General features: G+C 70.3%; 192 protein-coding genes, 5 tRNA genes, 7 pseudogenes and 1 riboswitch (2 of these 205 only partly in view). Of the genes and pseudogenes, 64 read left to right on the top strand and 140 right to left on the bottom strand.

Going from position 1 to position 230,686, the window contains the following annotated elements; translation table 11 throughout:
- Positions 1-502, bottom strand: partial view of a 30S ribosomal protein S2 gene (gene rpsB / locus MDN94_RS16310; protein ID WP_453455079.1) — the 5' portion only. It extends 404 nt beyond the left edge of the window; the window shows 502 of its 906 coding nt (coding positions 1-502); the start codon lies at positions 500-502; the stop codon falls past the left edge of the window.
- Between the two features lie 215 nt (positions 503-717).
- Here rpsB and MDN94_RS16305 point away from each other — a divergent pair, with 215 nt between their 5' ends.
- Entirely contained in the window at positions 718-2,016 is a 1,299-nt protein-coding gene (locus tag MDN94_RS16305) for a murein hydrolase activator EnvC family protein (RefSeq protein WP_482726496.1), read from the top strand.
- On the opposite strand, the gene MDN94_RS16300 is transcribed toward MDN94_RS16305, so the two are convergent.
- From MDN94_RS16300 to proS, 18 genes and pseudogenes are all read right to left on the bottom strand, one after another.
- On the bottom strand, positions 1,905-2,462 hold the full coding sequence (locus MDN94_RS16300; RefSeq protein WP_482727088.1) for a TetR/AcrR family transcriptional regulator: 558 nt from the start codon (positions 2,460-2,462) through the stop codon (positions 1,905-1,907). The two genes, MDN94_RS16305 and MDN94_RS16300, sit on opposite strands and share 112 nt — an antisense overlap.
- Positions 2,463-2,524: 62 nt before the next feature.
- The gene (whiG, locus tag MDN94_RS16295; RefSeq protein ID WP_482726495.1) at positions 2,525-3,361 is read right to left on the bottom strand and encodes an RNA polymerase sigma factor WhiG; all 837 of its coding nucleotides are present in this window, start codon (positions 3,359-3,361) and stop codon (positions 2,525-2,527) included.
- 275 nt (positions 3,362-3,636) lie between these two features.
- Positions 3,637-4,818, bottom strand: coding sequence for a DNA-processing protein DprA (gene dprA / locus MDN94_RS16290; RefSeq protein ID WP_482726494.1), 1,182 nt, complete (start codon positions 4,816-4,818; stop codon positions 3,637-3,639).
- Positions 4,815-6,440 carry a YifB family Mg chelatase-like AAA ATPase gene (locus tag MDN94_RS16285; RefSeq protein ID WP_482726493.1) on the bottom strand — a complete coding sequence of 542 codons (1,626 nt, stop codon included), beginning with the start codon at positions 6,438-6,440 and terminating at the stop codon, positions 4,815-4,817. Before MDN94_RS16285 ends, dprA begins: the two co-directional genes overlap by 4 nt.
- Positions 6,440-6,802 (bottom strand): YraN family protein, encoded by a 363-nt coding sequence (locus tag MDN94_RS16280; protein ID WP_482726492.1) that lies wholly within the window; start codon positions 6,800-6,802, stop codon positions 6,440-6,442. The genes MDN94_RS16285 and MDN94_RS16280 overlap by 1 nt, the downstream gene beginning before the upstream one ends.
- A gap of 116 nt (positions 6,803-6,918) precedes the next feature.
- Positions 6,919-7,227, bottom strand: coding sequence for a DUF2469 domain-containing protein (locus MDN94_RS16275; RefSeq protein ID WP_005311352.1), 309 nt, complete (start codon positions 7,225-7,227; stop codon positions 6,919-6,921).
- Positions 7,228-7,256: 29 nt separating this feature from the next.
- Positions 7,257-7,793 (bottom strand): NUDIX hydrolase, encoded by a 537-nt coding sequence (locus tag MDN94_RS16270; protein ID WP_482726491.1) that lies wholly within the window; start codon positions 7,791-7,793, stop codon positions 7,257-7,259.
- Positions 7,783-8,538, bottom strand: a complete 756-nt coding sequence (gene lepB, locus MDN94_RS16265) for a signal peptidase I (protein WP_482727087.1) — start codon at positions 8,536-8,538, stop codon at positions 7,783-7,785. Before lepB (MDN94_RS16265) ends, MDN94_RS16270 begins: the two co-directional genes overlap by 11 nt.
- A 71-nt stretch (positions 8,539-8,609) precedes the next feature.
- Positions 8,610-9,509, bottom strand: a complete 900-nt coding sequence (gene lepB / locus MDN94_RS16260; RefSeq protein WP_482726490.1) for a signal peptidase I — start codon at positions 9,507-9,509, stop codon at positions 8,610-8,612.
- Positions 9,448-10,477, bottom strand: a pseudogene (gene lepB / locus MDN94_RS16255) (signal peptidase I); the annotation flags it as partial. The pseudogene lepB (MDN94_RS16255) and the gene lepB (MDN94_RS16260), both read right to left, overlap by 62 nt.
- A complete protein-coding gene (gene lepB, locus MDN94_RS16250) occupies positions 10,470-11,249 on the bottom strand; it encodes a signal peptidase I (protein WP_482726489.1) in 780 nt (259 codons plus the stop codon). The gene lepB (MDN94_RS16250) and the pseudogene lepB (MDN94_RS16255), both read right to left, overlap by 8 nt.
- A 71-nt stretch (positions 11,250-11,320) precedes the next feature.
- Complete coding sequence (gene rplS, locus MDN94_RS16245; RefSeq protein ID WP_159686518.1) at positions 11,321-11,671, bottom strand: 50S ribosomal protein L19; 351 nt, start codon at positions 11,669-11,671, stop codon at positions 11,321-11,323.
- A 126-nt stretch (positions 11,672-11,797) separates the two neighbouring features.
- Complete coding sequence (gene trmD, locus MDN94_RS16240; protein WP_482726488.1) at positions 11,798-12,619, bottom strand: tRNA (guanosine(37)-N1)-methyltransferase TrmD; 822 nt, start codon at positions 12,617-12,619, stop codon at positions 11,798-11,800.
- The gene (gene rimM, locus MDN94_RS16235; RefSeq protein ID WP_482726487.1) at positions 12,619-13,176 is read right to left on the bottom strand and encodes a ribosome maturation factor RimM; all 558 of its coding nucleotides are present in this window, start codon (positions 13,174-13,176) and stop codon (positions 12,619-12,621) included. Before rimM ends, trmD begins: the two co-directional genes overlap by 1 nt.
- A 163-nt stretch (positions 13,177-13,339) precedes the next feature.
- Positions 13,340-13,579 (bottom strand): RNA-binding protein, encoded by a 240-nt coding sequence (locus MDN94_RS16230; protein ID WP_005311361.1) that lies wholly within the window; start codon positions 13,577-13,579, stop codon positions 13,340-13,342.
- A 2-nt stretch (positions 13,580-13,581) separates the two neighbouring features.
- Positions 13,582-14,025 carry a 30S ribosomal protein S16 gene (gene rpsP, locus MDN94_RS16225; RefSeq protein ID WP_482726486.1) on the bottom strand — a complete coding sequence of 148 codons (444 nt, stop codon included), beginning with the start codon at positions 14,023-14,025 and terminating at the stop codon, positions 13,582-13,584.
- 252 nt (positions 14,026-14,277) lie between these two features.
- On the bottom strand, positions 14,278-14,907 hold the full coding sequence (locus MDN94_RS16220) for a hypothetical protein (protein WP_189473370.1): 630 nt from the start codon (positions 14,905-14,907) through the stop codon (positions 14,278-14,280).
- A 151-nt stretch (positions 14,908-15,058) separates the two neighbouring features.
- The gene (gene proS, locus MDN94_RS16215; RefSeq protein WP_482726485.1) at positions 15,059-16,471 is read right to left on the bottom strand and encodes a proline--tRNA ligase; all 1,413 of its coding nucleotides are present in this window, start codon (positions 16,469-16,471) and stop codon (positions 15,059-15,061) included.
- 208 nt (positions 16,472-16,679) lie between these two features.
- On the opposite strand from proS, the gene MDN94_RS16210 reads away from it, so the two are divergent.
- Entirely contained in the window at positions 16,680-17,480 is an 801-nt protein-coding gene (locus MDN94_RS16210) for a methyltransferase domain-containing protein (protein WP_482726484.1), read from the top strand.
- 76 nt (positions 17,481-17,556) lie between these two features.
- Here the strand turns inward: MDN94_RS16210 and ffh are convergent, their stop codons facing one another.
- The 5 genes from ffh to nsdA all read right to left on the bottom strand — a co-directional run bounded on the left by ffh (position 17,557) and on the right by nsdA (position 25,295).
- The gene (ffh, locus tag MDN94_RS16205; protein ID WP_482726483.1) at positions 17,557-19,110 is read right to left on the bottom strand and encodes a signal recognition particle protein; all 1,554 of its coding nucleotides are present in this window, start codon (positions 19,108-19,110) and stop codon (positions 17,557-17,559) included.
- A gap of 226 nt (positions 19,111-19,336) precedes the next feature.
- A complete protein-coding gene (locus MDN94_RS16200) occupies positions 19,337-21,787 on the bottom strand; it encodes a [protein-PII] uridylyltransferase (protein WP_482726482.1) in 2,451 nt (816 codons plus the stop codon).
- 28 nt (positions 21,788-21,815) lie between these two features.
- Positions 21,816-22,154: a P-II family nitrogen regulator gene (locus MDN94_RS16195; protein WP_005311372.1), complete on the bottom strand. Its 339-nt coding sequence runs from the start codon at positions 22,152-22,154 to the stop codon at positions 21,816-21,818.
- Positions 22,151-23,509, bottom strand: a complete 1,359-nt coding sequence (locus MDN94_RS16190) for an ammonium transporter (protein ID WP_482726481.1) — start codon at positions 23,507-23,509, stop codon at positions 22,151-22,153. The genes MDN94_RS16195 and MDN94_RS16190 overlap by 4 nt, the downstream gene beginning before the upstream one ends.
- 313 nt (positions 23,510-23,822) lie before the next feature.
- Positions 23,823-25,295 carry a transcriptional repressor NsdA gene (gene nsdA / locus MDN94_RS16185; protein ID WP_482726480.1) on the bottom strand — a complete coding sequence of 491 codons (1,473 nt, stop codon included), beginning with the start codon at positions 25,293-25,295 and terminating at the stop codon, positions 23,823-23,825.
- A gap of 426 nt (positions 25,296-25,721) precedes the next feature.
- Here nsdA and MDN94_RS16180 point away from each other — a divergent pair, with 426 nt between their 5' ends.
- A complete protein-coding gene (locus MDN94_RS16180) occupies positions 25,722-26,384 on the top strand; it encodes a bifunctional DNA primase/polymerase (protein WP_482726479.1) in 663 nt (220 codons plus the stop codon).
- 68 nt (positions 26,385-26,452) lie between these two features.
- Here MDN94_RS16180 and ftsY read toward each other — a convergent pair whose 3' ends face one another.
- Positions 26,453-27,676, bottom strand: coding sequence for a signal recognition particle-docking protein FtsY (gene ftsY, locus MDN94_RS16175; RefSeq protein ID WP_482726478.1), 1,224 nt, complete (start codon positions 27,674-27,676; stop codon positions 26,453-26,455).
- A gap of 251 nt (positions 27,677-27,927) precedes the next feature.
- Here ftsY and MDN94_RS16170 point away from each other — a divergent pair.
- Positions 27,928-28,671: pseudogene (locus MDN94_RS16170) on the top strand (cytosine permease); the annotation flags it as partial.
- A 59-nt stretch (positions 28,672-28,730) separates the two neighbouring features.
- On the top strand, positions 28,731-29,702 hold the full coding sequence (locus MDN94_RS16165) for an LLM class flavin-dependent oxidoreductase (protein ID WP_482726477.1): 972 nt from the start codon (positions 28,731-28,733) through the stop codon (positions 29,700-29,702).
- Positions 29,703-29,742: 40 nt separating this feature from the next.
- Here MDN94_RS16165 and MDN94_RS16160 read toward each other — a convergent pair whose 3' ends face one another.
- The 4 genes from MDN94_RS16160 to MDN94_RS16145 all read right to left on the bottom strand — a co-directional run bounded on the left by MDN94_RS16160 (position 29,743) and on the right by MDN94_RS16145 (position 36,024).
- The gene (locus tag MDN94_RS16160; RefSeq protein WP_482726476.1) at positions 29,743-31,164 is read right to left on the bottom strand and encodes a sugar porter family MFS transporter; all 1,422 of its coding nucleotides are present in this window, start codon (positions 31,162-31,164) and stop codon (positions 29,743-29,745) included.
- A gap of 215 nt (positions 31,165-31,379) precedes the next feature.
- Positions 31,380-34,943, bottom strand: coding sequence for a chromosome segregation protein SMC (gene smc, locus MDN94_RS16155; protein ID WP_482726475.1), 3,564 nt, complete (start codon positions 34,941-34,943; stop codon positions 31,380-31,382).
- A gap of 189 nt (positions 34,944-35,132) precedes the next feature.
- Positions 35,133-35,351, bottom strand: coding sequence for a hypothetical protein (locus tag MDN94_RS16150; RefSeq protein WP_005311394.1), 219 nt, complete (start codon positions 35,349-35,351; stop codon positions 35,133-35,135).
- A 391-nt stretch (positions 35,352-35,742) separates the two neighbouring features.
- A complete protein-coding gene (locus MDN94_RS16145; protein WP_307708502.1) occupies positions 35,743-36,024 on the bottom strand; it encodes an acylphosphatase in 282 nt (93 codons plus the stop codon).
- A gap of 139 nt (positions 36,025-36,163) precedes the next feature.
- Between MDN94_RS16145 and MDN94_RS16140 the strand changes: the two genes are divergently transcribed.
- On the top strand, positions 36,164-37,144 hold the full coding sequence (locus MDN94_RS16140; protein ID WP_482726474.1) for a CAP domain-containing protein: 981 nt from the start codon (positions 36,164-36,166) through the stop codon (positions 37,142-37,144).
- A gap of 23 nt (positions 37,145-37,167) precedes the next feature.
- Here MDN94_RS16140 and MDN94_RS16135 read toward each other — a convergent pair.
- The 9 genes and pseudogenes from MDN94_RS16135 to recG form a co-directional block, all read right to left on the bottom strand.
- Positions 37,168-37,440, bottom strand: a pseudogene (locus MDN94_RS16135) (tyrosine-type recombinase/integrase); the annotation flags it as partial.
- A 763-nt stretch (positions 37,441-38,203) separates the two neighbouring features.
- A pseudogene (gene mutM, locus MDN94_RS16130) lies at positions 38,204-38,866 on the bottom strand (bifunctional DNA-formamidopyrimidine glycosylase/DNA-(apurinic or apyrimidinic site) lyase); the annotation flags it as partial.
- Positions 38,867-39,016: 150 nt separating this feature from the next.
- Positions 39,017-39,892, bottom strand: coding sequence for a ribonuclease III (gene rnc / locus MDN94_RS16125; protein ID WP_482726473.1), 876 nt, complete (start codon positions 39,890-39,892; stop codon positions 39,017-39,019).
- 19 nt (positions 39,893-39,911) lie between these two features.
- Positions 39,912-40,085, bottom strand: coding sequence for a 50S ribosomal protein L32 (gene rpmF, locus MDN94_RS16120; RefSeq protein WP_026165248.1), 174 nt, complete (start codon positions 40,083-40,085; stop codon positions 39,912-39,914).
- Between the two features lie 2 nt (positions 40,086-40,087).
- Positions 40,088-40,693 carry a YceD family protein gene (locus MDN94_RS16115; protein ID WP_441266432.1) on the bottom strand — a complete coding sequence of 202 codons (606 nt, stop codon included), beginning with the start codon at positions 40,691-40,693 and terminating at the stop codon, positions 40,088-40,090.
- Between the two features lie 166 nt (positions 40,694-40,859).
- Positions 40,860-41,945, bottom strand: coding sequence for an ATP synthase F0 subunit B (locus MDN94_RS16110; RefSeq protein ID WP_482726472.1), 1,086 nt, complete (start codon positions 41,943-41,945; stop codon positions 40,860-40,862).
- 94 nt (positions 41,946-42,039) lie between these two features.
- On the bottom strand, positions 42,040-42,522 hold the full coding sequence (gene coaD, locus MDN94_RS16105; protein WP_053556892.1) for a pantetheine-phosphate adenylyltransferase: 483 nt from the start codon (positions 42,520-42,522) through the stop codon (positions 42,040-42,042).
- A gap of 26 nt (positions 42,523-42,548) precedes the next feature.
- Positions 42,549-43,133, bottom strand: coding sequence for a 16S rRNA (guanine(966)-N(2))-methyltransferase RsmD (rsmD, locus tag MDN94_RS16100; protein WP_482726471.1), 585 nt, complete (start codon positions 43,131-43,133; stop codon positions 42,549-42,551).
- Between the two features lie 54 nt (positions 43,134-43,187).
- A complete protein-coding gene (gene recG / locus MDN94_RS16095) occupies positions 43,188-45,374 on the bottom strand; it encodes an ATP-dependent DNA helicase RecG (protein ID WP_441266435.1) in 2,187 nt (728 codons plus the stop codon).
- A gap of 163 nt (positions 45,375-45,537) precedes the next feature.
- On the opposite strand from recG, the gene MDN94_RS16090 reads away from it, so the two are divergent.
- Complete coding sequence (locus MDN94_RS16090; RefSeq protein WP_482726470.1) at positions 45,538-47,358, top strand: HSP90 family protein; 1,821 nt, start codon at positions 45,538-45,540, stop codon at positions 47,356-47,358.
- Positions 47,355-50,360 carry a tetratricopeptide repeat protein gene (locus MDN94_RS16085; protein WP_482726469.1) on the top strand — a complete coding sequence of 1,002 codons (3,006 nt, stop codon included), beginning with the start codon at positions 47,355-47,357 and terminating at the stop codon, positions 50,358-50,360. The genes MDN94_RS16090 and MDN94_RS16085 overlap by 4 nt, the downstream gene beginning before the upstream one ends.
- Positions 50,361-50,712: 352 nt before the next feature.
- Here MDN94_RS16085 and MDN94_RS16080 read toward each other — a convergent pair whose 3' ends face one another.
- Positions 50,713-52,302 carry a DAK2 domain-containing protein gene (locus MDN94_RS16080; RefSeq protein ID WP_482726468.1) on the bottom strand — a complete coding sequence of 530 codons (1,590 nt, stop codon included), beginning with the start codon at positions 52,300-52,302 and terminating at the stop codon, positions 50,713-50,715.
- Between the two features lie 270 nt (positions 52,303-52,572).
- Between MDN94_RS16080 and rpmB the strand changes: the two genes are divergently transcribed.
- Positions 52,573-52,758 carry a 50S ribosomal protein L28 gene (rpmB, locus tag MDN94_RS16075; RefSeq protein ID WP_003957616.1) on the top strand — a complete coding sequence of 62 codons (186 nt, stop codon included), beginning with the start codon at positions 52,573-52,575 and terminating at the stop codon, positions 52,756-52,758.
- Between the two features lie 171 nt (positions 52,759-52,929).
- Here rpmB and thiD read toward each other — a convergent pair whose 3' ends face one another.
- The gene (thiD, locus tag MDN94_RS16070) at positions 52,930-53,718 is read right to left on the bottom strand and encodes a bifunctional hydroxymethylpyrimidine kinase/phosphomethylpyrimidine kinase (protein WP_482726467.1); all 789 of its coding nucleotides are present in this window, start codon (positions 53,716-53,718) and stop codon (positions 52,930-52,932) included.
- 10 nt (positions 53,719-53,728) lie between these two features.
- Positions 53,729-54,700 carry a thiamine-phosphate kinase gene (locus tag MDN94_RS16065; protein WP_482726466.1) on the bottom strand — a complete coding sequence of 324 codons (972 nt, stop codon included), beginning with the start codon at positions 54,698-54,700 and terminating at the stop codon, positions 53,729-53,731.
- Between the two features lie 239 nt (positions 54,701-54,939).
- Between MDN94_RS16065 and MDN94_RS16060 the strand changes: the two genes are divergently transcribed.
- Together MDN94_RS16060 and MDN94_RS16055 are read left to right on the top strand one after the other, a co-directional pair.
- Positions 54,940-55,173 (top strand): Lrp/AsnC family transcriptional regulator, encoded by a 234-nt coding sequence (locus tag MDN94_RS16060; protein ID WP_159686611.1) that lies wholly within the window; start codon positions 54,940-54,942, stop codon positions 55,171-55,173.
- 20 nt (positions 55,174-55,193) lie between these two features.
- Positions 55,194-55,664 carry a DUF3515 domain-containing protein gene (locus MDN94_RS16055; protein WP_482726465.1) on the top strand — a complete coding sequence of 157 codons (471 nt, stop codon included), beginning with the start codon at positions 55,194-55,196 and terminating at the stop codon, positions 55,662-55,664.
- 11 nt (positions 55,665-55,675) lie between these two features.
- On the opposite strand, the gene MDN94_RS16050 is transcribed toward MDN94_RS16055, so the two are convergent.
- Genes MDN94_RS16050 through MDN94_RS16040 form a run of 3 tightly spaced genes read right to left on the bottom strand, consistent with a single transcriptional unit; the run spans position 55,676 to position 58,627 of the window.
- Positions 55,676-56,833 (bottom strand): D-alanine--D-alanine ligase family protein, encoded by a 1,158-nt coding sequence (locus MDN94_RS16050; protein ID WP_441266442.1) that lies wholly within the window; start codon positions 56,831-56,833, stop codon positions 55,676-55,678.
- 34 nt (positions 56,834-56,867) lie between these two features.
- Positions 56,868-57,878, bottom strand: a complete 1,011-nt coding sequence (locus tag MDN94_RS16045; RefSeq protein WP_482726464.1) for an NAD(P)H-dependent glycerol-3-phosphate dehydrogenase — start codon at positions 57,876-57,878, stop codon at positions 56,868-56,870.
- Positions 57,875-58,627, bottom strand: coding sequence for a lysophospholipid acyltransferase family protein (locus MDN94_RS16040; protein ID WP_360043974.1), 753 nt, complete (start codon positions 58,625-58,627; stop codon positions 57,875-57,877). Before MDN94_RS16040 ends, MDN94_RS16045 begins: the two co-directional genes overlap by 4 nt.
- Positions 58,628-58,775: 148 nt before the next feature.
- On the opposite strand from MDN94_RS16040, the gene cofC reads away from it, so the two are divergent.
- Positions 58,776-59,492 (top strand): 2-phospho-L-lactate guanylyltransferase, encoded by a 717-nt coding sequence (gene cofC / locus MDN94_RS16035; RefSeq protein ID WP_482726463.1) that lies wholly within the window; start codon positions 58,776-58,778, stop codon positions 59,490-59,492.
- 10 nt (positions 59,493-59,502) lie between these two features.
- Positions 59,503-59,706, top strand: a complete 204-nt coding sequence (locus MDN94_RS16030) for a hypothetical protein (protein WP_482726462.1) — start codon at positions 59,503-59,505, stop codon at positions 59,704-59,706.
- Positions 59,707-59,840: 134 nt separating this feature from the next.
- Here MDN94_RS16030 and MDN94_RS16025 read toward each other — a convergent pair whose 3' ends face one another.
- From MDN94_RS16025 to leuC, 4 genes are all read right to left on the bottom strand, one after another.
- Positions 59,841-60,491 carry an HU family DNA-binding protein gene (locus MDN94_RS16025; RefSeq protein WP_482726461.1) on the bottom strand — a complete coding sequence of 217 codons (651 nt, stop codon included), beginning with the start codon at positions 60,489-60,491 and terminating at the stop codon, positions 59,841-59,843.
- A gap of 143 nt (positions 60,492-60,634) precedes the next feature.
- Complete coding sequence (locus MDN94_RS16020) at positions 60,635-60,862, bottom strand: SCO5555 family protein (protein WP_482726460.1); 228 nt, start codon at positions 60,860-60,862, stop codon at positions 60,635-60,637.
- A gap of 104 nt (positions 60,863-60,966) precedes the next feature.
- On the bottom strand, positions 60,967-61,560 hold the full coding sequence (leuD, locus tag MDN94_RS16015; RefSeq protein ID WP_482726459.1) for a 3-isopropylmalate dehydratase small subunit: 594 nt from the start codon (positions 61,558-61,560) through the stop codon (positions 60,967-60,969).
- A 5-nt stretch (positions 61,561-61,565) separates the two neighbouring features.
- Positions 61,566-62,990 carry a 3-isopropylmalate dehydratase large subunit gene (leuC, locus tag MDN94_RS16010; protein WP_482726458.1) on the bottom strand — a complete coding sequence of 475 codons (1,425 nt, stop codon included), beginning with the start codon at positions 62,988-62,990 and terminating at the stop codon, positions 61,566-61,568.
- Positions 62,991-63,134: 144 nt separating this feature from the next.
- Between leuC and ndgR the strand changes: the two genes are divergently transcribed.
- On the top strand, positions 63,135-63,851 hold the full coding sequence (ndgR, locus tag MDN94_RS16005; RefSeq protein WP_005311436.1) for an IclR family transcriptional regulator NdgR: 717 nt from the start codon (positions 63,135-63,137) through the stop codon (positions 63,849-63,851).
- A gap of 124 nt (positions 63,852-63,975) precedes the next feature.
- A complete protein-coding gene (locus MDN94_RS16000; RefSeq protein WP_482726457.1) occupies positions 63,976-64,224 on the top strand; it encodes an SCO4226 family nickel-binding protein in 249 nt (82 codons plus the stop codon).
- 185 nt (positions 64,225-64,409) lie between these two features.
- Here the strand turns inward: MDN94_RS16000 and MDN94_RS15995 are convergent.
- The 10 genes from MDN94_RS15995 to MDN94_RS15950 all read right to left on the bottom strand — a co-directional run bounded on the left by MDN94_RS15995 (position 64,410) and on the right by MDN94_RS15950 (position 69,090).
- A tRNA-Glu gene (locus MDN94_RS15995) sits at positions 64,410-64,482 on the bottom strand.
- Between the two features lie 17 nt (positions 64,483-64,499).
- Positions 64,500-64,571: transfer RNA gene (locus tag MDN94_RS15990), tRNA-Gln, on the bottom strand.
- Positions 64,572-64,587: 16 nt separating this feature from the next.
- Positions 64,588-64,660: transfer RNA gene (locus MDN94_RS15985), tRNA-Glu, on the bottom strand.
- Between the two features lie 62 nt (positions 64,661-64,722).
- Positions 64,723-64,795, bottom strand: a tRNA-Glu gene (locus MDN94_RS15980).
- Between the two features lie 21 nt (positions 64,796-64,816).
- Positions 64,817-64,888 (bottom strand) — tRNA-Gln (locus tag MDN94_RS15975).
- A gap of 90 nt (positions 64,889-64,978) precedes the next feature.
- Entirely contained in the window at positions 64,979-65,701 is a 723-nt protein-coding gene (locus MDN94_RS15970; protein WP_482726456.1) for an HAD family hydrolase, read from the bottom strand.
- Positions 65,702-65,746: 45 nt separating this feature from the next.
- Positions 65,747-66,433 (bottom strand): DUF4241 domain-containing protein, encoded by a 687-nt coding sequence (locus tag MDN94_RS15965; RefSeq protein WP_482726455.1) that lies wholly within the window; start codon positions 66,431-66,433, stop codon positions 65,747-65,749.
- 119 nt (positions 66,434-66,552) lie between these two features.
- Positions 66,553-68,028, bottom strand: coding sequence for a glutamate--tRNA ligase (gene gltX, locus MDN94_RS15960; RefSeq protein ID WP_482726454.1), 1,476 nt, complete (start codon positions 68,026-68,028; stop codon positions 66,553-66,555).
- Positions 68,021-68,794, bottom strand: a complete 774-nt coding sequence (locus MDN94_RS15955; RefSeq protein WP_307708477.1) for a fumarylacetoacetate hydrolase family protein — start codon at positions 68,792-68,794, stop codon at positions 68,021-68,023. The genes gltX and MDN94_RS15955 overlap by 8 nt, the downstream gene beginning before the upstream one ends.
- Before the next feature lie 122 nt (positions 68,795-68,916).
- Positions 68,917-69,090 carry a hypothetical protein gene (locus tag MDN94_RS15950; protein ID WP_482726453.1) on the bottom strand — a complete coding sequence of 58 codons (174 nt, stop codon included), beginning with the start codon at positions 69,088-69,090 and terminating at the stop codon, positions 68,917-68,919.
- Positions 69,091-69,669: 579 nt separating this feature from the next.
- On the opposite strand from MDN94_RS15950, the gene MDN94_RS15945 reads away from it, so the two are divergent.
- The 8 genes from MDN94_RS15945 to MDN94_RS15910 all read left to right on the top strand — a co-directional run bounded on the left by MDN94_RS15945 (position 69,670) and on the right by MDN94_RS15910 (position 80,220).
- Positions 69,670-73,317, top strand: a complete 3,648-nt coding sequence (locus tag MDN94_RS15945; protein WP_482726452.1) for a sensor histidine kinase — start codon at positions 69,670-69,672, stop codon at positions 73,315-73,317.
- 9 nt (positions 73,318-73,326) lie between these two features.
- Positions 73,327-73,740 carry a roadblock/LC7 domain-containing protein gene (locus tag MDN94_RS15940; RefSeq protein ID WP_005311457.1) on the top strand — a complete coding sequence of 138 codons (414 nt, stop codon included), beginning with the start codon at positions 73,327-73,329 and terminating at the stop codon, positions 73,738-73,740.
- 139 nt (positions 73,741-73,879) lie between these two features.
- Complete coding sequence (locus tag MDN94_RS15935) at positions 73,880-74,284, top strand: DUF742 domain-containing protein (RefSeq protein ID WP_005311458.1); 405 nt, start codon at positions 73,880-73,882, stop codon at positions 74,282-74,284.
- A complete protein-coding gene (locus tag MDN94_RS15930; protein WP_159686641.1) occupies positions 74,265-74,846 on the top strand; it encodes a GTP-binding protein in 582 nt (193 codons plus the stop codon). Before MDN94_RS15935 ends, MDN94_RS15930 begins: the two co-directional genes overlap by 20 nt.
- 350 nt (positions 74,847-75,196) lie before the next feature.
- A complete protein-coding gene (locus MDN94_RS15925) occupies positions 75,197-78,493 on the top strand; it encodes a sensor histidine kinase (protein ID WP_482726451.1) in 3,297 nt (1,098 codons plus the stop codon).
- 10 nt (positions 78,494-78,503) lie between these two features.
- The gene (locus MDN94_RS15920; RefSeq protein WP_005311461.1) at positions 78,504-78,917 is read left to right on the top strand and encodes a roadblock/LC7 domain-containing protein; all 414 of its coding nucleotides are present in this window, start codon (positions 78,504-78,506) and stop codon (positions 78,915-78,917) included.
- Between the two features lie 138 nt (positions 78,918-79,055).
- Positions 79,056-79,658, top strand: coding sequence for a DUF742 domain-containing protein (locus MDN94_RS15915; RefSeq protein ID WP_482726450.1), 603 nt, complete (start codon positions 79,056-79,058; stop codon positions 79,656-79,658).
- Positions 79,639-80,220 carry a GTP-binding protein gene (locus MDN94_RS15910; protein ID WP_050791473.1) on the top strand — a complete coding sequence of 194 codons (582 nt, stop codon included), beginning with the start codon at positions 79,639-79,641 and terminating at the stop codon, positions 80,218-80,220. Before MDN94_RS15915 ends, MDN94_RS15910 begins: the two co-directional genes overlap by 20 nt.
- Before the next feature lie 278 nt (positions 80,221-80,498).
- Here MDN94_RS15910 and MDN94_RS15905 read toward each other — a convergent pair whose 3' ends face one another.
- The 3 genes from MDN94_RS15905 to MDN94_RS15895 all read right to left on the bottom strand — a co-directional run bounded on the left by MDN94_RS15905 (position 80,499) and on the right by MDN94_RS15895 (position 86,415).
- Positions 80,499-80,714: an acyl-CoA carboxylase subunit epsilon gene (locus tag MDN94_RS15905; RefSeq protein ID WP_482726449.1), complete on the bottom strand. Its 216-nt coding sequence runs from the start codon at positions 80,712-80,714 to the stop codon at positions 80,499-80,501.
- Between the two features lie 26 nt (positions 80,715-80,740).
- Complete coding sequence (locus tag MDN94_RS15900; RefSeq protein WP_482726448.1) at positions 80,741-82,324, bottom strand: acyl-CoA carboxylase subunit beta; 1,584 nt, start codon at positions 82,322-82,324, stop codon at positions 80,741-80,743.
- Positions 82,325-82,575: 251 nt separating this feature from the next.
- Positions 82,576-86,415, bottom strand: a complete 3,840-nt coding sequence (locus MDN94_RS15895; protein ID WP_482726447.1) for an endo-alpha-N-acetylgalactosaminidase family protein — start codon at positions 86,413-86,415, stop codon at positions 82,576-82,578.
- A gap of 232 nt (positions 86,416-86,647) precedes the next feature.
- On the opposite strand from MDN94_RS15895, the gene MDN94_RS15890 reads away from it, so the two are divergent.
- A complete protein-coding gene (locus MDN94_RS15890) occupies positions 86,648-87,859 on the top strand; it encodes a glycoside hydrolase family 64 protein (RefSeq protein ID WP_482727086.1) in 1,212 nt (403 codons plus the stop codon).
- Between the two features lie 84 nt (positions 87,860-87,943).
- Here the strand turns inward: MDN94_RS15890 and MDN94_RS15885 are convergent, their stop codons facing one another.
- On the bottom strand, positions 87,944-88,453 hold the full coding sequence (locus MDN94_RS15885) for a hypothetical protein (protein WP_482726446.1): 510 nt from the start codon (positions 88,451-88,453) through the stop codon (positions 87,944-87,946).
- A 264-nt stretch (positions 88,454-88,717) separates the two neighbouring features.
- Between MDN94_RS15885 and MDN94_RS15880 the strand changes: the two genes are divergently transcribed.
- Positions 88,718-89,344 carry a YceI family protein gene (locus MDN94_RS15880; RefSeq protein ID WP_482726445.1) on the top strand — a complete coding sequence of 209 codons (627 nt, stop codon included), beginning with the start codon at positions 88,718-88,720 and terminating at the stop codon, positions 89,342-89,344.
- A gap of 85 nt (positions 89,345-89,429) precedes the next feature.
- Here MDN94_RS15880 and MDN94_RS15875 read toward each other — a convergent pair whose 3' ends face one another.
- From MDN94_RS15875 to MDN94_RS15860, 4 genes are all read right to left on the bottom strand, one after another.
- Complete coding sequence (locus MDN94_RS15875; RefSeq protein ID WP_482726444.1) at positions 89,430-90,626, bottom strand: S8 family peptidase; 1,197 nt, start codon at positions 90,624-90,626, stop codon at positions 89,430-89,432.
- 144 nt (positions 90,627-90,770) lie between these two features.
- Positions 90,771-92,147: a hypothetical protein gene (locus MDN94_RS15870; RefSeq protein ID WP_482726443.1), complete on the bottom strand. Its 1,377-nt coding sequence runs from the start codon at positions 92,145-92,147 to the stop codon at positions 90,771-90,773.
- Between the two features lie 145 nt (positions 92,148-92,292).
- On the bottom strand, positions 92,293-95,379 hold the full coding sequence (locus MDN94_RS15865) for a glycoside hydrolase family 3 N-terminal domain-containing protein (protein WP_482726442.1): 3,087 nt from the start codon (positions 95,377-95,379) through the stop codon (positions 92,293-92,295).
- A gap of 181 nt (positions 95,380-95,560) precedes the next feature.
- Positions 95,561-96,541 carry a LacI family DNA-binding transcriptional regulator gene (locus tag MDN94_RS15860; RefSeq protein ID WP_482726441.1) on the bottom strand — a complete coding sequence of 327 codons (981 nt, stop codon included), beginning with the start codon at positions 96,539-96,541 and terminating at the stop codon, positions 95,561-95,563.
- 290 nt (positions 96,542-96,831) lie between these two features.
- Between MDN94_RS15860 and MDN94_RS15855 the strand changes: the two genes are divergently transcribed.
- Positions 96,832-98,691 (top strand): ricin-type beta-trefoil lectin domain protein, encoded by a 1,860-nt coding sequence (locus tag MDN94_RS15855; protein WP_482726440.1) that lies wholly within the window; start codon positions 96,832-96,834, stop codon positions 98,689-98,691.
- A 48-nt stretch (positions 98,692-98,739) separates the two neighbouring features.
- Here the strand turns inward: MDN94_RS15855 and cimA are convergent, their stop codons facing one another.
- The 5 genes from cimA to ureA all read right to left on the bottom strand — a co-directional run bounded on the left by cimA (position 98,740) and on the right by ureA (position 105,120).
- Positions 98,740-100,353, bottom strand: a complete 1,614-nt coding sequence (cimA, locus tag MDN94_RS15850) for a citramalate synthase (protein ID WP_482726439.1) — start codon at positions 100,351-100,353, stop codon at positions 98,740-98,742.
- A 610-nt stretch (positions 100,354-100,963) separates the two neighbouring features.
- Entirely contained in the window at positions 100,964-101,518 is a 555-nt protein-coding gene (locus MDN94_RS15845; protein ID WP_482727085.1) for a TetR/AcrR family transcriptional regulator, read from the bottom strand.
- Between the two features lie 104 nt (positions 101,519-101,622).
- Complete coding sequence (locus MDN94_RS15840) at positions 101,623-102,639, bottom strand: agmatine deiminase family protein (RefSeq protein ID WP_482726438.1); 1,017 nt, start codon at positions 102,637-102,639, stop codon at positions 101,623-101,625.
- Between the two features lie 115 nt (positions 102,640-102,754).
- The gene (locus MDN94_RS15835) at positions 102,755-104,437 is read right to left on the bottom strand and encodes an urease subunit alpha (protein WP_482726437.1); all 1,683 of its coding nucleotides are present in this window, start codon (positions 104,435-104,437) and stop codon (positions 102,755-102,757) included.
- Entirely contained in the window at positions 104,437-105,120 is a 684-nt protein-coding gene (gene ureA, locus MDN94_RS15830; protein ID WP_482726436.1) for an urease subunit gamma, read from the bottom strand. Before ureA ends, MDN94_RS15835 begins: the two co-directional genes overlap by 1 nt.
- A 141-nt stretch (positions 105,121-105,261) precedes the next feature.
- Here ureA and MDN94_RS15825 point away from each other — a divergent pair, with 141 nt between their 5' ends.
- A complete protein-coding gene (locus MDN94_RS15825; protein ID WP_482727084.1) occupies positions 105,262-106,683 on the top strand; it encodes a cytosine permease in 1,422 nt (473 codons plus the stop codon).
- Between the two features lie 57 nt (positions 106,684-106,740).
- Here the strand turns inward: MDN94_RS15825 and MDN94_RS15820 are convergent, their stop codons facing one another.
- From MDN94_RS15820 to MDN94_RS15810, 3 genes are all read right to left on the bottom strand, one after another.
- Entirely contained in the window at positions 106,741-107,847 is a 1,107-nt protein-coding gene (locus tag MDN94_RS15820; protein ID WP_482726435.1) for a branched-chain amino acid aminotransferase, read from the bottom strand.
- 259 nt (positions 107,848-108,106) lie between these two features.
- On the bottom strand, positions 108,107-109,150 hold the full coding sequence (locus MDN94_RS15815) for a 3-isopropylmalate dehydrogenase (protein WP_482726434.1): 1,044 nt from the start codon (positions 109,148-109,150) through the stop codon (positions 108,107-108,109).
- Positions 109,151-109,219: 69 nt separating this feature from the next.
- Positions 109,220-109,348 (bottom strand): hypothetical protein, encoded by a 129-nt coding sequence (locus MDN94_RS15810; protein ID WP_482726433.1) that lies wholly within the window; start codon positions 109,346-109,348, stop codon positions 109,220-109,222.
- 269 nt (positions 109,349-109,617) lie between these two features.
- Between MDN94_RS15810 and MDN94_RS15805 the strand changes: the two genes are divergently transcribed.
- Positions 109,618-109,956 carry a PadR family transcriptional regulator gene (locus MDN94_RS15805; protein ID WP_482726432.1) on the top strand — a complete coding sequence of 113 codons (339 nt, stop codon included), beginning with the start codon at positions 109,618-109,620 and terminating at the stop codon, positions 109,954-109,956.
- Positions 109,953-110,678 (top strand): hypothetical protein, encoded by a 726-nt coding sequence (locus MDN94_RS15800; protein WP_482726431.1) that lies wholly within the window; start codon positions 109,953-109,955, stop codon positions 110,676-110,678. Before MDN94_RS15805 ends, MDN94_RS15800 begins: the two co-directional genes overlap by 4 nt.
- 187 nt (positions 110,679-110,865) lie before the next feature.
- Here the strand turns inward: MDN94_RS15800 and MDN94_RS15795 are convergent, their stop codons facing one another.
- Positions 110,866-111,273 (bottom strand): hypothetical protein, encoded by a 408-nt coding sequence (locus MDN94_RS15795; protein WP_482726430.1) that lies wholly within the window; start codon positions 111,271-111,273, stop codon positions 110,866-110,868.
- Between the two features lie 114 nt (positions 111,274-111,387).
- Here MDN94_RS15795 and MDN94_RS15790 point away from each other — a divergent pair, with 114 nt between their 5' ends.
- Positions 111,388-112,227 carry a DUF1206 domain-containing protein gene (locus MDN94_RS15790; protein ID WP_482726429.1) on the top strand — a complete coding sequence of 280 codons (840 nt, stop codon included), beginning with the start codon at positions 111,388-111,390 and terminating at the stop codon, positions 112,225-112,227.
- Between the two features lie 100 nt (positions 112,228-112,327).
- On the opposite strand, the gene pruA is transcribed toward MDN94_RS15790, so the two are convergent.
- Positions 112,328-113,959, bottom strand: a complete 1,632-nt coding sequence (gene pruA, locus MDN94_RS15785; RefSeq protein ID WP_482726428.1) for an L-glutamate gamma-semialdehyde dehydrogenase — start codon at positions 113,957-113,959, stop codon at positions 112,328-112,330.
- 35 nt (positions 113,960-113,994) lie between these two features.
- On the bottom strand, positions 113,995-114,921 hold the full coding sequence (locus MDN94_RS15780; RefSeq protein WP_482726427.1) for a proline dehydrogenase family protein: 927 nt from the start codon (positions 114,919-114,921) through the stop codon (positions 113,995-113,997).
- A gap of 171 nt (positions 114,922-115,092) precedes the next feature.
- On the opposite strand from MDN94_RS15780, the gene MDN94_RS15775 reads away from it, so the two are divergent.
- On the top strand, positions 115,093-116,301 hold the full coding sequence (locus MDN94_RS15775) for a PucR family transcriptional regulator (protein ID WP_482726426.1): 1,209 nt from the start codon (positions 115,093-115,095) through the stop codon (positions 116,299-116,301).
- A gap of 4 nt (positions 116,302-116,305) precedes the next feature.
- Here the strand turns inward: MDN94_RS15775 and MDN94_RS15770 are convergent, their stop codons facing one another.
- On the bottom strand, positions 116,306-116,893 hold the full coding sequence (locus MDN94_RS15770; protein WP_482726425.1) for a TetR/AcrR family transcriptional regulator: 588 nt from the start codon (positions 116,891-116,893) through the stop codon (positions 116,306-116,308).
- Between the two features lie 97 nt (positions 116,894-116,990).
- Between MDN94_RS15770 and MDN94_RS15765 the strand changes: the two genes are divergently transcribed.
- The gene (locus MDN94_RS15765) at positions 116,991-118,556 is read left to right on the top strand and encodes an MFS transporter (RefSeq protein ID WP_482726424.1); all 1,566 of its coding nucleotides are present in this window, start codon (positions 116,991-116,993) and stop codon (positions 118,554-118,556) included.
- 301 nt (positions 118,557-118,857) lie between these two features.
- Here the strand turns inward: MDN94_RS15765 and serA are convergent, their stop codons facing one another.
- The 6 genes from serA to MDN94_RS15735 form a co-directional block, all read right to left on the bottom strand.
- Positions 118,858-120,450 (bottom strand): phosphoglycerate dehydrogenase, encoded by a 1,593-nt coding sequence (serA, locus tag MDN94_RS15760; protein ID WP_441266027.1) that lies wholly within the window; start codon positions 120,448-120,450, stop codon positions 118,858-118,860.
- 230 nt (positions 120,451-120,680) lie between these two features.
- Complete coding sequence (gene ilvC / locus MDN94_RS15755; RefSeq protein WP_005311532.1) at positions 120,681-121,682, bottom strand: ketol-acid reductoisomerase; 1,002 nt, start codon at positions 121,680-121,682, stop codon at positions 120,681-120,683.
- Positions 121,683-121,774: 92 nt separating this feature from the next.
- On the bottom strand, positions 121,775-122,299 hold the full coding sequence (gene ilvN, locus MDN94_RS15750; RefSeq protein ID WP_159686740.1) for an acetolactate synthase small subunit: 525 nt from the start codon (positions 122,297-122,299) through the stop codon (positions 121,775-121,777).
- Between the two features lie 38 nt (positions 122,300-122,337).
- Positions 122,338-124,191, bottom strand: a complete 1,854-nt coding sequence (locus MDN94_RS15745) for an acetolactate synthase large subunit (RefSeq protein WP_482726423.1) — start codon at positions 124,189-124,191, stop codon at positions 122,338-122,340.
- A gap of 231 nt (positions 124,192-124,422) precedes the next feature.
- On the bottom strand, positions 124,423-127,230 hold the full coding sequence (locus MDN94_RS15740) for a putative bifunctional diguanylate cyclase/phosphodiesterase (RefSeq protein WP_482726422.1): 2,808 nt from the start codon (positions 127,228-127,230) through the stop codon (positions 124,423-124,425).
- A gap of 366 nt (positions 127,231-127,596) precedes the next feature.
- Positions 127,597-128,547, bottom strand: coding sequence for a 2-hydroxyacid dehydrogenase (locus MDN94_RS15735; protein WP_482726421.1), 951 nt, complete (start codon positions 128,545-128,547; stop codon positions 127,597-127,599).
- A 74-nt stretch (positions 128,548-128,621) separates the two neighbouring features.
- On the opposite strand from MDN94_RS15735, the gene MDN94_RS15730 reads away from it, so the two are divergent.
- The 4 genes and pseudogenes from MDN94_RS15730 to MDN94_RS15715 form a co-directional block, all read left to right on the top strand.
- The gene (locus MDN94_RS15730; RefSeq protein ID WP_482726420.1) at positions 128,622-129,620 is read left to right on the top strand and encodes an aldo/keto reductase; all 999 of its coding nucleotides are present in this window, start codon (positions 128,622-128,624) and stop codon (positions 129,618-129,620) included.
- A gap of 233 nt (positions 129,621-129,853) precedes the next feature.
- Positions 129,854-130,996, top strand: coding sequence for a PQQ-dependent sugar dehydrogenase (locus MDN94_RS15725; RefSeq protein ID WP_482727083.1), 1,143 nt, complete (start codon positions 129,854-129,856; stop codon positions 130,994-130,996).
- Between the two features lie 13 nt (positions 130,997-131,009).
- Positions 131,010-131,345 (top strand): DUF6191 domain-containing protein, encoded by a 336-nt coding sequence (locus MDN94_RS15720; RefSeq protein WP_482726419.1) that lies wholly within the window; start codon positions 131,010-131,012, stop codon positions 131,343-131,345.
- Positions 131,346-131,500: 155 nt separating this feature from the next.
- Positions 131,501-131,796: pseudogene (locus tag MDN94_RS15715) on the top strand (ArsR/SmtB family transcription factor); the annotation flags it as partial.
- A 69-nt stretch (positions 131,797-131,865) separates the two neighbouring features.
- On the opposite strand, the gene MDN94_RS15710 reads toward MDN94_RS15715, so the two are convergent.
- The 4 genes from MDN94_RS15710 to MDN94_RS15695 all read right to left on the bottom strand — a co-directional run bounded on the left by MDN94_RS15710 (position 131,866) and on the right by MDN94_RS15695 (position 137,806).
- Complete coding sequence (locus MDN94_RS15710) at positions 131,866-132,633, bottom strand: GNAT family N-acetyltransferase (RefSeq protein ID WP_482726418.1); 768 nt, start codon at positions 132,631-132,633, stop codon at positions 131,866-131,868.
- A gap of 67 nt (positions 132,634-132,700) precedes the next feature.
- Positions 132,701-133,258, bottom strand: coding sequence for a GNAT family N-acetyltransferase (locus MDN94_RS15705; protein WP_482726417.1), 558 nt, complete (start codon positions 133,256-133,258; stop codon positions 132,701-132,703).
- Between the two features lie 27 nt (positions 133,259-133,285).
- Positions 133,286-135,496 (bottom strand): MMPL family transporter, encoded by a 2,211-nt coding sequence (locus MDN94_RS15700; RefSeq protein WP_482726416.1) that lies wholly within the window; start codon positions 135,494-135,496, stop codon positions 133,286-133,288.
- 207 nt (positions 135,497-135,703) lie between these two features.
- Positions 135,704-137,806 carry a phosphocholine-specific phospholipase C gene (locus MDN94_RS15695; protein WP_482726415.1) on the bottom strand — a complete coding sequence of 701 codons (2,103 nt, stop codon included), beginning with the start codon at positions 137,804-137,806 and terminating at the stop codon, positions 135,704-135,706.
- A 271-nt stretch (positions 137,807-138,077) separates the two neighbouring features.
- On the opposite strand from MDN94_RS15695, the gene MDN94_RS15690 reads away from it, so the two are divergent.
- Positions 138,078-138,986 carry a hypothetical protein gene (locus tag MDN94_RS15690; protein WP_482726414.1) on the top strand — a complete coding sequence of 303 codons (909 nt, stop codon included), beginning with the start codon at positions 138,078-138,080 and terminating at the stop codon, positions 138,984-138,986.
- 53 nt (positions 138,987-139,039) lie between these two features.
- Here the strand turns inward: MDN94_RS15690 and MDN94_RS15685 are convergent, their stop codons facing one another.
- The 10 genes from MDN94_RS15685 to MDN94_RS15640 form a co-directional block, all read right to left on the bottom strand.
- Complete coding sequence (locus MDN94_RS15685) at positions 139,040-139,327, bottom strand: hypothetical protein (RefSeq protein ID WP_482726413.1); 288 nt, start codon at positions 139,325-139,327, stop codon at positions 139,040-139,042.
- A gap of 170 nt (positions 139,328-139,497) precedes the next feature.
- Positions 139,498-141,009 carry an Asp-tRNA(Asn)/Glu-tRNA(Gln) amidotransferase subunit GatB gene (gatB, locus tag MDN94_RS15680; RefSeq protein WP_482726412.1) on the bottom strand — a complete coding sequence of 504 codons (1,512 nt, stop codon included), beginning with the start codon at positions 141,007-141,009 and terminating at the stop codon, positions 139,498-139,500.
- 16 nt (positions 141,010-141,025) lie between these two features.
- Complete coding sequence (locus MDN94_RS15675) at positions 141,026-141,268, bottom strand: hypothetical protein (RefSeq protein WP_441266043.1); 243 nt, start codon at positions 141,266-141,268, stop codon at positions 141,026-141,028.
- Positions 141,265-142,761, bottom strand: coding sequence for an Asp-tRNA(Asn)/Glu-tRNA(Gln) amidotransferase subunit GatA (gene gatA / locus MDN94_RS15670; RefSeq protein ID WP_356621119.1), 1,497 nt, complete (start codon positions 142,759-142,761; stop codon positions 141,265-141,267). The genes MDN94_RS15675 and gatA overlap by 4 nt, the downstream gene beginning before the upstream one ends.
- Before the next feature lie 5 nt (positions 142,762-142,766).
- On the bottom strand, positions 142,767-143,063 hold the full coding sequence (gene gatC, locus MDN94_RS15665) for an Asp-tRNA(Asn)/Glu-tRNA(Gln) amidotransferase subunit GatC (protein WP_005311569.1): 297 nt from the start codon (positions 143,061-143,063) through the stop codon (positions 142,767-142,769).
- 334 nt (positions 143,064-143,397) lie between these two features.
- On the bottom strand, positions 143,398-145,530 hold the full coding sequence (locus tag MDN94_RS15660) for a putative bifunctional diguanylate cyclase/phosphodiesterase (protein WP_482726411.1): 2,133 nt from the start codon (positions 145,528-145,530) through the stop codon (positions 143,398-143,400).
- 309 nt (positions 145,531-145,839) lie between these two features.
- On the bottom strand, positions 145,840-148,023 hold the full coding sequence (gene ligA, locus MDN94_RS15655) for an NAD-dependent DNA ligase LigA (RefSeq protein ID WP_482726410.1): 2,184 nt from the start codon (positions 148,021-148,023) through the stop codon (positions 145,840-145,842).
- Between the two features lie 30 nt (positions 148,024-148,053).
- Positions 148,054-149,067 (bottom strand): methionine synthase, encoded by a 1,014-nt coding sequence (locus tag MDN94_RS15650; RefSeq protein ID WP_482726409.1) that lies wholly within the window; start codon positions 149,065-149,067, stop codon positions 148,054-148,056.
- Positions 149,068-149,092: 25 nt separating this feature from the next.
- Positions 149,093-149,791: an SDR family oxidoreductase gene (locus MDN94_RS15645; protein ID WP_482726408.1), complete on the bottom strand. Its 699-nt coding sequence runs from the start codon at positions 149,789-149,791 to the stop codon at positions 149,093-149,095.
- Positions 149,792-149,798: 7 nt separating this feature from the next.
- The gene (locus MDN94_RS15640; RefSeq protein ID WP_441266048.1) at positions 149,799-150,338 is read right to left on the bottom strand and encodes an LOG family protein; all 540 of its coding nucleotides are present in this window, start codon (positions 150,336-150,338) and stop codon (positions 149,799-149,801) included.
- Positions 150,339-150,733: 395 nt separating this feature from the next.
- Between MDN94_RS15640 and MDN94_RS15635 the strand changes: the two genes are divergently transcribed.
- Positions 150,734-151,540, top strand: coding sequence for an alpha/beta fold hydrolase (locus MDN94_RS15635; RefSeq protein WP_482726407.1), 807 nt, complete (start codon positions 150,734-150,736; stop codon positions 151,538-151,540).
- A 62-nt stretch (positions 151,541-151,602) separates the two neighbouring features.
- Here MDN94_RS15635 and mnmA read toward each other — a convergent pair whose 3' ends face one another.
- A complete protein-coding gene (gene mnmA, locus MDN94_RS15630) occupies positions 151,603-152,730 on the bottom strand; it encodes a tRNA 2-thiouridine(34) synthase MnmA (RefSeq protein WP_482726406.1) in 1,128 nt (375 codons plus the stop codon).
- Positions 152,731-152,791: 61 nt separating this feature from the next.
- Here mnmA and MDN94_RS15625 point away from each other — a divergent pair, with 61 nt between their 5' ends.
- Positions 152,792-153,493, top strand: a complete 702-nt coding sequence (locus MDN94_RS15625; RefSeq protein ID WP_482726405.1) for an N-acetylmuramoyl-L-alanine amidase — start codon at positions 152,792-152,794, stop codon at positions 153,491-153,493.
- Between the two features lie 64 nt (positions 153,494-153,557).
- Here MDN94_RS15625 and MDN94_RS15620 read toward each other — a convergent pair whose 3' ends face one another.
- The 3 genes from MDN94_RS15620 to MDN94_RS15610 form a co-directional block, all read right to left on the bottom strand.
- Positions 153,558-154,721: a cysteine desulfurase family protein gene (locus MDN94_RS15620; RefSeq protein WP_482726404.1), complete on the bottom strand. Its 1,164-nt coding sequence runs from the start codon at positions 154,719-154,721 to the stop codon at positions 153,558-153,560.
- Positions 154,722-154,853: 132 nt separating this feature from the next.
- Positions 154,854-155,225: a hypothetical protein gene (locus MDN94_RS15615; RefSeq protein WP_482726403.1), complete on the bottom strand. Its 372-nt coding sequence runs from the start codon at positions 155,223-155,225 to the stop codon at positions 154,854-154,856.
- Positions 155,226-155,269: 44 nt separating this feature from the next.
- The gene (locus MDN94_RS15610; RefSeq protein ID WP_167306813.1) at positions 155,270-155,425 is read right to left on the bottom strand and encodes a hypothetical protein; all 156 of its coding nucleotides are present in this window, start codon (positions 155,423-155,425) and stop codon (positions 155,270-155,272) included.
- A 106-nt stretch (positions 155,426-155,531) separates the two neighbouring features.
- Between MDN94_RS15610 and MDN94_RS15605 the strand changes: the two genes are divergently transcribed.
- Positions 155,532-156,152, top strand: coding sequence for a TetR family transcriptional regulator (locus MDN94_RS15605; protein ID WP_482726402.1), 621 nt, complete (start codon positions 155,532-155,534; stop codon positions 156,150-156,152).
- Positions 156,153-156,259: 107 nt separating this feature from the next.
- Here the strand turns inward: MDN94_RS15605 and MDN94_RS15600 are convergent, their stop codons facing one another.
- From MDN94_RS15600 to MDN94_RS15555, 10 genes are all read right to left on the bottom strand, one after another.
- Positions 156,260-157,111, bottom strand: coding sequence for a thioesterase family protein (locus MDN94_RS15600; protein WP_482726401.1), 852 nt, complete (start codon positions 157,109-157,111; stop codon positions 156,260-156,262).
- Between the two features lie 94 nt (positions 157,112-157,205).
- Positions 157,206-157,859: a trimeric intracellular cation channel family protein gene (locus MDN94_RS15595; RefSeq protein ID WP_482726400.1), complete on the bottom strand. Its 654-nt coding sequence runs from the start codon at positions 157,857-157,859 to the stop codon at positions 157,206-157,208.
- Between the two features lie 46 nt (positions 157,860-157,905).
- Positions 157,906-159,297, bottom strand: a complete 1,392-nt coding sequence (locus MDN94_RS15590; protein WP_482726399.1) for an ABC transporter ATP-binding protein — start codon at positions 159,295-159,297, stop codon at positions 157,906-157,908.
- Positions 159,294-160,292 (bottom strand): ABC transporter ATP-binding protein, encoded by a 999-nt coding sequence (locus MDN94_RS15585; RefSeq protein ID WP_482726398.1) that lies wholly within the window; start codon positions 160,290-160,292, stop codon positions 159,294-159,296. The genes MDN94_RS15590 and MDN94_RS15585 overlap by 4 nt, the downstream gene beginning before the upstream one ends.
- Positions 160,293-160,298: 6 nt before the next feature.
- Positions 160,299-161,252, bottom strand: coding sequence for an ABC transporter permease (locus tag MDN94_RS15580; protein ID WP_482727082.1), 954 nt, complete (start codon positions 161,250-161,252; stop codon positions 160,299-160,301).
- 10 nt (positions 161,253-161,262) lie between these two features.
- A complete protein-coding gene (locus MDN94_RS15575) occupies positions 161,263-162,267 on the bottom strand; it encodes an ABC transporter permease (protein WP_482726397.1) in 1,005 nt (334 codons plus the stop codon).
- Positions 162,268-162,353: 86 nt separating this feature from the next.
- Positions 162,354-164,024 carry an ABC transporter substrate-binding protein gene (locus MDN94_RS15570; protein ID WP_482726396.1) on the bottom strand — a complete coding sequence of 557 codons (1,671 nt, stop codon included), beginning with the start codon at positions 164,022-164,024 and terminating at the stop codon, positions 162,354-162,356.
- Between the two features lie 211 nt (positions 164,025-164,235).
- Positions 164,236-165,027, bottom strand: coding sequence for an enhanced serine sensitivity protein SseB C-terminal domain-containing protein (locus tag MDN94_RS15565; RefSeq protein WP_482726395.1), 792 nt, complete (start codon positions 165,025-165,027; stop codon positions 164,236-164,238).
- A gap of 134 nt (positions 165,028-165,161) precedes the next feature.
- The gene (locus MDN94_RS15560) at positions 165,162-165,911 is read right to left on the bottom strand and encodes an enhanced serine sensitivity protein SseB (protein ID WP_482726394.1); all 750 of its coding nucleotides are present in this window, start codon (positions 165,909-165,911) and stop codon (positions 165,162-165,164) included.
- Between the two features lie 625 nt (positions 165,912-166,536).
- Positions 166,537-167,151, bottom strand: a complete 615-nt coding sequence (locus tag MDN94_RS15555) for an AAA family ATPase (RefSeq protein WP_482727081.1) — start codon at positions 167,149-167,151, stop codon at positions 166,537-166,539.
- A gap of 207 nt (positions 167,152-167,358) precedes the next feature.
- A riboswitch (glycine riboswitch) is annotated at positions 167,359-167,455 on the top strand.
- 148 nt (positions 167,456-167,603) lie between these two features.
- Between MDN94_RS15555 and gcvT the strand changes: the two genes are divergently transcribed.
- From gcvT to MDN94_RS15535, 4 genes are all read left to right on the top strand, one after another.
- Positions 167,604-168,719: a glycine cleavage system aminomethyltransferase GcvT gene (gcvT, locus tag MDN94_RS15550; RefSeq protein ID WP_482726393.1), complete on the top strand. Its 1,116-nt coding sequence runs from the start codon at positions 167,604-167,606 to the stop codon at positions 168,717-168,719.
- A gap of 79 nt (positions 168,720-168,798) precedes the next feature.
- Entirely contained in the window at positions 168,799-169,173 is a 375-nt protein-coding gene (gene gcvH / locus MDN94_RS15545; protein ID WP_159686883.1) for a glycine cleavage system protein GcvH, read from the top strand.
- A gap of 22 nt (positions 169,174-169,195) precedes the next feature.
- Positions 169,196-170,455, top strand: coding sequence for a serine hydroxymethyltransferase (glyA, locus tag MDN94_RS15540; RefSeq protein WP_482726392.1), 1,260 nt, complete (start codon positions 169,196-169,198; stop codon positions 170,453-170,455).
- A 195-nt stretch (positions 170,456-170,650) separates the two neighbouring features.
- Complete coding sequence (locus tag MDN94_RS15535) at positions 170,651-172,036, top strand: L-serine ammonia-lyase (RefSeq protein ID WP_482726391.1); 1,386 nt, start codon at positions 170,651-170,653, stop codon at positions 172,034-172,036.
- Between the two features lie 69 nt (positions 172,037-172,105).
- On the opposite strand, the gene MDN94_RS15530 is transcribed toward MDN94_RS15535, so the two are convergent.
- Positions 172,106-172,321 carry an EF-hand domain-containing protein gene (locus MDN94_RS15530; protein ID WP_005311639.1) on the bottom strand — a complete coding sequence of 72 codons (216 nt, stop codon included), beginning with the start codon at positions 172,319-172,321 and terminating at the stop codon, positions 172,106-172,108.
- A 102-nt stretch (positions 172,322-172,423) separates the two neighbouring features.
- On the opposite strand from MDN94_RS15530, the gene MDN94_RS15525 reads away from it, so the two are divergent.
- Complete coding sequence (locus tag MDN94_RS15525; protein ID WP_482726390.1) at positions 172,424-173,062, top strand: GNAT family N-acetyltransferase; 639 nt, start codon at positions 172,424-172,426, stop codon at positions 173,060-173,062.
- A gap of 58 nt (positions 173,063-173,120) precedes the next feature.
- Here MDN94_RS15525 and MDN94_RS15520 read toward each other — a convergent pair.
- Together MDN94_RS15520 and MDN94_RS15515 are read right to left on the bottom strand one after the other, a co-directional pair.
- Positions 173,121-173,314: pseudogene (locus tag MDN94_RS15520) on the bottom strand (scabin-related ADP-ribosyltransferase); the annotation flags it as partial.
- A 321-nt stretch (positions 173,315-173,635) separates the two neighbouring features.
- A complete protein-coding gene (locus tag MDN94_RS15515) occupies positions 173,636-174,139 on the bottom strand; it encodes an ATP-binding protein (RefSeq protein WP_482726389.1) in 504 nt (167 codons plus the stop codon).
- Positions 174,140-174,580: 441 nt separating this feature from the next.
- Between MDN94_RS15515 and MDN94_RS15510 the strand changes: the two genes are divergently transcribed.
- Positions 174,581-175,168, top strand: coding sequence for a response regulator transcription factor (locus MDN94_RS15510; RefSeq protein ID WP_482726388.1), 588 nt, complete (start codon positions 174,581-174,583; stop codon positions 175,166-175,168).
- Positions 175,169-175,224: 56 nt separating this feature from the next.
- Here the strand turns inward: MDN94_RS15510 and MDN94_RS15505 are convergent, their stop codons facing one another.
- The 7 genes from MDN94_RS15505 to MDN94_RS15475 form a co-directional block, all read right to left on the bottom strand.
- Positions 175,225-177,000 (bottom strand): ATP-binding cassette domain-containing protein, encoded by a 1,776-nt coding sequence (locus MDN94_RS15505; RefSeq protein WP_482726387.1) that lies wholly within the window; start codon positions 176,998-177,000, stop codon positions 175,225-175,227.
- Positions 176,997-178,874, bottom strand: a complete 1,878-nt coding sequence (locus MDN94_RS15500) for an ABC transporter ATP-binding protein (RefSeq protein WP_482726386.1) — start codon at positions 178,872-178,874, stop codon at positions 176,997-176,999. Before MDN94_RS15500 ends, MDN94_RS15505 begins: the two co-directional genes overlap by 4 nt.
- Positions 178,875-179,207: 333 nt before the next feature.
- Complete coding sequence (gene ramS, locus MDN94_RS15495; protein WP_053556909.1) at positions 179,208-179,336, bottom strand: mycelium formation morphogenetic lantipeptide SapB; 129 nt, start codon at positions 179,334-179,336, stop codon at positions 179,208-179,210.
- Between the two features lie 28 nt (positions 179,337-179,364).
- Positions 179,365-181,986 carry a class III lanthionine synthetase LanKC gene (lanKC, locus tag MDN94_RS15490; protein WP_482726385.1) on the bottom strand — a complete coding sequence of 874 codons (2,622 nt, stop codon included), beginning with the start codon at positions 181,984-181,986 and terminating at the stop codon, positions 179,365-179,367.
- 189 nt (positions 181,987-182,175) lie between these two features.
- The gene (locus MDN94_RS15485) at positions 182,176-182,943 is read right to left on the bottom strand and encodes an enoyl-CoA hydratase/isomerase family protein (RefSeq protein ID WP_482726384.1); all 768 of its coding nucleotides are present in this window, start codon (positions 182,941-182,943) and stop codon (positions 182,176-182,178) included.
- A gap of 74 nt (positions 182,944-183,017) precedes the next feature.
- A complete protein-coding gene (locus MDN94_RS15480) occupies positions 183,018-184,265 on the bottom strand; it encodes a L,D-transpeptidase (protein WP_482726383.1) in 1,248 nt (415 codons plus the stop codon).
- A 189-nt stretch (positions 184,266-184,454) separates the two neighbouring features.
- Positions 184,455-185,681 carry a L,D-transpeptidase gene (locus MDN94_RS15475; RefSeq protein WP_482726382.1) on the bottom strand — a complete coding sequence of 409 codons (1,227 nt, stop codon included), beginning with the start codon at positions 185,679-185,681 and terminating at the stop codon, positions 184,455-184,457.
- 198 nt (positions 185,682-185,879) lie between these two features.
- On the opposite strand from MDN94_RS15475, the gene glgX reads away from it, so the two are divergent.
- Entirely contained in the window at positions 185,880-188,183 is a 2,304-nt protein-coding gene (gene glgX / locus MDN94_RS15470; protein ID WP_482726381.1) for a glycogen debranching protein GlgX, read from the top strand.
- A gap of 32 nt (positions 188,184-188,215) precedes the next feature.
- On the opposite strand, the gene MDN94_RS15465 is transcribed toward glgX, so the two are convergent.
- Genes MDN94_RS15465 through MDN94_RS15450 form a run of 4 tightly spaced genes read right to left on the bottom strand, consistent with a single transcriptional unit; the run spans position 188,216 to position 191,862 of the window.
- On the bottom strand, positions 188,216-188,872 hold the full coding sequence (locus MDN94_RS15465) for a response regulator (RefSeq protein ID WP_482726380.1): 657 nt from the start codon (positions 188,870-188,872) through the stop codon (positions 188,216-188,218).
- Positions 188,865-190,139: a sensor histidine kinase gene (locus MDN94_RS15460; protein WP_482726379.1), complete on the bottom strand. Its 1,275-nt coding sequence runs from the start codon at positions 190,137-190,139 to the stop codon at positions 188,865-188,867. The genes MDN94_RS15465 and MDN94_RS15460 overlap by 8 nt, the downstream gene beginning before the upstream one ends.
- Positions 190,140-190,171: 32 nt before the next feature.
- Positions 190,172-190,960, bottom strand: a complete 789-nt coding sequence (locus MDN94_RS15455; RefSeq protein WP_482726378.1) for an ABC transporter permease — start codon at positions 190,958-190,960, stop codon at positions 190,172-190,174.
- Positions 190,957-191,862, bottom strand: coding sequence for an ABC transporter ATP-binding protein (locus MDN94_RS15450; RefSeq protein WP_482726377.1), 906 nt, complete (start codon positions 191,860-191,862; stop codon positions 190,957-190,959). The genes MDN94_RS15455 and MDN94_RS15450 overlap by 4 nt, the downstream gene beginning before the upstream one ends.
- Positions 191,863-192,048: 186 nt before the next feature.
- Between MDN94_RS15450 and MDN94_RS15445 the strand changes: the two genes are divergently transcribed.
- The 3 genes from MDN94_RS15445 (at position 192,049) to MDN94_RS15435 (ending at position 198,558) form a co-directional block, all read left to right on the top strand.
- Entirely contained in the window at positions 192,049-194,073 is a 2,025-nt protein-coding gene (locus MDN94_RS15445; protein ID WP_482726376.1) for an ABC transporter ATP-binding protein, read from the top strand.
- A complete protein-coding gene (locus MDN94_RS15440) occupies positions 194,070-196,094 on the top strand; it encodes an ATP-binding cassette domain-containing protein (RefSeq protein ID WP_482726375.1) in 2,025 nt (674 codons plus the stop codon). Before MDN94_RS15445 ends, MDN94_RS15440 begins: the two co-directional genes overlap by 4 nt.
- Positions 196,095-196,533: 439 nt before the next feature.
- On the top strand, positions 196,534-198,558 hold the full coding sequence (locus MDN94_RS15435) for a M4 family metallopeptidase (protein ID WP_482726374.1): 2,025 nt from the start codon (positions 196,534-196,536) through the stop codon (positions 198,556-198,558).
- Between the two features lie 199 nt (positions 198,559-198,757).
- Here MDN94_RS15435 and MDN94_RS15430 read toward each other — a convergent pair whose 3' ends face one another.
- Entirely contained in the window at positions 198,758-200,200 is a 1,443-nt protein-coding gene (locus MDN94_RS15430) for a tyrosine-protein kinase domain-containing protein (protein ID WP_482726373.1), read from the bottom strand.
- A 441-nt stretch (positions 200,201-200,641) separates the two neighbouring features.
- Between MDN94_RS15430 and MDN94_RS15425 the strand changes: the two genes are divergently transcribed.
- Positions 200,642-201,412: a glutaminyl-peptide cyclotransferase gene (locus MDN94_RS15425; RefSeq protein WP_482726372.1), complete on the top strand. Its 771-nt coding sequence runs from the start codon at positions 200,642-200,644 to the stop codon at positions 201,410-201,412.
- A 68-nt stretch (positions 201,413-201,480) separates the two neighbouring features.
- Here MDN94_RS15425 and MDN94_RS15420 read toward each other — a convergent pair whose 3' ends face one another.
- The gene (locus tag MDN94_RS15420) at positions 201,481-203,304 is read right to left on the bottom strand and encodes a DUF4012 domain-containing protein (protein WP_482726371.1); all 1,824 of its coding nucleotides are present in this window, start codon (positions 203,302-203,304) and stop codon (positions 201,481-201,483) included.
- 15 nt (positions 203,305-203,319) lie between these two features.
- Positions 203,320-203,916: pseudogene (locus MDN94_RS15415) on the bottom strand (sugar transferase); the annotation flags it as partial.
- Between the two features lie 246 nt (positions 203,917-204,162).
- Between MDN94_RS15415 and MDN94_RS15410 the strand changes: the two are divergent.
- The 8 genes from MDN94_RS15410 to MDN94_RS15375 all read left to right on the top strand — a co-directional run bounded on the left by MDN94_RS15410 (position 204,163) and on the right by MDN94_RS15375 (position 212,783).
- Complete coding sequence (locus MDN94_RS15410) at positions 204,163-205,158, top strand: UDP-glucuronic acid decarboxylase family protein (RefSeq protein ID WP_482726370.1); 996 nt, start codon at positions 204,163-204,165, stop codon at positions 205,156-205,158.
- The gene (locus MDN94_RS15405; RefSeq protein ID WP_482726369.1) at positions 205,155-206,096 is read left to right on the top strand and encodes a WecB/TagA/CpsF family glycosyltransferase; all 942 of its coding nucleotides are present in this window, start codon (positions 205,155-205,157) and stop codon (positions 206,094-206,096) included. Before MDN94_RS15410 ends, MDN94_RS15405 begins: the two co-directional genes overlap by 4 nt.
- 18 nt (positions 206,097-206,114) lie before the next feature.
- The gene (locus MDN94_RS15400; RefSeq protein ID WP_482726368.1) at positions 206,115-206,927 is read left to right on the top strand and encodes a class I SAM-dependent methyltransferase; all 813 of its coding nucleotides are present in this window, start codon (positions 206,115-206,117) and stop codon (positions 206,925-206,927) included.
- A 59-nt stretch (positions 206,928-206,986) separates the two neighbouring features.
- On the top strand, positions 206,987-208,174 hold the full coding sequence (locus MDN94_RS15395; protein WP_482726367.1) for a glycosyltransferase family 4 protein: 1,188 nt from the start codon (positions 206,987-206,989) through the stop codon (positions 208,172-208,174).
- 453 nt (positions 208,175-208,627) lie between these two features.
- On the top strand, positions 208,628-209,407 hold the full coding sequence (locus MDN94_RS15390) for a glycosyltransferase family 4 protein (RefSeq protein WP_482726366.1): 780 nt from the start codon (positions 208,628-208,630) through the stop codon (positions 209,405-209,407).
- 98 nt (positions 209,408-209,505) lie between these two features.
- The gene (locus MDN94_RS15385) at positions 209,506-210,204 is read left to right on the top strand and encodes a class I SAM-dependent methyltransferase (protein ID WP_482726365.1); all 699 of its coding nucleotides are present in this window, start codon (positions 209,506-209,508) and stop codon (positions 210,202-210,204) included.
- Positions 210,205-210,366: 162 nt separating this feature from the next.
- The gene (locus tag MDN94_RS15380; RefSeq protein WP_482726364.1) at positions 210,367-211,425 is read left to right on the top strand and encodes a glycosyltransferase; all 1,059 of its coding nucleotides are present in this window, start codon (positions 210,367-210,369) and stop codon (positions 211,423-211,425) included.
- Between the two features lie 17 nt (positions 211,426-211,442).
- The gene (locus tag MDN94_RS15375) at positions 211,443-212,783 is read left to right on the top strand and encodes a glycosyltransferase family 4 protein (RefSeq protein ID WP_482726363.1); all 1,341 of its coding nucleotides are present in this window, start codon (positions 211,443-211,445) and stop codon (positions 212,781-212,783) included.
- A 455-nt stretch (positions 212,784-213,238) separates the two neighbouring features.
- On the opposite strand, the gene MDN94_RS15370 is transcribed toward MDN94_RS15375, so the two are convergent.
- From MDN94_RS15370 to MDN94_RS15340, 7 genes are all read right to left on the bottom strand, one after another.
- A complete protein-coding gene (locus MDN94_RS15370; protein ID WP_482726362.1) occupies positions 213,239-214,036 on the bottom strand; it encodes a methyltransferase domain-containing protein in 798 nt (265 codons plus the stop codon).
- A 388-nt stretch (positions 214,037-214,424) separates the two neighbouring features.
- Positions 214,425-215,870, bottom strand: coding sequence for an oligosaccharide flippase family protein (locus MDN94_RS15365; protein WP_482726361.1), 1,446 nt, complete (start codon positions 215,868-215,870; stop codon positions 214,425-214,427).
- 35 nt (positions 215,871-215,905) lie between these two features.
- Positions 215,906-216,802 (bottom strand): FkbM family methyltransferase, encoded by an 897-nt coding sequence (locus MDN94_RS15360; RefSeq protein ID WP_482726360.1) that lies wholly within the window; start codon positions 216,800-216,802, stop codon positions 215,906-215,908.
- Between the two features lie 3 nt (positions 216,803-216,805).
- Entirely contained in the window at positions 216,806-217,819 is a 1,014-nt protein-coding gene (gmd, locus tag MDN94_RS15355; protein ID WP_482726359.1) for a GDP-mannose 4,6-dehydratase, read from the bottom strand.
- Entirely contained in the window at positions 217,762-219,075 is a 1,314-nt protein-coding gene (locus MDN94_RS15350) for an O-antigen ligase family protein (protein ID WP_482726358.1), read from the bottom strand. The genes gmd and MDN94_RS15350 overlap by 58 nt, the downstream gene beginning before the upstream one ends.
- A gap of 4 nt (positions 219,076-219,079) precedes the next feature.
- Positions 219,080-219,934, bottom strand: a complete 855-nt coding sequence (locus tag MDN94_RS15345; protein WP_482726357.1) for a glycosyltransferase family 2 protein — start codon at positions 219,932-219,934, stop codon at positions 219,080-219,082.
- Between the two features lie 171 nt (positions 219,935-220,105).
- Complete coding sequence (locus MDN94_RS15340; protein WP_482726356.1) at positions 220,106-221,386, bottom strand: nucleotide sugar dehydrogenase; 1,281 nt, start codon at positions 221,384-221,386, stop codon at positions 220,106-220,108.
- 210 nt (positions 221,387-221,596) lie between these two features.
- Here MDN94_RS15340 and MDN94_RS15335 point away from each other — a divergent pair, with 210 nt between their 5' ends.
- The 3 genes from MDN94_RS15335 (at position 221,597) to MDN94_RS15325 (ending at position 224,790) form a co-directional block, all read left to right on the top strand.
- A complete protein-coding gene (locus tag MDN94_RS15335; protein ID WP_482726355.1) occupies positions 221,597-222,688 on the top strand; it encodes a glycosyltransferase family 61 protein in 1,092 nt (363 codons plus the stop codon).
- A 224-nt stretch (positions 222,689-222,912) separates the two neighbouring features.
- Positions 222,913-223,686, top strand: coding sequence for an FkbM family methyltransferase (locus tag MDN94_RS15330; protein ID WP_482726354.1), 774 nt, complete (start codon positions 222,913-222,915; stop codon positions 223,684-223,686).
- A gap of 225 nt (positions 223,687-223,911) precedes the next feature.
- Positions 223,912-224,790, top strand: a complete 879-nt coding sequence (locus tag MDN94_RS15325; RefSeq protein WP_482726353.1) for a GDP-L-fucose synthase family protein — start codon at positions 223,912-223,914, stop codon at positions 224,788-224,790.
- Between the two features lie 650 nt (positions 224,791-225,440).
- Here the strand turns inward: MDN94_RS15325 and MDN94_RS15320 are convergent.
- Positions 225,441-225,944 (bottom strand): LPXTG cell wall anchor domain-containing protein, encoded by a 504-nt coding sequence (locus tag MDN94_RS15320; RefSeq protein WP_482726352.1) that lies wholly within the window; start codon positions 225,942-225,944, stop codon positions 225,441-225,443.
- 419 nt (positions 225,945-226,363) lie between these two features.
- Here MDN94_RS15320 and MDN94_RS15315 point away from each other — a divergent pair, with 419 nt between their 5' ends.
- Positions 226,364-226,957, top strand: coding sequence for an arsenate reductase/protein-tyrosine-phosphatase family protein (locus MDN94_RS15315; RefSeq protein ID WP_482726351.1), 594 nt, complete (start codon positions 226,364-226,366; stop codon positions 226,955-226,957).
- A gap of 271 nt (positions 226,958-227,228) precedes the next feature.
- Here the strand turns inward: MDN94_RS15315 and MDN94_RS15310 are convergent, their stop codons facing one another.
- Positions 227,229-228,674, bottom strand: a complete 1,446-nt coding sequence (locus tag MDN94_RS15310) for an NCS2 family permease (protein WP_482726350.1) — start codon at positions 228,672-228,674, stop codon at positions 227,229-227,231.
- Between the two features lie 274 nt (positions 228,675-228,948).
- Between MDN94_RS15310 and MDN94_RS15305 the strand changes: the two genes are divergently transcribed.
- Positions 228,949-229,626 (top strand): helix-turn-helix domain-containing protein, encoded by a 678-nt coding sequence (locus MDN94_RS15305; RefSeq protein ID WP_482726349.1) that lies wholly within the window; start codon positions 228,949-228,951, stop codon positions 229,624-229,626.
- 208 nt (positions 229,627-229,834) lie between these two features.
- Here the strand turns inward: MDN94_RS15305 and MDN94_RS15300 are convergent, their stop codons facing one another.
- Together MDN94_RS15300 and MDN94_RS15295 are read right to left on the bottom strand one after the other, a co-directional pair.
- Entirely contained in the window at positions 229,835-230,308 is a 474-nt protein-coding gene (locus MDN94_RS15300; protein ID WP_482726348.1) for a hypothetical protein, read from the bottom strand.
- 17 nt (positions 230,309-230,325) lie between these two features.
- Positions 230,326-230,686: the end of an RHS repeat-associated core domain-containing protein gene (locus MDN94_RS15295; RefSeq protein ID WP_482726347.1), read on the bottom strand. The gene runs 6,524 nt beyond the window's last position; the window shows 361 of its 6,885 coding nt (coding positions 6,525-6,885); its start codon lies off the right edge, out of view; its stop codon occupies positions 230,326-230,328.

Below are 230,686 nucleotides of genomic sequence, written 5' to 3'. Positions count from 1 at the left end.
TGGTGTCGACGATCCAGACGGCGCTGGGCACCTTCTGCATCTCGCGGATACCACCAAGGGTCTTCTCCAGCTTGGCCTTCTCACGCGAGAGGACCAGGAGCTCCTTCTTGGTGAGGCCGGAGGCGGCCACGTCCTCGAAGTCGATCTGCTCGAGCTCCTTGAGGCGCTGCAGACGCTTGTAGACGGTGGAGAAGTTGGTGAGCATGCCACCCAGCCAGCGCTGGTTGACGTACGGCATGCCCACGCGCGTCGCCTGCTCGGCGATGGCCTCCTGGGCCTGCTTCTTGGTGCCCACGAACATGATGGAGCCGCCGTGCGCGACGGTCTCCTTGACGAACTCGTAGGCGCGGTCGATGTACGACAGCGACTGGAGCAGGTCGATGATGTAGATGCCGTTGCGCTCCGTGAAGATGAATCGCTTCATCTTCGGGTTCCAACGACGGGTCTGGTGACCGAAGTGGACGCCGCTCTCCAGCAGCTCCCGCATCGTGACGACGGCCATGGCCGTATCTCCTTGGGTTCTCGGTTATGTCCTGACGCCCCGACGCGCCGTGCCACAAGGGACCGAGGAGCGCGGCCACCGACCGATGAGAGTCTGGTGGCGGGGCGTGCGAAGTCGACCCGGTGACCCGGATCGCCAGAAGAAGTGTACGGGACCGCGGACGCACCGGGTGACGGCGCTGTCCACAACGGACCGGTTGTCCACAGATCCGGACCATGATCAACGCGGGCGGCGGCTTGCGGGGCACGGTTCCGTCCATGAACTGTGCGCTTTCCGCGTCCGTGATCCGGCGGATCTCCGCCGTGCCGGTGCTTGTCGCAACGGCCGTGACGGCCGTGACGGGCTGCCCGGCACCGTCCGCACCGGGGCCCGCCCGTGCCGGGCCGGTGGTCACGGTCAGCGCCCCTGACCTTCGCACCGGCACCGGCCCTTCGCCGCAGGAACTCGGCCAACGTCTCGTGACGGTCGGCGCGCCGCGCACCGGTGGCCCTACGTCGCCGCAAGCCCTGCAGCGCGCCACCCCGCCAGGACCGGCGGGCAGCGGTGACGGATTCACCACGGACACCGGGTCCCGGCCCGCGACTCCGGGCCCGGACGCGACACCGCCCGCGCGCAGCGGGGACGGCCTGACCGCCGGCGTCCGGCACCGGCCCACGACTCCCGCGCGTAGCGGGGACGGCCTCACCACGGCTGCGCCGGATCCGGAGGCGCCACGGAGCTGGCCGGTCGGTGCGCCGCGGCCGCTCGTCGTCCGGGGGTGGGAGCCGCCCTCGTCCCCCTACGGCCCGGGGCACCGCGGCGTCGACCTGGCCGCGGCCGCCGGCTCGCCCGTGCGAGCGGCGGCCTCCGGCACGGTCTCCTTCGCAGGATCGGTCGCCGGCCGGGGCGTCCTCACCATCACTCTCACCGGTACGGGTGACCCGCCGTTGCGTACGAGTTACGAACCGGTCCGCCCGCTGGTCGACGAAGGCACGGCCGTGACGGCCGGGCAGGTCGTGGCGACCGTCGAGCCGGGCGCCTCCCACTGCCGCGGCTGTCTGCACTGGGGGTTGAGACGCGGCACGGCGTACCTGGACCCGCTGACCCTGCTGCCGCCCTGGATGCTGCGCCGCGGCCCGTCGCGCCTACTACCGGTGTTCGCAGTCCCCGGCCCCCGAGCAGCCCCCGAGGCGCTCCCGCCGACGGCCGCGGCAGGGGTGGCGGACCTGCTGCACGCGGCCCTACTTCTGGCGGGTGGCGCAGTGGCGCGCCGCGCCCTGCGCGGGAGCCCGCGCGACACCGGGACGGGCACACGGTCGCCCGGCCCCGCACACGGTTCGGCGGGGACGGGCACACGGTGGGGCAGGCCCGGAACCACGGCACGGAAATCACGCCCGAAGGGCGCCCGTCGCGGCGGCCGCACTCAGCCCCGCACGCCCCGCAGCACCATGGCGACGGCCGCTTCCGCAATGGCGTCGGGCTCCTCGGCCGCGCCGAGCTCGATACGGCGGACCGCCGCGTCGACCACGCCCTGAAGCAGCATCGCGGTCAGCCGGGGCCGCTCCTGGCCCAGCTCGTCGAGGGCCTCGACGATCATGGCGATCAATGCCCCGTGCGCGGCACGGATCTTCTCCCTGGCCCCGGCCTCCAGCTCGCTCGCCGAGATGGCGACGACGGCCCGGTGCCGCCGGTCACCGACCAGCTCGAGCTGCCGACGCACATACGCCTCGACCTTGCCCTCCGGGGTGTCCGCGCTGCCCATCGCGGTCTCCACCTCGGCCGCCCAGACGGGGAAGTCCACCGCGCAGAGCTCCTCGACGACCGCGGCACGCGACCGGAAGTACTCGTAGACGGAAGACCTCGCCAAGCCGGTGCGCTCGGCCAGCGCGGGGAAGGTCAGCGCCTCCGTACCGCCTTCGGACAGGAGGGAACGCGCGGCGTCCAGCAGGGCGCCTCGCTGCATCGTCCGGTGCTCGGCCACGGAGGCCGCTCGAATCCTGGGCACGCCACCACTTTACGGATGCCGCCCCGGCGAGCCCAGAGTCACCGTCCCACGTCGGCCAGCTTCGCCCGCAGCTGCAGCACCGACTTGGTGTGGATCTGGCTGACCCGGCTCTCCGTGACGCCCAGGACATTCCCGATCTCGGCCAGCGTGAGCCCCTCGTAGTAGTAGAGCGTGACGACGGTCTTCTCACGGTCCGGCAGGGTGTTGATCGCCCGGGCGAGGAGTCTGCGCAGCTCCCGGTCCTCGGCCACCTCGACCGGGTTGTCGGCTGCGGTGTCCTCGAGCGTGTCCATGAGGCTGAGGCGCTCGCCGCCGTCGCCCCCGACGTGCAGCAACTCCTCCAGCGCCACTACGTTCGCGAGTGACAACTGGCTGAAAACCGAGTGCAGTTCGTCGACCGTGATGCCCATCTCCTCGGCGACCTCGGACTCCGAAGGTGTGCGCCGCAGCTGGGCCTCCAGCGTGGCGTAGGCACGCTCCACGGCCCGGGCCTTCTGCCGCACTGACCGGGGGATCCAGTCCAGCGCGCGCAGTTCATCGATCATCGCGCCGCGGATCCGGGTGATGGCGTACGTCTCGAACTTGATCGACCGCTCGATGTCGAACTTCTCGATGGCGTCGATCAGGCCGAAGACTCCGGAGGAGACGAAGTCCGCCTGCTCGACGTTGGACGGCAGGCCGACGCTCACCCGGCCCGCGACGTACTTGACCAGCGGCGAGTAGTGCAGGATCAGCTGTTCCCGCAGCCGGCCGTCACCCGTGGCCTTGTACGACCGCCACAACTCCTCGAGCGACGAGGGTGCGGCAGGCCGCACGGTGCCACGGGCAGCGGGTGGCACTGCCGCGCGGTCAGACCCGGAGGTGTGCTGGGGCATGCGTTGCCTTGAGCCGTTCTGCTGTGAAGGGAGCGGGAGGCCGCCTGGGCCGGGAACCCGGTGAGCGTAGCGTGACTACGCGGTTGCGGTGGGCGAAGGATCGGCTTACGAACCGGGCGGGTATGCGCCGTCGTCCACACCTTCGAGCCGGGGCGGGTATGCGCCGTCGTCCACACCTTCGAGCCGGGGCCGATGCCCCATGCACCGGCCCCCCCGGTCCCGTCGACTGGACTGCAGAGGTCATCGGGTTCACCTTTTCACCCGTATGCCCGGGGTCAAGTAACGCCTCGCCGCGCGTTCGAACCATGACGTCGTCCGCGCGTCAACTTCCATCCCTCTCCGTCCCGTTCCACGAATCCGAGTGAATGAAGTTCGTACAGCTTGCCGCGGGCCTCGTCGATCGTCGTACCGCCTTCGCGGGCGACCTGGTGCACGGCGCACTCGCCCCGCGCCGGCAGCGCCTCGAGAACCCGTCTGGCGAGTGGGTCCAGCAGGTCCCTGGGCACCACGGGTCCGCTGCGCGTCGGCGCCAGTTCCCCTATGCGGCCGATCAGTTCGACGACTTCCGCCGCGTCGGTGACCAGCACACTCTCGCCGCGCAGCATTTCGTGGACGCCTGCAGACAGCCCGCTGGTGACCGGTCCGGGCACTCCTATCGTGTGACGGCCGAGCCGCTGGGCACTGCGCGCGGTGACCAACGAGCCGCTGCGGCACTCGGCCTCGACCACGACAGTGCCCCTGGTCAACGCGGCGATGACGCGGTTGCGCTGGACGAACCTGCTCGGGGTGGGATGGCCGCCCGGCGGCAACTCGCCGATGACGAGCCCCTGTTCGACGATGCGTCCGATCAGTTTGCCGTGACCGCGGGGGTAGGCGACATCCACACCGCAGGCGAGGACGGCCACCGTGGCACCGCCGGCGGCCAGCGCTCCGCGGTGTGCCGAGCCGTCCACGCCGAACGCCGCCCCCGACACCACGACCCAGCCGCGCTCCGCGAGTCCGGCCCCGAGACCCGTTGCCATGTGCGCCCCGTACGGTGTGCAGGCCCGCGCCCCCACCACCGCGACCGAGCGCAGCGCCCATTTCCTCAGGTCGGGCCTGCCTCGCACCCACAGCCCGACGGGTGCGGCGTCACGGAGGTCGTCGAGCTGGCTCGGCCACTCGGCATCGCCCGGGACGACGAACCGGCCGCCGACCGCCTGCACCGCGTCCAGGTCCCGCTCCGGGCACACTGCCACGGCCCGGTCCCGCAACCCCTGTACTCGCTGCTCGGAAACACCCGTGAGGGCCCCGGCGGCGCGGTCCTCCGACGTCAGAAGGGCCAGTACTCCCTCGGCGCCGAACTCGCGGAGCCACCGTCCGCCGTGCTCGTCCCCCGGTTCGAGGATGCGCGTCAACGCGGCGCGCGCCATCCGCTCCCGGTCGTCGGGGCCACGGTCCGGTGTCCGCGGCGTCATGGCCGGCCCCCGATCGCCGCGACGGCCACTGCCGGTACGCCCCGCGCGATCCCGGTCCGCAGTTCAAGGGCCAGGGCGACGTCGGACGCCTCCGGCCGGTCCCTGCCGGCGAGGTCCGCGACCGTCCAGGCGACTCTCAGCACCCGGTCCAGACCGCGTGCCGTGAGCAGACCGCGATCCACGTCCCGCTCCGCCGCTGCCAGCGCCCCGGGCGAGACCGTCCAGCGGGTCCGCAGTTCGTGGCCGGGGACCTCGCTGTTGACGGACCACGGAGTGCCGTCCAGACGGGCCGCCGCACGGGCACGCGCCTCGCGCACCCGGTCGGCCACCACCGCCGTGGAGTCTCCGCGACCGCCCTGGTGCAGTAGGTCGGAGCGGCTCACCGGCTCGACCTCGATGCGCAGGTCGACCCGGTCCAGCAGCGGGCCCGACAGCCGGGCCTGGTACCGCCGGATAGCCGAGGCGGGGCAGTCGCACCCGGCGCCGTGCAGGGTGTGCCGCCCGCAGGGGCATGGGTTGGCGGCCAGCATCATCAGGAATCTGGCCGGCAGACGCACCACGCCCCCGCTCCTGGCCACGACCACATGGCCTGACTCCAGGGGCTGCCGCAGGGCGTCCAGCGCCTTGCCGGAGAACTCCGGCGCCTCGTCGAGAAAGAGCAGTCCTCGGTGTGCGAGAGAGACGGCACCCGGCTTCGGCAGACCGTTCCCGCCACCGACCAGAGACTGCATGGTCGCCGAATGGTGCGGTGCGCAGTACGGCGGTGTCCGCACCAGCGGCTGCCCCGGTGGGAGCAGGCCCGCCACCGAGTGCACCGCCGTGACTTCGAGCGACTCCCGGCGGCTCAGCGGCGGCAGCACACCGGGCAGCCGCTCGGCAAGCATGGTCTTTCCCGCGCCCGGCGGGCCCGAGAGCAGCAGATGGTGTCCGCCGGCCGCAGCGACCTCGAGGCCGGTGCGTGCGGTGTGCTGACCGGCGACATCGGCCAGGTCCGGCCCGCCCGCCGCGTCCGTTGCGATGCCCGTGCCGACGCCCGCGCCCGGTACCAGCAGCCCCGCCAGCATGGGGTCGGGTCTGCCCTCCTCGACGGCCTCTTCGTCGGGCACCGGCTCGTCGGCTAGTACCGCGATCAGCTGCCGCAGACTCCGCACGCCGAGGACCGAGATCCCCGGTACGAGTGAAGCCTCACCGGCTGTCTGCTCGGGCACGACGACCTGTTCGTACCCGGCCTCGGCCGCGGCGAGCACTGCGGGGAGCACGCCTCGCACCGGTCTGACCCGGCCGTCGAGGCCCAGCTCTCCGAGGAGCACGAGGTCGGCGATCTGCCGCGGGTCGATCCGCTCGGCGGCGCCGAGCACGGCCACGGCCACGGCGAGATCGAAGCCGCTCCCGCCCTTGGGCACGGACGCCGGGCTGAGCCCCACGGTGAGCTTCTTCTGAGGCCACTCGGCGCCCGAGTTCACCACGGCCGCCCGCACCCGGTCCCGGCTCTCCACCAGGCTCTTGTCCGGAAGCCCGACGAGCGTGAACGCGGCGACTCCCGGTTCCAGATCCGCCTGGACCTCGACCACCACGCCCTCGACGCCGACCAGGGCGACGGAACACGCGCGTGCGAATCCCATCAGGCCACCCCGCGGACGTGCTCGACAACAGCGCGGCCGCGCCTGGGCAGCAGCACGCCGACGAGGTCGATGCGCACGCCGCCCGGCGGTGCGCCGCCGTGCCGCTCCAGCCAGCACCCGGCGAGCCGCCGCAGCCGTACCGCCTTGACCGGCGTGATCGCGGCCATCGGATGTTCGTACCCGCCGATCCTGCGGGTCTTGACCTCGCAGACGACGACCGTGTCGCCGTCGCGGGCGACGATGTCGATCTCCCCGGACCGACCGCAGCGCCAGTTCCTTGCCAGCAGCCGCATGCCGGACCTGGTCAGCAGCCTCGCCGCCAGGTCCTCTCCGTACCGTCCCAGTGCCCCCGTCGCGTTCATTCCGGCACCACCTCCGGCACCGACTCTGACGCGTGGGACCCCTCATTGTGGATCTTGGTCGAAAGCTGTGGACAGCCCGCGGTGTGTGGAAAACCGCGTCACCCGCGGGAGTGGAATCAGCTGCCGGGAAGCTCGAGGTCGCTCTTGTTGAGCTCCTCGATGTTCACGTCCTTGAAGGTGAGCACCCGGACCTGCTTGACGAATCTGGCGGGCCGATACATGTCCCACACCCAGGCATCCGCCATCGAGACCTCGAAGAAGACCTCGCCCTGGACCGAGTGCACCTGCATCTCGTAGTCGTTCGTGAGGTAGAAGCGACGCTCGGTCTCGATGACGTATTTGAACAGCCCGACGACGTCTCGGTACTCCCGGTAGAGCTTCAGCTCCATCTCGGTCTCGTACTTCTCGAGGTCCTCGGCGCTCATGGCATGTTCCCCTTCAGCCTTGCGTCCCCCTATTGTGCGCCAGCCGCACTGGGGTCCTGGACGGTTTCCGTGTCCAGAACCACCGGCGCACCCGGGGGTCCCTCGTCGAGCAGCGTCCGCAGCAGCTCGACGAGCCTGGTCGGATACACCGTCTCACGCGTCGCCGACAGTTCGGCGGAGGTCCACCATCTGAGGCCCGCGACGCTCCGCTGCTCGAGCTCCGTCAGCCCGCCCGGGGCGGTCTCGGTCTGTGTCGTACGCGCCAGGAAATACCATTCGTCCTGGTCCCAGCGCCGGCCGTCGAACGGGAACGAGCACTGGCGCTGCCACAGCACCGGCCCCAGTTCCACGTCGGTTATCCCGGTCTCCTCGGCCAGTTCCCGCAGCGCGGCCTCTTCCCGTGTCTCTTCGCCCTCCAGCCCGCCGCCCGGGGTGAACCACCAGTCGTCCGCCGGGTCCCCCGGCTCGTACCCGTGCACGAGCAGGATCCGGTCCTGCGGATCGAGCAGCACCACCCGGGAGACCTTGCGGAGCGGGGGCACGGCGCCCGGCCCGTCATGCGACACCGGAGACCTCCCTGTCGGCGCGCCGGCTGCGCCGGCCGCGGCCGAGACGCCCCGCCACCGGCCCGTAGGCGGCCCCGCCGAAGATCAGCACGGCGCCGGCGACCACCGCGCCGAGCATGAGTTTGACCGGTCCGGGCTGTGATGTTCCGCCCGGCAGTGCCTCGAACCCGGCGGGCCGCTCGACCAGACCGCCGTCGAGCGGCCACGCCACGGCGTCCACCCGTGCGGTGACGGCGGAGCGCGGCACCGAGCCGTGGCCGGGGTCCTGGAGGTGTGACCGTGAGTCGAGCGAGCCCATCCGCTCGTCTCCGAGCAGGAACAACTGCCCCTCGGGGACGCTCGCGGTGAACTTCTGCGACGCGGGCCCGTCGCTCTGCAGCAGATACGGTTCCTCGACGGCCTTGCCGTTCACGGTCAGCCGGCCGTTGTCGGCGCAGCAGGCGATCTCGTCGCCGCCGACGCCCACCACACGCTTAATCATGGGCATGTCGCCCCACAGCTTGTCGCGGAAGACCACGACGTCACCGCGGCGCACGTCCGCGCCGTCGATGCGCTCCGCGAGCACCCGGTCGCCCGCCTCCACGGTCGGCGCCATCGACGCAGTGGGCACCGTGTACGGCTGGTAGACGAGGGCGCCCCACACGAAACCGCCGAGGAAGAGCACACAGCCGACGGCCACGGCCAGCCCCGACAGCGCATTGCCGAGCCGGCCGCGGCCGTCGTCGTCACTTCCCGTTCCGCCCATCCCGGCGCTCCCCACCTCGGAGATACGACCCCCGGGACGTTCCCCCGGGGATCGGCGATCTGGGCGGCACCCTACCCGGCGGTACGCCTGCCGGTCATCAGCCTCCTGCGCCAGAGCACGACCGGCAGCGCACCGGCCACCCCGAGCGCCGCGGGAGCCGCGGCGATACCGGGCTGGTCGAAGGTGCCCGGCACGGGAAGCGTGGACCAGCGGTCCAGCGGCCACGCGACCACCACGGCGCGGCCCACGACCTTCTCGACCGGGACGAATCCGCGGTTCACGTCTTCCATGTGGTAGCGGGAGTCCTGGGAGTTCTGGCGGTTGTCGCCCATCACCCAGATCTTGTCGTCCGGCACCTTGAACGGCCCGAACGGCATGTCGTCGCAGGCGGAGCTGCCGGGGAAGATGTAGTCCCGCTCGTCCAGGGCCTTGCCGTTGACCTTGACCGGGCCGCCCTTCTTGCACTCCACCGTGTCGCCGCCGACCGCGATCGTCCGCTTGATGAGGTCCTTCTCCTCGGCGGACGGCATCAGCCCGATGAAGCTGAGGAACTTCTGCACGAAGTTCGGCTCCGGCGTGGGCTCGCCCTCGAGCCAGCCGCCCGGGTCGTGGAAGACCACGACCTCGCCACGCTCGGGCTCCGACCCGAACCACGGGGTGAGCTTGTCCACCAGGACACGGTCGCCGCGCTGGAGGGTGTTCATCATCGAGTCGGACGGGATGGAGAACGCCTGCACCAGAAACGTCTTGATCAGCAGCGCCAGCAGGAGCGCGATACCGACCAGGAGCGGCAGTTCCTTCCAGAAGGACTTCTGCTTCTTCCGATCCGTACCGCTGCCCTCCGAGGAATCGCCACCGTCGCCGGTCGCCGACGCCGAGTCGTCCGTCATGTCCGAGGGCGTCTTGGAAGACCCGTTTCGCTCCTCGGGATCGTCGTGCCCGGACCGTGCGCCGACCGCCACGTCCCCCACATCCACTCCTCACGCCGTGCGAACCGCCTGTGCCACAGCAGGTACAGGCCCACCACTCCCATAACGAGCGGGAGTTCCGCAGGGGTCGGGAGCAGGACCATTTGGTTCCGGTCCTGGGAGGACACACTATTCGACGGTGGCTGTGCCGCCGTCCCTCCGGCGCGCCCGTCGGGCACGGACGCATAGGTCTCCGGCTCCTCCAGTCGCCGCCAGTGGTCCAGCGGCCAGGCGATCACGACGGCCTGCCCCACGACCTGGTCCTGAGCCACCGTGCCGCTGCCCTGCTCGTCCAGATGGAAACGGGAGTCGGCCGAATCCGACCGGTGGTCCCCCATCACGAAGTACCGTCCCTCGGGCACCTGGACGTCGAACGTCATCGTCGAGGGCACGTCCCCGGGGTTCAGATACGGTTCGTTCAGCGGCACGCCGTTGACCGTGACCCGGCCGTCCTTGTCGCAGCACTTCACACGGTCGCCGCCGACGGCGACGACCCTCTTGATGAGGTCCCGCTCGTCGTCCGACGGCAGTAGCCCGATGAACGTCAGGGCCTGCTTCACCTGCTTGACCACGATCGGATCGTCCTGCTTCGGCTTCTCCTCCGGCGGCAGCCAGCCGCCGGGGTCCTTGAAGACGACGACGTCACCCCGCTGCGGCTTCGCGCCGAACCACGGGGTGAGCTTGTCGACCAGGACGCGGTCCTGGATCCTGATCGTCTGCTCCATCGAGCCGGACGGGATGACGAACGCCTGCACCAGGAACGTCTTCAGCACCAGGGCGATGAGCAGCGCCACCGTGATCAGGAGAGGTATCTCCTTGACCGCGGAGCGGCGTCGCTTGCGTTTGACCTTCTGTGCCAGCCGGCGGCGTTCCGCACGGCCGGGCAGCGGCCTCGCGCCGTTCGTCGGCCGGGTCCCGGTCGGTAGCCGGGTGTCCGCCCGGTGGCTGGGACTGCGCCCGCGGTTACCCATGGGCGCCGCCGGGGGGCGCGTCGGGCACTCCGGAGAACGTGCCCGTGGGGTCGATGCCGGACCAGCGGCCGACCGGCCAGCCGATCCAGTCCGCCCTCCCGACGACCATGTCGACGGGCACCATCCCGCCACCGGGCTGCCCGAGATGCTCGCGGGAGTCACGTGAGTTGCTGCGGTGGTCTCCCATGACCCAGAGCGTGCCCTCGGGAACGACGATGTCGAAGGCCACCTCGGAGGGCCCGCCGTCGGGGTGCAGATATCTCTCGTCGACCGGCACGCCGTTCACCTCGACCCTGCCCCCCTTGTCGCAGCAGACAACCCGGTCACCGCCCATGCCCACCACCCGCTTGACGAAATCCGTCTCGGCGGGCTCGGCGAGTCCGAGTGCGGCGAGCCCCTCTCGTACTACGGAACTGACCGGGTTTTCCGTCACTCCCTCCGGTACGAACGAGCCCGTGCCGTCGAAGACGATCACGTCTCCACGCCGGGGCTCCGCACCAAAACGGTACGCCAGCTTGTTCACCAGCACCCGGTCCCCGACCTGAAGGGTCGGCTCCATGGAGCTGCTGGGGATCTGGAAGGGCTGCATCACGAAGTGGCTCAGCAGCAGCACGAAGACGGCGCAGGCCCCTCCGAGGACTCCCGCCGTGCGCAGGGACATCCGCGGGCGGCGGCCGCCGTAACGACGCGCGGAGCGCGACCCCTCTTCCTCGACCCCGTCCGCGGGGGTGGAAGAGCGGTCGCGCTCCGTGTGCTGTGCTTCGGTGTCCATCGAGGGCAGAGCCTATCCGGCCGCCCTGTGACCGGTTGAACCGAAGCGTCGTCGCGGCTGTGAGCTCAGGCTCAGTTGTCGCGCTTCTCCTTGATCTTCGCGGCCTTGCCGCGCAGCTCACGGAGGTAGTACAGCTTGGCGCGACGGACGTCACCGCGCGTGACGAGCTCGATCTTCTCGAAGATCGGGCTGTGCACCGGGAAGGTGCGCTCGACGCCGACGGAGAAGGAGACCTTGCGGACCGTGAAGGTCTCGCTCACGCCCGCGCCCTGGCGGCGGATGACGACGCCCTTGAACTGCTGGATACGGGAGCGGTTGCCCTCGATGACGCGAACGTGGACGTTCACGGTGTCACCGGGACGGAAGGCCGGGACGTCGCTGCGCAGCGAAGCCGAGTTGACGCTGTCGAGCAGGTGAGCCATTTTGGTCTGCTTCCTCGCCGATGCCACAGGTCATCAGCGGAATATCGGTATGAGATCCGGGGTGCCGGGTCGGGCGGGCGTCGTTCCCCCTGTGGCAGGGGCGCCGGCCGGACGTACAGCAGCGGCTTATTCTTCCACGGCCTCGGGCCTGCGCCAAAATCGGCCGCCGGGCTCGGGTGCCCAGCCGAGGATGGAGAGTGTCTCGCGGTCCTTCTTGTCGAAGGCCGCGGGGTCGCAACGCTCGATCAGATCCGGCCGGTTGAGGGCCGTGCGGCAGAGCGCCTGGTCCCGCCGCCAACGCGCGATCTTCCCGTGGTGGCCGCTGACGAGCACCTCGGGAATCGCGCGTCCGCGCCAGGCGGGGGGCTTTGTGTAGACGGGGCCCTCGAGCAGGTTCGCCATCGCGCCGGGCGCGAAGGAGTCGTCCCGGTGGGATTCGGCGTTGCCGAGGACGCCGGGAAGCAGCCGGGCGACGGCCTCGGTGATCACCAGCACGGCAGCCTCTCCGCCGGCGAGCACGTAGTCGCCGATGGACACCTCGTGGACCGGCATCCGCGTCGCGTACTCGTCGATGACCCGGCGGTCGATGCCCTCGTAGCGGGCGGGGGTGAAGATCAGCCACGGACGCTCGGAGAGCTCGACGGCGACCTCCTGCGTGAACGGCCGGCCGCTCGGGGTGGGAACCACGAGTACGGGGCCGTGAGCGCCCGCCTCGTAGCCGCTCGCCACGATGTCGTCGAGGGCGTCGCCCCAGGGCTCGGTCTTCATGACCATGCCCGGGCCGCCGCCGTACGGGGTGTCGTCGACGGTGTTGTGCCGGTCGTACGTCCAGTCGCGCAGGTCATGGACGTGGACCCCGAGCTGACCGCGGGCGCGGGCCTTGCCGACCAGGGAGACGTTCAGCGGTTCGAGGTACTCGGGAAAGATCGTGACGACGTCGAGCCGCATCAGGACTCGTCCTTCGAGGCGTCACGCGCGGAGGCGACCTCGGCCTCGGTGTCGTCGATCAGTCCGGGCGGCGGGGTGATCACGGCCCGCTGCTCCTCCAGGTCGATCTCGGCGACGATCTCCTGGACGAACGGGATCATCACCTCGCTGCCGTCGGGCCGTTCGACGATGAACAGGTCCTGTGAGGGCAGATGGCTGATCTCGGTGATCCTGCCGACCTCCGTGCCGTCCTCGAGCACCACGTCCAGGTCCATCAGCTGGTGGTCGTAGTACTCGTCGGGCTCCTCGGGAAGCTCCTCCGGGTCCACCTCGGCGATCAGCAGCGTGTTGCGCAGCGCCTCCGCGGCGTTGCGGTCCTTCACGCCCTCGAAGCGCAGCAGCAGCCGGCCGCTGTGCACCCTGCCGGTCTCGATGGTCAGCGGTCCGGCGGTGGCCGGGTCCGTGGCCAGCACGGCGCCCGGTCCGAGCCGCAGTTCCGGCTCGTCCGTGCGTACCTCGACGGTGACCTCGCCCTTGACGCCGTGGGCCCGGCCGATCCGTCCGACTACCAGCTGCACGCTCACCCCTCTTTGCGGCCGGACCGCCGCCGCTGTCGCGGGGTGGTCGCTTGCCGCCGTGGTTCCTCGGTTACTCGATTATCGGTTTGCGGACTTCGACAGCGACACGACAAGGGCCGGGAAGAGCCGGAGCCCTCCCCGGCCCGAGCCGGTGTTCAACTGTTCAGCGGACCTGGTCCACGTCGACGAGGTCGACGCGGATGCCACGGCCGCCGATGGCGCCCACGACGGTGCGCAGAGCGCGCGCGGTGCGGCCGTTGCGGCCGATCACCTTACCGAGGTCGTCGGGGTGGACCCGGACCTCGAGCACACGCCCGCGACGCAGGTTGCGGGAAGCCACCTGCACATCGTCCGGGTTGTCGACGATGCCCTTCACGAGGTGCTCGAGAGCCTCCTCGAGCATCCTCAGGCCTCGGTGGACTCGGCGGGCGCGGCCTCGGCCTCGTCCGCCTTCTTGTCGGCCTTCTTCGCCTTCGGGGTGATGGCCTCACCCTTGGCGTCGTCACCCTCGATGGCCTTGGCGAAGGCGTCGAAGGAGGCGCGCTTGTCTTCCTTCGTCGCCGGGGCCAGCAGCGGCTTCTCCGGGGCCGGCAGGCCCTTGACCTTCTGCCAGTCACCGGTGAGCTTCAGGATGGCCAGAACCGGCTCGGTCGGCTGGGCGCCGACGGACAGCCAGTACTGGGCACGCTCGGAGTCGACCTCGATGCGCGACGGGTTGTACGTCGGGTGGTACACCCCGATCTCCTCGATGGCCCGGCCGTCACGGCGGGTACGGGAGTCGGCGACGACGATGCGGTAGTGGGGCTGGCGAATCTTGCCGAGACGCTTCAGCTTGATCTTGACTGCCACGGGAGTGGTGTCTCCTGGTCTTGACGTGGTTGGGCACAACGAGATGCCACGTGGGGTTGCGGTACTCGGGTGCCCGATGGACGCGTCAGCCGGAGGCGAGAGGGTTCCTGTGCGGCTGTCGAGTACAGCTAGCCATTGTGCCACATGCCGGCGACAGCTTTTCACCCGGCCGGGCACCCCGGCGGGCCCGTCGGCGCACGGCCCGCCGGCCGACGAGCTCGTCGGCAGCCTGCCCCCGCGGGCGCGGACGATTCAGCTCGCCGCGCCCACCGACTCCGGGATACGGAACGGCTTTCCGCACCCCCCGCAGACGATGGGCGCCTGCGCGAGGACGGACGGGACGACTCTGACGTTACGGCCGCAGTCGCAGACGGCCTTGACCCGCACACCGCCGCCCGAGGAACCGTGCCGTGCGGCAGGTCCGCGGAAGGTGCGCTTGGTGTCCGAGGCCGTCGCGGCGGTGTGCGCCTTGAGGGCGCGCTGCAGCCGTTCGATCGTGGGGCGGTACCGCCGCTTGGCCTCCGGGTTGAGCGCGACCAGCGAGAAGCCGCTGCTGGGGTGCGGCTCGTCCACATGGTCGAGGCCCATCTCCTCGGCAATGGCCAGGAAGCGGCGGTTGTGGTAGCGGCCGGCGCGCGATGTGTCACGGACACCTCGCGCGGCGGCGATGCCGTGGACTGCTTCGTGAAGCAGTCGCTCGAAGGAGAGCTCGGCGCCGCAGGCGGACGAGGACTCTCCGATCAGGGATTCGGGCGCGGCAAGATCCGGCAGCTCGGGGTGGTGCCGCTGAATGTCGGCCCACGCCTGTGCCAGCTCTGCGGCGAGAACAGGTGGTGTCGTGCTCACGTCGTGATAACGAGCCGGACGGCCCGCGGGTTCCATTCCGGGCCATCCCAAATAATTTGCACGTACCAGTCAGTTGCCGTCAGTTGCCGTTGATACGTCCTGACGAGGGCGGGTGCGTCGATCTGCGGAGGATCTTCACAGCTCACACCAAGGTGGTACGTAGCACCCGCCCTGGCCGACAGGGCCGTCAGTAGGCCCGGGCCACGATCGCGACAGTACCCGGCGCGTCGTCCGCGTCGGGCACCGACCCGTCCTCGGCCACGAGACAGCGTACGGAGACCGCCTGTTCCGCCAGCGTGGCCTCGCCCTCCTGCCCCAGGGTCGCCCACGGAATGCGGGCCCATCCACCGGCGGCCGCCGCTTCCGCGGCCTCCTCGATGGTGCTGACGTCACTCGTGCGCGACTCACGGCGGGACCGGGACTGCTCGAGCAGCAGCGCCTGGTCGTCCTCGAGGATCTTCGGCAGCAGTGCGGCGAGCGAGTCGAGGCTCACCGGCTCCTTGCCTCCGGGGATGCGACGGGCCAGCATCGCGGTGCCCGCCTCCAGGTCCCGCGGGCCGATCTCGATCCGCACCGGCACACCCTTGAGCTCCCAGTCGACCGCACGGCGACCGAAGGGGGTGTCGACGCGGTCGTCGACGTGGACCCGCAGGCCGGCCGCCGTGAGCAGTCGGCCGACCTCGTGCACCTTGGCAACGGCCTCGTCGCCCTTGATGGCCATGACGACGATCTGGACGGCCGCGAGCCGCGGCGGGACGCGCAGGCCGTTGTCGTCGCCGTGGGACATGATCAGTCCGCCGACCATGCGGGTCGACACACCCCACGACGTCTGCCAGACCAGTTCCTGCTGCCCGTCCTTCGACAGGTACGACGTGTTGAAGGCCTTGGCGAAGTTGGTTCCGAGTTCGTGGCTCGTGCCCATCTGGAGGGCCTTACCGTCGCCCATCATCCCTTCCAGGGTGAGGGTGTTGATCGCTCCGGCGAACCGCTCCCTGGGCGTCTTGCGGCCGAGCACCACGTCGATGCCGAGGACGTTGAGCATGAAGTCCGCGTAGACGTCGCGGTGGATGTGGGCGGCGTAGTCCCTGGCGTCCTCGTAGGTGGCGTGGGCGGTGTGCCCCTCCTGCCAGAGGAATTCGGTCGTCCTCAGGAAGACCCTGGGGCGCATCTCCCAACGGACCACGTTGGCCCACTGGTTGATCAGCAGCGGCAGATCCCGGTAGCTCTGCACCCATTTGGAGAAGTAGTCGTTGATGATCGTCTCGGACGTGGGGCGAACCACGACCGGCTCCTCGAGCTCCTTGCCCCCGCCGTGCGTGACCACCGCGAGTTCGGGCGCGAAGCCCTCGACGTGCTCAGCCTCGCGAGTCAGGTAAGACTGGGGGATGAAGAGCGGGAAGTAGGCGTTTTGAGCGCCCGCGGCCTTGATGCGGGCGTCCATCTCCTGCTGCATCCGCTCCCACAGGCCGTAGCCGTACGGTCGGATGACCATGGTGCCGCGCACCGGGCCGTTGTCCGCCAGTTCGGCCTTGTTGATCAGGTCCTGGTACCAGCGCGGGAAGTCTTCCGACTGGGGCGTGAGAACGGGTGCCTTTGCCATGGCGGGCATCGTACGGCGATACGGGACCTACACGTGAATCGGCCAGGTTGTCCTGGGCGTACGCCTCGGGGCGCAAGCAGTGCCGCACAACCCCTGGACGTGGGGACGCCCGCGCAGTTCTCTGGCATACGGGGAAGCGCGGATCGTACGCACACGGGGGCTGACCTTCTGGGTATTACCGACCTCTCGGCGGATTGGGGCGCTTTCGATGACCTCCACGCTCGTCCAGCACCGACCCCACAAGGCGTCGGCGACCTCTGCGGAAGCCGGCGCACGTGCCCGGGACTGGGCCGAGATCCAGGAACGCATGCTCGTGCCGCTCTACGAAGCGGTCTACGAACGCCTTGAGGTGGGCTCCGGTACACGGCTGCTGGCCCTGGGTTGCGGTTCCGGTCTCGCGCTGCTGCTGGCCAGGACCCGCGGTGCCACGGTGACGGGCGTCGACACCGACAGCGACCGTCTCGCCCTCGCCCGGGAGCGGATGGACGGCAGTCCGACGGCCCGGCTGGTGGACGGTGGACCGGGCGACGCGGGCCCCGCCCACCCCGCCTACAACCTGGTCACCGCGTTTCAGCCGATCGGGTGCGGCGCGAGCGACGCGGAGGACCTGGAACAGGCACTCAAGGACGCGGTCGGTCTCGTGGAGCGCAGGAGCCCCGTGGTGCTCACGGGGTGGGGTCCGCCGGAGCGGTGCGCCACGTCCGGGGTGCTGCGGGTGGCCGGGGAGCGCAGGCGTCCCGCCCACCGGGACGCCCTGGAGGACATCGCCGCGCGCGCGGGCCTGAACCCGGACGGCTCCGGCCGGGTGGCCTGCCCGTTCGGTTACGCGGACGTGGACAGCGCGGTACGGGGCCTCATGTCGACCGGTCTCTACGACGCGGCCGTGCGCGAGACGGACCAGGCGCAGGTCGGGAAGGAGATCGCGGAGGCGCTCCACGACCACCGGCGGCCGGACGGGACGGTCTGGATGCCCAACGTGTTCCGTTATCTGATCGCCCGGACACCCTGATGCCCTGACCCGCGCACGACGAGGGCCCGCGACCGTGCCGGTCGCGGGCCCTTCGGCTGTCCCTCCGGGCGGTGGATCAGCCCATGAACTTCTTGAACTCGTCGGGCAGCTCGAAGTCCTTGCCCGGCTCGCCGGCCGGCAGCCCGAAGGCGCCGCCCTGTGCCGCCGCCTGCTCGCGCCGCACCGCGGCTGCCTGCTCCTCGGCCTTGCGCTTCATCGGGTTGCCGCTCTTGCGCTTGCCCTTGGCCTGCTTCTGCTGCTTCTTCTGCCGACCGGGGCCGCCACCCATGCCGGGCATTCCCGGCATACCGGGCATGCCGCCGCCCTGAGCCATCCGCGACATCATCTTGCGCGCCTCGAAGAACCGCTCCACCAGGCCCTTGACCGCGCTGACCTCGACACCGGAGCCCTTGGCGATGCGCGCGCGGCGGGACCCGTTGATGATCGTCGGGTCCTGGCGCTCACCCGGAGTCATCGACTTGATGATCGCGGCCGTACGATCCACGTCACGCTCGTCGATGTTGTTGATCTGGTCCTTCATCTGGGCCATGCCGGGCAGCATGCCGAGCAACTTCGAGATGGAGCCCATCTTGCGGACCTGCTCCATCTGGGCCAGGAAGTCGTCGAGCGTGAACTCCTTACCCTTGCTGCTCGCCAGCTTGGAGGCCATCTTGGCGGCCTCTTCCTGGCTGAAGGTCTGCTCGGCCTTCTCGATCAGCGAGAGCATGTCGCCCATGCCGAGGATGCGGGACGCCATGCGGTCCGGGTGGAACGCGTCGAAGTCGTCCAGCTTCTCGCCGTTGGAGGCGAACATGATCTGCTTGCCGGTGACGTGCGCGACGGAGAGCGCGGCACCGCCTCGGGCGTCGCCGTCCAGCTTCGACAGGACCACCCCGTCGAACCCGACACCGTCGCGGAAGGCCTCCGCCGTGTTGACGGCGTCCTGACCGATCATGGCGTCGACGACGAAGAGGATCTCGTCGGGGCTGACGGCGTCGCGGATGTCCGCGGCCTGCTGCATCAGCTCCTGGTCGATACCGAGACGGCCGGCGGTGTCGACGATGACGACGTCGTACTGGCGGGTCCGCGCGTGCTCGATGGAGTCCTTCGCGACCTGGACCGGGTCGCCGACGCCGTTGCCCGGCTGGGGCGCGTAGACGGCGACACCCGCCCGCTCCGCGACGACCGAGAGCTGGTTGACGGCATTGGGGCGCTGGAGGTCACAGGCGACGAGCAGGGGCGAGTGCCCCTGGGCCTTGAGCCAGAGACCGAGCTTTCCGGCGAGGGTGGTCTTACCGGCACCCTGGAGACCGGCGAGCATGATCACGGTCGGCGCCGTCTTGGCGAACCGCAGACGGCGGGTCTCGCCGCCGAGGATGCCGATGAGCTCCTCGTTGACGATCTTGATGACCTGCTGGCTCGGGTTCAGAGCCTTGGAGACCTCGGCGCCCAGGGAGCGGGCCTTGACCTGCTTGATGAACTCCCGGACGACCGGGAGCGCCACGTCGGCCTCGAGCAGGGCGATACGGATTTCCCGGGCCGCGCCGTCGATGTCAGCCTCGGACAGGCGTCCCTTGCCCCTGAGGTTCTTGAAAGTCGCGCTGAGGCGGTCGGAAAGCGTATCGAACACGGTGGTCGCGATTCCTCGGGTCGGGGCCTGGTGGTCGCCCCAAGGGTATCGGGCGTCGGAACATTCATGCCCCCGCCCGCCGTAACGGGCGGACGGACGGCGATCTCCGCGGCGGCGGGGAGCAGATCTCGGCCCCGAGGAGCTTCATGGGTTCCTCCGGGCCGTCCCTCGCCGGCTCGGGGAAGCACGCGCTGGTCAACGAGCGGCCGCACCGCCCGTCGACCCCTCACCGCAGCGCCTCCTCCACGCTCTTGGCCAGGGCCGCCGCCTCCGCATCACCGAGCGGAGAGCCTGCCTCGTCCGTCACGTACAGCGTGTCCACGGCGTTCGCGCCGAGCGTCGATACGTGGGCGCTGCGGACCCGGACCGCCGCCCCCTCCAGGGCCCGCCCGATCCTGTGCAGCAGGCCAGGGGCGTCATGGGCGCGGACCTCGATGACCGTGGCGAGGCGCGATCCGGCCTCGGCCACCGTCACCCTGGGCGGGGGCGCCTTGACGCCCCGCCGCCGGGGATAGGCGGCCTCCCGCTCTGCCAGGCGGCCGCGGATGTCCAGTGAGCCGTCCAGGGCGCGCACGAGGTCGGCGCGGAGGCGGGACGCCTGCGGCAGGGAGCCGTATTCGGCGGCGACCCGCCAGTCGAGGACCAGGACGGTCCCGTCCCCCACTTCGCTGGGCAGGTCGATCGCCCTGAGGTCCGCGGCCCGGACGGTGAGCCGGTGCAGCGCAAGGACCCCGGCGGCCGCGGGGAGCACGCCGGGCTGGTCGGGCAGGGCGATGAGCAGCTCGACGCCGACGGGTTCCGGCCCGCCGTCCTCGGCAGGGGCCTCCGGATGGGTGTGCAGGGCGAGCACGGGTTCGCCGGTGCGCAGGGCCTCGATCGCCAGGCGTTCCTGTTCGGCGCTGGGTGCCGCCTGGTCCGGCTCGGCCGGAGTGTCGCCCGCGAGGACCGCCGCCACCCGCCTGACCAGGTCGGCCACGAGGGAGCCGCGCCAGGAGGACCAGGCCGCCGGGCCGGTGGCGAGAGCGTCCGCCTCGGTGAGCGCGTGCAGCAGCTCCAGGGTTCCGGCAGAGCCGACGACGGAGGCCACGGAGGCGACCGTCGCCGGGTCGTCGAGGTCGCGCCTGGTCGCCGTCTCGATGAGCAGCAGGTGGTGGCGCACGAGGGTGGCGATGACGCCCACGTCCGCGCGGTCGAAGCCGATCCGGGTGGCCACGTCGCGGGCGATGGTCTCGCCGGCGACCGAGTGGTCGCCGGGCCAGCCCTTGCCGATGTCGTGCAGCAGCGCGGCGACGAGCAGCAGGTCCGGGCGGCCGACGTGCCGGGTCAGCTCCGACGCCTTGACCGCCGTCTCGACGAGGTGCCGGTCGACGGTCCAGGTGTGCACGGCGTTGCGCTGGGGCCGGCACCGGACGCGTTCCCAGTCGGGGACGAGCCGGGTGATCAGTCCCTCGGCCTCGAGTGCCTCCCAGACGGGGACGGTCGGCTCCCCCGCGCCGAGCAGTGTGACCAGTTCCTCCCGGGCCTCCGCGGGCCAGGGCACGGGCAGCGGACCGGCGGTCATGGCATGGCCGAGGCGCCGAACCGCGTGCCGGGAGATCGGCAGGCCGGACTGGGCCGCGGCGGCGGCGGCGCGGAGCGGGAGGACCGGGTCGCGGTCCGGGCGTGCTGTGCGGGCGAGGACCACTTCGCCGTCGAGTTCGACGACCCCCTCGGCGAGCGGGGTGCGCTCGGGCTGCGGGGGCCGTCCGCCGAGCATGGCCCGGAGCCTCGGCCGTACGGCACGGGAGCGCAGGACCCGGCTGACCTCCCGCCAGGTGACGTCGGTGGCGTACGAGACGGTCCGCGCTGCCTCGTACACCTGGCGCAGCAGGGCGTCGGCGTCGAGGAGGCCGAGCTCGGCCGCGACCTGGTCCTGTTCCTGGAGGGCGAGCCGGTCGGTGGCGCGGCCGGTGGTGAGGTGGAGCGCGTCGCGGACGTCGAGGAGGACGCGGCGGGCTTCGGCGAGTCCTTCCCGGGGGGCGTCGGCGAGCCATGAGGCGGCTACCGCGCGGAGCGCGGTGACGTCCCTCAGTCCGCCTCTGGCCTCTTTCAGATCGGGCTCGAGGAGGTACTGGAGCTCACCCTGCCGGGCGGCCCGCTCTCGGCAGAGTTCGTCGAGTTCGGGCAGCCGCCGCGGAGCCTGGTTGCGCCAGTCGGCGAGCACGGCGGTACGCAGGGAGGCGACCAGTCCGAGGTCACCGGCGACAGGCCGGGCGTCGAGAAGCCCGAGCTGCACCTTGAGGTCCTCACCCGCGGTCTTCCGGGCCTCCGCGGGTGTGCGGACGGAGTGGTCGAGGGCGAGGCCGAGGTCCCAGACCGGGTACCAGATCCGGTCGGCGATCGCGGCGACTGCGGCGGGGGACGCGCTGCCGTCGTGGAGCAGCAGGAGGTCGAGGTCGCTGCGCGGGGAGAGTTCCCCGCGGCCGTAGCCGCCGACGGCGACGAGCGCCGCGCCCCGAACGCCCTGTTCCAGCGCCGCGGCGGCGAAGAGGGCGGACAGCCATTCGTCGGTCAGCTTCGCCAGGGCCGCACGGCGCGGCGGCCCGGACCGCTCCTTCTCGGTGAGAAGGAGCAGCCGGGCCGCCGCATAGCCGCTGGGTCCGCTGTCTTCCGTTTCTTCGGTCACGTCCAGGCTCACCCAGCAGCTCCCTTGTCCGTGTTCGCTCTTACAGGGCGTCGGGGCCGCGCTCGCCGGTCCGTACCCGGACCGCCGTGTCGACCGGGACGCTCCAGACCTTGCCGTCGCCGATCTTTCCGGTGCGGGCGGCCTTGACGATCACGTCCACGAGCTGTTCGGCGTCGTCGTCCTCGACCAGCACCTCGATGCGGATCTTGGGGACGAGGTCGACGGTGTACTCCGCGCCGCGGTAGACCTCGGTGTGGCCGCGCTGCCGGCCGTAGCCGCTTGCCTCTGTGACCGTGAGGCCCTGGACGCCGAAGGCCTGGAGGGCCTCCTTGATCTCGTCCAGCCGGTGCGGCTTCACGACTGCGGTGATGAGCTTCATGCGTCCACCTTCTTGTTCTGTCCAGCGCCGGCCACGGCGTCCGCGGCGGGGGGTACGGCCTTGCGGGAGCCCGTTCCGCCGCCGGCGCCGCTGAAGTCGTACGCGGTCTCGGCGTGCTCGACCTGGTCGATGCCGGAGACCTCGACGTCCTCGTCCACCCGCATGCCGATCGTCTTGTCGAGGACGAAGGCGAGGATCGCGGAGACGACCAGGGAGTAGGCGAGTACCGCGAAGACTCCGACGGCCTGCTTGCCGAGCTGGTCGAGGCCGCCGCCGTAGAAGAGGCCCTTGACCTCGGACTGCACGCCGCCGGTGGCGAACAGGCCGACCAGCAGGGAGCCGACGATACCGCCGACAAGGTGGACGCCGACGACGTCCAGGGAGTCGTCGTAGCCGAACTTGAACTTCAGGCCGACGGCCATGGCGCACAGCAGACCGGCGATGGCGCCGACGGCGATCGCGCCGAGCGGGGAGACGGCGCCGCCGGACGGGGTGATGGCGACGAGGCCGGCGACCGCGCCGGACGCGGCGCCGAGGGTGGTGAAAGCGCCGTGGCGGATCTTCTCGTAGGCGAGCCAGGCGAGCATGGCGGCGGCGGTGGCGACCTGGGTGTTGACGAACATCACCGCGCCGACGCCGTCGTCGTTGCCGAGCCACGAGCCGGCGTTGAAGCCGAACCAGCCGAACCACAGGAGACCGGCGCCGAGCATGACCAGCGGGAGGCTGTGCGGGCGCATCGGGTCCTTCTTGAAGCCGACGCGCTTGCCGATGACGAGGATCACGCCGAGGGCCGCGGCACCGGCGTTGATGTGGACGGCCGTGCCGCCCGCGAAGTCGATGACGCCCATCTCGAACAGCCAGCCGCCCGCGCCCCAGACCCAGTGCGCGACCGGGAAGTAGACGACCGTGGCCCACAGGGCGATGAACAGGGCCCATGCGGTGAACTTGACGCGGTCCGCGAGGGCGCCGCTGATCAGGGCCGGTGTGATGATCGCGAACATCAGCTGGAAGACGGCGAAGACGTACACCGGGATGGTGTAACCGTCCCACAGCTCGGTGATGCCGATGCCGCTGAGACCGACGTAGTCGGAGCTCCAGCCGATGATCGAACCGGAGTCGGTGCCGAAGGCAAGGCTGAAGCCGTACAGCACCCAGAGGATGGTGACGATCCCGAGGCTGATGAAGCTCATCATCAGCATGTTCAGGGAGCTCTTGACCCGGACCATGCCTCCGTAGAAGAAGGCCAGTCCCGGGGTCATGAGCATCACCAGGGCGGAACAAATGAGAATGAACCCTGTGTTGGCGGCAGACAGCTCAGGGGCGTCTGCGGCAAGGGTCGAGATGCCTGGGGGCATCGGCGTCTCCTCGTCGTCGTGCGGCCGCGTGCGGGCGGAGCCAGTGCGGTAGAGGGGCGGGCCGGACAGCCCCTTTGCGCCATGAGGTTGGCGCAGCGCCGTTTCCGCAGATGCCGCTCGATGTTTCGCGGCCGTGACGAAGAGGTCCGGCGTGTTACGCCGTCATGAACAGGCTGATCGCCCGCGGTCACCGAGAGTATCCTCTGCGCACACGGAAACCGGCCGCGACACTCACCCGGATGACTTGGCACGGGGGGAGCCGAGTCGGGCAGTTCGGGGTGGGCGTCGCGGCCGGGGTCTGAGGCGCTGCCGGTCAGACCGCTTCGGCGGTCTCGGGCAGCTGGGCGGTGAGCAGGTCGGTGAACTGGACGACCTCCGCGACATCGCCGAAGTCCCTGGCCGCCGTGTCGACGGTCTTGCGCAGCCGGGTGTTGACACGCTCGGAGCGGACCCGTTTGGCGACCGTGAGCGCCTCGCCGGCCAGCGCGGTGGCTTGTTCCGGCTCCCTCTTGAGGAGGTGGACGGTGGCCATCCCGACCAGGTTGAGTGCGTACGACCGCTGGTGCTCCTCGTCCCGCCGGAAGAGCTCCACGGCGCGCTCCATGATCGGCTCGGCGAGTGAGGCGTAGGTGGGACTGCGGCCCGCCACATAGGCGAGGTCGCGGTAGGAGTGGGCGTTCTCTCCGTTGAGCTCGGCCTCGGAGAAGAAGCGGATCCAATCGGGCTCGGGCTCGGTGTCGAAACCGATGTCGGCGAAGGTGTCCTCCGCCATCCGCACGGCCCGCCGGCACTTGCTGGGCTGACCCATGTTGGCGTAGGCGCGGGCCTCCATCGCATACAGCATGGCCTGAGTGCGCGCGGTGGCGCAGTCGCGACTGCCGTACTGGGCGAGGTGGATCAGTTCGAGGGCGTCGTCGGGCCGGCCGAGGTGGATCATCTGCCGGCTCATGGAGGACAGGACGTACGAGCCGAGCGGCTTGTCACCGGCTTCCTTGGAGGCGTGCAGTGCGAGGACGAAGTACTTCTGCGCGGTGGGCTGGAGCCCCACGTCGTAGCTCATCCATCCGGCCAGCTCGGCCAGTTCGGCGGCGCACTTGAACAGGCGCCGCATGGTGGCGGGGGGCTGCGGTTCCTGAAGGAGGTCGGTGACCTCGTGGAGCTGGCCGACGACGGCCTTCCTGCGCAGGCCGCCACCGCACTGGGCGTCCCACTGGCGGAACATCGCGGTGGTGGCCTCGAGCAGGTCGAGCTCCGGCGCCGACAGGCGGCCACCCCTGCGGGTCGTGGGGGGCGCCTCCTCCGCGGCCTCCACGGCCGGGGTGGGAACGAGCCAGCGCTGCATGGGTTCGACGAGGGCGGACCCGGCGGCGAGCGAGAGCGAGGTGCCGAGGAAGCCGCGGCGCGCGAGCATCAGGTCGCTTCTGGAGAACTCGCTGAGCAGGGCGACGGTCTGGTCTCCGGCCCAGGGCAGGTCGACGCCGGACACGGAGGGTGCCAGGTGGGCGGAGCGCAGGCCGAGGTCCTCGATGGCGACGACGCTGCCGAAGCGTTCGCTGAAGAGCTCGGACAGGATCCGGGGGATCGGCTCGCGCGGCTGTTCGCCGTCCAGCCAGCGGCGCACCCGGGAGGTGTCCGTGCTGATGTGGTGTGCGCCCATCTGCCGTGCCCGGCGGTTCACTTGGCGCGCCAGCTCGCCCTTCGACCAGCCACTGCGCATGAACCAGGAGTTCAGCTGTTCGTTGGGGCGCTTGCCGGTGTTCGTACCGTCTGCGCCGCTGCCGCTCACTGGAATGCCCCCATCCGCCGAAGCCTCATCGCCCGAACCCGTACCAGAATGCCGCCTGTTGGGCCTTCCTGTGACCAGGTTGCACCCGTCGAACAGAGAGACGAGTTGCCCCCGGCATACTCGGAAGCCGACTGCAATTGCAGGTCGATGCACCGACAGTAATGCGGCGATCACGCCTCCAGCGAGTGGGATTGCAGAATCGCCACCATTCGCCACCCCTCCGAGTGAACCCACGTACCGCCAGGCGCGATTCACTTGACAGACGAAAATCAGCACCCGATGGAGGGTTGCGCGCGCAGGCGCGCGCCACGTTCCGCACTCCCCCATGCACCACCGCACCCCGCCGACACCCCGACGGTGACGACGGAGAGTAACAGGGGAGCTTCGGGTCGTAACCACCGGCGAGCAGGACCCGTTGGAGGGGGCATGGGCTTCACGATCGGCGGCACCCGAGGGATCAGTCAGATCCGGGTCGGCTCCCGGCGCCGCGGGCGCGCGACAGAGGCCACAGCGGTGGCCGAGTACACCGGACTGTGGGGCTGGGCGGTGGTTCCCGGCGCACGGGCCGCGGCGGGCAAGTGCTCTTGCGGCGGGGCGCGGTGCGAGGCGCCGGGAGCGCATCCCCTCGCCTTCGCGCTCGAGGTCCCGGCCGGCGCCACGCTCGACGAGGCCGGCAAGGCCTGGGCGGATGTGCCCGGGGCATCGCTGCTGCTGCCGGTCGGCCGGAGCTTCGACATCCTGGACGTCGCCGCACCGGCGGGCCGCCGGGCCCTGGTGCGCATGGAGCGCATGGGGCTGCCGCTCGGCCCGGTCACGGTCACTCCCGACGGCCGCTGCCAGTTCTTCGTGGCTCCCGGCGCTGCGGCCGAGCTGCCCCGGCTGCTGTACCGGATGGGCTGGGACGACGCCGACCTGGACCTGCGCTGCCTCGGTCCCGGCGACCACATCACCGCCCCGCCGTCCGACCACGGCGGTCTTGGCCCCGTCCGGTGGCTTCGGCCGCCGTCCCTGGACACGGCGGCGGCCCCTCCGGAGGCCCGGCTGCTGCTCGGCACCCTGGCGTACATCTGCCACCGCAGCCGGCCCTGATTCCCGGACACGAGAGCGCCCGGCCGTCCCGTGACGGCCGGGCGCTCTCGTACGCGCGGAAGGTGCGCTCAGTCGCCGATCAGGGCATCGATGAACGCCTCGGGCTCGAAGGGGGCGAGATCGTCCGGGCCCTCGCCCAGACCCACGAGTTTCACAGGCACGCCCAGCTCACGCTGGACGGCGACGACGATGCCGCCCTTGGCGGTGCCGTCCAGCTTGGTCAGCACGATGCCGGTGATGTCCACGACCTCGGCGAAGACCCGCGCCTGCACCAGGCCGTTCTGACCGGTGGTGGCGTCGAGGACGAGCAGGACCTCGTCCAGCGGGCCGTGCTTCTCCACGACCCGCTTCACCTTGCCGAGCTCGTCCATCAGGCCGGTCTTGGTGTGCAACCGGCCGGCGGTGTCGATCAGCACCACGTCCGCGCCCTCGGCGATGCCCTCCTTGACCGAGTCGAAAGCGACCGAGGCCGGATCGCCGGCCTCCGGCCCGCGCACGGTGCGGGCGCCGACGCGCTCGCCCCAGGTCTGCAGCTGATCGGCGGCGGCGGCACGGAAGGTGTCAGCGGCGCCAAGTACGACCGAGCGGCCGTCCGCGACGAGAACGCGGGCGAGCTTGCCGGTGGTGGTGGTCTTACCGGTGCCGTTCACCCCCACGACCATGACGACGGCGGGCGTGTCCAGACCGCTCTCGGTCTTGACCGCGCGGTCGAAGTCGGTGCCCACGAGGTGCAGCAGTTCCTCCCGCAGCAGGGTGCGCAGCTGCTCGGGCGTGCGGGTGCCGAGCACCTTCACCCGCTCACGCAGCCGCTCGACGAGCTCCTGGGTGGGGGCGACGCCGACATCGGCGGTGAGAAGCGTGTCCTCGATCTCCTCCCAGGTGTCCTCGTCGAGGTGCTCACGCGAGAGGAGCGTGAGGAGCCCCTTGCCGAGCGAGTTCTGCGAACGGGCGAGACGGGCACGGAGCCGGACGAGCCGGCCGGCAGTCGGTTCCGGGATCTCGACGGCGGGGGCCGGCGCCTCGGCGACGACCGGGTCCTCGACGGCGACGGGTGTTTCGACGGCCTCGTCGGCCGTCGGAAGGTCGACCTCCTCGATGGTGCGGCGGGGTTCCTCCCGCGGCGTCTCCGCCTCGTCGCCGACGTGCGGTTCGGCGGGCGGAGCAGTGATGGTCGGCGGGGCCGGCGGCGCCTGCGGCGGCAGCTGCTTCTTCTTGCGGCTACTTACCACGAGGCCGCTGATCGCGCCGATCGCGACCAGGGCGATGACTACGGCAAGGATGACGATTTCCATAACCCGTCCAGTATCGGCCACGGCCGCGCGCACAGAAGAGGTCAGAGGATCACACAAAGCAACCCTCACCCATTTGGGCGTTATGAGGTGTTCGTACGATGCTTGCGGCTTCCGCTTCCTCCGGCGGCCCCACCGGCGTCCCCCACCCCGTACGGAGCCACTTCCATGCCCCACGCCTCCGAGTCCGAAGGCGCGAAAGAGACCCGCGGCCTCGAACCCGTCCCCGACGGGGAGCGCACCGGCCGCGTCCGGCTCCGGACCTCACGCGCTACCTGCCCGGCACGGCCTCCGGCCGGGCGATGGTCGGCGCCACCGTCGGCGGCGCGGGCGTCGTCGCTGTGCCGATGGTGCTGAGGGGCGTCGTAATGACGGTGACACACCGGACCTGGCGAGCACCCAGGACCCGGTCGCCTTCATCGGCGAGATCCTGCCGATGTGGCCGGCGGTGCCGTATCCGCTGGTCGCCCTCGTCGGCGTGCTGCTGATCAACTCCATGTCGATGTACTCCGCCGGCTACCGCGCAGACTCTGGGCGTGAAGGTGCCCCGCACCTGGGCGGTGAGCGTGAACGTCCTGATCAGCCTGGTCCTCGGCTTCCTGCTGATGGTGTGGCCACCAGCTTCATCGGCTCCTTCGTCTCGTCCTGACGCTGCTCGCGGTGGCCTTCTCCGCGTGGATCGGCGAGGCGCTCGTACGAAGGGGCGGCACTGATCGACACCACCCGCACGAGCGCCTACTGGTACCGCGGCGGTTTCGCCTGGCAGGCGATGGTGCCGAGGGCGTCGGCGCTGGTGGTGGGGCTGATGTTCACCCGGGTCGACTGGTTCGCCGGCCCGTTCGCGCCGTCCTCGGCCGGCGAGAACGGCCTGGGCCGGGCGGTGACGGTCCTGGTCCGCCGCGGGCCTGTACGCGGTGCTGCCGCGTGCCGGGGCGGCCATCCAGGCGGGCCCCGCGACCGCGGCCCCCGAAACCGAGCCCGAGACCCTGTCCATCTGACACTACGTCAGCTAACGTCCTCCCTCGCCGTGCCCACATCTGGCGGAGGGGGACTTCCCATGGCCTTCACGGTTGCCCGGTTCAACATGGTCGATCCGGCCGCGACACCCGAGACCCTCGCGGCCCGCTACCGTGCGGCCCTGGAGATGGCCGTGTACGCCGACGACCGCGGCGTCGACACGGTCCAGACCGAGGAGCACCACGGCGCCGGGAACAACTGGCTGCCGTCGCCACTGGCATTCGCCGGCGCCGTCCTCGGCGCCACCCGCCGCATCGCGGTCACCGTGTCCGCGGTCATCGGCCCGCTGCACGAGCCGCTGCGGATGGCCGAGGACATCGCCGTGCTGGACCTGATCGGCCAGGGCCGGCTGGTGACCGTCGCGGGGATCGGATACCGGCCCGAGGAGTACGCGCAGTTCGGCGTCGACTGGAGCCGGCGCGGACAGCTCCAGGACGAGCTGCTGGAGACGCTGCTGGCCGCATGGACCGGCGAGAGCTTCGTATACCGGGGCCGTACCGTGCGGGTCACCCCGCGCCCGTACACCCGACCGCACCCTCCGCTGATCGTCGGCGGGTCCTCCCGTGCCGCCGCGCGCCGCGCCGCCCGCCTCGGTCTCCCGTTCTTCCCCAGTGCCCACCTGCCGGAGCTGGAGGCGTACTACGAGGAGCGGCGGGCCGAGTACGGGACCGACGGCTTCTGCATGATGCCCGCCGAGAAGACGACGCTGCTGCACGTGTCGGAGGATCCCGACCGGGCGTGGGCGCTGTACGGCGAGCACTTCCTGCACGAGGCACGGACGTACGCGTCATGGCAGTCGCCGGACATCCGCTCCGCGGTGCGGTCCGCGGCCGGGACCGTCCGGGACCTGCGCGACGAAGGCGTCTACCGCATCGTGACCCCCGACGAGTGCGCGGCACTGGGCGCGGAGAGTCTGGTGCTGCACCCCCTGTGCGGCGGCATGCCGGTGGACGAGGGATGGCGCAGCCTTCAGCTCCTGTGCGAACACGTACTGCCCCGGCTCACGCGCTGAGCCGGGGCAGTTTCCGTGACGAGGAGAGGGGCAGCGGGGATTAGCCCATCTCCTCCAACGCCTTGCCCTTCGTCTCCTTGACGTACCTCAGTACGAAGGGGATCGAGAGCACGGCGAAGACCGTGTAGATCACATAGGTGCCGGAGAGGTTCCAGTCCGCGAGGCTCGGGAAGCTGGCGGTGATGGCCCAGTTGGCGATCCACTGCGCGGAGGCGGCGACGCCGAGGGCGGCGGCGCGGATCCGGTTCGGGAACATCTCGCCGAGGAAGACCCAGACGACGACACCCCACGAGAGCGCGAAGAAGAGCACGAAGACGTGGGCGGCGATCAGGGCCACGACACCCTGGGTCTCCGGAAGCTTGCCGTCGACGAGGTCGGCGGAGAAGGCCCAGGCCTCGAGGGCCAGCGCGATCGCCATACCGGTGGAGCCGATCAGCGCGAGCGGCCGGCGGCCGATCCGGTCGACCAGCACCATCGCGATCACGGTGCCGATGATGTTGATGATCGACGTGGTGAACGAGTAGAGGAAGGAGCTGGACGGGTCGACGCCCACCGACTGCCACAGGGTGGCCGAGTAGTAGAACGCGACGTTGATGCCGACCAGCTGCTGGAAGACCGAGAGGCCGATGCCGACCCAGACGATGGGCAGGAAGCCGAAGCGGCCGCCGAGCAGGTCCTTGAAGGAGGACTTGTGCTCCCGGCGCATGGCGAGCTCGATCTCGTTGACCCGGGCGTCCAGGTCGACGCCCTTGCCCTCGACCTCGGCGAGGACCTCCTTCGCCCGACCGACCTTGCCGACCGAGATGAGGAAGCGCGGCGACTCCGGGATCGCGAAGGACAGCAGTCCGTACATCACCGCCGGGACGACCATGACACCGAGCATCCACTGCCATGCCTCGATGCCGGCGATCTCCCCGCGCTGATCGCCGTCGGCGAGCTGGAGGATGCCGTAGTTCACCAGCTGCGAGACCGCGATGCCGATGACGATCGCGGCCTGCTGGAAGGAGGCCAGCCGGCCGCGGTAGGCGGCGGGAGAGACCTCGGCGATGTAGGCCGGGCCGATGACGGACGCCATGCCGATGGCGAAGCCGCCGATGATCCGCCACATGGCGAGGTCCCAGAGCGCGAACGGGAGCGCGGAGCCCACGGCGCTGAGAGTGAAGAGCACGGCTGCGATCTGCATACAGCGGATGCGGCCGATGCGGTCCGCGATACGGCCGGCGGTCGCGGCGCCGATGGCGCAGCCGATCAGCGCGACGGCGATGACCTGGGCGAGGGTGCCGGAGCCGATCTCGTAGCGGTGCCGGATGGCTTCGACCGCGCCGTTGATGACAGAGCTGTCGTAACCGAAGAGGAAGCCGCCCATCGCGGCGGCGGCCGTGATGAAGATGACATGCCCGAGATGGTCAGGGTGGGCCGAGCGGGCCCCTGATGCCGGTGGCGGCTGCGCAGTGCTGGTCACGTGTACTCCTGGGGCCGTCCGGCAGCACCGCCGGACGTGGGGGGCGAGCCCTACAAGTGGGGCACAAGTTGGGGGCGCGCACCACTTGAAGGTAAAAGCAACGTTGCAGAGACTATTCCTTCAAGTTTCGAAGTCAAGAGCCTGATCAAAATCGGCCAGCGACCTTGCGAGGCGGCTATAGCTTCAAGTCTTGAAGAAGTAGGGACGGTCACGCCTCAGCGGAGACGCTGGCTGATGACCTTGGAGACGCCGTCACCCTGCATGGAGACGCCGTACAGGGCGTCCGCGACCTCCATCGTCCGCTTCTGGTGCGTGATCACGATCAGCTGCGAACTCTCCTGCAGCTCCTGCATGATCCGGATCAGCCGCTGGAGGTTGGTGTCGTCGAGCGCCGCCTCGACCTCGTCCATCACGTAGAACGGACTCGGCCGGGCCTTGAAGATGGAGACAAGCATCGCCACGGCGGTCAGGGACCTCTCCCCGCCCGACAGCAGCGACAGCCGCTTCACCTTCTTCCCGGGCGGGCGCGCCTCCACGTCCACGCCGGTGGTGAGCATGTTGTCCGGGTCGGTCAGCACGAGCCGCCCCTCGCCGCCGGGGAACAGGCGGGAGAAGACGCCCTCGAACTCACGGGCGGTGTCCCGGTAGGCCTCGGTGAAGACCTGCTCGACGCGTTCATCCACCTCCTTCACGACCTGAAGCAGGTCGGCCCGGGTCTTCTTCAGGTCCTCGAGCTGCTCCGACAGGAACTGGTGGCGCTCCTCCAGCGCCGCGAACTCCTCCAGAGCGAGCGGATTCACCTTTCCGAGCTGTTGGTACGCCCGTTCTGCCGACTTGAGGCGCTTTTCCTGTTCCCCGCGGACGAAACGCCGCGGCTGGTTCCTGGGGTGCTCCGGGTCCTCCGGAAGCTCCTCGCCCTCGGCCGGCGGGGACGGGGGCACCAGCTGGTCGGGGCCGTACTCGGACACCAGACCGGCCGGTTCCACGCCCAGCTCCTCCAGCGCCTTCGTCTCCAGTTGCTCGATCCGCAGCCGCTTCTCCGCGCCCAGCACCTCGCCGCGGTGGACCGAGTCGGTGAGCTTGTCCAGTTCGGCCTTGAGGTCGCGGCCCGCGCTCCGGGCGGCGGTCAGCTCCCGCTCGCGCTCGGCCTTGGCGGCCTCGGCCGCGGCCCGCTCGGCCTCCGCCCGCACCAGTGACACCTCGACATGCGCCAGCAGCTGCCGGGCTCCGGCCGCGACGGCGGCCGCCACCTCGGCCTCGTGGCGCAACCGGGCGCGCCGCTGGTCCGCCCGCGCACGCGCCTCACGCTCGGCGCGCGCCCCCCGGTCGAGCGCGTCGGCGCGCCCGGCCAGGCCCTTCACCCGCTCCTCGTGCGTACGCACCTGGAGACGGGCCTCCATCTCCGTCTGCCGCGCGTTGGCGCCGTCGGCGGCGAGCCGGTCCCGTACGTGGGTGTCCGGCTCCTCCTCGGCGGGGGCCTCCTCCGCGACGAGCAGCCGCTCCGCAAGCTCCTCGGCCTCCTCGGCCGCCCGCTCCAGCGCCTCTTGGGCGCGGGCGGCCGCCGCGGCGGTCCGCTCGGCCTCACCGGCGGCACCACGGGCCTGACCGGAGAGACGGCCGAGCCTGCCGGAGACGGCCGACTTCTCCCGGTCGGCGGCGCGCCTGCGCTCCCCCAGCTCCTCGACCAGCGACGCGCATTCGGCACGGCGGACGGTGGCCTGCTGCTGTGCGGCAGCCAGCTCCTCGCACTGCCGCGCCAGGTCCTCGAGTTCGGCCGCCGCCTCGTCGACGGACGCCTGGACCTCCAGGAGACTCGGCGCCCCGGCGGAGCCGCCCTGCGCGAAGTGTGCCGCGAGTACGTCGCCCTCCGCGGTCACGGCGGTGAGTCCGGGGCGTGCTCCGACCAGGTCCTCGGCGTCCTCGAGGCTTCCCACGACCACTGTCGTGCGCAGCAGCCTGCGTACGGCCGGCATCAGTTCCTCGGGCCCCCGGACGAGGTCCGCGGCGCGCTTGCCGTCCGCTCCCGACAGGTCGGGCTCAGGACCGTCGGCGGCGGACGTGGCGGAGGCGAGCAGCAGGGCCGCCCTGCCGCCGTCCTGTTTGCGCAGCAGACGGATCGCCTCTGCCGCCGTGGAGGCGTCGGTGACGGCCACCGCGTCCGCAGCCGCTCCCAGCGCCGCCGCTACGGGGATCTCGTATCCCGGCGTGACCGTGAGCAGTTCGGCCGCCGGGCCGAGCAGGCCCGCGAGACGGTCACGGGCTCCGAGCAGCACGCCCGTGCCGTCCTTGCGCCGCAGGCCCAGCGCGAGCGCCTCCCGACGGGCCGCCACGGCGGCGCGCTTGCGCTCCGCCGTGGTGAGCGCCTCGCGGGCCTCGCTCAGCGCGGTCTCCGCGCCGTCCAGTTCGCGCTTCGCAGCGTCGTGCCTGTCGGCCAGCAGGGAATCGTCGGAGTCCAGCGCGTCGACCTCGGCCTTGAGCTGCTCGTACTCCTCCTGCGCGGCGACGGCCCGCTCCTGCGCCTCGTCACGGGCGGCGGCCAGCCGGTCGATCTCGGCCTGGGCGGACGCGGCACGCGAACGGGCCGCGTTGACCTGGCCGCTCAGCCGGGCGAGCCCTTCACGACGGTCGGCGATGGCACGCGCCACGTCCTTCAGGCGGCGTTCCTCCACGGCGAGCTCGCGCTCCAGTTCGGCGCGGTGCGCGACGGTGTCCTCGAGGGCGCGTTCCGCCGCTTCGAGAGCGGCCTCCAGCTCCGCCTCCTGCTCACGGATGCGGGCGGCCTCACGCTCCATGTCCTCCGGATCACGACCGCGCCGCTCCTCCGCCGGCTGCGCCGTCGCGCTCTTGACGCGGGCGTCGGCGAGGGAGATGGTGCCGCGCACCCGTTCGGAAAGCTGGGAGAGCTCGTACCAGCTCTGCTGGGCGCGCTGGAGGCGCGGGGCGAGCCGCCGCACCTCGTCCTCCAGGTCCGCTTCACGGGTCAGCGCCGCCTTCAGCTCGGCCTCCGCCGCCTCCTTGCGCTGCTTGAGCGCGGCCTCGTCGGCGACCTCGGTGCGCAGCGCCTCCTGCATGCGTACGAGGTCGTCGGCGAGCAGCCGGAGCCGGGCGTCGCGCAGGTCCGCCTGGATGACCGCGGCCCTCCTGGCCACGGCCGCCTGCCGCCCCAGTGGCTTGAGCTGGCGGCGCAGCTCGTCGGTGAGGTCCTGCACGCGGGCGAGGTTGGCCCGCATCGCGTCCAGCTTCCGCAGCGCCTTCTCCTTGCGCTTGCGGTGCTTGAGGACGCCTGCCGCCTCTTCGATGAAGGCCCGCCGCCCCATCGGGTCGGCGTGCAGCACGGAATCGAGCTGGCCCTGGCCGACGATGACGTGCATCTCGCGGCCGATGCCGGAGTCGGAGAGCAGTTCCTGGATGTCGAGCAGCCGACAGGTGTCGCCGTTGATCTGGTACTCGCTGCCGCCGTTGCGGAACATGATCCGCGTGATGGTGACCTCGGCGTACTCGATGGGCAGGGCGCCGTCGGAGTTGTCGATCGTCAGGGAGACCTCTGCCCGGCCCAGCGGCGGCCGGCCGGTCGTCCCGGCGAAGATGACGTCCTCCATCTTGCCGCCGCGCAGGGACTTGGCGCCCTGCTCACCCATGACCCAGGAGAGCGCGTCCACGACGTTGGACTTGCCGGAGCCGTTGGGACCCACGACGCAGGTGATGCCGGGCTCGAACCGCAGGGTGGTGGCCGAGGCGAACGACTTGAAACCGCGCAGGGTCATGGCCTTGAGGTGCACGCCCCCGGACTCTACCTTTCGGTTGCGGTTTCACCCATGAAGGTGCAGGGCAGATCAGACGTTGAAGGAAACACTTCAGGAACTGTGGGGGACGGGGGCAGGGGCGGGAGCGGGAGCGGAAAAGAAAGAAGGGACGCCGAGGGCGTCCCTTGCATATCTTGCTGCGCGATGCCCTGGCGGACGCCGTGCTCAGGTGAGCGCGGGCTCCGCCCGAGGTACGTCGATGTCCATACCTTCGAGCAGCGACTCTCCGGGGTGCTGAGCGACGGCGGCGTTGAGCGCGTCATTCTCGGACTGGATCCGTACAAGCTCGGATTCGAGGTCCTGGACGCGCTGCTGAAGCCGTCGCATCTCGGCGAGGAGTCGCGGGTCGGAACCGCCGACGTAACCGAGAAGCGCCTTTGCCATGATGGATGGTCCTCCACACTGAGTGACCGACCGAAGCGGTGTGGGTCGTGAGGGATTCGCACCCGCGGTGCTCGGCAGTCCTGGTTTTACTGCTTGCCGTGCTGCGGTTCTTGACTGTCGAACAGCTGAGGTGCGCGGGGCTTCCAGAGTCTCACCAAAAAGTTTGACGGTCAACACGATCACACCCCGTATCGACGGGCGGCCCGGGGGCATACGGCCGCTGAAGAGTGCGGCGTGCCTGACCTGCGGGGCCCTGGGGGCGTCACGATCATCTTTCCTGGCGCAGCCTCGCAGAGCAAGCCCTTCTTGGCAACCACCAGGGGTTTCTGCCGGCGGCCGGGCCTCCCGACCGTCGGCGGGAGTCGCTCGGAGCGGGCTCGGCAGGACATCGTCAGCGGATGGCGAAGTCCGGGTAACCGCCGCGGGGCGTGTCCCAGATCTCAGTGACTCCGTCGACGCGGCCGGGTGTGTCGTCGGAGCGAAGCCACTCGAGCAAACGGTGGCAATTCTCACGTGGACCTTCGGCCACCACTTGCACTCGGCCGTCGTCCAGATTGAGGGCGAAGCCGGTGAGTCCCCCGATCTCCAAAGCGTTTGCCCTGGTGAACCATCGGAAGCCCACTCCCTGTACTCGGCCGCGTACCCAGGCGGTCAGCCGTGCGGTGTCGTTCATGGCTGCACCGTAACCGGCCGGTTGCTTCTGCATCACTTCGGCCCCGCGCCGCATGGCGTACAGTCCGGACGCAATCAGCCTCACTCGTACGGGTGAGTCCGTTGACGTTCGAACGTCGCGCACCAGGAAGGCACAGCATATGGGTCGCCACCGACGCTCGGCCCCCGCGCCGGCCGTGACCGATCACGCGGCAGGCACGGCAGGCAGGCACCGTGGCGGTGCAGGGCGTAAGAGCCTGCCCGTACGCACCGGACTGCTCGGCGCCTCTGCCGCCATGGCGATCGGCGCGGTGGTCGTCACGACCGTCGTCCTGCCCGGTGGCGACGACACCCACACCGTGGGCGCGGGCTCCGACGTCCGGACGGAGATGCGCACGGAGGTGCCGTCGCGGCTGCAGGCCCAGGGCGACGCGAGCGCGAGCCCCTCCGTGCGCCCTTCCACTTCGCCGAGCCGCAGCGCGGAGCCGTCGAAGAGCCCCTCGCAGAGCCCTTCGAAGAAGGCGTCCCCGAAGCCTTCCAAGACGCCCAGTACCTCGGTGCCGTCGAAGAAGCCCGTGTCGACCAAGACCTCGGTGCCGTCGAACAAGCCGGTGTCGCCCAAGCCCTCGGCGACCCCGTCCAGGGAAACGACAAAGAGCCCGGCGACCACCGGCAAGCCGGCCCCCGAGCCGACCCGCGAGCAGACGCGCACCCCGGAACGGACGGTCGCCCCGTCGAAGACGCCCGCCCCGGACCCGTCGGCCGCAGCTTCCGCGGAGGCCGCGGTGATCGACATGGTCAACAAGGAGCGCGTGAAGGTCGGCTGCAGCCCGATGAAGGCGAGCGGCGCCCTGTCCGACCTGGCCCGCGCGCACAGCAAGGACATGGCGGCGCGCGGGTTCTTCGACCACACCAACCCCGACGGCGAGACGCCGTGGGACCGTGCGGAGCAGGGCGGCGTGAGCAATCTCGGCGGCGAGAACATAGCCCGCGGCCAGGCCGACGCCAACACCGTCATGAACTCCTGGATGAACAGCGAGGGACACCGCGCGAACATCCTGAACTGCGAGTTCACGACGCTGGGCATCGGTGTGCACATGGCCGACGGCGGCCCTTGGTGGACGCAGAACTTCGGCTATTGAGATTTCCGCAGGTCAGCGACCTGTCAGCTTCCCTGGGCCGTCTCGGGGCCGTTATCGGCAACCGAGGCGGCCCAGACTGTATCTACGGCGGCCCGCGTACGGGTCTCGCTCGACGGCATCAGGTGCGTGTACGTCCGGAGCGTGAAGCCGGGGTCATGGTGCCCGAGGTATTCACTGAGAGCCTTGATGCTCTCCCCCGCGTCCAGGAGCACCGACGCATAGAAGTGCCGCAGCGCATGCATCCCGTTGTCCCGCCCGGTGGCCACGCCAGCAGCGCGCAGAGCAGGACGCCACAGGTCCACAGACTGCCCGACTCGCCGGAAGCTTACGGGGCCATGATCTCTCGCCCCATGGCAGCTCCCGCCCAAAGCCGCTCCACCGACCGCGTGCCCGTGCACCGGCTCTAGATCATCCGCGTAGCCGACGGTACTTTTGTCACCATGACTTACAACCGAAGGGGCAATGCCGCGTAGGCGCCCATCCGCCGTGCGGAAGGACCTCCCCGTCCGCCTTCGCAGGCACTACCTCCGCCATCCGTATCCGCCGATCAACAGGCTCTCCGGGGCGTCTCAAGCTCACATCCGCAAGCTCGAACGCACTCGCTTCTGGCCAGGCGACACGGCTGAAGCCTTCTGGCACTGGGCAGCTTTGGCTCACGGCCCACTGAAGAGGATCACCGACCCCCTCGCTCCGGCCGAGTGTGGGATATCTGGGTGCTGTGACCATCCGAGCTACTTTCGCGATCACCTCGAAAAGATCATGCATGCCCTCCCCAAGAAGTCGGCAAGAGAGCTGCGCGAGCTTGTGCGGTCTCTCGATTCCAAGATTCTCCGACGAGCCAAGGTCATCCGCTCTGATTCTCTCGACGCCCCATGGTGGCGAGATCAGTTCTAGAAGCACCTCGGGCCGTCTCGGGGCCGTCGAAGGGTGCTCAACGACGACCAACGCTGACAACCACCGACAGCTAAGTCGCAGGTTGCAGCGTTGATCGACAACACGGCCGCAGGTCAGCGAGGCCCCGCGTCACTTCTTCGGCTACTGAACCGGCCGGGACACATAGGCGAGGGCCGCGGTCATCACCTCGCGCACGTGGCGGAGGAGTTCGACGGAGCGGGGCCGGGTGAGAGTCGCAGTGGGACGCTCGTAGTGGAGTCTCGAGCGCCACAGCGCCTCGTCGGCGTAGATGTTGCCGACGCCGCTGATCAGGGACTGGTCCAGCAGGGCTCGTTTGACGGTGGTACGTCGGGCCCGCAGCGCGGTGTGGAACCCGGCGTCGTCGAAGAGCGGGTCGAGCGGGTCGCGGGCGATGTGGGAGAGGACCTCGGGCAGGCCGTCCGGCGCGTTCTCGTGCAGGGACAGGCCGCCGAAGGTGCGCTGGTCGACGAAGCGCAGCTCGGTGCCCAGCGCATCAGCGAACCGGATGCGGATGCGCAGATGCTTCTCGTCGTCCGCGTCCTGGGGCTGCACGAGGAGCTGACCGCTCATGCCCAGGTGGCCGAGGATCGAGGTGTCGGTGTCCGCGAGGGGCAGCCACAGGTACTTGCCGCGCCGGCACGCCTCGCCGACGGTCCTGCCGGTGAGCCGTGCGGCGAAGTCCTGTGCACCGGGCAGGTGTCTGCGGATCGCGCGCGGGTGCAGCACCTGCACGTCGGCGATCGTGCGACCGCTGACCCAGCTCTGCAGACCACGGCGCACGACCTCGACCTCGGGCAGCTCGGGCACGGGTCGCGTCTCCTTCTGCGAGTCACATGGTGTTGCCCGCAGGGTACCGCCGGGCCGTGGGCCGTTGACGGGCGGGGACAGCGGTGAGGCCCCCCGCCTGGGGCGGGGGGCCTCACCGGAACTGCTCTCGTGCGACGGAGCTCCGCGGAATCAGGCCGAAGCCCTGTCCGCGGATGCCTGCTGCTCGTCCGCCGGTACCGGTTCGTCGTCCGGTGCCGCTGCGTCCGCCGCTGCCGGTTCGGAAGAGGTGTCGGCGTCCCCTTCGTCCGTGGCGGCCCCGCTCTCGGCGGCGGCCTTCGCCGCTGCCAGGCGCCGGTCCGCGTCGGCACGGATCTCCCGCCACGCGGCTTCCGCCGCCTGCTGCTCCGCTTCCTTCTTGCTGCGGCCGGTGCCGGTGCCGTACGAGACACCACCGACGCGGGCGGCAGCAGTGAAGGTCTTCTCGTGGTCAGGACCGGTCTCGGTGACCAGGTACTCCGGGACGCCGAGCCCTTCTGCCGCGGTGAGCTCCTGGAGACTGGTCTTCCAGTCCAGGCCCGCACCGAGGTTCGAGGACTTCTCGATGAGCGGGTCGAAGAGCCGGTGAACCAGCTCGGACGCCGCATCGAGGCCCTGGTCGAGATAGACCGCGCCGATCACCGCTTCCAGGGTGTCGGCGAGGATGGATGCCTTGTCCCGGCCCCCCGTGCCCTCTTCGCCACGGCCGAGCCGGATGAAGGAGCCGAGTTCGAGGCCACGCCCGACCTCCGCCAGCGCACGCGAATTGACCACAGCGGCCCGCAGTTTGGCCAGCTGGCCTTCCGGCAGGTCGGGATGGGTGCGGTACAGCGTGTCGGTGACCACCAGGCCGAGCACGGAGTCCCCGAGGAACTCCAGGCGCTCGTTGGTGGGCAGACCGCCGTTCTCGTACGCGTACGAACGGTGGGTCAGCGCGCGCACCAGAAGGGCGGACTCGAGCTGATACCCGAGCCGCCCTTCCAGAAGCGTGTGGGACGAGGCATTGTCCGTCTTGTTGGACTCAGACATCGCGCCTCTCACCAGCCGCTCAGACCTCGAGGACCTGGCGCTTGTTGTAGGTGCCGCAGCTCGGGCACGCGATGTGCTGCTGCTTCGGCTCCTGGCAACGCTCACACGAAACCAGGGTGGGGACCGCAGCCTTCCACTGCGACCGGCGGTGGCGCGTGTTGCTGCGCGACATCTTCCGCTTCGGAACAGCCACGGCTACTTCTCCTGCTTCTCGTCGACGCCCGCTTCGGCGCCGCCCATGTTGTCCTTCTCGCCGTCCTGAACGGTCTCGGCGAGTCCCTGCAGTGCCGCCCAACGGATGTCGACGGCGTCGTGGTGGTGGTCCGGGTTCTCGTCCAGCCTGACCCCGCACTCGGGGCACAGACCTTCGCAGGTCTCCCGGCACACCGGCTGCATCGGCAGTGCGAGCACCACCGCATCACGCAGCACGGGCTCGAGGTCGAAAAGACCGTCCTCGAGAAAGAGCCTGTCCTCGTCCTCTTCGTCGTCGGCAGGCTCCGCAGTGCGACTGCGGCCCCTGTCGTCGGCGTCGGGGTACGTGAACATCTCCTGGAAGTCCGCCGCGACCTCTTGGCGCAGCGGCTCCAGACACCTTACGCACTCCCCCTCGGCGGTCGCACGGGTGGTGCCTGTGACAAGCACACCTTCCATGACGGACTCGAGGCGGAGGTCGAGCTCCACGGGCGCGCCTTCCGGCACACCGATGACATCGGCGATGCCGAGGTCCTTGGGAGCGTCCACCGTGCGGGAGAGCCGCTGGAGCGCACCCGGTCGCCGTCCCAGCTCGTGCGTGTCGAACACGAGGGGATTGCGATGGTCGAGGCGCGTGCTCAGGGGACTTCCTGCTTTCGGTTCGTGGGAGGGGCCGTCCCGGTTCGTGGGGCGAAGCGGACAGCCGGGATCGCGATCTACGCGCGACCGAAGAACCAGGGTACTTCAACAGCCGCGATAGACCCAATCCGGGCCCTCAGCGCCCCTGCTCGTACCGGTTCAGCTGTTCCAGGTCGATCATGCTCGTGTCGAAGAGGCTGGTCTCGTCCAGTGCCGTGCCCTGCTGGGGCGGGGTCTGCGGCGGCGGGGGCGGCTGCTCGCCGTAGCCGCCGGCATGGGCGGAGGCGCCAGAGGCGTACGGGTCGGGCTGGGCGTACTGCTGGGCGTAGCCCTGGTCCTGGTAGGCGGCGTAGGGGTCGGGCTGCTGGTAGCCCGCGTACGCCTCCTGCGGCTGGTACGTGTACGGGTCGTGCTGGGCCGGGATCTGCGGCGCGGGCTGCGGCGGGTAGTCGTACGCGTCCTGCTGCTCGCGCTCCGGTGCGGCCGCGGGTACGGGGTCGGCGAGCTCGGCGAGGCCGGCAAGGTAGTCCGCGTCGCTGGTGTGCTGAAGGCCGGCGGCGTCCTGCGCGGCCATGTGCGCGCCCAGATCGTCCGTGGCGATACGTCCGTGCAGCTTCTGGCGGCCGCGGCCGACCGCGTCGAGCGTCTTGGAGAGCACGGCCTCGAAGGCGCCGAGCTTGGCGTCGACGTACTGGTCGGCCCGCTGGATGAGGGTCTGCGGGTCGTTGCTGTGCTCCGGCGCGTCCTCGTCGGCGTAGCCGTGCTCGTCGAGTCCGGGTCCCCGGCCGAGGAGCTTCTCGCGGCCGCGGTCGACGGAGCCGATGGTCTTGGTGAGGACGACCTCGAAGTTGGCGAGCTTGGAGTCGACGTAGTCGTCGGCCTCCGCGCGGATCTCCTCGGCCTCGCGGCGGGCCTCGGCGAGGATGCGCTCGGCCTCGTCCTGCGAGCGGCGGGCAACCTGGGTGTCGGAGATCAGCGAGCCGCGCTCGGCGTGGGCGGACTCGATGATCCGCTCGGCCTCGCGGCGGGCCTCCTCGACGAGCTGTTCGCGGCCGCCGATGAGCTCCTGGGCCTGGGCCAGTGAGCCGGGCAGAGCCTCGCGCACCTCTTCGAGCATGGCGAGCAGCTCGGCGCGGTTGACCACGCAGGACGCCGACATGGGCATGGAGCGGGCGTTCCCGACCGCCGCGACGATCTCGTCGAGCTTCTTCTGCACGTCCACCGTGGTTCGCCACTCTCTGCTGCGGGTTGGAGACGGACGGGACGACTGTACGGGCAGTCCGTCCCCGCCCGACACCGGGTGACGAGTTGTCAGCTCAGCCCTTTTCCGCGAGCCGGCGCACGAGCGCCCGGTGGACGGTGTCGGGCAGCAGGTGGGAGACGTCGCCGCCCCAGGCGGCCACTTCCTTGACCAGACTGGACGAGAGGAAGCTGTAGGTAGGGTTCGTCGGCACGAACAGCGTCTCCACGCCGGACAGCCCGTTGTTCATCTGGGCCATCTGGAGCTCGTAGTCGAAGTCGCTGACCGCGCGCAGCCCCTTGACGATCGCGGGGATGTCGCGCTCCTTGCAGAAGTCGACGAGGAGACCGTGGTGGGACTCCACCACGACGTTCCCGTACTCGCCGGTGACCTCGCGGATCATCGCGATCCGCTCGTCGACCGTGAAGAGTCCCTGCTTGGACTTGTTGATCATCACCGCGACGTGTACGACGTCGTAGAGCTTGGAGGCGCGGGCGATGATGTCCAGATGCCCATTGGTGATGGGGTCGAATGACCCCGGACAGACTGCGCGGCGCAACTGAAGTCCCTCGCTCTCCGGTCCGGTCATGGTGCGTCTTCGCACGTAGCGGCGGCGCGACCGTACCAAAGCGTCCCCTCGCCGTAGCGACGGGCCCGCAGTGGCTGGAAGCCCTTGGGCCAGTTGAATTCTCCGCCTCTGGTGCTGCGCTCCACGGTGACGAGGGCATCGTCCGCGAGCCAGCCCTGGAGGCGGAGTGTGAGCAGAATCTCCCGAAGATCGTCGTCCGTCACGGCGTACGGCGGGTCGAGGAAGACCACGTCGTAGGGGCTCTCCGGCGCCGGACCCGTGGCGATCTGTTCCGCTTTGCCGGTACGCACCTCGGCGCCGGGCAGGCCGAGCGCCCGGACGTTCTCCCGGACGACGCGGGCCGCGCGGGCGTCCGCCTCGACCAGCAGGGCGTGGGCCGCGCCGCGGGACAGCGCTTCGAGACCCACCGCGCCCGACCCGGCGTAGAGGTCGGCGACGCGGATGCCGTCGAGGGTGCCGAGCTGCGACTCCCAACTGGAGAACAGCCCTTCCCGGGCACGGTCGGAGGTGGGGCGGGTGCCGGTGCCTGGCGGGACGGCGAGGCGGCGTCCGCCGGCAGCGCCGGCGATCACGCGGGTCATGAAGGGCCTCTCTTGAGCGGGCTCACATCCTCAAGTGTCTCAGCCCCGAGTCTCTCAGCCCTTGTCGAGGTACTGCTCGCGCTCCTTGTCCAGCAGGGCGTCCAGAGCGGTGCGCAGTTCGGGCAGCCGCTCGAGGTCCGGGTCGGCGCCGACGATCGCGACGGCCTCCTCGCGGGCGGCGGCGATGACCTCCTCGTCCTCGATGACGGTGAGCATCCGCAGGGAGGAGCGCACCCCGGACTGGGCCTGGCCCAGTACATCGCCCTCGCGGCGCTGCTCGAGGTCGATCCGGGACAACTCGAAACCGTCGAGTGTCGAGGCGACCGCGGCCAGGCGCTGACGGGCCGGGCTCGCCTCCGGCATCTCGGTGACCAGCAGGCACAGGCCCGGGGCGGAGCCGCGGCCGACGCGGCCGCGCAGCTGGTGGAGCTGGGAGACGCCGAACCTGTCCGCGTCCATGATCACCATGGCGGTGGCATTGGGGACGTTGACGCCGACCTCGATGACGGTGGTGGCGACCAGGACGTCCACGTCGCCGGCGCCGAAGCGGCGCATCACGTCGTCCTTGTCGTCGGGCGGCATCCGCCCGTGCAGGACCTCCACCCGCAGCCCGCTCAGCGGCCCCTTGGCGAGCTGGTCGGCGACATCGAGGACGGCGAGCGGCGGGCGCTTCTCGGCCTCGTCCTCAGCCGTCTTCTTCTTCGGCTGTTCGTCGTCGTCGCCGATGCGGGGGCACACCACGTACGCCTGGTGCCCGCCCTCTGCCTCTTCCCGGACCCGCTCCCAGGCCCGCGCCAGGAAGTGCGGCTTGTCGGCGGCGGGGACGACATGGCTGGCGATCGGCGAGCGGCCGGCCGGCAACTGGTCGAGCACGGACGTCTCGAGGTCGCCGAAGACGGTCATCGCGACCGTACGGGGGATGGGGGTGGCGGTCATGACCAGCAGGTGCGGCGGCTGCTTCCCCTTGGAGCGCAGGGCGTCGCGCTGCTCCACGCCGAAGCGGTGCTGCTCGTCGACGACGACGAGGCCCAGGTCGTGGAACTGGACCTTGTCCTCGATCAGGGCATGGGTGCCGATGACGATCCCCGCCTCGCCGGTAACCAGGTCGAGCAGCGCCTGCCGGCGGGCCGCGGCGCCCATGGAACCGGTCAGCAGCACGACCTTGGTGCCCTGTTCGGCGCCTCCGAGCATCCCTCCCTCGGCCAGCTCGCCCATCATCTCGGTGATGGAGCGGTGGTGCTGCTGGGCGAGGACCTCGGTGGGGGCCAGCATCGCGGCCTGTCCGCCCGCGTCCACGACGGCGAGCATGGCCCGAAGAGCGACCATGGTCTTGCCGGAGCCGACTTCTCCCTGAAGGAGGCGGTGCATGGGGTGCTCGGTCGCGAGGTCGTCGAAGATCTCCTTGCTGACGGACTGCTGGCCTTCGGTGAGGGTGAAGGGCAGTTCGGCGTCGAAGGCGTCGAGGAGCCCGCCGGGCACGGGGCGCCGGGCCACCGCGGGGAGCTGGGTGTCGGCGTACCGCCTGCGGGCGAGGGCGACCTGGAGGACGAACGCCTCGTCCCACTTCAGCCGCTCCCTGGCCACCTCGATGTCCGCCTTGGTGCGCGGGCGGTGGATCTTGCGCAGGGCGTCGGGCAGGGTCGCCATGCCCCGCCCCTCGCGCAGCGCGGGCGGCAGCGGGTCCACCGCTTCCGCCGCCCGGTCCAGCACCGCGTCGACCGCCTTGGAGATCTTCCAGGACTCCAACTGCTTGCAGGCCGGGTAGATCGGGATGAGCTGGTTGGCGAAGGCGTCCACGGCGTCGGCCGCGCTCGCTCCGCCGCTCAGCGGTTCGTACGCGGGGTGGGACAGCTGGAGCTTGCGGTTGAAGACGGACACCTTGCCGGCGAACATCGCCCGGGTGCCCGGCAACAGGTCCTTGTGCGGTTTGTGGACGCCCTTGCCGAAGAAGACCAGCTGGAGCCGGCCGCTGCCGTCCGTGATGGTCACCTCGAGGCGCCTGCCGCGGCCCTGGTTGAACGTGTGGATCCGCGCGTCGGCGACCTGGGCGACCACGGTGACGTGCTCGTCCAGCGGCAGCTCCGCGAGGGACGTCAGCTCACCGCGCTCCGCGTACCGCCGCGGGTAGTGGTGCAGCAGGTCACCGAGGGTGTGCAGATCGAGATGCTCGGCCATCACCTTGGCGGTGGCGGCACCGAGCGTCTTCTTGAGGGGTTCGTCGAGCGCGGACACGCGATCCATTGCACACCACTGCACCGACAGTCGTCGCACACCCGTTGATAACTCCTGGTCAACGCGGCGCCGCGAGCCCTACGATGGCCCCTCTTCCGCCCCTTTCGCGATCACCGCCGTACGGGATCGCCCGACCCGCGCCGTCGCCCGACCCCCCACCGGCGCAGCGACGATGACTTCTGAGACGACTCCGTCCGGCGGTACGACGACACCGCACACCTTCCAGGTCGATCTGCGCGGCCTGGTGGACCTTCTCTCCCACCATCTCTATTCCAGTCCGCGGGTCTATCTGCGCGAACTCCTCCAGAACGCCGTGGACGCGATCACCGCCAGGCGCGCCGAGGACCCCGGGGCGCCCGCGCGGGTGCGGCTGTACGCCGCCGGCGGCGGTCTGCGTGTCGAGGACTCGGGCATCGGTCTGACCGAGACGGACCTGCACAGTCTGCTCGCGACGATCGGGCGCAGCTCCAAGCGCGAGGGGCTCGAGTCCGCACGGGCCGGGTTCCTCGGACAGTTCGGCATCGGGCTGCTCGCCTGTTTCGTCGTGGCCGCCGAGATCCGGGTGGTGAGCCGCAGCGCCCGTACGCCCGGGGCGCCGCCCGTGGAGTGGACGGCGCGCGACGACGGGTCGTACACGGTACGGACCCTGCCCGACAGTGCCCGGCCGGAGCCCGGCACGACGGTGTACCTCGCCCCGCGGCCCGGTACCGCCGACTGGCTCACCGAGGAGCGGGTGACCGCCCTGGCACGGGACTTCGGCTCGCTGTTGCCGTACGACGTCCGGGTGGGCGACACCCCGGTGAGCGAGCTGCCGGCGCCCTGGGACCGTGCGTACCCGGGTCCGGCGGCGCGGCGCGTGGCTCTGGCGCGCCACTGCAACGACGTGTTCGGCTTCACCCCGCTCGACTCGGTGGACCTCACGCTACCGGTCGCCGGTGTCCGCGGGGTCGCGTACGTGCTGCCGTCCGCGGTCAGCCCGGCGCAGCGGTCCGGGCACCGGGTGCATCTGAAGGGCATGCTGCTCACCGACCGGGCCGACGAACTCCTGCCGGACTGGGCCTTCTTCGTGCGGTGCGTCATCGACACCGACAGCCTGCGCCCGACGGCTTCCCGCGAGTCTCTGTACGCGGACGAAACGCTCGCCGCCGTGCGTGAGGCGCTCGGCGACCGTATCCGGGAGTGGCTGACGGGGCTCGCCGCCGGGGACCCGGAGCGGCTTGCGCAGTTCCTGTCCGTCCACCACTTGGGCGTGAAGTCGCTGGCCCGTCACGACAGCGACATGCTGCGGACGATGCTGCCGTGGCTGCCGTTCGAGACGACGGACGGCCGGCTGTCGCTGGAGGAGTTCGCCCAACGTCACCCCGTGGTGCACTTCGCCCGGACGGTCGAGGAGTACCGGCAGGTCGCGCCGATCGCCTCGGCGCAGGGCATCGGCCTGATCAACGGTGGCTACACCTACGACAGCGAACTGGTCGAGCGCCTGCCCGAGGTCCGGCCCGGCACGGTCGTCGCCGAACTCGACGCCGACACGGTCACCGCGCACCTCGACGCGGTCGATCCCGCGGAGGAGCTGGCCCTCGCCGGTTTCCTGTCCGCCGCCCGGGCCAGGCTGGAGCCGCTCGGCTGCGACGTGGTGCTGCGCGCCTTCCACCCGCTGACCGTGCCGGCGCTCCATCTCGACGACCGGGCCGCACGGCACGAGCAGGCACGCGCGGAGGAAGAAGCCCGGGCCGACGACCTGTGGGCCGGGATCCTCGGCTCGCTGCGCGGCAGCGCGCCCCGGGCGCGGCTCGTGCTCAACCACCTCAACCCGCTGATCCGCAGGATCGGTTCCCTGGACGGGGAACTGGCGGGCACGGCGACCGAAGCGCTCTACGGGCAAGCCCTGCTGATGGCGCAGCGACCGCTGCGGCCGGCCGACTCCGCGCTCCTCAACCGCGCGTTCATGGGCCTGCTGGAGTGGGCCACCCACGACCAGGAGAACGGACGATGAGCTTCGACACCCCCATGGACGCCGAAGCGCTGCGCCAGGCGCTCTGCGACAACGGCCTCGAGCCGGAGGGGCCCGCGCGCAACGCCCGCGCGGAGCGGCTGTTCGCCCAGATCGAGCAACTCGGCGACACGTCACTCGTCATCGACGGCCTCGACCATCTGATGCAGGTCTACAACTACAGCTCGGAGGCGGACAAGATGTTCGTCCCCTTCGCACGGCTGCTGCGAATGTGGGACGACCGGCCCGAGGACTTCGACCGGCGGCAGGTCCACTCTTTGTTCTGGATGTTCAAGTGGGTCTCCAGCGGCATGGTCGACCAGCCGCACATCCCCCTCGCCTCCATCGAGAAGTGGCAGGCGGAGATGGAGCACCGCTACCGGCTCGCGGGCCACTCCGAGCGCGCGGTGCGGCAGGGCGAGCTGCGGATCGCCCGGCACGTCGGCGACCTGGAACGCGCCCAGCGGGCGTACGACGCCTGGCAGGCCGCCGACCGGGACGACAAGAGCGACTGCCATGCCTGCGAGTTGCGGACGCAAGGCTCGTGGCAGGCCCAGCGGGACGACGACGAAGGTGCGCTCGTCACCTGGCGGCCGGTGCTGGAGGGCGAGTTCACCTGCGCCCACGAGCCGCACGCCGTGCTCGCCGCCTCGCTGCTGCCCCTGCTGCGGCTGGGGCGCGCGGAGGAGGCCCGCGCCCATCATCTGCGCGGCTACCGGCTGGCGCGCTCCAAGGAGAGCATGCGCAGCGCCGTCGCCCGGCATGTCGAGTTCTGCGCGCTGACCGGCAACGAGGCGCGCGGCCTGGAGATCCTGGCCGAGCGTCCCTCGTACTTCACGGACACCGGAGAGCCGAGCAGCCTGCTCAGCTACCTGGAGGTCACCGCCCTGCTCACCGACCGGCTCACCGCGCTGGGACACGGTGACACGAGCCTGACCGGTCCCGGCGGCCGCGCCTGGACCGCGCGTGAACTCGCCGTCCACGCGCGTACGGAGGCGCGTGCCATCGCCGCCCGTTTCGACGCGCGCAACGGCAACACGTACTTCAGCGAGCAGAGCGCGGAACGCATGGACCGTACGCCGCTGCTGGACCGGCTGCCGCTCGGTGTGCGTTCGGTACGGCCGGCGCCCGCGCCACGTGAGGCACCGGCCACGGCGTCCGGCGCGGCCGGTTCCGGTTCCGGTTCCGGTTCCGGTTCCGGTTCCGATGAGGATCTGGCGGGACTGCTGGCCGAGGCACGCCGGCTCTCCGAGGCCCAGCACCCCCACGCGACGGACGCATGGGCCGCCGTCGCCCGGGCGGCAGGCCGGGAAGGCACCGAACTCGCCGTTCTCGAGAAGGCGGAGATCGACGAGCACCGCGCAATGGCACCCTCGACACCGCCGGCCGAGGCGATCGGGCTGTTCACCTCCGCAGCCGGGCTGTACGAGACGGCCGGCGAGCCCGGTCGCGCGGCCACCGCCCTGGCCCGTGCCGCCTACTGCGTCAGCCTCGACGGGCGGCCCCCGCAGGCGCTGGAAGCCGTGCAGGAGCCCTGCGACCGGGCGCTGGCCCTGCACGCGGAAGGCCGGTCCACCGCGCGGCAGACGTGCCGCGCGCTGCTCTGCCGGGCGCGGATACTCAACGACATGATCGGCGGCATGCAGGTCCAGGAAGCCGTGGAGGCGGCCGTCACCTCCCTGGAAGAGGCGGTGCACGAACTCCTCGGCTTCGCGGAGCCGGAGCAGGCGGAGCCCGGGGTCGGCGTCGTCATCGGCGAGGCGCTCGGCTACCTCGGCGACATCACCACGTTCCGCGGGGACGCGCCCGGGGCGGCCGAGCTGTACAGGCGCGCCGCCGACGCGTACGTCCGCGCGGGCCGCCCCTGGTTCGCCGTGGAGCCGGAGAGCCAACTGGCGGGCGTCAGCAGGCACCTCGGCGACCTGGAGACCGCCGAGCGGGCCTCACGGGCCGCGCTGGAACACGCGGCCCCCTTCGCCGGACCGGGCGGGCGGGCCCGCCTGCACCTCCAGCTCGTCGAGACGCTCTCCGACAGCGGCAAGCTCGACGAGGCGGCCGATCACGCGCTCGAAGCGGCGCACTGGGCCGACGAGGCGGGCGAAGGCGCGGGCAACGGCGCGTACGCACGGCACCGGCTCGGTGGATTCCTGCTCCAACTGGGCCGGGCCGACGAGGCGGCGGCCGTGCTGGAGTCCGTACTGCCCGACCTGACCGAGCAGGACCACGGCGACGGCATGATCGTGCAGACGCTGTGGTGGCTGGGCGACTGCTGCACGGCACTGGGCGAGCCGCGCGAAGCCGCCGAGCACTGGCTGAAGGCGGCGGACATCGCACGCGGCTGGCCGGAACAACGGGACCACGCGATGCTCGCGAACCTGGCCGGGCAGGCCCTGTTCCGTGCGCAACTGAACCCGCAGGCGGAACTGGCCTACCAGCGCGCGGGCGACCTGTGGCGCGGCCTCGGCGACGTGCACGCACTCGTGCGCACGCTGCGGGTCCGGGCCTGGATCGCCGTACGGGACGGGCAGGCGGGCATCGGCGCGGCGCGTGAGCTGATGGCCGCGGCGGCGGCGGAATGCGAGTCGGCGCTCGCCGGGTCGGCGGACGGGGCCGCGGACGAGGATGCCCGTGCCGCGCTGCGCGCCGAACTGGCGGACACCTACCGCCAGACCGGCGACCTGATCGCAAGTTCCTGCGAGGGCGAGCCCGGGGACGACGACACGGACGGCTCGGCACGGGCCGCGTACGAGGAGGCCGTCGCCCTCGTCCTGCGGGCGGTGGCGGTCTTCGAGGAGGCGGGCGAGCAGTTCACCGACCTGCGCACGGGCGCGCAGCTCATGGCGTCCTGGCTGCACGCCTCACTCGGTGACGCCTTCGCGGCGGTGGCGCTTGCACGGGGGGTCCTGGCGACGTACGAGGCCTCGGGGGACGGCCCGGCGGACGAGACCGCCACGTCGCGGTGCGCCGAGGCGCGGGCGGTGCTGACGGAGGTCGGCGGGGGGTGAGGTCGGCGGGGGCGGTCCCCGTGCGCGGGGCCGGTTCCCCTCCCCTCCCCCTATGGCCTACGGCCGCCTGGCGGCCGTAGGGGACCCCCACTTCCCGAGACCGGGCTCCGCCCGGACCAGCAACCGCGCTCGGTTCGGGGGCTCCTCCCCCTACCGGACCCCCGCGCCTCGAACGCCGGCGAGGCCGAAGCCGCCCGGCAACGCCGGAGTGCTTCCGTCGGCGGCGTGGCTGGATGCCGCGCAGCGGCGCTTCGCCCGCCCGGGGGCACCTCCCACGGCCGATAGGGGGAGATTGAGGGCACCGCGCTGAGCGCGGTACGGGATCCGGGGCCTGCCCCGCCGCACCCGCTCCCTACTCCACCCCGATCAGCAGCGGCGTCGACCGGTCCCCGCCACCCTCGTACGTGACCGTGTCCACCGCCAAGTAGCCCTCGCGGACATGGGACTCCAGCCTGTCGGACAGTCCCTGCGGCGCCGTGCCGCCCAGGACCAGCGTGACCAGTTCGCCGCCGGAGGAGAGCATGCGGTCCAGCAGGGTCAGCGCCGTCTGCGTGAGGTCCTCGCCGATCACGGCGACGTCGCCGTCGATCAGACCCAGTACGTCGCCGGCCTGGCACACGCCCGCCGAGGTCCACGACCGGTGTTCCGCCACGGCCAGTTCCGCGTAGCGCGTCGCCCCGGCCGCGGCCGTCATGGCGACGACGTCCTCGTCGAAGCGGCGGTCCGGTGCGTGGACGGCGAGGGCCGCGATGCCCTGCACCGCGGAGCGGGTCGGGATCAGGGCGACGCGGACGCCGGCCGTGCGGGCCTGCTCCGCGGCCGCGGCGGCCGTGTGGCGCAGGGACGTGTCGTTCGGGAGGAGGACGATCTCGCGGGCGTGCGCCCGGCGGATCGCCTCGACGAGTTCGCCGCTGGCCGGCGGTTCTCCCGGCCGGGCCAGGACGGTCGTGGCGCCGGCCTGGTGGTACAGGTCCGCCAGCCCTTCGCCCTGCACCACCGCGACGACCGCCCGCTGGGCCTGTTCCTTCGGGGTGGAATCGGTCGCGGTGTCGAAGTGCGTGATGCGGATCCGGTAGGGCCGCCCGGCCTCGACACCGGCTTCCACGGCCGCGCCGGCGTCGTCCACATGGACGTGCACGTTCCACAGGCCGTCGCCTCCGACGACGACGAGGGAGTCGCCGAGGCCGTCGAGCCGTGCCCGCAGCCGGGCGACGGACGCGTCGTCCGCCTCGAGGAGGTAGATCACTTCGAAGGCCGGGCCGCTGTCGGAGCACGGCTCGGCGGTCCGGTTCTGCCGGGTCCGCCGTGTGTGGGCGGGCGAGGGTGTCGGTGGGGCCTCGCCGGAGACCGCCTGCACCAGCGCTCCGAGGACGGTCAGCAGTCCCTGTCCGCCGGCGTCCACGACGCCCGCGCGTTCCAGCACGGCCAGCTGCCCGGGTGTGGCGTCCAGCGCCGCCCGCGCGCCCGCGTAGGCGGCCCTCAGGGCGTCGGTGGGGGCGTTCTCCGCGGCGTCCGCCGCGGCCCCGGCGACGCTGAGGATCGTTCCTTCGACCGGGTGCGCCACCGCTTCACGCGCCAGTTCGGCGGCCCGCCGCAGCGCCCCGGCCAAGTGATCTCCGTCACCGAGTCGTTCGGCCATGCCGCGCAGGAGCTGGGCGAGGATCGTGCCCGAGTTGCCGCGGGCGCCGATGAGGGCGCCGTGGGCCATGGCCCGGACAACGTCGGCGAGGGCGGGTGAGGTGCGGCCCGTCTCGTGGGCGGCGAACACGGCCTCCACGGCCTGTGCGGCGGACTCCACGGTCAGGTAGAGGTTCGTGCCGGTGTCCCCGTCGGCGACGGGGTAGACGTTGATCGCGTCGATCTCCTCGCGCTCCCGGCCCAGGGCCTCCAGCGCCAGGGAGCACCAGTCGCGTACGGCCGAGGCGTCGAGACTCTGCGGCACCTGGTGATCCTCCTTGAGCGGCCGGGCAGATCCTGGTGGCCGGCGGGGCCTCGGGCTGCGGGTCGTCCCGCAGCGTAGACCCCGGCCGCCGCCGGTGAGCAGGTCGGGGGCGGCGGCAGCATGCTAGTTTCGTCTCTCGGAAGCAGTGGATGTATGCTGCTCCAGTTGCCCGATGAGAGTCGGGCCATTCCCCCGGCAAGCCACTTCAGATCTACTGATTCCGGCGCGCCGGATTCACCGTAAGTGCATCTGAAGTCTTTGGAGTGACCCGTGGCTGCCAACTGCGACGTCTGCGGCAAGGGGCCGGGCTTCGGCAACAACATTTCGCACTCGCACCGCCGTACGTCCCGTCGCTGGAACCCGAACATCCAGCGTGTGCGTGCAGTGGTCGGTCGGACGCCGAAGCGGCTCAACGTCTGCACCTCGTGCATCAAGGCCGGCAAGGTCTCGCGCTAAGTGATGCTCCCCGCGTCAGCGGGGATGATCCCGCCGACGTCTCGTCGTAGCGCAGCCCTCCGGTTGCCTTGAAAAGCCGGTCCACCTCGGTGGGCCGGCTTTTTGCCGTGCTCCGGGACGGGCGGACCCCCTCCGGGCGACTCCCCGACTTCCCGGGGGCGGCGGCCGGCTCTAGCGGAAGCGCCAGCCGTGGTCCACGGGACCGATTCCCGCGCCCAGCGCGAATCCCGCGGCGATCGCCCCGGTGACGTACTCCTTGGCCGCGTGGACGGCCTCCGGGACGGTCATGCCCTGTGCCAGACCCGAGGCCACCGCGGAAGCGAGCGTGCAGCCCGTGCCGTGGGTGTGGCGGTTGTCGTGGCGGGGTGCGCGAAGCCAGTGTTCCTCGCCGCCGTCCGTGAGCAGGTCCACGGCGTCACCGGCCAGGTGCCCGCCCTTGATCAGCGCCCATCGGGGCCCGAAGCCGAGGACGGCGTCCGCCGCCCGGCGCATGCCGGCCTCGTCGCGGACCTCGATGCCGGTCAGCTGGGACACCTCGTCCAGGTTGGGCGTGGCCACGGTCGCGGTCGGCAGCAGTCTTGTCCGTACCGAGTCGAGCGCGGAGGCGGCCAGCAGCGGGTCACCGTGCTTGGAGACGCCCACCGGGTCGACGACCACGGGCGCGTCCGTGCCGGCCAGCAGCTCCGCGACTGTCTCGACCAGTTCGGCGGAGGACAGCATCCCGGTCTTCACGGCCTGTACGCCGATGTCGTCGACGACGCTCCGGTACTGGGCACGCACCGCCTCGACGGGCAGCTCCCACGCACCCTGGACGCCCAGCGAGTTCTGGGCGGTGATCGCGGTCAGCACGCTCATGCCGTGCACACCGAGGGCCAGCATGGTCTTGAGGTCGGCCTGGATGCCCGCACCGCCGCCGGAGTCGGACCCGGCGACGGTGAGCACGCGAGGGGGTATGTCCATACCCGGAAATCTACTTGCCGTCCTCGATGCCCCCGAAGTGGTCCCAGCCGCCCTTGCTCGTCCACGGCGCCCCGTCGACGGTCACCTGGGGCAGCGCCGACGGGTTGAGCACCTCGCCGATGACCTTCCAGCGGGCGGGCAGCTTCACGTCCGGCGGGAAGGTGGCGACGATCGCGTGGTCCTCTCCTCCGGTCAGCACCCACTGAAGCGGGTCGACGCCGACGGCCTGGCCGATGTCGCTCATCTGTGAGGGGATGTCGATGAGTCCCGACCGCAGATCGATCCGGACCTTGCTCGCCTCCGCGATGTGCCCGAGGTCGGCGACCAGTCCGTCGCTGATGTCGCACATCGCGGTGGCGCCGAGCCCGGCAGCCGCGGGGCCCGCGTGGTACGGCGGCTCCGGTCTGCGATGCGCCTCGACGAACGCCCGCGGGGAGCGGAAACCCCGTGACAGGACCGCGTGCCCGGCCGCGGACCAGCCCAACCAGCCGGTGTAGGCGACGACATCGCCGGACTGCGCGCCGGCGCGGGTCACCGGTTCGTGGTTGCGCAGATCGCCGAGTGCCGTGATCGCGATGGTGATGATCTCGCCGCGGACGACATCGCCGCCGACGACGGCCGCGCCGGCGACCTGGCACTCGTCACGGATGCCGTCCATGAGCTCGGTGGCCCAGGTGACGGGGAGTTCTGCAGGGACGACAAGCCCGAGGAGCAGCGCCGTCGGCACGGCGCCCATCGCGGCGATGTCGGCCAGGTTCTGCGCGGCGGCCTTGCGTCCCACGTCGTAGGCGGTGGACCAGTCGCGGCGGAAGTGCCGCCCCTCGAGCAGGATGTCCGTACTGGCCACGACCCGTCGGTCGGGTGCGGCCACGACCGCGGCGTCATCGCCGGGCCCGAGCCGTACCGCGGGGGTGGTGGTGAGCTTGGCGGTGAGTTCCTTGATGAGACCGAACTCCCCCAACTCGCCCACAGTTCCCTTCACCGAGTCACCTCTCCTTGTCGTGGACGCCGCGCGTGATTGCTGCGGTCGCGAGCTGCCACTGCTGTCGGTACCGTCAAGAGACACGTCAACTTCTGTTCGCCGTACGCCACGCTGCGGGCGCCGTCCGCCGCGAGGGTCTCCCCGTGGCCCGCGACGACGCGATACCGTGGCGACCCCTCTCCCTGGGATCTCCCCACCGACGGTAGGGGACATGATCCTCGTGCCGCCCTGGAGGCTCCGTGGTACAGGCGTACATCCTCATTCAGACCGAGGTGGGCAAGGCGTCGACCGTCGCCGAGACCATCGGAAAGATTCCCGGTGTGATCCAGGCCGAGGATGTGACCGGCCCGTACGACGTGATCGTGCGCGCGCAGGCCGACACCGTCGACGACCTGGGTCGCATGGTGGTCGCCAAGGTCCAGCAAGTGGACGGCATCACCCGCACCCTGACCTGCCCGGTCGTGCACATCTAGCCCCCGTCTACCCTTGGCCGGTGACGTCTTTCGGCCGCCGGTCCCTGATCCTGTCCGCAGCCGCCGTTCTGGTGGCCGCCGCGGGCTGCTCCTCCACCGACGCGTCGGCGTCGATCACGGTTCCCAGCCCCCCGGCCGAGGAAGCGGCCCTGTGCCGCGCGCTGGACGGGGAGCTGCCGGACTCGGTCGACGGGCACGACCGCGACGACCCGGAGCCGTCGTCCGAACTCACCGCCGGCTGGGGCGATGCCGCGATCGTACTGCGCTGCGGTGTGGCCCGACCGGTGGGGATGAGTGATCCGCAGGGCCAGGGCGTCGAGGTGGACGGCGTCAACTGGCTGCTGGAGGAGCGGGACGACGGTCCCCGCTTCACCACCACGTACCGCGTGACGTATGTGGAGGTCACACTCGGCAGCCGGTACATGCACGACATCGGTCCGCTCACGGAGCTGGCCGGGCCCGTCAAGAAGACGGTCCCGGCCACGCTTTGACCTGCGGGTCCTTACCGAAGCCCCGTCGAGCGGGTCAGGGCGGCCTGGATCAGCCGGTCCACCAGTTCGGTATAGGCGACGCCGCTCTCCTGCCACATCCGCGGGTACATGGAGATCGGCGTGAAGCCCGGCATGGTGTTGATCTCGTTGATGACGAACTCGCCGTCCTCCGTGAGGAAGAAGTCCGCGCGGACCAGGCCCTCGCACGAAGCCGCGTCGAACGCCGCGACCGCCAGCCGCTGCACCTCGGCGGTCTGCTCGTCGGTGAGCGGGGCGGGAACCAGACCGGCCGCCGAGTCGATGTACTTGGCCTCGAAGTCGTAGAAGTCGTGGGCCGTCACCGGCGGGATCTCTGCCGGAACGCTGGCGCGCGGGCCGTCCTCGAACTCGAGCACGCCGCACTCGATCTCCCGGCCGCGCAGCAGCGACTCCACGAGGATCTTGGGGTCGTGGCGCTGCGCCTCGGCGATCGCGTCGTCCAGGCCCGCGAGCCCGTCGACCTTGGTGATGCCCATGGAGGAGCCGCCACGGGCCGGCTTGATGAACAGCGGCCAGCCGTGCTCGCCCGCGAAGTCCACGATCTTCTTACGGGCGGCCGCCGGGTCGTTCGCCCACTCGCGCGGCCGGATCACCTCGTAGGGGCCGACGGGCAGGCCGAAGGAGACGAAGACCCGCTTCATGTACTCCTTGTCCTGGCCGACGGCCGAGGCGAGCACGCCGGAGCCGACGTACGGGACGCCGGAGAGTTCGAGCAGGCCCTGGAGCGTGCCGTCCTCCCCGTACGGGCCGTGCAGCATCGGGAAGACGACGTCGACCTCGCCGAGCGCCTTGGGCACGGAGCCCGGCTCGCTGTAGACGACCTCACGGCTGCCGGGGTCGACGGAGAGCACCACGCCGCCCTCGTCCGACTCGGCCAGTTCCTCGACGTTCGGCGTCCTGCGGTCGGTGATCGCCATCCGGTCCGGCTCGTCGGCGGTGAGCGCCCACCGGCCGTCGGCGGTGATGCCGATCGGCAGGACGTCGTACTTGGTGCGGTCGATGGCCCGCAGCACCGCGCCCGCGGTGACCACGGAGATCCCGTGTTCGGAGCTGCGGCCGCCGAAGACGACGGCTACGCGCGGCTTGCGGAGCTGCTGCTCGGGGCTCTGGGGGAGGTTCTCGGTGCTCATATCGCGATGAGACTACCCGCTGGTTCGAACGACGTCAGCGTCGCTCGGGCTTGGCGGCGCGGGACATCAACTCCTTGAGAGCAACGACCGGCGGCTTCCCCTCGTGGACGATGCCGACGACCGTTTCCGTGATCGGCATGTCCACTCCGTGCCGGCGGGCCAGGTCCAGCACCGACTCGCAGGACTTGACGCCCTCCGCGGTCTGCTTGGTGACCGCGATGGTCTCCTGGAGCGTCATCCCGCGGCCCAGGTTGGTGCCGAAGGTGTGGTTGCGGGACAGCGGCGACGAGCAGGTCGCCACCAGGTCGCCGAGGCCCGCGAGCCCGGAGAACGTCAGTGGGTCGGCGCCCATGGCGAGGCCCAGCCGTGTGGTCTCCGCGAGGCCGCGGGTGATGAGCGAGCCCTTGGCGTTGTCGCCGAGTCCCATGCCGTCGGCGATGCCGACGGCGAGGCCGATGACGTTCTTCACCGCGCCGCCCAGTTCGCAGCCCACCACGTCGGTGTTGGTGTACGGGCGGAAATAGGGGGTGTGACAGGCCGCCTGGAGACGCTGCGCGACGGCCTCGTCACGGCAGGCGACCACGGCGGCGGCGGGCCGGCGCTGGGCGATCTCCTTGGCGAGGTTGGGACCGGTGACCACGGCGACGCGGTCGGCCGGCACGTGCGCGACCTCCTCGATGACCTCGCTCATCCGCTTGGCGGTGCCGAGTTCGACGCCCTTCATCAGGGAGACGAGCACGGTGTCGGCGGGCAGTTTCGGCGCCCACGCGGCGAGATTGCCGCGCAGGGTCTGGGACGGGACGGCGAGGACGGTGAAGTCGGCCTCGTGCAGCGCCTCCGCCGGGTCCGTGGTGGCCCGCAGCTTCTCAGGAAGCTCGATCCCCGGCAGGTAGTCGGGGTTGGTGCGGGTGGTGTTGACGGCGTCGACGAGGTTCGCGCGGCGTCCCCACAGGGTCACCTCGCAGCCGGCGTCGGCCAGCACCATGCCGAACGCCGTACCCCACGAGCCCGTTCCGAAGACGGCGGCCTTGACCCGCTTTGTCACTTCGCTTCCTCCCCGGCGGCCTTGCGGCGCTGCTCCGCGCGGACTTCGCGCAGATCGAACGGCTTCTCCGGCGCCTTCTCGCCGCGCAGCTCCTCGAGCTGCTCCGTGACGGCGGCCATGATGGCCTCGGTCGCGGCCTTGAGGACTTCCGGTGTGGGATCCAGGTCGTAGAAGCGCGAGAGGTCGACCGGCGGGCCGGCCTGCACCTGGAGCGTCTTGCGCGGGAAGAGCCGGACCTTGTTCTCCTTGGCATACGGCGGCATCGCCAAGTTGGCGCCCCACTGGGCGACCGGGATGACCGGCGCCTTCGTCTGCAGGGCGGCCCGCGCCACACCCGTCTTGGCGGTCATCGGCCACATGCCGGGGTCCCGGGTGAGCGTGCCCTCCGGGTAGAAGGCGACGCACTCGCCCCGCTCGACGGCGTCGACAGCGGCACGGAAGGCGCCGACGGCGTTGGAGGACTCGCGGTAGACGGGAATCTGCCGGGTGCCCCGCAGCAGGACCCCGACGACGGGCGTCTTGAACAGCGCGGCCTTGGCCAGGAACCGCGGGACCCGTCCGGTGTTGTACTGGAAGTGCCCGTACGAGAACATGTCGAGGTACGAGTTGTGGTTGATGGCAGTGATGAATCCGCCCTCGACCGGAATGTGTTCCGTTCCCCGCCAGTCCCGCTTGAACAGAAGCAACAGCGGCGGCTTTGCGATGACCGCGGCCAGGCGGTACCAGAAGCCGATTCTACGGCGGGACACTCGGACACCTTCCTCTTACGACCGGGCCATTGCCTGGCTGCTGGGGGTCAAGTGTCGCCCCAGGCCTCTGGTCTGTCGAGGACACGGTACGCCCCGACCGCACCCCCTCCCCGCGGGGCCTTCTGAGATCCGGGCGACAATGGGCGCGATGCGCATGGACCAAGAGTTCGCCACGGACACGGAGCCGGTCCCCGCACCTGCCCGCCGCTGGTCCCTGGTCGTACCCCTGAAGCCGCTGGCCCTGGCCAAGAGCCGACTGGCGGGAGCGGCGGACGACAGACTGCGGCGGCGTCTCGCCCTCGCGTTCGCCCAGGACACCGTGGCGGCCGCGCTGGCCTGCCCTGCCGTACGGGATGTGGCGGTCGTCACGGACGATCCGACCGCCGCCGCCGGGCTCGCGGCGCTGGGGGCGAGGATCGTGCCGGACTCCCCGGCCGCGGGCCTCAACGCGGCGCTGGCGCACGGAGCCGAAGTGGTGCGCGCAGCGCGCCCCTCCGCGGCGGTCGCCGCGCTCAACGCCGACCTGCCCGCATTGCGTACCGCCGAATTGGCGAGGGCACTGGCAGCGGCTTCGGTATTTACCCGGGCATTTCTGACGGATGCGGCCGGAATCGGCACGACTTTGCTCTCCGCCCTGCCGGGCGCTGAATTGCGCCCTGCTTTCGGCGGTCCTTCACGCCTTGCGCATTTGGCTTCCGGTGCCACGGAAATCATGTCCGGCGGTCTCGATTCCGTGCGGCAGGACGTGGACACCGGTGAGGATCTGGCGGCCGCGCTCGCGCTGGGCGTGGGCCGGTACACCGCGCAGGGCCTGGCGGCCGGCGCTCCGGCCGTACCGAGGAAGCACGCCGGTCGGGGGCACTAGGCTGGCGGCCATGCAGGCGACCTCGTACACCTACGACCCCGAGACCCGCAGCGGCAGTGTGCTGCTGGACGACGGCACCCCCGTGGCCTTCGACGCGGCGGCCTTCGACGCGGGCGGCCTGCGGCTGCTGCGGCCGGGGCAGCGGGTGCGGATCGAGACCGAGGGCGAGGGCGAGAGCCGCCGCGTCACGCTGGTGACGCTGTACACGTTCTGAGGGTGCCGCGGACACGCTCCGAAGGGGCGCCGCGGGACCGCACGCCGCGGGCCGGTCTCCCAGCGGGAGACCGGCCCGGCGCGTGAGTGGCTGTGCGGCGCTCGGCCGCTTGTGCTGGTATCGCGCCCTCGGCGCTACTTGTTCCTCGAGGTCGTCTTCTTGGCGGCGGTCTTGCGCGCCGTGGCCTTCTTGGCCGGCGCCTTCTTGGCCGTGGCCTTCTTGGCCGGAGCGGTCTTCTTCGCCGTGGCCTTCTTGGCGGTGGTCTTCGCCGGGGTCGCCTTCTTCGCGGCGGCAGTGGTCTTCTTGGCGGTGGTCTTGGCCGTCGACTTCTTCGCTGCCGGGGTCGTCTTCTTCGCGGCGGTCTTCTTGGCGCCCGTGGTCGTCTTCTTCGCCGCGGTCCTCTTCGCGGCGGCCTTCTTGGCCGCGGCCTTGGAGATGGTGGGCGGCGGGCCGGAGAGGCTGCCCTTGGGGGCCTTCTTGACCGCGACCTCGCCTCCCTTGGGGAGCTTCTTCGTGCCGCTGACCAGGTCCTTGAAGCCCTGCCCTGCGCGGAAGCGGGGCACGGACGTCTTCTTGACCCGGACACGCTCGCCGGTCTGCGGGTTGCGAGCGTAGCGAGCGGGGCGGTCGACCTTCTCGAACGAGCCGAAGCCGGTGACCGAGACCCGGTCTCCGGCGACCGTTGCGCGGACGATCGCGTCAAGCACCGCGTCGACGGCGTCAGCGGCCTGCTGACGCCCGCCGAGCTTGTCGGCAATCGCTTCTACGAGCTGCGCCTTGTTCACGTCTTCCCCTTCGGAGACATTTGGCCGGAACGATCGCGTCCTGGCTTTTTCGCACGTTAGGCAGATATATACCGCAAATCAAACACGAAACGGGCTAATCACCCTAGTGCCGCAACGAAGTCGACCTCGGCGGAGTTCTGAGGTCAGCCGCCTTCGGGGAATCGCCCCTCTTCCAGGTCCTTCATCAACAGGTCCAGACGCGTTGCCGCGCCGGGGAGATCGTGCTTCGCCGCTGCCGTGATGACCAGCAGCTTCCGGGACAGCGCCATCCTTACGCCCTCCGGGACTTGCAGTTCGCGCACCGTTGTGTGCGCTTCCTTCAACCGGGCCGCGACGGCCTCGTAGAGCTCGAGTTGGCTGTCGCGTTCCATGCACCGATTGTGCCATCTGGGGCGAGTTGTCGCCCAATGGGGCCTCAACATACGACTGCGCCCCCCGCCTTCAGGCGGGGGGCGCAGTTCGGGAAAACCGCTGCTCAGGCGTCAATTGTCCGGGGCTTGAAGGACGGCCGGCCCGCCTCGTACGCCGCGATGTCCGCTTCGTTCTGAAGGGTGAGGCTGATGTCGTCGAGTCCGTTCAGCAGTCGCCAGCGGGCGTTCTCGTCGAGCTCGAAGTCCGCGGTGATTCCGGGCGCGAGGACCTGTCGCTTCTCGAGGTCGACGGTGATCTCGGCCGTCGGTTCGGCCTCCGTCAGCTCCCACAGCGCGTCCACGACGGACTGCTCGAGGACCACGGTCAGCAGGCCGTTCTTCAGCGAGTTGCCGCGGAAGATGTCGGCGAAGCGGGAGGAGATCACGGCCTTGAAGCCGTAGTTCTGGAGGGCCCAGACGGCGTGCTCGCGCGACGATCCGGTGCCGAAGTCGGGTCCGGCGACGAGAACCGAGGCTCCGTTGCGCTCAGGGCGGTTGAGGACGAACTCGGGGTCCTTGCGCCAGGCCTCGAACAGCCCGTCCTCGAAGCCGTCGCGGGTGACCTTCTTCAGCCAGTGGGCCGGGATGATCTGGTCGGTGTCGACGTTGCTGCGCCGCAGCGGGACGGCCCGGCCGGTGTGCGTGGTGAAAGCTTCCATGGTGTTCAGACTCCGGCGGGCGCAGGGGTTTCGGACAGGTCGGCGGGCGAGGCGAGGTGGCCGAGAACCGCGGTGGCGGCGGCGACCTGCGGGGAGACCAGGTGCGTGCGGCCACCCTTGCCCTGCCTGCCCTCGAAGTTGCGGTTGGAGGTGGAGGCGGAGCGCTCGCCGGGCGCGAGTTGGTCCGGGTTCATGCCGAGGCACATGGAGCAGCCGGCGTGCCGCCATTCGGCCCCGGCCTCCTTGAAGACCTTGTCCAGACCCTCTTCCACGGCCTGCAGCGCGACGCGGACCGAGCCGGGGACGACCAGCATCCGTACGCCGTCCGCGACTTTGCGGCCGTCCAGGATCGCTGCGGCGTTGCGCAGGTCCTCGATGCGTCCGTTGGTGCAGGAGCCTACGAAGACGGTGTCCACCTTGATGTCGCGCAGCGGCTGTCCGGCGGTCAACCCCATGTATTCCAGGGCCTTTTCGGCGGCCAGGCGCTCCGACGCGTCGTCGTACGAAGCAGGGTCGGGGACGTGTCCCGACAGCGGCGCTCCCTGGCCGGGGTTGGTGCCCCAGGTGACGAACGGGGCGAGTTCGGCGGCGTCGATGAAGACCTCCGCGTCGAACACCGCGTCGTCGTCGGTGCGCAGCGTCTTCCAGTACTCGACCGCGGCGTCCCAGTCGGCTCCCCGGGGCGCGTGGTCACGGCCCTGGAGGTAGTCGAAGGTGGTGCGGTCGGGGGCGATCATGCCCGCGCGGGCGCCGGCCTCGATCGACATGTTGCAGATGGTCATCCGGGCTTCCATCGACAGCTTCTCGATGGCGGAGCCGCGGTATTCGAGGACATAGCCCTGCCCGCCGCCGGTACCGATCTTCGCGATGATCGCGAGGATCAGGTCCTTGGCCGTGACACCGTCGGGCAGCTCGCCCTCGACGGTGATGGCCATGGTCTTGGGGCGGGACATGGGCAGCGTCTGGGTGGCCAGCACATGCTCGACCTGGGAGGTGCCGATACCGAAGGCCAGAGCGCCGAACGCGCCGTGCGTGGAGGTGTGCGAGTCACCGCAGACCACGGTGGTGCCGGGCTGGGTCAGACCCAGCTGAGGGCCGACGACGTGCACGACGCCCTGCTCGACATCTCCCAGCGGGTGCAGCCGCACGCCGAACTCCGCGCAGTTCTTGCGCAGGGTCTCCAGCTGGACGCGGGAGACCGGGTCGGCGATCGGCTTGTCGATGTCGAGGGTCGGGGTGTTGTGGTCCTCGGTCGCGATGGTGAGGTCGAGGCGGCGCACCTGCCGGCCGTTCTTCCGCAGACCGTCGAAGGCCTGGGGGCTGGTCACCTCGTGCAGCAGATGCAGATCGATGAAGAGGAGGTCGGGCTCGCCCTCGGCGCGCCGGACGACATGGTCGTCCCAGACCTTCTCCGCGAGTGTCCTACCCATCGCTTTCCCTCCGGCCGGCTGTGCCGCCGACGCATCTAGAGATCTTGTGCAGTGCCCGTTGGTCCGCGGGCCGCCACTACAGCGTGGCAAGTTCCGGAGAAAATTGAACTTGCGTTTCACAGAGTGAGACGCGAGTATCGTTGCATGGACAACTCTAGCGGCGTCGGCGTCCTCGACAAGGCGGCCCTTGTCTTGAGCGCCCTGGAGTCCGGTCCGGCCACCCTCGCGGGGCTGGTCGCGGCCACGGGACTCGCACGACCTACAGCACATCGCCTGGCAGTGGCACTGGAGCACCACCGTATGGTGGCGCGCGACATGCAGGGCCGCTTCATCCTCGGCCCGCGGCTGGCGGAGCTCGCCGCCGCGGCGGGCGAGGACCGGCTGCTGGCCACGGCCGGGCCGGTACTCACACACCTGCGTGACGTGACCGGTGAGAGCGCGCAGCTCTACCGCCGGCAGGGAGACATGCGGATCTGCGTGGCGGCGGCCGAGCGGCTGTCCGGACTGCGGGACACCGTGCCCGTCGGCTCCACGCTCACGATGAAGGCCGGCTCCTCGGCCCAGATCCTCATGGCCTGGGAGGAGCCGGAGCGCCTTCACCGCGGGCTCCAGGGCGCGCGCTTCACGGCGACCGCCCTGTCCGGCGTCCGGCGCCGCGGCTGGGCGCAGTCGATCGGAGAGCGCGAGCCGGGCGTGGCGTCCGTGTCCGCGCCCGTGCGGGGCCCCTCCAACCGCGTGGTGGCCGCCGTCTCGGTCTCCGGACCGATCGAGCGCCTGACCCGCCACCCGGGCCGTATGCACGCCCAGGCGGTCATCGACGCCGCAGCCCGCCTGAGCGAGGCACTGCGCCGCAACGGCTGAGCGCACCTTTCGTACGTCCACGTCCGGCCGGCCCCTTCAACGCCGCAGGGGTCGGCCGGAGGTGTTCCCGGGCCCGCGCAGGTGCAGCATGGAAGTACCTGCGATCGACGGAGGTGCTGGAGCGATGACCGAGTTCATGGACGTACACCGCGGGATGAAGGGCATCACGAGTGATCAGCTGATGGAGGCGCACCGCGCGGATCTCGCGATCGAGGGCGAGGAGGGCGTGCACTTCAAGAACGCGTGGGCGGACCCGGAGACGGGCACCGTGTACTGCCTGTCCGAGGGCCCGTCCGCGGACGCCGTGCAGCGCGTCCACGAGCGCACGGGCCACCCCGCTGACGAGATCCACCCGGTGCCTCTCACTGTGTGAAGCCGGTCCCCGAGGCTCCCGCTGCCCCCCGGCGGCGGGAGCCTCTCGCTGTGACCTCGCGACGAACTCGTCCCAAGCGCACGGGAGATGGAGCGGGGCCGGGACATCCGCAGCGTCACCGGGAGAGGCGTTGCCACAAACGCCGAAGGGCCTTCCGACTGCTCGGAAGGCCCCTTCGGACTCTGTACCCCCGACCGGATTCGAACCGGCGCTACCGCCTTGAGAGGGCGGCGTGCTAGGCCGCTACACAACGGGGGCATGCATCCTGCGACGCGCTGGGCTACCAGGACTCGAACCTAGACTAAATGAACCAGAATCACTCGTGCTGCCAATTACACCATAGCCCATGGTGGTTTAGACCAGTACCCCCGACCGGATTCGAACCGGCGCTACCGCCTTGAGAGGGCGGCGTGCTAGGCCGCTACACAACGGGGGCCCTAGCGATCCTGCATCGTGAAGCATCGGGTGCGACCCGGATGATCACGCGGGAAGGATCTGTACCCCCGACCGGATTCGAACCGGCGCTACTGCCTTGAGAGGGCAGCGTGCTAGGCCGCTACACAACGGGGGCTTTGCAGATAAGCTCTGCGAGCTGGCCTACCAGGACTCGAACCTAGACTAACTGAACCAGAATCAGTCGTGCTGCCAATTACACCATAGGCCACCAAAACTCAACCCCCGACTGGGGGTTTTGTTCGGTCTGCGCTTCCGGCTCCCGGGCTTTCGGCCCGCTCTCCTTGGCGCAGGAAGAACATTACCCGAAGGTGGACGGCGCTCCAAAACGGGTATCGGCGCGGAGCAGGCCCGGAAGCTCGTCGAGACCGGTGATCCTGATCAGTTCGGGACGCCCGCCGAGCCCCGCGCGGTCGAGCCAGATCCCGGTGAGTCCGGCCTCGACCGCGCCCCGGGCGTCGATGTCCGGCTGGTCCCCCACGTACGCGACCTCGTGCGGAGCCAGTTCCATGGCCTCGCAGGCGGCCAGGAAGGCTCCCGCCTCCGGCTTGGAGATCCCGATCTCCACCGCGCACACGACGGCCTCGAAACGGTCCCGTACGCCGAGCGTCCGCAGCTTGCGGTCCTGGTTGTGGATGCTCGAATTCGACAGAACCCCGTGACGATAGTCATGGGCCAGCAGGTCCAGAACGGGCACCGCGTCGGGAAAGAGGGACCACGCCGCCTCGTAGTGCCTGACATGCCGGCCGAACCAGGCGTCCGCCTCCGCGTCGGTCATGTCCCGGGCGGCGAGGAACGTGCGCACCCGGTCACGGCGCTGCCCCTGGAAGTCGGTCTCACCCGCGGCGAACCGGGCCCACTGGACGTCGGTGATCGCCCGCCAAGCGGCGAGGGCCTGCTCGAGGGTCCGGTACCCCTCGGGCAGGCCCTCGTGCGCCAGGTGCTTGCTCATGCCGACGCGGTCGGCGCTCGCGTAGTCGAAGATCGTGTCGTCGATGTCCCAGAGCACGGCTCGGATCGGCATGAGGCCGAGATTACGCGGCCGGGCCGGACTCCGGTACGGCGCGCGTCACCCCGCGACGCGCTCGTCCTTCGAGGGGACGACGAAGAAGTCGGTGACGAAGCAGGTGACATCGCCGTCCGCGTCCCGGCCGACCCAGGTCGGGTAGGCGCCGTCGCCCCAGCCGGACATGAAGGCGATCAGGTTGTGGCCCGTGTCGGGGGCCGTGATCGTGTGCGGGCCGAGGCCCGCCTCCCCACCGGCATCGAAGGCGTCCCAGAGCGGGCCCTTGTCGCCGACGCAGTCGGGGAACGACTCGTCGCAGGCAGCGTCGTAGAAGCAGCCGGTGCCGGCGTCGACGCCGTAGGCGAAGAACTCGTCGTCGGCGAGGGATGCGGGGTCCTGGCCGGCCTGGTGGGCGATCTCCCAGGCGACGGGCGCCGTGTCCTTGATCAGCAGGCGGGCCGCGGCGATCCGCTGGTGCGGCGGCTCGTCGTCGGCGGCTTCCTCGTCGCGTTCGGTGATCGTGGCGACGGAGCACTCCACGCGGTAATGCCCGGGCGGCACCTCCGCGGTGAAGGGCTCGGACTCGCCGGTGCCGAGCGAGACGAAGGGGTCGCAGGCCACGACCCTGCCCGTCGGCAGCCACAGCTCGCCGGCCGGCGTCACGGACATCGTGCCGGCCTGTCCGCCCTCCTCCTCGAACCGGTTGCCCGGCGTGAAGTGCCAGGAGAAGTCGGGGGCGGGCATGGGCATGGGGTCCTCCGGCGGGGCAGTGATCGGGATCCCACCGACCCTAGTGGTGCGCTCCGACGACGCCGAGGGGGCGGTGGCCTTCCGCGGCCACCGCCCCCCACGGACGCGAACAGGAATCCTTACGCGGCGAGCTTCGCCAATGCCGCGTCGATCCGGGCGAGGGTCTTGTCCTTGCCCAGGATCTCCAGGGATTCGAAGAGCGGCAGGCCGACCGTGCGGCCGGTCACGGCGACGCGGACCGGGGCCTGCGCCTTGCCGAGCTTCAGGCCGTGCTCCTCACCGGCGGCCAGGACGGCCTCCTTGAGGGACTCGGGGCTGGTCCAGTCGGCGTCCTCGAGCTTGGCACGCGCGGTGGTGAGCAGCGCCGCCGGGTCGCCCTTCATGGCCTTCGTCCAGGACGCCTCGTCCTCGACGGGCTCGTCCAGGAAGAGGAAGTCGACGTTCGCCGTGATGTCGGAGAGGACCGTGAGCCGGGTCTGGGCGTGCGGGGCGATGGCCTCCCACGCGGCGCGGTCGAAGCTCTCCGGCGCCCAGTTGGCGTGCGGGGCCTTCAGCCACGGCTCGCAGGCCTCGGTGAACGTCTTCACGTCCAGCATCCGGATGTGGTCGGCGTTGATCGCCTCGGCCTTCTTCAGGTCGAAGCGGGCCGGGTTGGCGTTGACGTCCGCGAGGTCGAACTTCGCGACCATCTCCGGGATCGTGAAGATGTCCTGGTCGGCGGAGAAGGACCAGCCGAGCAGGGACAGGTAGTTGAGCAGGCCCTCGGGGAGGAAGCCGCGCTCCCGGTAGAGGTTGAGGGACGCCTGGGGGTCGCGCTTGGAGAGCTTCTTGTTGCCCTCGCCCATGACGTACGGCAGGTGGGCGAAGGACGGGATCTCCTTCGCGATGCCGAGCTCGATGAGCGCCTTGTAGAGCGCGATCTGCCGCGGGGTGGAGGACAGCAGGTCCTCGCCGCGCAGGACGTGGGTGATCTCCATCAGCGCGTCGTCGACGGGGTTGACGAGCGTGTAGAGCGGGGCGCCGTTGGCGCGGACGATGCCGTAGTCCGGGACGTTGTCCGGGGTGAAGGTCAGTTCGCCGCGGACGAGGTCCGTGAAGGTGATCGGCTCCTCCGGCATCTTGAAGCGGACGATCGACTCGCGGCCCTCTGCCTCGTACGCCGCCTTCTGCTCGGCGCTCAGCGTGCGGCACTTGCCGTCGTAGCCGGAGGGCTTGCCGGCGGCGCGGGCGGCGTCGCGGCGGGCCTCGAGCTCCAGGGCCGTGCAGTAGCAGTGGTAGGCGTATCCGCCGGCCAACAGCTTCTCGGCGACGTCCTTGTAGATGTCCATCCGCTGCGACTGGCGGTAGGGGGCGTGCGGGCCGCCCACCTCGGGACCCTCGTCCCAGTCGAGCCCGAGCCAGCGCATCGAGTCGAGCAGCTGGTTGTAGGACTCCTCGGAGTCACGGGCCGCGTCGGTGTCCTCGATGCGGAAGACCATGGTGCCGCCGGTGTGCCGGGCGTAGGCCCAGTTGAACAGGGCGGTGCGGACCAGGCCGACGTGGGGGTTGCCGGTCGGGGAGGGACAGAAACGTACGCGGACGGAGCCGTTAGCCACGCTTGATCACCTTGTTGGTGAGAGTGCCGATACCTTCGATGGTGACGGCGACCTCGTCGCCGACGTTGAGCGGGCCCACCCCCGCGGGGGTGCCCGTGAGGACGACGTCGCCCGGGAGCAGCGTCATGGCCTCGGTGATGTGCACGATCAGGTCCTCGACGGACCGGACCATCTCGCTGGTGCGGCCCAGCTGGCGCTGCTCGCCGTTGACGGTGCACTGGATCGTCACGTCGGCCGGGTCGAGGTCGGTCTCCACCCAGGGGCCGAGCGGGCAGGAGGTGTCGAAGCCCTTTGCCCTGGCCCACTGCTTCTCGCGCTGCTGCACGTCGCGCGCGGTGACGTCGTTGGCGCATGTGTAGCCGAAGACGACGTCCTTGACGCGTTCGCGGGGGACCTCACGGCACATCCGACCGATGACGACGGCGAGCTCGGCCTCGTGGTGCAGCTCGTTCGAGAACGAGGGGTACTCGATGGCGTCGCCGGAGCCGATCACCGAGGTGGTGGGCTTGAAGAAGGCGACGGGTACGTCCGGGACCTCGTTGCCGAGCTCCGCCGCGTGCTCCGCGTAGTTGCGGCCGATGGCCACGACCTTGTTGGGGAGCACGGGCGGCAGCAGACGGACCTTGCTCAGCGGGACCTTGGTCCCGGAGAGCTCGAAGTCGGCGTACGGAATGCCCTTGATGATGTCGAGGACAAGGCCGTCTGGGCCGTCCTCGACCGCGCCGAAGGCGACATTGCCGTCGATGGAGAACCTGGCGATGCGCACGGGATGCTGTCGCCCCTCTTTACTTGGTCGCTGGCCGGAGACTGACGCTCCAGGCTAACGCGGCGAGGGAGGCCCGACCGGCTGCGTCACCGTGTACGTGACGACGGTGATGACGCCGGCGGTCAGCGGACGGGGGCGTCCATGAGGATCGTGCGGCGGGGGTTGGCCGTCTGGGCGGGAAGCTCGAGCGAGTGCTCCTGCTGCTCCGGCGCCTGGAGCTCCTCCGCGTCCTTGAGGTGGGCGAGGGTGGTGCGCCGGGGGTTGGCTATGTTGCGGAACATCATCGTCGTCTTCATGTGGTGTGTCTGACCTTGTCCGAGTGCGGGCGCTACGGAGGAGCGCGGTTGACGGATTGCCCATCCCTGTAAAGCGTCAGGCTAAACATCGGATTCCCGTCGAATGCCGGGAAGACTCAACGATCACCGTGTGAGTTTGCTCACGGAGAGACGGGCAAATCGGGCAATGCGGACCCTTGATGACGCATGCGGAACCGGACATTAAGCCACTGAAGCTCTCATTCCGCTCCTGATCATCGCGACTGGGACACCCCCTCCCCCTAAGCGACTCGTAGGCAGAAGTCCGTTTTACCCAGGAACGACCTCCACCAGTTGTGACCACACACTTACATCGTGTCATCCAGGTCACAGGCCGGTACGTGGCCCTTGTTGGAGATCCGGCACTGTGCTGGAATTCCACGAACCGCCGCGGGTTTCGAACCGGCGCGCAAGGGCGCAACGCAGCGCCGAGTTGCGGCGGGGAAGGGGGAGCAGCGCCGGTCACTCACGACCACCATGGGGCGCGATCATCGCCCCAAGACGCCGACACCGTCCCGCCGTACAAGCGGAGGGACGCCTGGTCCAGAGGTTGCGACGCTAGTGCAGGGACGTTTCAAGAGGGATGGCAACAGCGCGGCGGAACAGGAGCCGCGCGGCGGGACCGACCGCGGCTCCTCGCCCCAGCACACCCACAACCAGGGACCGGCGGCCCCCGGCGACGGTGGTGAGCGCGCAGGCCGCGCCGGCGCCAAGGCGTCCGGCGTCAAGGCCTCACCGGCCGACGGCGCCGGCTCACAGGCCAGGCCGAAGGGCCCCACGGACACCGGTTCGCGAATAGCGCTGCGCAACTGGCGCATCAGCACGCGCCTCGTGTCCCTGCTCACCCTGCCGGTCGTCGCGGCGACCACGCTGGGCGGACTCCGTATCAACGAGTCCATGGACGACATGAAGCAGCTGGACCACATGCAGCTGCTCACCAAGATGACGACGGAAGCGACCGAGCTGGCGCACGCGCTCCAGCAGGAGCGTGACCTCTCCGCAGGCCCGCTGGCCAACGGCTCCGTCGACACCGACTTCAAGGTCTCCGGCCCGCGCACCCAGACCGACCGCGCCCGCAAGGCCTTCCTCGAGGCCACCCGTTCCATCCCGAACAAGGACGACGACGAGGCGCTGGAGTCGATCCGCGCCAACGCGAACCAGATCGCCGTCCAGGTCAACAACCTCAACACCATCCGGAACACCGCCTACAAGGGCAAGGTTCCGAAGTCGCAGACGGTGGAGGGTTACAGCCGTCTGATCGAGTCGCTGCTGAGCCTGTCCCAGGACATGGCCCAGGCGACCAGCAACCCGGAGATGATCAAGCGCACGCGCGCCCTGGCGGCGTTCTCCTCCGCCAAGGAGTACGCGTCGATCCAGCGCGCCATCATCGCCGCGGCCCTGCCCGGTGGTGACGACGCCGCGACGCCCGGCCTCACGGAGAACGACCGCCTCTACGGACAGGCGGCGCTCGAGAACGGTGAGACGGAGCTCAAGAGCTTCAAGGCGATCTACGAGTCCACCGGCGGTGACTCCGAGGAACTGACGGCGCCGCTGGAGAACGAGAACCCGACGATCACCGCGGCCGAGCAGTACGCCAAGCGCGTCCTGGAGAACGAGAACGGCCTCGCCCAGCTGCCGATCCGTTCCCACCTGGACTGGACCGACGACTACTCGGTCCGCATCAACGCGATGAAGACCATCGAGCAGACGCTGCTCGGCCAGATGGAGGCCGAGGCGCGCAAGCTGCGCGAGGCGTCCCAGCAGGACGCCATCATCAACGGTGCGCTGATCCTCATCGTCCTCGGCGTGTCCCTCGTCGGCGCGTTCGTCGTGGCCCGCTCCATGATCCGCTCGCTGCGCCGGCTGCAGGACACCGCGACCAAGGTCGCCCAGGACCGTCTGCCCGAGCTGGTCAAGCAGCTCTCGGAGTCCGACCCGCAGGACGTCGACACCTCCGTCGAGTCCGTCGGTGTCCACTCCCGCGACGAGATCGGCAAGGTGGCCGCGGCCTTCGACGACGTGCACCGCGAGGCGGTCCGCCTCGCCGCCGAGCAGGCGCTGCTGCGGGGCAACGTCAACGCGATGTTCACCAACCTCTCGCGCCGTAGCCAGGGTCTTATCCAGCGCCAGCTCTCGCTCATTTCCGAACTTGAGTCGCGCGAGGCCGACCCGGACCAGCTCTCCTCGCTGTTCAAGCTCGACCACCTCGCGACCCGTATGCGCCGGAACGGCGAGAACCTCCTGGTCCTCGCGGGTGAGGAGCCGGGCCGCCGGTGGACCCGCCCCGTGCCGCTGGTGGACGTGCTCCGTGCCGCCGCCTCCGAGGTGGAGCAGTACGAGCGCATCGAGCTGGCCTCCGTGCCCGCCACCGAGGTCGCGGGCCGCGTCGTCAACGACCTCGTGCACCTGCTCGCCGAGCTGCTGGAGAACGCGACCTCGTTCTCCTCGCCGCAGACCAAGGTCCGGGTCACCGGTCACGCGCTGCCCGACGGCCGCGTCCTGGTCGAGATCCACGACACCGGCATCGGCCTCTCCCCCGAGGACCTCGCCGCGATCAACGAGCGGCTGGCGTCGCCGCCCACCGTGGACGTCTCGGTCTCCCGCCGCATGGGTCTGTTCGTGGTCGGCCGGCTGTCCCTGCGACACGGCATCCGCATCCAGCTGCGTCCCTCCGACTCCGGTGGCACGACCGCGCTGGTCATGCTGCCCGTCGATGTCGCCCACGGCGGCAAGAAGGCTCCGGCGAAGCCCGGTGCGGGCAGCCACGGCGCCGCTGCGCCGGCCGGCGGTGCTCCGGCGGGTCTGCCCGGCCGTCCCGGTGGCCCCGGCGGTGGCCGTCCCGGTCTCGGCGGCGGCAACGCGGCCGGCAACAACGGCGGCGGCCCGCTCGGCGGTGCTCCCGCCGGCGCGGGAAGTGCTCCCGGCAACCGGCTCGGTGCCGGCGCGGCTCGCGGCCAGGTCGGCGCCGGTTCGGCTCCGCGCGTCGCGCTGCCCGCCCGTGACGACGCCGGCCGTCCGGCCCAGGGCATGCACAGCGCCCCGGGCATGCAGGGACCAGGCCAGCAGGGACCGGGCCAGCAGGGCCAGGGCGGCAGGCCCGGCCAGGCGCAGGAGGGCCCGCGTCAGGGCGGCGCGTTCGGCGGCGGCCGTGGTGCGCAGGGTGCTCCCGCGCGGAACGAGGCCCCCCAGAACGGTTTCCAGAAGGGTACGGCGCCCGCCGCGGGCGACCGCGGCCGCCAGCTGCCCCCGCCCGGCGGTCCCCGTGCCGAGCTGCCCGGCGGCCCCGCGCCCCGGCGCGACGAGCCCGTATCGCCGCGACCGCAGCGCCCTCAGACCACCAGCTGGGGCAGTGACCAGCCGCAGCGGCCGTCCGCGGACGCGCCGCGCGGTCACGAGGACCACGACAGCAACCGGGGTCCGGGATCGACCGCAGAGTTCGTGCGGCCCGACTACAACGCCGGTCCGCCGCAGGCCGGGCTCCCGGCCGGTCCCTCCTCGACGGGGCAGTTCGTGCGCCCCGACGTGTACGGGGCGTCGAACCAGTCCTCCGCCGGCCAGTACGGCCGTCCGGAGGCACAGGACCCGGCGTCCACGGCCCAGTTCGCCCGCCCGGACTTCGGAGCGCCGCAGCCGCCCGCTCCGCAGCGCCGTGACGAGTCGAGTTTCGCGCCGCCGCGCCCGGCGGCCGGGCTGCCCGCCCCGCAGCAGCCGGAGGCCCTGCCCCCGGCCGGGCCCGGTGACGGCCGTACCCCGCTGTACGACACACTGGAGACCAACTGGTTCCGCGGTGTGCAGGGGGGCGGCCGGCCCGCCGATGAGCAGCAGGCACCGGTGGAGCGTCCCGCTCAGCCGGCCCCGCAGCGCACACCCGCGCAGAGCCCGGCGACCCCGGGCAACGCGTCCCATGCGAGCGGTGCCTGGCGCTCCTCGCCCAACGACGAGTTGGTACGTCAGGCCGAGCGGGTCAGGAAGCCCGCGGCCGGCGGCGTCACCACCTCCGGCCTGCCCCGGCGGGTCCCGCGCGCCAACCTCGTGCCGGGCACCGCTCAGGAGCAGAACCACCAGGCCGGTCCGCAGGTTTCGCGCGCGCCGGACGACGTGCGTGGCAGGCTGACCAATCTCCGCCGAGGCATCCAGCAAGGCCGTCAGCAGAACAGCTCGACGACCGGAAGCTTCGACCTCGGCCCCTCTCACCAGCAGGAGCGTTAGTTGAGCCCGATGAGCCAGGCGGCGCAGAATCTGAACTGGTTGATCACCAACTTCGTGGACAACACCCCAGGGGTGTCGCACACGGTGGTGGTCTCCGCCGACGGTCTTCTGCTGGCGATGTCAGAAGGTTTCCCGCGCGACCGCGCCGATCAGCTGGCGGCCGTGGCCTCCGGGCTGACCTCGCTGACCGCGGGCGCCTCCCGGATCTTCGAAGGCGGTCCGGTGAGCCAGACCGTCGTGGAGATGGAACGGGGGTTCCTTTTCCTCATGTCCGTCTCCGACGGATCCTCGCTGGCCGTGCTCGCGCACCCCGACTGCGACATCGGCCTCGTGGGTTACGAGATGGCGCTTCTCGTGGACCGTGCGGGCAGCGTCCTCACTCCGGACCTGCGCGCCGAACTCCAGGGAAGCCTTCTGCACTGAGCCCGAGCCGCGAGCCGAACCCCACGCACCGGCTCGCGGCGATCAGCCAACGCACCGTCACCAGCACGGCCGCCACAGGCCCCCCACCGGCCCAACCAGACGGCACAGCCGACCACTTGCTGTCACGCCCGGAGGATTCATGACCCCGCCACCCGCCTCTCACGATCCGTACGGTACGTCGGTAGACGCGTACGGGGACGAGGGCGACCAGCCGCTGGTACGTCCGTACGCCATGACCGGCGGCCGGACCCGGCCGCGCTACCAGCTCGCCATCGAGGCGCTGGTCAGCACGACGGCCGATCCAGCCCTGCTCGCCGGGTTGCTTCCCGAGCACCAGCGGATCTGTCATCTGTGCCGGGAGGTCAAGTCCGTCGCCGAGATCTCGGCGCTGCTGTCGATGCCGCTCGGTGTCGCGCGGATCCTTGTCGCCGACCTGGCGGAGGCCGGCATGGTGGCCATTCACCAGCCGGGCAACGGAGAGGCCGGCGGCACGCCGGATGTGACACTGCTCGAAAGGGTGCTCAGTGGACTTCGCAAGCTCTAGCGGCGGTGCTGCGCGATCGACCACCAGCGCGAAGATCGTGGTGGCGGGCGGCTTCGGCGTGGGCAAGACCACGTTCGTCGGCGCCGTCTCGGAGATCAACCCGCTGCGTACCGAAGCCGTCATGACCTCCGCCTCCGCGGGCATCGACGACCTCACCCACACCGGGGACAAGACGACGACCACCGTCGCCATGGACTTCGGCCGCATCACCCTCGACCAGGACCTCATCCTCTACCTGTTCGGCACCCCCGGACAGGACCGCTTCTGGTTCATGTGGGACGACCTCGTCCGCGGCGCCATCGGCGCCGTCGTCCTCGTCGACACCCGCCGCCTCGCCGACTGCTTCCCCGCCGTCGACTACTTCGAGAACTCCGGCCTCCCCTTCGTCATCGCCCTCAACGGCTTCGACGGACACCAGCCCTACAACCCCGAAGAAGTCCGCGAAGCACTCCAGATCGGCCCCGACACCCCCATCATCACCACCGACGCCCGCCACCGCGCCGACGCCAAGAGCGCACTCATCACCCTCGTCGAACACGCCCTCATGGCCCGCCTGAAGTAGAATGGCCAAGTAGACGACCCAATACGGCAGTTGTCGTAGTTGCTGTGGGGCGGGCCGTGTCTTTTGACACGGCCCGCCTCCGTGTTCATAACATTTCGACAGAGAATTCCGGCGCAGTGGACACCCGTTGCACACGGGCGGTATCACTGTGCTCACATGAGCCTCGCCATTTGACGGGGCTCGTTCTTTATGCCCGTTTTATGCGAGGCGTACGCCACTCGGAATCACTGATTCCGAGTGTTTGGAATGCGGCCGGTCGTCGTGCTGGAATTCGTCGAACTGCCGAGTAGTACGGCTCTGAACGAAACACGGCACAGCGTAGGTGCCGACGCCGAGAGGTTGTTGGTCGAGTGAGGCGAAGCAAGACGAGCTCCGCAGAGCAGCAGGCGCGGGGCAACTTCACCCCGCCGTCGCGCACAGCGGCGCCGCCTGCGGATGCGTCGGGAGCTTCCGGCTCTTCCCCGGCCATCGGCGGGCCGGGAGGTTCCGGGGGCAGCACCAGCCGCTTCTCCCCTCGCAACTGGCGGGTGCCCACCCGACTGAACGCGATCCTCCTCATACCCGTGCTCGTCGGTCTGGTCATGGGCGGGTTCCAGGTCAAGCAGTCGATCGACACCTGGAGCGAGGCGCAGGACGCGGAGAAGACCGCACTCGTCGTGCGCGCGGCCTCCGAGTACGGCCAGGCGCTTCTCAACGAGCGTGACCTGACCGCACAGCCCCTGCTGCTCGCCACGAGCCAGGACGCCCGGCAGGCCGCCGCCGTCACCGAGACGTACGACGCCACCGACGCGGCAAAGGCCAAGTTCGACCAGGCCGTGGAGGACATGCCCCCCGGGCAGGGCCTCGAGCGCCGCCTCCAGCTGTTCAAGCAGGAGGAACCGAAGCTCGCCGATCTGCGCAAGGCGGCCTACACCAAGGCGCTCGACCCGGTGCAGACCGAAGAGGGCTACGTCAAGATCCAGCACGTGCTGATGGAGTTCGCCAACGAGCTCGGCCTCGGCACCGGCAACGTCACCAGCTACGGCCGTACCGTCTACGCCGTCCAGCTCGCCAAGGCCGCCGCGTCGCTGCAGCGCTCCATCGGCATGCACCTGCTGGTCCGGCCGAGCAAGGACGAGAACGTCCTGGCCAAGCAGACGATCGCCTTCAACTCGTACAACTACCTCGAGCAGATCGCCATCGGCGAGTACGTCTCCGGCGGTACGGAGGCCGACACCGTCCGGCTCAAGGAAGTCATGACCGGCAAGGCCACCGAGGGCGGCAAGCGGCTCGCCGCCGCCGGCCTGAACCCGCCCAAGGGTCCCGACGGCTCCGTCTTCACCGGCATGGCCACCGCCATCGGCTCCGGCACCAGCCCCGAGAAGCTGAAGACGCAGGACGTCACGCCCGAGACGTGGATGGGCGCGGCGACCGCCAAGTTCGACGGCTACACCGAGATCGAGACCGACCTCGTCGACCGGGCCGTGAACGAGGCCGCGGCGATCTCCGACGACGCCAAGACCGACGCCATCGTCAACGGCCTCATCGTCGTCATCGCCCTGCTCACCGCCTTCATCCTGGCCGGCCTCATGGCCCGCCAGATGAGCCGCTCGATGCGCCAGCTGCGCACCGCGGCGTTCAACATCGCCGAGCAGCGCCTGCCGATGCTGGTCGACCAGCTGTCCCGGACCGAGCCGGGCCGGGTCGATACCCGCGTCCAGCCCATCCCGATCGACACCCAGGACGAGATCGGCGAGGTCGCCCGGGCCTTCGACCAGGTCCACCGCGAGGCCGTCCGGCTCGCCGCCGAGCAGGCCATGCTCCGGGGCAACGTCAACGCGATCTTCACCAACCTCTCCCAGCGGAACCAGTCGCTCATCGAGGGCCAGCTCACCCTGATCACCGACCTCGAGAACAACGAGGCCGACCCGGACCAGCTGGAGAACCTCTTCAAGCTGGACCACCTGGCGACCCGTATGCGCCGCAACGGTGAGAACCTGCTGATTCTCGCCGGCGAGGAGCCCGGCCGCCGCTGGAACCAGCCCGTGCCGCTCGTCGACGTGCTGCGCGCCGCCTCCTCCGAGGTGGAGTCCTACGAGCGCATCGAGCTCACCGGCGTCCCGGAGACCGAGATCCACGGCCAGGCCGTGACCGACCTCGTGCACCTCCTCGCCGAGCTGCTGGAGAACGCCACCACCTTCTCCTCGCCGCAGACCAAGGTCCGCGTCACCGCGACCCGTCTCCCCGACGGCCGCGTCATGGTCGAGATCCACGACAAGGGCATCGGCCTCACCGCCGAGGACTTCGCGGACATCAACCACAAGCTGGCCAACCCGCCGACCGTGGACGCCGCCGTATCGCAGCGCATGGGTCTCTTCGTGGTCGGCCGCCTCGCCGACCGCCACGGCATCCGCGTCCAGCTGCGCCCCTCGGGCGAGCAGGCGGGCACCACCTCGCTGGTCATGCTTCCCGACGCCATCACCCACGGTGGCGGTGGCGAGTCGCTGCCCGAGGACGACTTCACCGTCTCGCAGATCATCCCGCAGCAGCAGTCCTTCGAGAGCGCCCCGATGCGGACCGCCGCGGAGCTCGGCTTCGACGACTCCCGCTACGAGCAGCCCTCCGACGACTCCGCGACCCAGCTGGACCCCGTGGGCCGCTCCCTGATGCGCGAGGAGCGCCGGGCGGCCCTGGAGGCCCAGGCGCACGGCGAAAGGCCGCTGTACCGCGACGAGTCGCCGTACGAGCAGGAGCAGGCTCCCCAGCAGGAGTACGGCTCCGAGTACGGCCAGGATTACGCACAGGCGGACCAGGGCTACGCGCAGAACCAGCAGCCTGCGTACGACGAGTACCAGGGCGGCGGCTACCAGGACCCGTACCAGCCGGCGAACGGCGGCTACCCCGAGCACACGGAGCAGCAGGGTCCGCTCCAGGACGCATATGCGGAAGCCACATACCAGGACCCGCAGAACTCCCAGCAGCAGTACGAGGGCCAGTACGACTCCCAGCCCCACCAGGGTGAGTGGGCCGACCACGGCGGCTACCAGAGCGCTTACGAGCCCGAGTACCGTCCCGAACCGGAATCTGCACCCGACGCTCCCGCGAACGGCTCGGACCGCGTAGGCTTCGAGCGTCCGGGACCGTCTCCGAGCAGCAGCCACGAGCTGACGGATGCCGGTCTCCCCCGGCGCGGTGGCAGCCAGAAGCCGTCGTCGGCACAGCAGGTGCCACAGCCGCCGGCGCAGCAGCAGGCGTCGCAGCAGCAGTGGCAGCAGCAGGCCCCCGAACAGGCTCCGGCCGCTCAGCAGAGCGGGCAGGCCCCGGGCGGCAGCGGCAACGGCTCGGGCAGCTTCGGCGGCGGGAGCTCCGACACCGACGACTGGCGCTCGGCGAACGACGAGCGCTGGCAGCGGGCGGAGAAGCTTCGCGACCCGAAGGCGGGCGGGGTCACCTCGTCCGGTCTTCCCCGGCGGGTACCCAAGGCCAACCTGATCGAGGGCACGGCCGAGCAGACCCCGCAGGGCGGCCCACAGGTCTCCCGCGCCCCTGAGGACGTGCGTGGCAGGTTGAGCAACCTGCGGCGTGGCGTCCAGCAGGGACGCAGCGCGGGAACGGACACGAACGGACCGGGCTCCGGCCCGGGCAGTACCTACAACCAGGAGCGTTAGTGTGAGCCCGATGAGCCAGGCGGCGCAGAATCTGAACTGGTTGATCACCAACTTCGTGGACAACACCCCAGGGGTGTCGCACACGGTGGTGGTCTCCGCCGACGGACTCCTGCTGGCGATGTCCGAAGGTTTCCCGCGCGACCGCGCCGATCAGCTGGCGGCCGTGGCCTCCGGGCTGACCTCGCTGACCGCGGGCGCCTCCCGGATCTTCGAAGGCGGCGCCGTCAACCAGACGGTCGTGGAGATGGAGCGCGGCTTCCTCTTCATCATGTCCATCTCCGACGGCTCCTCACTGGCCGTGCTGGCCCACCCCGAGGCCGACATCGGCCTGGTGGGCTACGAGATGGCGCTCCTGGTCGACCGTGCGGGCAGTGTCCTCACTCCCGACCTTCGCGCGGAGCTCCAGGGAAGCCTGCTCAACTGACGATCTGCCGGGTTCGTCCCGGTAGTTGCTCTTGACCAGTAGACAGACAGTGCGTTTCTCGCCACCGCACCGTTAAGGTGCGGTGGCGCGGGCTCCACAGGGACAGGAACCGGCGTACAGGCAGTCGGAGGAGGAAACGTGGCAACACCCCCAGGCGGGCGCCCTTATGAGGGCGGTCATCAGCCGCACGGTGAGCACACAGACAACCGCTTCAACTTTCCTTCGACGCCGGGCAGAGCGGGCGCGCAGCAGCCCTACCAGCAGTCGCAGTCGCCGTACGACCCGTCCTACGACGCGTCGTACGATCCCTCCTACGGTCAGCAGCAGCCCCGCATCCAGCCGGTGGCCCAGCGGCGGCCCCAGGAGCCCGCGAAGGCGTCGCCCGCCGGACCCGGCAGGCACAACCCGCTGGTGCGCCCGTACGCCATGACCGGCGGCCGGACCCGGCCGCGTTACCAGCTCGCCATCGAGGCGCTGGTCAGTACCACGGCCGATCCGTCAAGGCTGCAAGGGCAGTTGCCCGAGCACCAGCGGATCTGCCGGCTGTGTTTCGAGATCAAGTCGGTGGCTGAGATCTCGGCCCTCCTCTCCATCCCCCTCGGCGTTGCCCGGATCCTCGTCGCCGACCTGGCGGAGGCCGGACTTGTCGCCATTCACCAGCCCGGCGGCGACGAGTCCGCCGGCGGCCAGCCAGACGTGACACTGCTCGAAAGGGTGCTCAGTGGACTTCGCAAGCTCTAGCGGCGGTGCTGCCCGCTCAACCACCAGCGCGAAGATCGTGGTGGCGGGCGGCTTCGGCGTGGGCAAGACCACGTTCGTCGGCGCCGTCTCGGAGATCAACCCGCTGCGTACCGAAGCCGTCATGACCTCCGCCTCCGCGGGCATCGACGACCTCACCCACACCGGGGACAAGACGACGACCACCGTCGCCATGGACTTCGGCCGCATCACCCTCGACCAGGACCTCATCCTCTACCTGTTCGGCACCCCCGGACAGGACCGCTTCTGGTTCATGTGGGACGACCTCGTCCGCGGCGCCATCGGCGCCGTCGTCCTCGTCGACACCCGCCGCCTCGCCGACTGCTTCCCCGCCGTCGACTACTTCGAGAACTCCGGCCTCCCCTTCGTCATCGCCCTCAACGGCTTCGACGGACACCAGCCCTACAACCCCGAAGAAGTCCGCGAAGCACTCCAGATCGGCCCCGACACCCCCATCATCACCACCGACGCCCGCCACCGCGCCGACGCCAAGAGCGCACTCATCACCCTCGTCGAACACGCCCTCATGGCCCGCCTGCGGTAACCGTCCCTGCGGCCCGCGGCGCTCGCGCGCCGAACGCCTGTGAAGAAGGCCCCGTGCTCCTGCCTGTGGAGCACGGGGCCTTCTTCATGGCAGCCGACGGGGCCGGGGAGCCGCGCCGCCGTGGAGGGCGACGTGCGCCTGCCGGCGGTCCACCTGGTGGTGGTCAGGAGAGTCGGCCCGGGGATGCTGCCGGCTGCGTGCAGGAGCAGGAGCACCGGCCGGTGGCATGCGTAAGGCCCCGCACACGGTCGTGTGCGGGGCCTTACGGGTCCAGGGGGTCAGCCCTGCCAGCTGTGGGACGGCTGGAAGCCGCGCTGGCGCTCCAGACGGCGCCATCCTGCCGTGGTGCGGCCGCGGTGGGCCGGGGCCGCGTCGGTGGGCTGCGCCGAGGCACGGGCCAGCAGGATCGCGGTGATGGCTGCCAGCTCCTCGGGGCCGGCGTGGCCCTTCTCGACGCGGAGGAGGGAGGACGTCGGATCGGTAGGAGTGCTCATGTGTGCTCCAGGGTCCAATCGCAGGGTCACTGCGGAGGGTTGCCGTGCTTGCGGGAGGGCAGGTCGGCGTGCTTGGTGCGGAGCATGGCGAGGGACCGGATGAGGATCTCGCGGGTCTCCGCCGGGTCGATGACGTCGTCGACCAGGCCGCGTTCGGCCGCGTAGTAGGGGTGCATCAGCTCGGCCTTGTACTCCTTGACCATGCGCGCCCGCATCGCCTCGGGGTCCTCGGCATCGGCGATCTGCCGACGGAAGATCACATTCGCCGCGCCCTCCGCGCCCATCACCGCGATCTCGTTGGTGGGCCAGGCGTAGGTGAGGTCCGCGCCGATGGACTGCGAGTCCATCACGATGTACGCACCGCCGTACGCCTTCCTGAGGATCAGGGAGATGCGGGGGACGGTGGCGTTGCAGTAGGCGTAGAGGAGTTTCGCGCCGTGGCGGATGATGCCGCCGTGCTCCTGGTCCACACCGGGCAGGAAGCCGGGCACGTCCAGCAGCGTGACGATGGGGATGTTGAACGCGTCGCACATCTGCACGAAGCGGGCGGCCTTCTCGGACGCCTCGATGTCCAGCACCCCGGCCAGCGACTGCGGCTGGTTCGCCACGATGCCGACCACCTGCCCGTCCAGCCGGGCCAGCGCGCAGATGATGTTGCGGGCCCAGCGCTCGTGGACCTCGAGGAAGTCGCCGTCGTCGACGAGTTCCTCGATCACCTGGTGCATGTCGTAGGGGCGGTTGCCGTCCGCCGGCACCAGATCCAGCAGGACCTCCGAGCGGCGGTCGGCCGGGTCGCCGCCGGCGGCGGCGGGCGGGTTCTCCCGGTTGTTCGACGGCAGCATCGACAGCAGGTAGCGGACCTCCGCGATGCACGTCTCCTCGTCGTCGTAGGCGAAGTGCGCCACACCCGAGGTCTCGGCGTGCACGTCCGCGCCGCCCAGACCGTTCTGGGTGATCTCCTCACCCGTGACCGCCTTGACCACGTCCGGCCCGGTGATGAACATCTGCGACGTCTCACGCACCATGAACACGAAATCGGTCAGCGCGGGACTGTAGGCCGCGCCGCCCGCGCACGGGCCCAGCATCACCGAGATCTGCGGGATCACCCCCGAGGCACGGGTGTTGCGCTGGAAGATCCCGCCGTAACCGGCAAGCGCCGACACGCCCTCCTGGATCCGGGCCCCCGCACCGTCGTTCAACGACACCAGCGGCGCACCCGCCGCGATCGCCATGTCCATGATCTTGTGGATCTTCGTGGCATGCGCCTCACCCAGCGCCCCGCCGAAGATCCGGAAATCATGCGCGTAGACGAACACCGTCCGGCCCTCGACCGTGCCCCAACCGGTGATCACACCATCGGTGTACGGCTTCTTCGCCTCCAGCCCGAAACCCGACGCACGGTGCCGGCGCAGCTGCTCCACCTCACGGAACGAGCCCTCGTCCAACAGCAGAGCGATCCGCTCACGGGCCGTCAGCTTGCCCTTCGCATGCTGCGCCTCGGTCGCCTTCCCACTCGGCCCCCCAAGCGCCTGCTCACGGATCTCGTGCAGCTCGGCCACCCGGCCACGTGCGTCGCTCGGTTCGCTGGTGGTCTCGTCCAAAACGGTCATGCATCGACCCTACGGATCCGAACAAGGAAACCCTGCCGTCGACTCTGCACAGTCTCGCGCCCGTTCTCCTGTCGGGCTTGAACAGAACCATTCCGCACCGAGCGCCAACCACCAGCTCAGGACGGTGCGGCTTTGTGGAGGTCCGACAAGCATGTGGGCTGAGAGTCGCCTCACAGCCAGGACGCGCGGACTACGCCGCTCGGGTTATCCGGTGGGCGGCCCAGCGTACCGGGCCGCCCACCGGAGGGTGCTCAGCTCCCGCAGCGGAAGCGGGCCGCACCCCAGTCGGCATGGTCGTTGCCGTTGCCGTCCCCTCCGTCGCCGGCGACCAGCTCGACGTAGTCGGCGCCGGTGATGTCCGCGGTCAGGGACCATGCCGCGTCGGCGGCCTTCAACACCGGGGAAGCGGTCTTCTCCGTGCCGTCCGCGACCACGCTGAACCGTACGGTCCCCCGTGACGTCTGGACATCGTCCACGCCCACCTGGGCGGTGAAGGTGGTGCACATCCCGCCGAGGTAGTAGCGGATCCTCGAGGGTGCGTGGCTTCCGAGCCCCTTCTCGAACACCACTCCCCCGATCCGCAGCGGGCCGCCGTCACCGGTGCCGGTCTCGCCGTTGGACAGGTCCCGCTCGACCGGACCCCAGCCGTTCGCGGCGGACGTCCAGTCCAGGTCGCTCGCCCATGCGTCGGCGGTGGGCGGCGGCGGAAGCGTCCGCACGGAGATGGCCGTGGTGAGCTCGCGGACCGAGCCGCCCACGGTGTACGTCGCCGTCGAGCCGAGGGAGTACACGCGGTACTCCGCGTCGGCGGGCGGCGTCACCTGCCAGCTGCCGGTGACGTTCGCGCCGGGCGCCACCGTCTCGAACGACACCGGCCCCGCGGGCTCCGCCGTCCAGCCCTCGGGCAGTCGGAGCTCCAGCCGCACCTCCGCGGCCGCGGTCTGCTCGTCGTTGGTGAAGACGGCATTGACCTCGTTCCTGTCGCCCGGTTCGAGGGCATCCCCGGCGGTCACGCCGAGGGTGCCGCACGCGGTGGGCCGCGCCGCCGGGCCGAGGTCGGTGACCGCGAAGGCATCCATGACGAAGTCGGCGCCGTCCGGCGCGTCCGCACGCTTGCGCAGCCCGGTCCAGGTGTCGCCGCAGCCCGCGGTCACCGTCTCGGAGAAGTGGCCGGTGGTCCGCTGCTCCCCGACGGGCGTACGGCGTCGCTCGACGGAGCCTCCGGCGGCCCTGTCGTAGCCGGTCACCCACTCGTAGGCACCGGCGCGACTGGACTGGTAGTCGTACTCGACCCGGTAGCTGTGGCCGTCCTTCATGGGCACGGTCCAGGGGGCGGTGCGGTACACGAGTCCCGTGTTCTCGTCGTGGGCCTTGAGGGACTCCTTGCCGCCGAGCACGTCGTCGATCAGTTTTCCGTTCCAGCCGGCCTGGGTGTACGGCGCGTGCAGCTGGCTCACATGGGTGCGCGGGTCGGTCGCGCCGCCCGCGTCGCCCTTGAGGAACGGCCCCCAGCCCTGGTCGACGGCCTCGAAGTCCTCGTACACGAGCGCGCCCTGCTTGGTCGTGGGAGCGTTGGCGACGATCCGTACGTCGTCGGTCCGGACCCGCGCCGCGCTGCCTGCCGCGGCCTCGATCTTCAGGGTCACCGCCTCGTCGGGTGCGTTGAAGTTGACCTTGGCGCGCTGGAAGTGGGTGCCGTGCCAGTCGGACGCGGCGACCTGGTCCTTGGCCGTGGAGCGTTCGACGGTGACGGAGCTGTCGCCGGCGGACAGTGTCGTACGGCGGGAGCTGCCGGGCTCGACCTCGATCCACGCGGACGCGGTGTACCGCTCGCCAGCCTTCAGTCCGGTGATCCGCTGGGACAGGGACGCGGCGCCGGGCCCTTCGAGTGCGGCGCTGTTGCGGCCGTGGCCGTCGGTGTGACGGGTGACGCCGCCGTCCTTGGTCCACGCCTCGAGCGAGGCGTCGTTGAAACCGGGGTCGGCGACCGGGCCGCCCTCGCCCCAGCGGGCGTCGCGCCGTTCGGGGGCGCGCTCGGGGTAGAGCACGTACGGCTGTCCCGCGGTGGCGCTGAGGCTGATCCGGCCGCCTTCGGGATGTACGGTGCCGGTCTTCACCCGGCCGTTGTCGGTGAGCTTGTAGACGGTGTACGGGCCGTTGCCGTCCACGGCCCAACTGCTGGTGCCGCCTCTCTTGTTGTAGTGGTACAACTTCTCGCCGCCGGCCCAGGGGAGCAGATAGCGGTCGCCGTCGAGGACCTTGAGGCCGTCGTCGTGGAAGGTGCGGCGGCCGTCCTCCACGGTGCCGCGCAGACCGCCGGTGAAGCGGATGTCGTTGCCGTTCCAGCGGGTGATCCGCTCGTGCTGGAGGTATTTGGCGGGCAGGTCCCGCTGCCAGATGTTGTCGTAGAAGGCGTTCCAGTCGGTCTCGCCGGTCCAGCCCTCGAAGTCCTCGAGGGCGGTCTGGCCGAGGACCGGGTGGTCGTTCCAGACGTCCTTCTCGCCGTTGCGGATGAAGCGGATGATCTGCGAGTTCAGGCCCTTGTTGGTGGCTCCGCCGTAGTCGAGGTCGTTGGCCCAGTGCGACCAGAGCGAGGCCCGCTCGAACTTGTCCGCCCATTCCGTGCCGACGGTCCACCCCTGGCGCTGCACGGCCTGGATCGTCTTGTCGGCGATCCAGCCGTGCGTGTAGTAGACGTCGATGTAGAGGAAGTCCAGGTTGCGGTGCGTCTCGTCGCGCAGCTGCTGGAAACGGCGGGCGAGGTCACCGCTGTTGATGTCGCGGCGCTGGTCGATGTAGTAGCTCTGGTTGAGCCAGTTCCAGCCGGGCTTCGTCCTGTCGACGAGCTTCTCGTCGAAGGCGTTCGCCTCCGGGTAGGACTCGGTGGCGTTGACGTGCACGCCGAAGTCCGCACCCCACTTCTCGCCCTGCTCGAGCAGCTTGTTGAGGTCGGTGAGGCCGCCGGCGCGCTTGTTGTAGTTGCCGCCGTAGTCCGGGTGGGCGGAGTCGTGGCCCTCTGAGCCGTATCCCTTGAGCACCGCCAGCTGGCCGAGGCCGTCGGTGGCGAGCGAGATGCGCTTGACGTCGTCGAGGGTGCGCAGGAAGGGGTGGGTGGCCTGGCTGGCGAAGTTGAACGGGATGTGCGTGACGACCCGCTCGGGCGTGGCGTCGCTGCCGGGCGCGGTGATGCCGATGGTACGGAACGCCACCGCGCCGTCCTGCCAGTCGACCTTCCGGTCGCCGTTGGCGTCCGGGGTGACGACGACCTTCGCCCAGGGCAGGCTGTCGCCGCTCTCGGGCTCCGGCGCGCCCGCCCCGCGGTAGGTCCACTGACCGGACCAGACGCCGACGCGCACGGTACCGTCGGCCGCCATGCGGGCCTGGTGCCGGAAGCGGGCGTCGTCCCCGCCGGTAGGCCCGCCGGGACTGTCGTATGAGGAGTTGGATTCGACGGCGGCGGCGAGGGTTGTGGTGTTGACGATCGCGTAGGAGGCCCCGACGGCGGCCGTCTCCGCCGGGGTGCCGGCGGTGACGTCCGCGAAAACGTCGGCGGTCCGGGTCGAGTCGGGGTCGAGGCGGGTGAACGCCGTGGCCGCCCCGGGCTCCGTACTGCCGACGGACACGAGGTCGTGGCCGGGTATGTCGATGGTGCCCACTCGGAAGGCCTCGGTGTCGCGTACGGCGGTGACCTTGAAGGTCACCACCCGGCCGGAGACGTGCAGGACGGCGTCCATCTCCACGCCGGGCAGTGCGGGGAAGACGAGCGCATAGCGCGCGGCGGAGCGCTCGACGCGAGGTGCGCCGGCGGGACGGACCGCGTACGGCTTGCCGTTGAGGGTGACCTCGGTGACCGGAGCCGTGCTGCCGAGCAGCACGGCTCCGGACGCACGGTCGGTGTACGACAGGACGCGGGGGAAGTCGTCGGCGACGGTGACAAAGAGCGCGCCGGAGCTGATGACGGGCCCGGCACCGGCGGCTGTCACGGCGCCGGGCCCGTCGGCAGGTGACGCCGGGAACGCGGGCCCGGCCAGGGCGAACACGGCACAGGAGGCGGCGGCCAGCACGCCGGCCGCACGGAATCTACGAGGCATGGGGCATGGGTAGTCCCCGGCTCTGCGGGCGTCAACGAAGTCGGGGGCCGGGGCTCCCGGCAGTCCAACAACGTCCGCTGTTCAGTCCAAGTCCCCTACGGCGGTGACGACTTGTGAAGACGCTGACACTCTGAGAGCGCTCTCAGTCACAACTCTTGACGTCCGCCCCACCCGTCGCAAGAGTGGGACTCCCCCCACAACAGCAGGAGTTCATCCCGTGATATCCCGCCGTATGTTTCTGACAGGTGCCGCCGCGACAGCGACCGCACTCACCTACCCCGCCTGGGGAAGCGCTCTCAGCCCCGGTGCGGGAGCCGCGCCCGCCATCTGCGAACTGGCCCTCGAGAACAAGTCGCTGCCGGGCACGGTCAACGCCTATGTGACCGGCCACGAGGACGGCTCCGGGGACTGGGTGCTGCTCCGCGCCGACGGCAGCGTCCACAAGCCGGCCGATCCGCCGGCGCCTCGGACCCCGCTGCCGGTCGACTGCGCCATCCCCCTCAAGGGCGCGGGCGAGGGACCGGTCGTCCTCACCCTCCCCCGGATGTTCGGCGCGCGCGTCTACTTCGTCCGCGACGACAAGCTGGACTTCTTCGTCAACCCCGGCCCGTCGCTGGTCGAGCCGGCCTTCGCCACCCCCGCCGACCCCAACTACGGACGCACCTGGTCGTTCTGCGAGTTCACCTTCAACTCGCAGCAGCTGTACGCGAACATCAGCTATGTCGACCTGGTCACCGCGCTGCCGATCGGCCTCACCCTGGCCGGCGACGCGACCCACGCCGTCGCCCCGCTGCCCCAAGGCGCCCTGGAGGAGATCGCGGACGACCTCGCGGCACAGGCCGGCCGCGACGGACAGCCCTGGGACAGGCTGGTCATCCGTTCGGACTCCGGCACGGTGCTGCGGGTGATCTCACCGCAGACGATCATGGCTCCGTACTTCGACCGTCCGGCCGAGATGCCGTTCCGGGACGTCTTCGACGGGTACATCGACAAGGTCTGGGAGAAGTACCGCTCGCAGGACCTGCGGGTGGACCTGCAGGGCGGCCGCGGCGTGCTCGCCGGGCGGGTCAGCGGCGACGTGCTGACCTTCGAGGGCGGCCATACCTTCACCAAGCCGTCGTCGCGGGACGTCTTCACCTGCAACCACGGGCCGTTCGCCAACAACCCCGCCGATCCCGACGACAAGAAGGCACTGCTGGCCCGGATCTCCGCCGCGTTCAACCGCAGCACCCTGCTGACCCATCCCGATCAGCCGAACGGGGCGACCTCGGCCGACTACTACCGCGACCCGACCACGAACCACTGGTCGCGTATCGTCCACGCCAACTCGCCGATCGGGTACGCCTTCCCGTACGACGACGTCCGCCCGGACGGCCGGCCGGACGTCTCCGGTGCGGCGCACGACGGAAATCCGAAGCGCTTCACGGTGAGCGTCGGGGCCTGATCGCACGTATCACCCGGTAGCACGTGCGGGCGTCCCGTCCGGGGGGCCGGACGCCCGCACGGCTTTTTCCATGGACCGGCCGGATCAGCAGCCGCCGCAGTTGTAGTACGTCACGTCCCAGTGGTTGCCCTCGTCGGCGTAGATGTTCCCGGAACCGGACCGCCACTGGGGCGCGCCGTCCCCGCGTACGCCGATGTACGTGAAGTTGTTCTTGATGTAGCTCCCGATGCACGTGTACTTCGAGTAGTCCAGCTTGTAGCCGTTCCAGTGCGAGTAGGTGCCACCGGCGTGGCCGGTCTCGGTGCCTCCCGTGATGTTGAGCGCACAGCCGCTGGCGCTCTTGAGCGTCTGGGCCCCCTTCGCGGTGGCGAGGTTGAGCTGCTCGAAGGACGTACAGGTCGGGTTGTTCCGGTCGGAGCAGCCGCCGGACGAGGACCATGTGATCCCGGACGAGCGGAACATCGAGGTCGCCGTCGCATGGCTGATCTTGGTGACGGCGTGCGCGTCGGTCGCGGTGGTGAGGACGCCGAAGCCGGGCGCGAAGAGCGCGCCCGTGACGAGCGCGAGCGTGCTGAGGACGGAGCGGATTTTCATGGCGGGGGATCCCTCCTGCTGATGACCGTGTCTGGACCGTGCTTCCGGTGGGACGGCAGTGCAGGTGGAGCAGTGAGATCGTGCCCGAGTTCTACGCGCGTCCGCCAGAGGGCATCGGCATCTTCCGCGCGAACCTTCGGGCGAATCCCGCAACACCTCCCCGAGAGATGTTGAAAGTTGTACGGAATAGGTCTACAGTCGAAGTCGTTGAAGCTTAAACAACAGCGCAGGGAGCTCCCCGGCGCCCGTCCCCAAGGAGCAGACATGGGCCTCTTCAACCGCAAGAACAGTGACACCGCCGTCGCCACCGCCACCGCCACCGCGCAGGTGGACCCCGCCCTGGCGGCACTGAGCGGCGAGTACACCATCGACCCCGCGCACACCAGCATCGGCTTCACCGTCCGGCACGCCATGGTCACCAACGTCCGCGGGAGCTTCGGCGAGTACGAGGGCAAGCTGGTCCTCGACGGCACCGAGCCCGCCCGCTCGACCGCCGCCATCGACGTGGCCATCGCCTCCATCGACACGGGCATCGCCGACCGCGACGGCCACCTGCGCAGCGGTGACTTCTTCGACGCCGAGACGTTCCCGAAGATGACGTTCCGTTCGACCGGCGCCGAGCAGCTCGGCGGCGACAAGTACCGGATCAGCGGCGACCTCACGATCAAGGACGTGACGCGTCCCATCGCCATCGACCTCGAGTTCCAGGGCTCGGCCACCGACGTCTACGGCAACGAGCGGGTCGGCTTCGAGGGCGGCACCGAGATCCTGCGCTCCGACTGGGGGCTGACCTGGAACGCCGCGCTGGAGACCGGCGGCGTGATGGTCAGCGACAAGGTCAAGCTGACCTTCGACATCTCCGCGATCAAGGCCGCCGCTCCGGCCGCCTGATCGCACCGCACGCACCGCCACGGCGGGGCCGGGACCTCCCGGCCCCGCCGGCGCGCGTCCGCAAAGTCTCTCTGCCGGGGTGATGTCAGAGGCCGCCGGTATTGAGCAGACGGTTCGGAGAGCCGGGGCTGATCCCGGTGATCACGTCCTTGCTGGACTTCTCGACGATCCAGTCGGCGACCTCGGCCGCCGTCGCGGCCGGATACTTCGACTTGTAGAGGGCGGCCACCCCCGCGACGTGCGGGGAAGCCATGGAGGTGCCGTTCATGTCGACACTGCCCCCACCGAGCTTGGCCGAGACGATCGAGGCGCCGGGGGCGTAGACCGACAGGCACGACCCGAAGTTGGAGAAGTCGGTCTCCTGGTCGGAGGCGTTGGTCGCCCCGACCGCCAGCACGCGTTCCGCGGAAGCGGGAGAGACGTTGCAGGCGTTCTCCGTCTCGTTGCCCGCAGCGACGACCGGCAGGACCCCGCCGGCCGCGAGCGCGTCCGCCGCGTCGTTGACGGCTGTGGATTTTCCGCCGCTCAGGGAGGCGTTCAGCACGGCCGGCTGCTCGGCGTTCGCCGCGACCCAGTCCATGCCGGCGATGACCCCCGACAGCGTGCCGCCACCCTCGCAGTCCAGCACCCGGACGCTCACCAGCGACGCCTTGCGCGCCACACCGTACGACGAGCCGCCCACGGTGCCCGCGACATGCGTGCCGTGGCCCTGGCAGTCCTGCCCGCGCCGCCCGTCACCGACGGCGTCGTACCCGAAGACGGCCCGGCCGCCGAATTCGGCGTGCCCGTAGTCGATGCCGGTATCGAGGATGTAAGCGTTGACGCCCTGGCCGCCGCCGGCCGCCGTGAACGCGTCGTCCAGAGGCAGTTCACGCTGGTCGATGCGGTCGAGCCCCCATGACGCGGCGGGCGCCGACGAGGACGCGGGCGGAGTGCTCGCGGTGACGGTGGCGTCCTCCTCGACGGCCACGACGCCAGGCATCAGTCGGATCTGCTTCAGCTGATCGGCAGTGAGGTCGGCGGTGAATCCGCGCAGCGCGGTCCCGTAGGTGAACAGCGCCTCGACGCCGACCTCCCCCGTCATCACGTTGGAGTCCGCGGTCCGGGCGAGGGTCACGATGTAGCGCCCCGGCAAGGCGTTCGCCGAGCGGTGCAGCGGCGCCATTTCGGGGGCGGGTGCGGAGCGGGCGGCCGTGGGAAGCGGGCCGGCTGCCGCGAGGACAGAGGTGACGGCGAGGGCGGAGAGGGCGGAAAGGGCTCTGAGCCTGGTTCGGTTGCGCATACACCCGAGCCAAGCACGGTGCGTAACGCTTTCCTACGTTCGGTAACCGTTCCGAATCGAGCCCCCACGGTTGCCGTACATCGGCCCGCGACTTTCGGGCATGCCCGTCCGGCGCGGTGTTCCGCACCGGACGGGAGCCGGGACCTAGAAGCCTCCGCCGCCGAAGTCCCCGCCGCCGAAGCCGCCGCCACCCCAGTCACCGCCGCCACCGAAGTCGCCGCCGCCACCGAAGTCGGACGAGTCGAAGTCGCCACCGGAGTAGTCACCGCCGCCGTATTCGCCGCCGGTGAACTCGCCTCCGCCGTAGTCGGCCGCGTAGGCGGGGGTGGCGAGCATATGGCCGAGCATCGTGCCCATCAGCAGGCCGGGCAGGATGCCGCCGCCGAAGTAGCCGCCCGCCCAGGGACCGTAAGCGGGCCCGGCCTCCCAGTAGGGGCGGCGCCCGGCGCCGGTGTCGACGGTGCGCGCCAGCGGGTCCTGGCCTTCCTCGACGCGGGCCGCGTCGGCCGCGCAGACCGGGACGTCACGCGCGGCGCCGCCCGCCGGCGCCCAGGAGATGTCCTTGACCGACAGACCGTGGCGCGGGTCGAAGAAGCAGGGTGCCCGGCGTTCGGGGAGGGGACGCCCCTCGCGGCGCGCGGCCAGTACGGCGAGCGCGAACCGGCCGTCGTCCAGGGCCTCTGTGACCCCGCGGACGTCCCCGGGGTGCTGCGCGGCGGCCATGCGGGACTTCGCGGTGTCGTACGAGTCGAGGGCCTGCTCGTAGTCGGCGCGCATGGCGTCGTCCGCGCCCTTCTCCGAGGGGTGGAAGTCCAGCCGGTCGAGTTCCTCGCCGAACGCGGTGATGTCCTCGTCGACGACGACGCGGAGGCGTTCGAGGGCGGCCCGCTCCTCCTCCGCCTTCCGGCGGCGCTTGTTGCGGACCATCGCGTAGGCACCGGCACCGCCCGCGGCCGCGACCGCGCCGAGCACGACCAGACCGCCGGCGCCGACGCCGTCCTCCTCACCCGATCCGGGGTCCCAGGAGGCGGGAGCGGTGCCGTCGACCTGAGGCAGGGCCTGGTCGACGAACTTGTCCAGCTGGACCACGGCGTCGACGGGCGCACCGCTCTTCACCGAGGCGGTCAGATTCTCGACGGCCCGGTTCGGCATCACGACGGAGTCGGCGCCGGCGTCGAAGCCGTCGCCGAGCCGGACGGCGTACAGGCCGGTGATACCGGTCTCGGTCCGCAGATTGCGCAGCAGATCGTCCGGCGGGAATTCGGCGGTGGCGGGCAGTACGGCCACGAAGACCGGCTTGTCGGCTTCCTCGATCCGGTCGGCCAGCGAGGCGGCCTCGGTCCGGGAGACCTGGCCCGTCATGGCCGGGTGGACGTACACCGGCCCCTCTCTCAGGGCCGCGGCGGCGTCGGACAGCCCCGAAGCCCTGACGGCGGCGCCGGACGCAGGAGCCAGGATCATGAGCAGCATCATTGTCAGCCCCGCGAGGGCCGACACAAGAGTGAACGGCCGTGTCCTCATACCCTCGACGCTACCCGAAACTGGCATAAATAGGACATACGTCTGGAGTGCGGGCGAAACAGCCGGGGGCGAAATGCTCGCCGGACCCTCGACGGATACTCGACGGCGGCACCCGCCCTGCCGGGTGCCGCCGTCGAGCGTGTGATCAGCCGGCCCGGTAGGCGGCGGTGAGCTTGGCGACCGCACCCGCCGGATCGCCGGTGAGCAGCAGGTGGTCCGCCTCCGCGAACGGCTTCGCCGAAGCCTCGGTGATCTTCCCGCCCATCTTCTGCTGGACGATCAGACGTGCCGTGCCGACCAGTTCCCTGGCCTGCTCCGACCTGCCCCGGCCGGTCGCATGGAGGACCTTCGCGGCCACGGAGACGGCCTTGAGCGTCAGCTCACCGCCGCCCGGAGTCCTGCGCGTGCTCAGGCCCCAGCCGTAGGGGAACTGCGGGTCGTACGCGGCGTCGCCGACGTTGATCGGCAGCTGCGCCTCGGACTTCGGCCAGGTGACCGGGAGCTGCCCGGTGAACGGACGGGTCCCGTACAGGACGTCCGCGACGCCGTCGCCCTCGGTGCCGGGCAGCCAGGACGCGACGAGCGCGTCGATGCCGTCCAGCCGGTCACCGATCAGCTGCGGCCGGCCGGAGACGACCAGGACGGCGCACTTCATCGCGGCGCAGACCTTGTCCACCGCGGCCTTGTCTGCGGCGGTCAGCTCCAGGTCGTGGCCGTTGCCGACATCGCCGATGCCTTCTGCGTACGGGGTCTCTCCGACCACGACCACGCCGACGTCGTAGCCGTCGGTGGCTGCGGAGGCGTCCTTGGAGTAGTTGATGGTGGCGTCGGGGGCGGCCCGCTTCATGCCTTCGAGGATCGTGGTGCCGGTGGTGATCCCGCCGGAGGAGCCCTGCCAGCTGATGGTCCAGCCGCCGGCCTGGTTGCCGAGGTCGTCGGCGTTGGAGCCGGCGACGTACACCTTCTGCGACTTCTTCAGCGGCAGGACGGCGCCGTCGTTCTTCAGCAGCACCTGCGACTTGGCGACGGCTTCGCGGGCCACCGCGCGGTGCGCCGCGGAGCCGACCTCGTCCAGGTTCCCGGTGTCCGCGTACGGCTTCTCGAAGAGGCCGAGCTTGAACTTCTGGGTCAGGATCCGGGAGACGGCGTCGTCGACACGGGCCTCGCTGATCCGCCCGGCCGTCACCTCGTCCTTCAAGGTCCGCGTGAACTCCTGGTAGTTGGTCGGGACCATGATCATGTCGAGGCCGGCGTTGACGGAGGTACGCACGTCGCTCGGGTAGTCGCCGGGGATCTGGTCGATGGCCTGCCAGTCGCTGATGACGAACCCGTCGAAGCCCATCCGGTCCTTGAGGACCCCGTTGATCATCTCGGCGTGGGCGTGCATCTTCACGGGCCCGGCGTCGTCGCCGATGATGTCCAGCGACGAGTACGAGGGCATGACCGTGCCCGCGCCGCGCTTGACGGCCTCCGCGAACGGCGCGAGATGCACCGCCTCCAGTTCCTCACGGGTGACCTTGGTGACGCCCTGGTCGATCGTGTAGGAGCCGGTGGACGACGAGCCGAACTCGGTGCCGCCGTCGCCGACGAAGTGCTTGGCGCTGGTGAGGACCTTGTCGCTACGGTCCAGGTCCTTGCCGTTACGGGCGCCCTGCATGCCCTGGATCACCGTCTCCATGGCGGTCACCAGGGCCGGGTCCTCACCGAACGCCTCGTAGGAACGCCCCCAGCGCTCGTCGCGTGTCACGCACAAGCACGGAGCGAAGTCCCACGGGATGCCCGTGGCGCGCACCTCCTTGGCGGTGACCGCGCCGGTCCGCTCGGCGATCTCGGGGTCGCGGCCGGCTCCGATGCCGATGTTGTGCGGCATGATCGTCGAGCCGATCACGTTGTTGTGCCCGTGGACGGCGTCCACGCCGTAGATCAGCGGGATCTGGTACCGGGTGGCCTGTGCCCGCAGCTGGTAGGTGTCGACCATCTTGGCCCACGCCTCCGGCGTGTTCGGCGTCGGCACAGAACCACCGCCGGAGAGCAGCGAGCCGAGATCGTAGGAGGCGATGTCGCCCTGCGACTTGAGGGCGTTGCGCTCGGCCTGCGTCATCTGGCCGGCCTTCTCCGCGAGGGACATGCGCGAGAGCAGGTCGGCGACACGCTTCTTCACCGGCAGCTCGGCGTTCTGGTACGGCAGGCCGTGGGCGTTCACGACGACCTGGGGCGTCTCGGCCGGCGCCTTCGCGCCCGCGACGGTCAGCCGCAGCGGCACGGTTTCCGCGGACTCGGCCGTCCCGTCCTTGCTCGTTCGCACGGCGACCGTACGGGACTCCCCGGAAGCGGTGCCCGCCGGGAAGGTGACGGAGCCGGTGACCGGTTCGTAGTCCGCGCCGGCCTCCGCGCTGCCGCCGCCTGCGGTGTACTCGACGGTGACCGGCTCGTCGGTCGGGACGGAGCCGGTGGTGGCGACGGAGACCTTCACCTGGGCGGTGCCGCCCTCGTCGACCGGGTACACGGCGGCGTCGGTGACGATCTTGGCCTTCAGGGCCGGGTCCGCCTTCCCGTACAGCTCCATGCCGTCGACGGCGAAGGAGCCGGGGGCACCGGTGGGGAGGGTGAGCGCCCAGCCCCACATCTCGTTCAGGCCGAGGACCTGGTCGATACCTCCGACGGGCTGGTAGTCGGCGCGGTAGACGAAGTCGGCGAACGGGATCTCGACGAGGTGCCAGCCCTCCCAGTCGTCGGTGAACGAGGTGGTCCACAGTTCGGACGCGCCGCCGTGCGCGCCGCCGTCCTTGATCTCGAAGTTGATGCGCTTGCCCGAACCGGGCGGCAGGGGCGCGGTGTTCTGGCCGTACCACCAGAAGCGGATGCCCTTGGACGCCGTCCAGTCGCGGGGCGCCCGGCCGACGGCGTACTCGTGGCTGAGACCGCCCCAGCCGCTGATGTCGTAGGAGCCTTCGAGGACCTTGCTGCCCTCGGGTGCGTCGGCCCGCTCCTTGAATTCCAGCCTGGGCCGGTCGTCGGCGTCGCTGCCCCAGGTGAAGATGCCCTCCGCGGGCGGGGTGGCGAACGGCACCTCGCCCTCGAAGCGGTCGACGGGGACGGGCGCGGGCTCGTCGGCGGCGGCGCTGGGCAGAGCTCCGGCGATCAGCGACCCGAGCACGGCGGTGGCTGCGAGGAGGGCCGTACCGGCCCGGCGGGGTCCGGGACGTGGTCGTGGCCGGCGTGATCCTGGCATTGCGGCTCCTTCGGTGCGACATGGTTGTGACGCGGATTCGGAAGGGTGTGGCAAGAGGCGGCCGGTGTACGGGACGGCCGGGCCCCGGTGGTGCACCGTCCGGCACGGCGGACCGGTCGAAGAGGGCTGTGGAGGGGCATACGGCGTCGCCGCCCGCGGGCGCGGACGGCGGAGGGGAGGGTCAGCCGTCGGGCGCGGAACCCCGGACGACGAGCTCGGTGGGCAGCACGACCGGCTCGTCCGGGATCGTCTCGCCGCCGAGCCGCGCGAGCAGCAGCCGCGCCGCGGTCTCGCCCATCTCCCGCATCGGCTGGCGCACGGTGGTCAGTGGGGGCGCGGTGTGCCGGGCCATGGGGATGTCGTCGAAGCCGACGACTGCGATGTCGTCGGGCACGCCGCGGCCGTCGTCCCGCAGGGCGCGCAGCACCCCAGCGGCGATGAGGTCGTTGTGCGCGAAGACCGAGTCGAAGGGCGTCCCGTCGCCGAGCGCCCGCTCGACGGCCCGTCGGCCGGACGCCTCCGTGAACTCCCCCTCGACGACGAGAGCATGGGGCAGGATCTCCAGGAAGCCGTCCGTCCGGTCGCGTACACAGCCGAAGCCCGCCGGACCGGTGGCCACGAGGGGCCGGGTGCGTCCGGCCGCGAGCAGATGCCGGGCGGCCGAGGCTCCGCCTTCCCGGTTGGTGGTGGCCACGGACGGGAACTCGGGGTGGTGCCCGCGGTCGTCGATGAGGACGACGGGGAGTCCGCGGCGGTGCATCGCGGTGATGGTGTCGAGGGTGTTCTCCGGTTCGATGACGAGCAGTCCGTCGAACGCCCTGGCCGACACCTGGCTGGTGAAGTGGTCGACAGACTCCGCGCCCCGGTTGCAGGTGAACAGCAGCAGGCCGTAGCCGGCCGCCTCGACGGTGTCCACGACGCCTTGGAGCACCTCGCCCATCCAGGGCCAGGTGAGCGGCGGCGTCAGCATGGCGATGGTACGGCTGCGGCCGCGGGCCAGACCGACGGCGCCCGAGCTGGGGACGTAGCCGAGCGCACCGATCACTTCACGAACGCGGGCGGCCGTGGCGGCGTCGACATCGGCCCTGGTGTTCAGCACCCGGGAGACGGTGGTCTTGCTGACACCCGCCTCACGTGCGACGTCGGCGATGGTGACACGCATCGAAGGGCCTCCGCGTCGAGCCTCTGGTACCGGTACCGGAACCGGTTCCGGCGTGGTGCGCAGAGTCAACCGCCAGGCGGTCATGCCGTCAATACTTCACACCGAAATCCACTGAAGCCCCAGTCCGGTGCAAGTGTGGGGAGTTCTGTGTTCAGGACCTGAATGCGCGAAGTCTTGACGGGTGCCCCGTGCGGGAGTTCACTCACGTCCCGTCCCCCACATCTGGGCGAGAGGTCATGCTCATGACGAGACTGCCGGCAAGACGATCAGGACGACCGGCACGACGACCGATGAGAAGCGTCCGCATCCTGTTGGCCACAGCGCTCGCCACAGCTGGCCTCACCGGCCTCACGGCCGGCAGCGCCCAGGCGGCGGGTGAACAGGTGAACGTCTGGCTCACCACGACGGACGACAGCGGCGGCCGCCATGTCTCCCGCGGACTTCAGCAGCAGGCACCGATCCACTTCCAGTCGGGCACGGGCGGTGGCGGCACCAGCATCACCGTCGACGAGAACACCCGGTACCAGACGTTCACCGGCGGCGGCGCGTCCTTCACCGACACCGCGGCCTGGCTGATGAAAGGCTCCGGCGCTCTGTCGCAGGCGACACGTGACGCCACGATGCGCAAACTGTTCTCGCCCACCGACGGCATCGGCCTGTCGTTCGTCCGCAACCCGATGGGCGGCTCCGACCTGGCGCGCTTCGGCTACACGTACAACGACCTGCCGGCCGGGCAGACCGACCCGTCCCTGTCGAGGTTCTCGATCGCGCACGATCTCCAGGACGTGCTCCCCCTGACGAAACAGGCCGAGCAGCTCAACCCCTCGCTGACCCTGGTGGCTTCGCCGTGGACCGCCCCGGCGTGGATGAAGGACAGCGGGCAGCTTGGCGGCGGCTGGCTGAAGGCCGAGAACTACGGCACGTACGCCGATTACTTCGTGAAGTACCTCCAGGCCTGGCGGGACCAGGGGGTCCCGGTCGACTACGTCACCGCACAGAACGAGCCGACGTGCTGCGGCGGATACCCCTCGATGAGCTGGAACGCCTCGGGACTCGCGTACTTCACCAGGAGCGAGCTGCTGCCGGGGCTCGCGAACGCGGGCCTGCCCACCAAGGTGCTGGCGCACGACTGGAACTGGGACACCTACGACGCGTACGCGGCGCAGACCGTGAACGACGCGGCGGTGCGCAGCCACCCGAACTTCGGCGGCGTGGCCTGGCACGGCTACGGCGGCAACGTCGCGAAGCAGACGGACGTCCACAACCAGTACCCGCAGCTGGACGCCTTCCAGACCGAGCATTCCGGCGGCACCTGGATCGCGAACCAGCAGCGCGAGGACATGATGAACATCATCGACTACACCCGTAACTGGGCGAAGTCGGTGACCAAGTGGTCCCTCGCGGTCGACCAGAACCGCGGCCCGCACAACGGCGGCTGCGGCACCTGCGACGGCCTGATCACCGTCCACAACGGCGACTCACGGCACGGCCAGGTGGACTACACGATCGAGTACTACACGATGGGCCACCTCACCAAGTTCGTGAAGCCCGGTGCCCACCGGATCGCGTCGACCGGCAGCTCGGCCGTCCCCAACGTGGCCTGGCGCAACCCCGACGGCTCCAAGGCCCTCATCGCCTACAACGACTCGTCGTCGGCGCGGACGATGACCGTCGACTGGGGAGGCCGGCGGTTCACGTACTCGCTGCCGGGCAGGACGTCCGCGACCTTCACCTGGTCGGGGACGCAGTGGGGGGGCTCGGAGTGGTCCGGCGCCCTGGTGGGCCTCGGCGGCAAGTGCCTCGACGTGGCGGGCGGTTCCTCCGCCGACGGCACGCCCGTCCAGTTGTGGGACTGCAACGGCTCCGCCGCGCAGCGCTGGACGATCCGCTCCGACGGTTTTGTGCAGGCGCTCGGCAAGTGCCTGGACGTGACAGCGGGCTCGACGACGGACGGCGCGAAGGTGCAGATCCACACGTGCAACGGCTCGGGCGCCCAGCAATGGCGCCACGAAGCGGGCAGCGGGGACCTGGTGAACGTCCCCGCGGACAAGTGCCTCGACGCGTCGGACAACTCCTCGGCGAACGGGACCCGGTCACAGATCTGGTCGTGCACGGGGGCCGCGAACCAGAAGTGGCGGCTTCAGGCCTGAGCACAAAGCGAAGGGGGCGACCCGGTCACCCGGGCCGCCCCTCGCGCACTACTCCGTCGGCTCGACGCCTGCGCGCAGCAGACCGTAGGTGTACGCATCCTCCAGCGCCTGCCAGGACGCGGCGATGATGTTGTCCGCGACGCCGACCGTGGCCCATTCGCCGTTGCCGTCGCCGGTGGTGATCAGCACCCGGGTCGTCGAGCCGGTGCCGTGGCGGCCCTCGAGGATACGGACCTTGTAGTCGACCAGCTCCAGCTTCGCGAGCTGCGGGTAGATCCGCTCCAGGCCCACCCGCATCGCGCGGTCGAGCGCGTTGACCGGTCCGTTGCCCTCCGCGGTGGCGACGATGCGCTCGCCCTTGGCCCACACCTTCACCGTGGCCTCGTTGGCGTGCGTACCGTCCGGGCGGTCCTCCACGATCGCCCGCCAGGACTCGGTGCGGTAGTAGCGCCGGGCCCTGCCCTCCGCCTCCGCGCGCAGCAGCAGCTCGAACGAGGCGTCGGCGGCCTCGTAGGTGTAGCCCTGGAGCTCGCGCTCCTTGACGCGCTCGACGACGCGGCCGACCAGCTCACGGTCGCCACCGAGATCGATGCCGAGCTCCTTGCCCTTGAGCTCGATCGAGGCGCGGCCGGCCATGTCGGACACGAGCATCCGCATGGTGTTGCCGACCAGTTCCGGGTCGATGTGCTGGTACAGGTCGGGATCGACCTTGATCGCGGAGGCGTGCAGGCCGGCCTTGTGGGCGAAGGCGGAGACACCCACGTACGGCTGGTGGGTGGAAGGCGTGAGGTTGACAACCTCGGCGATGGCGTGCGAGACGCGGGTCATGTCCGCGAGCGCGCCGTCCGGGAGGACGCGCTTGCCGTACTTGAGCTCCAGCGCGGCGACGACCGGGAACAGGTTGGCGTTGCCCACCCGCTCGCCGTAGCCGTTGGCGGTGCACTGGACGTGCGTGGCGCCGGCGTCGACCGCGGCCAGGGTGTTGGCAACGGCGCAGCCGGTGTCGTCCTGGGCGTGGATGCCGAGGCGTGCCCCGGTGTCGGCGAGGACGGTGGAGACCACGGCCTGGACCTGGGCCGGGAGCATGCCGCCGTTGGTGTCGCAGAGGATCACCACGTCGGCGCCGGCCGCATGCGCGGTCCGGACGACGTTCTTGGCGTACTCCGGATTCGCGCGGTATCCGTCGAAGAAGTGCTCACAGTCGACGAACACCCGCCGGCCCTGTTCGCGCAGGTAGGAGACGGTGTCGCGGACCATCTCCAGGTTCTCCTCGAGGGTCGTGCGCAGCGCGAGCTCGACATGGCGGTCGTGGGACTTGGCCACCAGCGTGACCACGGGGGCGCCGGACTCGAGCAGCGCCCTGACCTGCGGGTCCTCGGCCGCCTTGCCGCCCGCGCGGCGGGTGGCGCCGAAGGCGACGAGCTGGGCGTGGCGGAAGGTGATCTCCTTCTGCGCGCGGGCGAAGAACTCCGTGTCGCGGGGGTTCGCGCCCGGCCAGCCGCCCTCGATGAAGCCCACGCCGAAGTCGTCCAGGTGCCGGGCGATGGTCAGCTTGTCCGCGACCGTGAGGTTGATGCCCTCACGCTGGGCGCCGTCGCGCAGCGTCGTGTCGAAGACATGGAAACTGTCGTCGACCTGCGTGTCCTGGCCGTTGGTGGTCATGCCGTCCTGACTCCTGTCGGATGAGTGGCTCCGGAATGTCTGGCTCCACTTGCCCCCATCATCGCGCGCGGCTCGCATTCGGCCGTGGGTGAGGCCGTAAAACGAAAAAACCCCTCGCGGGTGCGAGAGGTCTGCGCGCGGGTCTGGGGCACGGTGCCGCCTGCCGCGGGATTGCTGTCCACGGGTCAGCGGTCACTGCGGACCGGCGCGCTGCTGCCGATAATCATGGCGAACGAGAGCACGGAGGAAGTCTGCCACAGGTGGGCCGCGGGCTGGACGGGAGTCTCACGATGCGGTCACCCTGGCGGGGCGGGGCCGCTGGGCGGGTGTCCCCTACCCGCCCCTTTCCGAAACCGGGGGGCTCCTCCCCCTGCGCCTGGCGGCGTGGGGCCCCACCGGACCCCCGCGCCCCAGACGCCGGCGAGGCTGGTTCCCGGGCGACTTCAGCCCGCCCATGGGCACCTCCCAAGGCCGCCAGGCCGTAGGGGAGCTTGAGGGCACGGGCGGAGCGCGGAACGGGGTCCGGACCTGCCCGCCACGCGGCGGAGCCGCACATCGGTACAGCGGAAAGGGCCGGGTCGGGGAACAAGGCCGCGGGCCGGCCGCGCGGTCAGTGGAGCAGGGACTCCCGCACGAACTCCCCCACGTGCGCCAGCACCTGCTCGCGGCCCGTGCCCGGTATGCCCACGGCGACATGCACGCTGAAGCCGTCCAGCAGTGCGCGCAGGCGGGCCGCGAAGCGGTCGGGGTCGACCGGGCGGAACTCGCCGCGGGAGACACCCTCCGCCAAGAGCGCCACGAGGTCCCGGTGCCAGGCGCCCTCGATCGCCGCCTGGCGGCCGTGCATGTCGGCGTCCGCGTTCTGCGAGCGGTTCCAGACCTCGAGCCACAACGTCCAGTGCGGGTCGCGCGGCCCGTCGGGTACGTAGAGGTCGACGTACGCCTCGAGCCGCTCACGGGCCGGCGCCTGCCGGGACAGCAGCGCGCCGCGTTCCGCGCCGAGGCGGCCCTCGCTCCACTCCAGCGTCTGCAGGAGCAGCTCGTCCTTGGTGCGGAAGTAGTAGAGGAGGTGCCCACTGCTCATTCCGACCTGCCGGCCGAGCCCGGCCATGGTCAGCCCGTCGAGGCCGCGCTCCGCGATGGTGGCCATGGCGGCGGCGAGCAGCTGCTCGCGCGGTGGGGCGGACTGGTTCCGGCGGCGGGGGCCGGCAGGGCTGGTGCTGGTCACCTGTACGTTCTACCCGATCCTGTGCCGTCGGCGGCCCGGAGTCAGACCCGCGGCTGCTGCTGGGTGATGCAGTGGATGCCGCCGCCGCCCGCGAAGATCGCCCTCGCGTCCACCAGCGTCACCGTCCGCTCGGGGAAGAGCCGGCGGAAGATGCCCGCCGCGATCTCGTCGCGCGGGTCGTCGAAGGCGCAGAGCACCAGGCCCCCGTTGCACAGGTAGTGGTTGATGTACGAGTAGTCGACCCACTCGCCGTCCTCGTCGCGGAGCTGCGTCGGGGCGGGGACCTCGACGACCTCCAGACGGCGCCCCTTGGCGTCGGTCTGGGCGGAGAGCAGCGCGACGTTCGCCTTGCACAGCTCGTGGTCGGGGTGGGAAGGGTCGGGCTGGGTGTGGACCACGACGACGCCGGGGCGGGCGAAGGCGGCGACGATGTCGACGTGCCCGCGCGTGCCGTACGTGCCGTAGTCGCCGCTCAGGCCGCGCGGCAGCCAGATGGCCTTTGTCGTGCCGAGCCGGGCGTGGATCTCCACCTCGACCTCGGCGCGGCTCCAGCCAGGATTCCGCTCGGGGCCGAGCTGCACGGTGTCGGTGAGCAGGACTGTGCCTTCGCCGTCGACGTGGATCGCGCCGCCCTCGTTGACCAGCGGTGAGGGGTGTACGGGGACGCCCGCGATGTCCGCGACATGGCGGGCGATCTTGGCGTCGTACTCCCAGCGCGCCCATTCGGCCGCGCCCCAGCCGTTGAACACCCAGTCGACGGCAGCCAGTTCGGACCCGTCGGTGACGAAGGTCGGGCCGATGTCGCGCATCCAGGCGTCGTCCAGGTCCCGTTCGACGATCTCGATGTCCGCACCGAGGAGTGCCCGGGCCGATGCCGCCTGCCCCGTCCCGGCGACCACGGTCACCGGCTCGAAGCGTCGTACGGCCCGGGCCACGGACGCCCACGCCGCGCGGGCTTCCGCGAGTTCCGCCTCGTCGGTGAAGGTCGGGTTGGGGCCGGGCCAGGCCATCCAGGTGCGCTCGTGCGGGGCCCATTCGGCCGGCATGCGGAAGGTCACGGCAAGTCCTAAGGCGTCGTTGGCTTGAAGGAAGGGCTTGAAGGAAGGGCTTGAAAGAAGGGCTCGAGGGAGTGCTCGAGGACGGGGCTTGAGAGGCGGGGTGGGAGCGGAGGGCTCAGAGGAAGTAGAGGCGGTTCAGCGAGACGGACTCGGCCGGACCGGAACGCAGCGGATCGCCGTCGAGGGTCACCAGTCCGCTGTCTCGGTCCACCGAGACGTCGCCCAGCCTGGAGTTGAGCAGCAGGTCACCCGGACCGATGCCGCGGGTACCGCGCACGGCGACGCGGCGCCGGCGGGTGGGCATCAGATCGGAGCCGAGGTCCACGGCCGCCCGGGCGACGAACGCCACCGAGATGTCGGCCGGTGTCGCTCCGTAGGCGCCGAACTGCGGTCCCAGCACCAGGGGTTCGCAGGTGTCCGTCGCCGCGTTCGGGTCGCCGACGACGCCGTACGCGGGGAACCCCGACTTCAGAACCAGTTGGGGCTTGGCTCCGAAGAACTCGGGCCGCCACAGCACGATGTCGGCCATCTTGCCGGGCTCGATGGAGCCGATCTCGTGGGCGAGTCCGTGCGCGAGGGCGGGATTGATCGTCAGCTTGGCCATGTAGCGCAGGACGCGTGCGTTGTCGTCGTGCGCGCCGTCGCCGTCGAGGGGCCCTCGTTCGGCCTTCATCTTGCCGGCCATGGCGAAGGTGCGGCGTACGGTCTCCCCCGCGCGCCCCATGCCCTGCGCGTCCGACGAGGTGATGCCGATCGCCCCGAGGTCGTGCAGGACGTCCTCCGCGCCCATCGTCCCGGCGCGGATCCGGTCGCGGGCCATCGCCGCGTCGCCCGGCAGGTCGGTCTTGAGGTCGTGGACGGAGACGATCATGCCGTAGTGCTCGGCGACGGCGTCCCGACCGAAGGGCAGGGTCGGGTTGGTGGACGAGCCGATGACGTTCGGCACGCCCGCCATCTTGAGCACGTTCGGTACGTGCCCTCCGCCGCAGCCCTCGATGTGGAAGGCGTGGATCGTCCGTCCGTCGAGCACCCGCAGGGTGTCCTCGACGGACAGGCACTCGTTCAGGCCGTCGCTGTGCAGGGCGACCTGCACATCGTGCTCCTCGGCGACCCGCAGCGCCGTGTCGAGGGCGCGGGTGTGGGCGCCCATGTCCTCGTGGACCTTGAAACCGGACGCGCCGCCCTCGGCGAGCGCCTCGACGAGCGGCGCCGGGTCGGAGGACGAACCACGGGCGAGGAAGCCGATGTTGACGGGCCAGGCGTCGAAGGCGTTGAAGGCGTGCCGCAGCGCCCAGGGCGAGTTGACGCCGACGCCCCACACGGGGCCGAACTCCTGGCCGATGACAGTGGTGACGCCGGAGGCGAGGGAGGCCTCCATGATGCGGGGCGACAGCAGGTGGACGTGGGTGTCGACGGCGCCGGCGGTGGCGATCAGCCCCTCACCGGAGACGATCGAGGTCCCCGTGCCGACGACGACGTCGACAGAGTCGAGGGTGTCCGGGTTCCCGGCCCGGCCGATGGCGTGGATGCGGCCCTCGCGGATGCCGATGGAGACCTTGCGGATGCCCAGCACGGCGTCGATCACCAGGACGTTGCTGATGACGACGTCGCACGTCTCCCGGACGGCGGCGGCCTTGAGGTGCAGTCCGTCGCGTGCCGTCTTGCCGAAACCGGCCAGGAACTCGTCCCCGGGCTTCTGCGCGTCGGACTCGACCCGTACGACGAGGCCGGAGTCGCCGAGGACGACCCGGTCCCCGGCGCGGGGTCCGTGCACGGATGCGTACTCGTACGGGTCCATCAGTTCTCCTCCGCTCCGAGGTAGCCGCAGGCCGCCGCCCTGCGCAGGGCTTCTTCCTTCGCACCGGGTGCGTCCAGCGGTCCGTCGACCAGGCCGGCGAACCCGATCGCGATCCGGTCGCCGCCGATGGGCAGCAGCCCCACCTCCACGTCACCGCCCGCGTCGAAGCGGACCGACGAGCCCGCGGGGACGGCGAGCCGCATGCCGTAGGCCGCGGCCCGGTCGAAGCGCAGACGCGGGTTGGCCTCGAAGAAGTGGAAGTGCGAGGTGACGCTGACGGGGACGGTGGCGGTGTTGCGCACGGTCAGCCGCACGGCGGGCGGCGTCTCGTCGTGCGGCGGCGCGGGCAGCAGCGCTCCAGGGGCGTTCTCGCCCTGCCCGCCGCCGATCGGGTCGCAGACGACGGCGAGGCGGGACCCGTCGTCGAAGACCGCCTCCACATGGACCTCCCCCACCACGTCGGCGACGCCGGGAAGAACGTCGTCGGGGCCGAGGACCGAGCGGGCGGCCTCGATGGCCTCCGCAAGCCGGCGACCGTCCCGTGCCGCCTCGCAGACCGTGTCCGCTATGAGCGCGGTGGCCTCCGGGACGTTCAGCCGTAGACCACGGGCCCTGCGTGCCCGCGCCAGCTCGGCGGCGCCGAAGAGCAGCAGCCGGTCGCGCTCGGTCGGGGTCAGTCGCATGTCACCACACCTCCATCTTTGAGTGCCACTCTAACAATCACGCTCGACGAAGGAAACCGTTGACTTGATACAAGGGATGCCTCACATTGAGCAGCAGTCAATTAGAGCGTCACTCTAACCATGAAGATGAGGGGCAGCCCCATGCCGGTGGAACTGCGCGGAGTCGACACCGTCCCCGAAGAGGAGCGCACCAGCACTCCTCGCGATCTCGTCTCGATCCTGCTCGGGTCGAACCTCTGCCTGGGGGTGATCGTCTTCGGCTGGCTCCCGGTCTCCTTCGGCCTCGGCCTGTGGCCGTCCGTCACCTCGATCGTCGCCGGCACCGTCGTCGGTGTGGCCGTCACCGCTCCGCTGGCCCTGGTCTCGCTGCGTACGGCGACCAATCTGTCGACGTCCAGCGGCGCCGCCTTCGGGGTCCGCGGCCGGCTCGTGGGGTCGGTCGTCGGCCTGCTGCTCTCGCTCGGCTACACGGCACTGACCTTGTGGATCGGCGGCGACGTGGTGATCGGCACGCTGGCGCGCCTCGCGGGCCTGCCCACCGGCGGCCTCGCCCACACCCTCGTCTACGCGCTGCTCGCCGCCTGCACCGCCGTCGGCGCCGTGTACGGCTACCGGCTGCTGCTACGTCTCAGCAAGGTCCTGGCCGTAGGCATGACCGCGCTCCTGCTCCTCGGCATCGTCGCGTACGCCCCGGACCTCACCACGGCGGCGCCGCCGGACACCCCTTACGTGCTGGGGTCGTTCTGGCCGACCTGGGTGCTCTCGGCGGTGGCCGCAGGACTCAGCGGACCGATCGCGTTCATCACCCTGCTCGGCGACTACACCCGGTACATCTCGCCGCTGCGGCACAGCCCGCGCCGGGTGCTCGGCGCCACCTGTGCGGGGCTGGTGGCCGGGCTCCTGATCCCGCAGCTTTTCGGTACGTACACGGCTCTGGCCGCGCGGGCCGGGGCCGACTACGCCGGCCCGCTCGTCGCCGCGTCCCCCGCCTGGTACCTCGTCCCGCTGCTGATCGCCGCCATGGCGGGTTCGGTCGGCAACGCGGGGCTGATGCTCTACTCGATGGGGCTCGACCTCGACGCGATCCTGCCGCGTGCCACCCGAACCCGGGCCACTCTTGTGGTGGCCGTCATGGCCACGGCGTTCGTGTTCGCCGGCCACTTCGGCTGGGACGCCCGGTCGGCCATGACGTCGTTCGTGCTGCTGCTCACCGCGGTGGGCACCCCGTGGGCGGTGATCACGCTGATGGCGCACGTCCGCTGCGCGGGGGTGTACGACGCGGACGCCCTCCAGGTCCACAACCGCCGTGCACGGGGCGGCGTCTACTGGTTCCGCTCCGGCTGGAACGTACCCGCCACCGCGTCCTGGGCACTGGGTGCGACCGCGGGTCTGGCGGCCGTCTCCACTCCGCTCTACGAAGGACCGCTGCTCGGCCTCACCGGCGGTATCGACGTGAGCTTCGTCCTGTCGGGCCTGGTGGGAGGCGTGACGTACGCGGCGCTGCGGGCGGGCACAGCCCCCGCCGCCGCGCCCGCACCGGTCGCGGAGTCGGCGGCCTCGTGAACGCGACGGCCCGCCCCGGCCGGAAGCCGGAGCGGGCCGTCGTGGTGACGCGGGGCGTCAGCCGAGCTCGTGCATCCAGCCGTGGACGTCCTCGCCGGAGCCCGTCTGGATGTCCAGGAGCGCCTTGCGCAGCCGCATGGTGACCTCGCCCGGCTGTCCGCCGGACTGCGTCCACTCTCCGCGCGCGGACTTCACCCGGCCGACCGGGGTGATCACCGCGGCCGTGCCGCAGGCGAAGACCTCCTTGAGGGTGCCGTTCTCGGTGTCGGCCTGCCACTGGTCGATGGAGATCCGGCCCTCCTCCGACCCGTAGCCGAGGTCCTTGGCCAGGGTGAGGAGCGAGTCGCGGGTGATGCCCGCGAGCAGGGAGCCGGTGAGCTCGGGGGTGACGATCTTGAGGTCACCGCCGGGGCCCGTCTCGTAGACGAAGTACAGGTTCATGCCGCCCAGTTCCTCGACCCACTTGTGCTCGACGGCGTCGAGGTAGGCGACCTGGTCGCAGCCCTTCTGCGCGGCCTCGGCCTGGGCGAGCAGGGAGGCGGCGTAGTTGCCGCCGGTCTTGGCGTCGCCCATGCCACCGGGGACGGCACGGACCCGGTCCTCGGAGAGCCAGATGGAGACGGGCTTGACGCCGCCGGGGAAGTACGCGCCGGCCGGGGAGGCGATGACGAGGAAGAGGTACTCGTTGGCGGGCTTCACACCCAGACCGACCTCGCTCGCGATCATGAACGGGCGGAGGTAGAGGGACGCCTCGCCACCGTGCGCGGGGACCCATGCCTTGTCCTGCTGGACCAGTGCGTCGCAGGCGGCGATGAAGGTGTCGACCGGCAGCTCGGGCATCGCCAGGCGGCGGGCGGAACGCTGGAAGCGCTCGGCGTTGGCCTCGGGACGGAAGGTGGCCACGGAGCCGTCGGGGCGGCGGTACGCCTTGAGGCCCTCGAAGATCTCCTGCGCGTAGTGCAGGGTCATGTTGGCCGGGTCCATCGACAGCGGCCCGTAAGGAACGAGCTCGCCGTCGTGCCAGCCACGCCCCTCCGTCCACCTGATCGTCACCATGTGATCGGTGAAGTGGCGGCCGAATCCCGGATTGGCCAGGATCGCCTCGCGCTCCGCGTCGGACAGCGGGTGCGAGGAAGGCTTGAGCTCGATCGTGGGCGTCGTCATGAGTGCAGTGTCCTTCACCGGTTGTTGTGACGGACCGCGCTCACGCCCACTGCTTGGACATCCGAGCATCGCCGTGCGACACGGCCCACGTCCGATTATCGCCCGTGGGGATCCGCGCAGGGAACGGCGGGAGTACGGCCCAGGTTCTGATGGTGGCACCCGGGGGCCGCACAGGAAAAGCCGCCGGGCGCGGTGGAGAATGCGACCCGGCGGCTTCTGGGGTGTCCGGGGGACGCCCCCGGAAGTCTGATGTCCCGGGTCAGCTCGCTACTCGTACCGCGAGCGCGTCACCGATCTGGTCCGTGGTGCGGGTCGTGCCCGGCGCACGCTCCGCCAGGTCGGCGGCCACGGCCTCCTCGATGCGGACCGCCTCGGACTCGTGGCCGAGGTGGCGCAGCAGGAGGGCGACCGACAGGATCGTGGCGGTCGGGTCGGCCTTGCCCTGGCCGGCGATGTCGGGGGCCGAGCCGTGGACGGGCTCGAACATCGACGGGAACTCGCCGGTCGGGTTGATGTTGCCGGACGCGGCCAGGCCGATGCCGCCGGTCACGGCGGCGGCGAGGTCGGTGAGGATGTCGCCGAAGAGGTTGTCGGTGACGATGACGTCGAAGCGCTCCGGCTGGGTGACGAAGAAGATCGTCGCGGCGTCGACGTGCAGATAGTCGGTGGTGACCTCGGGGTACTCCTGGCCGACCTTGTCGAAGATGTTCTTCCACATGTGCCCCGCGTAGACGAGCACGTTGTTCTTGTGGACGAGCGTCAGCTTCTTGCGGGGGCGGGAGTTGGCCCGCTCGTACGCGTCGCGGACGACACGCTCCACGCCGTAGGCCGTGTTGAGGCTGACCTCGGTGGCGACCTCGGCGGGCGTACCGGTGCGCAGGGAACCGCCGTTGCCCGTGTACGGGCCCTCTGTGCCCTCGCGCACGACGACGAAGTCGATGTCGGGGCGGCCGGCCAGCGGGGTGGCGGTGTTCGGGAACAGCTTCGACGGACGCAGGTTGACGTAGTGGTCGAAGGCGAACCGCAGCTTCAGCAGCAGACCGCGCTCCAGCACACCGGAGGGCACCGACGGGTCGCCGATGGCGCCGAGGAGGATCGCGTCGTGGTGCTTGAGGGAGTCGAGCTCCGCGTCCGGGAGGGTCTCCCCGGTGCGGTGCCAGCGCTGGGCGCCGAGGTCGTACTCCTTGGTCTCCAGCTTCACATCCTGAGGCAGGACCGCGGCAAGGACCTTCAGGCCCTGCGCCACGACCTCCTGGCCGATGCCGTCACCGGGGACAACTGCGAGATTGATGCTGCGAGACATGTCGGCACCCTACTCCGCGTCCCATTCAATGACATGACACGTCCACCATATGGACGCAGCGGTCGTCGTTCAGTGACCGGTGGAGCCGCCGTTGTCCCGGCGGTCGAGGGCGCGCTGGAGGGCGGCGGCGGCGTTCCTGCGGTCGGACTCGCTGGTGCGGGAGGAGTGACGGACTCGGCGGGCGGTCTCAGCGGACATGGTGATCGACTCCTTGAGATCAGAAGAGATTTCGAGGCGCCGGAAGGGGCGGCGGGCGCGCCGCAGGGGTTGCCTGCCTGGGGGCGCGGACCCGGAACCGCCATTCGCTGGATCGAGCGAGACGTTCGGCTCCTACAAAGCTAGGTCAGCTCGGCCGCTCTGTCTCCACAATTACTCGGACTTCCTACTATCTGAGACGCGATCTTGCGTTGACCGGATGCATTGGCATCTAGATTGCTTTCCTACCTAGCTGGTGATGGAATACAGACATGGCCGCAGACCGCAGATCCAGCTGGCTCAAAGGCGTACTCGACCTGCTCGTCCTGTCCTGCCTCAAGGACGGCGAGAGCTACGGCTACGAGATCTCCAAGGCCCTGGCCGAGGCCGGGCTCGGCCGCATCAAGGGGGGGACGCTCTACCCCGTACTCAACCGCCTCGAGGAGGCCGGGCTCGTCACGGCCGAGTTCAGGGCCGCTGAGCGCGGGCCGGGACGCCGCTACTACCGGCTCACCGAGCAGGGGCGCGAGCACCTGGCCGCGGAGAGCGGGGCGTGGCTGGAGTTCCACAACGCCGTCAGGACCACGCTGTTCACAGGGGGAACGACATGACGACCGACCAAGCGGGGTATTTCGGGCAACTCGCCGAGGCACTACGTGGCGCAGGTGTTCCGGTGGACCGGATCGACGCCACCGTCTCCGAGCTCGCCGCCCACCTCGCGGAGACCGGCAGCACTCCGGAGGAGGAGTTCGGCCCGGCCGACGCCTTCGCCGCCCGACTGGGCGGCACCGCGCCCGACGTGGCCGGTCCCGCCGACGAGGCGGAGACCTGGACGTGGACCGCCGACATGTACAACGACCGCAGGCTGCTGGCCCTCCATGGCGACCAGGGCTGGGAGGTCGAACGGCTCGACAGCTTGGGCCGGTTCGTGTGCCGGCGTGCCCCGGGCGCTGCACTCCGCTGGGAGTACCGCCGCGAGATCGTCGGCGAACGGCAGCGTGACGGGCTGCTCGAACGGCTCGCCCCCGAGGGCTGGGAGCTGTGCGGCGAGTGGTTCTTCTACGCGTACTTCAAACGCCCCAAGGCGGCCACGGCAGGGCCGGCCGCCGCTCTCACTGCCCTGCCCGAACGCCCGGCCCGCTCCTGTTACATAGGGACCAAGGGGTGGCTCGTCGCCGTGGGCTGGCCGGTGATCATCGCCGTGATCCTCACGGCGTACGTGACGGACCACCTCGGGTTCGCGGTCACCTTCCCGACCCTGCTCGCCGGCACCGTCGGCATGGCGCTGTGGACCCGGCGGCAGATGACCAAGGACTCCGGGAAGGCCGTGTGACACCGGCGGACCGGCATCGCGGCCGCTCCCCCCGCGCACTCCCGCCGGGCTCCGTCGTACGCCGCGGGCGACACGAGGAACCGTGACGTCCGTGCGTTCCGCGGACACCGCCTCCGCGGAACGCCCGGAAGATCACTGCGGGCGGCGGCGCCAGAAGCCCGGCGGGGCAAGGGGAGTCGATCGGCTGCTAGAGCCTGCCGCCGGTGAGGCGGGACAGCGGGCCGCGCTGCTTGAGGCCCGCGCGACGGCCGAGCGCGTAGGAGCCGGCCACCGCGGTGGCGACGCCCGTCCCGGCCCCGGCCACGATCGCCTTGCGCGCCTTCACGAGCGTCCACACGAGGCCTGCCTTGCCGACCGTCGCGCCGGCGGCGGTGGAGGCCGCCTGCTGGACCGTCCTGGCCGCCGTCAGTGCCTTCTCCGTGGCCACGCCGCCGATGCCCTGCGCCAGCTCCCCGGTGCGGCGGGCCGTGTCCTGCGCCTTGGACGCCGCCTTCGCCGGCGCCTCGGCGGCCGACCGGGTCCGCCCCTGTGCGGCGGCGGCCGTCTTCTTCGTCGTCGTACGTGCCTGTGTCGTCTTCTTCTCGGTCTCAGCCATGCCGTTCGGGTATCCGCCCACGGCGCACGCAAACTGAGCGGCCGTCATCACGAGTGGCCGCCGCCGTCCCGTTTCCGGGAGAACCGCCAGGGCATCCGCGTACCGGAGGTGGCCATGAACGCACGCACATTGACACACACCGGCCGCGCCCGGGCCCGCCGGGCGGCGAACGGTTCCGTCGTCGAAGCAGCCGCGCGCTGGGGATTCGTGGCACGCGGGGTGATCTACCTGCTCGTCGGGGCACTGGCACTGCACATCGCCTTCGGCGGCACCGGCCGCCAGGCGGACCGCGGCGGCGCGCTCACCCAGGTGTCGGAGCAGCCTTTCGGCTCCGTGCTGTTGTGGGCGCTCGGTGCGGGACTGACCGGCATGGCGCTGTGGCGTCTCTCCGAAGCGCTCTTCGGTGCCGCGGGCGCCGACGGGCACAAGGCGCACAAGCGACTGCTGTCCGCGGGGCGCTGCGTCTTCTACGGGTTCGTCGCCTACTCCGTGCTCGCGTTCGCCGCGGGTGAGAGCGGCAGCGGCGGCGGCTCGAGCGACCGGCAGTCGCAGGACGTGACGGCCAGGGCGCTGGAGCTGCCCGGGGGGCGGTGGATCGTCGGTCTGGCCGGTACCGGCATCGTCGTCGCCGGTGCCTGGGTCGCCGTGCGCGCCGGCTTGCGCAAGTACCGCAAGCACCTTAAGCAGGGCGGGATGTCGCGCCGGACCCGGCGGCTGATCGACGTGACGGGCGTCGCGGGCGGAGTGGCACGAGGAGTGCTGTTCGGCGCCGTCGGTGTCTTCGTCGTGCTCGCGGCGCTCACCTACGAACCGGACAGGGCGAAGGGGTTCGACGACACGCTGCGGTCCTTCGCGGGGACTTCCGCGGGACCGTGGCTGCTGGCGCTCGTCGCCGTCGGTCTGGTGCTGTTCGGGGTCTTCTCGTTCGCGATGGCGCGCATGCGCCGGGTCTGAGCCGGACCTGACGGGGTGTTCGGCGGGCGCACATGGAAACCGCCCCCGTTCCGGCGTGGGGGCCGGGACGGGGGCGGAGCCTCGGGGGGCGACCGGAAGGTCAGCCCATGTGCGGGTAGGAGTAGTCGGTCGGCGGGACCAGCGTCTCCTTGATGGCACGGGTCAGCGTCCAGCGCATCAGGTTCTGCGGGGCGCCGGCCTTGTCATTGGTGCCGGAGGCGCGGCCGCCGCCGAAGGGCTGCTGGCCGACGACGGCGCCGGTCGACTTGTCGTTGATGTAGAAGTTGCCCGCCGCGTAGCGGAGCTTCTCCATCGCGTGGGCCGCCGCGGCCCGGTCACCGGCGATGATCGAGCCGGTCAGCGCGTACGCCGACACCGACTCCATCTGCTCCAGCATCTCCTCGTACTTGTCGTCCTCGTAGACGTGGACGGCGAGGATCGGGCCGAAGTACTCGGTCGTGAAGACCTCGTTGGCGGCGTCCGAGCACTCGATGACGGTCGGACGGACGAAGTAGCCGACCGAGTCGTCGTAGCTGCCGCCCGCGACGATCGTGCAGGACGGGTCCGACTTCGCGCGGTCGATGGCGGCCTTGTTCTTGGCGAAGGCACGCTCGTCGATCACGGCGCCGATGAAGTTCGACAGGTCGGTGACGTCACCCATCCTGATGCCGTCGACCTCGGCCGCGAACTCCTCCTTGAAGCCGGAGTTCCAGATCGAGGCGGGGACGTAGGCGCGGGAGGAAGCGGAGCACTTCTGGCCCTGGAACTCGAAGGAACCGCGGGTCAGAGCCGTCTTCAGCACCGCGCGGGAGGCGCTGGGGTGCGCGACCACGAAGTCCTTGCCGCCCGTCTCACCGACGATGCGCGGGTAGGACCGGTACTTCTCGATGTTGTTGCCGACCGTCTTCCACAGGTGCTGGAAGGTCTTGGTCGAGCCGGTGAAGTGGATGCCGGCGAGCATCGGGTGCTCGAGGGCCACCTCGGAGACGGCGATGCCGTCGCCGGTCACCAGGTTGATGACGCCCTTGGGCAGACCGGCCTCCTCCAGCAGCTGCATCAGCAGCACGGCGGCGTGGGTCTGCGTCGGGGACGGCTTCCAGACGACGACGTTGCCCATCAGCGCGGGCGCGGTCGGCAGATTGCCGGCGATGGCGGTGAAGTTGAACGGGGTGATCGCGTAGACGAAGCCCTCGAGCGGGCGGTGGTCCAGACGGTTCCACACGCCCGGCGAGTTGGCCGGGGGCTGCTCGGCGAGCAGGTCACGCGCGTACTTGACGTTGAAGCGCCAGAAGTCGATGAGCTCGCAGGGGGTGTCGATCTCGGCCTGCTGGGCGGTCTTCGACTGGCCGAGCATGGTGGAGGCGGCCATCGTCTCGCGCCACGGGCCGGCCAGCAGCTCGGCGGCGCGCAGGATGATCGCGGCACGGTCGTCGAAGGCCATCGCGCGCCACGCGGGAGCGGCGGCGAGGGCGGCGTCGATCGCGTCCTGCGCGTCCTGCTGGGTGGCGGCGGCGAAGGTGCCGATCACGGCCTTGTGGTTGTGCGGCTGTACGACGTCGACACGCTCGCCGCCGCCCATCCGCTTCACACCGCCGATGGTCATCGGCAGCTCGATCGGGTTCTCGGCCAGCTCCTTGAGCTTGGCCTCGAGGCGGGCGCGCTCGGGCGAACCGGGGGCGTAGCCGTGCACCGGCTCGTTGACCGGGGCGGGGACCTGGGTGACAGCGTCCATGGGTTCCGTTGCTCCTTAGCGAGGGGTGGGAGGGCTCAGCCCTTGGTGATCATCGAGCGGAGGAAGAAGAGCAGGTTGGCCGGCTTCTCCGCCAGGCGGCGCATGAAGTAGCCGTACCAGTCGGTGCCGTAGGCGGTGTAGACCCGCATCCGGTGGCCCTCCGCCGCGAGGCGGACGTGCTCGTCGCTGCGGATGCCGTACAGCATCTGGAACTCGTAGTCGTCGAGCTTGCGCCCGGCGCTGCGCGCCAGCTCCTGGGTGATGGCGATCAGACGCGGGTCGTGCGACCCGATCATCGGGTAGCCGTCGCCCTCCATCAGGATCTTCAGGACGCGGACGTACGCCTTGTCGATCTCCGCCTTGTCCTGGTGGGCGACGGAGGCGGGCTCCTTGTACGCGCCCTTCACGAGGCGGACGCGGCTGCCGGCCTCGGAGAGGCGGCGGGCGTCGTCCTCGGTGCGGAACAGGTAGGCCTGGATCACACAGCCGGTCTGCGGGAAGTCCTTACGGAGCTCCTCGTGGATGGCAAACATCGAGTCGAGGGTGGTGTGGTCCTCGGCATCCAGCGTAACCGTGGTGCCGATGGCGGCGGCGGCCTCGACGACGGGGCGGACGTTGGCGAGGGCCAGTTCGTGGCCGCCCTCGAGGGACTGGCCGAACATCGACAGTTTGACGGACATCTCGGCCTTGGTGCCGAGGCCGAGACCCGCGAGGTGCTCGATCAGCTCGAGGTAGGCGTCGCGGGCGGCGGCGGCCTGCTCGCTGGTGGTGATGTCCTCACCGACGACGTCGAGGGTGACCTCGAGGCCCTTGGCCACGGCCTCCTTGACGACCGGAACGACCTGCTCGACCGTCTCACCGGCGATGAACCGGGCGACGACCTGCTTGGTCCCCGGGGCGGCCGACACGAAACGGCGCATCTTGTCGCTGCGCGAAGCGGCGAGGATCACGGGACCCAGCACGGGGCACCTCCACGGAACAGGTGTTGAAGTGGCCGAAACCGGAAGCTTGAGGGAACGGCACGAAGAACCACCCTGAACCTAAGGATGGCGCGGTCGCCGGGCCATCGACAGCTGTCACGCATCCGTGTCCCGGATCTCAGACATATGTCTGAAGGGTGCGAGAATGAGGGCGTGAAAGGCGACTACCAGGACCTCGTCGACGAGATCTCCGCACTGCTGGCCATGCCGGCGACCCTGGAGAACCGGGACTTCGGGTTGATCGCCTTCGGCGCCCACGACAGCGACAGCGCCTTCGACGAGACCACCCTGGACCCGGTGCGCACCCGCTCGATCCTGACCCGCAGGTCGACCCCGGCGGTGCGCGCCTGGTTCGAGGGCTTCGGCATCACCCGCGCCACCGGCCCGGTCCGTATTCCCGCCGCCCCGGACGCGGGCGTCTACCGCGACCGGATCTGTCTGCCGGTCCGCCACCACGGCGTCGCCCTCGGGTACGTGTGGCTGCTCGATGCGGAGCCGGGGCCGTCGGCCGCCCAGCTGTCCGCCGCGATGGAGGTCGCCGACCGGATCGGGACACTGCTCGCGGACGAGGAGCGGGTCGGCGCGGATCTCTCCCGGGAGCTGCGGGCGGTTCTGGCGGCGGAGCGGGGCTGGCAGTACGACATGGCGGTGGCCGAGCTGGGCACCGGGCTGGGCACGGACGCGGAGGGACTGCACACGCTGGTGTGCGTGACGCCGTGGACGAAGGGCGACGCACCGTCCGTGCGTTCACTGCCCGGGGCCCTGGCCCTGTGCACGGTGCCCCTGCCCGTGCGGCCCGGCGGCGGACGCCCCGTGGAGACGGAGATCTCCGGCGAGGCACCCGGCGGTCCGGCCGGTGCGGTTGCCGCGCTCGTACGGCTCCGTTCCGCGGACAGCCTCTCCCCCGCGCTCTCGGCGGCGTCCCGTCTGGTGGACACGGCGGGCGGCGGCGAGGCGGCGGCCGGCGTGGCGACGCCGCTGCGCGGACTGGCCGGTCTGGGTCGCGCCTGGCAGGAGGCGGGTTCCGCGGCCCGGGCCGCGCGGGCGCAGAACCGGCTCGGGCCCGTCGCCCGGTGGTCGGACATCGGCCCGTACCGCCTGTTGACCGCCCTGCCCGCACAGGCCGCGGAGGATCCCGCGGTTCGTGAACTGCTCGCCCCCGCGCACCGCGAACTGGCCCGCACGGCGGAGGTGTTCCTCGACTGCGCCGGCCAGGCGGGGCGTACGGCCACGGCGCTGGGGATCCACCGCCAGACGCTCTACTACCGGCTCGGCCGCGTCGAGCAGCTCACCGGACTGGACCTCGACGACGGGGAACACCGGCTGCTGCTGCACATGACTCTCAAGAGCGCCCGGCTGTAGCGCCTCACGGCGTCTCGCCGGCCGCCTTCATGATCCGCCGCAGCCCCTCGGTGAGTTCGTCCGCGCGGGTCGCGGTCGCCGGGTCGAACGACCACTGGGCGATGAGCCCCATCATCAGCGTCATGTAGAACTTCCCGAGCGTGTCGACGTCCTCCTCGGCGACATCGGCCTCGGCACCCCCCATGAACATGGGGATGATGCCCCGCGCGCCTTCGCGCTGCGCCCGGGCCAGATGGTCGCGCACGGCGGGCAGTTGATCGCCCATGACGACGATCTCCATGCTCAGGTGCCACAGGGATTCCGGGCCCGACATGGTGGCGATGATGTTCTTCCAGACCGCCTGGAAGCGGTCCGTCGAGCCGGGACGCGTCCCCGGGGCCGCCTCCTCCGTGGCGTCGAAGTGGTCGGAGACGCCTTCGACCAGGGCGACGTACGCCTCCGCCAGCAGGGCGTCCTTCGAGCCGTAGTGATAGCCGATCGACGCCAGGTTGGTCCCCGACTCCTTGACGATGTCCCGCGCCGTGGTGCGCACGAAGCCCTTTTCCATCAGGCAGCGCTTCGCGCCCTCGAGCAGATCCTCGCGATGTCCCATGCCAGGCAGCGTACCGGCATGCCATACGAGCGTCCTACACAGATGTTTTATACTTTCGTTCTAGACAGTCGTTTAATACACCCGTACATTGCTGCGCATGACCCCACCGAGTACCACCGCGCCCCTAGCCGGCCGCCGCGAATGGACCGCCTTCGTCGTCCTTCTGCTGCCGCTCCTCCTGGTCTCCATGGACGTCTCCGTCCTCTACTTCGCGATCCCCGCCATCAGCCTCGAGCTGGACCCGAGCAGCACACAGCAGCTGTGGATCTTCGACATCTACGCCTTCGCCCTCGCCGGGCTGCTGATGACCATGGGATCGCTCGGGGACCGCATCGGCCGGCGCCGGCTGCTCCTCGTCGGGGCGGTCGCGTTCGGGCTCGCCTCCGTCGGCGCCGCGTACGCGCAGAACGCCGGAATGCTCATCGCCGCGCGGGCGTTGCTCGGCATCGGCGGCGCGACCCTGATGCCCTCGACCATGGCCCTCGTGCGCAACATGTTCCGCGACGACAGGCAGCGCACCAAGGCGATCGGCATCTGGTCCGGATGCATGGCCGGCGGCATCGCGCTCGGGTCCGTGATGGGCGGCGTGATGCTGGACCACTTCTGGTGGGGGTCGGTCTTCCTCGTCAACGTGCCCGCGATGCTGCTCCTGCTGGTCCTGGTGCCTGTCCTCGTACCGGAGTTCAAGGACCCGGCCCCGGGCCGCTTCGACCTGCTCAGCGTGCCGCTGTCGATGGGCGCCGTACTGCCCGTCGTCTACGGGCTCAAGGAGATCGCCGCGGACGGCTACGGCATGGGACCGGCGATGAGCATCACGGCCGGCCTCGCGATCGGATTCGTCTTCGTACGGCGCCAGCGGGTGCGTGACGACGCGATGATCGGGACGAAGCTGTTCCGGGCACGCGGCTTCGGCCCGGGCGTCGCCCTCAACACCCTCGCCATGTTCGCCATGATGGGCTCCGCCTACTTCACCACGCAGTACCTGCAGTCCGTGCTCGGCATGGGGCCGCTGGAGGCCGCCCTGTGGAGCACCGCACCCTCGCTCGCCGTCGGCGTCGCCGCCCCGGTGGCCGGCACGATCGCCGCCAGGACCGACCGGGCCCGGGTGATCGCCGCCGGCTTCCTGATCGCGGCAGCCGGATTCGCCCTGATGCTGCTGTCCGAGACCGACTCGCTGTGGATCGTGCTCGGCGCCGCCGCCGTCATCGGCTGCGGCATCGTCACCGTGATGGCGCTCGTCTCCGACCTGGCGCTCGCCGCGTCACCGCCGGAGAAGGCAGGCTCGGCGGCGTCGCTGCTCGAGACGGGACAGGAATTCGGCGGCGCGCTGGGCATGGCCGTCCTGGGCAGCATCGGCACCGCGGTCTACCGCCGGGACCTCGCCGCCTCGGCCCCCTCGGGCCTGCCGCCCGAGGCCCTCGACACCGCCCGCGACACCCTCGGTGGCGCGAGCGCCGTCGCCGTGGAACTGGGCGGCCCGGCCGGGGCGCAACTCCTCGCGACGGCGCGCGACGCGTTCGTGCACGGCATGCACGGGGCGGCGATCGGCGGGGCGGTGCTGGCGCTGGCGGGAGCGGGGTGCGCGGTGCTGATGCGCCGGGGCGTGCGGGGCGCCGGGGGCGGCGCGGAGGAGGGGGCGGCGCGGGGCGAGCTGGTGTCGTAGCCGCTGCGCAGGGCGTGTTCCCCTCCCCGCCCCTTCCCGAACCTGGGGCTCTGCCCCCGGACCCTCGCGCCTCAATCGCCGGCGAGGTTGAAATCCGAGCCGCCCGGCGATCGAGGGCATCACGCGGAGCGCGGTACGGGGCCGGGGGCCTGCCCCGGTTCCGGGAAGGGGCGGGGCCGGGAGGCGACTCGCCCGCCGCAGGTGGCGCGCCCGGGCCCCGCGTACGGCGAAGGGGCCCGGGAGACCCGGGCCCCTTCGCCGTACGGTGCGGTCCGCCGCGTCGAGAACGCGGAACCGCCGATCAGTCCACCAGGTTCACCGACCGCGCCGACGTCGCGCCGATCTCGTCCGAGATCTCCGCCAGCACCGCCGGCGGCACCGTGTCGTCGACGGTCAGGACGACGAGCGCCTCGCCGCCCTCCTCCGCCCGCGAGACCTGCATGCCGGCGATGTTGAGACCGGCCTCGCCGAGGATCCGGCCCACGGTGCCGACGATGCCCGGGCGGTCCTCGTAACGCAGGACGGCCATGTGGTCGGCGAGCGCCAGGTCCACGTCGTGCTCACCGATCGCGACGATCTTCTGGAGGTGCTTGGGGCCGGCCAGCGTGCCGGAGACCGCGACCTCCTCGCCGCCGGAGAGCGTGCCACGCACGGTGACGACGTTGCGGTGGTCGGGGGACTCGGAGCTCGTGGTCAGGCGGACCTCCACACCACGCTCCTGCGCGAACAGCGGCGCGTTGACGTAGCTGACGGTCTCGTCGACGACGTCCTCGAACACGCCCTTGAGCGCGGACAGTTCGAGCACCTTGACGTCGTGCTGGGTGATCTCGCCGTAGACCTCGACGTCGAGACGGACCGCGACCTCGCCCGCGAGGGCGGTGAAGATGCGGCCGAGCTTCTCGGCGAGCGGCAGACCGGGGCGCACGTCCTCGGCGATCACGCCGCCTTGGACGTTGACCGCGTCCGGTACGAGCTCACCGGCGAGCGCGAGGCGCACCGAGCGGGCGACGGCGATGCCGGCCTTCTCCTGGGCCTCGTCCGTGGAGGCGCCGAGGTGCGGGGTGCACACGACCTGGTCGAGCTCGAAGAGCGGCGAGTCGGTGCAGGGCTCCTTGGCGTACACGTCGAGGCCGGCGCCGGCGACGCGGCCCTCCTTGAGCGCCGTGTACAGCGCCTGCTCGTCGACGATGCCGCCGCGCGCGGCGTTGACGATGCGGACGGCCGGCTTGACCTTGTGCAGCGCCTCGTCGCCGATCAGCCCCAGCGTCTCCGGGGTCTTCGGCAGGTGGACGGTGATGAAGTCGGAGACCTCGAGCAGCTCGTCGAGGGACAGCAGCTTGACGCCCATCTGCGCGGCGCGGGCCGGCTGCACGTAGGGGTCGTACGCGACGATCTTCATGCCGAACGCGGACATCCGCTGGGCGACCAGGACACCGATGCGGCCGAGGCCGACGACGCCGAGGGTCTTCTCGCTCAGCTCGACGCCGGTGTACTTCGAGCGCTTCCACTCGCCGTTCTTCAGCGCGGTGTTGGCCTGGGGGATGTTGCGCGCGGTGGCGACGAGCAGGCCGCACGCGAGCTCGGCGGCGGTGACGATGTTGGAGGTCGGGGCGTTGACGACCATCACGCCGGCCTTGGTGGCGGCGGACACGTCGACGTTGTCCAGACCGACGCCCGCGCGGGCGACGACACGCAGCTTCTTGGCGGCGGCGATGGCCTCGGCGTCGACCTTCGTCGCGGAGCGGACCAGGATCGCGTCGACGTCGGCGATGGCGGGGATGAGCTCCGCGCGGTCGGCGCCGTTGCAGTGCCGGATCTCGAAGTCCGGGCCCAGCGCGTCGACGGTGGCGGGCGACAGCTCTTCAGCGATGAGTACGACAGGTTTCGAGCTCACGTGAGTCCTCACAGATGCAGTGCGGACGGCCGTCCCGACGGCCGCAGGCGGTGGAGGGGGCAAGCCGCGTGGAAGACGCACGACACTGTGGGCCTGACGCGATGGTGTTGTTGAGCAGTGTAGTGCTGCCGCACGCTGCGTCTTGCGCCTCGTTGGCAGGATCACTCGTCCGTGGCTGGACGAAGTGGCGGAGGCGAGGGGACCGGGGACCGGCCCCCTCGCCCGGTCGCTCACGCCTCGTCGTTGTCGACCCAGCTCATGAGCTTGCGCAGCTCCTTGCCCGTGGTCTCGAGCAGGTGCTCGGAGTCCTGGGTCTTGTACTCGTCGTACTTCTTCAGACCGCCGTGGTACTCGTCCATCCAGTTCTTGGCGAAGGTGCCGTCCTGGATCTCCGCGAGGACCTTCTTCATCTCGGCCTTGGTCTGGTCCGTGATGATCCGCGGGCCGGTGATGTAGTCGCCCCACTCGGCGGTCTCGGAGACCGACCAGCGCATCTTCTCGAGGCCGCCCTCGTACATGAGGTCCACGATCAGCTTCAGCTCGTGGAGGCACTCGAAGTAGGCGATCTCCGGCTGGTAGCCGGCCTCGGTCAGCGTCTCGAAGCCCGCCTTGACCAGCGCGGAGGCACCACCGCAGAGCACGGCCTGCTCACCGAACAGGTCGGTCTCCGTCTCCTCGGTGAAGGTCGTCTTGATGACGCCGGCGCGGGTGCCGCCGATGGCCTTGGCGTACGACAGCGCCAGCGCGAAGGCGTTGCCGGTGGCGTCCTGCTCGACGGCGGCGATCGCCGGAACGCCGCGGCCCTCCTCGTACTGGCGGCGGACCAGGTGGCCCGGGCCCTTCGGGGCGACCAGGGCGACGTCGACACCGGCCGGCGCCTTGATGAAGCCGAAGCGGACGTTGAAGCCGTGGGCGAAGAACAGCGCGTCGCCGTCCTTCAGGTTGCCCTTGACGGACTCCTCGTAGACCTGCGCCTGGATCGGGTCCGGGATCAGGATCATGATGACGTCGGCCTCGGCGGCGGCCTCGGCGGGCGTCACGACGCGCAGACCCTGCTCCTCGGCCTTGGCCTTGGACTTGGAGCCCTCGTGCAGACCGACGCGGACGTCGACACCCGAGTCACGCAGCGACAGCGCGTGGGCGTGCCCCTGGCTGCCGTAGCCGATGACCGCGACCTTGCGGTTCTGGATGATGGACAGGTCGGCATCGTCGTCGTAGAACAGCTCGGCCACTGGGATATCTCCTTGGAGTGCTGGTGTTGCGTCCCACCGTACGGCGGGAGAGGACGGGGAGGTTTCGGGGTCTCGCCAGGCGAGAAAGGGAGTCAGGCGCTGCGATCCAGGGCGCGCAGCGACCGGTCCGTGATGGAACGGGCGCCCCGCCCTATGGCGATCGTGCCGGACTGGACGAGTTCCTTGATGCCGAACTGCTCCAGCATCTTCAGCATCGCTTCCAGCTTGTCACTCGAACCGGTGGCCTCGATGGTGACGGCCTCGGGCGACACGTCGACCGTCTTGGCGCGGAACAGCTGGACGATCTCGACGATCTGGGAGCGGGTCTCGTTGTCGGCGCGGACCTTCACCAGCACGAGCTCGCGCTGGATGGCGCCACCGGGCTCGAGTTCGACGATCTTCAGGACGTTGACGAGCTTGTTGAGCTGCTTGGTCACCTGCTCGAGCGGCAGGTCCTCGACCTGGACCACGATGGTGATGCGGGAGATGTCGGGGTGCTCGGTGACACCGACGGCGAGCGAGTCGATGTTGAAGCCGCGGCGGGAGAACAGGGCGGCGATCCTGGCCAGGATGCCGGGCGTGTTCTCCACCAGGACGGAGAGCGTGTGCTTGGACATGTGCGTCGTTCCTCTTCCTGCAGCTCTTCCTGCGGCTCTCAGTCGTCTTCGCTGTCGCCGAAGTCGGGGCGGACACCCCGGGCGGCCATGACCTCGTCGTTGGAGGTACCTGCGGCGACCATGGGCCACACCTGGGCGTCCTCGTGGACGATGAAGTCGATGACGACCGGGCGGTCGTTGATCGCGTTGGCCTCGGCGATGACCTTGTCGAGGTCGTCGGGCGACTCGCAGCGGATCGCGTAACAGCCCATGGCCTCCGACAGCTTGACGAAGTCCGGGACGCGGGTGCCGGCACTCTTCTCCAGGCCGCTGGCCTCGGGGCCGGAGTGCAGCACCGTGTTGGAGTAGCGCTGGTTGTAGAACAGGGTCTGCCACTGGCGGACCATCCCGAGGGCGCCGTTGTTGATGATCGCGACCTTGATCGGGATGTTGTTCAGGGCGCAGGTGGTGAGCTCCTGGTTGGTCATCTGGAAGCAGCCGTCGCCGTCGATCGCCCAGACCGTGCGCTCCGGGGCTCCGGCCTTGGCGCCCATCGCCGCGGGAACCGCGTAGCCCATCGTGCCCGCGCCGCCGGAGTTCAGCCAGGTGGCGGGCTGCTCGTAGTCGATGAAGTGGGCGGCCCACATCTGGTGCTGGCCGACGCCGGCGGCGAAGATCGTGCCCTCGGGGGCGAGTTCGCCGATGCGCTGGATGACCTGCTGCGGGGCGAGGCTGCCGTCGCCCGGCTGCTCGTAGCCGAGCGGGTAGGTCTCGCGCCAGCGGTTGAGGTCCTTCCACCACGCGTTGTAGTCGCCGGTGTTGCCGGTGCTGTGCTCGGCCTGGACGGCCTGGACCAGGTCGGCGATGACCTCGCGGGCGTCGCCCACGATCGGGACGTCGGCGGCGCGGTTCTTGCCGATCTCCGCCGGGTCGATGTCGGCGTGGACGATCTTGGCGTACGGGGCGAAGCTGTCCAGCTTGCCGGTGACACGGTCGTCGAAACGGGCTCCGAGGGCGACGATCAGGTCGGCCTTCTGCAGCGCGGTGACGGCGGTGACCGCACCGTGCATGCCCGGCATTCCCACGTGCAGCGGGTGGCTGTCGGGGAACGCGCCCAGCGCCATCAGGGTGGTGGTGACGGGGGCTCCGGTGAGTTCGGCGAGCACCTTCAGCTCGGCCGTGGCGCCGGCCTTGAGGACGCCGCCGCCGACATACAGGACCGGGCGCTTGGCGCCGGTGATCAGCTTGGCGGCCTCGCGGATCTGCTTGGCGTGCGGCTTGGTGACCGGGCGATAGCCGGGCAGCTCGGTCTGCGGCGGCCAGCTGAAGGTGGTCCTGGCCTGGAGGGCGTCCTTGGCGATGTCGACGAGGACGGGGCCGGGGCGGCCGGTGGACGCGATGTGGAAGGCCTCCGCGATGATGCGCGGGATGTCGTCGGCCTTGGTGACCAGGAAGTTGTGCTTGGTGATCGGCATCGTGATGCCGCAGATGTCCGCCTCCTGGAAGGCATCCGTGCCGATGGCCTTGCTGGCGACCTGGCCGGTGATCGCGACCAGCGGCACGGAGTCCATGTGCGCGTCGGCGATCGGGGTGACCAGGTTGGTGGCGCCGGGGCCGGAGGTCGCCATGCAGACGCCGACCTTGCCGGTGGCCTGTGCGTAGCCGGTCGCGGCGTGGCCCGCGCCCTGCTCGTGGCGGACCAGGACGTGGCGGACCTTCGAGGAGTCCATCATCGGGTCGTACGCCGGGAGGATCGCCCCGCCCGGGATGCCGAACACCGTGTCGGCCCCTACTTCCTCGAGAGAGCGAATGAGGGACTGCGCACCCGTGACGTGTTCGACGGTGGCGGACGGCTGTCCGCCGGTACGGGCCCGCGGCTGCGGATGGTGGGCCCCGGAGGCCTGCTCGGTCATCGGCGTTCTCTTCTCGAAGCTGAGGGTTTTCGCGAGGTTTGATGCGGTTCTGATCTGGCTGCTGTCGGCGCCGGTGCAACAAAAAACCCCTCGTGCCGTGAGGCAAGCGAGGGGAGCGCGTCGGGAGGTGTCTGCAGAGCTGTCGGTGCGGCCCTGCTAGCCGACGCGCTTTCCAAGTACGAGAATTCGGGTGCGCATGGCAATGACCCTCCCCCCGGCGCGCTACCACTGTCAAGTGGGTGGGACGCGCGTCTCATTATTTGAGCCATTCCGGGCAGGCGGCACGCCCGCGGCAAGCAGCGGCAGCCCCAGCCCGTCGGGCACCGGATACTCGCCCCTGGCCAGCGCACGGCGCAGCCGGTACTCGTCCAGCGGCCCGGAGAAGGCCATTCCCTGGCCGTGGGTGCATCCCATGGCGCGCAGCGCCAGCACCTGCTCCGGCACATCCACGCCGTCCGCCACCGACTGCATGCCGAGGTCGCCCGCGATCCGCAGCAGCCCGCTCGTGATCTTGTGCACTCTGGCGGACTCGACGACGCCCTCGATCAGGCCCCTGTCCAGTTTCAGCACGTCCACGGGGAGCCTGCGCAGGGCGTTGATGGCCGCGTAGCCGCTGCCGAAGCCGTCCAGCGCGATGCGTACCCCCATCCTGCGCAGGGCGGTCAGCCGCTGTTCGAGCTCGTCGAAGGAGATGCGCGGATCACTGTCCGCGAGCTCGATGACGAGGGCGCCCGACGGCAGGCCGTGCCGCGTGAGCAGGGCCTCGATCGAGCCCAGCGGCAGCGCCCTGTCCAGCAGCAGACGCGCGGGCAGTCGCACCGACACCGTTGTCCGGTGGCCCGTGCCGGCGCGTTCCGCCGCCTGGCCGACGGCCTCCTCCAGCAGCCAGCGGCCGAGCTCGGCGCTGCGGTCGCCGTCGTCTGAGACCCGCAGGAACTCGGCAGGGGTGAAGAGGATGCCCTGCGCGGAGCGCCAGCGGGCCTGCGCGGAGACCGCCGCGATCCGGCCGGTGGTGAGGCTCACCACCGGCTGGTGCAGCAGCGCGAACTCGCCCTCGTGCAGGGCGCTGCGCAGCCGTGCGGCGAGTTCGGTGCGCCGGACCACCTCGGCCTGCATCTGGGGCGCGTACAGCTCCACGCGATCCTTGCCCGCGGCCTTGGCCCGGTACATGGCGAGGTCGGCGTTGCGCATCAGGTCGGTGGGGCTCATCGCGGGCTCGGCGAAGGCGACGCCGATGGAGGCCGCCACCCGCACCTCGCCGCCGTCGATGCGGTACGGCTGGGAGAGCATGAGCCGCAGCCTGTCGGCGATCTCCAGTACCTGCGACTCGCGGGCGGACCTGTCCCCGGACCCGTCGCCGACGATCAGGGCGGCGAACTCGTCGCCCCCGAGCCGGGCGGCCGTGTCCGCGGCCCGTACGGAGTCGGCCAGCCGCCGCGCCGCCTGGATCAGCAGCTCGTCGCCCGCCTGGTGGCCGAGCCGGTCGTTGACGCCCTTGAAGCCGTCGAGGTCGATGAAGAGCACGGCGGTACCCTCGTCGCCCGCCCTGCGGCCGTTCAGGGCGCCCCTGACCCGCTCGGTGAACAACGCTCGGTTGGGCAGGTCGGTCAGCGGGTCGTGCTCCGCGTTGTGCTGCAACTGGGCCTGCAACCGGACTCTTTCCGTGACGTCACGGCTGTTGAAGATCAGGCCGCCCTGGTGGCGGCTGACGGTCGACTCCACGTTGAGCCAGTCGCCGGAACCGGATCTGAATCGGCACTCCATGCGTGTGGTGGGCTCCGCCGACGGCTCGGCGGCCAGGAAGCGGCGCAGCTCGTGGACGACGCGGCCGAGGTCCTCCGGATGGATGAGCGAGGCGAGCTCGGTTCCGACCAATTCCTCCGCGTCACGCCCGTAGACGCCCGCGGCCGCGGGCGAGACGTAGCGCAGGACCCCCGACCTCGCGGCGATCATGATGACGTCGCTCGACCCCTGCACCAGCGAGCGGAAGTGGTTCTCCTTCTGCGCCAGCTCGTGGGTGAGGGCGATGTTGTCGAGGAGCATGATGCCCTGCCGCACGACGAGGGCGAGGACGACGGTGCAGCCGGTGAGCACGACGACCCGGTCGACCCGGCGCCCCTCGATGACGTTGTGGAGGATGCCGAGGGTGCACACGGCCGCGGCCAGGTACGGGGTCAGCGCGGACAGTGAGCTCGTTATGGGACGCACCGGATTATTCCTCGTGCCCCGTGGCGGACCCGCCGGCTCGCCGGTGCCTCCCCAAGGGGCGTAGGCGAGCAGCAGCGAGCCCGCGAACCAGCCGGCGTCCAGCAGTTGGCCGGAGCTGTAGCTCTCCCGCAGCAGCGGGGAGATGAACAGGGCGTCGCACAGCACCGTGAGCGCGAGGCCGGCGATCGCGGTGTTGACCGCGGACCGGTTGGCGGGAGAGCGGCGGAAGTGCAGCGCGAGCACCATGCTGACCAGCACGATGTCGAGCAGCGGATAGGCCAGCGCGAGGGCGGCCGGGGCCACGCTCTCGCCCTGTGCGTGTGCGGTGTGGGCGAGCGCGAGGCTCCAGGAGAGTGTGAGCAGCGAGCCGCCGATCAGCCAGGCGTCGAGCGCGAGGCAGACCCAGCCGGACTTGGAGACCGGCCGCTTGGCCAGGACCAGGAGTCCCACGATGGCGGGCGGCGCGAAGCAGAGGAAGAACAGATCGGCCACGGACGTGCTCGGCACGGCGCGGCCGAGCACGACCTCGTACCAGCCCCAGACGGCGTTGCCCGCCGCCGCCATGGCGGAGGAGAAGGCGAACAGCAGCCACGCGGGCCTCAGGCGGCACTTCTGCGTGCGGGCGTAGAGCAGGCAGGAGACGGCGGCGATCAGGGCGGCCAGGCTGAGGCCGAAGTCGCCCATGATCAGAGCGAGTCGGTCGGAGCCCCAGCCGAAGGCGGCGCCCACTCCGTAGCCGGCGCAGACGACAGCCAGGACGAGCTGATGCTTCAGCCTCGAGCCGCCGCGCGGCAGCGCGTCCCGGAACAGCAGTGCCCCTGGCGCGCTCATCGCACTGTCCCGGGTTGCGCCGCCGTCCCCGGAGGCGCGGGCGGTGCGGAGGCCTGGGGCGCGGCCGTCGGAGTCGTCGCTCCGCGCAGCGCAGTACGCGGGAGTCGCCAGCGGCTGCCCTGCCGCGTCGGATCGTCGGTCCATCGGCCGTGCATCGCCCGTCGCCCCCCTCACGTCTGATCGGCAATCAGTTCGCGCCACAGCACCACCCCTCGCACGGTGCAGCCCCCAGGTCGGGACGATACACCAATATCGTCACTCAGGGACATAGCCCCTCTACTCTCCGTGACGATCTCTGGCGATTAAGGCACGCGGTGCATTCGAGTGACTTCGAAGCGTGTCGTATCGGGGTCGGCTCGAAGGTCGTTATCCGGTCGTCACGACGACATTCCGCAGCGCCTCGCCCGCCGCGAAGCGGCTGACCTGATCGGCCAGCAGGCGCTTGGCCCGTGGCATGAACGCCGAGGTGGAGCCGCCGACATGGGGACTGATCAGTACGCCGCGGGCGTGCCACAGCGGGTGCCCGGCGGGCAGCGGCTCGGGATCCGTGACATCGAGAGCGGCCGTGATCCGGCCGGTCTCCACCTCCGCGAGCAGCGCCTTTGTGTCGACGACCGGACCGCGGGCGACATTGACCAGAAGTGCTCCGTCCTTCATCCGGCTCAGGAAGTCGGCCCCCACCAGCCCCTTCGTCCGATCCGTGAGCGGAGTGGAAAGGATCACGACATCGGCCTCCGGCAACAGGACGGGAAGGTCGGTGAGTGCGCGCACTTCGCCGCGCTCCGTTGTCCGGGCGGAGCGCGCGACGCGCGCCACCCGCGCACACTCGAACGGCGCGAGCCGGTCCTCGACGGCGGCGCCTATTGACCCGTATCCCACGATGAGCACCGACTTGTCGGCCAGCGACGGGTAGAAGCCGGCCCGCCACTGCTCCGAGTCCTGCCCGCGTACGAATCCGGGGATGCCGCGCAGCGAGGCGAGGACGAGCGCGAGGGCGAGCTCGGCCGTGGACGCCTCGTGGACGCCCTTGGCGTTGCACAGCCGCACGCCGGCGGGCAGCAGGTCGAGTCCGGGCTCCACATGGTCGATGCCCGCGGACAGTGTCTGCACGACGCGTACGGACCTCATGGCGGGCAGCGGCCGTATGGCCACCTCCATGCCCTTCATGTACGGGACGGCGTAGAAGGCGCAGTCGGCGGGGTCGGCGGGGTAGTCGGGTCCGCCGTCCCAGAACCGGTACGTCAGGCCCGTGGCGGAGGGCGCGGGCAGGCCGCCGATCTCGTCGGCCGGGACGGGGAGCCACACATCAGCAGTCATGGTCAGGAGGCTATGCGAAGGCCGCGGGCGCCCATTGGTTAGTTTGGGAGCGATCGAGGGAGAGGTACGGGGAGTTGGAGCGCAGGGCGATCGGTGCGGCAGGCCTCGAGGTGGGCGCCGTGGGGCTCGGCTGCATGCCGATGAGCTGGGCCTACAGCAGCTCCCAGCAGCGTGGGGACCGGTCGCTCCGTACCGTCCACAGCGCGCTCGACGCCGGTTCGAGCCTGCTGGACACGGCCGACATGTACGGCCCGTTCACCAATGAGCTGCTGCTCGGCCGGGTCCTCAAGGAACGGCGCGAGGACGCCTTCGTGTCGACGCAGGCGGGCCTGCTCGTCGGCGACCAGCACATCGTCGCCAATGGGCGGCCCGGCTATGTGAAGCGCGCCTGCGACGCCTCACTGCGGCGGCTCCAGACCGACGTGATCGACCTCTACCAGCTCCACCGCGCCGACCCCGAGGTGCCCGTGGAGGAGACCTGGGGCGCGATGGCGGAGCTGGTCCGCGCCGGCAAGGTGCGGGCGCTCGGGATGTGTGCCGTCGGTGCACGGGCGTCACGCCGCTCGGGGGGCGACCTTCACGAGGGAACGATTCGCCAACTGGAGCGGATGCAGCAGGTGTTCCCGGTGAGCACGGTGCAGGCGGAGCTGTCCGTGTGGTCGCCACAGGCCCTGGAACGGCTCCTCCCGTGGTGCGAGACGCGCGGGGTGGGATTCCTCGCGGCCACACCGCTGGGGAACGGTTTCCTGACGGGAACCCTCACCCCGGGACAGGGTTTCGAGCCGGACGACGTACGGGCGCGCCACCCCCGCTTCACGGCGGAGATGATGGCGGCCAACCAGCCGGTCGTGGCGGGACTGCGCCGGGTCGCCGCACGGCACGGGAGCGCCGTCACACCGGCGCAGGTGGCCCTGTCCTGGGTGCTGGCCCAGGGACGGCACGTGGTGCCGGTGCCCGGTACGAAGCGGCCGGAATGGGCGGTGGAGAACGCGGGCGCGTGGAAGGTGGAGCTCACGGCGTACGACCTGGCGGAGATCGCGGCGCTGCCGCCGGCACGGGGTTCGTGGGACTGAGCTGCGCGGTCGCCGGGTGCGGGCCCGGCGCGCTGACCGCGGCCGCGCGCCTTCACGAGCCGGAGTGTCGACCTTGCCGAGGCGTCCCGGCGGCCCGGCACATGGACCGCTGCCGCAGCTTCTCCGCAAGATCGGGAACCTGAACGGCGGCAGCGGTGTAAAAAAACAGGAAGGCAGCTCCAGCCGCCGTCGAAGGGATCACAACCGTGCACCGTCCTGCAGTGACGGCCGTAATGGCCGCCGTCGCACTCCTCTTTGCGGCCGGATGCTCGTCGGGCGACGGGACGGGTCCGTCCGCCGGTACACCCGGCGCCTCCAAAGAGGCCGCCCCGCCCTCGACCGCGGCACCGAGCCCCCCTCCCAGCCCCGCCGGCCCGCCCGCGAAGGGCTCCGTCAAGGTTGTGTCCACCCTGGCGGAGGACCTCAAGTCGCCCTGGGGCGCGGCCGTCCTGCCGGGCGGCGACCTGCTGGTGACCTCACGGGACGAGGGCACCATCACCCGCGTCGACGCGGAGAGCGGCGAGAAGACCGAGATCGGTTCCGTGCCGGGTGTCGCACCGGGCGGGGAGGGCGGCCTGCTGGGCCTCGCGATCTCCCCCTCCTTCGCCTCCGACCACCAGGTGTACGTGTACTTCACCACCGCCTCCGACAACCGCATCGCCCGCCTGCTCTACGACGAGCAGAAGCCGGCCGGCCAGCAGCTGGGCGCGCCGGACACGGTGCTCCGCGGCATCCCCAAGGGGATCATCCACAACGGCGGTCGGATCGCCTTCGGCCCGGACAAGATGCTGTACGCGGGCACCGGCGAGACGGGCGAGACCGGTCTCGCCCAGGACAAGGAGTCGCTGGGCGGCAAGATCCTCCGCATGACGCCGGACGGCCGCCCGGTCCACGGCAATCCGGAGGCCGACTCGGTCGTCTACTCGTACGGCCACCGCAATGTGCAGGGCCTCGCCTGGGACTCCGAGAAGCGACTGTGGGCGGCGGAGTTCGGGCAGAACACCTGGGACGAGCTCAATCTGATCGAGCCGGGGAAGAACTACGGCTGGCCGGAAGTCGAGGGCGAGGGCGGCCGGTCCGGCTTCGTCGACCCCGTCGCGCAGTGGAAGACGACGGACGCCTCACCGAGCGGCATCGCGTACGCGGAGGGCTCGATCTGGATGGCCGGGCTGCTCGGCGAACGCCTGTGGCGCATCCCGCTGTCCGGGACCGCGCCTTCCGCGGACCCGCAGGCTTTCCTCGAGGAGGAGCACGGCCGTCTGCGTACCGTCGTACCGGCGGGCGGGGACAAGCTCTGGCTCCTCACCAGCGAGACCGACACCCGCGGCACGCCGGAGTCGGGCGACGACAAGATCCTCCAGCTGGAGGTCCGATAGGGGAGGCCGATCCGTGTTCAACGCCTTCGAGGAGATCTTCGCACCGGGCCGTAAGCACACCGACGACGAGCGCAACCGCTTGGCGCTGACCAGGGTCGACGTGGGTGACGGCGACCCGGGCCGCGGCCCGATAGACCTCGACTCGGGCAAGGTGACGGTCAGGGCCACGGACGCGCCATCGGCAGCAGACGCTCCAGCGGCGGACGCGACGGTGGGGCCGGCCCGGGAGCCGGGTGCACAGGCCGGAGCCGCCGGAACGGCTGACGCGGCAGGGACGGTCGGCACGGCTGACGCGGAAGTGGACAGGCACGAGAATCCGTCGTCGCGGAGGATCACGCCGCCTGGGTGAAACACCGGCGGTCGGGGACGACTCGCCCGCCTGGCCCTCCGTCCTCGGCGGAGGGACGCTCGCCGCGCCGCGCGTCTGCGGCGCGTGTCTGCGGCGGGAACGCGGCGTTCGTCGTCGGCCTCCCTGGACCGGCCGGACGCCGACGGCACAGTGCACGGAACGCCGTGGTGTACCAGTGCTCGGGCAGGCTGGCGGAGCCGGAGCGCGCCGCCGCCCCGGAGGCGCTGGCCAGGATGCTGGGCACCGGGCGGCGAGCGTGCTGATGCTCCTGGACAGCCCGATGAGCACGACGCACCTCGTGGCGCTGACGGGCCAGGGTCTCGGCTCCGTGGGCCGGCACCTCAAGGTGCTCCTGGGCGCCGGGCTGGTGGGCCGCCGCCGTGCGGGACGGTCCGTGCTCTACTACCGCTCGACCGCCGGCGACGTGCTGGTACGGGCCCAGGGCTCGTAGCGACCGCGGGGCGTGACAGCCCCCGGGATCACGGCCCGGGAATCACAACGCGTGCCTCACAGCCGGGGCTCACGGCTCGTAGACGTACGGCGTGGTGGTGCACAGCGCCGTGAAGCCGAGCCGTTCGAGGATGGGCCGGCTGTCGTCCGACGCGTCGACCTGCAGAAAGCGGACGCCGCCGGCCACGGCGAGACGTGCCCGGTGGGCGACCAGGGCCCGGTAGATGCCGCGGCCGCGCCATGCGGCGAGCGTGCCGCCGCCCCAGAGGCCGGCGAAGTCCGTCCCCGGGTAGCGTTCCAAGCGTGCGGAGCAGACGGGGAGGTCGCCCGCCATCGCGACGGTGATGGCGATCGTGTCGGGGTCCTTGGCCAACTGGACGAGGAGCTGCTCGCGAAGCCGCTCGCTGCTCGTGCCGAAGGCCTGCTCGTGCACCTGGGCCACGAGGTCGACGCCCGCCGGGCCGGTCACCGGCTCCAGCCGTACCCCGTCGGGCAGTGCGGCGCCGGCGGTCAGGCCGGCGGCCTCCCCGACCATCACCGTCTCGTCGGGCTCCGGGGTGAATCCGGCCGCGAGCAACCGCTCACCGAGGTCGTGCGGAGTGTCATAGCTGTACAGCTTCCACTCGAACGGGCGACCGAGCCCGGAGAAGTACCGCACCTGACCCTCGATCGCGGCATCGGCGGTCTCCGGACGCAGCGCGGACCACAGGACACCGCTCCAGTCACCGTCGGCACCGGTGCGGCGCACCATGTCGCCGACCGGCTCGCCGCCCGGGGCATGCCGGCGCAACTGCCGGTCGAACAGGGCGAGTACGGCCTGCTGATCACTTGGGTCCATCCGGGCATTGGAGCACCGCCTGCTCAGGAGCACCATCGGTTTTCTGCGCTGCCCTTCGCGCTGCCCGCTACGCGGCCCGTCGCTTGCGCCACTCAGGTGCCAGCACCGACCAGATCTGCTCGTCGTGCCGCTCGCCGCGGTACAGGTAGAGCTCCCGCTGGGTGCCCTCGTGTGTCATGCCCAGGCGCTTGGCGACATTGATGCTGGCCTGGTTGGCGGAAGCGACGATCCATTCGACGCGGTGCATTCCGCGTACCTCCACCGCCCAGTCGATGATGACCGTCACGGCGCGCGTGACCAGGCCCCGGCCCGCCGCGGTGGGTTCGAGCCAGCAGCCCGCCTCGCAGGTCCCCTGGGCAACGTCCATGGTGCGGAACATGACACCGCCGACGAGGGTGCCCTCCATCCAGATGCCGTAGATGCGTCCCGTGTCCGCGGCCGCCTTGTCGGCGTACGACTGGAGGAAGGTCCTTGCGGCGGCGACGTCCTTGACGATGTCCGGCAGGCCGACGTGGCGGCCGATGTACTCGCGGCCACGGTCGATGTGGGCGAAGAACTCCTCCGCCTGCCACGGTTCCAGGGGACGCAGCTCCGCTCCGTCGTCGCCGAGGCTTATGGCAAACACAGTGCTCCTTCGGTGGACCGTGGGCCGTTACCGCACGAGCTCGCCGTCCTCGCGCGCGCGTGCACCGGGGATTTTTGCATGCGCGGCCTCGCGGCACTCGGGCTTTTCGATGCTGATCCGGGGCAGCAGACGGCCCATCCACCGGGGCAGCCACCAGTTCGCGCCGCCGAGCATGTGCATCAGCGCGGGCACCAGCAGGGTGCGCAGTACGAAGGCGTCCAGCGCCACGGCAGCGGCGAGGCCGATGCCGAACATGGCGATGACGCGGTCGCCGCTGAGCACGAAGGCGAGGAAGACGGAGATCATGATGACGGCCGCGGAGTTGATCACGCGGCTGGTCTCGGCGAGCCCGACCCGCACCGCGCGCTGGTTGTCGCCGGTCTGGAGCCATTCCTCGTACATCCGGCTCACCAGGAAGACCTGGTAGTCCATGGAGAGGCCGAAGAGCACAGAGACCATGATCACCGGCAGGAAGGGCTCGATGGGGCCCGCGCTGCCGAGGCCGAGCAGCTCGCTGCCCCAGCCCCACTGGAAGACGCCCACGACGATGCCGAAGGCGGAGGCGACGGCGAGGACGTTCATCGCCGCGGCCTTCAGCGGGATGCCGAGGGAGCGGAAGGCGAGCAGCAGCAGGAGGCAGCCGAGCGCGATGACGACGCCGACGAAGAGGGGCAGCTTACCGACTATGACCTCTGCGAAGTCGTCGTAGCCGGCGGTGACACCGCCGACGTGCACCTGGAGCGAGGTGCCGTTCTCCGCGACCGGCAGGACCTCGGTGCGCAGGCGGTCGACGAGTTCGCTCGTCATCTTCGACTGCGGCGAGGACTCAGGGATGACGGTCAGCACCGCCGTGTCCCCGCTGCTGTTGTAGGCGACGGGCCCGGCGGACGCGATGCCGTCGGTGGCGCGGAGGTCCTCCCGGAGCCGGTCCAGCGCCATGTGGTCGTCGGGTCCCTCCAACTCGGCGACGAGTGTGAGGGGCCCGTTGACGCCGGGGCCGAAGCCCTCGGCGAGCATGTCGTACGACTGCCGGGTGGTGGCGGAGGCGGGGCCGTTGCCCTGATCGGACGTGCCGAGGTGCAGAGAGAACGTCGGCAGGGCCAGCACCAGCATGACAGCCGCGGCGAAGGCGCCCAGCAGCTTGGGCCGGCGCTCGACGAAGGCGGACCATCGGGCGGCGAAGCCGGTCGGCGTTTCGGGCTGCGGCCCCTCTTCGGCGAGCCGCCGGCGCTCGCGCCGGCTCAGGGCCCGCATGCCGATCATCGAGAGCATGGCGGGCAGCAGCGTCACGGACGCGGCGACGGTGAGGACGACGGTGAGGGAGGCGGCGATCGCGACGCCGTTGAGGAAGCCGAGTCGCAGGATCAGCATTCCGAGGAGCGCGATGCAGACGGTGGCGCCGGCGAAGACGACGGCGCGGCCCGTGGTGGCCACGGCGTCGCGAACCGCCTCGTCCACCGGGAGGCCGCGCTTGAGCCCCTTGCGGTGTCTGGTGACGATGAAGAGCGCGTAGTCGATGCCGACGCCGAGGCCGATCAGGAGGCCCAGCATGGGCGCGAAGTCGGCGACGGTCATGACGTGGCCGAGGAGAACGATGCCCGCGTAGGCGGTTCCGACGGACACGAGCGCCGTGGCGATGGGCAGCACGCTGGCGGCGAGGGAGCCGAAGACGAGGAAGAGGACGACCGCGGCGACCGCCACACCGACCATTTCGGCGAGATGCCCGTCGGGGGCCTCGGTCAGGGCGATGGCGCTGCCGCCGAGTTCGAGGTCCACCCCGTCGCCCGCGGCGGCCTTCGCGGTGTCGACGACGGCCCTGGCCTGCGCCTCGGGAATGTCCTCGACCTGCTGGTCGAAGGCGACCACGGCGAAGGCGGTGCGGGAGTCGGGGCTGATCTGCGTGGTGCCGTCGCTGCCGTACGGGCTCACGACCCCGGCTATGCCGTCGAGCCCGGCGACGTCCTGGAGCATGTCGGACATGCGCTTCTCGACGTCCGGGGCCCGGACGCTGCCGCTGTCGGTGCGCCAGACGATGGTGTCGCTGTCGCCGGCCCGGCCGTGGAAGCCGTCCTGGAGGAGAGCGGTGGCACGGCCGGATTCGGTGCCCGGGACCTCGTAGTCGTTGGAGTAGGCGGCTCCGGCGATTCCCGCGGCGGCCGCGGCGCCGCCGAGGGTGGCGAGCCAGAACAGGACGACGACGAGGCGGTGCCTGACGCACCACCGGGCAATTGCTGCCAACGGACCGGCTCCCCTGATGGTTCGTGGATCTTTGGTCGGGAAAGGCCCGCAAAGAACTCATGACCTGCAAGAAGACACTCTGGCAGCCAATCGTGATCGTTTGTCCCTTTCGTGGGGTGAGTCACACAGATGCACACCGGTGCAAAGCGGTGCACATCGCTGCCCCATGACAGCGATGTGCACCGCTCACCCGGGACACGCGCCGCGTCAGCCCGAGACGCTGGGGCGGCCGTTCTCGATGTGTCCCATCAGCCGGCGCCGGAAGCCGGACTCCCGCTCAGGCCCCTCGACGGTCACCTCGAGGTCGTACCAGCCGTGCGCGTCGGCCGCCGAGTGGACGACGGTGCGGCTGCGTCCGGCCTTCACGGTGATCCTGCGGGTCCAGCCGTGCAGGTCCGCCTCCTCGACATAGCCGAGGGGCCGCACCGTGAATGTGAGGGGCGCGCTGCCGCTGTTGCGCAGCGTGAGGTGCACGTCGCGGTCGTGGTGGTCGATGACGGAGCGGACCTCTGCGGTGCCCCGCGCGGGGCCGGCGAACTCCCGGCGGAAGCCGTTCGGGCCGGTGATCGTAAAACGGTAGTCCGCACGCGTAAGGGGCACCGTCCACTGCGCCTCGCCCCTTACGTCCCGGTGCTGCGGCACGGGGAACTCGCCCGCGTACGGATAGAGCGCGAAGTGCGCGCTCGCCCGGCCGCTGTTGCGGACCGCCACGGTGACCGCGCCGGCGGACAGCGTCGCGTGGGCGTCGGCCTGGTACGGCAGAGGACGCGCGGGACGGGTGCCCGGCTCCTGGACGGGCATCGACTGCACCGCGGGAGGCGCGGGCCGCCAGCGGCCCGTGAACGCGGGTATCTCCCCCGGCTGCTCCACCTCCGGCAGGGGGCGGGCCCTGCCGAAGTCGAAGGCCGAGGTGAGGTCGCCGGTCACGGTGCGCCGCCACGGTGTGATGCCCGGCTCCTCGACCCCGGTCCACCGTTCCAGCAGCCGGATCACCGAGGTGTGGTCGAAGACCTCGGAGCAGACGTAGCCACCGACCGACCAGGGCGAGACGACCAGCATGGGGACGCGGATCCCGAGGCCGGTCGGGAGCCCCTGCCAGCGTTCGTCGGTGTTGTCGGCGGGCGGGACCGGCGGCGGCACATGGTCGAAGAAGCCGTCGTTCTCGTCGTAGTTGATCAGGACGACGGTGCGCCGCCAGACCTCGGGGTGCGAGGCGAGGGCGTCGAGGACCTTGTAGACGAGGGAGGCGGAGGCGATGGGCGACGAGGTCCCGGGGTGCTCGGAGTCCACGGCCGACGGCACGAGGTAGGACACGGCGGGGAGCCGGCCGGCGGCCACGTCGGCGCGGAAGCTCTCCGCGAGGGTGCCGGTCTCGACCCGGCGCAGCCCGCGCTCGAAGAGCGACCGCTCGCTCTTCGAGAGCTTCGCGACGCCCCGCTCGAGCGACGCGAGCAGCGCGGCGCGCTCCGCGGCGTCCTCGGTCTCGCGGACCTTGGCGTAGAAGGCCTCCATGTACGTGAAGTCACCGGACTCCGCCAGCGCCTTGCGCGCGATCTTCTTGAAGCTCGTGAAGAACTCGATGCTGTTGTCGGTGAAGTTCTCCCACTCCGTGTACGTCTTCCAGCTGCGGCCCGCCCGCTCCAGGCGCTCCGCGTACGTGGGCCACGGGTAGCCGGGGTGGGTGCCCTCGGCGTACGCGGCGTTGGTCACGGCCCGGCTGCCGTCGGCCTCGTGTCCCGTCCAGCCGCTCCAGAGATGGTTGCGGTTCGGGTTCGTCGACGTGTGGATCGAGGAGTGGTAGGCGTCGCAGATGGTGAAGGTGTCCGCGAGCTCGTAGTGCAGCGGCAGGTCGCGCCGGTCGTAGTAGGCCATGGTCGCGGCGGTCTTCGCCGAGACCCAGCCGTCCATCCAGCCGTCGCGCCATGCCTTGGCGCCGCCGCCCCACGAGTGGTCGAGGTCGCCGATGTACTGGAGGTCCTTCCGCTGCGCCGCGGCGGCCTCCCGGACGGGGAAGGGCAGCACCGGTCCCTGCGACGCGGGCTGCTCGAAGACCGTCCTGCCGGAGGGGAGTTCTACGGCGTTGCGGTCGCCGAAGCCGCGCACTCCGCGCAGCGTCCCGAAGTAGTGGTCGAAGGACCTGTTCTCCTGCATGAGGATCACCACGTGCTCGACCGCGCGCAGCCCGCCGGCCGGGGGATCAGCGGCGAGAGCCGCCTGGAGAGACGGCGGCAGCAGTGATCCCGCGGCCGCCGCGCCGAGTGCTCCCGTACCGAAAGCGAGCACTCTTCTGCGCGAAATCTCCGGTGACATCCCGATCTCCCGTCGACGGCCAATGGTTCGTCCTTGAGCCATTGCTCCGCAGGGACGGTAATCGGAGCGGATGTCCCCCGGAAGGCCTAATGACATCCGAGTGGTGAACGTCCAAGAGACCGGCCAGGGATTCCGATCGGCATCCTGCCGGCGGCGGACCCGATCGCTCCACCGTACTGGGGGCCGGGGCATCCGGCCTCGAGGGGCGCACGACGGCGGGAATCGGCCGTGGTCCACAAGACGAGCGGATTTGTCGGCGCCGACTGGCACGATGGCCGACATGGAATACAGGGGGATCCACCAGACGGCCCTGACGCCCGCGGACGCCGCGGAGTTCGCCCGCATGCTCCATGACGCTCCCGGCCCGCACCTGGGCCGCGCCCCCGTCCCCGTGCTCGTCCACGAGCCGGACAGCACTCCTGCCGGGCGCCGCCTCGCGCTCCAGGGAGTGTACGACGCGATCGTGGCGCGGATCGGCGAGCCGACGCTGTACGGCGGCTCGGCGGAGGGCCCGAGCGTCCGCTGGCGTGACGGCCGCAGAACCGTCCTGCTCGCCGGGGACCGGCAGCAGGTGGGGCTGTCGGTCCACGACACCTTGACCTTCGAGGGCGAGGAGCGGCGGGCCTTCGAGTGGGGCGGCGCGTGGTCCGGCGGCGAGCCGTACGACCCGGCGTTGCTTCCGTACGTGTGGCAGCTGGACCGCAGCGGCCCCGGCGAGCGCCCGACGTCCCGTCCGGGCGGCCGTCCCGCCGCGGACCTGGCGCAGTTCCAGTACGGCCTTCAGCTGCTTCTCGCGGCGTGGGTGGAGCAGCTGCCGGTGCAGGTCGGCACCGACTGGGCGAGCTTCTGCCTGACCAGCGCCGTCGACCGGGGCCGCCAGCTGCTCGTGTCCTACAGCCTCGAGGACGGCCTCCAGGCGTCGATCGACGACCGCGACGGGGAGAACAACGAGGACCGCGCCAGGACGATGCTCGCCCGCGGCTGGCAGAGCAGGGACCGCGGCTGGTGGCAGACGGACTTCCCCGATCCCGGGCCGGAGAGCGCCGGGGACCTGGCCGCCCTCGTCGTCACCGAGCTGTGCGCCCGCGGCACCAGGGCGCCGGAGGAGCTCCGTGCGAGGGACGTGAGCTGCAAGGACCGGGGCGAACTGTGGCTGCCGGTACTGGGCGTCCGCCACTGACCGAACGTCCGCCCGCCGCCGTGCGGCATCCGGCCTGGTCCGAATGGAGGACCCTAGGCGCCGAGCAGCCCCGCCACGGGCGCGGCCTGGCTGGTGAGCGGGTCCAGCTCACCGGGCACCTCGGCCAGCCTGTTGAGGCCGGAGAGCTGCTCGGAGGTGCTCGGCATCTGCCCGCGCCGCTCCGGTGCGACGGAGCTCTCGTTGAGGGTGTCGACCGTGTCCATGACGGACAGCGTCCCGACGGGGAGTTCGGGTGAGGCGGCGGTCGCGGCGGGGGCCGCGAGCGCGGAGGCGCCGGTGGCGAGGGCGAGAGCGGCGAGTACACGGTGTGCTGTGGTCATGTGGTGACAACGGCCCGGCTCCCCGATCGGTAACGCGGGGATTCACCCCGCGGTGCGGCTGCCGCCGCCACCAGAAGGCGCATGCCGCGCCCCACAGGCGACGCGGACGCCGGGAACACGGAAGGGCGGCACTCACCCGTGGTGCGCGCCGCCCTCGCCGTGCAGAGCCGTCAGCCCTCGGTGACGCCCAGCTTCTGAAGGATCAGTTCCTTCACCCTGGCCGCGTCGGCCTGGCCGCGGGTGGTCTTCATGACCGCGCCCACGAGCGCTCCCGCCGCCGCGACCTTGCCTCCGCGGATCTTGTCCGCGATCGCCGCGTTGCCCGCGATGGCCTCGTCGACGGCCGCGCCGAGCGCGCCCTCGTCCGAGACGACCTTCAGGCCGCGCTTGTCCACGACGGTGTCCGGGTCGCCCTCGCCCGCGAGCACGCCCTCGAGACACAAGCGCGCCAGCTTGTCGTTGAGCGAGCCCTCCTTGACCAGCGCGGTCACCCGGGCGACCTGCGCCGGGGTGATCGGCAGCTCGTCCAGGGCCTTGCCCGACTCGTTGGCGCTGCGGGCCAGTTCGCCCATCCACCACTTGCGGGCCTGGTCGGCCGGTGCGCCCGCCTCGATCGTGGCGACGATCAGGGCGACCGCGCCGGCGTTGAGGATCGACTGCATGTCGTGCTCGGAGACGCCCCACTCCTCACGCAGCCGGTTGCGCCGAAGACGCGGCAGCTCGGGCAGGGTGGCGCGAAGCTCCTCGACCCACTCGCGCGTGGGCGCGACCGGGACCAGGTCGGGCTCGGGGAAGTAGCGGTAGTCCTCCGCCTCCTCCTTTACCCGCCCGGACGTCGTGGAGCCGTCGTCCTCGTGGAAGTGCCGGGTCTCCTGCACGATGGTGCCGCCGGACGAGAGCACCGCGGCATGCCGCTGGATCTCGTACCTGGCGGCACGCTCCACGCTGCGCAGCGAGTTGACGTTCTTCGTCTCGGAACGGGTGCCGAACTTCTCGGTGCCGTTCGGGCGCAGCGACAGGTTCACGTCGCAGCGCATCTGGCCCATCTCCATGCGGGCCTCGGACACACCGAGGGCCCTGATGAGCTCGCGCAGCTCGGCGACGTACGCCTTGGCGACCTCGGGAGCCCGCGTGCCGGCGCCCTCGATCGGCTTGGTGACGATCTCGATCAGCGGGATGCCGGCCCGGTTGTAGTCGAGCAGGGAGTGGGACGCGCCGTGGATACGGCCGGTGGCGCCGCCGACGTGGGTCGACTTGCCGGTGTCCTCCTCCATGTGGGCGCGCTCGATCTCCACGCGGAAGACCTCGCCGTCCTCGAGCTGGACGTCCAGATAGCCGTTGAAGGCGATCGGCTCGTCGTACTGCGAGGTCTGGAAGTTCTTCGGCATGTCCGGATAGAAGTAGTTCTTCCGGGCGAAGCGGCACCATTCGGCGATCTCGCAGTGCAGCGCGAGGCCGATCTTGACGGCCGACTCGACGGCGACCGCGTTGACGACCGGCAGGGAGCCGGGCATGCCGAGGCAGGTGGGGCAGGTCTGCGAGTTGGGCTCGGCGCCCAGCTCCGTGGAGCACCCGCAGAACATCTTGGTCTTGGTGCCGAGCTCGACATGGACCTCGAGGCCCATGACGGGGTCGTAGGACGCGAGGGCGTCCTCGTACGACACCAGTTCAGTGACGGTCACGATGAAACTTTCCCTCTCAGCCCAGCAGAACGTCGTCGTCGCCGAGCCGCTTCAGCTCGCGGTAGAGGATGGCCAGGCCGGTGACGATGGCGGCGGCGGACACCGCGGCGTCGATCAGCCGCAGCATGTCGCCGTCCTCGCGGGCCAGCCTGGCCTGCTTGGCGACGCTGATCGCGCCGAACGCGGTGCTGCCGAGCGATACGTACAGCCCGGTCTTGGACTTCTTGAAGTTCTTGGCCTTCTTTGCCATGGCACTCATAGCGACGGAGCCTCCTCAAGCAGCGGGTGCCCCCAGCGTTCCACGAACGCCGCCTCGACGGCTGCACCGACCTTGTACAGACGGTCGTCCTTCATGGCAGGGGCGATGATCTGCAGGCCGACGGGCAGGCCGTCCTCCGGTGCGAGACCGCAGGGCAGCGACATGGCCGCGTTGCCGGCCAGGTTGGTCGGGATCGTGCACAGGTCCGCGAGGTACATCGCCATCGGGTCGTCGGCGCGCTCGCCGATCGGGAAGGCGGTGGTCGGCGTCGTCGGGGAGACGATCACGTCGACCTGCTCGAACGCCTTCTCGAAGTCCCGGGTGATGAGGGTGCGGACCTTCTGCGCGGAGCCGTAGTACGCGTCGTAGTAGCCGGAGCTGAGCGCGTACGTGCCGAGCATGATGCGGCGCTTGACCTCGTCACCGAAGCCGGCCTCGCGGGTGAGCGCGGTGACGTCCTCCGCGGACTTCGTGCCGTCGTCGCCGACCCGCAGGCCGTAACGCATGGCGTCGAAGCGGGCGAGGTTCGAGGAGCACTCGGAGGGCGCGATCAGGTAGTACGCGGAAAGCGCCAGGTCGAAGGACGGGCAGTCCAGCTCGACGATCTCGGCGCCGAGCTCCTTCAGCAGCTCCACCGACTCGTCGAAGCGCTGCACGACGCCGGCCTGGTAGCCCTCGCCGCGGAACTGCTTGACGATGCCGACGCGCATTCCGGCCACGGAGCCGTTGCGGGCCGCCTCGACGACCGGCGGCACCGGCGCGTCGATGGACGTCGAGTCGAGCGGGTCGTGCCCGGCGATGACCTCGTGGAGCAGGGCGGCGTCGAGGACGGTACGGGCGCACGGCCCGCCCTGGTCGAGGCTGCTGCTGAACGCGACCATGCCGTACCGCGACACTCCGCCGTACGTGGGCTTGACGCCGACGGTCGCGGTCACGGCGGCGGGCTGACGGATCGAGCCGCCGGTGTCCGTGCCGATGGCGAGCGGCGCCTCGTAGGAGGCGAGCGCGGCACTGGAGCCACCGCCGGAGCCGCCGGGGATACGGGTGAGGTCCCACGGGTTACCCGTCGGGCCGTACGCGCTGTTCTCGGTCGAGGACCCCATGGCGAACTCGTCCATGTTGGTCTTGCCGAGGATGACGACGTCGGCCGCCTTGAGCCGCTGGGTGACCGTCGCGTCGTACGGCGGGATCCAACCCTCGAGGATCTTGGAGCCGACCGTGGTGGGGATGCCCTCCGTGGTGAAGATGTCCTTCAGCGCGAGCGGGACACCGGCGAGAGGACCGAGCTTCTCGCCCTTCGCGCGCTTCTCGTCGACGGCGCGGGCCTGGGCGAGCGCGCCCTCGCGGTCGACGTGGAGGAAGGCGTGGACCTTCTCGTCGACGGCCTCGATACGGGCCAGGTGGGCCTGCGTCACCTCGACGGCCGTGAGCTCGCCGGCGGCGATCTTCGCGGCGATCTCGGCGGCGGTGAGCTTGATGATGCTGTCCGACATGGTGATTAGTCCTCCCCCAGGATCTGCGGCACCTTGAAACGCTGCTGCTCCTGGGCCGGGGCGCCGGAGAGCGCCTGCTCGGGGGTGAGCGACGGACGGACCTCGTCCGCGCGCATGACGTTGGTCAGCGGCAGCGGGTGGGAGGTCGGCGGTACGTCTTGGTCGGCGACCTCGGAGACGCGGGCGACCGCGCCGATGATGTCGTCGAGCTGACCGGCGAAGTGCTCGAGCTCTTCGCCGGACAGCTCCAGACGCGCCAGCCGTGCGAGGTGGGCGACCTCCTCGCGCGTGATGCCAGGCATGCAGCGATCCTCAGGGGTGAGTGTGATGGTTTTGGCCCAATCCTATGGGGCGAGCCCCGCTGACCGTGAAACGGTTGTCTTCCCCCGCCGCGGCCTCCCCTTGCGACCCGGCCCGTACGTGTTGCCCCCCAACCCCGAAACCCGGCCCACGCCACGGCGGCTCTGCCCATGCCCCCTGCGCGGGGCCGGCGCCGCGCCTGCTGCCCGGCAGGGCCCGGGACCGGACGCTACGCGCACTGCGCAGGGCCGTCACCGATACCGCCGGGATCCGCTTCCCCGCCCGGCGGCGGGCCGCTGCCCGGCGGGGAAAGTCGGGAACACCGCCGTCAGAGGCCTACGTCACCGCGCGGCCCGACGTGCGGTTCGCGCGCGCCTGGGGCGGGGGGATCTCACCGGCCGCCGGAAGGGCCGGACGGTGCCAGCCGTGCTCGCCGCGGGCCAGCAGCCACGCCGTGGCCTCCTGCGGAGGCATCGCCGCGGCTACCAGCCACCCCTGCACCGCGTCGCAGCGGAGGTCCCTCAGCCGCTCCCAGGTCTCGTCGTCCTCGACGCCCTCCGCGACCACCAGCAGGCCGAGGGAGTGGGCGAGGTCCACGGTGCAGCGGACGATCTCCGCGTCCTCTGCGTCGACCGCGAGCCTGGCCACGAAGGAGCGGTCGATCTTCAGCTCGCTGACGGGCAGCCGGCGCAGGTGGACCAGGGACGAGTAGCCGGTGCCGAAGTCGTCCAGCGACATCTTCACGCCGTGGTCGGCGAGCCCGGCCAGGGTGTCCGCGGCCCGCTGCGGGTCCTCCAGCAGCACGTGTTCCGTTATCTCCAGCTGGAGCGCGCCCGCGGGGACGCCGTGCCGGGCGAGCCGCGCGGCCACGGCCCCGGCGAAGCCGGGCGTGTGGACGTCGCGGGGCGAGACGTTGACGGCGACCGGGACCTCGAGTCCCTGCGCGCGCCATGTGGCCACCTGGGCGAGTGCCGTCTCGAGGACGTACTCGGTCAGATGCGGCATCAGTCCGGAGGACTCGGCGATGGCGATGAACTCGTCCGGGGGGACCCGCCCCCGCTCGGGGTGGACCCAGCGGACGAGGGCCTCGAGACCGGCGACGTGCCCGTCGAAGCGGACCTTGGGCTGGTAGTGGAGTTCGACGTCTCCGGCGTCCAGCGCGCGGCGCAGGTCGCCGAGGAGACCGAGCCTGTCGGGGGTGTTGCTGTCGCGCTTGGATTCGTACACCTCGACGCCTGTCCGGTCGCGCTTGGCCTGGTACATCGCCACGTCGGCGCGGCGCAGCAACCCTTCGGCGTCCAGCGCGTGATCGGGGAAGACGGCCAGTCCGGCGCTGGCCTCCAGGACGAGGGTGAGCCCGTCGAGGTCGAGCGGGGAGGACAGATCGGCGACGAGGTGCCGGGCGATCCGCTGCGCGGACGTCGTCGAGTCGGCGGTGGGCAGCAGCACGGCGAACTCGTCGCCGCCGAGCCGCGCGGCCTCCGCTCCCCGCGGCAGGGCGAGCCGGAGCCGGTCGGCGATCTGCAGCAGAAGCCGGTCCCCCGCGAGGTGACCGAGTGTGTCGTTGACGGACCGGAAGCGGTCGAGGTCGATCAGGACGAGCGCGGCGCGTGCGCCGCTGCTCTCCGCGTCCTCCAGTGCGGACCAGGTGCGCTCCAGCAGCCACTGCCGGTTGGGCAGGCCGGTGAGCGGGTCACGCAGCTGCTCCTCGGCCCTGGCCCTGGCGATCCACAGCGTGGAGTCCAGTGCGATCAGCGGTACGGCGAACAGCGGCAGCAGCAGCGGCATCGCGACGGCGACGACGCAGATCAGCGGCGCTATGCCGACGAGCGCGACGGCGACGAGGCCCTGCCGCAGCAGGGCCGTGCGGGCGACGGTCGGCAGACCGCCGGCCTGCGGTGCCAGCACGTACCAGAGCAGTAGCCGGGTGGCGCCCAGATACGCGGTGGCGGCGAGGATCACCTCGGGCGCGGCCGCGGGCTCCCAACCGAGCGGGTCCCAGGGCCGCTCGACGGTGGGCACGACGTCGAAGAGGGCGAGCGCGAGCGCCGCCGCCCCGATGCCGAGGATGTCGACGGCGCCGTGCAGCACGCCCTGCCGCCAGCGGTTGCGGCAGGCGGCGCCGACGAGGGCCACGACGGCGAGGGAGACCAGCCCCGCCGCCACCCAGCCGAACAGGAGCAGGGTGGCGAGGGTGAGGGCGGCACCCGATCCCGCGCCGCCCAACCAGCGGTCGCGGCCGAGGGCGACGAGATGCCCGACGATGATCCCGGTGAGCACGGCGAGTGACCAGCCGGCGGTGCCGGTGGGGAAGAGCGCGTGCCCCTCCTGCAGGGCCCGTACGACTCCGATGCCCAGCACGAGCGCGGCAGTTGCCACGACGGCCGCGGGCAAGCCGGGTTTCCTGCCCACCAGGGCCGCGAGTGCACGCGGCCGTGAGACCGGGGCGGCGCTCTCGGTCGGTTTCATTCCCGTCCCTCTCACAGCCGGCGGTGCCTCGCGATGGCTCCCGTTGTCATGCCACCACGACTGAATCCCACCACGCAGCCGTGCACGACAGGCGCACATTTCAACAGTAGGCCGCGGGAGACCTGCACGGGCAGCGCTCTACAGCTCTTGCCCGAATGCGACCCGGCCACCCTTAACCATCTGGTATGCGGTGAACGCGTGACCTGTACTGGGCGTTCCACCGGCGCTCCGGGCGTCCGGATCCTGCCCCTCGTGCCGCGCCGGTGCGCCTCATGCGCCCCCGTCGAGCGCCCGTCCGAGCCCCTTTTGTCACGCCTCCTCGGTCACAGCAGCCTCACGAGCCGCCTCCGGTCCCTCTTCGAGAAGGACCGCGAAGCCCGACTCGTCCAGAACCGGCACCTTCAACTGCACGGCCTTGTCGTACTTGGAGCCGGGATTGTCACCGACCACCACGAAGCTCGTCTTCTTCGATACGGAACCGGCCACTTTCGCTCCGAGGCTCTGGAGCGCTTCTTTTGCGCCATCCCTGGTGTGGTTATCCAGCGTTCCGGTGACGACGACCGTCAGCCCCTCGAGCGGACGCGGCCCCGCGTCCTCCCCCGAGCCGTGCTCCTCCATCCGCACGCCCGCCGCACGCCACTTGCGCAGGATCTCGCGGTGCCAGTCCTCCTCGAACCACTGCTTGAGCGCGGCAGCGATGGTCGGGCCGACGCCGTCGACGGCCGCGAGCTCCTCCTGCGTAGCCTGCTCGATACGGTCGATGGACCGGAACTCACGGGCGAGCGCCTCGGCGGCCACCGGGCCCACATGACGGATCGACAGCCCCGTGATGATCCGGGCCAGCGGGCGCTCCTTGGCCGCCGCGATGTTCTCCAGCATCGCCACGGCATTCCTGCGCGGCTCGCCCTTCTGGTTGGCGAACACCGTCGCGATCTTGTCCTCGCCGGTCTTCTGGTCACGCTTGGGAAGGCCGCTGTCCTGGTCGAGGACGTACGCCTTGATGGGCAGCAGCTTGTCCATGGTGAGGTCGAACAGGTCGCCCTCGTCGGCCAGCGGCGGCTCCGCGGGCTCCAGCGGCTGGGTGAGCGCCGCGGCCGCGACGTAACCGAAGTGCTCGATGTCGAGAGCCCTGCGCCCCGCCAGGTAGAAGAGCCGCTCCCGCAACTGGGCCGGACACGAGCGGGCGTTGGGGCAGCGCAGATCGACGTCGCCCTCCTTCATGGGCCGCAGGGCGGTGCCGCACTCGGGACACTCGGCCGGCATCACGAACTCCCGCTCGCTGCCGTCCCGCAGATCCGCCACGGGGCCGAGGATCTCGGGGATGACGTCACCGGCCTTGCGCAACACCACCGTGTCGCCGATGAGGACGCCCTTGGCCTTGACCACGTCCTGGTTGTGCAGGGTCGCGAACTCGACCTCGGAGCCCGCCACCGTCACCGGCTCGACCTGTGCGTACGGGGTGACGCGGCCGGTGCGGCCGACTCCGACGCGGATGTTGACCAGCTTGGTGTTGACCTCTTCCGGCGCGTATTTCCAGGCGATCGCCCAGCGCGGCGCACGCGCGGTCGACCCCAGACGGCCCTGCAGCGGGATCTCGTCGAGCTTGACCACGACCCCGTCGATCTCGTGCTCGACGGAGTGGCGGTGCTCCCCGAAGTAGGCGATGAACTCCCGCACCTCCTCGAGCGAGCCGACCACCTTGTTGTGACGGGCGGTGGGCAGGCCCCACTCACGGAGCAGGTCGTACGCCTGGGAGAGCCGGTCGATCGTCAGGCCCTCGCGGGCGCCGATGCCGTGCACCACCATGCGCAGCGGCAGCGTGGCGGTGACCTTGGGGTCCTTCTGGCGCAGTGAACCGGAGGCCGAGTTCCGCGGGTTGGCGTAGGGCTGCTCTCCGGCTGCCACACGGCGGGCGTTGAGCTCCTGGAACTGCTCCATCGGGAAGTAGACCTCGCCGCGGATCTCCACGAGGTCGGGGATGCGGTCGCCCTTGAGCCGCTTCGGGATTCCGGCGATGGTCCGGACGTTCGGAGTGATGTCCTCGCCCACGCGCCCGTCGCCGCGGGTCGCCGCACGGGTCAGCCGGCCCTTCTCGTAGGTGAGGTTGACCGCGAGGCCGTCGACCTTCAGCTCGCACAGGAAGTGGTAGCCGGGGGCGCCGACGTCACGTGCGACGCGCTCGGCCCAGGCGGCGAGCTCCGCGTCGTCGAAGGCGTTGTCCAGGGAGAGCATCCGCTCGCGGTGCTCGACCTTGGTCAGCTCGGTCTCGTAGTCCCCCGCGACCTTCTGGGTCGGGGAGTCGGGCGTGCGCAGCTCCGGATAGCGCTCCTCGAGCCCTTCGAGCTCCCGGAGGAGCTTGTCGAACTCGGCGTCGCTGATGACGGGGCTGTCCTTCACGTAGTATCGGAAGCGGTGCTCCTCGATCTGCTCGGAAAGGAGCGCGTGCTCCTCCCGTGCCTGGGCGGGCAGGTTCGTCTGCTGTTCGCCGGCCACCGTTTCGTCCTCCCGTTGTCCGTGCACCCGTTACTCAGGGTTGTCCGCGAGGGATCTCGCGGCACGGACGCAGTGGGCGAGCGCCGCGCGGGCGTACGCGGGCGAGGCGCCCGCGAGCCCGCACGTCGGAGTGATCACGATCGACTCGGCGAGAGTCCCCGGATTCAGCCCCAGCCTGCGCCACAGTGTCCGTACGCCCTTGACGATATCGGCGCCCACCGACAATCCGGCCGACGCGGTGTCCGTGGAGGGGACGATGCCCGCGAAGAGTTTCGTGCCGCCTTCCACCGCCTCACCGATGGACTCCTCGTCACTTTCCGTAAGCAGTCCGAAATCGAACGAGATTCCCTGCGCGCCGGCGCGGCGCAGCAGCGCGAACGGCACGTCCGGTGCGCAGGAGTGCACGACCACCGGTCCCTCCGCGGCGGCCATGACCTCTCGCAGGGTGCTCTCGACGACCTGGCGGTCGACGGCACGGTACGTGCGGTAGCCGCTGGCGGTCCTGACATGGCCGCGCAGTACGGCCGTGAGCGACGGCTCGTCGAGCTGGAGCACGACACGGGCTCCGGGGACCCGGCGGCGCACCTCGGCGAGATGGTTACGCAGTCCCTCGGCGAGGGAGGCGGCGAGGTCCCGGCACGCGCCGGGGTCGCCGAGCGCGGCCTCGCCGCCGCGCCGTTCGAGGGCGGCTGCGAGCGTCCACGGGCCTACGGCCTGTACCTTCAGCGGGCCCTCGTAGCCCTGGGTGAACTCCTCGAGCGCGTCGAGGTCCTCGCCCATCCAGGAGCGGGCCCTGCGGGTGTCGCGACCGGGCCGGTCGCTGATCCGCCAGCCGCTCGGCTCCACATGGGCGTACATCTCGACGAGAAGGCCGACGGTCCGGCCGATCATGTCGGCGCCCGGCCCCCGGGCGGGCAGTTCCGCCAGGTGGACAAACTCCTCGAAGGACCCGGTGACCGTCCTCGCCGCCGCGCGTGCGTCACCGCCGGGCAGGGAGCCCACGCCGGTGGCGGGGCCCCATCGGAACTCGTTCTTCTCGCTCACCCCGGCAGCGTACGTGCCCCCGCGCTCAGCGCCCCGGCCGCACCGTCAGATCGTTGATCTCCGCGTCGCGCGGCAGGTCCAGCGCGGTCAGGATCGCCGTGGCGACCGACTCGGGGTCGATCCAGCGGGCGGGGTCGTACTCCTTGCCCTCCTGCGAGTGCACCTTGGCCTGCATGGGGCTCGCGGTGCGCCCCGGGTAGACGGAGGTGACCCGCACTCCGGCGGCGTGCTCCTCGTGGCGCAGGGAGTCGGCAAGGGCCTTCAGGCCGTGCTTGGAGGCGGCGTACGCGGCCCACTCGGCGTGGGCGGCGAGGCCGGCGCCGGAGTTGACGAAGACCACATGGCCCTGCGCGGCCCGCAGTTGGGGAAGGAACAGCCGGGTCAGCTCGGCGGGCGCGATCAGGTTCACGTTGAGCTGCTGGTGCCAGGTCTTCGGACGCAGGTCGCCCACCGGTCCGAGGTCGACGATGCCCGCGATGTGCAGCAGCGAGTCGACGCTCTCGGGCATGGACTGGTGCCCGAGGGCCCAGGAGATCCTGTCGGGGTCCGCGAGATCGGCGACGAGCGTGCCGGCTCCCGGGTAGCGCGCCTCGAATGCCTTGGCCCGGCCCGCGTCGCGCGCGACGAGGACGACATCGTCGCCCCGCTCGTGCAGACGACGGGCGACGGCCGCGCCGATGCCGGATCCTGCGCCGGTGATCAGATGGGTGGTCATGCCCGCCATGCTCGCACTACTGGATGCCGGCGGACTCCTCGAGGTACGCCATGGCGCCGGCGCCGTCCTCGGCGAAGAACACGAGGTCGGTGAGCGGCAGGGGCAGGAAGCCCTCGTCCTCCATCCGCTGGAACTGCTGCTTGAGGCCGTCGTAGAACCCAGCGGCGTTGAGCAGGACGACCGGCTTGGCGTGATGGCCGTGCTTCTTCAGCTCCAGGATCTCGGTCGCCTCGTCGAGCGTCCCGGTGCCACCGACCATGATCACGACCGCGTCGGACCTGGCGAGCAGCAGCGCCTTGCGCTCCGCGAGGTCCTTGGCGATCACCATCTCGTCGGCATTCGCCCGCGCCTTGGCCTGAAGGAACTCGACGGAGACGCCGACCAGCCGCCCGCCGGACTCCTGCACGCCGTCCGCAACGACCTTCATCAGCCCGCTCTCCGAACCGCCCCACACCAGCGTGTGCCCGCCCTTGCCGATGAGCTCGGCGAACTCGCGGGCGGGGCGGGTGTAGCGCTCGTCGAGATCGGCGGCGGAGAGGAAGACGCAGATGTTCATGCGGCCACCGTAAAGGGGGGCACCGACATCCCGGACGCGGCGCCGGCGTTGCGCGCTGCGGCGGCCCGGTTGCCGACAGCGCAACTCCTCGTCCGGGAAGCGCCGTTCGAGACCTGCCCGGCGGCCGCACAGGGCAACACCGAGCGCGTCGGCCGGACGACGGCCCTCCTCGCCTCGGGGCGGCGGGGTGAGGCGCTCGCCGACCCGAGGCCGCCACTGCTGCTTGACGGGCCAGACGCACGAAGTGGCGCCGGCGCTGGTCCGGCTCTTCAGCGAATGACGCCCCGCGCGGGAGCCGACGCGCCGGCCCATGGATGGGCGTGGCCGGAAGTGCCGCCTCACCACGGCCCGTTGGCGCCGATCATGTCCCTGACCACACTTGTAGGGTGCCTGGTATGAGCCGAGTGACCGTCAACGGTGCAGCGATCCACTACAGCGACCAGGGCCCTGCCGACGGCGTGCCTGTCGTCCTCGTCCACGGGCACCCTTTCAACCGGTCCCTCTGGGCGCCCCAGGCCGAGTCCCTGACCGCGGCCGGGTACCGGGTGATCGCCCCCGACCTGCGCGGTTACGGCGAGAGCGAAGTGATCCCCGGCAAGACCCTGCTCTCCGACTTCGCCGACGACATCGCGGGCCTCCTCGACCATCTCGGTCTCGAGCGCGTGGTGGTCGGCGGGGTCTCCATGGGCGGCCAGATCGCGATGGAGTTCCAGCGTTCGTACGCGCCGCGCGTGCGGGCACTCGTCCTGTCGGACACGTCCCCGGTCGCGGAGACGGAGGAGGGCAAGGCCTTCCGCAACAGCCTCGCCGACCGGCTGCTCTCCGAAGGCATGGACGGGTACGCGGACGAAGTGATCGACAAGATGCTGGCGGCGTACAACGTCACGGCGATGCCGGACGTCGCGGCGCAGGTGCTGACGATGATGCGTGCGACCGCTCCCGAGGGCGCGGCTGCGGCGCTGCGCGGCCGCGCGGAACGGCCCGACTATCGCGACACGCTGGCCGCGGTACAGACGCCGGTGCTGATCATCGTCGGGACGGACGACGCGTACACCCCGGTCTCCGACGCGGAGGCGATGCGTGCTCTGGTCCCGCACGCCACGCTCACGGTGATCGAGAGCGCAGGGCACCTTCCGGGGGCCGAGCAGCCCGCACGGTTCAACGCGGCACTGCTGGCGTTCCTCAAGGAGCAGGTGGCCTAGCGCATCCCCTGCCGGACCTTGTCCGGATCCGGTCGGACCCGTCCGGATCCGGACGGGGCTTCCTAGGCGACCGCCGTCGCCCGCCGGGTCGTCGTCGCGATCGTCGCCGAACCGACCACCCGCGTGCCGTCGTAGAGGACGACCGCCTGGCCGGGGGCCACGCCGCGGACCGGCTCGGTGAAGGTGACCCGCAGCTCGGAGCCGTCGACCAGTTCTGCCGTCACCTCCGTCTCCCCGCCGTGGGCGCGCAGCTGGGCGGTGTACGTGCCGGGGCCCTCCGGGGCCGCGCCGCACCAGCGGGGCTTGATCGCGGTCAGGGCCGTGACATCGAGGGCCTCGACCGGGCCGACGGTCACCGTGTTGTTCACCGGGGAGATGTCCAGGACGTAGCGCGGCTTGCCGTCCGGCGCGGGATGGCCGATGCGCAGGCCCTTGCGCTGCCCGATGGTGAACCCGAAGGCGCCGTCGTGGCTGCCGAGCTTCGTGCCCGACTCGTCGACGATGTCACCCTCCGCGGTACCGAGGCGGTCCGCCAGGAAGCCCTGGGTGTCACCGTCGGCGATGAAGCAGATGTCGTGGCTGTCGGGCTTCTTCGCGACCGCGAGCCCGCGCCGCTCGGCCTCCGCCCGGATCTCGTCCTTGGTGGTCAGCGTGTCGCCGAGCGGGAACATCGCGTGCGCGAGCTGCCTCTCGTCGAGGACGCCGAGCACGTACGACTGGTCCTTGGCCATGTCGCTGGCGCGGTGCAGCTCGCGGCTTCCGTCGTCCTTCAGGACCACGGTGGCGTAGTGGCCGGTGCACACCGCGTCGAAGCCCAGCGCGAGGGCCTTGTCGAGCAGCGCGGCGAACTTGATCTTCTCGTTGCAGCGCAGGCACGGATTGGGCGTGCGTCCCGCCTCGTACTCGGCGATGAAGTCCTCGACGACGTCCTCGCGGAAGCGTTCTGCCAGGTCCCACACGTAGAAGGGGATGCCGATGACGTCCGCGGCACGGCGGGCGTCGCGCGAGTCCTCGATGGTGCAGCAGCCACGGGCACCCGTGCGGAAGGACTGCGGGTTCGCGGAGAGCGCCAGGTGCACACCGGTCACGTCGTGACCGGCCTCTGCCGCGCGGGCGGCGGCGACGGCGGAGTCCACGCCGCCGGACATGGCGGCGAGGACACGGAGGGGACGCTGGGAAGTCTGAGTCATAGCGCTACCAGGGTACGGGTGCCGGGGAACCGAAAGCTCGCGAGTATGCGTTGTGACCGTCATGGGCAGCGACAACAAGCAGGGCGGGGACGGCAGGAAGCGCGGCGTGAGCCGGCGGGCCGTGCTGATCGGCGGCGGGGCGGCGGTCATCGGAGGGGGCGTCCTCGCGGAGGAGGAGCTGCGCCGGCTGTGGCGGGGCATGCCGTGGGTGCGCACGCCGCGCAAGGAGGGCGAGATCGACCACGCGGGCGCGCAGTGGGTCGCGGCCAACGCGGCGAACTGGCGGCTGGCCGACCGCCCCGACGACTTCGAGATCGACCGGGTCGTCATCCATGTCGTGCAGGGCAGTTATCCGACCGCGCTCAAGGTCTTCAGGGACCCTCTGCACGGCGCGGCGACCCACTACGTGGTGCGCAAGGACGGCCATGTGGCGCAGATGATCCGCGAGCTCGACGTCGCGTACCACGCCGGGAACCGCTCGTACAACGAGCGCAGCATCGGCATAGAGCACGAGGGCTTCGTGGACCGGCCACAGGACTTCACCGACGCGATGTACCGCGGCTCGGCGAAGCTGACGGCGGACATCTGCGTGCGCCACGGCATACCGGTGGACCGGGAGCACATCGTAGGACACGTCGAGGTCCCGGGGACGGACCACACCGACCCGGGGCCGCACTGGGACTGGCCGAAGTACATGAAGCTCGTCGCGGCGGAGATGCCGGCGGCCCGGCGGGCGGCGGAGGCGACAGAGAACAGCGCCTGAGCCGCCCGGGCGCCGGTGCGGGGCGCCCGGGCGTCGCCGTCCCCCGGTTTCGAGCAGGGCCGCGCTAGCTCAGGCCCGCCGTACGCGCCCGCTCGACCACTGGACCGATGGCCCGGGCGACGGCTTCCACGTCGGCCTTCGTCGAGGTGTGGCCGAGGCTGAAGCGCAGGGTGCCGCGGGCGAGGTCCGGGTCCGTGCCCGTGGCGAGCAGGACGTGGCTGGGCTGCGCGACACCGGCGGTGCAGGCGGAGCCGGTGGAGCATTCGATGCCCTGGGCGTCGAGCAGCAGGAGCAGCGAGTCCCCCTCGCAGCCTGGGAAGGTGAAGTGCGCGTTGGCGGGCAGCCGGTCGTCCGGGTCGCCGCCGAGGATCGCGTCGGGGACGGCGGTCCGCACGGCGCGCACGAGGTCGTCGCGCAGGGAGCCGATGTCGCGGGCGAAGTCCTCGCGGCGTTCGGTGGCCAGCCGGCCGGCCACCGCGAAGGCGGCGATGGCCGGGGCGTCGAGGGTGCCGGAGCGTACGTGGCGTTCCTGGCCGCCGCCGTGCAGGACGGGGACGGGGCTGTACTCGCGGCCGAGCAGCAGGGCGCCGATGCCGTACGGGCCGCCGATCTTGTGCCCGGAGACCGTCATCGCCGCGAGCCCCGACGCGGCGAAGTCCACATCCAGCTGCCCGAAGGCCTGGACCGCGTCGGCGTGCAGCGGTACGCCGAACTCCTTCGCCACGGCCGCGAGTTCGGCGACCGGCATGACGGTTCCGATCTCGTTGTTGGCCCACATGACGGTGGCGAAGGCAACGTCGTCCGGGTTCCGGCCGATGGCCTCCCGCAGCGCCTCGGGGTGGACTCTGCCGTACGGATCGACGGGCAGGTACTCGACGGTCGCGCCCTCGTGTTCGCCGAGCCAGTCCACCGCATCGAGCACGGCGTGGTGTTCGACCGGGCTGGCCAATATGCGGGTGCGGGCGGGGTCGGCGCCGCGGCGTGCCCAGTACAGGCCCTTCACCGCGAGGTTGTCCGCCTCGGTACCGCCCGAGGTGAAGACGACTTCGCTCGGCCTGGCGCCGAGTGCCTCCGCGAGCGTCTCGCGGGCCTCCTCGACGGTACGGCGGGCCCGTCGCCCGGCTGCGTGGAGTGCGGACGCGTTGCCGGTGACGGAGAGCTGGGCGGTCATCGCCTCGACGGCCTCCGGCAGCATCGGAGTGGTCGCGGCGTGGTCGAGGTAAGCCATGGTGGCCTCGATTCTACGAGGCTCAGTGGGGGCGCGGACGCGGCGCAGGGGCGCACGGGCCCCGGGCCTGCGCCCCGGGCCGGACGGGTGGGGGGCCGGGAGCGGCTCTGTCCCGGCCGGGACCGTCGGCGATCAGCCTCCGAAGCCCCAGACGACCGTGCCATTGGCGGTCACGAGCACGGCGAGCACCACGAGATCGGCGATGCCGAGGGCAAGGCCGAGGAAGGCGCGGCCGCGGCGTACGGTGCCGCGCCGGAGGGCGAGCGCCGCGAGCACGACGGCGGTGGGGCCGAGCACGATGTTCATCACGAGCAGCCCGACGAGGCCGAGCACGAAGGCCGCGACGGCCATGCCGTCGGCGTCCTTGCGGCCTTCCGCCGCGGGGCCGTCCCCCGGGCCGTTCGCGACCGTCGGCGCCTCGGGGGTGTCTTCGGCGCCGGCCGCCGCGGACGGGCGGCGGTCGCCGCCGTGGGGCCGGGGACGTACGAGTTCGGCGAGTTGCATGACGTCTCTCCTTCCGGTTCCGGTACGAGGACTGTGCGGGCGGTTCAGTCGCGCCGGGCCCGGCCGCGCTCGCGCACGGCGAAGACGAGCAGCCAGCATCCGATGGCGGAGGCTGCCACCAGCGAGACGGACGCGGGGAGTTGGACCACGGCGCCCAGCATGATTCCGAGCAGAAGAAGTGCTGCTACCAGGGCGATCATCGTCATCCTTTCGGCGACTTCTAGGTGAACAGTTGTTAGTACGAGTGTTCACTGACTGGTGAGTCTACTCTTCCCTTCTTCGGAGAACGGTTGTTTACTCGATGTCATGAGTCACACCGCCGGCATCCGCCAGGCCCAGAAGCAGAAGACCCGACAGGCCCTCCTCGAGGCCGCGCTGGAGCTGCTCGAGGAGCAGAGTCTGAGCAGCCTCGGGCTGCGCGAGGTCACTCGGGCCGTGGGTGTCGCGCCGACCGCGTTCTACCGGCACTTCCGCGACACGGCGGACCTCGGGGTGGCTCTGGTCGAGGAGACGCTCGGCAGCCTGCACCTCACGATCGGGGAGGCACTGCGCGAGCCCCACGACGAGGCCCGCATCGAGCGGACCGTGGCGCTGGTCGCCGGACTCGTCCGCACCTTCCCCGCCCACGTCCGCTTCATCGCCCGCGAGCGGCACGGCGGCGTGGCGGCGGTCCGCGCGGCGATAGGCGAGCAACTCGACCGTTTCTCCGAGGAGGTGGCGGCCGCGTTCGCCGACGAACCGGAGTCGGCCGGCTGGAGCGAGGAGGACCTCCGGATGCTGGCCGGCGTATACGTCGACCACATGGTGATGACGGCCTCGTCGTTCCTGGAGGCCGGCCCCGGCGGCGAGGACAGGGTCCGCGCCTTGGCCGTACGGCAGTTGCGCCTCATCAGCCTCGGCCGCCGCCACTGGCTGGACGCGCCCTGACCTGCCCGCCGGAAACGCACCGGCTGCCTCCCACCACAGGGGGCGGGAGGCAGCCGGAGACGTTCTTGACGGCGGGGCGCGCCGATGCGGCAGAACCGCAGGCGGAACTACTGGCCCCGAGGGGCCTTGGCCAGCTGACGGGACTGGGCCACCAGTCGGTCCGCGGAGTCCCAGACGTCCGCGTCCTCCTCGAGGAAGCCGCCTGCCAGGTTCCGCGTCGTGATCGAGACCCGCAGCGGGCCGGGCGCCGGGCGGCAGCGGATGTGGGTGGTCAGCTCGACCGTCGGGGTCCAGCCGGAGAGCCCGAGCTCGAACGACGTCGGCGGCAGCGCGTCCACCGTCAGCAGCAGGGACAGCGGGTCCGCGTCGCGGCCGTCCGCGAGACCGAACCAGCCCCGCATCTCACCCTTGCCGGAGGGCGCGCCGATCGCCCATCCGACCGTCGCCGGATCCAGCTTGATGTCGAGCCGCTCGGTGATCGCGGAGCTGCCGGGTATCGAAGGCTGCCCGTCGGCCGGTCCGAGGCACTGCTCGAGCGGCGGGATCGCCGGGGGCGCGGCGGCGGTGCGGACGTCGTCGGGCAGGGAGTCCAGATCGCCGTAGGTGGCCAGCACACGGATCCGCTCGACCTCAGTGCCGTCCTCCTCGTACTGGAAGAGGGAGGCCTGACCGGTGGAGAGCGTGCGGCCGGTGCGCACCGCCTGGGTGCGGATCACCGCGGGCCCCGGTTGGGAGGCCGTGAGGTAGTGCGCCGACACGGAGAAGGGGTCGGGGTGCGGCAGCGCGTCACCGAGCGCCCGACCCATGAGGGCCAGCAGATAGCCGCCGTTGACGGCGTGGATGATCGTCCAGCCCGCCGAGAGTTCCACGTCGTAGACGCCGTCCGCACGCCGCGTGATCGCCGTGTCCCGGTCGAATTCACTGTTTCCGACGGTCGCCTGAGTCGCTGCTTCTGCCATGGCGGTACGGTACAACAGACAACTACTAAGCGGTAGCTTTGCGCGCGTCACACCGCTGCCATGCGGCCGGCCGCTCCTGGTCAGGAGCCGGTCCTCACTCCCTCGCCTCCGAACGCCGGTTCCAAGCACGCGGCGCCCGCCAGTGGAATCGCATCGCCAGCAGCCGCAGGACGAACGCCGTCACCACGGCCAGCCCGCTCGTGAACGGATTCAGCGCATCGAAGCGGATGCACAGCACCACCATCGCCGCACCCACCATCGCGGGCACGGCGTACAGGTCACGGTCCCAGCGCAGCAGCGAGGGCACCTCGTTGGCCAGCACATCGCGCAGCACACCGCCGCCGACGGCCGTGGCGAGCCCGAGGGTGGCGGAGGAGGTGAGTCCGAGACCGTACTCGTACGCCTTGGTCGTGCCCGTCACGCAGAAGAGGCCCAGCCCGGCCGCGTCGAAGACGTTGACCGCGACCTGGATCCGCTCCACGTGCGGGTGCAGGAAGAACACCAGCGCCGTCGCGACCAGCGGCGTGACGAAGTACCCGAGATCGGTGAAGGCCGCGGGCGGTACTGCCCCGATGATCAGGTCGCGCAGCAGCCCGCCGCCCAGCGCCGTGACCTCGGCGAGGACCGCCATGCCGAACACGTCGAAGTTCTTGCGGACGGCGAGCAGTGCCCCTGAGATCGCGAAGACGAAGATGCCGACGATTTCGAGAGCATGCTGGACGGAGGGCGTGAACAGTTCTTGGAGCACCGGACAGTTCTACAACGCCCGGTGCTCCAAGGTGTGCGGCAGTCCGTCAGCCGGTCTTGGCCGACTCCGCTCCGGAGGCGTCCGACTCCGATTCGTCGACCTCGTCGGCGGCGTCCGTACCGGCATCGGCGTCGGCGTCGCCCGCGGGAGGCGCGTCCTCCGCCTTGGCCGGAGCATCGGCCTCCGCGCCGTCGGTCTCGACAGGAGCGTCGCTCTTCGCCGAAGCGTCGGTCGCGACCGGAGTCTCGATCTCGGCGTCGGCCTTCACCGGCTCCTCCGGCTTCGCCTGCTCCTCGGCCTCCGCGCAGTCCTGCTCCTTCCCCTTCTCCGCCGACGCGTCCCCGGACGACTGCACCGGGATCACCACCTTGTCGGCGTCGGGGCCCTCAGCCGCGACGGCCTTGGTCTCCGTGACCGCCTCGATGCCGGTCGGGCGCGTCAGCTCCAGCGTCCCCGCCTCGATCTCCGCCGCGAAGTGGCACGCCACCTTGTGCCCGTCACCGACGTCCGTCAGCACCGGGCGTTCGGCCGCGCACCTGTCCTGGGCCCAGGGGCACCGGGTGTGGAAGCGGCAGCCGGCCGGCGGGTTGGCCGGCGAGGGGAGGTCGCCCTGGAGCAGGATCCGCTCGCGGCGGTCCTCCACCTCGGGGTCGGGCACCGGGACCGCCGACATGAGCGCCTTGGTGTACGGGTGCTTGGGCCCCGCGTACAGCGCGTCGCTCGGCGCCTCCTCCACGAGGGAGCCGAGGTACATGACCCCGATGACGTCCGAGATGTGCCGGACGACCGCCAGGTCGTGGGCGATGACGAGGTACGTCAGGCCCATCGACTCCTGGAGCTCCTCCAGCAGGTTGATCACCTGCGCCTGCACCGACACGTCGAGCGCCGAGACCGGCTCGTCGCAGATGATCACGTCGGGCTCGAGGACCAGCGCACGGGCGATGCCGATGCGCTGGCGCTGACCGCCGGAGAACTCGTGCGGGTAGCGGGAGAGCGCGTTGGCGGGCAGGCCGACCTTGGCGAGGATCTCCTTGATCCTCTCCCTGCGCTCGTCCTGGTCCTTGCCGATCCCGTGCGCGGCCATGCCCTCGCTGAGGATCGACTCGATGTTCTGACGCGGGTTGAGGCTGCCGAGCGGGTCCTGGAAGACCATCTGCAGACGCCGGCGGTACCGGCGCATCTCCTCCTCCGGCAGCTTCGCCAGGTCCGTCCCGTCGAAGACGACCTCACCGTCGGTGATGTCCACGAGACGCAGCACACCGCGGCCGAGCGTCGTCTTGCCACAGCCCGACTCGCCCACCAGCCCGTACGTCTGGCCGGCCTCGACCTTCAGCGACACACCGTCGACGGCATAGACATGGCCGACAGTGCGGTTGAAGAGGAGGCCCTTCCTGACGGGGAAGTGGACCTTCACATCGTCGAGTTCGAGCAGGCTCATGCCGAGACCTCCGCCTTGGGCTTGGGAAGGACCGGGTTGACGCAACGCACCTGGTGTCCGGCCGCGCGTGGTTCGGTCAGTTCGGGTGTGCCGGTCAGGCACTCCATCGTGTAGTAGTCGCAGCGCGGCGCGAAAGCGCAGCCGTCCGCCCAGGCGATCCGGTCGTTGATGGATCCGCGGATGGGGCTGAGCGGTTCGCCGCGCGGCGCGTCCAGCCGGGGGATGGACCCGAGCAGACCGTGCGCGTACGGGTGGGTGGGGTGCGCGAACAGCTCGCGGCGGCCCGCGGATTCGACGGCCCGGCCCGCGTACAGCACGTTGACCTGGTCGCAGAGGCCGGCCACGACGCCCAGGTCGTGGGTGATCATCAGCAGGGCGGTGCCCTCCTGGTCGACCAGTTCCTTGAGCAGTTCCAGGATCTGCGCCTGGATGGTCACGTCGAGCGCGGTCGTCGGCTCGTCGGCGATGAGCAGCCGGGGAGCGCACGCGACGGCCATGGCGATGAGCGCGCGCTGGCGCATGCCGCCGGACAGCTGGTGCGGGTACTCCTTGAGCCGCCGGGTCGGGTCGGGGATGCCGACCCGGTCCAGCAGGTTCGCCGCTTCCTTGCGGGCGGCCTCGCCCTTGAGTCCGCGGTGGCGCTCGAGGATCTCCGTGACCTGGACACCGATGGGGACGACCGGGTTCAGCGAGGACAGCGGGTCCTGGAAGATCATCGCCAGCTGGCTGCCGCGCATGTCCCGCAGCTTGCGCGGGCTCAGGCTCAGCAGGTCCTGGCCGTCGAACTCCGCGCGCCCGCCGACCTTCACGCCCTTGCCGGGCAGCAGGCCCATCAGGGCGAGCGAGGTCACGGACTTGCCGCAGCCCGACTCGCCCACGAGGCCCACGACCTGGCCCTGATCGACGTCGAACGAGACACCGTCGACGGCCGTGGAGTCCTTGCGGCCCTTGGCGGTGAAGGTGACGCTGAGTTCTTCAACTGAGAGCAGTGCCATGGGACTTCAGCCTCGCAGCTTCGGGTCGAGGGCTTCGCGCATGGCCTCGCCGAGCAGGGTGAAGCCGAGGGCGGTGATGATGATGCCGATGGCGGGATAGGCCGCCATCATCGGCTCGTTGTCGAAGAACCGTTCAGCCTGGGCGAGCATGACGCCCCACTCCGGGATCGCCGGGTCGGGGTTGCCGAGGCCCAGGTAGGACAGGGCCGCGGCCTCGATGATCGCGGTGGCGAGGCTCAGCGTCGCCTGGACGATCACCGGGCTGAGCGAGTTCGGCAGGATCTGGGTGAGGACGATCCGCTTCTTGCGGATGCCGAGCGCCTTGGCGGCGAGCACGTAGTCGCTGCTGCCCTGCACCAGCATCGAACCGCGCAGCAGTCGCGCGAAGATCGGGATCTGCACGACGCCGACCGCGATCATCACGGTGGTCAGCGACTGCCCCATCACCGCGGCGATGGAGACCGCCAGCAGCAGCGACGGCAGCGAGAGCATGATGTCGGTGAAGCGCATGATCACCGTGTCGACGCGCTCGCCGGCCCTGCCGCCGAGGGTCGCCGCGGCACCGGAGAGAACGCCGACGAGGGCGCCGACGATCAGACCGATCAGCATCGACACGACGCCGACCATCAGGGTCTGTCGGGCTCCGACGAGGATCCGGGAGAACATGTCGCGGCCCAGGTGATCCAGGCCGAACCAGTTCCCGTCGCGCGCGCCGACGAATTCGCCCCTGTTGGCGAAGACTTCGCCGCGCCATGTCTGGGCGGACGGGCTGTGCGGAGCGAGCCACGGTCCGACGATCGCGAGGAGCACGAACAGCGCGATGATGACGGCGCCGATGATGGCCATCTTGCTGGCCTTGAGCCGCCGCATGGCCTCGCGCCACAGGCTCGCGCCGCTCGTGACCTCCGACGTCTGCATCAGCTCCGCGAGCCGGTCGATCTTGTCGGCCTTCTTCGTCATGGTCGTCACGTCAGTGCACCCGCACTCTCGGGTCGATAAGGCTGTACGCGAGGTCGACCAGGAGGTTGATGAGGACGTACACCATCGCGATGAAGAGGATGAACCCGACGAGCACCGGGTAGTCGCGGGCGTCGATCGAGGTGCGGATGAAGTTGCCGATCCCGTTGAAGGAGAAGACCGACTCGGTCAGCACCGCGCCGGACAGCAGGCTTCCGGTCAGCAGACCGACGGCGGTGACCACGGGAAGCAGCGCGTTGCGCAGCACGTGCCGGCCGCGGACGACCCGCTTGTCGAGACCCTTGGACTCGGCCGTGCGGACGTAGTCCTCACCGAGGACCTCCAGCACGCTGGCCCGGGTCATGCGCACGATGACGGCGAGAGGGATCGAGGACAGCGCGATGGCGGGCAGGATCAGATGGTGGATCGCGTCCAGGCTGGCGTCCAGCTCGCCGGTCAGCAGGCCGTCGAGGACGGCGAAACCGGTGACGTCGGTGGCGTCCATGCCGGTGTCGAGCCGTCCGTAGCTCGGGAACATCTGCAGCTGGACGGCGAAGATCCCCTTGAGGATCAGGGCGAGGAAGAAGACCGGGATGCAGATGCCGATGAGCGACCCGGACACCGCACCGACGTCGAGCCAGCCGCCGCGGCGCTTGGCCGCCAGGTAGCCCATCGGAATGCCGACAACGATGGCAATGAGGATCGCGACGATGCTGAGTTCCACCGTTGCCGGGAACCGTGTCGCGAACTCGTCCCACACGGGCTGACCGGTCTGGGTGGATGTGCCGAGGTCCAGTTCGAAGATGCGCTTGAGGAAGCGCCAGTACTGGACGTAGACGGGCTGGTCGAGCCCGAGGGCCCGGTTGATACGCGCCACTTCGGCTTCGGTCGCCCGCTCGCCCAGGATCGCTGAGGCGGGTCCGCCGGGCAGCCGGTTCAGCCAGAGGAAGAGCAGAACCGACAGGCCGAGCAGGGTGGGTATGAGCTGTAGCAGTCTTCGTACGACGAGTCGCAGCACCCCGCGTGCCCCTTTCTTACGTGCGTCGATGCGGGTCCGCCCGGCCACCGAGGATCTGTGGCCGGGCGGACCCGCTGGGGTTTCGATTACTTGAAGGAGACCTCGGCGAAGTTCTCCTGCGTCAGCGGGGAGACCTTCGGCGGGTTGACGTTCTTGGCGAACGCGATCGCCGGCGGGGAAGCCGAGATCGGGACACCCGGGACGTACTCCATGATCGTCTCGTTGGCCTTCTTGTAAGCCTCGACGCGACCTGCGGGGTCGGTGACCTTCGAGGCGGCGTTCACCGCGTCGAAGACCTTCTTGTCGTTGAAGCCCCACTGCTTGTCGGGACCGGCGAACCAGGTGCCGATGAAGTTGTAGCCGTCGTTGAAGTCACCGGTCCAGCCCAGCATGTGCAGGGCGCAGGAGCCGGCCTCGGTGGCGTCCAGGTAGTCCGGGGCCCACTTCATCGCCTTCGGGGTGACCGTGATGCCGGCCTTCTCCAGGTCCGCCTTCATGCGCTCGAACATGTCCTGCGGCGCCGGCATGTAGGGGCGCGTGACCTCGGTCGGGTAGCAGAACTCGATCTTGAGCTTCTCCTCACCGGCCTTCTTGAGGAGCTCCTTGGCCTTGTTGGTGTCGAACGGGTAGGTCTTCACCTTGTCCGAGAAACCGGCGACCGTGTCGGGCATGAACTGGGTCGCGGCCTTGCCGCCGTCGGGCAGCTGCGTCTTGACGATGCCTTCGCGGTCGATGGCGTGCGAAATGGCCTGCCGGACCTCGAGCTTCTTCAGGGCGGGGTTCTTCGACTGCGTCATACCGACGTAGAAGATGTTGAAGACGTCACGGGTCGGAACCTCGTAACCCTCCTTCTCCAGCGTCTTCACATCGGCCGGAGCGACCAGGTCGTAACCGTCGATGTCACCGGCCTGCAGCGCCTGACGGCGGCCGGCCTCGGTGTCGATCGTGCGGAAGACCAGGTTCTTGACCTTGGCCTTCTCGCCCCAGTAGTCGTCGAAGCGCTCAAGGGTGACTTCCTTGTTGCCCTTGTTCCACTTCGTGATCTTGTACGGGCCGGTGCCGGCGACCGTGCCGGCCTCCTGGCTGTACTTGGGGTACGTGATCGCGTCGCCCTTGGCGGTCGCGTCCTGCTTCGCGTACTCCTTGATGGCCTTCGGCGAGTGGATCGCCAGCGCCTGGAGGGAGAAGCCGCCCGGCAGGTTCGCCGAGGGCTCATTGACCTCGATGACCGCCGTGCTCTCGTCCTTCACCGTGCAGGACTTGTAGTTCGGCTTGGGGGCTTCCTTGTCCTCGTTCTTGGCGAAGCCGCCCATGATGGTCTGCCAGTAGTAGGAGACCGCGCTCGACTGGTAGGTGCCCTTCCAGTTGAACCAGTGGTCGTAGTTCGCGCAGACCGCGGCGGCGTTGAACGCCTCTCCGTCGTGGAACTTCACACCCTTGCGCAGGTTGAACGTCCACACCTTGCCGGCCGGGTCGCTCGACCACTTCTCGGCGAGACCGCCGACGAGCTTGCTGCCGCCGGACTCGTGCTCGAGCAGGGCCTCGAAGGCCTGACGGGTGACCCGGAAGGTCTCACCGTCGCTCGCGAGCGCAGGGTCGAGGGAGCCGGGGTCACCGGCGCCGGCGAACACGAACGTGTCCTTGTCGCCGCCCTTGTCACCGTCCTTGCCCCGCTCGCTGGCGCAGCCGGTGGCGATCAGGCCGACGGCCACCGCCGCCGTGATCGCCCGGACAGCTCCGGACTTGAATATTCGCATGGGTCCACCCCGAGGTTCCGCCGTGGGAGAGGTCTTGACGGCCGAACACTACAGACGGGAGACACCTGGGAGAACAGTCCGGATAGCGGTGATACCTACTCGAGACCCGGACACTCAACAAACCGGGCAGATACGGGACATCCCCGCCAGGCGATTTAACACCCTTGACATCCGACGGAGTTCGTTCCCGTCATTTCCGCAGCGGCCCAGCTCAGCGGGTGTGCGGCGGAGGATATCCGTACCCGCCGCCGGCGGCCGGTGCCCCCGCGTGGGCGTCGCGGTCGTAGAAGGGGCGGGCATTGACACGCATCCACATGGTGACCGGGTCGTACTCGTCGGACATGGCCACGGTCGACACCGGCAGGCCGTCCGGCACGGCGGCCACCGACTGTCGCATCATCACCCGCACCGTCTCGACCGCCTGCGGGCCGGTGTCGTAGAGATCCAGACCGATGGCCAGGTACGCGGGCCCCACCGCGGGCTGCACCCAGGCACGCCGCAGCGAGCGGACGGCGGGGGTGCGGTGGGCGTTCTGCGTGAGCAGGGCGTAGAACTGCGGGATCTCGATCGCCGGGTCCGACAGCCGCAGCGGTCCCGCCGGCATCCGGTCCAGACCCGTGGCGATCCGGCGCAGATCCAGCCACGGCACGCCGACACCGCCGCCGGGCGCGTGCGGGTTCAGCCAGATGCCCCAGCGGTCCGGGTAGAGGGCGCGGGCGATGTCCCGGCCGGTGGTGACCTCGTGCGCACGGTTCCAGCCGGAGACGGCCAGCTCCTGGGGGGAGGTGACGCAGGGGGCGTAACAGACGCCGTCGATCTCCATGTTGCCGTACTGGGCGTCGGGCGAGCCGGGCTGTCCGTGCCACAACAGCATCCAGATCCGGCCGCCCGCGGGGTCGGCCAGGGCGTGCAGCAGCGCCTCGTACGCGTCGTAGCGGCCGGGAGTCACCTGGCGCAGCATGTGCTCGACCTGCCCGGCCGCCGCGGTGCCTGACGCACTCACCCTGTTCCGCCCCTCGTTCGGTCCCACCGTTCCGCACAGCCTCTGTCAGGCTGGTCAGGCCATCAAACCAGCTTAATCGGCCCTCCCGACAAAGACTTGACCACAGGGTCTCTCTTTCGTGTCAGGCCCGAGCCCTACACGTGCTGTCGTTGATAGAAGGGGCGCACCCGCTCGAGCATCCAGTCGGCCACCGGATCCTGCGCGACATCGAGAAGCACCAGGTTGACCGGCCACGGCGGCTGGACCCGGCCCATGGCCCGCCCGAGGGCGTCCATCGGGGCGTTGCGCTCGACGCCCTCCCATGACGAGAGCTGCACACCGATGAAGAGTGTCGGCGCGTCGCCCTCGATGGAGGCGAGCGCGCGGCGGCCCGTCAGCACGACGCCGACGGCCTCGAACTCGCCTGCCGCGGCAGCGAGGAAGTCGACCGGCTCCTCCTGCCAGTCCGGCTCGAAGAGCCGCACCCGGCCGCCGGAGGCCGGACCCTCGAGCGGCGTCCGCCCCACCCGGCACAGCTCGGCGACCGCGGCGGGCGGCAACGGGGCGCCCACGGCGCCGCCCGGATTCACGGCGATACCGAGCTGCGGGGGCAGCCCGCGGGCGAATTCCCGGGCGGGCGCGACGGTGAACGGCATATGGGCGCCGACGCACTGGAGGAACTGCTGTTCCGAACTGAAGACGGGGACGTACGCGGCGCCATCGATCTCCATGGTCGGCAGATCGAGGTCGCGGCTCTCCTGGCTGCCGCCGTTGGGCAGCGGGACCCATATCGGGCTGCGGCCGAGCACCTCGACGAGGCGGCCGCCGGCCGCGGGGTTGCCGAGGGAGGCGGCGAGCACCTCTTCGAGCTCGTTGCCGGGCCAGCCGGTGCGGGGTATGTCCATGCGGTGTCCTTCGTGCGGGCCCCAGCAGTGGGCGGTGCGTGGTCGTGCGCGACGACCCTAGCGCCGGGGGGTGTCCGCTGCGCGGAGCGTTTCCCCACGCCACCCCTTCCCGAACGGGCTCCGCCCGGACCCGCCACCGTGCTCGGCGCGGTGCTTGCGGGGGCTCCTCCCTCCGCCTGGCGGCGTGGGGCCCCCACCGGACCCCCGCGCCTCCAACGCCGGCGAGGCTGGAATTGCCTCCGTCCGCGGAGGCCTGAGCCGTCGACGCGGGCTCGGGCCGCCGCCGGCGGGTCCGGAACCTGGCCGGCGAAGAGCTCGGCCGCCGCAGGCACGGCTGCGAATCAGCGGAGTCCTACACCTGGCGCAGCCGAGGCAGGCCGGCGCAACCGACGAGGCCCGGACTACCCCATCAACGGAGTCCGACCCTGGCGCAGCCGACGCAGGCGAGCGCCGCCGACCCGGCCGATTTCGTGGAGCGAAATCACCCGTTCGGGCGCACCCTTCACGGCCGGCGGGCCGTGGAGAGCAGATAGAGGGCACCGCGCGGGCGCGCGGTGCAGCACCTCCGGGGGTCCGGCCGCGGCGGGGCGGGAACAGGGCTCGCGCAGCGGACGTGGAGCGGCCGTTATCCGAAGCCCAGTCGCCCCAGCGTCCCCGCTGCCTCGCGGTCCAGGAGGACCGCCGAGGCGCAGCCGGACGGCAGGCGGCCCGCCTCCGCTTCGGTGACCAGGCGGGAGACGGCCCGGCGGTGGCGGGCGAAGGCGTAGCCCGAGACGCCGCGGCCCCGCTCGCGCTGGCCCGCGCGCGCGACCTGGGGTGTCACATCCAGCAGCACCAGGTGGAGGGACGTGCCGCGCCGCCGTGTCGCACGGGCGAGCCAGCGCCGCACCCATGCCTGCGTGCCGCAGTCGTGCACGACGACGCTCGCGCCGGAGCGGAGGGCGCGCCGCAGTCCGGCGTAGTGGGCGAGCCGAACCAGCGGGCGGTAGATCGCGTACGGCAGGAAGCGGGGCGCACGGGCGTCCCAGCGGTCCCGCGTGTCCTGCGAGTCGATGCCGAGGCCGCTCGCCGCGCGCCGGATCAGCGTGGACTTGCCGCTGCCGGGGAGGCCGGAGACGACCACCACGTCACCGGCGGCGAAGATCAGGCTGTGCGGGCTGCGCCCGGCCCGCTGCCGCAGGTCGCGCAGGACGGGCAGGGCGGTCGTGGCCGCTCCGGCCCGGGACGGGACGGCGGACATGCCCGGTGGCGCGGGCACCCCCGTGGTCGTGGCGTATGCACCGGTCGGCTGCAACGTCGTCCCCCTCCCCGTGTCGGGTCATGCCACACCCTTGCCCATGAAGTGTAAAGAATTGGTAATACGGCTCAAGTGTTTTCAGGGCGGCCTCACGCTCCACTCTTCCCCGATGCGTGCAATGATGTGCGCGCAAACTCCATACCGGCCGCTTGAATCCACGCGGGAGAGTCCCTGCCACCTCTGTGGCGGGCGCCGAAGGAGCAAGTTCCTCCCTTGAATCTCTCAGGCCCCGTACCGCGTGTGATGAGGCAGATCTGAAAAGCGAGCCGCATTCGAGTGGCTCCACCCAAGGTGCAAGTCACGACTACCCGTACGCGTAGTCGGGGCGAACCTCTCAGGTTCCGATGACAGATGGGGAGGATTGTCCTCGCAGCCATGCCCTGGGAGCCACACCTATGAGCAACGCCCCCCGTCTGACCGCACTCGACGCCCTGCACAGGTCGCTGGGCGCGACCATGACCGATTTCGCCGGCTGGGACATGCCCCTGCGGTACGGCAGCGAGCGTGACGAGCACAACGCCGTCCGTACCAAGGCCGGGCTGTTCGACCTGTCCCACATGGGTGAGATCACCGTCACCGGTCCGCAGGCCGTCGACCTGCTGAACTACGCGCTGGTCGGCAACATCGGCACCGTCGGCCTCGGCCGCGCCCGCTACACGATGATCTGCCAGGAGGACGGCGGCATCGTCGACGACCTGATCGTCTACCGCCTCGGCGAGGACGAGTACATGGTCGTCGCCAACGCCGGCAACGCCCAGATCGTGCTCGACGCCCTCACCGAGCGCGCCGGGGGCTTCGACGCCACCGTCCGTGACGACCGTGACGCGTACGCGCTGATCGCGGTCCAGGGACCGGAGTCCCCCGGCATCCTGAAGTCCCTGACCGACGCGGACCTGGACGGCCTGAAGTACTACGCGGGCCTGCCGGGCACCGTGGCCGGCGTCCCGGCGCTGATCGCCCGCACCGGCTACACCGGCGAGGACGGCTTCGAGCTGTTCGTCGAGCCGCAGCACGCCGAGAAGCTCTGGCAGGCGCTGACCGACGCGGGCGCGCCCGCCGGTCTGATCCCGTGCGGCCTGTCCTGCCGTGACACGTTGCGCCTGGAGGCGGGCATGCCGCTGTACGGGCACGAGCTGACCACGGCGCTCACCCCGTTCGACGCGGGCCTCGGCCGGGTGGTGAAGTTCGAGAAGGAAGGCGACTTCGTCGGCCGTGCGGCGCTCACGGCCGCCGCGGAGCGTGCCGAGTCCGCGCCGCCGCGCAAGCTCGTCGGGCTGATCGCGGAGGGCCGCCGGGTCCCCCGTGCCGGTATGCCGGTCGTGGCGGAGGGCATGGTGATCGGCGAGGTCACCTCGGGCGCCCCCAGCCCCACCCTCGGCAAGCCGATCGCCATGGCATACGTGGACGCGGCCCACGCCGCGTCGGGCACTTCGGGGGTCGGCGTCGACATCCGGGGCACCCACGAGCCGTACGAGGTCGTGGCGCTGCCGTTCTACAAGCGCCAGAAGTGATCCTCCGGGTGCCGGAAGTGATCGTCCGCACCCTGTCCCCGTTCACCAGCACTCCCCCGCGTACAGGAGAATTCAGGTCATGAGCAACCCCCAGCAGCTGCGCTACAGCAAGGAGCACGAGTGGCTGTCGGCCGCCGAGGACGGCGTGTCGACGGTCGGCATCACGGAGCACGCGGCCAACGCGCTCGGCGACGTGGTGTACGTCCAGCTCCCCGAGGTCGGTGACACGGTGACCGCGGGCGAGACCTGCGGCGAGCTGGAGTCCACCAAGTCGGTCAGCGACCTGTACTCCCCGGTCAGCGGTGAGGTCACCGAGGCCAACGAGGACGTCGTCAACGACCCGTCCCTGGTGAACTCCGCCCCGTTCGAGGGCGGTTGGCTCTTCAAGGTACGCGTGAGCGAAGAGCCGAAGGACCTGCTCTCCGCGGACGAGTACACCGATTTCGCCGGCTGACCAAAACCTTAGGGACCGAGTGATGTCGCTTCTCAACACCCCTCTCCACGAGCTGGACCCGGATGTCGCCGCCGCTGTCGACGCCGAGCTCCACCGTCAGCAGTCCACCCTCGAGATGATCGCCTCGGAGAACTTCGCTCCGGTCGCGGTCATGGAGGCACAGGGCTCCGTCCTCACGAACAAGTACGCCGAGGGCTACCCGGGCCGCCGCTACTACGGCGGCTGCGAGCACGTCGACGTGGTCGAGCAGATCGCCATCGACCGCATCAAGGCGCTGTTCGGCGCCGAGCACGCCAATGTGCAGCCCCACTCGGGCGCGCAGGCGAACGCGGCCGCGATGTTCGCGCTGCTGAAGCCGGGCGACACGATCATGGGCCTGAACCTGGCCCACGGCGGTCACCTGACCCACGGCATGAAGATCAACTTCTCCGGCAAGCTCTACAACGTGGTCGCCTACCACGTGGACGACGCCACCGGCCAGGTCGACATGGCCGAGGTCGAGCGCCTCGCCAAGGAGTCCAAGCCGAAGCTGATCGTCGCCGGCTGGTCCGCGTACCCGCGCCAGCTGGACTTCGCGGCCTTCCGGAGGATCGCCGACGAGGTCGGCGCCTACCTGATGGTCGACATGGCGCACTTCGCCGGCCTGGTGGCCGCGGGTCTGCACCCCAACCCGGTGCCGCACGCCCACGTCGTCACCACGACCACGCACAAGACCCTCGGCGGTCCGCGCGGCGGCGTGATCCTGTCCACCGCCGAGCTCGCCAAGAAGATCAACTCCGCGGTCTTCCCCGGCCAGCAGGGCGGCCCCCTGGAGCACGTCATCGCGGCGAAGGCGGTCTCCTTCAAGGTCGCCGCCTCCGAGGACTTCAAGGAGCGCCAGCAGCGCACGCTGGACGGCGCCCGCATCCTCGCCGAGCGTCTGGTCCAGGCCGACGTGACCGAGCACGGCGTCTCCGTGCTGTCCGGCGGCACGGACGTGCACCTGGTCCTGGTGGACCTGCGCAACTCGCAGTTGGACGGTCAGCAGGCCGAGGACCGCCTCCACGAGGTCGGCATCACGGTCAACCGCAACGCCATCCCGAACGACCCGCGGCCGCCGATGGTCACCTCGGGTCTGCGGATCGGCACCCCGGCGCTGGCCACCCGCGGCTTCCAGGACGAGGACTTCCGTGAGGTCGCGGACATCATCGCCGAGGCCCTGAAGCCGTCGTACGACGTGCCGGCGCTGCGCGCCCGCGTGACGGCCCTGGCCGAGAAGCACCCGCTCTACCCTGGTCTGTGACGGATCTCCCGTAACGGACCCGGACAAAACAAAAGGGGCACCGCGCACACTGGACCGTGCGCGCGGTGCCCCGCACCACGTAAGCACCACGCACCCGCAATGCCTCCGCGCCCAACGCCACCCGTATACGAGGCGCTGCGCGCCGCTGCACTACACGGCAGACAACGGCGTCTACCACCCCACAAGGAGTTTCCCGTGGCCATCTCGGTCTTCGACCTGTTCTCGATCGGCATCGGCCCGTCCAGCTCCCACACGGTGGGCCCGATGCGCGCCGCCCGGATGTTCGCCCGGCGCCTGAAGAACGAGGGCCTGCTCGCCCACACCGCGGCGATACGGGCCGAGCTGTTCGGCTCGCTGGGTGCGACCGGGCACGGCCACGGCACTCCCAAGGCCGTCCTGCTGGGCCTGGAGGGCAACTCTCCGCGGACGGTCGACGTCGAGAGCGCCGACGCGCAGGTCGAGCGGATCAGGACGAACGGGCGGATCAACCTGCTCGGCGCCCACGAGATCGACTTCGACTTCGACGAGGACCTCGTCCTGCACCGCCGCAAGGCCCTGCCGTACCACGCCAACGGCATGACGGTCCTCGCCCGCGACGCCGAGGGCACGACTCTGCTGGAGAAGACGTACTACTCGGTCGGCGGCGGGTTCGTCGTCGACGAGACCGTGCTTTCTCAAGAGGGAGCGGCGGGCGACAACCCGATCGTCCCCGACGACACCGTCCTGAAGTACCCCTTCCGTACCGGCGACGAGCTGCTGCGTCTCACCAAGGAGACCGGTCTGTCGATCTCGGCGCTGATGCTGGAGAACGAGAAGGCCTGGCGCACCGAGGACGAGATCCGGGAGGGGCTCCTGGAGATCTGGCGGGTCATGCAGGCGTGCGTCTCGCGCGGCATGTCCCGCGAGGGCATCCTGCCGGGCGGTCTCAAGGTCCGCCGACGGGCCGCCACCACGGCCCGCAAGCTGCGCTCCGAGGGCGACCCGCAGGCACTCGCCATGGAGTGGATCACGCTCTACGCGATGGCCGTGAACGAGGAGAACGCAGCCGGCGGCCGGGTCGTCACCGCCCCCACGAACGGCGCCGCGGGCATCATCCCGGCGGTCCTGCACTACTACATGAACTTCGTGCCCGGCGCCGACGAGAAGGGCATCGTCGACTTCCTGCTCGCCGCGGGCGCGATCGGCATGCTCTTCAAGGAGAACGCCTCGATCTCGGGCGCGGAGGTCGGCTGCCAGGGCGAGGTCGGCTCCGCCTGCTCGATGGCTGCGGGCGCGCTCGCCGAGGTGCTCGGCGGCTCCCCGGAGCAGGTCGAGAACGCCGCGGAGATCGGCATGGAGCACAACCTCGGCCTCACCTGCGACCCGGTCGGCGGCCTGGTCCAGATCCCGTGCATCGAGCGCAACGGCATGGCGGCGGTCAAGGCGGTCACGGCCGCGAAGATGGCGATGCGGGGCGACGGCAGCCACAAGGTCTCCCTGGACAAGGTCATCAAGACGATGAAGGACACCGGAGCCGACATGTCGGTCAAGTACAAGGAGACCGCCCGCGGCGGTCTCGCGGTGAACATCATCGAGTGCTGACCGCAGCCCTTTCGGGCATGGGAAGGCCCCCGGCGCTGCGCCGGGGGCCTTCCCGTGTCCCGTGCGGGATCAGGCCTTGTTCAGGTGGGCCCAGAACTCGTCGAACGACAGGAGCTTGTCCTTGTCGGTGTCCTGTGCGGCGATCACGGCCTCGGCCACCGACTCGGTGACGTTCCAGTCACCCATCTGAGCCATGGCCGTCTTGTACTCGGCCGCAGTGATGAAGCCGTCGCCGTCCGCGTCGTAACGGTCGAACGCCTTGCGTGCTGACTCGATGTCCGCCACCGGTCCACCCCTTCTTGGTGCATTACTGACGGGGGTCAGATTATCGGCCCGCGTCATCGATCATGGAGGCGAGGCCTGTACCCACGAACGGGGAGAGATGCGATGAGCGACGAACTGGGGCGGCTGCTCGCCGCCGCGGCGCAGGGGCGGTTCCCGCCCGCGGACGGCGGTGTGACGGTGGTCGACCGGCCCGGTGCCCGTGACGAGGGCGTGGTGGCCTTCACCGCGCACTCGGTCGTCTTCACGGCCGAGGACCCGGAGTGGATACGGGCCGAACTGGCGGCCACCGCCTCGGACCGGCTGGCCGCCACCATGAACCCGGGTTTCCTGGCCGCCCTGATGCGGCGCACCGGACGGTCCATGGACACGATCGACCTGGTGACGGTCGCGGAGGCGCTGCCCGGGGATCCCGATGTCGAACTGCGCGAGATCCAGGACCGCGAGCATCCCCGTGTGGTCGGCGCCCTCAAGCGCCGCGACGAGGTGCGGGTGTGGGCGGCCGACGGTGGAGTGCTCGTCATGGGCCGGGGGCTGGCGGGCCGCTGGGAGGTGTCCGTCGAGGTCGACGAGGAGGCGCGCGGCCGGGGCATCGGTCCCCGACTCGCCGTCGCCGCGCGGCATCTGGTGCCCGGGCCGGTGCTGTGGTCCCAGCAGTCGCCCGGCAACGCACGCAGCGTGCGCGCGTTCCAGCGGGCGGGTTTCCGGCCGGTCGCCTCCGAGGCGCTCCTCGCGGCGCGGTGACGGCGCGGGAGGGCCGCCCCGGGCCGGTCGGGCCCGGGGCGGCGTTCTTCCGCTCAGGTCACAGGCGCCAGGGCGGGTAGTTCGGGTTGCCCCTGCACTCGCTCATCATCTCGCGCCCGGTCTCCTTGTCGACGGGACAGGCGCCGACGATGAAGTCCCGGTCGATGCCGCCGGGGAAAGCCACCTCGACCTTGTCCGCCCACCGCGGTGGATGTCGCCGATGGTCTCGCCGACGTGGATGCCGCCGGGCGATGCGCACCTACCTCCTCTCGGGACCGATGAATCAAGCACCTGAAGGGATACTTATGCATGAAATGCCAGGTGATTGCGCGCGCTCACCTACGATCCCTTGACGATCTATTCCATTGGATACATTTTGCCCGCTTATATGATTTTGGAGATGAGGCGTCCGTCTGTCATAGTCGATGACACGACCTCCATTGACCCGGGCCAGGTCGACATCAGCAGCCGTGGATACACCCCCCGATCCACGGCGCTCCACACAGAAGCCTCCGAGTCGCCGCCATCGCGGCGCACGGGGGCTTCTGTGTGTCGCGGGCCCGCCGGCGTGCGTCAGCGGTCGGCGACCCGCATCTCGAACCAGGTGGTCTTGCCGCGCGGCAGCAGGTCCACGCCCCAGCGGTCGGCGAGCTTGTCGACGAGGAACAACCCCCGGCCGCTGATGTCCATCTCTCCGACAGGCATCAGACACGGCAGGCCCCGGGACGGATCGCGCACCTCGATGCGGATCCAGCCGCGGCGGCGCAGCATCCGTAAGCCGAACACTCGCGCCCCGGTGTGGCGTACCGCGTTGCCGACGAGTTCGGAGACGAGCAGGACCGCGTACTCACCCGTCTGCGCCGGCAGCGCCCACTGGCGCAGCACCACGCACTGGGTGAGCCGCCGGGCGGTGGCGGCGGACTCGGGCCGGGAGGGGAGGCGCACCTCCGCGTCGGTGGGGTTGCCGTACAACTCGACGGCCTTCAAGGCCTGTTCGTCGTCGGCGGCCGGTACCCACCGTGCGGCGGTTGCGCTGACGCGTTGCCGCGGTTGTCCCACACCATCGAGGCCCGCCATGTCTCCATCATGGCCCCTGCCGCCCGTCCGCGTGGCCGTTACCGCGGAACGAAGCCCCTCGGAACGGGACGCCCCGGCCGGCTCGATCGGCATCCGGCCTCGACGACGCCAGGTGGGGCCCGCCCGCCTGAACCCGGGTGAAGGCCACCCTCACGAGTGACGCCGGGACCCACGGCAGCCGGCCGACACCGCTGTGCCGCCCTCCGCCCACACCTCAAGGGTGCGTGGGATCAGGCCATTTGTCGTGCGGTGCCCTCCCGCGAAGCCCTCGATGGCCTGCACCGGCTCCACGGCCCGGGTACTCATCCGGCCAATCCGCCACCTCGTGCGCTCCTGCGCTTCCGAAAGCCCCGTTCCCCGGACCATCGCGGGGGCACTCGGAGGAGGGGCGGATCAGGAGCGTCACGCCGCACCGTGCGACGGGCATAACGAGGGTGGGAAATGATACGGGTGACCGTGGTGTACGAGGCCGGGCTGTTGCGGGCGGCGCTCGAGGAACTGCTGCGCTGCGGCGGCGAGTTCGATGTCTCCTCAGTTGCGAACTGGCCGCAGAGACCGGCCCCTGGCGCTCTTGTGCCGGACGTCTACGTCATCGACGCCGAGTGCCTCGAGCCGGCCAGGGCCGCTGACCGGACGGCGACCGGAAGGGGCGCCCTCGTGGCGCTCGTCCCGGCGCAGCGACCGGGGGTGCTGCGAAGGGCCCATGAGGCCGGTGCCCTCGGGTTCGTCGACAAGGACGGCTCCAAGCGCCGATTACTCACCGCGGTGCGCCGCGCGGCGAAGGGCGACCGGTTCGTGGACGAGGCACTCGCCGCCGGCTTCCTGGCGGCGGCGGAAATGCCCCTCACGCGAAGGGAGTTGAGCGTGCTGGCGCTGGCCGCCAAGGGGCAGCCGATAGCGGAGGTCGCCGCGTCGTTGCACCTGTCCGAGGGGACGGTCCGGAACTACATGGCGAGCGTCATCCGCAAGGTGGGGGCCCGCAACCGGGTGGACGCGATCCGCATCGCGCAGGGAGCCGGCTGGACCTGACCGGGTCGGCGGTCCGCGCCGCTCCGGCAGGTGCACGGACGCGGCCGCCGGTCGTGTCAGCCGCCCGTGGCGTGCCAGTGCCCCACCAGGTCCCGGTACAGAGCGGAACGCACGAGCAGTTCCTCGTGCGTTCCGTACCGGGCCTGCGTGCCGTCGAGGGCGAGAACACGGTCCGCCCGGAGCGCCGACGACAGCCGGTGGGCCACCACGACCAGGGTCCCCGGGCGGGCGGCGAGAGCCCGCTCCGCCACCGCCTCCGCCGAAGGATCCAGATGGGACGTCGCCTCGTCGAGCAGCAGCACGGGCGCCGGGGAGAGGTGGGCACGCCCGAGGGCGACGAGCTGCCGCTCGCCCTGGGAAAGGGTCCGCGGTGTCAGGGGCGCGTCCAGGCCGCCGACCTTGGCCACGAGCGGCTCCAGCTCCAGCGCCCGTACGGTCTCCTCCACGAGGGATCGCGGGGCGTGCGGGCGCAGATAGCACAGGTTGTCCCGGAGTGTTCCGGTGAACACGTACGCGTCCTGCGGGAGAAGGGTGCGCAGGCCCGTCAGGTCCGTGGGCGGCGCCGGCGCGAGGGGGTGCCCGGCCAGCCGCACCGTCCCCTCGAAGGGCGCCAGCGTGCCGGCCACGACCTGGAGCAGTGTCGACTTGCCGATGCCGCTCGGCCCGACGACCGCGAGGTGCTCCCCCTCGGCGACGGACAGGTCCAGCCCGTCCAGGACAGGACGCGCCCGCGCCCCGAAGGAGACCCGGACGCCCCGCACTTCCACCGCCGCCCCGCCGGTCCGGGGACCGGGCCGGGGGCCTGCGGCGGGAGGGGCGACGGCCGTGTCCGGGTACGGCTCGGTGAGCCGGCCGAGGACCACGAGCAGCCGGGCGCCCGCGGTGCCGAGCACCGTCATCAGTGAATGCAGGGCGGGAAGCAGGGCCTGAAGCAGATAGGTGAGGGCGCCCGCCAGCGCTCCCGCCGAGACACCTTGCCGCAGCAGCCACGGCGTGCAGACCAGGAGGAGGAGAACCGGCAGCTGACCGGCCACGGCCACGGCGAGTGTGCGCACCGCTGCCCAGCGGGCCATCGACCGTGCAGCGGCGGCGGCCTCGCCGACTTCGAGCCGTCCCCGCGCGGCGACCGCGTCCTGCGCGCCGCAGGCGACGATGTCGCGCAGGGCCGTCCGTACGCCCTGCGCGTGCCGGCCGATCGCCTCGTCGGCATCGAGGTATCGGTGCTGGGCGCGGGCCATCGGCGGCAGCGACATCATGAACAGCGCGACTCCCAGCAGCAGCGGCGGCACAACGATCAGCAGGAACTGCGGTGCCAGCGACAGCAGGCCGACCGCGGCCCCGGCGGCGACGAAGACGAAGGAGCGCGCGGTGAGCACAAGCCCCGCGAAGCTGTCCCGGGCGATCTCTGTCTGACTGGTCAGCCGAGAGACGGCCGTACCGTCGACCGAGCCGCCGGGGAGGGTGGCCTTGCGCAGTGCGTGCGTCACCGCTCGGCGGACCAGAGCGTCGCGCAGCGGCTCCGTCAGGTCGGCGAGCAGGGCGAAGACCCCGCGGGTGACGGGGGCGCCGAGCAGAATCACCCCGGCCGCCAGCGCCAGCCAGAGCAGACCCGTCCCGGTGTCCGCCCGCAGGAATCCGTCGTCGAGTGCTCTGGCGACTCCGTAACCACCGAGGAACGTCTGCACGGACTCGGCGGCGGACAGCGCCATGAGCCCGAACAGAGTCCGCTTCCTGGTCAGGAGGAAACGCCGGGCCGGTGCCACGAGGCGGTGGGCGGCCACCCGGTCGGTGACGGCTGGGCCGTGACCGGGCCGGGCGCCGGTCCGGCTCATCGCCCCGACCCCCGGCCGCGTCGAGCGACCGAGGCGGCGGGCGGCGGGCCGGTCCTCGCAGGCGGCAGGGCCGCGCCCGCGGCACGTGGGTCCCCCGTAGGCACGCGGTCGGGCGCGGCGGGCGGATCCGGCGCGGGCAGAGGGATTCCCTCTGCCGGCGGGTGCGGGGAGGCCGGCTGTTCCGGCACGGAGCCGGGGGCGAACACCGCACGATAGTCCGGGTCGCGCCACAGCTCGTCGTGCGACGCGACGCGTCGGACGCGGCCCGCCTCCAGCCAGATCACCAGGTCGGCCCGGGCGGCGGTGGACACCCTGTGCGCGACGACCACCCACGTGCCGGTGAGCGAGGAACGCGACAGCGCGAGTTCCACCTGGCGTTCCGTGGCCGTGTCGAGGCTGGAGGTCGCGTCGTCCAGGATCGTCAGACGCCCGCGCCGTACGAAGGCCCTCGCCAGGCCGAGGCGTTGCCGCTCGCCCCCGGACAACGGCGCCTGGTCCAGCGGTGTCTCGTACCCCTGGGGCAGGAGGCGTACGAAGCCGTCGGCGTGCGCGAGGGCCGCGGCGCGCCGGACCTGTTCACCGCTCATGGGCACGGCTCCGGCCGCCACTGCCTCTGCCACCGTGCCGCCGGTGAACTCGGGTCGTGCGAAGGCGTAGGCGACGCGGGCGCGAAGGTCGCCGCGCACCACCTGGGACAGCGGTACGCCGTCGAGGAGCACCTGTCCCGCGTCCGGGTCCTCGAGCCGGCCGGCGACGGCGGCGAGGCTGGACTTGCCGGAGCCGGACCGGCCCACCACGGCGGCCGTCGCGCCACCGGGCACCCTCAACGTCACGTCCGTGAGCAACGGCACGCCGCCGCGCACCAGACCGACACCCCGGAGTTCCAGAGCGCCGGTTCCGCCGACGGGCAGGACCTCGCAGCCGTGGGACATCGGCTCCAGGTCCGCGAGTTCGGCCGTGCGACGGGCCGCGCTGCGGGCACGGACGAGCGCGCCGAGCGGGGACGCGACCCCGCCGACGCCCGCTGCGAGCGCCGCGTAGCGCGAGGCTGCCAGCAGTTCCCCCACGCTCAGGGCGCCATGGGAGACCCGGATACCGCCCACGGCGAGGACGGCGGTGACGAGCAGCGGCAGGAGCACGCCGCTGTGCGCCACGGCACGGCCGTGGACGTTCCACATACGCCGTCCGTGCAGGGCCAGTTCGTCGAGCGGGGCGAGGACGCGCCGCGCCTCTCGGCCGGCGGTGCCCGCCGCGGCGACCGTACGGGCGCCCTCCAGTGCCTCCGTCAGCCGGGCGGCTATGTCGGCCTGCACCCGCTGGTAGCGGCCGACGCTGTCGGACGAGTGCCGGGCGAAGACACGCAGCAGCAGAAGCAGCAGCGGAACACCGGCGAGGAACACGGCAGCGGTCAACGGATCGATGAGCACGAGGGCGACGAGGGCCCCCACGGGGGTGAGCAGTGAGGAGACGATGGTCGCGAGCGCCGCGGGCGCGGCGCCGCTGTCCGCCGCGTTCACACACAGCCGGGCGGCGACGTCACCTGGAGAGTAGGGGGCCGCCCTCTCGAGCGGAGTGCCGAGCAGCCCCGTCAGCGCCCGGACCCGTACCCAGGCGGTGGCGCGGGCGTTCGCCAGTTGGCTCAGCAGGACGCGTGTTGCCTCAAGGAGGACCTCACCCGCCAGCAGCACGGCGCTCAGGGCGAGCCATGGCCCCACCCCGGGGCGTCGGTCCAGCATCAGGTCGAGCGCGTGGCCGATGACGGCGGGTACGGCGAGCGCGCACGCGGCGGCGGAGGTCGAACAGAGGCCGAGGACGGCGGTGAGGAACCAAGTGCGCCGCACCGTGCCGCGCAGGAGCGGGTCGCCTCCGCCCACAGGCGCCGTACGGCCCTTCTCCCCCCGGCTCCTGCCCCGGGGCTTCGCGGCCGGGTGCCCCGGGTCACGCCGTTCCCCCACACGCCGTCGCCTGCCCCTCACCCGCTCGGCCCGTTCCAGCCTCGTCACCCCTCTCCGTCAGCTGTCTGCGGCGCTCGTCCCGCCGGTCCTCTGCGGAAGACGCCCGGGGGCCCCGGGAAGCCGCTCCGGGGCTCGGCCGGGGAGCGCCGGCCGCTCGGAGCGGCGTTCCGGACGCCGCGGCGCCCCCGGAGATCTGCTCCGGGGGCGCCGGGACTCCGCCGCGACGTGCGCCGCTCGCGGAGCCGCGCCGGATCAGTTGCAGGTGGTCACGCTGAGGCTGCTGTCACCGCACAGCAGCAGGCTGGCGCGGCTGCCGGTCTCGACATCGCCGATGGCCTCTTCCTTCGGGGTCTCCATCGACTGCAGGTCCAGCAGGGTCATGATCTTTTCCTCTCTGTCGGGGACGGTGCTACTGACGACCCCGTGACGGGGCCGGTTCTTGGGGGTGCCGCAGCGGCGGCAGGAACGGCAGCTGCGCCGGGCGGTCGCCGAGCGCCGCCGCGAGTGCCAGCAGGCATCCGGCCGTACCGGTGGACAGGTCCATCGACAGCCGCATCATCTGCTCACCGGGAAAGGCCAGCCGGCCTTCGTAGGACATGGCGTGCCAGGCCAGTGAGCGGATCTGACGGCGCACGTCCTCCGCTGTGGTGCCGGGGCCGCCCGTGGTGGTGCGGGCGAGGTGCAGGACCATGCCGGCGGCGCCGCGGAAGAGGCCGGGCTGTGCGTAGAACGTGGCCTGCGCCGCCCGCACGATCTCGCGGCGCGCCTGGTCGAAGGTCTCGTCGCGGCGGTGGGCCGCGTAGTCGTCGAGCACCATCCCTATGCCGACACTGCCCGCTCCCAGGTAGGGCATCGTGCGCCGGCCCTCGTCCACCTGGAGGGTGCCCGCGGCACCGTGTACGCACCGGGACAGGTCGTCGCGCAGCGCCTCGTCCGCGAGGTCGAGCAACGCGGTGTTCCCGGTGCGTTCGTGCAGCCGCACGAAGAGCAGCGCCCGGCCCGCGGACCCGTGCAGCAGCCCGGTGCGCCGTGGGCTCCGCCCGGTCCCCGCACCGGCGGGGACGGGGCGGGCCGTCAACTCCGCGCAGCGGAGGGCGGCGTCGTGCAGGGCCGTCTCCCCCGTGGCGGCGGCGAGTGCGTCGAAGGCGAGGCCGAGTCCGGCCGTGCCGCCGTGCAGGTCGGGTGAGAGCGCCGACCACTCCTGTTCGAGAATCCGGTGGGCGAGTTCCAGGGCGGGGTCCGTGTGTCCCAGCCGGTGAAGGGTCCAGGCGATGCCGGCAAGGCCGTCGTAGAACCCGAGCGGAGTGCCCGAGTCGGGTGCCTTGGCGTGACGCAGCAGCCATTCCTCACCGGCGGGGCAGGCCGGAGAGCCGCTCTCGTGGAGCGCGTAGAGCACCCCGGCGGCACCGTGGCCGAAGGCCGCTCCGCCGCCCGCGGCTGCGAACTGCGCGATGTCGCCGGGGAAATACCGGTCCTCGCGCTCCGGGGTCGCCGACGCGATGATCGCCTCGGCCATCGAGTCGCGGCTGCGCGGCCAGTCGTCCGGTTCCACGGGGAGGAACCGGACGGACCGTCCCGCCGACGCGTTGGGCGGCCCACCGGCCGGGGCACGTCCGATCTCCCGTACGGCCTCGTCGAGGAAGCCGCGGGGCACCGGGAAGTGCCGTGCCGCGAGGTCGGCCAGGTGCGCCGCCTTGCCACGGTCGACGGCGAGCAGGCTGGTGAGCGGCAGGAACAGGGCGATCCGCAGGCAGGCCAGCGCGTAGCGGTCGACGTCGGTGCCGCGCCGGTCGGCGGGGGCGACGAACGCCGGGTGGGCGACGATCTGGCGGCCGTGCTCCTCCACAGGGCGTGCCGCTTCGAAGTCGAGCAGTACGACGGACTCCTCGTCCTCGGCGACCATGATGTTGAACAGGTGCAGATCGTTGAAGACCACTCCGCGTGCGTGGACGTCGGCCACCGCCTGTTCGACCATGCCGTGCATCCGCATCGCCCACCGGGTGTACTCGTCCAGCCGCTCGGGCGAAGGATCCGCCTCGATCAGCGGGTGCCTGCGGGCGAAGAAGGAGTTGAGCGGCCGGCCTGCCACATGCTCCAGTGCGAGGAAGTGGTGCTCGCCCAGCACGAAGCGGTCCACGACCTCCGGCGTGCAGTCGAGCCCCGACAGCTGCCGCAGCGCCCGGTGTTCCCGGTCCAGGCGGGCCACCGCGTCGGCGCCGTCGGCGGCGAGACCGGCGTACGGGCGGGCCTCCTTGAGCACGACCCGCCTGCCGGTGGCCTTGTGGTGAGCCTCGTAGACCCCGCCGCCGTTGGAGAAGTGCAGCGCCTTGTCGATGGTGTACGGCAGGTCTGCGACAGCCACCGCGCCACGGGCCTCGAGGTGGGGCCGCAGATAGTCGGGCGGGGTGACCCATCCGGGTATGCGGAACACCGGTTCGCGCGGGTCGGGCACGAGCGCGCCGGCCCCGTTCTCGATCGCGGGGCGCAGCTCACCGTGCTCGTCGTAGCAGTGGCGGCGGGTGAAGCTCCCGTAGCGCAGGTGCACCGGTCCCGGGCCCCAGCGCAGGTCGCTGAGGATGTACGGGCCCGGCTCGCCGTCGAGGAGCGCGGCGAGGTCGCCCGCGATCCGACCGCACCGGGCGTCGTCCGCCGGGTAGACCGTGATGAACTTGCCGCTCGCCGCCCGGTCGGCGTACTTGGCGTTGCGCTGGTGCAGCAGGTAGCGGCTCGGGACGAACTTGAACGCCACCTCGTGCGCCAGGCAGTACGTCCGGACCTTGCTGAGCACCGACTCCGCGTTGTCGAGGGAGGCGGAGACATGGATCTTCCAGCCCTGGGACGGCAGCGCCCGGTCGAGGGGCCGCAGGGCGAGCCAGTCGCCCGTGCGGTGGCTGAGCCAGCCCTCGGGGACCGGCAGCCGCGCCGCCTCGTACAGGGAGCCGTGAGAGGTCTCCGATGCGAACTCCAGGCGGTGCGGCGCGTCGTAGAAGTGCCGATCGGCGTCGCAGTAGACCGCGTACCCCTTGTTCACGCACACTCCCTCGGTCGGTGACAGGAGTGACGTTGTCACGCGCCGCCGGGCGCCCGACAGTCACCGCTGTCACCTTCCGAACGTGCGGTACGCACAGGTAACCAGGGCCGGACGCGGCGCGCCGGCCCTGCCGAGCGGGCCCACTGCCCGGGCCCGGGACAGAGCCGGAGCCGTGCCCGACCGGTGCGGTCAGAGGAACTTGGCCTTGCCCGGGCCTTCCTCGACGAAGCTGCGCATGCCACGTTCCCGGTCCTCGGTGGCGAACAGGCCCGCGAACCAGTTGCGTTCCACGGCGAGCCCGGTCTCGATGTCCGTCTCGAGTCCGGCGTCCACCGACTCCTTCGCCGCGCGCAGCGCCAGCGCGGGCCCCTTGGCCAGTGCCGCGGCCCAGGCGTGTGCCTGCTCGTACACCTCGGCGGCGGGGACGACACGGTCCACCAGGCCGAGGGAGAGCGCCTCGTCCGCCTTGACCATGCGGCCCGTGAAGATCAGGTCCTTGGCGCGGGAGGGGCCGATCAGCCGGGACAGCCGCTGGGTGCCGCCGGCGCCCGGGATGAGGCCGAGCAGGATCTCCGGCTGACCGAGCTTGGCGTTGTCGGCGGCGATCCGGTAGTCGGCGCAGAGCGCGAGCTCACAGCCGCCGCCGAGAGCGTAGCCGGTGACGGCCGCGACGACGGGCTTCGGGATACGGGCCACGGCGGTGAAGGACTCCTGCAGCGCCCGGGAGCGCACGACCATCGCCGCGTGGTCCATGGCCTGCATCTCCTTGATGTCCGCGCCTGCCGCGAACACCTTCTCCCCGCCGTAGAGGATCACGGCCCGCACGTCGTCACGGCGGCCGGCCTCCTCCGCGAGCTCGCGCAGCCGGTCCTGGACGGCGATGTCGAGGGCGTTCATCGGAGGGCGGTCGAGCCTGATGGTGCCGACGCCTTCGGAGACTTCCAGTGAAACGGTCATGAGGAGAGGTTAGTGCGCGTTAACGCGTCGGGGCCCGGTGCTGTTGCTCACAGCACCGGGCCCCGCGTCGCGTACTACTTGGTCCACTCGGCCCAGGACATGTTCCAGCCGTTGAGGCCGTTGTCCGGAGCGATCTGCTTGTCCTTGGAGTTCTTCACGATCACCACGTCGCCGATGATCGAGTTGTTGTAGAACCAGGCCGACGGTGTGTTCTTGTCGTACGCGCCGCGCACGTCCCGCAGCCCGATGCACCCGTGGCTGACGTTCGCAGAGCCGAACGTGCCGGGCGAGGCCCAGTAGTTGCCGTGGACGAAGGTGCCCGAGGTGGACAGCCGCATGGCGTGCGGGACGTCCTTGATGTCGTACTCGCCGCCGAAGCCCACGGTGGCGCCGTTCATCCGGGTCACCTTGTACTTCTCGCTGATGACCATCTGCCCGTTGTAGGTGGTGGTCGACGGCGCGCCGGCGGTGATCGGGATGCTCTTGATCTCCTTGCCGTCGCGCACGACCTTCATGGTCTTGGCGCTCGCGTCGACGGTGGAGACCTGGCTGCGGCCGATGGTGAACGAGAAGCTCTTGGCCTGCTTGCCGTACACGCCGGGTCGGCCTTCGACACCGTCCAGGTTGAGCTTCACGGTGACCTTCGTGCCCGCGGCCCAGTACTTCTCGGGGCGGAAGTCGAGGCGGTCGTTGCCGAACCAGTGGCCCTCGATCGGCACGGACGGCTCGGCGGTCACCGTGATGGCCTTCTCGACCGCCGCCGGGTCGGTGATGCCGCGGGTGAAGTTGATGGAGACCGGCATGCCGACGCCGACGGTGGCGCCTTCCTCCGGCGTGTAGTGGCCGATGAAGGTGTTCTTGGGCACCAGCGTGGTGAAGGTGGTGTCCTTGGCGGACTCACGGCCGTCCGCGTCCTCGGCGACGGCGTGCACCTTGTACTTGGTGGCGCCCGCCAGGTGCTGAAGCGGCTGCCAGCTCGCGCCGTCCGCGGCGATCCGGCCCTCGATCTTCGTGCCCTTGTCGTCCTGCACGGTGACCGTCGTCAGCTTGCCCTTGGCCGCGGTCACCTTCAGGGCGCCCATGGTCGCGACCGCGTCGGCGCCGTCCTTGGGCGAGATGGTGACCACCGCCTGGGACGCCGCGTTCTCGACCTTGCCGCTGCCGTCCTTGCCGCCGGGGTCCTTGTCACCGCCCTTGGCGGAACTCCCGCCTCCGCAGGCGGTGAGAACCAGCATCGCCCCCATGACCAGAGCGGACAGCACGGCGCCCCCGCGCCCGCGTCCGGTTCCGGCCGATGCCCCCGATATCGGCTGCCCGTTCACAGTCGTGTACTCCCCTCGCACGGCCTGGCACCGCCACGGCCCCCGCCCCCGCGCGCCTCACGCACGCACGGCGATAGATAATCACACCGCAGGTCGTCAAATGTGCCCCCGAATGTCACCGTTCGGTCCCAAGTCGTCCATGGGGCCGTGGTGGGGCCGCCTACGGGCGGGCGAGAGGGTTCTGCCCGGTCAGCGCAGTGCCGAACCCGCCGTCCAAAGCTGCCAGTCGAGGTTCCAGCCGCCGAGGCCGTTGTCCGGTGCGACCGTCCTGTCCTTGGACCCCACGACCTCCACCACGTCCCCGATCAGGGTCCGGTCGAAGAACCAGCCCGCCGGGGATTCGCTGCTGCCGCCCTTGTCGTCCCGGAGCCCCACGCAGCCGTGCGAGACGTTGTCCGAGCCGAAGACGCCGGCGGGGGTCCAGTAGTTGCCGTGCAGGAAGGTCCCGGAGGTGGTCAGCCGGATGGCGTGCGGCACGTCCTTGATGTCGTACTCGCTCTTGCCGTCCTTGTTCGTGAAGCCGACGGTCGCGCCGTTCATCCGGGTCACGTCGTACATCTCGGTGACCACCATCTTGCCGTTGTACGTGGTGGACTTGGGCGCGCCGGCGGTGATCGGAACCGTCGCAAGGACCTGCCCGTCACGCACCACCTCCATGGTGTGCGCCGCCGCGTCGACCCGGGACACCTGGGACCGGCCGATCGTGAAGGAGACGGTCCTGTCCTGGATGCCGTACACGCCGGGGGCCGCCTCGACGTCCCGCAACCGCATGTCGACCGTGACCTCGGTGCCCGGCTTCCAGTACGTGCGGGGGCGGAAGTCGAGCCGCTCCTTGCCGAACCAGTGGCCGGCGACCTCCACCGGCGGCTGCGAGCTCACTCGGATCGCGCGCTCCACGGCGGCCCGGTTCTCGATCTTCCGGTTGAAGGAGAAGGACACGATCATCCCGGTGCCCACGGTCGAACGGTTCTCCGGTTTGAAGTAAGCGATGAACCGGCTGTCGGGGACCAGGGTCGTGAACGTCGTGTGGCGGGCGGAGCGCCGGCCGTGGCCGTCCAGCGCCACCACGTCCACGCTGTACTTGGCGGCGGGCTTCAGCCGGGTGCCCTTCTCGGGCGCCCAGCGCAGACCGTCGTCGGAGATCCGCCCCTCGACCACGGTTCTCGTGGCGTCCTCGATCCGGGTCACCTCGACCCGCTCCAGCCGCCCGCTGGGCAGCCGCACCTCCACTGTGTCGTCGGGGCGCACCTCTTTCGCGCCGTCCTCGGGAGTGACCCGGATCGTGTCCTTGGTCGCACGCGGTTTGTCGCCGATGCCCGGCATCCCGCCGGAGCAGCCGACGAGGCCCGCGATCAGTCCTGCTCCTGCCAGGGCGACCGCGGCCCTGTGCCCTGCCCGCTTCAGTACATGTCTCACGTACCGGTCAACGACGACCACCCGGCGGGGGCAACGTGAACGGCGGGCGATGTTGGGACGGGGGCGGCGCGGGCAGAAATGGTGACAGGACCACGCGTGGGGTGCCGCGGCCGGGACGCCGCGGGCAGTGCTCCTTGCGGGACCTGCCGCCCGGGAGCACCTCGAGCGGGGGCCCGACGAGCCGCGGGAGGCCGGCAGGTGTCGAGCGCAGCCGAGCAGGAGACGGTGCGGGAGAAGGTGCCGGGCGAGCCGCCCGGCACCCGTTCGGCGGTGGCCGGCCCGGCCGCACGCCGTTCGAGGACCGATGCCGGGGAGCCGGACACGGGCTCCCGCAGACCCGTGTGGCCGGGGGCGCCGACGCCCCTGGGCGCGCGGTTCCGGACGGGGCCGGACGGGGTGGCGGGGACCAACTTCGCGCTGTGGGCAGGCGGGGCCGAAGGGGTGGAGCTCTGCCTCTTCGACGAGTGGGGTGGAGAGACCCGGCTGCCGCTCACCGAACTGACCCATGAGATCTGGCACGGCTTCGTGCCCGGCGTGGGGCCCGGCACGCGGTACGGATACCGCGTGCACGGCCGCTGGGACCCCTGGACGGGAGCCCGGTGGAATCCGGCGAAGTTGCTGCTCGACCCGTACGCGAGGGCCGTCGACGCGGGCGCGGGCAACGACTACGGGGCCCTGCCCCCGGAGGTCTACGGGCATGTGCGCGACTGGCCGGACCAGCATGTCGCCGACACCGTCCGCGACGACCGGGACTCGGCCCCGTTCGTCCCCAAGGCGGTGGTCGTCCACGACGAGGCCGGCGGCGACGAGTGGATGGACGACCGCAGGCCCAAGACGCCCTGGGCCGACTCGGTCATCTACGAACTGCACGTCCGCGGATTCACCCGGCTGCACCCCGGCATCCCGGAGGAACTGCGGGGCACGTACGCGGGGCTCGCCCACCCGGCGGCGATCGAGCATCTGGTGGGGCTCGGTGTGACGGCGGTCGAACTGCTGCCGGTGCACCAGTTCGCGCACGAGGACCATCTGCTGCGCCGCGGGCTGCGCAACTACTGGGGCTACAACTCGATCGGGTACTTCGCCCCCCACGCGGCCTACGCGGCCACCGGCACCGCCGGTCAGCAGGTCGGCGAGTTCAAGCGGATGGTGCGCGCGCTGCACGCCGCGGGGATCGAGGTCATCCTCGACGTGGTGTACAACCACACGGCGGAGGCCGGCGAGCTGGGGCCGATGCTGTCCCTGCGCGGTATCGACAACCGCGGCTACTACCGTCTCCAGGGGGACGCCCGCCGATACGCGGACTACACGGGCTGCGGCAACACCCTGCACGTCGTGCAGCCCCAAGTGCTGCGGCTGATCACGGATTCGCTGCGCTACTGGGTGACCGAGATGGGCGTCGACGGCTTCCGTTTCGACCTGGCCGCGGCGCTGGCCCGCTCGATGCACGACGTCGACATGCTGTCCCCGTTCCTCGCCGTCATCGCGCAGGACCCGGTGCTGCGCCGGGTGAAGCTGATCGCCGAGCCGTGGGACGTGGGCAACGGCGGCTACCAGGTGGGGGCGTTCCCGCCGCTGTGGACGGAGTGGAACGACCGCTACCGGGACTCGGTGCGCGACTTCTGGCGCGGCGCGCTGCACGATGTGCGTGATCTCGGCTACCGGCTGTCCGGCTCCAGCGACCTGTACGCCTGGGGCGGGCGGCGGCCGTACGCGTCCATCAACTTCATCACCGCTCACGACGGCTTCACCCTGCGGGACCTGGTCAGCTACGAGCGCAAGCACAACGAGGCCAACGGCGAGGGCAATCGGGACGGCACCGCCGACAACCGCTCCTGGAACTGCGGCGTCGAGGGAGAGACCGACGATCCGGCCGTACAGGCCCTGCGCCGGCGGCAGCTGCGCAATCTGCTGACCACCCTTCTGGTGTCGACGGGCGTGCCCATGCTCGTCGCCGGCGACGAGATGGGCCGCACCCAGGGCGGCAGCAACAATGCCTACTGCCAGGACAACGAGGTCAGTTGGGTGGACTGGTCGCTGCTCGAACAGCCGGGGCCCGCCGGTCTGCTTCAGCTCACCCGGCGGCTGCTGGCGCTGCGGCACAGCCATCCGGTGCTGCGCAGACGCGCCTTCTTCTCCGGCCGGCCGCAGGCTGCCGACGGGCTGCGGGACCTTGCCTGGTTCACTCCGCATGGCAGCGAGATGACCGAGGAGGACTGGTACGCGCCGTCCGCCACCCTGGCCCTCTACCTCTCCGGCCGGGACATCCCCGGCCGTGACGCGCGCGGCTGCCAGGTGACGGACGACAGCTATTTGACGGTGCTGCACGCGGCGGCGGAGCCGGTGGACTTCCGGCTGCCGGGACCGCCGTGGGCGGCGGCGTACGAACTGGTCGTGGACACCTCGCTGGAGGACCAGAGCACCGCTCCGGGCACCGTGCACGAAGGCGGTTGCGTGGTGCGGGTGTCGGGGAGGTCGGTGCTGCTGCTGAGGGTGCGGACCTGACGCGCCGCCGGGCCGCCGGCGCGGCCCGGCGTTCAGCCGAGGATGCCGCGTTCGTACGCCAGGGCCACCGCAGCGGCGCGGTCCTTTGCGCCGAGCTTGCCGAAGATATGGGTGAGGTGCGTCTTCACCGTGGCCTCGCTGATGAACAGTTCACGGGCGATCGTGCGGTTGGAGGTGCCCTTGGCGACGAGCTCCAGCACCTCACGCTCGCGCGCCGACAGACCTTCGTTGCCGGGCGCCGCCGGGGCACGGACGTGCGAGACGAGACGGGCGGCGACCGCGGGCGACAGGACCGTACGCCCCTCGGCGGCGGCCCGTACCGCCGTGAACAGCTCCTCGCGGGGAGCGTCCTTGAGGAGGTAGCCGGTCGCGCCGGCCTCGATGGCCGGCAAGGTGTCGGAGTCCGTGTCGTACGTGGTGAGGACGAGGACCCGGGACCGGGCGCCGCGCCGCGCCAGCTCGGCGATGGCCGCCACTCCCCCGCCGCCGGGCATCCGCAGGTCCATCAGGACCACGTCGGGGTCGAGGCGGGTGGCCAGTTCGATGCCCGCCGGGCCGTCCGCGGCCTCGCCGAGGACATGGAAGCCGGCCGAGGACTCGAACATGCCGCGCAGGCCGTCCCGTACGACGGGATGGTCGTCGACGACGATCAGCGTGACGGTGCGCTCGTTGACAGGGTGTTCAGCCATGGCGCACCAACGGTACGCGAGCGGACACCGCCGTGCCCTGGCCCGGCTCCGATTCGAGGGCCACGGTGCCCGCGATCCGCTCGGCGCGCGCCCGCATGCCGTCGAGTCCGAAGCCACCGGAACCGGAACGCGGCGCGACGGCGAGCGGGTCGAACCCCCGGCCGTCGTCGCGGACATCGAGGGTGACCTCGTCGCCCATGTAGGACAGGGTGACGCCGGCCCGTGCGGCGTCGGCGTGGCGGGCGGTGTTGGCAAGGGCCTCCTCTGCGATCCGCAGCAGGGTGCCGGCGACCTCGTCGTGCAGTTGCTCCTCGGTGCCGGTGACGGTGAAGCGGGCCTTCACGCCGGTGCGCCGGGACCAGTCGGCGACGGTCTTCTCCAGGGCCTCGGGAAGGGTGGCGTGCTCGAGGGCCGCCGGAGCCAGGTTCTGCACGGAGCGGCGGGCCTCGCCGAGGCTGTGCCGGGCCAGGGCGCAGGCCCGGTTCAGATGTTCGCCGGCGACGTCCCGGTCCTCGGTGGACGTGACGACCTGGAGCTGGGTGATGATGCCGGCCAGGCCCTGGGCGATGGTGTCGTGGATCTCGGCGGCGAGCCGGCTGCGTTCGTCGGCGATGCCCGCCTCGCGCGCCTGCACGAGGAGTTGGGCGTGCAGGCCCGCGTTCTCCTCGAGGGCCTGTTCCAGTCGGGCGTTGGCGAGCTCCAGCGCCTGGATGGTGGCCAGACGTTCCTGGGCCCGCTCGGCCTCCTGGACGCCGAAGCGGGCGAAGAGCAGGCAGAGGGAGGCGTTGAGGACGTACAGACCGCCGAAGAGGACCCACTGGAGCGTGGAGGCGGGCGGCAGGCCGCCGGCCTGGGAGCCCGCCATGATGAGGGCGGTGGCCAGCAGCCCCGCGTACGCCCTGCGGCCGGGCAGCAGATGGCCCGAGTCGAAGTATCCGAGAACCGCGTAGGCGGAGAAGAGCGGATTCAGCCACGCGAGGGCGAAGGCGAGGACGGTCCGCAGGGCGTAGTACATCTGCCCGGCCCGGGCGTGCTCCTCCTGGTCGGGCCGGCGCACGCTCCACCACACCTGGAGCGCGATAGCGGCGAGGACCAGTACACCCGCGGCGCGCATCTCCGCGCGGCTCATGAGGTCGCGGGCGACGGCGCCGGCGATCACGGTCGCGAGCCCCAGGAGGGCACAGGGGCCGTAGCGGTGGAACTGCGCCCAGCGCTCCTCGATCGGTACGGCCGTTCCCGGCCTCTGCACCGCGTCGGACAGCCTCATGCGCCAAGTGTCCCCCTCCCCGGCCACGGTGATCACTCCCAGCGGAACAAGCGGACGGCCGCGGCGGTGAGCAGCACGGCCCACAGGCCCGTGACGCCGAGGTCCGTCCAGGCGGGCCAACTGCCCGCCGCCGCCCGGTCGAGAGCCTGTGACGCCGCGCCCAGCGGTGTGAACTCCACGATGCGCCGGAGTGTGCCGGGCATGGACTGGACCGGCAGCCAGACGCCCGAGGTGAACATCGACGGGAAGAAGATCACCGACCCGATGGCGGTGGCGATCTTCTGGTTCCGGGAGACGGCACAGATGGTCGCGCCCAGCGCCAGCGCGCCGGCGGTCGTCAGCACCATCGCGAGCACGTAGCCGGCGGGCTGCCCGGGCAGGGCGACGCCGAAGGCGACGCGGCCGACGGCCAGCGCGAGCACGGCGGATGCGAGCGCCGCGACGCCGTGCAGGGCGACCTGGGCCGACAGCAGCACGGACGGTCGGACAGGGGTGGCCGACATCCGCCGCAGGATGCCGCGTTCTCGGTAGCCGGCGAGGACGGGCGGCATCGCCTGAAGCCCTGCCATGATCACGGCGAGCAGTACGGCGACCGGGACGTAGAGGTCGATGACGCGGCGGCCGCCGATGTCCTCGGACGCCTCCCGGAAGGACGGGATCAGGCCGAGGATCGTCATGAGCATCGTCGGGAAGAGGACGATCCAGAACAGCGATCCGGGTTCCCGGGAGAAGAGGCGTGCCTCGGTCCGGAGCACGGCGGCCCACGCAGGGACGCGTGCGGGGGCAGGGGCCGTGCCGGGGGCTGGAGCGGCGGTGGTCATCCGAGCCTCTCTTCCGTGAGGTCGAGGAACGCGTCGTCCAGGGAGGCCTCACTTACGCGGAGCTGACGGGCGGTGATGCCGAGCCTGGCCAGCAGCGACATCACGGCGGCTACGGTCTCGTCGGTGCCGTGGACGGTGACCCGGCCGTCGTTGGAGGTGACGGAGGCGGCCTGCGGGAGCGCGGCCAGTTCCCGCTCGTCGAGCGGGTCGGAGGGTGTGAAGGAGATGACGGTCGACGCGCTGGACCGGCCGATCAGCCCGGCGGGGGTGTCGAGCGCGGCGACCCTGCCCTTGTCGATGACCGCGATCCGGTCGCAGAGACGCTGCGCCTCCTCCATGAAGTGGGTGACCAGCAGGACGGTGACGCCGGAGTCCCGCACCTCCTCGATCAGTTGCCAGGTGTCCCGGCGGGCACGCGGGTCGAGTCCGGTGGTCAGCTCGTCGAGTACGACGACCCTTGGGCGGCCGATCAGGGCCAGCGCGATGAACAGGCGCTGCTTCTGCCCGCCGGAAAGCTTCGCGAACCGGTCACCGAGCTTGGGCCGGAGGCCGAGCCGCTCGACGAGCGGCCCCCAGTCGGCCGGCCGCTCGTAGAAGGACGAGTAGAGCTCCAGCGCCTCGCGCACCGTGAGTTTGGGCTGGAGCTCGCTCTCCTGGAGCTGCGCGCCGAGCAGCCGGGTGACCTTCTCGTGGTCGGCCACCGGGTCGAGGCCGGCGACCCTGACCGTGCCGGAGTCGGGGATTCTGAGGCCTTCCACGCATTCGACGGTGGTGGTCTTCCCTGCGCCGTTCGGGCCGAGGATCCCGAAGATCTCGCCCTCCTCGACGCCGAAGCTCACACCGTCGACCGCGGGCCGGCCGCCGTAGGCCTTGCGCAGACCGTTCACTTGGACTATCGCCATGGCACGAGGCTCCCGCGCGGCCGGTGGCCGGCACATCGCCCATCACGCTCGAGCCGGCATCGGCCGATCGGTTGATACGGGCGTACGACTCCGGCCCGGCCGGGCCACGGTCACCTGGACGCAGGTGCCCCGCCCTGCGGAAAACCACATGAGCGGTGTCAGTGGTCAACCGTAGGCTCGCGCCTGATGCCCACTACACATTCGGATACCTCCGACACCACGGACCGCTCCGCCGTGCGTTCGCTCGTGCGGCTGTGGCCCTATGTGCGCCCGGTCCGTACGCGCCTGTTCAGCGCGGCGCTCGTCGCCATAGTCGCCTCCTGCCTCAGCCTGGTCATCCCGCTGGTGCTGAAGTGGATCGTCGACGGGCCGGTCGCGGCGGGCGATCCGGGCGGGGTCTGGTTCGGGGCGCTGGTCCTGCTGCTGCTGGGTGTCGCGGAGGCGGTGCTCTTCGGCTTCCGGCGGTGGCTGGTGGCGCGGCCCCTCGCCGGTGTGGAGGCGGCCATGCGGGCGGACCTCTTCCGCCATCTCCAGCGTCTTCCGGTGGCCTTCCACGACCGCTGGGCATCCGGACAACTGCTCTCGCGCGGCACCACGGACCTGATGCTGCTCCGGATGTTCCTGGCGTTCCCGTTGACCTTCCTGCTCGTCAACGCCACCACGATCCTCGTCGGTTTCGTGATCCTGCTGGGCCAGGAGTGGACGCTGGGGCTCGTCCTCCTCGTTCCCGTACTGCCGCTGGTGGTCGTCTGTTCGCTCTTCGAGGCGCGCTACTCACTCGTCGCACGTAAGGCGCAGGACCAGGTGGGCGACCTGACGACGGTCGTCGAGGAGAGCGTCCTCGGCATCCGCATCATCAAGGGCTTCGGGCGGCACCGCAGTCAGGCGGAGGCGTTCCGGAGTCTTTCGGAACGGCTTCGCGGCACGGAACTGGGGAAGGCTCGTCTGCTGGGCGGCGTCTGGGCGCTGATCACGATCATTCCCGAACTGGCCATCGGCGCGGCGCTGGTGCTCGGCACGATCCAGGTCGCGGACGGCACGCTGTCGGCTGGCACGCTGGTCGCCTTCCTTTCGACGGCCCTGGCGCTGCGCTGGCCGGTGGACTCGATCGGCTTCCTGCTGGCCATGAGCCAGGAGGCGGCGACCGCGGCCGACCGCTACTTCGAGGTTCTGGACGCACCGGAGGAAAGCGATACGCACGACGGGCCCGATACCGCGGCCCGTACGGAGGAGCGGCGCGGGAGGGGCGGCGCCTCTGGGGCCGTCCCGGCCGGCGTTCCGGCGGAAACCGGTGGACTGCGTTTCGAGGGCGTCGGGTTCCGCTACCCGGACGCGCCCGACGGCAGCGCACCGGTCCTCGCCCGGATCGACCTCCATGTGCGGCCCGGCGAGACCATGGCCCTGGTGGGCGGCACGGGCAGCGGTAAGACGACCCTCACGGCCCTGGTGCCCCGGCTGTACGAGCCGACGTCCGGGCGGATCACGCTCGACGGCCAGGACATCACCGCCATGCCGCGTGAACGGCTGCGTGAGCTGGTGTCGGTGGCGTTCGAGGAGCCGACGTTGTTCTCGGCGAGCGTCGCTGCGAACGTCCTGATGGGCGCTCAGGGCGCGGACGACGCGGAGCTGCGCCGCTCGCTGGACATCGCGCAGGCCGGCTTCGTCGACGCGCTGCCGCACGGCGCCGCCACCCAGGTCGGCGAACAGGGCCTCAGCCTGTCGGGCGGTCAGCGCCAGCGCCTGGCGTTGGCGCGCGCCGTGGTCGGCGGGCCGCGCTTCCTGGTCCTCGACGATCCGCTCTCCGCGCTCGACGTGCACACGGAGGCCCTGGTGGAGGCGGCGCTGCGGCGGGTGCTGGAGGACACCACCGCGCTGGTGGTGGCGCACCGGCCGTCGACGGTGATGCTCGCCGACCGGGTCGCGCTGCTGTCGGACGGCCGGATCGCCGCGGTCGGCACGCATCACGAACTGCTCCGTACGAACGCCGAGTACGCATGGCTGATGTCCGGCGCGGATGGACCCGAGGGCCCGCTCGACATGGCGGGCGGGTCCGGGACCGGTACGGAGGGACCCGAGGGCTCGCTCGACATGGCAGATGGGTCCGATACCCGCGCGCCCGGGACGGTGGCCGGTGACCCGGACCGCCCGAAGACGCCGAGGGGCCGGACGGACGTGGACGCGACCGCAGGGACCGAAGGGACGGCACGGTGACGGCAGGGTCGACAAAGGAGCCGGCGACGGCGCAACCGGCAGAGCAAGCAGGGGGCGCGGCACCTACGGGCGAACCGGAAAAGGGGGCGGCGGACCAGACAGGGGGCCGCCCGTCGGTCACGTCGGCGACCGCCCAGGACACGCGCGGGGCGCCCGGGACGAGCGGCCCCGCGACCGCTGCCGGTGCCCTCGGCGGCACGGCGCCGTCCGGGAAGGGCGCGCCGGCGAGCGACCCGTTCGACCGGGACGCCCTGCCCGCGCCGGACGGCGCGACCGGCGCGCTGCTGCGGTCGCTCCTCGCGCCCCGCCGTGCCCGTGTCGCGCTCGCGGCGGTGCTGCTGCTCCTCCAGCAGGCCGCCGTCCAGGCGGGACCGTTGCTGGTGGCGTACGCCATCGACCGCGGCGTTCCGGCCTTCCGCGCGGCGGACTACGGGCCGCTGGTCGCCGTCGGCACCGGGTATGCGCTGTGCGCACTGGCCGCGGGAGCGCTCCAGTACGCCTTCATCCGGGCGTCCGCCCGTGTCAACCAGGACGTGCTCCTCGATCTGCGGGGTCGTATCTTCCGTCACGCCCAGGCGCTGAGCGTCGACTTCCACGAGCGGTACACCTCCGGCCGGCTGATCTCCCGGTCGACGACCGACGTCGAGTCGCTGCGTGAACTGCTGAGCGAAGGGCTTCAGGAACTCATCGGCGTGGTGCTCGCCTTCGTGTACATCTCGGCGATGCTGCTCTGGCTCGACCTCGGGATCGGCGGCATGGCGGTCCTGTCCTTCGTGCCGCTCTATCTGCTGGTGCGGATCTACCAGCGGCGGGCCAAGTCCGTCTTCATGAACCGCTCCACCGCGATCGCGGCGGTCATCGTGAAGTTCGCGGAGACCATGAACGGGATCCGGCCGGTGCGTGCCTTCCGCCGTGAGCGGGCCAACGACGCCGATTTCGAGGTGCTCAACCACCGCCACGAACGCACCAACGGCGACGCCCTGCTGGAGATGGCGCGCTATGTCGTCGGCTCCCGGCTCGTCGCCAACACCGCTGTCGCGGCGATGGTCCTTTGGGGCGCGTACCGGGTCGCCCAGGGCACGCTCGCGCTGGGTGTGCTGGCCGCCGCCGTGCTGTATCTGCGGCGGCTGTACGACCCGATCGACCGGCTCGGGATGTTCCTCAACTCCTACCAGTCGGCGGCCGCCTCACTGGAGAAGATCGCGGGTCTCCTGGCGCAGGAGCCGACGGTCCCCGAGGCCCGCGAGCCGCGTGCGCTGCCGGTGCGCAGGTCCGGCACGCCGGGCCGCGAGGTGGTGTTCGAGCAGGTCGGCTTCGCCTACCGCACGGGCGGGGAGGTGCTGCCCCGGTTCGACCTGACGATCCCGGCCGGGCAGACCGTCGCGGTCGTCGGCTCGACCGGCGCGGGCAAGTCGACCCTCGCCAAGCTGCTGGCCCGCTTCTACGACCCCACCGAGGGCCGGGTCCTGCTCGACGGGACCGATCTGCGGGACCTGGCCGTGCCGGACCTCCGCCGAGGGGTGGTGATGGTGACCCAGGAGGCGTTCCTTTTCTCCGGGACGGTCGCGGAGAACATCGCGCTGGGGCGGCCGGAGGCGAGCCGCGCGGACATCGAGCGGGCCGCCAAGGCGATCGGCGCCCATGACTTCATCGAGTCCCTGCCCGACGGCTACGACACGGACGTGCGCAAGCGGGGCGGACGGATCTCCGCGGGGCAGCGGCAGTTGGTGTCCTTCGCGCGGGCGCTGCTCGCCGACCCGGCGGTGCTGATCCTCGACGAGGCGACCAGTTCGCTGGACATCCCCGGCGAGCGGGCGGTGCAGCAGGCGATGGACACCGTGCTCCAGGGCCGTACGGCGGTGGTGATCGCGCACCGGCTGTCGACGGTCGAGATCGCGGACCGGGTACTGGTGATGGAGCACGGCCGGATCATCGAGGACGGCGCGCCCGCCGAACTGATCTGCGGCGAGGGCAGGTTCGCGGGGCTGCACAGGGCCTGGCGGGACAGCGTGGTCGGCTGAGCCGCTCGGCGGGCAGGCCCGCCGGGCCCGGTCCGTCGCACGGGCGGACCGGGGCGGTGCGCGGGCCCCCGACGGCGCCCGTGCTGTCCGCCCGCCCAGGTACGGAATGAGCCACGCCCGGAAGGCCCGTACCGGACCGCGATCAGCAGCACCGCTACGCGGCCTTCACAGATGCAGACTTCGCCGTGAACATCCGGTTGCTTTCCGGGTCGGGCCGGGGCGAATGTCCGGGCCCCGCCCGGCAACGATCCGCGAAACGTCCGCTCACCGAACATGACCTATCGGGCAACGGACGAATTCCGGCCAACTTCTTGTCGCGCTCCTGACAGAACACGTCCTCGGCTGCCAGTCTTCCCCCGATCCACGCACCACAGCTCCGCATGCTCTGCCCGGCCGACCCACCCAGCCGACCGGTACCCCCCTCGCAGAAGGAGTCCGCGTGAGACCCACGCATCGCCGGCGCGCCACCGCGACCGGAGCTCTCATCGCCACCGCCGCCCTTCTCGCGGTCGGCTTCCAGACCGGAACCTCGGCCGCCGCCCAGCCGGAGGCGCCCGCCGCCGTGAAGGCGGGCAAGGCCGACCCGGGCGCGCTGCCCAAGAGCCTCTCCCCCGCCCAGCGGGCGGAGCTGATACGCCAGGCGTCCGCCACGACGGCCGCCACCGCGAAGGAACTCGGCCTCACCGCCAAGGAGAAGCTCGTCGTCCGGGACGTCGTCCAGGACCGCGACGGCACCACGCACACCCGCTACGAGCGCACCTACGAGGGCCTGCCGGTCCTCGGCGGCGACCTCGTGGTCGCCGAGTCCGCCACGGGTGCTACCGAGGCGGTCACCAAGGCGTCCCGCGCCGCCCTGAAGGGCGTCGACACCAGTGCGGACGTCGCACCGGCCACGGCGGAGAAGCAGGCCCTCGGCGCAGCCCGGGCCGAGGGCTCGAAGGCGACGAAGGCCGAGCGGGCCCCGCGCAAGGTCGTCTGGATGGGCACCGGCAGTCCGACTCTCGCCTACGAGACCGTGGTCGGCGGACTCCAGCACGACGGCACCCCGAACGAGCTCCACGTCGTGACCGACGCGGCCACCGGCGAGAAGCTCTACGAGTGGCAGGCCGTCCACAACGGCACCGGCAACACCCAGTACAGCGGGCAGGTCACCCTGGGCACGGCCCCGTCGTACACGCTCACCGACACGACCCGCGGCAACCACAAGACGTACAACCTCAACCGCGGTACGTCCGGCACGGGCACGCTCTTCTCCGGCCCCGACGACATCTGGGGCAACGGCTCGCCGTCGAACCTGGAGACGGCCGGCGCCGACGCCCACTTCGGCGCGGCCCTCACCTGGGACTACTTCAAGAACGTGCACGGCCGCAGCGGCATCCGCGGTGACGGCGTCGGCGCGTACTCCCGTGTGCACTACGGCAACAACTACGTCAACGCGTTCTGGCAGGACAGCTGCTTCTGCATGACGTACGGCGACGGGTCCGGCAACGCCAAGCCGCTCACCTCGATCGACGTGGCCGCGCACGAGATGACGCACGGCATCACCTCCAACACGGCAGGCCTGGTCTACAGCGGCGAGTCGGGCGGCCTCAACGAGGCCACCAGCGACATCTTCGCCGCGGCGGTGGAGTTCAGCGCGAACAACTCCCAGGACGTCGGCGACTACCTCGTCGGCGAGAAGATCGACATCCGCGGTGACGGCACCCCGCTCCGCTACATGGACAAGCCGAGCAGGGACGGCTCTTCCAAGGACTACTGGTACTCGGGCATCGGCAACGTCGACGTCCACTACTCCTCGGGCCCGGCGAACCACTGGTTCTACCTGCTCTCCGAGGGCAGCGGCGCCAAGACCGTCAACGGCGTCAACTACGACTCGCCCACCTCCGACGGTCTGCCGGTGACCGGCATCGGCCGCGACAAGGCCGCGCTGATCTGGTACAAGGCGCTCACTACCAAGTTCAGCTCCCGTACCGACTACGCGGGCGCCAGGACCGGCACCCTCGCGGTCGCGACGGAGCTGTACGGCGCGACCAGCGCCGAGGTCAAGGCCGTCACCGACGCCTGGGCCGGCATCAACGTCGGCTCCCGCCCCGGCGGCGACCCCGACCCCGACCCGGGCACGGTCTTCGAGAACACGGCTGACGTCAGCATCCCGGACGCGGGCGCCGCGGTGACCTCCTCGGTCAACGTCACCGGCCGTACCGGCAACGCCCCGTCCGCCCTTCAGGTCGGCGTCGACATCGTGCACACCTGGCGCGGTGACCTGGTCATCGACCTGCTCGCCCCGGACGGCACCGCGTACCGCCTGAAGAACTCGAGCGGTTCGGACTCGGCGGACAACGTCAAGGCGACCTACACGGTCAACGCCTCCAGCGAGGTCGCCAACGGCACCTGGAAGCTGCGGGTGCAGGACGTGGCCCGCTACGACACCGGCTACATCAACAGCTTCAAGCTCACCTTCTGAGGCTGACCGCACATCCCTGATCCGGGGCGCTGCCCGGGACGCCACAACGGCTCCCGGGCAGCGCCCTTCCATGTTCCGAGCCAGGGAGAACCTCGGACACAGGTCACTCGAAGAGAAGTTGCGACTCCCGCTACCCGGACTGAACGGCTGTCACGATCCGCCGGATCGAGATCGCGATCCGGATCCTGAGCGTCCAAGATCAGGGATCAAGGACCGCCCCCTCCTTCTGGTGGGCCGACACACGGGGCGCGGGAAGTTCCTCGGCCGCCGTGTAGCTGCCGTAGCAGTCGCTCTGGGATGTCGCAGCCATGTTGAAGACGGTGCCAAGGATGCGGCTTCCCACGCGTTCCAACGCTTCGGCGGCGGTGCGAACCTGGTCACGACCGGTCTTGTCCGCACGGACGACCAGAAGCGAGCCCTGGGTCAGTGGGGCGAGTCCGACCGTGTCGGCGACCGGCAGCAACGGTGCGGTATCGAGGATCACCGCTTCATATGTGGTTGCGAGTTCGCCCAGGACCTCGCCCATTCGTGCCGAGGCCAGCAGTTCGGTGGGGTTGGGGGGCGTGGCGCCGCTGGCGAGCACCGAGAGGTGACTACCGACCCGCTGCATCACTTCTTCGACCCGGCTCTGCCCGATGAGCACAGTTGTCAGTCCGGCGTCCTCGACAAGACCAAAGGTCTTGGCCACGGTCGGGCGGCGTAGGTCGCAGTCCACCAGGCAGGTGGACACACCCGCCTCGGCGAGGGAGAAGGCCAGGTTCACCGCCATGCTGGTCTTGCCCTCGCCAGGCACAGAACTGGTCACCATGATGATCTGGGGGCGGTCGTCGACCTGCGCAAATTGCAGATTCGTGCGCAGCTTGCGGAACGCCTCGGCGCGCCCGGAGTACCCAGTGACGGCGGCGAGCGGCTGTTTGGGTGCATTCCTGTCGTACGGGATGGAACCGAGGCTGGGCAGCCCGGTGAGCTCGCCGAGCGCCTGACTCGTTTTGACAGTGGTATCGAGCGTCTCGCGCAGGACGACAAGTCCGGCACCCAGCAGGAGTCCGCCGAGCACTCCGGCAGCCAGATTGAGCAGCGGGCGTGGCGAGACGGGATCGGCGGGCACAACCGCCGGCTGGGTGACGCCCAACGAGACGGGGGAAACAGGCACATCGTCCTCTTCGCCCGGCTCGCTCGCTGAGCCTTGCCGGTTCGTCTTCGTAGGTCTCTCCAGTCGCTCGACGACGGCGGTGAAGCCCGCGGCGACGGCGTTCGCGATCTTGGCGGCGCGACTGGGAACGGTGTCCCGGACAGTGATGTTGATGAGCACGGTGTCGGGCGGGGCCTCGGCGGTGATCCGCGATGCCAGCTCTTCCGGTGTGGTGCGCAGCTTCAGCTTGCGCACCACGGGCTCGGTCACCCGACGGGTCGGGACGATTGCGGCGTAGGACTGCACGCGGGCCTGCGAGAACGTCTGCCCCTGGCTCAGTTGAGCGGTGTCCTCACCAGTGCGGGTGGCGACGAAGAGCTGAGTCCTGGCTTCGTAGACGGGGGTGGTCAGTTTCGTGGCGGCGAGTGCCGTTCCGACCGCGAGAACCAGGCAGACCAATACGGTCGGCCAGCGTCTGGCAAGAGCCTTCAGGAATCCGTGGAGATCCAACCTGTACCCCATCATAGAACCGAGGAAGCCGCCCGAAGATGACGTTTGCTCCCTATATGCACTCCTGAAAATAGGGGCTCGACCATCTCAGTCCGGGTAGCCACCCCCATGTCGGCCCGACGAACAGCCCTGGCGGCAGGCACACGTCCGTCGGCGGTCCGGTCCACCGCCTCAAATGCGGTGCGCCGAGGCAGAGCGGGCGCTACACCATCTGGTGGCTTCTGGGCAACGCCGCACTGTGCGGCGGTCATGCGCGCCAACAGTCCGTGTATTCAGTCTTGGTCAAGGCCATCGGCCCGCCGCCCGGCCCGTACATGACCGAGGAGAGCGAAGAAAATGGACTGCTTGCTCGTGTCCGAACGCCTACGAATCACTGTGGCAGCCGTGCTCTGGGGAGTGCTGCTCACCTCCTGCGCGGCGGGGGACACGAGGGAAGACGCCATGTCCGGCACCCCTGCCGGGAGCAGGACAGCGGCGAGCGGGTCGATCTCCGCGGACGAGGTCGAGCAATTGAGGGTCAAGGTGCTCGAGGTTCTTCCACACGATCCGCAGGCGTTCACCCAGGGGCTGGAGATGGCCGGCGGCACGCTGTACGAGGGCACCGGCCTGGCTGGTCGGTCCTCGGTGCGGGCGGGCCCGCCCGGCGGGCGCCCGACCGTCCGCACGGCGCTGCCCGCCCCGTTGTTCGGTGAGGGGATCACCGTGCTCGGCGGGAAGCTCTGGCAGCTCACCTGGCGAAACCGGATCGCCATCGAGCGCGACGCGAGGACGCTGTCGGAGGTGCGTCGTGTCCCGTACCCCGACGAAGGCTGGGGAGTGTGCCACCAGCCGTCGGGGAACCGGTTGGTGACGAGCGACGGGTCGTCCCGGTTGACGTTCCGGGACTCCCGGACGCTCGCCGGGACGGGCTACGTCACCGTCACCCAGGGCGGCCGACCGGTAAGGAAGCTGAACGAACTGGAGTGCGTCGGCGGGGCCGTGTACGCCAATGTCCTGTTCACCGATCGGATCGTGCGCATCGACTCCGCCACCGGTGTGGTGACGGGGAGCATCGATGCCTCGGGCCTGCTGCGCGAGGACGAAGGCCTGCCCGGATCCGTGCTGAACGGTATCGCCGCCGTCCCCGGCACCAACCAGTTCCTGATCACCGGCAAGTTCTGGCCCAAGACGTTCCGCGTCCTGTTCGTCCCGGGGAAGCGGGGACCCCGCTGACTCGTCGAGGTGCCGACGACCCGGGCGCATGCCGTCCCCGGCCCGAGGAACCGTGCCGCCACCGATGGTCAGCCGTCACACGGACCGTACGGCCGGACCGTGGCGTGCAGCGGACGGACCAGCGGCTGACGCAGCACGGTCGGGGGCAGGTCGCTGCGCTGCTCCAGCAGATGGAGCACCAGGGTACGGGTGGACCCCACGGGCATCTCCAGGTCCAGCATGTACACGGGATGGCCGCGTTCGTCCCCTGAGGCCAAGAGCACCGGGCGGCCGTCGAGTGTGGCCCTGGTCAGGCCGGACCGCTCACTGGCGAAGTATGAAACGAGCAGCCGGTTGTCGCCGGGCCGGGTCGGGTAGGGCGGCTCGTCCACCCGCTGGGTGACATACGAGGGCAGGCCCGAGGCCGGTGCCCGGTTGGACAGGCGTACGGTCACGGTGACTTCGCGCTCCCCGGCCCTGCACCGGCCCGGCTCCCACACCAGGTGGCGATCCAGGTAGTAGTCCAGTTTCGTGCCCGCCGCGTTGGTCACCACCAGCCCGGCGAGTGGCGCGGGCCCATCCGGCAAAGCACCCCCGAAAGGACGCTTCCGCACCTCACGCTGCTCCTCGGGGTGAGCGCTCCACACCTTGATCCGTCCGTCCTGCAGCTGCTGCCGCAGGGCCGTGAACAGTGGCAGGCGGCGCGCCGGATCGTCCATGGCTCCCATCAGCCGATCGGCGACGGCACGCGCGACATCCAGGAAGAACGCCTTGCGCTCCTCGACGTTCCCGTATGCCGCATAGCTGGTGCGCTGAGTGAGATCAACCACGTTGGCGCCGGTGACCACCGTCCCGTCGGCCAGCGAGGCGGATCCGGACGCCGCGAGCAGACCGGACAACGCGCCGGGGTCGAGCGAGATCGCACCGTCCATTCTCTGGCCGGCGTGCGCGCTCCATGCAGCGGTCCAGATGCGGGCGGCGTACGGGAAGTGCGGACTCAGATTCGTGTTGACCCACGTGCTGGTGGGAGCGTTGGGCCCATAGAGCCTGACGTACTCGTCCGGCAGGTCGACCGCGGCACGGGTGTCGGACAGTTCGGTGTCATTGCCGAAGTCCTCGAAGCTCAGCCGACCCCCCTTGGCGGTGAGCACCGCGAATGCCCCGGGAAGCCCGCCGGTGCCACGGGCCTCGGCGGCGTTCTCGAACACCACCAGATAACGCCTCGGCCCGTCCGTTCCGAGCATGGGCGGAATCACCCTGGCCGCCATGGCGGCGTCGTCCGTTGCGGTGCTGATCGGGCCGAGCTGCCGGGCGAGCCTGGCCCGGGCATCGTCAGCGGCCGACAGCCACGTACTGCGGGGCAAATCGTCGACGTCCGTACGTACTTCCAAGGCGCTGCGCGCGGCCCGTTTCAAAGTGGGAGCCGCGTGGCGCAGCGCGTGGAGATCGAGGTGGCCGCCGTCGCCTCCCGCGTCGGCCCCCACGTGAGCGGCTGTGCGCATCAGCGGTGGAAGCACGTCGTGAGTCAGCCGGTCGGAGGCTTCGGCGACACCGCGCACGGTGCGCAGCGGTCCTCCGAGAAGGGGCAGGTGGGCCGCCGGGTACCAGGCCGGCCCGGTGGTGAGGCGGTGCGCCCGGGCTGCGTGTCCCGCAGCCCGGTGAAGGGCGGCCTCGACCGTTCGCAGGCGCTGGGCGGAGCCCCGGGGGGCCGAGTCAGCGGCGACCTGCCCACGCAGTGTCTCCAGGCTCCGTTGGGCGGCGAGCAGTTCGCTGCGAGCGAGCACAGCGGTGACGGCGATCCAGCCGACGCCCGCCAACAGCAGGAAGGCGGCGGCGCATACGGGCAGAAGGACGCGGCGCTGTCGAAGCAGACGGCCGACAGTACGGAGGTTCAGGCTCTTCGGACACGGCATGCTCACACGCTGGCCCTAGTAGGCACCGTTACCGCGCAGCACGGCAGGCAACGTGCGGAAGAGGATCGCCAAGTCCAGCCGGATGGACCACGTGTCGACGTATTCCAGGTCCAGACGCAGGGCGTCCTCCCAGACCAAGTCGGACCGGCCGCTGATCTGCCACAGCCCCGTCAGTCCCGGCCGGACCAGTAGGCGACGGCGCGCCTTCCCGGTGAACGAGGAGTCCTCCACAGGCAGTGGCCGGGGCCCCACCAGGGACATCTGCCCGTTCAGCACGTTGATCAGCTGAGGTAGCTCATCCAGGGAGAAGCGGCGCAACCAGCGCCCGACCGCGGTCACCCGCGGATCATCGCGGATCTTGAACAGGTGTCCGTCGGCCTCGTTGCGAGCCGCCATGGCCCCACGCATCCTCTCGGCGCCGACCCGCATCGTGCGCAGCTTGAGGACGTGGAACTCCTCGCCCTGCCGGCCCGTGCGTCGCTGACGGAAGAGCACGGGGCCCGCAGTGTCGACCTTCACAGCGACGGCCGCCGCCAGGAGAACCGGCGCCAGCACGAGGAGCAGGACACTGGCCCCCGTCAGGTCGATGACCCGTTTGGCCACCAGGCTTCCCCACGGCGCCCGCCGAACCAGGGGCTGCCGATCGTGTGCCGTCGCTCCAGCGGATACGAGCATTTCATACCTCTTTGTAGGCAGAAAGAGTGAAAAGCGGACGAACTTGAGTCATATACCCGCGTCAAGTCACCAATCAGCAGATAACTGACTAATGGATGTAAACACGACGTCAACCTGTGCTTCAGCAATGACACTGTTACTTGCCGCCTGTCCCCCTGGGGCGGGGCGGCCGAGAGGACGCGCATGCGTGCGGTAGTGACGGGCGGAGCCGGCTTCATCGGGTCCCACCTGTGCGAGCGGCTGCTCCACGAGGACCACGAGGTGGTCTGCGTGGACAACTTCCTGACATCCAGCCCCCACAACGTCGAACACCTCAAGGAAGATCGACGCTTCCAGCTGAACGACCGGGACATCACCCATGGACTCGAGGTGCCGGGCCCGGTGGATGCCGTGTTCCACCTGGCCTCCCCTGCCTCGCCCATCGACTACCTGCGGCTGCCTCTGGCGACGCTTCGTGTCGGGTCGGCAGGCACCTGGCACGCTTTGGACCTGGCCGCCGCGAAAGGCGCCCGCTTCCTGCTGACCTCGACCTCCGAGTCGTACGGCGACCCCCTGGTCCACCCCCAGCCGGAGAGCTACTGGGGCAACGTCAACCCGGTCGGCCCGCGCTCGGTGTACGACGAGGCGAAGCGCTTCGGGGAGGCGCTTACGATGGCCTACCGGAGATGCCGAGGCATCGATGCCAAGATCGTGCGCATCTTCAACACGTTCGGCCCGCGGATGCGCGCAGACGACGGGCGGGCCATCCCCACCTTCATCAGCCAGGCATTGCGGGGAGAGCCGATCACGGTCACCGGCGACGGCAGCCAGACCAGGTCGCTGTGCTACGTGGACGACGTGGTCGACGGACTGCTCCGCATGGTGATGAGTGACCACGGCGGTCCGGTCAACCTGGGCAATCCTCATGAGGTGTCCATGCTTGAACTGGCCCAGTGGATCGGCAAGCTGGCCAGGACCACCTCCGACATCGCACTGATCCCACGCCCCCAGGACGACCCGGAACGACGGCGCCCGGACATCACCAAGGCCCGGGAACTGCTGGACTGGGAACCCACGACTCCGGTGGAACGAGGGCTGTGCGACACGATCACCTACTTCCGCCGGCTGGGTGCTGGGGACTTCACCGAAAGCTGGGACCGCCCCCTCGCCTCGTCACCGATCCCTCAAGCCCGCACATGACGGCCCCGATCAGTGCCCAGCGGGCCCCTACGGCTCCTGTGGCTCCCGCCGCTCCCGCGGCTCCCGTGGTCGAGTGCCTCGGCGTGCCCATCACGGCGCACACCCGGGAGACCGCGGCCCGCCATGTGCTGCATCTTGCCCGCGGGATTCGCGAGGCGCGCCAAGCCGACGCTGATGCGTCGGAGGCCGTCGCCACCAGGCGGGGCATCGACGTCCATCTCTCGAACGCCTACACGCTCGCGCTTGCGGACCGGGACACCGAACTTCGCAGCCTTCTTCGCTCGGCCGCTCTCAACCTCCCCGACGGTCAGTCGGTGGTCTGGGCCAACCAGCTTCTCCACCGGGGCACACCGCTGCCGAGCACTCGCGTGTACGGGCCCGACCTGCTGCTGGACGTCTTTGGCCTCAGCGAGAACACCGACGTGCGCCACTACCTCCTCGGCTCCACACCACAGGTGCTGGACGGGCTTCACCGGGAACTGGTCCGCCGCTTCCCCAAGGCGCGGATCGTCGGCACATGCTCTCCCCCGTTCCGCCCGCGTACCGCCGAGGAGCTGTGCCGCCAGGCCGAAGACATCCGCGCCGCCGGTGCGGACATCGTCTGGGTCGGCCTCGGCACCCCGAAGCAGGACCGCTGGGCCGCCGACCTGTGTGCCCAACTCCCCGTGGTGGCGGTGGCCGTGGGCGCGGCCTTCGATTTCATCGCGGGCGCCAAACGCCAGGCACCGCCCTGGATACAGAACAACGGGCTGGAATGGCTGTTCCGGATCGGCAGCGAGCCGCGTCGTCTGTGGCGGCGGTATCTCTTCGGCAATGCGCGTTTCGTACGCGGGGTGCTACGGCAGGCGGTGCGCACCACGCATCCGAGCGACCCGTGCGTCAGGTCGCCGATCACCTGTTCGGCCACGTCCCACTCGGAACACAACATCGACGCGTAATTCCAAGGGTGACTCCTCATGACGACGACTCAGGCCAAGCCCTCGATGAGGGAGCTGCAGGAGCGCGAGCACGGCCTCGGGCACGACTACGCCGAGGGCTCGCCGCATATTCGCCATCACACGATCCGAGGCAGGCTCATCTCCTGCCTGCACACTCTCGTGCGGGAGGTCATCGACCGGCACGGGCGATGTCGAGTACTCGAACTGGGAGCCGGCCACGGCACCTTCACCGATCATCTCCTGGCCGCCGGTGCGCAGGTCACGGTAACGGAGATGAGCGAGCCCAGCGTTCGCTTCCTCCAGAGCCGCTTCCGCCACAATCCGGACGTCACCGTGATCCACGACCAGGACGGCACCGTCTCCAGCCAAGTCGGGGATGTGGACGCAGTGGTGTGCATCTCCGTCCTGCACCACATTCCCGACTACCTGGGCACGATCGAAAGGGTGGTGGGTCAGATCGTCCCGGGCGGAACCTTCTTCAGCGCCCAGGACCCTATGTGGTATCCACGGCGTTCACGGATGTCGATGAACCTCGACCGAAACGCGTACTTTCTGTGGCGCCTGGGGCAGGGCGATCTGCGCCGCGGTCTCGCCACCCGCGTGCGGCGAATCCGTGGCATCTACGACGACACCAACGAGGCCGACATGGTCGAGTACCACGTCGTCCGCGACGGTGTCGACGAAGAGGCACTGCGTGACCTCCTCGCGCAGAACTTCGAGGCAGTGGAGGTCCAGCGCTACTGGTCGACGCAGTCCGGGGTCCTTCAGACAATCGGAGAGCGGTTCTTTCCTCCGACCACCTTCAACCTGGTTGCTCGGCACCGTAAGTGACGCACAGCGTTTGACGGATCGGAAGAGAACGCGCCTGAACGACATCACGGGGTGCCGTTGTGACCTACACCATCGCTTTTGTGCACAGCTTCTACGGCTCCGGGAGTCCGAGCGGTGAGAACCGCGCCGTACTGGCCCAGTTGGAGGCGCTGAGGCGTGCAGGCCACGAAACTCACCTCGTGGCCGCCCACACCGACGAACTGAGCCGTAGACCGCTCTACCCTCTTCGGGCCGCGACCGCCGTCGCCACGGGACATGGCCTCTCGCCGCTTCCCGCGCTTCGAAATCTTCGTCCCGACGTGGTGCACGTGCACAACCTGTTTCCAAATTTCGGGCGCAGGTGGTTGGCTCGTTGGGAAGGCGCGGTGGTCGGCACCCTGCACAACTACCGGGCTCTGTGCGCTTCGGCGACGTTCTACCGCCAAGGAGCCACATGCACGCGTTGCCTGGACGGGGACCGTTGGGCCGGGTTGCGGTACGGGTGCTATCGAAGCTCGCGAACCGCCACGATCCCCCTCGCGTGGGCAAACCGTAAGCAGGCTGCAGCCGACCCGCTTCTGCACCGTGCCGACAGGCTGGTGGTCCTGTCCGGAACCAGTCGGCAGATGTACCTGAGGGCCGGCATCCCACAGCAGCGGCTCGCTCTGGTGCCCAACTTCACCGCGGACCCTCCCGAGCTCTCCGCCGGTCGCGTATCCGGCTCGTCACCTGCGCAAGAGACGAGCTCACGGTGGGTCTACGTGGGACGGATCAGCGAGGAGAAGGGCTTGGTGGAACTCCTCAGCAGATGGCCGGCGGACGAGCCCCTGGACGTCATCGGCGACGGTCCGCTGGCCGAGGAGTGCCGTCGAGTGTCTCCGCCGACGGTGCGCTTCCTGGGTGAACTGCCGCACGACGAGCTACGCCGTCGCCTGCCGTCCCAGAGGGGACTGGTCTTCCCCGGCCGCTGCCTGGAAGGGGCGGAGCCCCTGGTCTACATCGAGGCTCTGGCCGCAGGGTTGGGGGTGATCGCATTCACCGGTTCCACGGTGGGGCAGCTCGTGCGTGAGCAGGGCACCGGGACGACCATCGGCACTGACGAACCTCTGCGCCCCGCACTGCTGCGGGCCTCCGAGCACTTCCCCGCACTTCGCGCTCATTGCCGGCAAGCGTTCGCGGATCGATACGCGGAAAGCACTTGGACTGCGGGCATGGAGAAGGTCTATGCCGCCGCGATCACTCAGCGCCGCTCCCGCGTACTCGAATGAATGGCGGCGGCCAGGTGGCACAACCACGAACAGTGATGGGACGAGATGCCGAAGAGTTCGAAACGCCTGCGACGGATCACCGTGGTGCAGCCCTATGTCCCCCACTACAGGACAGCCTTCTTCAGTCGTGTGCAAGAACGCCTCAAGGCTTCCGACTGCACTCTGAGAGTCCTGCACGGGCCACCGCCGCCCAGCGTTGCGGCACGCCGGGACGCCGCTCACTGTGCCGGCGCGGTAGAGGTTCCGACCTGGCGCCTGACCGTACCGGGCGGGCCGTCTCTCTTCTGGCACGAGGTGCGGCACAGGACGGCCACCGCCGACGTCGTCGTGCTGGAGCAGGCGCTTCACAACCTCGAGACGTACTGGCTACTGGCGAAGCGACGGATGAGAGCGGCCGCGGGCCACTCCCCCCAGGTCGCTCTGTGGGGTCACGGCCGTACCTACACGAAGGGCATGAGCCGCTTCCAGGAAGCGGCCAAGGACGTCGTCACGCGCCGCGCGAACTGGTTCTTCGCCTACACGGAAGGAGGAGCAGCGCACGCGTCGTCCCACGGCTTCCCCGCCGACCGGATCACCGTCCTGCGCAACTGCGTGGACACCACGGAACTGGCGGTCGCACGCAGCCGCGCGGAAATGCCTGGAACACCCGAGCAAGCCGAGGCCGCCGAACTCCGCAGGCGACATCGCCTCGTGCCGGGACGCACCGCTCTCTTCGTGGGTGGGCTCGACGCTCCGAAGCGAATCCCGTTCCTACTGGATTGCGCCCACCACCTGGCGGCTGTGCTTCCTGGCTTTCGACTGCTGGTGGCCGGAGACGGCGCCGACCGTCACCTGGTGGAGGCCGCGTCTGCCGCTGACGGCCCGGTGGTGGCCCTGGGCCATCACTCCGGAAAGCGTGTGGCGCTGCTCGGCGCGGTATCCGACGTCATGTTGATGCCAGGACGAGTAGGCCTGTGCGCGGTCGACTCATTCGCCCTCCGAACACCGGTTGTGACCACCGACTGGCCATGGCACGCCCCGGAGTTCGAATACCTGGAGAACGGACGCAACGCCGTGGTCACACCGGATGATCCAGTGGCATACGCGGCTGCGGTCCAGGAGTTGCTCAACGACCGCTCCCGTCTGGCATCGCTCCGCGAAGCATGCCGATCAGATGCCGCCAATTACACGATCGACGGCATGGCGGCGCGATTCTGCAATGGCCTGCTCGGAATACTCGAGCGAGAAGCGTGAGCGGAGGGGACCCCGGGTCCAGCAGCCGTGGCAGGCGAATTCGGGTGCGGACAGAGTGTCCGCTCAATACCTTCGAGGGTTCGTGCCACACTGTCGCCATGTCACTGCCCAAGGAGACCATCAAATTCGCATTGGCTGCGGCGAATCGTCCGGTTGCTCGTTTTCGATTTTCCAGAGCTATGGCATCGGCAACAACTCCCTGCAAGATCGAGATCGGCGCCCACAGAACGAGACGCCCTGGATGGATCGGCACTGATGTCAGTTGGTGTGCGCGCCACTACCTTGATGCGACAGAACACTGGCCGGTGCCGACTTCATCGGTCAGTCATATCTATGCCGACAATGTGATCGAACACTTGCGCATGAAGCCCAACAGGCGGCTGTTCCGTGAAGCGCACCGAGCTCTCGTGCCCGGCGGAAGAATTCGACTGGCAACGCCGGACGTCGAGTACCTGGTGGAACGCTACACAAAGAGGGACGCCGAAACACGGCGCCTCATCGATTTGTCGAACAAGAAGAATTATGAAGCCCATCATCCGGTTGACCTGCTCCGCGTCGCCTTTCAAGAGTGCGGCCACCACGCTGGATACCTGTGGGACTTCCAGGCACTGCGTGACGAGCTGACCCTGGCCGGGTTCACCGATGTCCGCAGGTTCGAACCGAGGCAGAGCGACGATCCGGATCTGAAGGACATGGAGATCCGTGAGGAGTTCGCCCTCGTCGTGGAAGCAGAGGCCGCCAAGAATCCATCCCGGGAGCGGCCCGTGCGGCAGACGCTGCAGGGCATCGCTCGCTGACACTCCTGAAGGACGCACAGCGGCATCTGGCTGAGCCGACGGTCGAGACCTGACTGATCGGGTTCAACCCAACGGAGGCCCCGAATGGAACACGGCCGATATGGGCGTGGGGATGTTCACGTTCTGCACGTTCTGAACCGACTGCGGGCCTCGGGAGCCGAGGTGATACTCCAGACCGCCGCCGGCCAGTGGAAGCATCACGGCATCAAGGTGGACGTGCTGGCCGTGGGGCCCGAGCCCGGCCCCTTCGCGGCCGACCTACGAGATGTCGGCTACACGGTGCTCCATGAGCCGGACCGACAGCTGTTCCGTGTCCCGCCGCGGCTCGCCCGACGGGTGCGCGATGGTGGCTACGACGTGGTTCACCTGCACCCCGAGCGAGCCAGCTTCCACTTCGGCCTCGCTGCCCTCAGCGCTGGAGCAGGGGTCGTCCGTACTGTGCACAGCGTCTTCGGATTCGGCGGCATGCTGCGTGCACAGCGAAAGCTGCAGCGCCACGCCCTTCGCCGCATGGGCGTCGTTCACGTGGGCGTGAGCCATGGGGTGGCCGACAATGAGAAGCGGCGTTTCGGGAACCCGTCCCAGGTCATTGAGAACTGGTGCAGCAACGAGTTCACACCGCCGACCAAGGATCAGCGGGACCAGGCACGGCAAGCCCTGAAACTTCACGACCACGACTTCGCGGTGGTCAGCGTCGGGAACTGCGGGCCCGTCAAACGCCATGAGGCGGTCCTGGAAGCCGTCGCTCACATCTCCGAAATGCCGGACCTGGTGTACCTCCATGTGGGAGAAGAGGACGGAACCGGCAAGGAGCGACGTCTCGCCGAGGAACTGGGCATCTCGCACAAAGTCCGATTCCTGGGGCACAGGCATCCGCTGCAGGCGTTGCACGCCGCGGATGTGTTCGTCATGACCTCCGCATACGAGGGACTCGGGCTGGCTGCTGTCGAAGCACTCATGACGGGTCTGCCGTTGGTGCTCGCAGATGTTCCCGGGCTCAGGGACGTGGCAGGAGCCAGCCCGGCCGCGTGGTTGACCGACACCCGCCCCGCCCAGCTCTCCGCCGCCATCCAGAGGGCTGCGCATTTCTGCGAGAGCGGGCCTCCTTTGGGGGCGGCTCGATCATTCGGGGATCGGTTCGGGCTGCAGCGGGGCGTAGCCGACTACGCCGAGATCTATCACCGACTGGTCCGTCCCGGGAGTGCCCGTGGCCCCCGTTGATGCGTTGATGGCATGTCATGGCCCGCACGCGCTGCCCGATCCCGGGGCCGGGCCGGCTCCTTCTCCTCGCCTTGCACCAAGGTCGGGGCCGACAGGGTGCTCGCTCGCATCAGACACGTCTCAGGTCCCGTGCGAGCAGTGCCCAACAACCAGGAAGGATGCCAATGCGAGTAGCGATCGCTGCGCCGGTTGATCTGCCGCGGCTTGCACGTCTGCTCGACACGTCCACTGAGCAGACCACACCCACAGGTCTGGGAGGACCGGGCACGGCAGCCATGGTCGCGGAGCTTGCGTCAAGGGGTCATGACGTGACCCTTGTGACCCTGAGTCGCGAAATCGACAGACCCGTGCACTCCCGCATCGGTACGGTCGATGTCCTGACCGGCCCCTACCGCCATCGGCACCGCGCCAGAGACGCCTTCCGGCGGGAACGCGAGGCCGTTCGCACACTGCTCGACTCGGTAGACGTCGACGTGGTGCACGCCCACTGGACATATGAGTTCGCGTTGGGAGCTCTGGCAGGTCGGCATCCCGCACTGGTGACTGTACGAGACTGGGCGCCCGCCATTCTGAGGCACCAGCCGGACGCCTATCGGATGGTGCGGCTCGCCATGCAGGGCCGTTGTCTGGCGAAAGCGAGACACCTCACGGCAGTCTCGCCCTACATCGGTGATCGATTGCGGCGATGGTGTCGAGGCACGACCACCGTGGTGCCGAACGGCCTCCCCACCTCTGCGTTCAGACACGAGCCGCCAAGGATTCATCACCCTGTTCGACACCTGCTGTCGGTGAGCTCCGGATTTTCGAAGGGCAAGAACACGAGTGCCCTCCTGCGCGCCTTTCCCGCCATTCGTGATGAGCTGGGGGATGTCGAACTGACGCTGATCGGCGGCGGACACGGCCCCGGAGATCAGGCGGAACGCTGGGCACGAAGCCATGGACTGACTGATGGAGTGACCTTCGTCGGCACTATGCCGGCCGAGCAAGTGCTGGCCGCCATGGACACCGCAGATATCTTTGTGGCACCCACCCTCGAAGAATCCTTCGGGATGACCGTGCTCGAAGCAATGGCAAGGGGACGGCCGGTAGTGGCCGGCCGCTCCTCGGGAGCGGTGCCCTGGCTCCTCGATCTGGGCCGTGCCGGCGAGTTGGTCGACGTGCGTCGGCCAAAGGCGATCTCCCAGGGCATTGTGCGGCTGGCAAGGAACGCCGACCTCCGTGCCCAACTGAGCCAGCAGGCGCTTGCACGGGCTCGGCTCTTCGCCTGGCCCAACGTCGTACCAGCCTACGAAGCCGAGTACGAACAGGTTGCCCGGCATGCTTCAGCCTTGCGTGTGCTGCTCGGCAGGCCCAGTTAGCGCTCCGGTGCCGAGCCCGGTCCTGGCCGGCCTGCTGGTTGAAGCGATGTCCGCCGGCCTCGGGATGAACAGTGCCTGGTGGTAGATGTACGGACGGCCGGTCCGGCCGCGTGGACAACGGCGTCAAGTGGCGCCCTGTCACCGACAGCGTCACACGCCTCCACGACTGCATCATCCGCCCGTCGGCTGCCCCCGACAGGCCGCTATCAGAACGGGTCAACCGGAACCCGCACCTCATCGAGGTGCGGGTTCCGGTTGACCACCACGTACTGATTCATCCGGGGTCGCAGGTCGCGTTCGCCCCGGTGCCCCACCCGCTCCACGGTGCCGCTCGAGGCCGGCGCGGTTCCCGGATCACCGGGCTGCTTGCCCTTCTTCCGACCACCGGGCCGGGTGCGGCACGGTCTGCACGGTCGGGAAGGGGCCGCCGTCCTCGGACCCCCGTCGGACAGGTGTCAGGGCTTGCGAAAGTGAATCACCGGGCTGCGGTAATCCAGTTCCATGTCCGGATCCAGAACCTCGTAGCCCAGCTTCTCCAGCATTTCGCAGGTGCGCGTGCCGCCTGCGTTGTACCACCGGCCCGGGCGTGCCACGTCGTCCTCCGAGAGATTCAGCGGGCGGAAAGGTGCCCGGTTGCGGGCGCGTGTCTGCAGCGGCAGCAGGTAGGCGTCGACCAGGCGCCGCTTCAACTGCCCACCGTTCCTCGCCAGCAGAGTCCGCGTCACGTCGAAGCGGGGCAGGTTCTCCACGAAGCTGTTGTACTTGGCATAGTCCGCCACCATGATGAAACCATGTGCCCCTGAGCGGAACTTCGGAAAGAGGCTGGCCATATAAGCGGAGATACCGTCGAAACTGACGTGGCACAGCGCGTCGAAACTGAACAGGTAGTCGACGCTGTCGTCGGCCAGCATTCCGCAGCTGAAGTCCTCGACCTTGAAGTACCGAACGTTCTCGTGCCTGCCGACGTATTCCCAGAAGCCGTTGTGTTCGGCCGAGAGGGCATCCAGGCAGTAGACCTCGCCGGCACGGACCATGGCACGCGTCCATGCTCCCCGTCCGGGGCCGATCTCCACGGCGCTGGTCCCGCTGTTGATGTACGGCTTGATGCAGGCCAGGTAAATGGCGTGCTGCATCGACGTGTAGCCCCACAGCCCGTAAAGGGAGTCCAGTGGTTCGAGCGGGTCGGCTCCGAAGAACCCGCCCTTCCAAATGCTCCGGAACGATTCAAGTTCGGTAGCCAGCTTCGCCGCCACTTGCTCTCCCTGTCGGCCGCTCGGTCGGACCTTTGTCGTATCACAGCAGCGTCGCCGAGCAGATGAGAACCACAGGGTGTTGCACAGGAAATTGGGTGAGGCATGAGAAACCCCTGGGCATCCCACACTCGTTCTCGAGCGATGCCGCGGCGAAATCGACCTGACTCCGCATGGTGGTCGCTTCCTTGGGCGGGAAATTCCGACTGCATACGAGTCACGACTCCTTCAGCGCACCGGATCCAGGGCGAGGACGGCTGCTGCGACTTACGTCATCCAGTTCACGGAGCACCGGCCCGGGAGGGCGGGTGAGGTCCACAGCACCCGGCCACGCGGCGGCTCTCGGCGAGGGTGTCCCGGCAGAGGACCGCACCGTTCTTGCGGGACTCCCTCACGGCCGGAGCACCGGAACGGTCGCAGGCTGCTTCACCCGGCGACCCGGGCGGCGCAGAAGTCCGATCTCGGCCGCTGCCTGGTAGGCCGGCGACCGACGACGCAGCAGCAGACACCCCAGCAGCACCGGAGACATGGCGAGCACCGCGCCGGGCAAACCACCCAGCGCACGGTCGCCCCAGTTGCCGGCCACAGCCAGCATGGCCCCGGCCGCACAGTGCGTGAGATGGGCGCGGCCCACGCCGCCGGCGTCGAGCGTGTCGCTTGTGTGCCACCGGACCAGCTGAACGATGTGTCCAACGGCCAGCCCGGCCACCCCGGTCACGACGAACAGCATGGGCTCACGCTGCCCGACGGCCCCGATGAGCCCCACTGCGGTGACGACGAGCAGAACCAGCTGCGCACGGATGAGGTCGCGTCGGGCTCCACGGGCAAGATCAAGCGAACACCCGGCTGCATATACGACCTGCAGTGCTGCCCACGCGGCGAAGGCGGGCACCAACGCTACGGCCCCTTCCCATCCGGGCCCGAGCAGCAGGGCGAGCGCAGCGGGCCCGGCGCCGGCCAGAGCGCCGAAGGCGACGAAGCCCGCAGAGGCGGCGTACAGCAGATGCCGCGCGGGCCGGTTCAGTGACAGTCCCTGGCTGCGGCGGTCGGCGAGCAACGGTACAGCTGCCTGATTGAGGCCCCTGAGCAGGATGTTCACCGGTACGTCGGACAGCATCTGGGCCCGGGACCAGAGCCCGGCCGTGCCGGGACCGAGCAGTCGGCCCGCCACCCACAGCGGAGCCGTGGCCCCCAGGGTGCGCAGCAGCGCGAAGCCGGTGAGGAACCCGGACAGCCCCAGCAGAGAACCGGACGGAGCGCCCGGGTCCCGCGCCAGAACGAGCTTGGCCGCCGATCCGCACACGGCGAGACCGAAGGTGGTGAACGCCGCGACCGGAAGGGCCAGGCCAAGGGCGGCCGCGGAACCGGTGCGGCCGAGTACGACGGCCGCGACCACGCAGCCGGCCACCTGCCCGGTGAGCTCGGCGACCGTTGCACAGCCGGGCAGGCCGACCCGGCGCAGTGCGGCCAACAGCACGCAACCTGTCGGCGCCACCAGATACTGGCAGCCCAACAGCCGCAGCAAAATGGTCAGTTCGGGCATCCCCCAGAGCAGCGCACACCACGGGGCGGCGACCTCGACGACCACCCAACAGGCCACACCGGTCAGCATCGAGAGCCGCAGTGCGGAGCGCAGGAGGGCGCGGCTGAGTCGCTCGGCACGCAGGACGCAGGTCGCGAGACCGGCCGTGGCGATCAGCCCGGGCAATTGCGTCACCGTGAGGGCGATCGCATAGGCGCCGAAGGCGCTGTGCGATGCCACGCGCGCGGTCCAGGCGGTGTAGCCGAGCTGGAGAACGACGGACACGGCGGCGCCGCCGTAGCTCCAGCTCAGCACGGACCGGATGCGACCCGCGGCTCTTGGAGCATCGGTCATGAGGGGGTGAAGGGGGCTGTGGTCAGCAGGAAGTTCTGGTGGCGTTGAGGAGGGACGAAGCCGGGCGGTACGGCGACAGGTCCGTGCGGAGCGAGGTGATGGACATGCTGGTAGCCGAACTCGGCGGCCGTGGAGCGCAGCCGTTCCAGGGCGGGCCGGTCAAGGCACTCGGCGATCACGATCGGACGGTGGGTGGCCAGAGTCCGGGACATGCCGCGCAACACCTCCGGCTCGAGACCTTCCACATCGATCTTCACCAGATCGATGGGCCGGTCGCCGACCGCCAGATCCGCGGTGGTCACTTCCACGTCGACGGTGCTGCGCCCGGGGGCGTCGGCTCCGGCCCGCAGGGTGGCCGTGGTGATGCGCTCCGGCACGGTCAGACGTGCCCGGCCCGGCTCCTGCGAGAGTGCCTTGCCCACGACGTGCACCCTGGGCCCGAAACGGTTGACGTCGATGTTGCGGCGCAGCATCCGGGTCGCGACGAGGTTGGGCTCGACCGCGACGGCGTGCAGCCGCGGGTTGGCCTGACAGGCCAGCAGGGTGTAGAGGCCGGCGTAGGCCCCGGCGTCCAGGAACCCACGCGCGGTGCGCGCGAGCCGGTAGAAGAGCGGATGGGTGGCCTCCTCCCACAGCCGCAGATCCGTCCAGACCACCGGCCCGGCGAGTACGTCGTGCGGGCCGCAGTGGTAGTGGAATGTACTGCCGTCGGGTGCGTGCACCTGCCAGACGCCGGTGGGCTGCAAATGCCGCCAGACGGTGAGCGGCACATGGCCGCGTACGGTTCCGGCCCGTACCGCCCGCTGAAAGGTACGCGAGCGCATCAGCAGGTCACGGGCACCGCGCAGCACGGGCTTGACATGGCTCAGCTGCGGGGCGGCGGCGGTGGTCATCGCTCATGCTCCCGTCAGCGAACGCTCGCGAGCCGGAGCGGGTACGGCGGCCAGCTCGGCGTCGACCATGATCCGAGCCAGTTCCGGAGCGTGAACGGTGGCCTTCCAGCCCAGTTCACGTTCGGCCTTCGAGGCGTCACCGACCAGATCGGGGACTTCTGAAGGGCGCAGATAGCGCTCGTCGAAGCGGATGTGCTTCTCCCAGTCGAGGCCCGCGTGCTCGAAGCAGAAGCCCAGGAAGTCGCGCACGCTGTAGCTGGTGCCGGTGGCGACCACGTAGTCGCCGGGCTCGTCCTGCTGGAGCATGCGCCACATCGCGTCGACGTACTCGGGCGCGTAGCCCCAGTCCCGACGGGCCTCCAGGTTGCCGAGATGGAGGGAGTCCTGCTCGCCGCGGGCGATGCGGGCCGCGGCGCGGGCGATCTTGCGGGTCACGAAGGTCTCGCCGCGGCGCGGGGACTCGTGGTTGAAGAGGATTCCGTTGACGGCGTGGACGCCGTACGCCTCGCGGTAGTTGCGGGTGATCCAGTACGCGTACACCTTGGCGGCCGCGTACGGCGAGCGCGGATGGAAGACCGACGACTCCGACTGCGGGGGCGCGGTCGTTCCGAACATCTCGGAACTGGAGGCCTGGTAGAAGCGGCACGGCAGCCCGGTCATCCGGATGGCCTCGAGGAGACGGGTGGTACCCAGGCCCGTGGTGGTCCCGGTGAACTCGGGTTCGTCGAAGGAGACCCGGACATGCGACTGGGCGGCCAGGTGGTAGACCTCGTCGGGCTGGATGCTCTCCAGCAGGGCGGCGATGCGAGAGCCGTCGGCCAGATCTCCGTAGTGCAGCCGGAGGCGGGCGTCGGGCTCGTGCGGGTCCTGGTAAAGGTGGTCGATCCGCTGGGTGGTGAAGGTGGAGGAGCGGCGGATGAGGCCGTGCACCAGGTAGCCCTTGGAAAGCAGGAGCTCGGCTAGATACGAGCCGTCCTGGCCGGTGATGCCGGTGATGAGTGCGGTTTTGTCAGACATGGCGACTCCTCGAGGGTGGGGGGACGACAAGCGCCGCGCTGCTGCGCGCAGGCCGCCAACAGGCCAAGGATGACGGCCTGTTCGGGAGTGAGGGAGTAGGTGATCATGTAGACCAACTGGCTGCAGATGAGCAGCCGGAGCATCAGTTTGTTCTCACTGTCCGCTCCTGCTGCGCGCCATGCCGTGGCATACACCAGGAGGAGGACCGCAACGCCGAGGAGGCCGAGACGCAGCAGGACCTCCAGGTAGTAGTTGTGGGGCGAAACAGCGACGAACACTCCGTTGAGCACGCGGTCGTACCCGGATCCGAAGGGCAGCCCCAGTAGCCAGTCCGGCAGCTCTTTGAGCCGGGGCAGCAGAGCCTGCCAGCCCTCCACCCGCCACACCAGCGTGCGATCATCTTCACTGGAGGCGGTGAGCTTTGAGGTGACCCCGCCGGCGGCTCCCCACGAAACGACCAGCACGGCGAGCATGCCGAGCGAGCCCAGAACGGCCAGTGCCGCGGCACGGGATCCCGTCTGCCGTTGGCGGGACAGCAGCCAACCGGTGATCATGACGCCCACGGCCAGCCAGATGGTGCGGTGTTGGGCCAGCATGACGACTGCCAGGAGCAGCGAAGCCAGCACCCTGCCCCGCGCGGAGCCACGAGCACACAGCAGCATCATGGCCGCCTGGCCGATGACGAGTGTTTGAGCAGCACTTACCGGGCGGGCGTTGGTGAGCACTCCGTCGACCATGATCTGGTCGGAGTTGGAGCCGATACCGACGTTCAGCCACCCCAGCAGTGCGAGGCAGGACAGAGCACAGGCTGCCAGCACCCAGATGAGGGTGACCGCGCGCACCAGGTTCCGACCGGCGCAGTGGACGGCGACGAAGAGTGCGGCGCAGAGAAGCTGAATGAAGTTGGTTCGGGCCTCATTGCCCGCCGCTTGGACTCCGAAGATCCCGAACCCGCGGACCAGTGCGTAGCCGGTCAGTGCCAACAGGGCGAGAAGCAGGGCCGGGGCGCCGCGCCCTCGTCCCCTGAGCATGATGAGAGCAGCGACCAGCAGACACACGGTCAGCACATCGGTGGGCAACAGATTCAGGCCCGCCCCCGGGACCGACTGACGCATGTTCTGCTGCGTCTGCCAGAGCTGGACGGAGACATACAGGCCGATTCCCCAGACGGGCCAGCGGACGAAGCTCGCGGTGAGTGCCGCGCAGCCGATGAGCGCGGCGCAGCCGAGGAGCAGTGTCGTCGGATCGAGTAGCAACGGATCATCCCCCCGCGGGAGAGCGACGGAAGGAGGCTCGCGCCGCGGTCTTCACATAGGGCGAGAACATCAGCAGCGGAGCCCGTGGCCAACCGTGCCGCAGGCAGTAGACCCACCATTGACGCGGCGGCAGTTCACGCTGCGAGGTGATCCGGCGCAGCGCCTCGCGCACGCCGATTCCCGGTTCTCGGGACCCGGTGTGTGGTGGGTTGCGGTCGCAGACGCCGACGTGGCACGGCGTCACATAGGCGGGAATGCCGGCCCGGCGGACGCGGAATCCGTGATCGTAGTCGCCGATGCCGTGCTGGAAGACCTCGTCGATGTCGCCGACCGTTTCACACACCGCCCTGGGCAACAGCACCACGTTGCCGTTGTACGTGTCGCAGCGCTCGGGTCGACCGGTCGGCTCGACGAGCGCGAGCGCACGGCCGCGGCGTCCCGAGTATGTGGTGCGGTCATCGGCCGACGCACGCACGGCGCCGACCACGACCTTGCCGGGGCCGACCGCGTGTGCGGTGTCGAGCAGCACGGTGAGCGCGTCCCCTTCCAGCGTCACATCGTCGTTGAGCCAGAGCTGGTAGTCCCAGGCCGGTTCGCCGCATAGCCGACTGTTGCGGCTCGCGATCCGCATACCGTGGCTCCAGTAGACGTCAGGGCCGACCGTGGTGACCTTCACCTCGGGGTGGGCGGCGCGAACCGCCTCGGGTGTGCCGTCGACGCTGCCGGCGTCCACCAGGTAGGTGCGTACCGTGGTGCCCTCCGGCAGCCCGCGCTGTTCGGAGAGCGCGGCGAGTGCGGCGAGGGTCTTGTCGTGACGGTTGTGACTGGTCATCAGCACCGCGATATGGACTGGTGGCACGTGAGACTCCTCAACTGGAAGGCCTCATCATTACGGGGAGGGAGTCGCTCGTGAGTCCTCAACCAGGCCGCGCTGCTTCCAACGGGCTCGACCACGTGACGGCACCGAGGACGGCCGGCGGCCCCGCCCCCTGTTTACCGATCGCGACGCACTGGGCACAGGAAGGCGGGCTCACAGGACCTCGACCTGCTCCGCCCGACAGCGGTTGCGGGTGTCGAAAATGTACGCTGCGGCCTGCTCGACGAGCGCATAGTCGAAATCATCGTGATCGGTTGCCACGACGACCACGTCGGCCGCCCGGACTTCGGCTTCGGTCAACTCCACGCAGACGATGTCGGCGGGAAGGAGATAGGAGTCGGTGTGCGGTTCCACCGCGACGACCCGGGCGCCGAGGTCCTGCAAGGACCGGGCGAGCATGATGGAAGGTGACTCGCGGATGTCACCGGTGTTCTTCTTGTAGGCCAGCCCCAGTTGCAGGACCCGGGAGCCGTTGACGGACTTCCCGCGTTCGTTCAGGCCCCGGCTGATTCGCCAGACGACGTGGTCCGGCATCCCCTCATTGATCTCGTTGGCCAGCGCGATGAACCGGACACTCTGCCGTAGCAGCCGCTTGACCTGCCAGGAGAGATAGGACGGGTCCACCGGCAGGCAGTGCCCGCCCACACCGGGGCCCGGCCTGAAGGCCATGAAGCCGAACGGCTTGGTATCGGCGGCCTCGATGGCTTCCCAGATGTCAGCCCCGAGCCCCCTCGACAGCGTCGCCATCTCGTTCACCAGGGCGATGTTGACGTGACGGAAGGTGTTCTCCAGCAGCTTGGTCAGCTCCGCGGTACGGCAGGAGGACACGGGCACGGTGCGCTCGACGATGCGTGCATAGAAGCGCTCGATGTCCTGCAGTGAGGCGGCGTCGATCCCGGAGATGACCTTGGGAGTGTTCTCCAGCTGCCACTGCGGATTACCCGGGTCGATACGCTCGGGGCTGTAGCCGAGGTGGAAGCCCTTACCGGCCTTCAGCCCGCTGCCGCTCTCCAGCAATGGTCGCAGCAGACTCTCCGTGGTGCCTGGGTATGTGGTCGACTCGAGAACAACAGTGGCACCAGGGGTGATATGGGAGGCGATGCTCCGGGCGGCACATTCCACGAAACTCAGATCCGGCACGCCCTCCCGCAGCGGCGTCGGCACGGTGATCGTGCAGATGTCGAAGTCCGAGATTTCGCCGTAGTCGGTGGTCACCTTGTAGCGGCCACTGTCCAGAGCGGCGATCAGACGCGTATTGCCTACTCCCTCGATGTACGAATCGCCGGCCGCCAGGCGTTTGACCCGCAGCTCGTCCGTGTCCACGCCGACGACGGAGAATCCCGCTTCCACCGCGCGCATGGCCAGCGGGAGACCGACGTACCCCTGACCGACGACGACCAGCTTGCGCTGGTGCCGGAATGGGGGAGGACCCACACTTACCACCCCGGATTTTCAGAATGGAGTATCACGATCCCAACGTCGCATGCCCGGCCGCTCCGACTACCCTTCTCCGCATGTGTCTGCCGGGGGATCACTCTGATTCCGTAACCGGCGCCGAACGGAACCGGCGCAATGGGTGAACACGCGGCCGATGGTGGGCGCGTAACCGAAGGGCACCAGTTGCCCTGTCCTACGTTCCGGGGTATGACGCCGAAGCTGCGCGAACTGACAGCCCGCGGCAGAGTTCTGATGGCGAGGACCGCCAGCCAGGCTCTGCTCGGACCGGTCTCAGGAGGAATGCCGCGGGTCTATGTGCGCTCGATCGCGGAACGCATGCACGAGCCCAGGATCGCCAGGCATGTGAGCGAGTCCTTGACCAGGACGGAGGCCGTGGTCGAGCGCTACGACTTCCCCTTCGGCTTCCCACCGCGGTTCCGCCGGTCCAAGGCGTTCGACGAGCGCCATGCGTACCGGCTTCACGACGTGCTGCTCAGCCCGCACAGCGGCCTCACCTGGCTGCCCGGTGGCCCCGTCCTGGAAGAGAGCTACGGATCCCTCATCCGGTCGCTCGGCTGGGGCGACGTCCGCCACGAACCGCTGCTCCCGGTCAAGCGGCTCGCTGGTCGTCCCGTCATCGCCTTCCCGCCGACGGGCTACTACCACTGGCTGCTCGAGGTCCTCCCCGCTGCGGTCTTCGCTCTCAGTGTCGAGCCCGAGGCGCTGCTCCTGATGCCGAGGAGCGTGCCGGCCCATGTGCTGGCGGCTGCGGAGCACCTGGTCGGACCCTCCAGAATCGTCCGCCTGGACGACATCGCACACGTCGACTCCTGCGTCCTCGCCGCCGTCGAGCCGATGTCCGGCTTCGTCCAACGTGCTGAGATCGACCGACTGCGCGCAGCCTTTCCTGCGGACCCCGTCGACGTCGGCGCTGTCTACGTAAGCCGCTTGAAGGACTCGAAGCGAGCATTGTCGAACGAGGCAGAGGTCGAGCGCGCGATGCGGCAGGCGGGCGTCACAGTGGTGTACGCCCAGGACCTGTCCTTCGAGGAGCAGCGAGCGCTCTTCGCCGGCGCCCGTACGGTCATTGCTCCACACGGAGCCGGTCTGGCCAACCTGGTGTGGGCTCAGCGTGCCGAGCGGGTGATCGAGATTTTCCCTGACTCATGGTTCAACGACTGCTATGCCCGCTTGAGCCGCAACCTCGGCATCGACTACGACTACATCGTCGCATCGCCCGTTGCCCCACTGGATCGGCTCGAAGCCCTTGTGAACGAGGGTGCGGGCGCCGGGTACTGAGCTGCGCCCAAGGGTCGGACACAGGAGTGCGGCGCCGGAGTGAATTCCGCCGCCCCCGCGCAACAACACACCCCACTGGCGAACCTGCGCCATATGCCCTGATTATGCTGCCGCCCGTGTCCTCCAAAGAGATCTTGACCAGCACACGCGACCTCTTCCTCCGCGTTCCGGGCTGCCAACAGGCTGTTCGTGCCGCGGCTCTGCGCGGCGTAGTCCCTCGCGCAGTGTGGAGACGCCTGCATCCGACGGGAGAGTGGAGCCTACGCGCCCCCGACGGACGCACCTTCCGCTACGTCAGCAGTGACGCTGACATCCTGGCCCGTGGCCTGATCTGGACCAACATGCGGCACTGGGAGGAGACCACCCACCCGCTCCTGTACCAACTCGCCCGCAACGCACGTCGGTTCGTCGACATCGGCGCCTTCTCCGGCATCTACACCCTCCTCGCCTGCAGGGCCAACCCGAAGCTGGAGGCCCTGGCCGTCGAACCCAACCCGGCCGCAGCCCGCATGCTGAACCGCAACATCCGGGCCAACCGGTTCGAGAGCCGCGTCACCGTCATCGACAAGGCACTCTCGGATACACCTGGGCGCACCCGGCTGAGGATCCCCGACAACGCGACGAAAGCCTCGCTGCTGGACAGGTGGCCCGCGCAAAGCACCGCCGACGTGGAGGTCACCACGGGGGACGAGGTGCTCGACGGACGTGCGGTCGACCTCATCAAGATCGACGTGGAGGGGCTGGAACCGCAGGTGCTGCGCGGCCTGGAGAAGAGCATTCGCGCCCACCACCCCGCCATCATCGCCGAGTGCCTCGACGAAGCAGCCCTGAGCAAGGTCCGGGAGACCGCGTTCGACCTGGGCTACCGTCATATCCGGCATCTCGGCAGCAGGGGACCTGCACCCGTGACGGCCGGCTTCGTTCCACCGGCGCGCTATGTGAATTTCCTCTTCACCCGGGACGCAGTGGCCGCAGGGCGGTCCGGAAGCACTTGCTGACTTCGTGCGTTCCGGGCCCGATCCCGTCCTGCGGCCCACGCTGAGGAAGCGACACCCATGTCAACCTGCATGAACGCCGGCAGCGATGCCGCTCACCCCACCTCTCCGGCGCCGACCGCCGTTGGAGTTGCGACCGACAGAAGCGTCCACCGCCCCCTCGACCGCTCGGCACGCGTGTTCGTCGCGGGGAGGAGCGGGCTCGTCGGATCAGCGGTATGGCGGCACGTGGCGCGTGAGGGATTCACCGACCTGGTCGGCCCAGGATCGGCGGAGCTGGATCTGCGCGAGCGCGGGGCGGTCCTCGACTGGTTCGCGGCCGTGCGGCCCGACGTGGTCGTACTCGCGGCCGCGCGGGTTGGGGGGATCAAGGCGAACGCCACCCGGCCCGCCGAGTTCCTCTCCGACAATCTCCGTATCCAGGTGAACGTGCTGGACGCCGCCCTGAAGCACGGGGTGGAGCGGCTGCTCTTCCTGGGGTCCAGCTGCATCTACCCGAAGTTCGCCGAGCAGCCCATCCGCGAGGAGGCGCTGCTGACAGGCCCTCTGGAGCCGACCAACGACGCCTACGCCATCGCCAAGATCGCCGGGATCATGCAGGTACAGGCGGTCCGACGCCAGTACGGTCTGCCCTGGATCTCCGCCATGCCGACCAATTTGTACGGGCCCGGTGACAACTTCCACCCCGAGGACTCCCACGTGCTGCCGTCACTGATCCGGCGATTCCACGAGGCGAAGGAATCGGGTGCGCGACGGGTGGTGAACTGGGGCAGCGGCACGCCTTGCCGGGAGTTCCTCCATGTGGACGATCTGGCCCGGGCGTGCCTGCACCTGCTTGAGCACTACGACGCGGACAGTCCGGTCAACGTCGGCACCGGCACGGACCTGAGCATCCGTGAACTGGCGGGGCTCGTGGCGGATGTTGTCGGGTACCGGGGGAGCATCGAGTGGGATCCGACCAAGCCGGACGGTACGCCGCGCAAGCTCCTCGACGTGTCCCGGCTCACCGCGCTCGGCTGGACTCCTCGTATCGCTCTGCGGGAAGGAATCACGCAGACATACGGGTGGTACGTGGAAAGCCTCGCGTCGGGCACGCTCCGGCACTGACCGGCTCCCGCACCGGCTCGGGAACCAGGGGCGATTCGTCCGCGCGGTGGGCATGTCCATGCGCTGTCGGGCGATCTCCTGGTGCACCTCGACCGCATGCCGCTTCGCCCTGCGGTAGCCCTTGGAGGCTGCCTCCCCGTTCTCAGGTCGGCGGCGGGCAAACTTGCGCTCGCGTGCGTCGAGCTGCGCGGCGGCCTTCCTGCCGTGCCTGGGTTGGGGCAGATCGTCATGGTCGCCGGTGGTGGCCGCGGTCTCCTTGACGCCCCGGTCGACGCCGATGGCCCGGCCGGTCGCCCGGAGTGGCTGCGGGCCCGCGTGGGCGCGACGGAGGAGGCGTACCAGTGGCCGAGGCGGTCGCGGTGGACGCGTGCCGCCGACGGCTCGGCGGTCAGGTCCGCGGCCACCGCGCTCAGCACGGCCCGGCCGATAGATGCAGGCGCCCGTCTTCGAGGCTGGAGCCGCCCCCGGTGTGATCGTGCGTGGGGTTTGTTCGGATGCTGCCCGCGAAACGAGCCGCCAGGGGCGGCGTGAGGGGGCATGGCGGCGGCGGCCGAGAGCACGTCCTCCGACGACGCGAGTCATGCGTCGGGAGATCGGCTGTCGGCCGCCGGTACTGCCAGGCTTCGCAACTGCCTGATGAAACCAGGTGGTCAGTCACGCTTCAGTCGGCGGGCGGCCACCATCGCGCCGCCTCCGAGCGCGAGCAACCCTGCGGCTCCGCCCAGCAGAAGGGCCGAGCGGTCCTCACCGGTGTTGGCGAGGTGAGGCTTGTGCGAGCGTACGGTGATCTTGGCTGAGAGCTTCAGTTTCGATTCCTTTCCCTTGAGACGGAAGGTGTGCCGGCCCGGGTCTGTCCACTTGGGGATGGTGACGGTCCCCTCCACCGTGCCGTTGCTGTCAGCGGAGAAGTAGCCCAGCTTGATCGGCCTCGAAAGGAGGAATGCGCCCACCCCCTCGTTCGGATCGAATCCGGTCCCGGTGAAGCTGAGCTCGTCTCCTGCGTCCACGGTGGTGGCGCTGAGAGTGAGGCTCGGGGGATCGGGCGGATAGGGCTGGGCGTGGGCAGGTTGGGCACCTACGACGGGAAGTGCGGCCAGGACAGCAGAGGCTGCCGTGGCCGCGAAGGCAGCACGCCATTTCGATGACGTCGTCATCGCATTCACGCTCCTCAGGTGGAATCAGGCCGATGTCTCAAAGGTCCGACCCGCGAGTACGGTATGTGGAATGGATGTCGCCGACGAACACCTGCTAAGCGCCTTCAGGAGACAAGACGCCGTATGGCGTACGTAGATCACCGGACCGGCCGACAGCAGCCCCGCGACACGAGGAGCCGAGTCGGCCAATATGCGGGATCTTCACCGCCTGGCACCGCTCACGTTCGGACGTCCAGGGAATGCGGCGGATCTGCTGATCCGTCAGGGCCCGATCATGGCCGGTGGGCCAAGGGGCGAACACACAAATACACAGACGGGTGGAAACGCTCAGCGAGGTACACACCCCGCGGAGACGTCGGGTGAATACTGACAACGCGTCGCACGTCTTGGTCTGCTCTTCCTCCCCTCCTGGAGCGTGTGTGCCCCCGTTCCGTGTACTCGTCGTGTGCACCGGCAACCTCTACCGCTCTCCGCTTGCCGAGTGCCTGCTCAGGCACCGGCTGCTCGAGCATCGGCAAGTGATCCATTTGAGCAGTGCCGGCACGCGGGCTGTCGCGGATATGCCGATGGCGGCCGCTGTCGCCTCCTTCCTCCTCGGACGTGGCGTGCAGCCCTGCGGGACGGGCTCCCGCCGACTGACCAAGGAGATGGTCGAGAACGCGGACCTGGTGCTGGGCGCTGCGACGGAACATCGTGAGGCCGCTGTGCGGCTGTCCCCTGTGCGTGCGTTGTCCCGTGCATTCACCCTCCGCGAATTCGCCCGGCTGGTGCGCCGCGAGGACGCCGGGGGCGTCGTGGATCCGGCCGCACGGTTTGCAACCCTCGTCCAGGGCGCGGCCGCTCGCCGTGGTTCCGTGTCGACATGCACGGGTGACGTGGACGTGAACGACCCTCTTGGCGCACCTCCGCCGCAAGTGCATGAGTGCCTGGTTCGGATCGCGGAGGTCGTGGAGCGGATCGCCGCACCCATGGACCGGCCGGCCCAGCCGTGTCACTTGGAGACGGCTGACTGAAACGGATGGACGATTCCTGGCCTGGGGCGATGAGCCCTGCGGAGGGGTTCTGTCGGCGCAAGTGGCGCCCTGTACGTGCAGGCTGTGGGGTCGCGTCCGAAGGCCCGGGCCGGTGCCGAAGCACTCGGCGGGACCGGCGGAAGGGCCGGCTCACGGACCCGGCCCTGTGGGCGGTCCCTTCCGGGACGGCCGCCTCGCCTCGAAGGCGATCGTGATCGACGTCGAGGCGAGGCGGACCGTGCTCGTTGAGCCCGTCGGGAGCCCTCTGCGGCTACTTGATGCCGAGGAGCTGCTCCAGCGGGTCGATGGCGAAGTAGACGAGGAACAGCACCGCGGTACCCCACAGCAGCCAGTGCACCTCACGGGCCTTGCCCAGGCACGCCTTGATGACCACGTAGGCGATGAAGCCGGCGCCGATGCCGTTGGTGATGGAGTAGGTGAACGGCATGACGACGATGGTCAGGAAGGCGGGGACCGCGACGTCGTAGCGGTCCCAGTCGATGTGCCTGACCTGGGTCATCATCAGGAAGCCGACGGCGACGAGGGCCGGGGCGGCGGCCTGGAGGGGCACGATCGTCAGGACGGGGGCGAGGAAGAGGGCGAGAGCGAAGAGACCGCCGGTGATGAGGTTGGCGAAGCCGGTGCGCGCACCTTCACCGACACCCGCGGCGGACTCGATGTACGTGGTGGCGGACGAGGAGGAGGCGGCACCGCCCGCGACGGCGGCAGCACCGTCGATGAGAAGAACGCGGCCCAGGCCGGGGACCTGGCCCCGCTCGTCGAGGAGTCCGGCTTCGGCGGTCACACCGACCACGGTGCCCATCGTGTCGAAGAAGTCGGACAGGACCAGCGTGAAGACGAGCAGGACCACGGTCAGCACGCTGACCTGGCCGAACGAGCCGAAGAGGTCGAAGTTGCCCAGCAGGGCGAAGTCGGGGGCGGCGAACGGCTTGTCGGGCAGCGAGGGCGAGGTCAGGCCCCAGGACTTGACGTCCGCCAGCTCGTTGACGACGACGGCGACGACCGTCATCAGGACGATGCTGATGAGAATGGCGCCCTTGACCTTGCGCGCGAGGAGCACGATCGTCAGGAGCACGCCGAGGCAGAAGACGAGCATGGGCCAGCCGGTGAGCGCACCGGTGCCGAGCTGCACGGGCACGGTGGTGTTCGCGGCGTCCGGGATACGGGTGACGAAGCCGGCGTCCACGAAGCCGATGAAGGCGATGAACAGGCCGATGCCGACGCTGATCGCTTGTTTGAGGGGCTGCGGGATGGCGTGCATGACGGCCTCGCGCAGACCGGTCACCACCAGGACGCAGATCAGCAGGCCTTCCAGCACGATGAGGCCCATCGCGTCGTCCCAGCCCATCAGAGGGGCGACCTGGAAGGCGACGACGGCGTTGATGCCGAGGCCCGCGGCCAGGGCGAGCGGCAGGTTGCCGCCCACACCCATGATCACGGTCATGACCGCGGCCACCAGGGCCGTGACGGTGACCAGTTGCCCGGCGTCCAGCTGCTCGCCGAACTTGTCCTTGGCGCTGCTCAGGATGATGGGGTTGAGCACGAGGATGTACGCCATGGTGAAGAACGTGGCGAACCCGCCGCGTATTTCCCGGCCGTATGTCGAGCCACGTTCGGTGATGCCAAAGAACCGGTCGAGCGGGCCGCCGGTTCCGGTGGGCGGCGCGTCGGCCGGGCTGGTCGCGCTGTTCTGCATGACGGCGTCTCCTGGGCCTACAGGGGGAGAGAGAAGGATGACGGCGCCGCGGGGGAAGAGCGTTCACACCTGTTGTGCGAACACACATGCGGCAGCTCGCGAGCGGATCATACGCGGCGCGACGCGGCTCACAACCAGGTCGTGAAGAACCGGAATTGACTGGTCGGGCAGCCCCTGTGGCTTCCTACGAAATCCCCGACGACCTATCCCGCATAACGGGATGCAGGCGACAGTGGCCATGGAGTAGCGGCGAGTAACTGCCTACTCTCACACCGTGCACCCACCCCTCCCCTTCAACGCGCGCGCCGCCCGCACCCTGCGCGAGAAACTCGGGATGGCCCACGGCCACGTCGCCTACGGCATGCGCGCCTCCTACGGCATGACACACATCACGCCCGAACACGTCGCGGCCTGGGAACTCGGCACGGCACTGCCCTCCGCCGACGAACTCACCGCCCTGGCCGGCGCCTTGTGGTGCGCCCCCGGTGAGCTCATGGGTCACGCCCGTACCCTGCGCGAGCACCGCCTCGCCCGCGGACTTCCCGTCGAGGACGTCGCACGTGCCACGGGCCTGACGCTCGACGCCTACCACCACATGGAAGAGACCGGCCTGTGGACCGGCGACAAGCGCCAGTCCGCCGCTCTGGGCAGCGTTCTCGCTCTTCCTCCACGCGACTTCATCGCCATCACCGGACTCGAGAACGAACTGGCCCACCTCCTCACCGAGGCCGTCTCCACCCGCTGGCAGGCCCACATCCGCGCCATCGCCAAGCTCGTCGCCATCGAGCGCCGTGAGCTGAAGGACCCGCTGCGCACCATGCACCAGGACTACCAGACCCTCCTGGCGGCCACCCTCAGCCGGGCCGGCGGCAGCACAGCCTCCGGTGAGGACGGACGGCGCTACATCGACGAGATCGTCGACCACTTCTGGGCGCTGCTCCCGGACCACTGAGCGGTGGCGCGGGGCCGAACTTCCGTTCACCGGCCGCCGGAAGCGCACAAAGCAAAGAGGACCGCCCCCGGTGGCACCGGGGGCGGTCCTCGCCCGTCACGAACAGCGCTTGCCGTCCCAGCCGGCGGCCTCCGCCGCCGGCTGGGCGGAACGAAGAGGACGACGTGCTGGCGTGGCCGGCTCCCCGAGGACCCGGCCACGCCCCTGTCTAGGGACCGAGGTGGAGACCCACCTCGTCAGCCAGTTGCCGGGCGGTCGGGTTCATCGCGAGCGCCGGGTGGCCCGCGACGACGGCGGCCAGTTCCCGCCGGATGAAATCGCGGCCTCCTTCGATGAATTCCTGGACCGGGCACACGATCTCGGCCTCGGAATAGGTCGGTGACAGCACCAGGTCGTCACCACGGCGCACGACACGGATGCGCTCATCGTTCTCCGTGAAGTCGATCCAGTCGTGCTCCGCGCCCTTCCGGGCGGACTCCATGACCTCGAGGACGCCGTAGAAGGCATCGAAGAGGGGCGTCCAGCCCCAGGGAGGGCTGATGTCCGTCGCTCCGTGCTCGATCCGCCAGCTCCCGAGGAAGCAGTACCACCTCAGGTTGGAACGGGAGATGGTCGTGAGGTCCAGCCGGTACTCGTACCCCTGTGGCTTGTACCAGGAGTCCTCCACGAAGGCCATCCGCATATTCGTTCTTTCCTCCTCTATCGCTTCACCGGGAAGGCGTTCTTCACGTAGTTCTCGTCCGGGTCGTAGTAGACCCGCATCACGTACAGCTTGTTCCTCGGCACTTTTCGGTCGTAGCCGATGGGGTCGTTGTATCTGAGCTCGAAGACCTTTCCGTCCCTGTTCTTGGTGTCGTGCACCTCGCGGCCCCTGCTGAGCACCTCCTTGATGATCTTCGCCCTCGAGTCCTTGGTCGTCCCCGGCAGCCACTCGGTCTTCTTGGGATCGCTGTTGATGCCCTCCGGAGTGTGGTTGAAGACGATGTGCCCGTCGTTGATCGTCAGGCAGTCCAGGTTCATGTTGTGCACGAGCACCGGCTCGACGCCCGCGAACACGAAG

It is taken from the genome of Streptomyces sp. WAC00040, from assembly GCF_056835925.1.
This window is presented reverse-complemented; position numbering and strand designations above follow the sequence as displayed.

Excerpts from the sequence above, each read along its gene's own strand:
- MDN94_RS16305 (WP_482726496.1), top strand. The coding sequence starts at position 718 with ATGATCAACGCGGGCGGCGGCTTGCGGGGCACGGTTCCGTCCATGAAC.
- whiG (WP_482726495.1), bottom strand. The coding sequence starts at position 3,361 with ATGCCCCAGCACACCTCCGGGTCTGACCGCGCGGCAGTGCCACCCGCT.
- dprA (WP_482726494.1), bottom strand. The coding sequence starts at position 4,818 with ATGACGCCGCGGACACCGGACCGTGGCCCCGACGACCGGGAGCGGATG.
- MDN94_RS16285 (WP_482726493.1), bottom strand. The coding sequence starts at position 6,440 with ATGGGATTCGCACGCGCGTGTTCCGTCGCCCTGGTCGGCGTCGAGGGC.
- MDN94_RS16280 (WP_482726492.1), bottom strand. The coding sequence starts at position 6,802 with ATGAACGCGACGGGGGCACTGGGACGGTACGGAGAGGACCTGGCGGCG.
- MDN94_RS16275 (WP_005311352.1), bottom strand. The coding sequence starts at position 7,227 with ATGAGCGCCGAGGACCTCGAGAAGTACGAGACCGAGATGGAGCTGAAG.
- lepB (WP_482727087.1), bottom strand. The coding sequence starts at position 8,538 with ATGGGCGGAACGGGAAGTGACGACGACGGCCGCGGCCGGCTCGGCAAT.
- lepB (WP_482726489.1), bottom strand. The coding sequence starts at position 11,249 with ATGGACACCGAAGCACAGCACACGGAGCGCGACCGCTCTTCCACCCCC.
- rplS (WP_159686518.1), bottom strand. The coding sequence starts at position 11,671 with ATGGCTCACCTGCTCGACAGCGTCAACTCGGCTTCGCTGCGCAGCGAC.
- trmD (WP_482726488.1), bottom strand. The coding sequence starts at position 12,619 with ATGCGGCTCGACGTCGTCACGATCTTTCCCGAGTACCTCGAACCGCTG.
- MDN94_RS16230 (WP_005311361.1), bottom strand. The coding sequence starts at position 13,579 with ATGCTCGAGGAGGCTCTCGAGCACCTCGTGAAGGGCATCGTCGACAAC.
- MDN94_RS16220 (WP_189473370.1), bottom strand. The coding sequence starts at position 14,907 with ATGGAACCCGCGGGCCGTCCGGCTCGTTATCACGACGTGAGCACGACA.
- proS (WP_482726485.1), bottom strand. The coding sequence starts at position 16,471 with ATGGCAAAGGCACCCGTTCTCACGCCCCAGTCGGAAGACTTCCCGCGC.
- MDN94_RS16210 (WP_482726484.1), top strand. The coding sequence starts at position 16,680 with ATGACCTCCACGCTCGTCCAGCACCGACCCCACAAGGCGTCGGCGACC.
- MDN94_RS16195 (WP_005311372.1), bottom strand. The coding sequence starts at position 22,154 with ATGAAGCTCATCACCGCAGTCGTGAAGCCGCACCGGCTGGACGAGATC.
- MDN94_RS16190 (WP_482726481.1), bottom strand. The coding sequence starts at position 23,509 with ATGCCCCCAGGCATCTCGACCCTTGCCGCAGACGCCCCTGAGCTGTCT.
- MDN94_RS16180 (WP_482726479.1), top strand. The coding sequence starts at position 25,722 with ATGGGCTTCACGATCGGCGGCACCCGAGGGATCAGTCAGATCCGGGTC.
- ftsY (WP_482726478.1), bottom strand. The coding sequence starts at position 27,676 with ATGGAAATCGTCATCCTTGCCGTAGTCATCGCCCTGGTCGCGATCGGC.
- MDN94_RS16165 (WP_482726477.1), top strand. The coding sequence starts at position 28,731 with ATGGCCTTCACGGTTGCCCGGTTCAACATGGTCGATCCGGCCGCGACA.
- MDN94_RS16150 (WP_005311394.1), bottom strand. The coding sequence starts at position 35,351 with ATGGCAAAGGCGCTTCTCGGTTACGTCGGCGGTTCCGACCCGCGACTC.
- MDN94_RS16145 (WP_307708502.1), bottom strand. The coding sequence starts at position 36,024 with ATGAACGACACCGCACGGCTGACCGCCTGGGTACGCGGCCGAGTACAG.
- MDN94_RS16140 (WP_482726474.1), top strand. The coding sequence starts at position 36,164 with ATGGGTCGCCACCGACGCTCGGCCCCCGCGCCGGCCGTGACCGATCAC.
- rnc (WP_482726473.1), bottom strand. The coding sequence starts at position 39,892 with ATGTCTGAGTCCAACAAGACGGACAATGCCTCGTCCCACACGCTTCTG.
- rsmD (WP_482726471.1), bottom strand. The coding sequence starts at position 43,133 with ATGACCCGCGTGATCGCCGGCGCTGCCGGCGGACGCCGCCTCGCCGTC.
- recG (WP_441266435.1), bottom strand. The coding sequence starts at position 45,374 with ATGGATCGCGTGTCCGCGCTCGACGAACCCCTCAAGAAGACGCTCGGT.
- MDN94_RS16090 (WP_482726470.1), top strand. The coding sequence starts at position 45,538 with ATGACTTCTGAGACGACTCCGTCCGGCGGTACGACGACACCGCACACC.
- MDN94_RS16085 (WP_482726469.1), top strand. The coding sequence starts at position 47,355 with ATGAGCTTCGACACCCCCATGGACGCCGAAGCGCTGCGCCAGGCGCTC.
- thiD (WP_482726467.1), bottom strand. The coding sequence starts at position 53,718 with ATGGACATACCCCCTCGCGTGCTCACCGTCGCCGGGTCCGACTCCGGC.
- MDN94_RS16050 (WP_441266442.1), bottom strand. The coding sequence starts at position 56,833 with ATGAGCACCGAGAACCTCCCCCAGAGCCCCGAGCAGCAGCTCCGCAAG.
- cofC (WP_482726463.1), top strand. The coding sequence starts at position 58,776 with ATGCGCATGGACCAAGAGTTCGCCACGGACACGGAGCCGGTCCCCGCA.
- MDN94_RS16030 (WP_482726462.1), top strand. The coding sequence starts at position 59,503 with ATGCAGGCGACCTCGTACACCTACGACCCCGAGACCCGCAGCGGCAGT.
- MDN94_RS16020 (WP_482726460.1), bottom strand. The coding sequence starts at position 60,862 with ATGGAACGCGACAGCCAACTCGAGCTCTACGAGGCCGTCGCGGCCCGG.
- leuD (WP_482726459.1), bottom strand. The coding sequence starts at position 61,560 with ATGGAAGCTTTCACCACGCACACCGGCCGGGCCGTCCCGCTGCGGCGC.
- leuC (WP_482726458.1), bottom strand. The coding sequence starts at position 62,990 with ATGGGTAGGACACTCGCGGAGAAGGTCTGGGACGACCATGTCGTCCGG.
- ndgR (WP_005311436.1), top strand. The coding sequence starts at position 63,135 with ATGGACAACTCTAGCGGCGTCGGCGTCCTCGACAAGGCGGCCCTTGTC.
- MDN94_RS16000 (WP_482726457.1), top strand. The coding sequence starts at position 63,976 with ATGACCGAGTTCATGGACGTACACCGCGGGATGAAGGGCATCACGAGT.
- MDN94_RS15970 (WP_482726456.1), bottom strand. The coding sequence starts at position 65,701 with ATGCCGATCCGAGCCGTGCTCTGGGACATCGACGACACGATCTTCGAC.
- MDN94_RS15965 (WP_482726455.1), bottom strand. The coding sequence starts at position 66,433 with ATGCCCATGCCCGCCCCCGACTTCTCCTGGCACTTCACGCCGGGCAAC.
- MDN94_RS15950 (WP_482726453.1), bottom strand. The coding sequence starts at position 69,090 with ATGAAGACGACGATGATGTTCCGCAACATAGCCAACCCCCGGCGCACC.
- MDN94_RS15940 (WP_005311457.1), top strand. The coding sequence starts at position 73,327 with ATGAGCCAGGCGGCGCAGAATCTGAACTGGTTGATCACCAACTTCGTG.
- MDN94_RS15935 (WP_005311458.1), top strand. The coding sequence starts at position 73,880 with ATGACCCCGCCACCCGCCTCTCACGATCCGTACGGTACGTCGGTAGAC.
- MDN94_RS15920 (WP_005311461.1), top strand. The coding sequence starts at position 78,504 with ATGAGCCAGGCGGCGCAGAATCTGAACTGGTTGATCACCAACTTCGTG.
- MDN94_RS15905 (WP_482726449.1), bottom strand. The coding sequence starts at position 80,714 with ATGAGCACTCCTACCGATCCGACGTCCTCCCTCCTCCGCGTCGAGAAG.
- MDN94_RS15900 (WP_482726448.1), bottom strand. The coding sequence starts at position 82,324 with ATGACCGTTTTGGACGAGACCACCAGCGAACCGAGCGACGCACGTGGC.
- MDN94_RS15895 (WP_482726447.1), bottom strand. The coding sequence starts at position 86,415 with ATGCCTCGTAGATTCCGTGCGGCCGGCGTGCTGGCCGCCGCCTCCTGT.
- MDN94_RS15890 (WP_482727086.1), top strand. The coding sequence starts at position 86,648 with ATGTTTCTGACAGGTGCCGCCGCGACAGCGACCGCACTCACCTACCCC.
- MDN94_RS15885 (WP_482726446.1), bottom strand. The coding sequence starts at position 88,453 with ATGAAAATCCGCTCCGTCCTCAGCACGCTCGCGCTCGTCACGGGCGCG.
- MDN94_RS15880 (WP_482726445.1), top strand. The coding sequence starts at position 88,718 with ATGGGCCTCTTCAACCGCAAGAACAGTGACACCGCCGTCGCCACCGCC.
- MDN94_RS15875 (WP_482726444.1), bottom strand. The coding sequence starts at position 90,626 with ATGCGCAACCGAACCAGGCTCAGAGCCCTTTCCGCCCTCTCCGCCCTC.
- MDN94_RS15870 (WP_482726443.1), bottom strand. The coding sequence starts at position 92,147 with ATGAGGACACGGCCGTTCACTCTTGTGTCGGCCCTCGCGGGGCTGACA.
- MDN94_RS15865 (WP_482726442.1), bottom strand. The coding sequence starts at position 95,379 with ATGCCAGGATCACGCCGGCCACGACCACGTCCCGGACCCCGCCGGGCC.
- MDN94_RS15860 (WP_482726441.1), bottom strand. The coding sequence starts at position 96,541 with ATGCGTGTCACCATCGCCGACGTCGCACGTGAGGCGGGTGTCAGCAAG.
- MDN94_RS15855 (WP_482726440.1), top strand. The coding sequence starts at position 96,832 with ATGAGAAGCGTCCGCATCCTGTTGGCCACAGCGCTCGCCACAGCTGGC.
- cimA (WP_482726439.1), bottom strand. The coding sequence starts at position 100,353 with ATGACCACCAACGGCCAGGACACGCAGGTCGACGACAGTTTCCATGTC.
- MDN94_RS15835 (WP_482726437.1), bottom strand. The coding sequence starts at position 104,437 with ATGGACCCGTACGAGTACGCATCCGTGCACGGACCCCGCGCCGGGGAC.
- ureA (WP_482726436.1), bottom strand. The coding sequence starts at position 105,120 with ATGCGACTGACCCCGACCGAGCGCGACCGGCTGCTGCTCTTCGGCGCC.
- MDN94_RS15825 (WP_482727084.1), top strand. The coding sequence starts at position 105,262 with ATGCCGGTGGAACTGCGCGGAGTCGACACCGTCCCCGAAGAGGAGCGC.
- MDN94_RS15820 (WP_482726435.1), bottom strand. The coding sequence starts at position 107,847 with ATGACGACGCCCACGATCGAGCTCAAGCCTTCCTCGCACCCGCTGTCC.
- MDN94_RS15815 (WP_482726434.1), bottom strand. The coding sequence starts at position 109,150 with ATGTCTCGCAGCATCAATCTCGCAGTTGTCCCCGGTGACGGCATCGGC.
- MDN94_RS15810 (WP_482726433.1), bottom strand. The coding sequence starts at position 109,348 with ATGTCCGCTGAGACCGCCCGCCGAGTCCGTCACTCCTCCCGCACCAGC.
- MDN94_RS15805 (WP_482726432.1), top strand. The coding sequence starts at position 109,618 with ATGGCCGCAGACCGCAGATCCAGCTGGCTCAAAGGCGTACTCGACCTG.
- MDN94_RS15800 (WP_482726431.1), top strand. The coding sequence starts at position 109,953 with ATGACGACCGACCAAGCGGGGTATTTCGGGCAACTCGCCGAGGCACTA.
- MDN94_RS15795 (WP_482726430.1), bottom strand. The coding sequence starts at position 111,273 with ATGGCTGAGACCGAGAAGAAGACGACACAGGCACGTACGACGACGAAG.
- MDN94_RS15790 (WP_482726429.1), top strand. The coding sequence starts at position 111,388 with ATGAACGCACGCACATTGACACACACCGGCCGCGCCCGGGCCCGCCGG.
- pruA (WP_482726428.1), bottom strand. The coding sequence starts at position 113,959 with ATGGACGCTGTCACCCAGGTCCCCGCCCCGGTCAACGAGCCGGTGCAC.
- MDN94_RS15770 (WP_482726425.1), bottom strand. The coding sequence starts at position 116,893 with ATGGGACATCGCGAGGATCTGCTCGAGGGCGCGAAGCGCTGCCTGATG.
- MDN94_RS15765 (WP_482726424.1), top strand. The coding sequence starts at position 116,991 with ATGACCCCACCGAGTACCACCGCGCCCCTAGCCGGCCGCCGCGAATGG.
- ilvN (WP_159686740.1), bottom strand. The coding sequence starts at position 122,299 with ATGTCCAAGCACACGCTCTCCGTCCTGGTGGAGAACACGCCCGGCATC.
- MDN94_RS15745 (WP_482726423.1), bottom strand. The coding sequence starts at position 124,191 with ATGACCGAGCAGGCCTCCGGGGCCCACCATCCGCAGCCGCGGGCCCGT.
- MDN94_RS15740 (WP_482726422.1), bottom strand. The coding sequence starts at position 127,230 with ATGAGCGCGCCAGGGGCACTGCTGTTCCGGGACGCGCTGCCGCGCGGC.
- MDN94_RS15735 (WP_482726421.1), bottom strand. The coding sequence starts at position 128,547 with ATGACTGCTGATGTGTGGCTCCCCGTCCCGGCCGACGAGATCGGCGGC.
- MDN94_RS15725 (WP_482727083.1), top strand. The coding sequence starts at position 129,854 with ATGGCCGCCGTCGCACTCCTCTTTGCGGCCGGATGCTCGTCGGGCGAC.
- MDN94_RS15710 (WP_482726418.1), bottom strand. The coding sequence starts at position 132,633 with ATGGACCCAAGTGATCAGCAGGCCGTACTCGCCCTGTTCGACCGGCAG.
- MDN94_RS15695 (WP_482726415.1), bottom strand. The coding sequence starts at position 137,806 with ATGTCACCGGAGATTTCGCGCAGAAGAGTGCTCGCTTTCGGTACGGGA.
- MDN94_RS15690 (WP_482726414.1), top strand. The coding sequence starts at position 138,078 with ATGGCCGACATGGAATACAGGGGGATCCACCAGACGGCCCTGACGCCC.
- MDN94_RS15685 (WP_482726413.1), bottom strand. The coding sequence starts at position 139,327 with ATGACCACAGCACACCGTGTACTCGCCGCTCTCGCCCTCGCCACCGGC.
- MDN94_RS15675 (WP_441266043.1), bottom strand. The coding sequence starts at position 141,268 with ATGAGTGCCATGGCAAAGAAGGCCAAGAACTTCAAGAAGTCCAAGACC.
- gatA (WP_356621119.1), bottom strand. The coding sequence starts at position 142,761 with ATGTCGGACAGCATCATCAAGCTCACCGCCGCCGAGATCGCCGCGAAG.
- gatC (WP_005311569.1), bottom strand. The coding sequence starts at position 143,063 with ATGCCTGGCATCACGCGCGAGGAGGTCGCCCACCTCGCACGGCTGGCG.
- MDN94_RS15660 (WP_482726411.1), bottom strand. The coding sequence starts at position 145,530 with ATGAAACCGACCGAGAGCGCCGCCCCGGTCTCACGGCCGCGTGCACTC.
- MDN94_RS15645 (WP_482726408.1), bottom strand. The coding sequence starts at position 149,791 with ATGGCGGGCATGACCACCCATCTGATCACCGGCGCAGGATCCGGCATC.
- MDN94_RS15640 (WP_441266048.1), bottom strand. The coding sequence starts at position 150,338 with ATGAACATCTGCGTCTTCCTCTCCGCCGCCGATCTCGACGAGCGCTAC.
- MDN94_RS15635 (WP_482726407.1), top strand. The coding sequence starts at position 150,734 with ATGAGCCGAGTGACCGTCAACGGTGCAGCGATCCACTACAGCGACCAG.
- mnmA (WP_482726406.1), bottom strand. The coding sequence starts at position 152,730 with ATGACTCAGACTTCCCAGCGTCCCCTCCGTGTCCTCGCCGCCATGTCC.
- MDN94_RS15625 (WP_482726405.1), top strand. The coding sequence starts at position 152,792 with ATGGGCAGCGACAACAAGCAGGGCGGGGACGGCAGGAAGCGCGGCGTG.
- MDN94_RS15620 (WP_482726404.1), bottom strand. The coding sequence starts at position 154,721 with ATGGCTTACCTCGACCACGCCGCGACCACTCCGATGCTGCCGGAGGCC.
- MDN94_RS15615 (WP_482726403.1), bottom strand. The coding sequence starts at position 155,225 with ATGCAACTCGCCGAACTCGTACGTCCCCGGCCCCACGGCGGCGACCGC.
- MDN94_RS15610 (WP_167306813.1), bottom strand. The coding sequence starts at position 155,425 with ATGATCGCCCTGGTAGCAGCACTTCTTCTGCTCGGAATCATGCTGGGC.
- MDN94_RS15605 (WP_482726402.1), top strand. The coding sequence starts at position 155,532 with ATGAGTCACACCGCCGGCATCCGCCAGGCCCAGAAGCAGAAGACCCGA.
- MDN94_RS15600 (WP_482726401.1), bottom strand. The coding sequence starts at position 157,111 with ATGGCAGAAGCAGCGACTCAGGCGACCGTCGGAAACAGTGAATTCGAC.
- MDN94_RS15590 (WP_482726399.1), bottom strand. The coding sequence starts at position 159,297 with ATGAGCCTGCTCGAACTCGACGATGTGAAGGTCCACTTCCCCGTCAGG.
- MDN94_RS15585 (WP_482726398.1), bottom strand. The coding sequence starts at position 160,292 with ATGGCACTGCTCTCAGTTGAAGAACTCAGCGTCACCTTCACCGCCAAG.
- MDN94_RS15580 (WP_482727082.1), bottom strand. The coding sequence starts at position 161,252 with ATGACGAAGAAGGCCGACAAGATCGACCGGCTCGCGGAGCTGATGCAG.
- MDN94_RS15570 (WP_482726396.1), bottom strand. The coding sequence starts at position 164,024 with ATGCGAATATTCAAGTCCGGAGCTGTCCGGGCGATCACGGCGGCGGTG.
- MDN94_RS15560 (WP_482726394.1), bottom strand. The coding sequence starts at position 165,911 with ATGGACATACCCCGCACCGGCTGGCCCGGCAACGAGCTCGAAGAGGTG.
- MDN94_RS15555 (WP_482727081.1), bottom strand. The coding sequence starts at position 167,151 with ATGTCCGCCGTCCCGTCCCGGGCCGGAGCGGCCACGACCGCCCTGCCC.
- gcvT (WP_482726393.1), top strand. The coding sequence starts at position 167,604 with ATGAGCAACGCCCCCCGTCTGACCGCACTCGACGCCCTGCACAGGTCG.
- gcvH (WP_159686883.1), top strand. The coding sequence starts at position 168,799 with ATGAGCAACCCCCAGCAGCTGCGCTACAGCAAGGAGCACGAGTGGCTG.
- glyA (WP_482726392.1), top strand. The coding sequence starts at position 169,196 with ATGTCGCTTCTCAACACCCCTCTCCACGAGCTGGACCCGGATGTCGCC.
- MDN94_RS15525 (WP_482726390.1), top strand. The coding sequence starts at position 172,424 with ATGAGCGACGAACTGGGGCGGCTGCTCGCCGCCGCGGCGCAGGGGCGG.
- MDN94_RS15515 (WP_482726389.1), bottom strand. The coding sequence starts at position 174,139 with ATGGCGGGCCTCGATGGTGTGGGACAACCGCGGCAACGCGTCAGCGCA.
- MDN94_RS15510 (WP_482726388.1), top strand. The coding sequence starts at position 174,581 with ATGATACGGGTGACCGTGGTGTACGAGGCCGGGCTGTTGCGGGCGGCG.
- MDN94_RS15505 (WP_482726387.1), bottom strand. The coding sequence starts at position 177,000 with ATGAGCCGGACCGGCGCCCGGCCCGGTCACGGCCCAGCCGTCACCGAC.
- ramS (WP_053556909.1), bottom strand. The coding sequence starts at position 179,336 with ATGACCCTGCTGGACCTGCAGTCGATGGAGACCCCGAAGGAAGAGGCC.
- MDN94_RS15485 (WP_482726384.1), bottom strand. The coding sequence starts at position 182,943 with ATGACCGTTTCACTGGAAGTCTCCGAAGGCGTCGGCACCATCAGGCTC.
- MDN94_RS15465 (WP_482726380.1), bottom strand. The coding sequence starts at position 188,872 with ATGGCTGAACACCCTGTCAACGAGCGCACCGTCACGCTGATCGTCGTC.
- MDN94_RS15460 (WP_482726379.1), bottom strand. The coding sequence starts at position 190,139 with ATGAGGCTGTCCGACGCGGTGCAGAGGCCGGGAACGGCCGTACCGATC.
- MDN94_RS15455 (WP_482726378.1), bottom strand. The coding sequence starts at position 190,960 with ATGACCACCGCCGCTCCAGCCCCCGGCACGGCCCCTGCCCCCGCACGC.
- MDN94_RS15450 (WP_482726377.1), bottom strand. The coding sequence starts at position 191,862 with ATGGCGATAGTCCAAGTGAACGGTCTGCGCAAGGCCTACGGCGGCCGG.
- MDN94_RS15445 (WP_482726376.1), top strand. The coding sequence starts at position 192,049 with ATGCCCACTACACATTCGGATACCTCCGACACCACGGACCGCTCCGCC.
- MDN94_RS15425 (WP_482726372.1), top strand. The coding sequence starts at position 200,642 with ATGTCCGGCACCCCTGCCGGGAGCAGGACAGCGGCGAGCGGGTCGATC.
- MDN94_RS15420 (WP_482726371.1), bottom strand. The coding sequence starts at position 203,304 with ATGCCGTGTCCGAAGAGCCTGAACCTCCGTACTGTCGGCCGTCTGCTT.
- MDN94_RS15410 (WP_482726370.1), top strand. The coding sequence starts at position 204,163 with ATGCGTGCGGTAGTGACGGGCGGAGCCGGCTTCATCGGGTCCCACCTG.
- MDN94_RS15405 (WP_482726369.1), top strand. The coding sequence starts at position 205,155 with ATGACGGCCCCGATCAGTGCCCAGCGGGCCCCTACGGCTCCTGTGGCT.
- MDN94_RS15400 (WP_482726368.1), top strand. The coding sequence starts at position 206,115 with ATGACGACGACTCAGGCCAAGCCCTCGATGAGGGAGCTGCAGGAGCGC.
- MDN94_RS15390 (WP_482726366.1), top strand. The coding sequence starts at position 208,628 with ATGAGCCGCTTCCAGGAAGCGGCCAAGGACGTCGTCACGCGCCGCGCG.
- MDN94_RS15385 (WP_482726365.1), top strand. The coding sequence starts at position 209,506 with ATGTCACTGCCCAAGGAGACCATCAAATTCGCATTGGCTGCGGCGAAT.
- MDN94_RS15375 (WP_482726363.1), top strand. The coding sequence starts at position 211,443 with ATGGCCCGCACGCGCTGCCCGATCCCGGGGCCGGGCCGGCTCCTTCTC.
- MDN94_RS15360 (WP_482726360.1), bottom strand. The coding sequence starts at position 216,802 with ATGACCACCGCCGCCGCCCCGCAGCTGAGCCATGTCAAGCCCGTGCTG.
- gmd (WP_482726359.1), bottom strand. The coding sequence starts at position 217,819 with ATGTCTGACAAAACCGCACTCATCACCGGCATCACCGGCCAGGACGGC.
- MDN94_RS15335 (WP_482726355.1), top strand. The coding sequence starts at position 221,597 with ATGACGCCGAAGCTGCGCGAACTGACAGCCCGCGGCAGAGTTCTGATG.
- MDN94_RS15320 (WP_482726352.1), bottom strand. The coding sequence starts at position 225,944 with ATGACGACGTCATCGAAATGGCGTGCTGCCTTCGCGGCCACGGCAGCC.
- MDN94_RS15310 (WP_482726350.1), bottom strand. The coding sequence starts at position 228,674 with ATGCAGAACAGCGCGACCAGCCCGGCCGACGCGCCGCCCACCGGAACC.
- MDN94_RS15300 (WP_482726348.1), bottom strand. The coding sequence starts at position 230,308 with ATGCGGATGGCCTTCGTGGAGGACTCCTGGTACAAGCCACAGGGGTAC.